The sequence below is a fragment of the Pelorhabdus sp. sgz311001 genome (genome assembly GCF_055901755.1).
On record NZ_JBVXUT010000001.1, the window covers coordinates 743,146 to 973,831 of the forward strand.

Sequence of the window (230,686 nt, forward strand, 5' to 3'; positions counted from 1 at the left end):
TTATTGGCGGAGGTACGCCTACGATACTTCCGGCAGATCAACTACTGGCAATTTGTTACGCTATTGCTGAATCTTTTTCTCTCAGTGAAGGCTATGAGTGGACCTGTGAAGCGAATCCTGGAACCACCAAGGATTCGCTTCTTGTCGCGCTTAAGGACGCCGGTCTGAATCGTATTAGCTTTGGCGTGCAATCTTTTTCCGATCCACTGCTTAGGACGATTGGACGGATTCATTCTGCCCAAGATGCGACCTCTTCAGTAATAGCCGCGGCTAAGGCTGGCTTTACCAACTTAAGTATTGATTTGATGACTGGGTTACCTGGCCAGAAGCTGATCGATTTACAAACCACTTTAGCCAAAGCAGTACAATTACCCTTATCGCATATTTCGCTTTATAGTTTGAAAATAGAGGAGGGAACGGTCTTCGACTGTTGGCAAGAGCAGGGGAGGCTTGCCTTGCCTGACGAAGCGGAAGAGGCAAAGTTTGACGCTTTTGCGCCTGCTTTTTTAGCTGAGAAGGGTTTTTCCCGCTATGAAATTTCAAATTATGCGAAACCTAGTCATGCTTGCCGTCATAATTTAAAGTATTGGCACTACGAGCCTTACTTAGGACTTGGGGCGGCAGCGGCTTCCTTTTTCCCAGGGAAACGTTGGTCGAATGAAACCGATCCGAAGCGTTATATTGCCGCTATAGCTAAAGGAGAATCGGTTATTGCCTATGAGGAGACGCTTGACGAAGCGACAGCGAAAGCGGAGTTTGCTTTTTTAGCGTTGCGCACAATGCGAGGGTTAGATATAAACGAGTATGAAGCGATTTTTCATACTTCCTTTTTTGCAGATTATGGCAAGGTTTTGGAAACTTTGGCAAACCAAGGACTTCTTAACCATAGGCAAACTAGAATCTTTTTAACCGACCAAGGAAAATTATTAGGCAATGTAGTTTTTTGCGCTTTTTTACCTTGAAATTTTCTACTACGTTCTTGACAGACTAGAAAATGAGTGGTATTTTTTTATTAGATATTAGCACTCTATCAGGAAGAGTGCTAACAAGGGAGGCGGAGATCTTGTTAGATGATAGGAAACGTCGGATTTTACAAGCCATCATTGACGATTATGTCTCTACCGCCGAACCAATTGGCTCAAGAACTATTGCCCGCAAATATGACTTGGGGGTAAGTCCGGCAACGATCCGTAATGAAATGGCCGACTTAGAGCTCTTAGGTTTTTTAGAACAGCCGCACACATCGGCAGGACGGATTCCTTCAGCCAAGGGATATCGTTTTTATGTAGACTGTTTACTTGCGCCGCATAGTATTTCCGAGCGAGATCTGCATTTGATCAAACAGTGGTATGAAGCCAAAGTCAGGCGAATTGACGAATTGTTTCAAGAGACAGCTAAGCTGCTTTCGAAAGTCACCAACAATGTTTCGTTGGTGATGGCGCCGCAGAGTGCTCCGGCAAAATTCAAATATTTGCAGTTTCTGCCGCTTGATGAACAGCGCGTTATTGCTGTTGTCGTAACTGATAAAGGAATTGTTGAAAATAAAATTATTGATATTCCGGAAGGAACGACACAGGACGATTTGCAGCAAATTGCCCAGCAAGTAAATAATCGCTTGACTGGATTAGGATTTACAGAAATTGGCGGCGACACAGTACAGGATATTAAGCAAGACTTGATTCTTGATTCTGATGTGGTTGAGTATGCTTTTACTGCGATTACACAGGCTTTAACCCAAGATAAAGGGGAAAAAGTTTTTTTAGGTGGAACGACCCATCTACTGAATCAACCTGAGTTTCGTGATGTGGACAAAATAAAAAAGATTTTAACCATGTTGGAAGAAAAAAGGCTACTTTACGATATTTTGCACATGCAAAATCAAGATGGTGTTGTTGTAACCATCGGTCAGGAAAACAAGTATAGCGGCATACAGGACTGCAGCGTGGTACAGGCTACTTATCGAATTGATGGTCAAGTTGTTGGTTCTGTAGCGATTTTAGGCCCAACGCGTATGGAATATGGGAAAACCATGGCTATACTAGAGTTTATGCATACTCATTTAGGTGAGCTTATCAAAAAATATCGAATTGGTTGATAAACACGGAAATCCTGTTTCTTGAGTTTTTCTAAAGAAACATTCCGTATCTATAGATAAGAAAGAGAATAGCAATGAGGTGACTGTATGGCTGATAATGAAAAACCGTTTCCGGCACAAGATCCAGAAAGCTCTCAAGACGAAGCCGTGAAAACAGCAGAGGGAACACAAGACAATGAAGTTAGCGAAGGCGTACAAGGGGAGCTTTCAGTAGACCAACTTGCTGCCGCTTTGCAAGCAAAGGATAGCGCTTTGGAAGAAGCTGTCCGCAAGTATCAACGTTTGCAAGCAGATTTTGAAAATTTTCGTCGTCGGACCACCAAGGAAAAAGAAGAGTTGTCTACTTTAGTTGCAGAAGGAATTATTACAGAGCTTTTGCCTGTGGTAGATAACTTTGAACGAGCCTTGGCTTCTGATGGCAGTAAAGATGCGGAAGCGTTTCATTCTGGCGTAGAAATGATTTTCCGTCAGATGACTGGCGCTTTTGAAAAACTCGGTCTCTCGGCTATTGCCGCGATGGATCAGATGTTTGATCCGAATGAACATCAGGCCGTTATGCGTGTGGAAGATGCTGAAAAAGAAGATGGCACGATTGTACAAGAACTACAAAAAGGCTATCGCTTGAAAAATCGCGTGATTCGGCCGAGCATGGTGAAAGTTGTCAATAACGGTTGATTTCATAATGGTTAAGTTGTGAGTTATTTAAGGAGGATGAATAAATTATGGCAAAAGTAATTGGTATAGACCTTGGTACGACAAACTCAGTTGTAGCAGTCATGGAAGGCGGCGAACCTGTCGTTATTGCAAATACAGAAGGCAGTCGCTTAACTCCTTCGGTTGTAGGCTTTTCTAAAACGGGTGAAAGATTAGTTGGACAGCTCGCAAAACGCCAGGCTGTTTCTAACTCTGATAGAACGATTAGCTCCATTAAACGTCATATGGGTACGAATCACAAAGTAAATATTGACGATAAAGGCTATTCGCCACAAGAAATTTCGGCAATGATTTTGCAAAAACTGAAGCAAGATGCAGAAGCCTATCTTGGTGAAACTGTTACGCAAGCCGTTATTACAGTTCCGGCTTACTTTACAGATGCGCAGCGTCAAGCTACAAAAGACGCTGGAACCATTGCTGGGTTAGAAGTTCTTCGTATTATTAATGAACCGACGGCAGCAGCCCTTGCTTATGGTATGGATAAAGGTAATGATCATACAGTACTTGTTTATGACCTTGGCGGCGGTACTTTTGACGTATCCATCTTGGAATTAGGCGATGGCGTCTTTGAAGTAAAAGCAACAAGCGGTAATAACCGTCTTGGCGGCGATGATTTTGATATGCGGGTAAAACAATGGCTGATTGAAGAGTTCAAAAAAGAACAAGGCATTGATTTGGCCAATGATAAAATGGCTTCGCAGCGTTTGTTGGAAGCTGCGGAAAAAGCGAAAATTGAGCTTTCCGGTGTACTTTCCACCAATATTAATCTTCCCTTTATTACAGCCGACCAATCCGGTCCGAAACATATGGATCTTAACTTGACCCGCGCTAAATTCGAAGAATTAACGGCTGACTTGGTAGAATCCACTATGGGGCCAACTCGTCAAGCTTTGTCTGACGCTGGTCTTTCCCCGAAAGATATTGATAAAGTTATTTTGGTAGGCGGGTCTTCTCGTATTCCTGCTGTACAAGAAGCTTTGAAGAAATTTATTGGCAAAGATCTGCATCGCGGCGTAAATCCTGACGAATGCGTAGCAGTTGGTGCTGCGATTCAGGCTGGTGTTCTTGTCGGTGAGGTAAAAGACGTATTACTGCTTGATGTAACGCCATTGTCTCTGGGCATTGAAACACTGGGCGGCGTTTTCACGAAAATTATTGATAGAAATACGACAATTCCTACGTCGAAAAGCCAAGTATTCTCCACGGCAGCTGATAATCAACCTTCCGTTGACATTCATGTGCTTCAAGGCGAACGTGAAATGGCTGCAGCGAATAAAACGTTGGGACGTTTTGAATTGTCCGGTATTCCGGCAGCACCGCGTGGAGTACCTAAAATTGAAGTTTCTTTCGACATTGATGCCAATGGTATCGTAAATGTTTCCGCCAAAGATCTTGGTACAGGCAAAGAACAAAAAATTACGATTACTTCTTCTGGTGGTATCAGTCAAGATGAAATCGAACGTATGGTTAAAGAAGCGGAAGCTCATGCAGCTGAAGATAAAGCCCGCAAAGATGAAGTCGAAGTAAGAAATTCTGCTGATTCTTTGATTTATCAAGCAGAAAAGACGATTAAAGAAGCTGGCGATAAAGCCGATAAAGCGCTTGTTGAAAAAATCGAAGCAGCAGCGAATACCTTAAAGGAAACGCTAAAAGGTAATGATTTGGAAAAAATCAAGGCTGATACGGAAGAATTAACGAAGCCGCTTTATGAATTAGCACAAGCTATGTATGCGCAAAATGAAGGTCAGCCGCAAGGCGGTGCTTCAGCTGGCGCAGCAAAAGATGAATCTATTGTGGACGCTGAGGTTGTTGACGAAAAAAAGAATGACAAAGCATAGGATGGTGCAAGGTGAGCAAACGAGATTATTATGAAGTCTTGGGTGTGTCCCGGTCAGCATCTGACGATGAACTAAAGAAGGCCTATCGCAAGTTGGCCCGAAAATATCATCCTGATGTCAACAAGGACAATGCGAAAGAGGCAGAAGAAAAATTTAAAGAAGTTGCGGAAGCCTATGAAGTTTTGTCTAATTCCGAAAAAAAGGCGCAGTATGACCAATTTGGTCATGCTGCCTTTGACGGAAGTCAAGGTGGAGGCTTTGGCGGTTTTGGCGGCCAAGGCGGCTTCGGCGGTCAAGGCGGGTTTGGCGATATTTTCGATATGTTTTTTGGCGGTCAAGGTTTTGGCGGCCGTGCTAATGGTCCGGAAAAAGGTTCAGATCTTCGCTTTGATATGGAGATTGCTTTTGACCAAGCAGCTTTTGGCGTGGAACGAGAAGTAGAGATTCCGCGGATGGATACCTGTCCAGAATGTCATGGCACAGGCGCTGCCGCTGGGACTCATCCTGAAACTTGTCCTGACTGTAAAGGGGCGGGCCAAGTTCAATTTACACAAAATACACCCTTTGGCCGAATGGTCAATGTGAAACCTTGTGACCGTTGTCGTGGCGAAGGCAAAATTGTCAAGACACCGTGTAAAGAATGCCGTGGTCAAGGCAAGATCAAGGTGAAACGGAAAATAAAAATTAAGATTCCTGCTGGGGTTGATACTGGTTCACGGTTGCGTGTGGCTCATGAAGGCGAACCGGGACTTCGTGGCGGTCCGCAGGGCGATTTATATGTGTATATTTTCGTGAAACCGCATAAACTATTTGTGCGCGAAGGAAACGACATTATTTGTGAAGTTCCCATTAGCTTTGTTCAGGCAATTTTAGGTGACGAAGTAGAAGTACCAACTTTGGAAGGAAAAGTGAAATTCCGTGTCGAAGAAGGAACGCAGTCTGGAACTGTTTTCCGCTTACGAAATAAAGGAATTCCTCATATCCGCGGTAATATGCGCGGTGATCAGCTAGTAAAAGTAAAAGTTGTGACTCCGAAAAACTTGTCTGAGAAACAGCGTGAACTTTTAAAAGAATTTGCCCGAATTAGCGGAGAAGATATTAACCCGGAACAAAAAGGGTTCTTTAAGAAAATGAAGGATGCCTTTGGGGTGTCTTAATTCCATAAGAAGGGGCGAGTGCAGATGAAGTGGGCTGAAATTAGTATTCAAACCTCCCATGAGGCCACCGAAGCGGTGGCCAATATTTTTCATGATTTGGGAGCCAGCGGTGTCGTTATTGAAGATCCAGAGCTTATTAACACCTATCGTTTATCAGGAGCGTGGGATTATTGCGATATTCCTGAAGAAACTGATACGGAAGTTGTTGTTGTAAAAGCCTACTTACCTGTTGACGAAGCCCTTGATGACAAGCTTCGTTCATTTGAGGGACAAGTAAACGGTCTTTGCTGTCATAATATTGATGCCGGCAAAGGCGAAATTAGTTGTCGCGAAATACAGGAAGAAGATTGGGCTTCTTGTTGGAAGGAATTTTTCCATCCGGTCAAGGTTGGCGAAAGAATTGTGATTAAGCCGACATGGGAAGAGTATGAGGCTGGTGTGGATGATCTTATTATTGAATTAGATCCCGGTATGGCTTTTGGTACAGGGACTCACCATACAACAGCTATGTGTATTCGTCACTTAGAAGAGTTAGTTAAGCCTGACATGCAGATTTTTGATGTTGGTACAGGATCTGGTATTTTATCAATTGCCAGTGCCAAATTAGGCGCTGCCGCTATTAAGGCGGTCGATTTAGACAGCGTCGCTGTTCGCGTAGCCAAGGAAAATGTGGCTCTCAATCAAGTCGCTGAAACAGTCACAGTCAGTCAGGGCGATCTGCTCACAGGCGTAACTGGTAAAGCTGATCTTATTATTGCCAATATTATTGCCGATATTATTATTAAAGTGATTCCCGATGTGAAAGAACGCCTGAAACCAGACGGTTTTTTTGTTAGCAGTGGTATTATTACAGAACGCCTTAGCGATGTGACAGCTGTGCTTTTAGAGCAAGGGTTTGTTGTTGACAAGGTTAGTGAAGAAGGCGGCTGGGTTGCTATTGTAGCTCATTTGGAGCGATAAGTTATGCGGCAGTTTTTTATTACGCAAATTGAACCTTTCATGTTTATCGAAGGCTCTGAAGCGAAACATATGACGCGAGTTCTTCGACTCAAAGTCGGCGATGAAGTGGAAGTTGTGGATCAAGCGGGACAAGCGGCGGTGGGACGTATTGCGGCAATTGAGGGCGAGAAAGTTTCTATCGAATTTGCTGCTTGGCTTGATCATAGCAGTGAACCGCCCATTCAAGTTATACTTGCACAGGCTTTAACGAAAAATGATAAGTTTGACTACATTGTGCAAAAAGCGGTAGAACTCGGCGTACATCAGATTATTCCATGGGTAGCAGATCACTCTGTTGTTCGTTATGATAGTAAAAAGCAGGAACAGAAAAAAGACCGATGGCAAAAAATTGCCGCTGAAGCAGCAAAACAATGTCGGCGGACTGTTGTTCCCACCGTTACTTCGGTTAAGACCTTAGCCGAAGTTTTTCGCCTTGCAGCGCCGGAGAGTCTTCGGTTGTTTTGCTATGAAAATGAAAAAAATCTCGGGATAAAAGATGTGCTGCAGCAAAGTCAGGCGAAAGAATTTTTGCTTTTGATTGGACCAGAAGGCGGCTTTAGCGCTTCTGAAGCGGAACTGATTCAGGGAAGCGGCGCTACAGCCATTACGCTTGGTCCGCGAATTTTACGGACGGAAACAGCAGCAACAACCGCTTTAGCTGTGGTTATCTATGAATGTGGTGATTTGGGGGGACCTTTGTGCCAAAAGTAGCTTTTATTACTTTAGGTTGTAAAGTTAACCAATTTGAAACCGAGACGTTGGAAGGGCTTTTTTTGGCTAAAGGCTACGAGATTGTTGCCTTTGAAGAAAAAGCCGATGTTTATGTCATCAATACTTGCTCGGTCACTCATTTGGGAGAAAAAAAATCGCGTCAGTATATCAGACGAGCCAATCGATTGAATCCTGAAGCTGTAGTAGCCGTAACTGGCTGTTATGCCCAGGTTGCTGCTGATCAAGTTGCAGCAATTGATGGGGTTGATGTTATTATTGGAACGCAAAATAGGCAGGGAATTGTAGAACTTGTAGAAACGGCATCAAAGCATGAAGCGAAGCTGAATGTTGTTACTAACATTATGGATGCCGATGCCTTTGAGGAAATTCCCTTGTTTTCCATGCCAGGTCGAACGCGGGCTTTTCTCAAGATTCAAGAAGGGTGCACTAATTTTTGCACTTATTGTATCATTCCCTATGCCAGAGGGCCGTTGCGTTCTCGGCCGCTGTCAGGCATTTTAAGTGAAGTTGAAAAATTGACAAGTGCGGGATTTCAGGAAATTGTCCTAACAGGTATTCATTTAGGCGCCTATGGCCGTGATTTGGCGGAACCAGTAACCTTGACTGATGTCATGAAGGCAATCACTGAGTTGCCTGATGTGGTGCGTCTGCGGTTGAGTTCCTTGGAATCCATCGAAGTATCGCCAGAGATGGTTGAACTGCTTAAAGCCAATAACAAGCTTTGCCGTCACCTTCATTTACCACTCCAGTCAGGCAGCAATACGATCTTAAAGGCGATGAATCGCCACTATACAACAAGTGAATATAGCGAGCTAATTGGGAGAATCCTAACAGAAATTCCTGATTTAGCCTTATCGACTGATTTAATTGTGGGCTTCCCCGGCGAAACGGACCAACTTTTTGCCGAAACAGTCAGTTTTGTGGAAAAAATGCCTTTTTCTAAAATGCATATCTTCCCTTACTCGAAACGCATTGGTACACCGGCGGCTGATTTTGCCGGACAAATTCCGGAAGAGATCAAAAAAGAACGGGTTCATGTCATTCAACAAATTGCTGAGAAAAAAGCGGCAATCTATGCGAAGCAATTTGTTGGTCAAACAGTCAATGTACTCTTTGAAACATGGCAAGACGGCGTTCTCGAAGGTCATACCGAGTATTATTTAAAGGTGTATATGCCGAGCGACAAAGATTTGACAGGTACGATTCAAGCGGTCACCGCAACAGAGCTTTGGCGTGATGGATTATTGGGATCTCAGGATTTTTAATTTATTACAGTTCTTTGCAGGAGTTTTGAATTTAACAACGAACTCTTTATAAGATAAAGTCATGTAAAATCCTTGGTTTGACAGAAAGGAGGTGTATCTGGCATATGCAGCAAGATTGTGTGTTCTGCAAAATTGTAAATAAGGAAATTCCGGCGACGATTCTTTACGAAGATGACATGGTTGTGGCTTTTCCTGATATCAATCCGGGCGCACCTGTTCATATTCTTTTAATTCCGAAGAAGCATATTGCTAACCTCCTGGAAGCGACGGAAGAGGATCAGGAAATTTTAAAGCATCTGATGGCCACCGTTCCCCTTATTGCAAAACAGGCGGGATTGGATGAAGATGGCTTTCGTACAGTAATTAATACGAAAGATAATGGCGGCCAGACAGTTCATCACTTGCATCTGCATATTCTCGGCGGGCGGTTTATGAACTGGCCTCCAGGTTAAGATTGACAGTTGACAGAAGCCTATTGTATAATAATTAGGTGTATGTGAATGCACTTCCCGTAGGCTTGCGTGGAGGGAGGGAGATCAGATGGCAGAAATTAAGGTTGGTAAAAACGAAACACTTGAAAGCGCACTCCGCAGATTTAAGCGTTCCTGTCAAAAAGCCGGTGTTCTTTCTGAAGTTAGAAAACGTGAACATTACGAAAAACCTAGCGTAAAACGGAAGAAAAAGTCCGAAGCAGCTCGTAAACGTAAATTCAACTAGTGTTTTCTGTTCGGAGGTATTGATACATGTCTCTTAAAGAGAAATTGACAACGGACATGAAAGAGGCAATGAAAGCCAAAGAATCAGGGAAGCTTGCTCTTTCTGTGATTCGTATGGTACGCGCTAATATCAAATACGCAGAGATTGAACGTAAAACGGAGCTTGATGATCAGGGTGTATTAGAAGTCCTGGCCAAAGAAGTGAAAATGCGCCGAGATTCTATGGAGGAGTTTGCCAAAGGCAACCGCCCTGACTTAGTAGAAAATCTCGAACGCGAAATTGAAGTATTAATGCAGTATCTGCCCAAGCAGTTGGCCGAAGACGAAGTTCGTCAGCTGGTTAAAGACGCAATTGCCCAATCTGGCGCTGTAACAGTAAAGGATATGGGAAAAGTCATGGCTGTTTTAATGCCTTCTGTAAAAGGCAAAGCTGATGGCAAACTTGTGAATACGCTTGTGCGCGAAATGCTTCAATCATAAATACAATCCGGTGCTAATATGGCACCGGATTTATTTCTAGTAGAGACCCTCTTGTATTTTCTTTTGCCAAAGACAATATAAGAGGGTCTCTACTAACAATAAGGATTCGCTGAGAGGAGATGAGACTATGTTTTTTGCGAGAAAAGCTTGGTATCGCAGCTTCTTTACAGTTTTTGTTATTTTTGGTGCCGTGGGAACAAAATGCCTCGCCGCTTCAACTGGTACCGATATGTTATTATCGCCTTGGGAGCAAGCGGCAGGTTTATTAGAAATTCCTTTGATTAAGGGTTTTTTAGTTACTCTGATTTTTACGGCGTTACTGACGGAGATTAAAACGGTAGGTAGTGGTGTTGGAATTTTGACTGCCTTAATCGCAGCTAGCTTACTTTTGGGCGGGCAATGGCTATTGCGTGGCGGCTGGATGCCGGCGCTGCTTTCCTTTAGCGGTATTTTTCTGTTAGTCGCTGAACTTTTTTTTCCTGGTACAGCCATTTTTGCACTCAGTGGTCTCGTCTTTCTGTTAGGGGGACTTTTTTTAGCCTTAGGCGGAGATGGGCCAGCACTGCAATTTTTGGCTGCGAGTCTAATTGCGTCTGTAGTGATTTTTTCGCTGATGGCTCGCTTCTTACCGCAAAGCGCTCTTGTGGCACGTTTTATCCTAAAGGATCGCGAAGCACGGGAGAAGGGGTTTCACAGTGTTGACGATCATGCTGTGCTAGTTGGTCTGGAAGGCGTTGCCGTAACAACGTTGCGTCCAGCGGGAACGGCGCTGATTGCTGGCAAAAAAATTGATGTTGTAACAGAAGGCGATTATATTGCCTCTGGCGAAAAAATTGTGGTATTAGCTGTCTCAGGGCGGCGAGTTATTGTAAGAACGTTACGTATCGACCATTAAGTTTCTATAAGGAGGGGTTTTATAATGACAGCTTTAATTTTCCCACTGTTTATTTTGTTTGTTGTTTTTTTAGCGGTTATGCTGTTTTTACACTTTGTTCCGCTAGGTCTTTGGATTTCGGCGATGGCGGCTGCTGTTGACGTAGGAATTTTTACGCTGATTGGCATGCGGTTACGCCGTGTTCCACCTGCGGCGATTGTAATGCCGTTGATTAAGGCGAATAAAGCGGGGATTGATGTAAATGCCAATCAGCTAGAGGCTCATTACTTAGCAGGCGGCAATGTAGATCGGGTAATTGATGCTTTAATCGCGGCCCATCGTGCCGATATTCCGCTGCCTTTTGCTAGATCGGCTGCCATTGACTTAGCTGGTCGCGATGTATTGGAAGCTGTGCAGATGAGTGTAAATCCCAAAGTGATTGAAACTCCTGTCGTATCTGCTGTGGCGAAAAATGGGATTGAGCTTAAGGTAAAGGCTCGAGTGACAGTGCGTGCCAATATTGATAGACTTGTTGGCGGCGCGGGGGAACAGACGATTATTGCTCGCGTGGGCGAGGGCATTGTTACAACCGTGGGATCTTCTATTGATCATAAAGATGTATTAGAAAATCCGGATCATATTTCCCGTACGGTTCTATCAAAAGGCCTTGATGCCGGTACGGCCTTTGAAATTTTATCGATTGATATTGCTGATGTTGATGTAGGTAGGAATATTGGCGCTGAACTTTTAACAGATCAAGCGGAAGCGGAAAAACGGATTGCTCAGGCCAAAGCGGAAGAACGGCGCGCTATGGCTGTTGCGAAAGAGCAGGAAATGCGCGCTTATACGCAGGAAATGCAGGCAAAAGTTGTCGAAGCTCAGGCCGAAGTCCCTCACGCGATGGCTGCTGCCTTGCAGGAAGGTCGTCTTGGCGTGATGGATTACTATAATTTGAATAACGTTGTGGCTGATACGCAGATGCGAGAAAGTGTGGCTAAAAGCGGCGCACCTAAGCTGGATGATAAAAAGTAGGTGATAGGATATGGATTTTATTGGCGTATTACTATTGCTGGCTCTTTTGTATGGCTTACCAGAAATTCTTCGTAAAAAACGTAAAAAAAGCTATGAATATCCTTCTGTCCCAGAATCGCAATCGCCGCCGGTCCCAGACCAGATAATGATGCAAGGGAGTAACGATAAAAAAGATGTTCTCCTTTCGGAAAAAAAGCCGCAAAGTCTTGATGGGAAAGAAAGTGGCTTTTCGTCGTTTTCGTCGCAAACAACGGCTGAGCCCTCTGTTGCAGCGATCGCATCTTCGTCAGAAGGTTCGTCTATCACGTCAGAACAGCTCCGCGCCGCGATTGTGTGGTCGGAGATTCTCGGCAAGCCTAAGCAAATTCGTCCCTATGGGCAAAAAAACTTTCGCTGATTTTATACTAGCGAGTTGATAGAAAGCTTTAGCAAAAAGAATAAGGCTGACTGCTCAGCGTTTCTCAGTTAGAGACACGGCTATTTTGGGTATCAGCCTTATTTTTTTTTGACATTTGTGCAAAATAATATTGGTGAAGCTTTAAGACGGACTGCGAGGGGAGCGATAGCCATGTATCAGGGACGGCTTACTTTTGCGAAGGGAACTTATGTGGAATTTGTTGTAGCGCCGCATCAGATGGTTGATTTTGGCGATATTCTTGTTGTGGAAGGTGAGCAAAAAGACCGGTTTTATATTCGCGTCTATGATTTTAAAGTGAAATCGCGCTGGTCGGGCCTAAATGGTGTGAATTATCTCATGAGTAAATTAGATGAAAGTGGTCAAGTTGTAAATCAAGATGAGCTTGATTTTTATTTAGGCGGCAATCATACTGTCAAACTGGCGATGGCAGAACAGCTTTGCTATGCTGATCCTGCTAGGCAGCTTTATAATCCTAAGACATGCCCTGATTTTTTTGCCGAAGTTCGTTCTTTGGGGGAAGAAGATAAAGAATTACTGGCGGAAATAGGCGGTGATTTAGAAATTGGTTATCTAAAAGGCGGTCGCGGTATCAGTCCCTTTCCCGTAGGAATTTGTGGCAGCAAGTCCATTCCGGAACATATGGGGATTTTTGGGACAACTGGTTCAGGGAAAAGCAATCTGGTAAAAGTATTGGCAAGTTCGATTTTGGCGTCGCAGCAGTATGGCATGCTTATTTTTGATGTTCATAATGAGTATTATCAGGCTTTGTCCAAGCATTCTCAGATTACTGACCGGTTAGTTGTGTACAGTTTAAAGCCCCAAGACTCATTTTGTCAGCCCCTTCAGGTGGCTATGGAGGAATGGGAACCCCTTGATCTGGCGCTTTGCGCTACTTTTACTGAGGTACAGCTTGATGCTCTTTATAAGATTGCTTCTCTCTGGCCTAGAGAATGGATGTCTTACCTGTTAAAATACGAGGCAGAAGATTTAATTAGTGAATTAAAAACAGAAACAGGCCAAAAATTTCAACTTAGGACTATTAGCAAGATCAAAAGCATCTGCTGGAATTTACAGCAGGAACTGCAATTAACGCAAGAGCCAGTAGGTACACTTGCCCAGATGATTCAGGAAGTAGGAAATGGTAAGGTGGTATTAGTAGAAATGAAACATAATTCCCCGTTAGGAGAGATTGCTTTATCCACCTTAATTACGAAAAAATTGCTTAACTATTATGCTGCCCATAGCGACGATGAAAGAATGGGTCTGACCCCAGCCTTGCTGGTGCTGGAAGAGGCTCATCGTTTTTTAGGCAGGAAGGAAGTCGGCTCCCAGCATATTTTTCGGCGGCTCGTCAGTGAAGCTCGTAAATTTCGTCTCGGACTCTGCGTAGTTGACCAGCAGCCGCGACTCTTGGCGGATCAGGTGCTTTCTCAGTTAAATACGCTATTTATTTTAGCGCTTTCCTCGCGCGCTGATCGTCAAAAACTAGAAACCATGTGCCGCAAAGATATTTTGCAGCAACGCAATGAAATTAAAAACTTAGAGTGTGGCGAAGTAATTTTAGCCACAAATTATATGCGCTTTGCGGCGCCTGTTAAAGTTCATAACTTTGAACGGTAACTGAAAAAATAGAACAAATCTATAAGTCCATGTCTGAACGCTCCGCTTGCTACATACACATAAAGTAAGGGGGCGGAGACTCTATGGCAAGGCGTAAGCACAATCGTATCGAATCAATAGCGGAGCTGTTTGAAATTCCTGATGATTTGATTTTTGATCTGCCTCGCATGACCCTGTTGGGAAATAAACAGTTGCTAATTGAGAATCATAAAGGTATTATTGAGTATACGACGCAAATTGTCCGCATTAGGCTCAAGCAGGGAGTTGTAATTGTAGTAGGAAGCAATTTATCGTTAGGAAGCCTCCAGGTAGAACAAATTCTAGTCGAAGGACTGATTCAGTCGCTTCGCTATGATTTATAGGAGGCGAGCTTGTGTTGTTTATGCGGTTTAATCATTATTTCAAAGGGTTTGTTTATATAAAAGTTACCGGTAAAAGACCGGAGAAACTCATCAATCTTTGTCTTGATCAAGGGTTCGAGCTATGGTCAGCTACCAAGCGATTTGATGGCGTTTATGTTTATATAAGCCTCCAGGATTTTTTTGCTATCAGACCGTTAGTTAAGCGAAGTGAGACGAGAATTTCTGTGGTTGCTTATCAGGGATTTCCCTTTTTCTTCAAAAAAGTTAAGCGCCGAAAGATGTTTGTTTTGGGACTGTTCCTGTTCTGTGCTTTGCTTCAATATGCATCAAATTTTATATTCTTTGTCCATATTACTGGCTGTGAACAAGTTCCAGCTGCCGTAGTAAGGCAGGCCTTGGCGGAAGGCGGTATTGTTCCTGGGGCCAAAAAAGATGAAGTGAATAAAAAGCAGGCTGAGACAGCTTTGCTTTTGGCAGTTCCGGAATTAGCCTGGGCTTCTATTCAGTTTATGGGAACGAGGGCTGTCGTAGAGGTTGCCGAGAAGAATATGCCGCAAGAGGAAAGCCGCGAGCCTGCCGATTATGTGGCTCAAAAAGACGGTGTAATTTGCGAATGGATTGTTTTAAACGGACAAGGCCAAAAGAAACAGGGCGATACTGTACGGGCGGGAGATGTTTTAATCAAAGGTCTACTGTCAGGCAAGGCGGTACGGGCAACTGGTATTGTAAAAGCCAAGATACACTATGAAGCAACCGGTGAAGAGTCGCTTTCGACTACTTGGCTAGAGCGAACTGGACAGCAGCGAGATTCTTATAAGATTTTTTGGGGGGGGCGGGAAGTGACGATAAAATCAGCGCCGAATCCGCCCTTTATGAGCTTTGAACGCGAGGTTTTTTGCAAAAAAGTTCTCCTTTGGAGGAATCCCGATTTACCTGTCGAATTTACCAGGGAAGACTTTTATGAAACTGTGCCGGTTTATCAAGAAAAAACGCACGAAGAAGCGACGGACAGTGCTGTACGGCATGCTTTGGCAGTTTTGTCCGAACAAATTCCTGAGACGGCTCAAATTATCGCAAAAAATACGGAACTTGTTGCAACCGACGATCCCAATAGGGTGAAAGTAAAAGTTTTAGTGGAAACAATTGAAGAGATCGGTGAAAACAGAACCAGCTTACAGGGGGGCTAACTATTTGCCGCAGGCCAATCAAATGGAAAAACGATTAGACTTTACAGATCATCAAGAAGCTGTAATGGTTTTAGGTAGAAATGATGAAAATATCCGACTAATTCAGGAAAATTTTTCCTGCCAAGTAACGGCACGGGGAGATCAGCTTGTAATTAGCGGTGACGATATACTGGTAGAACAAGTTTATCATTTGCTGTCAGAATTGATCTTTTTATATCGCAGTAAAAACTTTATTACAATTCATGATGTGAAATATAGTATAAAAATGGTTCAGGAAAATGGCGCCCACAAACTGCATCGACTGTATGCTGATTCAGTGCTGACGACGGCAAGAGGCCGCATGATTAAGCCGAAAACCTGGGGCCAGCTTATTTACTTGGAAGCCATTCGACGTCACGATATTACGCTGGGAATTGGTCCAGCTGGCACCGGGAAAACTTATTTGGCTGTTGCTATGGCTGTAGAAGCATTAAAAAATAGAAAAGTGGAAAGAATTATCTTAACGCGACCTGCTGTGGAAGCTGGTGAGAAGCTAGGATTTTTACCTGGCGATCTGCAAGAAAAGGTGGATCCTTATTTGCGGCCCCTTTACGATGCACTTTATGATATTATCGGCAGTGAGACCTTTGCTAAATATATGTCTAAGGGGATTATTGAAGTAGCGCCGCTGGCTTATATGCGCGGACGGACACTTGACGATTCTTTCGTTATCTTAGATGAGGCTCAGAATACAACGGCGCCTCAAATGAAAATGTTTCTTACTCGTTTAGGCTTTGGCTCTAAAATGGTTATTACTGGCGATTTAACACAAATTGATTTGCCGCCAGGGCAAATTTCTGGTTTGGCTCAGGCCAAGCGGATTCTGGCTCAGGTTGATGGAATTGCCATTTCTCTGTTTGAAGAAGCCGATGTAGTGCGCCATGAAGTCGTATCACGGATTATTCGCGCCTATGAACACTTTGACAAAGAGAAGAAAATGGAAAAATTGGAGTGAATAAAATGGGGTCTGCCAGTAGACGGTTGCGCGCTATGTTTACGCAACCAGGCAGTGTATATGCAAAACCGGTCATTCGCCGGATTGTCTTGTCTTTAGCTTTTTTTACTTTGTTTATTGTCGTGCTGGCTACGGATTTTTTAGGTGATAGAGTTTCGTTTGAAACTGGACAAATTAGTGATCGTGATATTTTAGCGCCACGAACTGTTTCCTATATTAATACCGATAAAACGAAAAAACTGGAAAGTGAAGTACTTGCCGGAATTGTTAACGTGTATGATCTAGATATGGCCATAGTCAATAAAGCCGGGGAAAATCTTACGGCTTTATTTCGTACTGCCCATACGGTTAAAGAAGATATGCAGCTTTCCGAGCAAGAGAAAATTGCCAAAGTCAAAGGGGCTTTGCCCCTGCTGTCGGCTACGGCGTCTACTCTGTTAGTGACGCTCGATGAGGCGGCGTTGGAACGCGACCAAGATAGAACTCTGACTTTGCTAAATAAGTATTTACAGCGGGGAATTCGTGATGATGAGCTAGATCTGGCTAAAAAGCAGATTGCTTTGGAAGCGAACGAATTACCGCTGCCGCTTGCGGAAAAACAACTAATAACCGCTTTAGCGCCACTGTTTTTACAGACTAATTTTATTTTGAACAGTAAAGAAACCGAAAAACGCAAACAAGGCGTTTTAGCTGGGATAGAGCCTGTCCGTGAAACAATCAAAAAAGGGCAAGTACTTGTCCGTCGCGGCGATGTAGTTACAGCAGAGCAAATTCATGCGCTGGAGGAACTGGGGCTTTCTCGCGGGCAGACGAATGAACTTCGTGTGTTAGGGCTTACCTTTTTTGTCTTGATTATTATGGCCTTGACCACGCTTTCTCTCCGGACAAGTGCGCCTTCTGTTTATGAAAATGACTTATCAATGGTGCTTGTAGGCCTTGTTATGTTGATTACCATGATTCTTGGGAAAATGGCTCACTATTATTCTGATTTTGCCGCACCCATGACGGTCGGCGCCTTGCTTGCAACGATTTTGATCAATCGCCGCATTGGTCTTGCCGTAACTTTTGCTTTAACGATTTTTTTTGGCGTCATTGTCGACCATGATCTTCGTGCCGTATTGACCTGTCTTATGGGGAGTATCACTGGTGTTTACTGTATTTCCACAGTGACGACAGGCTACAGTTTGGCAAAAAGCGGCTTTTGGATTTCTATTGTCCAGTTTCTTGTTATTGCCACAACAGGTCTAATTGATCAAATTAGTGGTGCCGAACTTGTTACGCAGTGTTTACTAGGTATTTTTAGTGGTGTTACGGCTACGATTATCACGACTGGAATTTTACCTTACTTAGAAAATGTGTTTCATATTACCACGTCAGTGAAACTCATGGATCTAGCCAGACCCAATCATCCGCTCTTGCAGCAGCTTTTGTTAGAGGCGCCAGGAACCTATCATCATAGTGTACTTATTGGCAATATGGTAGAGACAGCAGCGGCTCAAATTGGTGCAGATCCAGTACTCGCCCGGGTAGGCGCTTATTATCATGATATAGGCAAAATCAAGCGTCCTTGTTTTTTTGTGGAAAATCAGGCGTCAGGAGAGAATCCTCATGATAAAATTGCGCCGTCGCTGAGTACGCTGATTATAACGTCTCATATTAAAGATGGTCGTGATTTGTGCCGTGAGCACAATATTCCCGGCATCGTCTCTGATATTGTGCAGCAACATCATGGCACGACGCTAGTATCTTATTTTTATCAACGAGCGACGGAAAATGATCATAGTGAATGTATTATTGAATCGGATTTCCGCTATGAAGGACCTTGTCCGCAAAGTAAAGAAGCCGCGCTTGTCATGTTGGCCGACGGTTGTGAAGCTGCAGTACGGTCTATTGCGAAACCGAATATTAACCGTATTGAAGCAACTGTGCGCAAAATTATTAAACAGCGTCTCCATGAAGGGCAGCTTGATGAATGTAATCTAACGTTGCGCGATTTAAATACGATCGGTGATATTTTTATTAGGGTACTTTCCAGCATGTTCCATACACGAATTGAATATCCCGATGAGAAAGATTTAGAAAGGAGAAAATTAAAAAATGGAAATCAACATAAACTCCTTACAGACCGAAGTGACTGTATCGGACGCGATGGCGGCGACAGTCAAGAAAGTTTTAAGCAAAGCAGCTGAATTGTACAACTTAGCGCCGACGGCGGAAGTCAGCTTATCTTTTTGCGATGATGTCCATATTCATAAAATGAATTTAGAATTTCGCGGCATTGACAGGCCAACAGATGTTTTATCTTTTGCGCTTAGCGAAGGCGAGGAGCCGGAAATACTTGATGGTCCAGCAGAAGATTTGCTTGGTGATATTATTATTTCTGTTGATACTCTCGCCAGGCAAGCCGAAGAGTATGGTCATAGTTTGGAGCGAGAACTTGCTTATTTGACGGTTCACGGTTTACTTCATTTATTAGGCTATGATCATTTAACCGACAGTGATAAAGCAGAAATGCGCCAAGAAGAAGAGGCTATTTTGGGCGCTTTAGGAATTGAGCGTTTATGAAGGATAGTCTAGTTTGTTCGATTACGCCAGAAGAAATACGCTTACTTGTAGCTGCGGCGACACGGGCCATGGCGAAAGCCTATGTACCTTACTCGCATTTTCCCGTAGGCGCTGCTTTACTAACCGACGATGGAACGATTTATGAAGGTTGTAATATTGAAAATGCTTCTTATTCGTTAACAATCTGCGCCGAAAGAACTGCTATTTTTACGGCCTTAGCAAAAGGTGAAAGAAAATTTAAAGCTTTGGCTGTTGCTGCAAAAACTTCGAATCCTGTAGCGCCTTGCGGCGCTTGCCGACAAGTGATAGCTGAGTTTCACATTCCCGCCATAATTATGGCAAATCAAACGGGAGAATATAAAGTTATGTCATTAGAAGAGATATTGCCCTATTCTTTTTCTTCTGAGGACTTGACGTATTTTGGGGAGGACAACAACGATTGAGTAATACAAAGAAAGATATTTTTCGTTCCGGTTTTGTCGCTGTAATTGGACGGCCTAACGCTGGTAAATCCACGCTGGTTAATAGTCTTATTGGCCAGAAGATCGCTATTATGAGTGATAAACCACAGACAACGCGCAATAAAATTATGTGCGTACTAACGCAAGACGATGCACAAATGCTGTTTGTGGATACGCCTGGCATTCATAAACCGAAGCATAAGCTAGGACAATATATGGTGGAGGCAGCCGAGCAGACGCTGCGCGAAGTGGACGCCATTTTATTTGTAACAGACGCCAGTGAAAAATTTGGACCTGGGGAAGAATATATTATTGAGCGTTTGAAAGAAGTAAAGACGCCGGTTTTTCTTGTTGTTAATAAAATAGATCTTGTTGAGAAACCGAAACTTTTACCGATCATCAAAAACTATCAAAGTCGCTATGATTTTAAAGCCGTTGTGCCTATTTCGGCGTTGGAAAAAGTAAATCTTGATGTGCTTCTTACTGAAATTAAAAATCTCCTGCCGGAAGGGCCTAAGTATTTTCCTGAAGATATGATAACAGACCAGCCAGAGCGGCTTGTCATTGCTGAACTCATTCGGGAAAAAGCGCTTCAGCTTACAAGAGAAGAAGTGCCGCATGCCATTGCTGTGGATATTGAAGAAATTGCACCGCGTCCTGGCGATAAATTGTATGTTCGTGCTGTTATCTATGTGGAAAGAGAATCACAAAAGGGAATTTTGATTGGCAGCGGCGGTACTTTAATGAAGAAAATCGGTCAGCAGGCCCGTGTCGATGTAGAAAATTTATTGGGAAATCCCTGTTATCTTGATTTATGGGTGAAAGTGAAAAAGGATTGGCGCAATCGTGATTCGATTTTAAAATCTCTGGGGTATGAATAATCATACCCTTTTTTTCCTTTTTTATTGTAAAGCCGCCCCTGTTTATTGACCAGAGGCAGTCAAAATGCTATCATTTGTTAAGAGGGGTGAATCATGAAGTGGGTTTCTAAGTATTTTATGAATGGGTTAATCGTGATTTTTCCGATTGCCTTTACCGTATGGGTTGTCATGCAAATTTTCACATTTTCTGAGCAACTGTTAGGTCAGCATTTGCCAATTCATTTTCCTGGAGTTGGCCTTATGGCGGCCTTGTTGTTTATTATTTTGGTAGGATGGCTTTCTTCTTACTGGCTGATGAAATCACTTCTAGGCTTAGGAGAACGGTTTGTCAACTCCATACCTTTTGTGAAATTTATTTATAACATTGTTAAAAAATTGTCCACTGCTGTATTTAATTCCAGCCAATCTTTTAAACAGGCGGTGCTTGTGCCTTATCCGCATGCTGACTGCAGAGCTCTTGGCTTTATCGTATCAGATGTTTCTGAACCGCTTGCTGAACATTTGCCAGATGAACATGTTTGCGTATTTGTGCCAATGAGCCTTAATCTTACATCAGGCTTCAATATTATTGTGGCGAAAAAGGATATTATTCCTTTAGATGTAACGAATGAAAGCGCGCTAGAATATGTTCTTACGGCAGGCGCCATGATGCCTGAGCGGGTTGGAATGAAAAATTAGGGAGAGATGCTCTATCGATGCTGTAGATGTTCCTCTATATAGCTTCTTTAAACTTTTGATTGCTTTTGCTCTTGTATTGGTAAACGGCTTTTTTGTTACTGCTGAATTTGCTCTCGTGAAAATACGCAAAACTCGGCTCGAAGAATTGATTCACCAAGGCGATAAACGGGCTCCCTTAGCCATGAAGGTCGTTTCAGCTCTTGACAGTTATTTGGGAGCTACTCAGCTTGGCGTAACACTTGCTTCGCTGGGGCTTGGCTGGTTGGGAGAACCGGCTATTTCCAGCTTATTGCAACCTTTGTTTACGGCGTATTTACCGGGATCGCTTTGGCTGCAAAGTTCGATTAGCATAGCAGCCGGATTTACCATTATTACGTTTTTGCATATCGTGATTGGCGAACTTGTGCCGAAATCGATTGCCATACAGCATACCGAAAAAATGGTATTGTTTATTGTTTGGCCGCTCTATATTTTTCAAAAGGTTGGATCACCGATCATCGGCTTATTTAATCGAACGGCTCAGGCTATTTTAAATTTGATCGGCGTGCCACCTGCGACAGAAAGTAATATTGCTTTATCGGAAGAAGAACTCCGCTTGATTGTCAGCGCCAGTACGCGCGGTGGTGTTCTTGATAAGATGGAAAGCGAGCTTATTGATAATGTTTTTGATTTTGCCGATCGCTTAGCTAGAGAAGTTATGGTTCCTCGCCAAGATATGGTTTGCCTCTTTACAGATGATTCTTTTGAAGAAAATATGACGGTTGTTCGTGAGACAAGCCATACCCGTTATCCCTTATGTGTAGAAGACCGTGATCATGTAATTGGCATGGTTCATTTGCGTGATCTGATGGAACTTGATTTAGAACCTGACGAGGAAAAAGATTTAAAATCAATTATGCGGGAAATTCTTGTTGTACCAGAAGGCATGTCTGTGGCGGAACTACTACAGATTATGAAACGAAAACGGACTCACCTTGGGGTAGTAATTGACGAATACGGCGGTACGGCTGGTCTTGTTGCCTTGGAAGATGTTCTAGAAGAAATTGTCGGGAATATTCAAGACGAGCATGACGAAGAAGAAGGTATTGAAATTCAACGCTTGCCTGATGGCAGCTATGAATTTGATGGTAGGGTACTGCTCGAAGAAGTGGCAGAACTGCTGCATATTGATTTGGAAGAGCATGAAGAAGATACAATTGGCGGTTATATGTTTGGACTGTTAGGCCGTAAACCGGAAGTCGATGATACCATGCAACTAGGTCTTTATGAATTTGTGATTTTAGAGGTAAATGGTTTTCGTATCGTTCGCCTTAAGGCGACTCTTATACATAAGGCTGTTGAGATAGAGACAGAATAAACAATTAACAAAACGTTTATAAAAAGCAAATTAGGAGGAAACGCAATGATTTTGCTGATACTGCGATGACTCTTGTGCCCACAAAAGCGCTTGTGCTCCAGGCGAAAGACAGTGGTGACGCTGACAGACTTGTTACTTTCTTTACGGAAGATCAAGGTGTGATTCAGTTGTTTGCCAGGCATGTAAGACGGGCTCGTTCTCCTATGGCTGGAACTGTGCAGCCTTTTGCTTTTTTGGAAATTACTTATGATAATGGCAAGAGTCGGTCTTTGCGGCAATGTTCTTTACTAGAACCTTTTGCTCATATGCGCCAGGACCTTATGGCTATGGCTTATGGCGCTGTTGTAGCGGAAATTGTTGTTCAGTTTTGGCCGGAAGGTGAAGGGGAGCCTGATTTACTGTATCAGTTGCTGGCAATTTTTCGGCTGATGCAAGAGCGAAATCCGCGTCTCGTAAGTCTCGCTGCTGGCTGGCAGCTTTTGCAGCGAGCTGGTTTTGGACCAGAACTTTCCGAGTGTGTTCATTGTCATAATCGTGTGGAATTGCCTTGTCATTTTTCTTCGCAGTTAGGCGGTACTGTTTGCAAAGAGTGTGCTACAGGCGAGGCTTTTTTGCTCAGTGAGAAAGTCTATGAATTGCTCTTAACGTTGCTATCCCTTGATTTTGATAATCCCAGTCATTTTGTTATAATTGGCAGCGATTTAATGCAGCTTGAAAAGTTATTTCTTGATTATTTGACTTGTCATCTTGACAGGCCCTTGAAATCATTGAATTTTATTCACAGTATTGCCTAATCAGCAATGATCATATAAATAGGAGGGATTTAGCCATGGAAGAAAAAGTAACGCTTGAAAAAATTGATATGATTCGTTCTCGCACCAATGCTTCATTTAAAGAAGCAAAAGAAGCGCTGGAAAAACATGAAGGCAATGTAATTGAAGCGCTGATTGAACTAGAAGAAAAGAAACAAAATAGTAAATGGACTGACGAAATTTCTGTGAAATCCAGCGAAGTTGTTGATAAAGTGAAAGATTTGATTCGGGAAGGGAATGTAAATCGAATTCGCATTAAAAGTGAAGATAAGATTCTTGCCGAAATCCCTGTATCACTTGGCGCCATTGGCGCGGTATTAGCGCCGCAAATTGCTGCGCTTGGCGTACTGGCAGCTGTGTTTAAAAAATGCAGTATTGAAGTGGTTCGCAATGATGACATTGTTGATGTAGAACCAACGGAAGAAACAAAGGAACGCCAGGAAGAATAGTTTACGCTTGCTTTTTAAACGCAAATTGGGTAAACTAGGAGTAATCTAAATTAGTTAGCGATGAAGGAATAAAGTATTTTGCCAAAAAGTTAGCGAACTGGGTCAGGTGAAAGCCAGTAATGGCAAAAGAAAGGCGCTCCAGAGCGAAACAGCATTTTATGAAGGCGGGCCAATTTTTGGCCAAGCAGGGTGGAACCGCGGGATAACTTCCCGTCCCTGTAACAGTACTGTTACAGGGACGGGGAGTTTTTATTTTTAGGAGGGATATTGTGACTTTTCAAGACATGATTTTAACGTTACAAAACTATTGGGCCCAACAGGGTTGTATTATTCAACAGCCTTATGATGTGGAAAAAGGAGCGGGTACTATGAATCCTGCTACGTTTTTGCGCGCTTTAGGGCCAGAACCTTGGAATGTAGCTTATGTGGAACCATCGAGACGTCCGGCTGATGGCCGTTATGGTGACAACCCGAATCGGCTATTTCAGCATCATCAATATCAGGTAATTCGCAAACCGTCACCGCCAAATATTCAGGAACTCTATTTGGAAAGTTTGGCAAAACTCGGTATTCGCCACGAAGAGCATGATATTCGCTTTGTGGAAGATAACTGGGAATCCCCGACACTGGGAGCTTGGGGGCTTGGCTGGGAAGTTTGGCTTGATGGTATGGAAATTACTCAGTTTACGTATTTTCAACAGGTTGGCAGCATTGATGTGAAACCAGTTTCGGTAGAAATTACCTATGGGCTAGAACGGTTAGCTATGTACATTCAAGGCAAAGAAAATGTTTATGATTTAGAATGGGTTGATGGGATAACCTATGGCGATATTTTTCACCAAAATGAAGTGGAACAGTCAAAATATAATTTTGAAGTTTCCGATGCAGCCTTGCTCTTTACTTTGTTTGACCAATATGAAAAAGAGGCATTGCGTGTTATTGAGCAAGGTTTAGTATTGCCTGCCTATGATTATGTATTAAAATGCTCTCATGCTTTTAATCTTTTGGACGCTCGCGGCGCGATTAGTGTTAGTGAGAGAACGGCGTTTATCGGTCGCGTACGCAACATGGCCAGACAATGTGCGCAAGCTTATCTTGAATTGAGAGAACAGCTGGGATTCCCCCTGCTGAAAGGAGGACGGGCAAGTGAGTAAGGATTTATTGCTAGAGATTGGTACAGAAGAAATACCGGCCAAATTTATGCCGGCTGCACTGAAACAGTTGGGGAAATTGGCCGGAGAAAAATTTGCTGAACTTAGAATTGATTGTGGTAAGATAGAAACTTTTGGCACGCCCCGCCGCCTAACTTTGCTGATACATGCTGTCAGTGAAAAACAAGCTGATAAAAAAGCAGAAAATAAGGGACCTTCCGTTAAAATCGCCTTTGATGATCAGAATCAGCCTACGAAAGCAGCCCAAGGCTTTGCCAGAGGACAAAAAATTGATGTAAAAGACTTGGTTGTGAAAGACGGCTACGTTTATGCTAACGTTTTTGAAGCAGGTCAGGAAGTTGTCGGTCTTTTACCGGAAATTATGACGGATTTGATTCAGCACATGAACTTCCCGAAAAATATGCGCTGGGCTGATCTTGACATGCGCTTTGTACGACCAATTCGGTGGTTAGTTGCTCTATTTGGCAGCGAGATCATTCCTTTTTCCATTGCCCAAGTGACAAGTGGCCGTGTTACTACAGGTCATCGCTTTTTGGGCGAAAAAAATATTTCGCTGGCAAATGCCGACGAATATTTTGCGAAGCTCAGTGAGAATTATGTCATGGTCGATCCGGCAGCCAGGCGTGAACTGATTACTAAGCAGATTAAAGAATTGGCTGTGGCCCAAGGCGGTACAGCAGCCATTGACGAAGATTTACTAGAAGAAGTTGTTTTTTTAGTAGAATATCCTACGGCACTGTGCGGTCGCTTTGAAGATAAGTATCTGGCATTGCCGCCTGAAGCGCTTATAACGCCCATGCGCGAGCATCAGCGTTATTTCCCGGTGTTTTCGCCAGAAGGCAAGTTGCTGCCTGTCTTTATTACGGTTCGTAATGGCAATGCCGATCATATTGATACAGTATGTCGCGGCAATGAACGAGTACTGCGGGCTCGGCTAGCTGATGCGGAGTTTTTCTATGAAGAAGACAAGAAGATTCCTCTTGATGTAAGAGTGCAGAAATTAAAAACGATTGTTTATCAAGATGGTCTTGGTACGATGTATGATAAAACGCAGCGCATTAAGAAACTAGCAGCCTATGTGGGTGAAATCAGTATTGTGAAGGCCGATGCTGAAACTCTTAGCCGGGCTGGCGAATTATTAAAAGCCGACTTAGCTACAGGCATGGTTTGTGAGTTTACCGAACTACAAGGGACGATGGGCGAAGCTTATGCGCTCCTGCAAGGCGAAACTCCAGCTGTGGCAAAAGCTATTTTTGAACATTATTTGCCGCGTTTTGCCGGTGACTCTCTGCCGACTACTGCGGCGGGAAAATTGCTTAGTATTGCCGATAAATTAGATAATATTGTGGCTACTTTTAGCCGCGGTCTGATTCCTACAGGTTCCCAGGACCCTTATGCGCTTCGCCGTCAGGCTCTGGGAATTGTAAATATCCTTATTGATGGAAAAATTTCGCTGTCTTTATCGCAGTTAGTTCGTTTTACGGCTGACTTGTTAGGGTTAGAGGATGAAAAAATCGCTGCCTTAGAACAGGCCGTACTTGATTTCTTTAGTCTTCGCCTTAAAAATGTTCTACAAGAAAACGAAATTCGCTACGATCTGATTGATACAGTTTTATCGCTTGGCGTAGATAATTGCTATGATTTATGGTTAAAAGCCCAAGCGCTTCAGCAGCTAGTCCAGGCAGAAGAAGCGGTGCCCTTAATTCAGGCGATCGTGCGTGTCAATAATTTAGCGAAAAATGCGCAAAACGATGTTGTGACGAAAGAACTTTTGAGTGATCCGGCAGAAGCTGCTCTGTATAGCAGTCTTTGTGCCGTTAAGGCGGAAATGGCAGCAGCGGCATTTGATTATGCGGCAGCGCTACAAGCTTTGTATCAATTGAAAGCGCCGATCGACGCTTTCTTTGCGGCTGTTATGGTTATGGTTGATGACGAAGCTGTCCGTAATAATCGGTTAGCTTTGTTACGTCAGATTAGTCAACTCACACAGCCTTTTGGCGACTTTGCTAAAATTTTAGTTTGATTTTCTTTGCTAAATGAAAAAGTAATTAGTGTATACTATAAATCACCTCCGAACAACGGTTTTTGTTCGGAGGTGATTTTTTTTATAAAAATAGTGAAAAAGTCAGACCATAAAGCAGGAGATAGAGAATTTATATAGTATATACTATATAAGCTTATAAAGAATAATAGAGTATGCTATTTTATGGCGTATAAGGAGGATATTATGCAGGAAAAAAGTGAAAGTCTTATCTTATGGTTTGACGAAATTTGCAAGGAAGAAGTTGCTTTAGTGGGTGGTAAATCAGCATCACTAGGGGAACTTACATCAAAAACGAAAGTTCCCGTTCCGTTTGGCTTTGCAACAACGGCGTATGCTTATCGCTTATTTGTCAAAGAAAGTGGCGTAGGTGAGAAAATTGCTGATCTGATTGGTCAATTAGATGATGTCGAGGATAGCTATATGCTGCGCAAGGTAAGTGCAGCTATTCGTGAAGCAATTATGCAGGCGACGATGCCTGCTGCTATTGCTAAGGCAATTGAAACGGCTTATCAAACTTTGGCAAGCAAAGTAGGGCAAGAAAATCCTTTTGTGGCTGTTCGTTCTAGTGCAACGGCGGAAGATTTGCCTGATGCTAGTTTTGCCGGGCAGCAGGAAAGCTATTTGAATGTACAAGGCGTTTCCGATGTGGTAGCAAGAGTTAAAGAATGTTATTCATCAATGTTCACAGATCGAGCGGTTTATTATCGTGCCAAGAAAAAATTTGATCATCTTGATGTTGCTTTAAGCGCTGTAGTACAAATGATGGTTTTTTCCAAAGCTTCTGGCGTTATGTTTACTGTTGATGTGGCAACAGGTGATGATCAAAATATTCTTATTGAAGGTTCTTGGGGCCTTGGCGAATATATTGTGCAAGGAACCGTAACTCCCGATAGTTTTCTTGTTAAAAAATCAGATTTAACGATAGTAGACAAGCAAATTCACGATAAACCCATCATGCTAGTACGTAAGGCCGATGGTGGTTGTGAAGAGCAACAAGTACCGGCAGGACAGGCAAAGGCGGCAGTGTTGACTGATGAGCAGGTACGGGAGTTAGCGCAGCATGCTTTGGCAATTGAACAACATTATGGTTCCTATATGGATATTGAATGGGGCATTGACGAACGGGATGGGAAACTTTGGGTTTTGCAAGCGCGGCCTGAGACAGTATGGTCAAGAAGGAATAAAGAACGAGGAGGCAATATGATGCAGCAAGGAAAAGAGCAAGTTACAAATCGTCGTGTAGTAACGAAGGGGTTGCCAGCAAGTCCTGGACGGGTCAGCGGCAAAGCACATGTCATTCTAGATCCTAGTCTCATTGATCAGTTTAAAGAGGGGGAAATTTTAGTCACGGAAATGACGGCCCCTGACTGGGTTCCAGCCATGAAAAAAGCGAAAGCCATTGTCACTGATGCGGGCGGGATGACTTGCCATGCTTCCATTGTTAGTCGCGAGTTGGGTATCCCTTGTGTTGTTGGCAGCAAAAGCCGCGGTGTAGCAGGAACGACTGCTATTGAAGATGGCATGGAAATTACTGTTGATGCTACAAACGGCATTATTTATGAAGGTTGTATTGATGATCTTGTAAAACCAACTGTTACAGAAGTCGCGACAGCGGCACAAGAAACTTTCCCGGTAACAGGAACGAAAATTTATATGAATCTAGGCGATCCTGACTTAGCAGATCGTTATAGTTCGCTTCCTTGCGATGGAATCGGTCTAATGCGTGAGGAATTTATCTGGACAACGTCGATTCATGAACATCCGCTTTACTTAATTGAAACAGGACGGCCTGACCGAGTGATCGAAGCATTATCTGAGGGGATTCGTAAGGTTTGCCAAGCTTTGGCGCCACGGCCAGTTACACTACGTTTTAGCGATTTTAAATCAAGCGAATATCGTGATCTCAAGGGTGGCGATAAGTATGAACCTTATGAACCTAGCGCTTTATTAGGCTGGCGCGGCGCTTCCCGCTACTATGATCCTGTATACACGGAAGCGTTTAAGTTAGAGTTAAAAGCGGTTAAAAAAGTACGCGAAGAATTTGGTTTTAAAAATTTGAATGTAATGATTCCTTTCTGCCGAACTGTAGACGAAGCGGCTAAAGTTACGGAATTAATGGCCGCCGAAGGACTGAGACGAGGACCTGATTTTAAAGTATGGCTTATGGCTGAAATTCCAGCGAATATTATTTTAGCGGATCAATTTAACGCCTTTGTCGATGGTTATTCTATTGGATCGAATGATTTGACGATGCTGACTCTTGGTTGTGACCGCGACAATGAAACAGTATCGCATATTTTCAACGAACGTAATTTAGCAGTACGTCGGGCGATTCGTCATTTAATTGAAGTAGCTCATCGTGACGGAAAAACTGTATCGATTTGTGGGCAGGCGCCGAGTGTTTATCCGGACTTTGCCGAGTTTTTAGTGAAGAGCGGGATTGATTCCATGTCGGTAAACCCTGATGCCGTAAAATCAACGAGGAAACTCGTAGCACAAGTGGAACAGCGTCTTGTTCTCGATAAATTAACTGGTAGAGGAATTGCTGATAAAGAGGATTATACCTGGTAAAGGGCGAATTTCCTACTCAAAGGGAGTGATGGCTGCGCTTACCGCAAGACAAGAAAAAATTGTAGAAATTGTTCGCCAGGAAGGCCCAATTTCCGGCGGTGTTATTGCCGAAAAATTAAATGTAACAAGAGCTGCGCTGCGTTCTGACTTGGCCATCTTAGTCATGTCCGGGCTGATTGATGCTCGTCCTAAAGTCGGCTACTTCTATGTGGGAAATCATACGCTGCGTGTCATAGCAGAAGAACTGGATCGAATCGTAGTTGGCGATATTTTATCTGTTCCTGTTGTAGCGCCTGCGGACTGCAGTGCTTATGATGCTGTTGTGACTTTATTTTTAGAAGACGTAGGGACTTTGTATATTGTGGAAAAAGGCGGCATCTTATCAGGCGTTGTCTCCCGCAAGGACTTGCTCAAAGCCTCAATCGGCGCTGGCGATTTACAAAAGATGCCAGTGAAAATGCTGATGACGCCAGTTCATAAGCTCGTTGTCACAACGAAGGAAGAGTCTGTGCTTGTGGCGGCGAAGAAATTAATTGATCATGCAATTGACAGTCTGCCTGTTGTACAACAACTGATGCAAGATGGCAAAGCAGTTACGGAAATTGTCGGTCGACTTACCAAGACGAATGTGACTCGATTATTTGTTGAAATCGGGGAAGAAAAAAGGAGGTAATGAAAAATAGCCACTTTACCGGTTATTTATGCTTTATCTGATTCGATTGGCGAAACAGCGGAAATGGTTGCTCGTGCTACAGCCAGCCAGTTTGATTCAGGCCTATTTGATATTATTCGTGTTCCTTATATTAATTCGGAAGAACAAATTGCTGAAATTGTCAGGGAAGCGGCGCAGCGAGAGAACTGCATCATTTGCCATACTCTCGTATCCTCTCATTTGCGTGAAGCTCTTTTGGTGATTGCTGAACAGCACCATATTCGGACCGTTGATATTATGGGACCTATGATTACGACTGTTCAGGCAATGTCAGGTTTACAGCCAAAACTAAAACCAGGCTTGGTGCATAAACTGGATCAGGACTATTTTAAGCGGGTTGAAGCCGTCGAATTTGCTGTAAAATATGATGACGGCAAGAATGCTTGGGGATTATTGAAAGCTGATATGGTGATTATCGGTGTATCTCGTACTTCAAAAACACCGCTAAGCATGTATTTGGCTCATAAACGTCTCAAAGTAGCGAATGTACCGCTCGTGCCGGAAGTGCCGCCGCCGCCGGAATTGTTTCAAGTTTCGCCACATCGCATCGTCGGTCTGATTATTGATCCCTTTAAGCTGAATGAAATTCGTTCAGAACGTCTTAAAATTATGGGGCTTGCTTCTGATGCAAGTTATGCGAATTTAGAGCGCATCTCGGAAGAATTGGAATATGCGAAAGCAATTATGCGGAAGACCCGTTGTATTGTGATTGATGTTTCCAACCGGGCCATTGAAGAAACGGCGAATCGAATCTTGGAAATTGCTCAAAAAAATGAAATTATTTAAAGAAAATCCCTGTTTCTATTTAGAAACAGGGATTCTTTGACTTATTTATTACCCAGACAGGAACAATTCTCTTTGCTAGAGAATTGTATCTGTTACTACATTATATTTAACTGATTCATAAGTCTTTGTGTCTTTGTCTTTTTTGACTTCTACATGACCCGTGAATAGGGCTTCTTTAGTTTTCCAGTTAAAAGTTACTTGATCCGCTGTAATTGTTAAGTCTTTTCGCAAAAAAATAATATTTCCTGTAATATCTGCTTTACTTTGTGCTCCTGAAACAAAGACGCTGTCACCGCTGAATTTAATATCGCCGTCATTTACTGTAATGCCGCCAAGGCCAGTGACTTCTAAGGTTGCCATATTTACTCGGGCTGTCCCAGCTGTTATAATGCGTGAACCTGCTTCGATATATACATTCCCTTCCAGATTATAAAGACCTGTTGTTATGTCAAAATAGGTTTTATCAGCTGTGATCGTTGGTTTGGCTAGGGCTGTACTGGAAAGAATAAGTAGAGCTATTAGAATTAACATGAATTTTTTTATCATATAAGTCACCATCCTTACTGCTAGTATAGCAGAAATAGAAGGTGATTGTCATGTTTGCTAGTTTGGTAAAAATACCAAGTCTTTTAGTCGAAAAGATTAGCAGGGAAGGGTGAAAGTTATGAGTGTGAGAGAATATCTGGAAAAACTAGAATTAACGGTTCTTTCGGAACGAGCGGCAAAAAGCAGCCAGTCGCAAAAGGCGCGGCAAGAGGAGCCTTGTCCATTTCGCACCGCCTTCCAACGAGATCGTGATCGCGTGATTCATTCGAAATCGTTTCGGCGCTTAAAACATAAAACGCAAGTTTATATTTCGCCGGGCGATCATTATCGCATGCGCATGACTCATAGTTTGGAAGTGGCTCAAATTTCTCGCACTATTGCCCGTAGTCTTCGTTTAAATGAAGATTTAACGGAGGCGATTGCTTTAGGTCATGACGTAGGTCATACTCCGTTCGGCCATGCCGGTGAATTTGCGCTACGTGATTTTTCCGGCCATTTTAACCATAATGAGCAAAGTCTTAGAGTGGTACGATATTTAGAAAAAAATGGTCAAGGATTGAATCTTACTAAGGAAGTGGAAGATGGAATTTTGTGTCATACTGGTCCGCAGAAACCGAGTACCTTAGAGGGGTGTATTGTTCGAATCGGTGACCGTATTGCTTATTTATGCCATGATTTTGATGATGGAATTCGTGCTGGAATGTTAAAACCATCTGATTTACCACAACAAGTAGCCAGTTTATTTGGTCGCAATCCTTCGCAGATGATTACAGCTATGGTTTCTGATATTGTGGAAACGTCAAGCAAAGCTGATGAAATTACCATGTCGGCGGCTGTGCAAAAGGCCATGGATGAGTTTCGCGAATTTATGTTCGAAACACTTTATTTTTCTCCGGCGCTTCAACTAGAACGAGAGAAGGCGAAATTTATTATTTTAAGTCTCGTATCGCATTTTTTAAAAAATCCACACAAATTACCGGAAGATTTTTTAGCAAGAGAAGCGCAGTGGGGATTGAAAACGAGCGTAATCGACTATGTGGCTGGTCTGACAGACTTATATGCAATTCGACTATTTGAAGAGTTTTTTTTACCGAAAAAATCAGGGTACCAATAATGGTAGAAGATTTTGTCTGCTTTGAGCGAAGAAAAATTTTTTGTCAAGAGGAAAAAGAGGATTTATAAAACTTATATGGAATAGTAATATATCCATAAAAAAAGAGTCTAAAATCCTGCTTGACAGAAAGCAGGATTTTGACGTGAGTTGTAGAATATACTCAAAACTTAATAATGCCTTAAGGGCTACAAGGAAGAATCGCTTACACGATAGGGGATCTAAATGAAGAGTACAAATGATGATTTCGTCGATCGTCTGCGAAGCGAAAGTGATATAGTTAGCGTTATATCAGATTATGTGCCTTTAAAAAAGAAGGGAAAGAATTTTTGGGGATGTTGTCCCTTTCATCATGAAAAGACGCCATCTTTTTCGGTTACGCCTGATAAAGGTTTTTTTTACTGTTTTGGCTGTGGTGCTGGCGGCAATGTTTTTAACTTTCTCATGAAGATTGAAAACATTGATTTTTTTGATGCCGTTAAGCTGCTGGCGCAGAAGTTAAATATCCCTTTACCAGAACGAGAAAAAACCGATGCGGAACGAATGAGAGAAAAGCAAATTGCTCGCTTAGTTCAGGCAAATCAGTTGGCCGCTGATTTCTATCATTCTTGTTTGACGCGGACTAACTATGGTAAAGAGGCGCTTGATTATTTGATGGATCGTCAAATTACGCCTGAAATTATCGAGATTTTTCAATTGGGGTTTGCGCCGCCTTTCTGGAATAAATTGAGTCAGGCCTTGCTTGAGAGAAGTGTTTCGTTGGCAGTTTTGGAAGAAAGCGGATTGGCTGTTAAGAGGCAGTCGGGTGATGGCTTCTATGACCGTTTTCGTAGCCGCATTATTTTTCCTATTGTAAATTTACGAGGCCAGCCGATTGCATTTGGCGGACGCGTTCTTGACAACAGTCAACCTAAATATCTCAATTCACCAGAAACGCCAATTTACAATAAGCGACGAGAGTTGTTCGGTCTTGATAAAACCTACAAAGCGATTCGCGACCAAAAGAAAGTTGTTATTGTAGAAGGTTATTTTGATGCAGTGAGTCTGTATGGCGCTGGGATTACTTGTGTTGCAGCATCATTAGGAACAGCTTTTACGGCGGAACAGGCCAAAGTGTTGCTGAAATTTACTGATGAATTTTATTTTGCTTATGACAGTGATGCGGCTGGACAAAATGCTACGAGTCGAGCTATTATTACGGCTAGCGAGGCTGGGGCGAAAGTAAAAATTATTCAAATTCCCGATGGTAAGGATCCTGATGAATATGTGCGGCGTCATGGTGGACAAGCTTTTGCCGCACTTATGGATAAGGCGTTAACGGCTATTGCTTATGAGGTGGAAAGGGCGCTTGGCAGCATTGACCATTCTCACTTAGAGGGAAAAGCTGCTGTAATTTCACAGGTTGTTCCATTTTTGGCGCAAGCTCATAATGCCGTAGAGATAAATGCTCATATATCACGATTAGCTGCTGTTTTAACAATTGACGAAGGAACAATTCGGGAAGAGTTAAGAAAATATCCTTTACAAGCTAAAAAGGATAAAACTGTAAAAGGCGGATATACTAGTAATGTTCTTTCTCTTGCTGGCCCCAAAGTAGGGGCGGCAGAACAGGCAGAACGTCATCTAATGCATTTTTTGTTTCAAGATGCGTCGATATTACCTTATGTAGAATCAATGCTTGGGATAGGGCATTTTAGTAGTCCGGTTCGACAGGAAATTATGGCAGCGCTTAGTTCTGATTATAGTGCTACAGGTAAAATTGATCCTGAAGGGATATCTCTTCGCTTGAGTCAGGCAGCGGCAGCTGAATTATCAGGCATTATGCTGCTAGAGACTCCTTGTGAAGATAAGGTGCGCCTAGTAGACGACTATATTCGAGCCATAGAACTTGCTTTTTTGAAAAATCAATATGAAGAGCATCGGTTAAAAGCCGATGAATTAGAACGCATGGGGGATAGTCGCTTTTTGCAGGAATTAGCAGAGAGCCAGCGAATTAAACATGAAATTAATAAATTATACCAATGAGAATTTTAATAAGTATCAATCGGTCATGCTGACCGCCATCGGCCTGGGGAGGGGGGAATAAAATGACAGAGAAAAAGAATCAGACGACTGATCATGTTAATGAATTGCTGCACCGCGGTAAAAAACGCGGAGGTGTGCTAACATATGCAGAAATTATGGATACTTTTCAGAGCGATGACTTGACACCTGATGAGATTGATGATGTGTATGAAATGTTCACGACGAAAGGTATTGAAATTGTTGATGAAATCCCTGAGGCAGAAGGACCTGGCACAGCTGACATAGAAGAAGAACAGGCGGAAGAGATTGATATTGACCTGTCAATTCCTGAGGGAGTTACGATTGATGATCCTGTGCGCATGTATTTGAAGGAAATTGGGCGTGTGCCGCTGTTAACTGCCGATGAGGAAATCTTATTGGCAAAACGCATGGAAAAAGGTGATGAAGACGCCAAACGTCGTTTGGCTGAAGCGAATTTGCGCCTTGTTGTAAGTATTGCGAAACGCTATGTGGGTCGAGGAATGCTATTCCTTGATTTAATTCAAGAGGGAAACCTTGGCTTGATTAAAGCCGTGGAAAAGTTTGATTATAATAAAGGCTACAAGTTCTCTACCTATGCAACTTGGTGGATTCGTCAGGCCATTACGCGGGCCATTGCCGACCAAGCGCGGACGATTCGTATTCCAGTGCATATGGTTGAAACTATTAATAAATTAATTCGCGTATCGCGACAGCTTTTGCAAGAACTTGGCCGGGAACCAGCGCCAGAAGAAATTGCTAAAGAGATGGAAATTACAGTTGAGCGCGTACGGGAAATTATGAAAATTGCCCAAGAACCAGTTTCCTTAGAAACTCCGATTGGGGAAGAAGAAGATTCCCATCTTGGCGATTTTATTGAAGATCAAGAAGCGCCAGCGCCAGCTGAGGCCGCTTCATTCATGCTTTTAAAAGAACAGTTAGAAGAAGTTTTAGAAACTTTAACTGATCGTGAGAAAAAAGTACTGCGCCTTCGCTTTGGTCTTGATGATGGGCGTGCTAGAACACTGGAAGAAGTCGGTCAGCATTTTGGCGTTACAAGGGAGCGTATTCGTCAGATTGAAGCGAAAGCTCTAAGAAAATTGCGTCATCCTAGCCGTAGCAAGAAATTAAAGGATTTTCTGGAATAATTATCATCTTTTCTATGAAGTTTCTTGACATAATAACTTATTTTGTATTATAATATATCCCGTTGGTGACTATTCCTTGATAGCTCAGTTGGTAGAGCAATCGGCTGTTAACCGATCGGTCGTAGGTTCGAGTCCTACTCAAGGAGCCAAATGATAACAAAACAGGCTTTCTTCGGAAAACCTGTTTTCATATCTTGGGCCTATAGCTCAGCGGTAGAGCAGCCGGCTCATAACCGGCTGGTCCCTGGTTCGATACCAGGTGGGCCCACCAGTTGAAATAATGCGGGATTCTTGCAAAGCAAGAATTCCGTTTTTCTTTGTAAAGGGGAGAAAATGATGAAATTGAATGAAAGACTGCGTCAAATAGCCGCTTTCGTTCCCCAAGGTGCTAGAATCGCTGATATTGGCACAGATCATGCTTATTTGCCCGTGTTTCTTGTGCAGCAGAACGTGGTTTCTTGGGCCATTGCTGGTGATGTTCATGAAGGGCCCTATAAAGCTGCTTCGCTTACTGTTCGTCAAGCGGGGCTGTCTGATAAAATTTCTGTACGTTTAGGCGATGGCCTAACTGTAATTGGTGAAGATGAGATCGATGCAGTAGTGATTGCCGGTATGGGCGGGCAGACAATGATTGAAATTCTCCAAAAAGGTGAACTCTGGATAAACCGTCTTACGACGCTTGTGCTACAGCCGATGGGAGCTGCGGGCGCATTGCGTTTATGGCTGGTAAAGCACGGTTGGAAGCTAATCGATGAGGCGCTTGTAATAGATGATGACCGTCTTTACGAAGTGATTTGTGCTAAGCGCTCAATTTCCGGGCAGGGGACTTTGTCGGTAGAGACAGAAATTACGGAAGCTGAGAAAATTCTGTATGAAGTTGGTCCAATTCTGCTAAGAAAGCAAGATCCCTTGCTGTCTCAGCATATTGGTCAAAAAATAAATGATACAAAGCGGATCTTAACGCAACTGAATAATGCCGGTATTGGGGCGCAGGAAAAGACGATTGTCTTAAAAAGACAGCTACAACAATTAAAGGAGCTTTTGCCATGACAGTAACCTGTGCAAGTGTAATGCAGGCTATGGAGAATTGGGCGCCTGCTTATCTAGCGGAAGAATGGGATAAGATTGGCTTGTTTGTAGGAGCAAAAGAACAGCCTGTGAATAAAATCATGACAACTCTTGATGTGACGCTGGCTGTCGCCCAGGAAGCGGCAGAGTGGGGGGCTGATCTGATTGTTTCGCATCATCCTTTCTTATTTAAGCCTTTGAGCAAAATTGATACAAACAGTGAACAAGGGAAAATTGTGAAGCTGTTGTTAACGCATGATATTGCTGTTTTTTCTGCTCATACTAATCTGGATTGTGCTCGTGGCGGCGTAAATGATGTGTTAGCGCAACAATTAGGTTTGCGCAATATACGACCTTTTATTAGTGGTTATGAGCAACCTTTCATAAAATTAGTCACTTATGTGCCGCAAGAGGCTTTTGGAGCTGTTTGGCAAGCCGTGACTTCTGCCGGAGCTGGCCATATTGGGCAATATAGTCATTGTACCTTTGCTGTAGAAGGAACTGGCTCTTTTTTGCCGCAAGCAGGGACTAGTCCTTATTTAGGAAAAGTTGGCAGCGTTGAAAAAGTGTCAGAGTTACGCCTTGAAACTATTTTGCCAGCGGCTAAAAAACAGCTGGTTTTAGAAGCTTTACTTTCGGCTCATCCTTATGAAGAAGTAGCCTATGATTTGTACTCATTGGAAAATAAGGAGAAGTTTCCTGGCTTAGGTCGACTCGGGACTTGTTCTAGTCAATCGATAGCTGATTTTGCTGCTTTGGTTAAAACAAAACTTGGCTTATCATCCATTCAGGTTATTGAGGGAGATGAAGGCTTAGTGGAGACAGTCGCTGTTGTCGGTGGCAGTGGTGCGGAATTTTTCCGACAAGCAAAAGCTTTGGGGGCGCAAGTTTTGGTAACCGGTGATGTAAAGTACCATGATGCTGTCGATGCGAAAGCCTTAGGAATTACGCTGATTGATGCAGGTCATTATGGAACAGAGGCTCCTGTTGTGCCAGTTATCGCGGAATATTTACAGAGTTGCTTTTCCAAAATTATTGTAACTACAGCTTCTTGTCAGAAATCTCCTTTCTCAGTTTATTGACAGAATCACTTTAATCTACTATAATTAAAAAGCTGTTTATGAGTATGAAAGATGATCGCGAGTACTTTGTATTCGAGGAAAGTCCGAGCTCCGTAGGGCAGGGTGCTGGATAACGTCCAGCGAGGGTGACCTTAGGGAAAGTGCCATAGAAAAGAAAACCGCCGATTTTTCGGTAAGGATGGAACGGTGCGGTAAGAGCGCACCAGCAACCAGGTGACTGGTTGGCTTGGTAAACCCCACTTGGAGCAAGACCGAATAGGGAAGGGATGAAGTTGCCCGCAGAACCTTCCGGGTTGTGTCGCTAGAGCTTCTAGGCAACTAGAAGCGTAGATAGATGATCATCACCGCTACGGCGGAACAAAACTCGGCTTATTGATTACTCGTAACTAAAAAACCGCTGTCAAGCGGTTTTTGTTTTTATCTTTATTGATAATTACTTTTTGTTGACAAGATTAATAAATTTTTCTACAATAAATATAATAAGAGTAAAGAAAATTTATTTTTCTTTATAAACAGGTTAGAGGAGGCAAGAACAATGGCTGTTATTGCAATTGAAAATATAGCTGATTTTGATCAACTGATTGAGGCAGGTAAACCTGTATTGATTGATTTTTGGGCGCCTTGGTGCGGTCCCTGTAAAATGGTTGCTCCTGAAGTGGAAAAAGTTGCGGAAGCTTATCAGGAAAAAGTGCAAGTGGCAAAAGTCAATGTAGATGCCGTAGCTGGCTTGGCTGGTAAGTATAAAGTTATGGGTATTCCTACTTTACTTATTTTTAAGGACGGACAGGAAGTCAATCGCCTTGTTGGATTTCGACCTGCTGCTGAAATAACTAAGGCGCTTGAAGGAATAGTTTAAGAGGATTCCACTTTATAGTGAGATACTATTTTGAGCTTCTTCGTGTGTCGATTATTGTTGATTTTAGGCAGGAGAATTCTTGAGAAAAACGAATCTAAAAGTCAGAGTTCTTTATGGAACTCTGACTTTTTTAGTATACAAACCTTATTGCCAGAGGAGGCTTTATTTTGAAAAATATTGCAGTACTGACAGGCGGCGGTGACTGTCCCGGTTTAAACGCAGTGATCAGAGCTGTGTACAAGAGCGCTCGTACGCAGGGGCTTGTCGTTTATGGTGCGAGAAATGGTTTTAAAGGTTTAGTAGAAAATGATCTTCATTTGCTTACATCAGAGCTTGTTTCCGGGATATTACCGCGCGGCGGTACAATTTTGGGGACGACAAATCGCGATAATCCTTTTCACTATCAATGCCAAGAAAATGGTAAAGTGGTATTTAAAGATATGTCACAGCAAGCAATTAATAACTTACGACAGCGGGACATTGCAGCACTCATTGTTATTGGCGGCGATGGTACTCTTAAAATTGCTTATGATCTGGCGGAACTAGGCTTTCCTGTAGTTGGTGTGCCGAAAACCATTGATAATGATTTGCCGCAAACAGAAAGGACTTTTGGGTTTGATACGGCCGTAAGTATTGCAACTGAGGCGTTAGATCGTCTTCATACAACAGCCGAATCGCATCATCGTGTCATGACGCTGGAAGTGATGGGCCGTTATGCTGGTTGGATTGCCTTACATAGTGGTATTGCTGGTGGATCTGACTGTATTTTGATTCCGGAAATTCCCTTCGAGTGGGAAGCGATTGTGGAAAAAATTGAACGACGGCGGCAGAATGGAAAGCTGTTTAGCATTATTGTGGCAGCGGAAGGCGCACGGCCCGTCAATGGTGAAATGTCTGTGGCGAAAATCATTGAAAATAGCCCGGAAAAAATACGATTAGGCGGAATTGGTGATAAAATTACGAATGAGCTAGAAAAGCGCCTTGAAGTAGAATGTCGTTCTACTGTTCTGGGCCACTTGCAACGGGGGGGCAGTCCGACTGCATTTGATCGAATTTTGGCAACTCGCTATGGCGAAGCCGCTGTTCGAGCGATTAAAAATGGAACGTTTAAAACGATGGTTGCCTTGCAAGACAATCGAATTGTTTTAGTGGACTTAGCTAAGGTCGTCGGTCAGCCGCACCTTGTTTCGGTAGATCATGAACTGATACAAACTGGGCGGGAACTGGGCATAGCTTTTGGCGATTTCTTATAAAGTGATCGGTTATATTCCCTGGATTTATCGGCTTATTTGTATTTCTGATATAACTTGTAACTAAATAATAAGGCTGCTACAGCGAGGGAATAGAGGGTAAACCAGCCAGAAAACAGGAAAAGGATGAGTGCAAACAAAGTACTGATCCAGGCGAGTCCCTTGGCGGCTTTTCCCGAAAGAATGTGGGTTGCAGCGCTCATTGCAAGAAAGTAGACAGCAAGGAAGTTAGCAGAAGGGATATTGATCAGCGGATAGAGATTCCATGATAGGCTATAACTTAATAGCAATATGAACAAATAGAGCGGAACGAAGGCTAACAAAGCTCTATGGGGTGTTTGGTAGCGAGAATGAAGTTGAGAAAAACAGGCGGGAAAAGCGCCATTTCTAGATTGGGCGTAAACAAGGCGGGAGAAGCCGGCAATAAAGGTGTGTAAAGGACAGTAGCAGGCAATAAAACCAAGTAGAGCAACAAGAATTTTGGCGTGGTCTCCCCAACGATAGGCGGTTAAAGTGATCATAGCAGTGAGCGGCGACTCTGATTGATATACATTGGTTCCTACTGTCACAAAAGCTACAGCAAGATAGATGAAATTGATAACAATTACCGAGATGAGTAGACTTAGCGGGAGATCCTTGTGAGGATTTTTAAATTCTTCGGCAAGATTTCCAATCATTTCCCAACCCATAAAAGCGAAAAAAATAAATGACATAGCTCCGCCGACAGGCAGCCAGCCGTAGGGGAGAAAGGGAGTAAAGGCAGTCACTGTAAGGGCGGGAAGGGCTGAAATAATGGCAATAGTGAGAATCAACAGAATGGATAAGACAACGCCGATCTGTGTTTTGCCTGATAGTTCGATACCACGATAATTGAGTGCAATGGCTGTGAGAATCAAGCAAGCTGCAGCAATATGGATATTTCCTTGCGTCCAATTAAATACGCTACCAAGGTAGTTGGCGCCGATGAGGGCGATAACCGGCATGCCAAAAGGCATGGCTGTTAGCATAAGCAGGCTGGTGAGCTGTCCGGCTAAGCTACCATACGCTGTATGTACATAAGTAGCGAGACCGCCGGAATCGGGAAACTTTGATGATATCATGCCAATTACGGCAATCATGGGCAAGGAAAGCAATCCGGTAAAGAGCCAGCTAAGCAGAGAAGCTGGCCCTGCTAGGGATGCTGTAATTGCAGGTAATACCAAAATTCCAGCACCGAGGACTGCGCCGATTGTCATGGCAGAGCCTTGCAACCAAGTGATGCTTTTTTTTAAGGAAATATCTTCGTTCATCAACGATAACCACCTTAGTGAAATTCGATTGCGCAAAAGTTGCTTATAGCGTATCATAATATTTGTATTTTGATAAGTCGATTGTTTTGATTAAAATGATCGATTTTTTCGATTGGTGTGATAGCATGATTAAGAATTTAGAAATTTTTATCGTCGTGGCTAAAAATCTGAACTTCGGTGAGGCAGCTAGACAGCTCAATTACTCGCAATCGACTGTTTCGGAACAAATTAAGAATCTCGAAACGTATTTGGGTGTAAAAGTATTTGAACGCATTGGCCGAAAAGTGTTTTTGACGGAGCAAGGAAAACAGCTACTTCCTCATGCGGAACGTATGGTTCGCGATGCCAAAAATCTTAAGCTTTTATTTCAAAGTGAGTCTAAAGTGGGGGGGACTCTTGTAATTGGTGCGGCTGAAACTCTTTGTACCTATTGGCTTCCTCCACTGCTAAAGGAATATCAAAAGCTTTATCCTGAAGTGCAGATTCACATTCGAACTGGGGTTTGTACAGAGTTTCCACAATGGCTGCAAAAAAATATAATAGATGTTGCTTTTAGTCTTTATGAAGAATATAAAGAGCCGCAGTTGCGTGAATTTACTTTGTTTAGTGGTGATACGATCTTATTTGCAGCGCCTGACCATTTTTTGGCGAAGTGCTCTAAATTGACGATTCAAGATTTATCAGGGGAAACGCTGTTAATGCCTGAAGGGAGCTCTGGTTATCCTACAGATTTGAAACTTTTACTTAGTAAAAATCAGGTTTCCGTAAATTGGTTAGAATTTAGTAGCTTGGAAACGATCAAGCAATGTGTTAGAAACGGTCTTGGCATAGCCTTATTGCCGGAATTGGCCCTAAAAGCAGAGTTAGAGCGCAGCGAGTTAGTAAAGCTGCCTTGGCAATCAGGAATTGTTGTAAAATCTCAGATGGTTTTTCATCGGGATAAATGGTTTTCAGCGCCGCTTGCAGCGCTAGAAAAATTAGTACATTCCCAATTAACATAGTTTAAAAGATTTCTGTTAACAAATTAAAAATTTCACATAACAGGAATTCTTAATAGTGCAAGAGAATGTAAAATATTAGAATGGAAAACTGTGGGTTTTATACTAAAAGAATCGGAAAAGGTAAAAACAGCGCGTATCTAGAGTATTCAAAAAGAAAAGAGGTGAAAAAACTGCTGCTTTCGCGAAACTTGTCTTTGTTTCGAGGCTTTTTGAAATAGATTCAGTGAGTGGCAGATTTTTATGTGTGCTGCACGAATTCATCAGGAACTATGCTATGCTTTCTGCTATTCTAAATCACAATGTAGTCGCTGTTGCCAAGAATGTCCTAAAGATGCAATCCGCGCCGATTTTTCTGTTGTTGAAGCCCTTTGCGATGATTGCGGTCTTTGCAGTGCTGTTTGTCCAGCTGACGCTATTTCCCTAAAGGATATTTCGAATGAGACTTGGAGTGCATTATTTAACAGTGATTGCGCTGTAGTCACTTGTCAAAGGCAGGATAGCATAAGCCCATTCGCTTGCTTGGGATTTCTTGATTTTCGTTTGCTTACGGCCAGTATATTGAAATACGGTGCGACTATCGTTGTTCATACCCAAAAATGTTTAGAATGTCGTCTAGCGATCGCGCCTTTTTTAGAAGAACAGTTAAGAACTAGTTTTTCGCTGTTGCCGCAGGAACAGAAAAAAAACTTGATTTGGGGCGCCAAAGCAGCGTCTTATCTTCCTAAGCAAAAGATGGTTTCTCGACGGACTTTTTTTAAAGATCTTTGCGGTTCTTTCGTTAAGACGACGAGTCTATTGTTACAAGATGTCGGGCCTTCAGAACCCATTCGGCGTAAAGAACGACTCCGTGATGTTAATAGTCAATTGGAGTTTCAACCTACTGTTTTTTCCATGCTGAAAATTGATCAGACTTGCACAGGTTGTGGATTGTGTGTAAAACTTTGTCCGGAAAAAGCATTGAAAATTCTGGACTTTGGCCAAGCTATTGAAATTTTAGAAGAGACAAGAAAATGCTCGAAATGCAATCTTTGCATTGATAGCTGTCCTGTACAAGCCTTGGCTTATGATCAGGCGACTACAGAAGAAGTTTCCTTGGCTCGCATTGAACTGCCTCGCTGTGAACAATGCGGCAGTGTATATCAGCCTGTTTCGACAGAATCGGTTTGTTTGGAATGCCGATTTCAACAAAAAAATAATAGTAACTAAGAAATAGAAACAGGATTGATTCATTAAAAGTCGAATTGTTACCTTATAAGGAAGGTATGAAATTGATTTTGTAAGAAGTTGGGGGGAACCATATTTGATTATTTCCTGGAATACAACACAGGCCTGTAATATTCATTGTTCGCATTGTTATCGCGATGCCGGGACGCGATCTGCCGATGAACTGACAACAGAGGAAGGAAAAAAACTGTTATCAGAAATGGCAAAGGCAGGTTTTAAAATTGTTATTTTAAGTGGTGGCGAACCGTTGATGCGTTCCGATATTTATGAATTGATTGCTCACGCCCGCACAGTCGGGTTGAGGCCTGTTCTCGGCACAAATGGTATTTTGATCACGCCAGACGTAGCAAGTAAATTAAAAGAAGCGGGACTGGCTGTAGCCGGTATCAGCCTCGACAGTTGCGATCCTAACAAGCATAATCATTTTCGTCAAGCAGAGCAAGCTTGGCAGAAAAGTGTTGCTGGCATGGAAGCCTGCCGTGAGGCAGGCCTTAAATTTCAGATTCATACGACGGCTATGAGCTGGAATGAGCCTGAAATTACCGATATTACTGATTTTGCTGTAAAGATAGGCGCTATTGCCCATCATATTTTTTTCCTTGTCCCTACAGGACGAGGCAAAGACATTGAAGCCACTACATTAAAAACAGAACAGTATGAAGCCCTTTTGGGCAGAATTCTTGATAAACAGGGCCAAGTTCCCATTGAATTAAAGCCTACATGTGCGCCTCAATTTATGCGTATTGCCAAAGAAAAAGGGATTGCAATGCGCTACTCGCGAGGCTGCTTAGCTGGCACTGGTTACTGCGTCATTATTCCTAACGGCAATGTGCAGCCTTGTCCTTACTTACCTATTGCTGTGGGCAATGTAAAGGAGAAGGCCTTTGATCAGATCTGGCAGGAAAGCGCTTTGTTTGAAGAACTACGCCATGAGCCATTAAAAGGCGGCTGTGGCGCTTGTGGTTATGATAAAATTTGCGGCGGTTGCCGGGCTCGCGCTTATTATTATTCCGACGGCGATTATCTTGCTGAGGAACCATGGTGTCACTGTGGACGGTAAAAAATGATTGCTATTTTGTCGAATTAAGCAGGGATTGGTCAAATTTTAAAGAATAACCATATTAGACATTATTTTCAGATTTTACAGCTTTCCTGAGTATGGATATCCAGACTCTTAAATGCAAATGGGAGGGAAAATGATGGAAAACAAAGGAACCTTATGGGATTTGTTTCAAAAACGTAATGTAAGTCGTAGAAATTTTCTTAAATCCTGTGTCGCTCTCACTGGCTTAATGGGCCTTGGTCCTACGATGATTCCCAAGGTGGTAGAGGCAGCAGAAAACAAGACGCTGCCTGTTGTAATTTGGCTGCACGGCCATGAATGCACCGGTTGTGATGAATCATTTATTCGTTCGACAACGCCGATGGCTTCCGATGTAATTTTAAATATGATTTCCTTGGAATATATGGATGTGCTTGCGGCAGCGGCCGGTGAACCGCTGGAGCATCATTTGGAAGAAGTCATGAAAACCTATGCCGGTAAGTATATTCTAGCAATTGAAGGAGCCGTTCCACTTGATAATGACGGCATTTCCTGTATGGTAGGCGGCAAGCCTTTTGTCAATAATGTAAAAGAAGTAGCGAAAAACGCAGCAGCCGTCATTCTTTACGGAACTTGTGCTGCTTATGGCGGCGTACAGGCGGCGAAGCCAAATCCAACCCACTCGGTCGGTGCTGGTGAAGTGATTAGCGGTAAGCCGATTATTCGTGTGCCCGGCTGTCCGCCGATCCCAGAAGTTATGACAGGTACGATTATGCATTATGCTCTCTTTGGAGCGCTACCACCTGTAGATAATGACGGTAAACCAAAACAATTTTATGGAAACCGTATTCACGATACGTGCTATCGTCGTCCTTTCTTTGATTCAGGTATGTATGTAGAGCAGTTTGATGATGCTGGCAGCAAGGCCGGTTGGTGTTTGTATAAGGTAGGCTGTCGTGGTCCTGTCACTTATAATTCCTGCGGCAATATGCGTTGGTGGAACGGGATTTCCTATCCAATTGAGTCGGGAGCTCCCTGTGTGGGCTGTTCCAATAAAAACTTTTGGGATGCCGATCCATTTTATGCGAGACTGCCTGGAATTCCCGGCGTGAATTCTGTTGCTAATGCTGATAAAGTTGGTATGGCGGCAGCGGCTTTAACAGCAGGTGCTGTAGCTGTGCATGGTATTGCTTCTGTTGTACAGCAAAAAGCAGGGAAAAATCAGGATGAGGAACACAAATAAGAAAGGCTGGTGCTGATATATGCAGCGTATTGTAGTTGATCCGATGAATCGCATTGAAGGTCATTTACGCGTCGAAGTAAAGGTTGACGAAGCGACAGGCAAGGTGGAAGATGCTTTATCGAGCGGCACAGCTTGGCGTGGAATTGAAGTTGTAGTAAAAGATCGCGATCCGCGAGATATCTGGGTTTTTGTTCAACGTATTTGTGGTGTCTGTACGACTTGCCATGCTTTAGCATCACTACGTGCTGTGGAAGATGCTTTAGGAATTGCTATTCCGAAAAACGCCAACTATATCCGTAATATTATGGCAAACAGTCAGGGCGTCCATGATCACGTAGTTCATTTCTATCATCTTCATGCGCTTGATTGGGTAAGTCCTGTAGAAGCTTTGAAAGCTGATCCTGTAAAAACAGCAGCATTGCAAAATACAGTTCTTGACACATACAGTCTGAAAATGCAGGCTCCCATCGAACTAGATACTGACGCCTATCCGAAAGAATTTCCTAAGGCGACAAGCGCTTATTTTAAAGCTGTTCAAGATAAAGTAAAGAAAATTGTTGAAAGCGGTCAGCTTGGAATTTTTGCCGGTCAGTACTGGGATCATCCGGACTATGCGCTTTTACCGCCAGAAGTTCATTTAATGGCTGTTTCGCATTATTTGAACATGCTTGACAGGCAGCGTGATGTTGTAACGTCTCATGTTGTATTTGGCGGAAAGAATCCTCATCCGCACTATATTGTCGGCGGTATGCCTTGCTCAATTTCCATGAATGATATGAATGCGCCGATTAATGCCGAGCGGTTGGCTATTGTCGATGCATCTTTAAATCTTACCATTAATATGATGAACAGTTTCTATGTGCCTGATGTGCTGGCAATTGGTCATCTTTATGTACAAAAAGGTATGGTTGATGGCGGCGGACTAGCAAAAGAACGTGTTCTTGGCTACGGCGATTACCCCGAAGACAGCTATACTGGTATTTCTAATGGCGATTTCCATAAAAATCTCTTACTGCGTTCGAATGGTGTCGTAGAAAACTTTGCCGCTGGCGCTTTAGCAGCGAAAGTAACCATTTTAGAGGGTAAGGATTTTGCCGATCCAGCGATTCTCAATGAAGGCGTTGATCATTCCTGGTATTCCTATCCGCAAGGCGGCGATCTGCATCCTTGGGAAGGCGTTACCAAACCTTCCTTTACCGGCCCGAAAGAAGGTACGAAAACTGCCTGGAAATATCTTGATGAAAACGGAAAATACTCTTGGTTGAAAACGCCGAAATGGCAGGGGAAAGTCTGTGAAGTAGGTCCTTTGGCTCGTTACATTATTGTATATACGAAGGTAAAACAAGGCTTAATCCAGCCAACCTGGGTGGAAAAAATGATCGTCGATCAGATCGACGGTGTGTCAAAATTGTTAAACCTTCCACCGGAAAAATGGCTCTTATCCACAGTGGGGCGTACGGCAGCTCGGGCCTTAGAAGCTCAAGTACAAGCTTATTTAGCAAAATACTACTTGGAAAAACTCGTAAAAAGCATTCGTTCCGGTGATACGAATGTGGCAAATACGGCAAAATGGGATCCGGCTTCCTGGCCGAAAGAAGCTAAGGGTGTCGGCATACATGAAGCGCCGCGCGGTTCTTTAGGGCACTGGATTGTAATTAAAGATGGAAAATCAGCGAATTATCAATGTATTGTTCCATCGACGTGGAATGCTTGTCCGCGTGATCCGAATGGTGCTCACGGTGCTTATGAAAGCGCCATGATTGATACTAAGGTTAAAGTACCAGTAAAACCGCTGGAAATTCTTAAAACAATTCATTCCTTCGATCCTTGTCTGGCTTGTGCAACTCATGTATATAATGCGGCAGGCGAACCGATTGCTGTTGTAAGTACAGACGCTAACATCAAATAAGAAGGGAGGGAGTGCCGTGGAAGAACGCGGAAGAAAACCTTATTATTTATTTAGTCCTTGGCTAAGAATTTTTCACTGGACCATGGTTTGTTGTATGCCTGTTTTATTTTTAACTGGCTTGTATATTGGAAATCCTTTCTTTATTACTAGCCAAGGATTTGAACCGACTTTTGTTGTTGGACGATTTATGTCGATGGAAACGATTCGGTTTGTCCACTTTGCTGCAGCTTATATTTTATTAGCTGCCTTGATTCTACGGATTTACGGCTTTATTATCAATCGCGGGGATCGGCTTTTGCCGCGGTTTTGGACGAGGGCTTACTGGGAAGGTTTCTTCGATACGTTGCAACATTATTTGTTTTTACGGCGTCGCCATAAACCTTATCTGCGGAATGCTCTGGCAAGAGCCAGCTATTTAGGAGTCTACTGTCTATTGCTTGGTGAGCTTATTACAGGCTTTACCATGTACGCCATGATTCGTCCTAATAGTATGGCAGCTGTGGTCTTGGCTCCTTTAATTAGTCTGGTGAGCAATGAGTACTGGCTCCATATTATTCATCATGTAATAGCCTGGTGCTTTATTCTCTTTGCTATTGTTCATGTTTACATGGCAGCAAGAGCTGATCTTGTAGAAAATGAAGGTGAGATTTCCAGCATGTTTACAGGCTATAAATATTTGAGTCATACACCAATGGATGCAGGAGAAGTGACAGATGAAAAAGACGATCATTCTGGGAATCGGCAACATACTGCTTAGTGATGAAGGCTTTGGCGTTAAAGCTGTAACTGCATTAGACGAGAAATACAAGCTTTCGGAAGGGGCGGAATTTCTCGATGGCGGCACGCTTGGAATGGATTTGATTCCTTATTTGTCAGAGGCGCAGCGTTTAGTGATTTTAGATTGTATCCAAGGCGGCGGCGAGCCAGGGGATGTCTATGATTTTCGCGGTGAAGCAGTTAACTTATACTTTCAAAATGCTGTTTCTCTCCACGATATCGGTATTCAGCAGGTGCTTGCTATCTTGCAGGTACTGGAAACGCCCTTGGAAGAAGTGGTTGTTCTTGGCGTTCAGCCCCTGAGTCTTGATGTGGGAATGGAACTGACAGATCCAGTGAGCGTTCAGTTGGAGCCTATCTGTAAAAAAACGCTGCAACTGCTAGCTGAGTGGCAGTTGGAGGTGACGATGCGATGAGCTTAGAGCATCAGAATCCTTTAGTTGTTGCTGTTCTTAAAGAAATTGAGGAAAATTTAAAATTGTTTCTTACTGAGCAAAAGGAACACACAATTTTTATCAATAAATTACCGCTTGCCTTGCCGGATCGAGAAGCAATTCGCGACTTTCTAGGCGTTGGTTCACTAACGATTGAGTTGAGTGATTCAGATGAGCCGGCAAAATGGGTGGAAAGCGCTGTAAGCGGTATTTGGTTCGGTGTGTTTTACAGTGCCTCGCAGGAACCAATTTTAGAAACTATTGAAATTTGTTCTTTTCCAAAAGTTGCGGCAGCGCAAACAGCGGATGTCGAGTTTGGCTTGGCACAATTCAGTCGAAAACTGCAAGAAAAAGAGGCGCTTTAATGGAAATCTCAGTGAGTGATGAAGCGGTGGAGTGGATTCTTGCTAAAGGCGGTAAAGCTCATTTGACAGCTGGGCCGGAAGTTTCTATGTGCTGTGGTACTGTGCAGCTTGAGCCTGAAGCTTTTATCGGAGAACCGAAGAACCTGACTCAGTTTACTGAGCGTGAAATCGGTGGTATTGTTTTATATGTACCCCAGGCGTTTATATCGCCGTATCCGTTAGAAATTGCAATTAGCCGTTTTTTCGGACGGATTAAACTTGTCGTTAAAGGCTGGAAAATGCTTTAAAAGCAACCGGGTAACCCCCGGTTGTTTTTTTATGAAAGTTTGTTCTAGCGCACATACTAAGAAAAAGTCAGATGAGTAGAGCAGGAATGGTACCAAATTGTGTCGAAAAGAGCCAAGATAGATAAAGAAAGGATGATGGAGTTTGCTTCGGGGAATTCGCGGCGCCATTACGGTGGAGAAAAACGAGCAACAAGCAGTAAATGAAGCTGTTGCGGAACTGCTTAGGGCTTTAACAGAGGAAAATCAACTTGATGTAGAAGAAATAGGAGCTGCTATCTTTAGTTCGACTCCAGATTTAACTTGTGCTTTCCCAGCAGCGGGTGCGCGGTTATATGGCTGGGATAATGTTCCCTTATTTGGTACTGTAGAAATTGAGCACCCACAAGCGCCGATTCTTTGTATTCGGTTGCTGCTACTTTATAATACAGAATTGCCGCAAAAAGCCATGCGGCATGTTTATTTGCGGCAGGCAGCACGGCTTCGTCCCGATATTGCCCAGCAAAATGAATAGTGCACGGCATTCGCTAATTTTCTCGTATGCGGCGTATGCCGTATTTTATTTAGTTTTGGAGGGTTTTACATTATGTTAGTATCCGTTGTTGTCCCGGTCTTTAACGAACAGGACAATCTTGCCGTATTTTATTCAGAAGTCGTCAAATATCTCGAACCTTTAGAGTATGATTTTGAAGTTGTTTTTATCGATGATGGCTCTAGTGATGCCACTCCGTTAATTTTGCATCGTATGGCGCAAGAAGATCAAAGGGTCAGAGCGTTTATTCTTGCCAGAAATTTTGGCCATCAAATTGCCTTAAGTTGCGGCCTTGATCATGCGAATGGCGATGTCGTAATTACAATGGACGGCGATATGCAGCATCCGCCGGAAATGTTGCCAGCCCTATTGAAACACTGGGAAGCAGGCTATGAGGTTGTTCAGACGATTCGTGTTCATACGGAAGGCGTTTCTTTTTTGAAAAACCTTACGTCAAGTCTTTTTTATAAGCTGATCAATGCGATGTCAAATATTCACATTTATGAAGGCGGTTCTGATTTTAGACTACTTGATAAAAAAGTCGTGCAGAGCTTCCGATTATTTAAAGAACGAGCGCGTTTTATCCGCGGCATGATCAGTGATATTGGTTATAAACAAATTCAAATCGAATTTGTAGCGCCCAAACGCTTTGCTGGTGTATCTAAGTTTTCAGTAAAGAAAATGCTGCGTTTTGCCCTTGATGGCATTACGGCTTATTCTAAAATGCCACTGCGGTTTGCTTTTTATCTGGGATTGTTATTCGGTATAGGAACAATGATTCTTACAGGACATGTCTTATATATTAAATTTTTTACGGAAGAAGCTGTTCCTGGTTGGGCTACTACGGCTGTTAGTATTCTTCTTTTAGGTGGCTTTCAATTAGTTGGAATTGGAATTATTGGTGAATATGTTGGTCGTATTTTTGAAGAGGTTAAACAGCGACCGCTTTACTGGGTTCGGGCCGAATTAGGAGAAAAGACAGTAGTGGAACAGAACAATGTAAAAAATAGGATAAACTAATCGGCGCCTAAAAGACAGAAACTGTATTTTGAGGGCAGGACTTTGGTCTTTTTTGTCGTATATATATTATTGAGTGTAGTAAGCCGAATCCAACTCAGGTACGGGGAAACCGTTTATTGGGGTGAAGCTCATGAAAATGAGCCGGGTCTATTCTTCTTCCCGAACCCGTCAGCTAACCTCGGAGGCTAGTAGAGGAAAGGAGTTAGTCTGTGAAAAAGTTTTTCAGAACCACATTGTTTGTTTGCTTTTTTGTTAGTTTTGTTTCACTCGGTTTTGCATCAGGTGCGTTTGAGGAAGGAGATCAAGGTCCAGATGTGGCCGCTCTTCAAAGTCAACTTGGTGCCCTTGGTTACAATGCTGGTCCTGCCGATGGAAGTTTTGGTTCCCTGACTGCCAGTGCAGTTAAAGCTTTTCAGCGTGATCGCGGCCTTGAAGCCGACGGCGTTGTAGGCTATGCGACTTACCGTGCGTTAATGGGACGAGACATACCGGTTAGCCGTGATTCTTCTAATGTATCTGCGGCTAGAAGAATCATGCAGACAGCCTTAGGGTTAAGAGGTGTTCCTTATTCGTTTGGTGGAACAACTCCGGATGCTTTTGACTGCTCTGGTTTTACCCGTTATGTGTTTAGTGCCTATGGCGTTTATCTGCCTAGAGCGGCTGATGAGCAGTTTAATGTAGGAAGAGGTGTTTCTTACAGTAGACTTCAGCCAGGTGATTTAGTCTTTTTCTCCACCTATGCCGAAGGCGCATCTCATGTAGGAATTTATTTGGGTGGCGGTCAGTTCGTTAGTGCTACTTCCAGTCGCGGCGTAGCCGTTGATTCTTTGGAAAGCAGTTATTGGGGCCCCCGTTACATTGGAGCCAGACGAGTATTGTAGTCAAATGGGAAGGCGTCATCGCCTTCCCGATTTTATTTGCTTTTTTTCGGAAATGCTACTAGAATAGTATTGGCTATGGTAGCATTCTTTTGTTGTTATTTGGAGGACATTCATGGTTAATTTGTATTGGTCTAAATTTATCAGGCCTTATTTTTCTTCAGTATTTTTATCAGTGTTATGCTTTATTTTATCAAGTGCGGCTTCTTTGGCGGCACCTATTGTCATTAAAATTTTAATAGATGGTGCTTTATCGCAAAATGATTTGTCCTTTTTGTATATTATTACAGGATCGATTGTCGCGCTCTATTTTGTCCGTGGCGTCTTTTTCTATTTTTATAATTATATTATGGCAAAAGCAGCTAACAAAATGATTGCACGCATGCGTCAAGATATGTTTGCTACTTTACAGAGTCATGATTATGCTTATTTTCTTAGTAAACCCAGCGGTGAAATTATGTCACTGTTCACAAATGACCTGTTGTTGATTCAGCAAGCTGTTACTTTAGGAATTCCTGATATTGTGGTCGAATCAATTAATGTGATTGCGATTATGATGATTATGATCTACTTCGACTGGCAGTTGGCACTCGTGACTTTTGCTACACTTCCTTTTATTATTGTAGCAATTAGTTTTTTTAATCGTAAAATAGCTAGACTAGGCTCGCTTGTGGAACATACTCTGGCTAAGATGACTAGCATTGTACAACAGTCGCTGCTATCCGTCATGGTTGTACAAAGCTATGTTCGAGAAGAGTACGAATATAAGAAATTTAGTGAGCAAATTCAAGAAGCGGCCGAAAATCTGTTAAAGGTGCAGCGGATGAATGCCATTTTTATTCCTCTTGTAGAGTTTTTAGCAGCTATTGGCTTAACCATTATTATTTGGTATGGTGGTCGCGAAGTCATTCAAGGCGAATTGTCTATCGGCGGTATGTTCGCTTTTCTTGTTTATATTATCAACGTTCCAACTCCTGTACGAAAGATCAGTGAAGCAATCAGCAAAATGAAACTGGGCATGGTTGCTTGGCAACGTATAGAAGAATTACGCGATGAAAAAGAGCCTCTGCCAGAAGGGACGCTTGTACTTTCGCATGTCCAGGGGAAAGTACGATTTGAAAATGTATCATTTCGGTATCAACCAGATAATGAGATTTTAAAACAAATTGAGTTAGAAGCACGTCCTGGTGAAGTGATTGCTGTAGTAGGACCAAGTGGCGCTGGTAAATCTTCTTTTGCTAACTTATTATTGCGTTTTTACGATCCTACATTCGGTAATATTTATCTTGATGATGTAAATATCAAGGAGCTTACCATTCAATCTTTGCGCAGCCATATTGGCTTTATTCAGCAAGATCCCTTGCTTTTTAATGCCACGATTTATGATAATATTCGTTATGGTCGTCCGACTGCGACGTATGAGCAAATTATTGCAGCTGCTAAACTCGCTGACGCGCATGAATTTATTATGGAACTTCCGCTTGGTTATGATAGCAGAGTAGGTGAACTTGGCGGCAATTTATCAGGCGGTCAGAGACAGAGAATTGCCATTGCTAGGGCGATTGTGATGGACCCTAAGATTTTATTGCTTGATGAACCGACAGCGGCGCTTGATGCGCAGGCGGAAAAGCAAGTTATGGCAGCCGTAAGAAAAGTAAGCGGTGGACGGACAACTTTTATTATTACTCATCGGTTGACGACATTAGCTGCCACAGATCGAATTATTTATTTAAGTCAAGGTCGAGTTGTTGAAACGGGAACGCATGAGGAATTGACAGAGCTTGGCGGTTTATATGCTAAAGCTTTGCATTTAGGGGAAATTCAAGTATAATAATGGTGATGAAAATTCCCTTTCGAATCTAAATAAGAACTTTCTTGTTTATATGAAAGAGGCGCGTAAAATGAAAAAGGTAATCTGTCTCATTATAGTCAGTAGCTTGATTTTTTTATTGAGCGGCTGTGCTGTAACCGGAAATTCTTTTGGTGACAAACGAATTAAGGTTGTTGCATCCGTTTATCCTGTGTATGAATTTGCTCAAGCGATTGGCGGCGACAAAATTAATCTTTCGCTTCTGGCGCCACCCGGTGCAGAACCGCATGATTGGGAGCCATCAGCCAAAGATCTTGTTAAAATTCGTGAAGCAGGTCTCTTTTTATACCAGGGGAACGGTTTTGAGCCTTGGGTTGATAAGATGTTGACACAAAATAAGACGACTTCTTCCGTTGCCGTAAGCCATGATATCGAAACTTTGTCAGGAATTGGCGAAGATGATGAAGAAGATCTTGATGCAGCAGGAAAACCTGTTCTTACAATAGATCCTCATATCTGGCTAGACCCAGTGCTTGCTGTGCAGGAAGCGAATAATATTTGTGAAGCTTTAGTATCGGTCGATCCGGCCAATGAAGCAATCTACCGTAAGAACTTAGAATCACTTACCTTGAAATTGACGGCACTTGATCAAGAATATGCGCAAGCTGTACAAAAGTTTGAGCGGAAGGATTTTGTTACAACCCATGCTGCTTTCGGCTATTTGGCAAAACGTTATGGATTGCACCAAGTACCGCTTATGGGTCTTGCGCCTGACGCGGAGCCTACACCGGAAAAATTGGCTCAAGTTTCAAAGTTTTGCCGTGAGCATAAAGTGAAAGCTGTTTTTTTTGAAACGCTTGTTTCGCCTAAATTAGCCAATATGTTAGGTAAAGAAACTGGTGCTGCGGTTCTTGTTTTAAATCCTATCGAAGGTCTTACTGATAAAGAAACAAAGGCGGGAAATAACTATTTTTCTGTAATGCAGGAGAATTTAAAAAATCTCAAAGCAGCCTTGCAATGAACAGCACTTGTCTTTTAAGATAGAGGAGTCTAGATTATGTGTGAAATCAAATTAGAAAAGGTGAGTTTTACTTATCAGGCCGAAAAGGTTCTTGAAGATGTAACTCTTACGATTTCATCAGGAGAATTTGTCGTGATGGTGGGGCCGAATGGTGGCGGAAAAAGCACTTTAATAAAATTGCTTGCTGGTCTGTTGACGCCCACACAAGGAACCATTTTGATTAATGGAAAACCCATTCGTGAAGCTCATAAACAAAAACTTATTGGTTATGTACCTCAGAACTATCGGCGTAACACTGCTGATTTTCCGGCTACAGTAGCAGAAGTAGTCGCCCTAGGGCTTTTGTCTGGCCCACTAGGCAGTAAGATACCAGATGCTGAAAAACGGCATATTGTGCTTCATACGCTAGACCTTGTTGGTCTGGCCGCTTTGGCAAATTGTCGGATTGGAGACTTAAGCGGTGGGCAGCAGCAAAGAGTTATGGTGGCTAGAGCATTAACAGGCAACCCTTCATTGCTATTTCTTGATGAACCGACTAGTGGTGTTGATATTCAGGCAAGTGAAGCGATTCATAACCTATTGAGAGAATTAAACGAAAGACTGAATATGACGGTAGTTCTTGTTTCCCATGATATTGAACAAGCTACAGCCTATGCAACCCATGTAGCATGTATTAACAAGAATTTATGTTTTTATGGTGAAAGAGAGTTATTTCGAACGAGTCATTTAACGAAAAATCATTTATGGTATTATTCCACATAAGAGAAGGAAGGAATTCGCGGTGGATTTCTTGCAATATGATTTTATGCAGCGGGCCTTTATCGCTGGAATTGTTACAGCGATCATCTGTCCGCTTATTGGTATTTTTGTCGTTGTGCGCCGTCAATCTTTGATTGGCGATGGCTTGGGACATATTGCCTTTGCCGGTGTAACTGGCGGTTATTTGCTAGGTCTTTATCCTCCTATAGCTGCAGCCTGTTTGACAGTTTTGGGCGCTGTTAGTATTGAATGGATGCGTCAAAGACAAAAAGAATATAGCGATATGGTTCTGGCGCTCTTTTTTTATGCGGGAATTGCTTGTGCTATTATTTTTAGCAGCATGACAAAAATGCCTAGTATCGGTCTGTTAAATTTTTTGTTTGGCAGTATTATTACTGTAACAGAGAAAGAGATCATGCTGATTGGGGGCGGGGCTCTATTCGTTTCACTTACAGCTTATCTGTTATTTGACAGACTTATGTTAATGGCTCTTGATGAAGAGGTTGCTCGTATTTCTGGCATTCCGATTGTTGCCATTAATCTTATCTTTGCTGTAATTACAGCTCTTGTTGTGGTCGTAGGTATGACGGTTGCTGGTATTTTGCTTGTTAGCGCTTTGATGATTGTGCCTGTTGCGACAGCTCACTTGTTGCAGAAAGGCTTTCGTAAAACTTTAGTTTACGCCATTTTATACTCTGTTTTAGCAGTGCTTATCGGTCTTACTGCGTCATATCATCTTGATATTGCTCCAGGTGGTACGATCGTAATCAGCGCTATTTTGGAATATATTGTGACTTATTTATTTTCTGTTCTTGCGCTAAAAAGACAATAAGTTTTGCTCTCTTTTCTTGTGATAGAAACACTTTGCTGTCGCATAAATATGATACAAAGTAATAGCGAGAAAGGGGCGGCAAGGCGATGGAAAAATTTAGCCAGTTTTGTTGTGTCAATGATCTGGAAAAAAAAGCGTGTACATATTTATGGAACATAGAAAGAACGCAGGACTTGGTCCTGCGTTCTTTAGTCTGTTTATGTATCGGTTCCGATCGTTATACTGGCGATGCATTAGGTCCCTTAGTGGGAACCTTCCTCCAAGAGAACTCTTGTTATCCCATTTATGGTTCCTTAGATCAACCGGTTCACGGTGGTAATTTGGCAAGCGTTGTGGAAGAAATTCATAAAAGGTATAATAATCCTTTTATTCTTGCCGTTGACGCTTGCCTGGGGAAACATAGTGAAATAGGTAAGATCGAGATTTGGTCAGGAAGCATTACGGCAGGATTAGCCGTAGGGAATCAATTGCCGCCAACTGGTGAGATTTCATTGGTGGGAATTGTAAATGCTGCCAGTGAAAGCAGCCATCTTGTTTTGCAAAGCACTTCTTTAGCGTTAGTGATGAAGCAGGCAAAAAAAATTGCTGCTATTATTCGGCTATTCCAAGATCAGTTAGTAGCAAAACAATTTTTAGTTTAGAATTTTTATTCTGGGAATAAACTATCCCAGTTTAAATAAAGAATCATTAATGCAATTGCAAAGAGAATACCTAAATCACCAATGAATTTTTCCATGTTATACACCTCAGTCAAATTATAAGAAAAAGTGTTTGGAAAAACAAGACCTTTTTCTAACAGGACAGACACAAAGCTTCTTGCTTCGCCATAAAATAAACAGATAAATAACGGCGGGGGGCGAGGCTGTCATGTGGGGGCTTACTATATTAGCGGCAGCATTTATTCAGGGAATTACTTTTTTGATTTCTTATGTAAGTCATAATACTTTTCCCATGCCTCTAAGTGAAAAGGAAGAAGAGGCCTATTTACTTCGTTTGAAGCAAGGCGATGAGCAGGCTAGAAATACTCTAATCGAACGTAATTTGCGTCTTGTCGCGCACATTGTCAAAAAGTTTGATAATACCGGCGAAGATATGGATGATCTCATTTCGATCGGCGCCATTGGGCTGATTAAGGCAATCAATACGTTTGATCCGTCCAAAAAGATTCGTCTAGCTACTTATGCGGCGCGGTGTATTGAAAATGCTATACTCACATAATGGCTAAAAGCGAGCTGAATAATACCAAGCAGGTTTATTTTCATGAAAAATGGCTATCAATTCTTAATTAACGAAGAAAAATAAGTAAGTGAAACAGTCTAACGATTGTTTCACTTACTTATTTTTAAAGCACTTTGGATGCTGATAAATAATTGCATCTTTTGTTCTTTGGGACAAGATAGTTTAGTTATGTACTTTACAATTGCTTCAGCATGAATGACTGCAACTTTTTTTTGCAAGTCGCGTAATCCCTCCAGGCTAGTAGGAGGGTGAACGATTATCTTCAAGTTCACTTCCTCCTTTCGGTGGTTGATACAGCTTATGCGGTGGATGTTTGTCTTTATTCTCCTAGAGGCTATGATATTCGCGATTTGGACAGTAAATAGTACCAATTGCCTAATTGACAAATTTCTATTAATTGAATATCATATATTATGTATTGAAAATCACTATTTATCGAATAAAAATACATAGTTGCTTTTTTGAGGAGGATGAAAATGAAATTTACGGGGATTGGTTTGCTTGCTATATGTATGGGGGTAATGGTTTTGATGACTAGCGCGGGGGAGGCGGCTACTATTAATGGTGTTAAGCTGCCTAATAGTGTAAATAGTCAAAAGATAAACCAAGAGAAAACTGCCCAGGAGTGGTTTAATCAAGGTCTTGATTATCATAAGCGTTATCTTTATGATAGAGCGATTCAAGCCTATACTAAAGCGCTGGAACTAGATGGTCAAATTGCCGATGTTTATTATAATCGAGGTCATGCTTATGCCGAAACGCGTAAATATGATGCTGCATTAGCTGACTTTAACAAGGCGATTGACTTAGCGCCGCAAGATGTTGAAGCTTATTATAACCGAGGCGTTGTTTATGATGCTAAAGAACTTTATGATCAGGCATTGGCTGATTACAATAAGGCTATTGAATTCGATCCGAAATTCTCTGATGCTTATTATAATAAAGCAATTGCCTTGGAAAATTTGGGCCGCAGCGAGGAAGCAAAAGCCGCCTACGAGGGTTTTATTCAATATGCGCCTGCAAACGACCCAGATCTGCTGTTTGCGAAAGAACGGCTGCAAATTTTAAGCCAGAACTAAATGGAATCATACAAAAATGTTTCATGATATAAGGGGGATTTTATGTTAGCTGCTATTATTGAAGTTGTTGCTGGAGTTAGTGCGGTTATTGGCTCGATTTACTTATTAATGTTTATGGTAAGTATGATCATATCGTCCATGCAGCCAAAATGGAAGCGCTATATGGGGAGAGCTTTATTTTTCTATGGCATTGTCGCTTTGATTACCGCATTGGCGATAGCGTTTCAGATCCCTGTGTAATTTTGATTGGCGAAAACTCAACTTGATAATAGGATGATTTGACAGGCCTTTGCTAATTGGATAGTATGTAGTAGGAAAAGATGGTTTGTATCTTTTTTAGATAACTTTAGCAGGGGATTATAATATGAATGACAAATCAAAAGATCGGCGTTATCGGCGTACGCAAAGGCTCCTTGAAAAAGCGCTGCTTGAATTGCTGAAAGTGAAAAGTATCTACGATATTTCCATACCGGAACTTGCGGAGGCTGCCGATATTAGCCGGGCAACTTTTTATCTGCACTATAAGACGCCTTATGAATTATTAGTTCAACTAGAAAAAAAGTTGCTAGATAACATCATTCTAGAGTATAAGAATCACGATATTTTAGATCAATATGATTTTTTGCTATCGCTTTACGAGTTCTTAGCTGATAATAGTGAGTTACTCACAATTTTAATGAATCCCAATACGGGTAGTAGTTTTTGGGAGCGGATTAGTGGGGCCGTTAAAGAGGAATACGGGCTTTTATGGGCACAGCAGCTAGAGTATTTGACAGAGCAGGAGCGCCATTATTGCGGCGCTTTTATAATCGACGGGTATATTTCTGTTTTAAAAACTTGGCTGCGCGGCGGTATGAAGGAAACTCCGGCACAAATGGTGGAATTATCTCGCCGATTTCAATATAGGATCATTCCACCGGAATAAATAATGCAATCATGTATAGAGAATAGATAATTTAGCACCATTGGAGGAAAAATGTTAAATAAAAAAATATTGATTATATTTGCCATTATCGGCTTATTAATTTCTGCCGGTTGTGGCACATCAGTCAAAAGTGATTTAGACGAATACTTAAAATTTCAACAGGGTATGAGTGTTGAAGTAGCGCCAATGATGGCTGATTTCAACAGTAAAGTCAACCAAATCATGTCCAATCGTCTAGTGATTGACAATAAAGAAGAAAAAGTCAAGACACTAAACGATATTGTGCAAAAATTCACGGTATTAGCAGAAAAACAAAAAGCTTATAAACCAAAAACTAAGGAAGTGCAAGAGGTTCATAATAAGGCCATAAAGCAAGTGGATATGACTTTGGAAGAATTGAATAAAATTATGCAGGCTGTGCAATCAGATACGTTCGATCAGACAACCATTAATGATATCAATAAAAAACGACAAGAATTGCAACAAGTTGCCAAAGAATATAAAGAGGATATAAAAAACCTGCAAGAGAAAAATAAATAAAATACAAATGTTTAGAGCAAAAGAATATGTTTTTATAGCTACGATATGCTCTAAAAGTGACAGCTATGTTTTTTACCGAGAATGATTTCAATTTGATTGTTAAGAAGTAAGTATTGTAAAAAGCGACATCTAAAACTCAGATGTCGCTTTTTTACAATACTCAAAATGGAAAAAAAGCTAAAATATTGATAGGAGTACCAAAACCTTTTGACGTATCCTATCGTTTGCTTTTGCTAGCAAGGGGAATTTGGTAAGACGGCAGAATAAAATATATAACAAACTTGTGAGGGAGAAGCGACAAGAAGTGATTAGCTTACAATGCAAAAAAATTACTTGGCTGATAGCTAGGGTGTTGCTGGCTATGTTTTGCTTTCTGCCTTTAACACAAGCGGCACCGGAAATAAACACTCCTTCGATGGGAAAAATGATCTTATCTTTTCACGGTTACAAAATCACAGCGTACGATGTAAATGTGAAAGTACATGAAAATAATGCTTTAGACGTTACTGAACGGATTACGGCTCAGTTTGATGAGCCAAAGCACGGCATTTACAGGACTATTCCGCTTACTCATAAAATGCAGCGGCTTATACAACAAGAAAATATAACATATGTTCAAAAAAATAAGATAAGCAATATTTCCGTAACTGATGGTAGTACTGGTCAAGAGATTCCTGTCGATAAGGAAACAAAATCAGGTTTGGTGCTTAAAATCGGTGAGACCGGTAAGACCATCATAGGAGATAAAACCTATGTTATTCAGTATCGCTATGAGTTTGGTGATGATGGGACCAAAGCGTTTGATGAACTATATTATCATTTAATCGGCGATCAATGGGATACCCAGATCGGCAATATTACTTTTACCATTGAAATGCCTAAGGCTTTCGATCCTAACGCAATCCGGTTTATGCTAGGCAGTGCCGAAGCGGGTATACTGGTACCTTTTGAGGTAAAAGGAAATACCATTACAGGTAGAGTGGAAGATGTACTGGGCAATGGACGAGGGCTGACGGTCAGGATAGATTTGCCCGAGGGATATTTTAATAGTGTGGAAGCAAAAGGGGAATGGATTTGGCTGGGAGTTCCGGCGGGGCTGACAATATGCTGCCTGCTTTTATATTTCTTGTTCGGACGCAACCCGAAACTGCAGACAAATGCTAACTACGTTGCTGGGCTAACGTTAAATCCGGCTGAGGTTGGCTATCTTCTAGGTGGTGAGTCTAAGAATAAAGGCAGGATGGCACTTATTATCCACTGGGCTAATCAAGGCTATCTCGCATTGGAAGCTGACACGCAGGATAGTCTTAGAATGATCAAGATCAAAGATGCCGATGATCAACTGAAATCCTATGAACAAATCATGTTTAATGCTTTGTTTGCAAACGGGAACAGCGTTACTCCGAATGCGGTAAAAGACCAGTTTATCGGTGTGATGAATAAGGTGGCCAGTGGTGTTGAAGATTTTTTTGATGATCCTTCTAGGGAAATTTATACGACGGTAAGTGCTAAGTCACGAATAGTTTGTTACTTGTCTGTGATTGTATGTTTGGCATTGTTTTCTGTGAGAATGGTTAATGATTTTTACTCATTGACCGATTATTTTCTGATTCCTGTTGTGATGCTTGCTTTTTCTCTTCTCATTTTTCCTTTTGTAATCGGTATTGATTATTTTATCCGCAAAAACGGCATAGGTTCGCCAAGAGGGATAATCGCCAATAGTATTTGTTTTTTATTGGCGCTAGGTTTGTTGTTAGGGCTAGCTCAGTTCGCTGATACACTTGATAGCGTAACTTATGTTGTTATTTTAGCGATAGGAGTATGCGGTTTTGCCGCGGCATTTACCAGGCAGCGCACTTCGGCAGGAAATCGGCTGCTAGGACAGGTTATTGCTTTAAAGCGGCAGATAGAAATGATGGCCCAAGAAAAGGGGAATGAATCTAGCCGATTTTATCCTTTACTGCCCTACGCGTTCGCTTTTGGTTTGGAGAAAAAATGGGCTCACGCTTTTGAAAATTTGGAATTTGAACCTCCTCAATGGTTTCGTGGCCGATTGATCAATCTATTTTCCACTTTGTATTTTACAAATTTGGTGAGTGAGAACATGAACACGTTTGAAAGTAGCATGACTTATTACGATTCTTCCAGCGGCGACGGTGGCGGAGGCGGCAGCTGGTAACAGGGAGGGTGAAGGTATGAAGATCACAATGCATGATGCCCATAAAGGGCTAGTTAAAGCAGCCAGAAAAGCTTTTATCGGTTGCTCTTGTCATCGGTGCAAAGTTCGTTTTATGCACAATATATTGGCGCATATTTTTGGAAAAGTAAAAAATCATTTGACGAAAAGCTTAAGCAAATATGGCTATAACCTATCCCCTGAAAAGCCTTTGGTTGAATGATTTGTAAAGGTAAGCCGCTAATCTTAATTTTGAGATTAGCGGCTTATCTTTGTTTTTTTCGCATCAAGGCCGCTATGTTCTAATAAATAACAATATAGAACATAAAGGGCTGGTGCAATATGGTGAAGCAAATCAACGAAAATACAGCGCAGATTGCCATTTATTCCCGTAAATCTAAATTCACAGGTAAGGGCGAAAGTATAGAAAATCAAATCGAGCTTTGCAAACAGTATATCCGAGCCCATTACCCTAACTGCGCGGCCGAAAGTATCTTGATATATGAAGATGAAGGTTTTTCGGGAGGCAATACGGAGCGTCCTGAATTTAAGAGGATGATGGCTGAGGCAAGAGCGAAGAAGTTTTCAGCGATTGTCTGCTATCGACTTGACCGCATAAGCCGTAATATCGGTGACTTCGCTAAGCTGATTGAGGAATTGGACGGCTTGAATGTTTCCTTTATTTCTATTAAGGAGCAATTTGATACTTCCTCACCCATGGGCAGAGCCATGATGTATATTTCTTCTGTTTTTTCCCAGCTAGAGCGCGAAACGATAGCCGAGCGCATCCGTGATAACATGCACGAGTTATCCAAAACTGGTCGCTGGCTTGGCGGCACATCCCCTACAGGGTATGTTTCTGAACAAGTGGAGAAGATAACAATAGATGGTAAAACAAAAAAAGCCTGTAAGTTAACCCTGATTCCTGAAGAAGCAGAAATTATTAAAGAGATTTACAAAGTGTTTTTGGAAACAAATTCATTGACGAAAACAGAAACTTACTTTATTCAAAACGGCTATAAAACGAAAAATAACAAACTTTTTACCCGTTTTGCTCTCCGCAATATTCTCACCAATCCTGTATATATGATTGCTGACGAGGAGGCTTATCATTATTTAATTGAAAACGAGGTGGATTTGTTTGCCGAAAAAGAAGGTTTTGATAGAAAACATGGCATTATGGCTTATAATCGTACCATTCAGAAATCAGGTAAGGCTAATCAAACACGCCCAATGAACGAATGGATTGTGGCGGTGGGGAAGCATACCGGTCTGATTAAAGGTGCGGAATGGATTCAGGTACAGGAATATTTAGAACAGAATCGGTCTAAGTCTTTTCGTAAACCGAGAAGCAATGTTGCACTTCTTTCCGGTCTTTTATTTTGTACTTGTGGGGACTATATGCGTCCTAAATTGAGTAAACGGAAGGATGCGCAGGGCGAATTTATTTACTCTTATCTTTGTGCTATGAAAGAAAAAAGCCGTTCTCATGTCTGCCAGATGAAGAACGCCAATGGAAATATGCTTGATCGAGTTGTGTGTGAAGAAATAAAACGACTTGGTGCAGATAGTTCAGAATTTATCCGTCAGCTTGAACTTGCTAAAAAACAATTGGAAGGGAGTCGCGCGGAATATGACGATAATTTAGATCGTCTGCGCGTTGTACTTGCGGACAATGAAAAAGAGATTGCTGCGCTAGTATCGTCACTTTCTAAAGCAGCGGGTACACCAGCCGAAGGATATATTATGAAACAAATTGATGAGCTACACAACAAGGGTGAGGTGATGAAAAGCCGCATTGCTGAAATGGAGAGTCTCACAGCCAATCATGCTCTTTCTAATATTGAGTTTGATCTTATCCGTCAGATGCTAGGAACTTTCAAGGATACGATGGACGATATGAGCGTTGAACAAAAACGCGCCGCCCTACGCACCTTTGTGAAAAAGGTGGTTTGGGACGGCGAGAATGTTCATGTCTATTTATTTGGTTCTGATGAGAATACTTTGGAGCCGCTAGATGAGAATAGCAAATGAAATTCTAATGCATTTGCGTAGTACAAAACGGACTCGCTCGGAAGTCAGTCTCTATGATCCGATCGGAATTGATCGCGAAGGCAATGAAATTACTTTGATTGATGTGCTGGGAACTTCTTCTGATGTTGTAGCTGATGCTGTGGAAACGCGCTGTGAACAGGAACGTTTAGGTAAGGAAATTTCCCGTCTCAGCGGCAGGGAAAAATGGGTGCTGGAAATGCGCTTTGGTGTTCCCGGCGGGGCTAAGAAAACGCAACGAGATATTGCAAAAATTCTAGGGATTTCTCGCAGCTATGTGTCAAGAATTGAAAAGAAAGCCATTGAAGCGATCCGCAGTCAACTGAAAGAATGAAATAATTTATAAATGGTTTTCTTTTAAGATTTTTTCGATTGCCAATATAGCTTCATTTAGAGAATGAGAATTGTCAATACGATAGTCGCAGTACTTTTCATATAAGTGTTTGCGTTGTTCGTATAAAGTATAAATATGTTTTGGATCTTTTGCTAGAAGTGGCCGACGGCCCATTTCGGCTGAAGCTAAGATCATTTCAAGCGGGCGGTCAATATAAAAAATAATACCTGCTTTTTGTAAAAGAATCATATTTTCTTGTTTCGTTACAACGCCGCCGCCAGTGGCAATAATCTGTAGATCTTGCCGGCAAAGCGATGAGATCGCCTGGCTTTCAATTTGACGGAAGACCGCTTCTCCTGCTTGAAAGATCTCTGGAATGGTTCTTTTTTCTCTTTGTTCGATATAATGATCTGTATCCCAAAAAACTTTATTCAGCTTTTCTGCCAAGGTGCAGCCGAGAGCTGTTTTACCTGAACCAGGCATACCAATAAGGATGATGTTCTTTTTTTGATTATTCATAGTTTCACCACGCTGTTGTTTTTATTGCTATCATAGTTGTGGTTATTATAGAAAAAGGACTAGGTACTGTCAAGAGAAAAAACTTATTTGTGATTCAATGCTTGCAAAGCTTTACTGTAAAATTATTGCGGTTAAGCAGGAATCAAGGCGGGTAAAATAGTATCTAACTGTTTAGAAAATCTAGTTTGTAACGTTGTTTTTTCAAACTGAATTTTTTGTAAGGAGATAAAATATGCTACGTTTTTTATGTCCGGCTATAGCGACTTATCGCTGTTTAGATATTGAAGCTGACTATTTTACAAAGCATGAGTTGAAAGGTTTGATTCTTGATGTTGATAATACCTTGGTTCCTTGGGGAGAGAAAGAGGTTTCTGCTGCCTATAAACAGTGGCTACAACAGTTGCAACAGTCAGGAATCAAGATTTGTCTTTTATCTAATAACCGCAATTTCCGTGTAGAAATGATTGCTGCAACTGAGGGGATCTTATTTGTTTCTAAGGCTTTAAAACCTTCTTTAAGGGGGTTTAAGGCTGCCCTGGCATTACTTAAGTTGTTGCCACGGGAAACGGCAGTTATGGGGGATCAGCTTTACACCGATATTTTAGGTGGAAATTTAAGCGGTTGTCATACCATTTGGGTAAAGCCGCTTTCGAATCGCGAATTTTTGGGAACAAAAATTACACGCTTTTTAGAAAAAATTACGGTGGCATGGCTTCGCCACAAAAATATGCTGCATTGAGCAAGAAAAGTTATAGAGCGTAAATTGGGAGTGGAAATGATGAAAATTGCTATGATTCAAATGAATATAGAAAGCGGCGCCATTGAACATAATCGGCAACATGGGCTGCAATTAACGGAAAAAGCGGCGGCAGCGGGTGCTGAAGTAATTGTTTTGCCAGAATTGTGGACAAGCGGTTATTCGTTGCGTCAGGTAGAAAGTTTTGCTGAGAAAGAGGATGGGCCGACTTTGCGGGGGTTAAAGCGTATTGCGCAACAATATAATATAACGATAGTCGGTGGGTCAATTGCCTATCGGCGCGATGGCGCGGTATATAACCACATCCCTGTTTTTAATGGTAAAGGGGCTTTGACTGACTATCAAAAAGTACATCTATTTTCTTTGTTTAAGGAAAGCCGTTTTTTTCAAAGTGGTGATAAACTTTGCCTGTTTTCCATTGGAGACTGGAAAGTCGGTGTGGCTATTTGTTATGATTTGCGCTTTCCCGAAATGTTTCGCACCTTGAAATTGAAGGGAGCTTCGGTTATTTTTGTTCCTGCGGAATGGCCTTCTATACGAGGTGCTAATTGGCAGGTTTTGGCGCAGGCGCGGGCCGTAGAAAATCAACTTTTTATTTGTGCTGTGAATTGTGTAGGTCAGCATAAAGGACAACCCTTTTATGGTCATTCGCTGCTTGTCGGACCTGACGGAACTATTTTAGCGGAAGGCGATGATACAGAGCAGATTCTCTATGGTGAAGTTGATCAGACCGCGATTTTGCAGGCTGAAGCAAGTATGACTGTTTTGCAAGATCGGCGCCCTGAGTTATATGAGGGGGTGGAAAAACGATGAGAATATTAGGAACCACACAAAAAGTCGGCTTGATTGGTTGGCCTGTAGGCCATTCGTATTCGCCACTGATTCATAATGCGGCTTTTGAATTTTGTGGACTCGATTATGTCTATGTGCCGTTACCTGTGCAGCCGGGCAATCTTTCTGAAGCTGTTGCTGGTCTAAAGTCGCTGGGGTTTGTTGGTGCGAATGTAACTGTTCCCCATAAAGTAGAAATTATGGCTTATCTCGATGAAATTGATGAACAGGCAAAGCAGATTGGCGCAGTTAATACAATCGTAGTAAAAGAAGGAGTACTCACAGGCTATAATACAGACGCTCCGGGCTTTTTAGCTGCTTTAAAAGGAAAAGGATGTTCTCTAGCTGGGAAAAATGCACTGTTGTTAGGGGCCGGCGGAGCAGCTCGAGCTGTAGCTGCCGCCTTAGCCCCAGAAGTGGCATGTTTAACAATTGCTGCACGACGGCGTGCGCAGGCTGATGAATTAGCCAATCTTTTTTTGAACAGATCTGTAAATACGGTGACTTGGCCTAGTAACGAATGGGAACAGAGTCTAAGTAAAGCTGACCTAATTATCCATTCTACGCCAATGGGGATGTCGCCGCAGGTTGAGGCAGAGCCTGTTTTTGCTTGGAATCGATGCAAAACCGACACTTTTTTCTGCGATTTGATTTATAATCCTTTAGAAACTTTGTTTTTGCAAAAAGCACGTGGACAGGGTTATCCTGTTTTAGGCGGTTTAGCCATGTTGGTAGAACAGGCTGCGTTGGCCTTTGAAATTTGGACAGGACAAGAAGCGCCGCGGTCAAAAATGATGGACGTTGCGGCCCAGGCAGTCAAAGCTTCATTATAAATTTGTCACTATTTTTTGAAAACAGCAGGGATTTGCCGAAGAAACGCGAAGGCTTCTAAAGAGTCGTAATTAAAGCGTCTGTTCATAGCAATTTACCAAGTAGTTTCACTTCAACTGTGCTTTGCCGGAGGAGGTGAAAGAATGGTTAAACAGCGGCAGAGATTAGGCGAATTACTGATTGCAGCAAGATTCATTACAGTAGATAATCTGGAAGACGCATTAATCAAGCAACAGAGCACGGGAGAAAAATTAGGGCAAATTCTAGTGAAAGAAGGGTTTTTAACAGAGGAACAGCTTATGCCGATTTTAGCGAAGCAGTTATCTGTTCCGTATATTCCTTTAGCGCAGCGAGATCTTGATGCAGCTATCGTCAGATTCATTCCTTGGTCTTTAGTTCAGCGTTATAAAATTTTAGCGGTTGCTAAAACGGGGAATCGATTAACGGTTGTTATGACTGATCCAAGTAATCTTTTAGCATTAGAAGATGTGCATCTTGCTACCGGTTTTGAGATAAGTCCGGCTATTGCCAGTGAAAAAGAAATATTGCAGGCGATTCATCAGGTTTTTGGCGTAAAAGATCTGGTGAATCAGGCAGTAAAAGATCTTAAGGCGGAAGAGGCGCAACCTATACCGAAGGTGCAAGCTGCTAGCGATGCGCCGATAGTTGCGATTGTGGCTTCTCTGTTAAAACAGGCTGTTCGGGAAGAAGCAAGCGATATTCATATTGAAACTCTCGCTGACAAGGTCAGAGTAAGGTATCGCATTGATGGGATTTTGAAAGAAGTACTGTCATTTCCTTTAAGCATGCAAGCACCGTTAATAGCGAGATTGAAAATTATGAGTAATATGGATATTGCCGAGAAACGTCGCCCGCAAGATGGTAGAATCCAAATGAACGAGGCCGGACGATCGATTGATTTACGGCTTGCTACTTTGCCGACGATTAAAGGTGAGAAGATCGTAATTCGTATTTTGGATCAAGCGGCAGTTCCGTTGACTTTAGAGAAACTTGGGTTATCACAACAAAACTTACAAAAATATGAACGACTGTATCGTCAGTCCCATGGGTTACTTTTAATGACTGGCCCGACAGGAAGTGGAAAAACCACGACCCTCTATGCGACCTTGCAAATTCTCAATCAGCCAGAAGAAAATCTTGTTACAATTGAAAATCCCGTGGAATATCATTTGCCGGGAGTGAATCAGGTTCAAGTAAATGAGAAAGTCGGGATTACTTTTGCTACCGGGCTTAGAGCTATTTTACGGCAGGATCCTAATATTATTATGGTCGGCGAAATTCGTGATAAGGAGACAGCCAACATTGCAGTAAGAGCTGCTCTTACGGGACATCTCGTATTTAGTACACTTCATGCCAGCAGCGCTGTCGGGGCCGTTACACGATTGCTTGATATGGGGATTGACCCCTTTTTAGTGACAGCTTCGCTAATTGGTATTGTTGCACAGCGTTTAGTGCGCCGATTGTGTCCTGTCTGTAAGGAACCTTTTTCTTTATTACCACATTCACCGGAAGTGGAATTTTTAAAAAATTTGGGAGAGGTAGACAGAAACTTTTTTAAGAGTCGGGGCTGTCCGCACTGCGGTCACAGTAGCTATCGAGGACGACTGGCAATTCAAGAAATCCTGCCTTTTTCCCGCACCATCAGAGAGGCTATCAGCCGCGGCGTTTCGGTTGATGAATTGTCTGAAATTGCGGGGCAAGAAGGATTTATTTCTATAAAAAAAGATGGAGTTTGTAAGGCAAAGCAAGGAATCACTACGATAGCTGAGGTTATGCGGGCGGTTCGGAGCGAACTTTGAGTAAATGATTTGGCTAGAAAAAAATTGATATTGCTAAAGCTATTTTTGCATTGCCTATGATGGGGAAGAAGGCTTCACAAAATGGCACAAACTTTTATTTATAAAGGCCGTAATTGGCAGGGAAAAGTGGTGTCGGGAAGAGTTGTAGCAGAAAGTCGGGAAGCCGCTGCAAAGTTTGTTCGTCAGCAAGGGTATTTTGTGACTACACTTCGTCGGAGCAAATCGCGTATTCTTTTGTGTTTGCAACGCCAATCGGTAAGTCGTAAAGAACTTGCTTTTTTCTGTCGGCAATTTTTTACGATGTTAGAAGCTGGGGTATCGCTTTTAGCCGCTCTTCAGATTTTGTGGGAGCAGGGCGTCAGTGAAAAATTCACCGAAGTGTTGGAAGTTATTTATAAAGAGGTGCAGGAGGGGCAACCCTTATGGCAGGCTTTTGAGCGACAGACTGGTGTTTTTCCCCGTTCTTTTGTTGCCACAATTAAAGCGGGTGAGCTAGGTGGTATTTTGGAGAGTGTCCTTTGTAGTTTGGCGCAGCAGCTAGAAAAAGAATGTGAATTGCAAGAGACGCTACAAGGAGCATTCCTGTACCCGTTAATCGTTTTAGCTATGACCGGTTTATCGGTTAGTTTTATTTTAGTTGTTGTTATGCCAAATTTTGTTGCTGTTTTTTCGGATATGCATGTGGCTTTACCGCTTTTAACAAGAGTTTTACTCGCTTTTTCTGCTTTTTTACGAGAGTGGGGATTGGAGACCGTGGCAGTGACTGGGGGAAGCGGAATGATTGCCTACTGTTTTTTTAGAAACAGCAGTCCCAATTTCATTTTATATCAAATAGCAGTCAAAATGCCTTTTGTTCGTTCCCTATGGCGCAAAGCTGCTATTGCCCAGTCTACTCGTCTGTTGGCAACCTTACTTGCTAGTGGTATTTCACTAATGGATGCACTCATTTTGGTTGAAGATAGTACGAATCATCCGGAAATCCGTTTATTGTTGCAAAAGGCTAAGCAGCAGGTAAAAGCAGGCGGATCTTTAACCGATTTATTACGTCGGCAGGTCTTCTTCTCGCCGCTTTTGATCCAGTTTGTAACAATTGGTGAAGAAACAGGGGAACTCGATGCGATGCTGCTCAAAATTGCACAAATATGCGAAGGAGAAGTGACCGTTACAGTTCGTAAGTTTTCTGTTTTATTAGAGCCATGTTTAATTATTGTTGTTGGCCTTATTGTCGCTTTGTTTGCTCTAGCAATTATGATACCACTTTTTGATGTGATTTCTGGTATGAATCAACTATAATGAGTCGCATTCTCTATAGGCATCTTCTTCTTTTGTATTTTCGGCGAAAGCGGTGTTTTACAATGAGACGAGGCTTTACCTTAGTGGAAATGCTTGTTGTTCTCTTTTTGCTTTCTTTAATTTCTCTGTTGGCTGTGCCGCGCTGGGTGAATTTGTCTGATTTGACTTTGTCTTTTGCGATGGACCAACTGGTAGCTGATTTGTACCTTACGCGCGAGTTGTCTTTTTGTCATGGAACTGCTTATTTATCTTATGCAAATGGACCTAATGGAGCATATTACTATATCTCTGATCAGGGAAAGATTGTGAAACGAGCTCAGTTAGCGAAAGAGCTATATTTTCCGGCAGACGGAAATTTGATTTTCTGGGGGGCTGGTTTTCCAGTTACCGGTTATAGCATTGATCTTGCAGCAAAAGGAGCGAAGTATCGTGGTGTCATTGTCATTGCTTTATCGACAGGGCGAATTCGCAGCAATCTTTCTTACTAAAAATAAAAAAAGTGATACAAGTAGTGGCGGTTTTTTCTTATTAGATATTTTAGTGGCTAGCGCCATTATTCTTTTTCTTGCTGCGACTCTTGGTGCAGCCTTGCAAATGATGGTTTTGGCAAGTCGCAGTTCTAAAGATGCTTTCATGGCGGCGCAGTTGTGTCAGGAAAAACTAGCCCAGTTGCAGGCTGTCGGTACGGCTTCTGTTTTAGATGGCAGTCAGGAAGAACTTTTATGTAATCAGGTCAGGTTTAGACGGGAAGTTTATATTAAACCACATCCTCGCTATCAAGAGCTTGCAGTGGTGACTGTATATGTTCATTGGCAAGAAGGCAGAAACGAGGAACAGGTGTATTATTGCACTTATGTACCAAGTCAAAAAGTTATGGCGATACAATGAAAATAAAAAAGGTAACAAAGGTTTTTAATGTAAAAGGGTTTACGCTTGTGGAATTGACTTTATATCTTGCGCTGTTGCCAGTTCTTCTTAGTATCGGGCTTCCTTTTATGCAAATCGCTATTAAAGAACATCAAATGATTCACTCGAATATATATCTTACGGAGCAGTCCAGAATGGCGGTCGAGATGCTAAGACAAGATTTGTTGACTGCTGATGCTGATTCGGTTCATTTTGGCGGCGATGATCTTTATTTTACCGCCCAAGGCAAAAATATTACTTACGTACAAAGCTCACAGCAGGGCTTTTATCGCGATTTAAATGATGGGGCGGGAGCGCAGCCAATTCTTTCTTCACATCATATTTCCCTAAAAAAAATTTTTTGTTTCTATCCTGAACAAACACATCAACTTATTAACTTGAATTTGGAGTTTTATGATGAGCAAACAGGACAGTCTGTTACAGCTAAAACCGCGGTATATCTTTGGAATTCTGGGGGGCAGGGGGTATTGCGGTGAAGGTTTTTTGGCGAGAGGAAGGTTATGCGACTATCTTTACAATTGCATTGGCTCTCTTTCTGGGAGTATTCATTGCAGCTATGGCTAAAGAAGTTCAAATTGTTCTGGCTACAGACGATGTGGCGCGACGAGCCCAACAGGCTGAATATGCCGCTCAGGCAGGATTTTATGCGGCTTTTGCCGAAGTTTCGACGCAGCCGAATACTTTTCGCCAGAGCTGGGTTGAATCTTTAAATGAATCTTCCATGGGCGAGGCCTTTGTTACGATTGAAAAAGAAGACAAAACATATTACATTCATTCTATCGGCTCGTTTAGAGGAGCAAACAAAGCTTTGCAGGCAACCTTGCAATTTGACACGAAGGGTGTTTTGCTTATGCATATCGAGCATGATTTGCATAAAGACAGAACGTAGATCTCAGACAAAATAACGAGCGAGAAAGGGCGGATACCATGATATTGAAAAATTATATGGAAGATCTTGTATGGCAGAAGCTTACGGCGATTTTGTCAGAAAGGCCTCATATTTGCTCCTGTGAACGATGTCGTCATGACATGGCGGCTATCGCGTTAAACCTATTGCCTTCAAAATATATTGTTAAACCTTTGGGTGAAACCTATACAAGGACCCATCTGCTTGAAACACAATTTAATGCGGATATTGTTACAGCCATCAGTCGGGCGGTTACTATTGTAAAAAATAATCCCAACCACTCGGATGATGAGAAAAAAGTATAAATTTGTTTTTACTAAAAAGCAGATGGCATTCTATTAGACAGAATGTTATAGGTTATTTTCAGCAACGGTTTACAAGCCTAATTGGTCTGGATATCGGTACGTCTTCCCTTAAAATTGTTCAACTTGATAAGCTATCTAAAAAAAATGAGCTTACTCATTTTGCAATCTTTCCAACCGGAAGTGGTTGTTTAAGTCAGTCCCCGTTGGCCAATATGGTTCAATTGACAACTGCACTACAACAAGGCTTGGCGATCAGTTGCGCAACGGCCCAAAATGTTGTTTTAGCGTTAAGCGACCACTATGTTTTTTCGCGGGAGATTGTTTTACCTGTTATGACATCTGATGAATTGGCGGAAGCGATTCATTGGACTCTTGATGAATATGTGCCTTATGAACCGGGAAGCTTTTATTATGATTTTGCCATTATGGATTCTAATGTAAAAACAGATCGTATGCGGATTTTTTTAGTCGCTGTGTTGCGGTCTCTATTAGATCCGCTGTTAGCAATTTTAGAAAACTTACACTTGCAGGTTTTGGCAGTGGAAACGGAATCACTGGCCTTATTGCGGACAGTCTCTGAAGAAAAGGACTTGCTGTTTCTTGACATTGGTGCTAAGGAAACGCAGCTTACGTTTATTCAAAATGAAACCCCTGTATTCACAAAAAGTATTTCCCTTGGCGGTGATCAATTGATCGAGTTTCTGGCGGCTTCAATTGGCTGTTCTATGCAAGAAGCGCAGAGTTTTAAAGAATGCCAGGAGCCGTTACTTTTTGCGGGTATAACGGATAATGCGGCAAGAAAATGGACGACAGAGCTTTTGCGGCAGGTTCGCGAAGCGATCAATTACTATACGAGGCAGTATGCTGAAGCTGCGTTTCAGCAACTTATATTGACAGGACGAGGCGCTTGCTGGAGCGGTTTAAGAGAAGCTTTTGCGTTAGAAATAGACATTCCTGTCTTTTATCATGATCCATTAGCTAACATTGCAGTAGCGCCTTGCCTCGATCAGGAATTTTTAGCGAAAGAATCCCCTGCTCTAGGCGCTGCGCTAGGCCTTGCTATGCGAGGCGAAATGTAATGATACATATTAATTTGTTGCCAAAAGACAAAAGAATCTCAAAACTTAGTTTCAAGAAATTTTACTGTTTTTTTATGGGACTATTTGGGGGACTTTTTTTCTTTACTTATATTTTTCAGGCGATTTTTTTATATCAATTGAAATCAGAAGTGCGAACGCTGCAATCTAAGCTCTCTATATATCAGCCTATGAAAGTGCAAATGGAAGCGGCGAGGCAGAGCGAAGCATCTCTAGCTGAAAAAACAACCACTATTGAGACGATACAGCAGGGCGCAGTTGTTTGGACGCCTATTTTTATCAATTTAGCGATTTTGGCAGCACCGCAGTTATGGTTTACCGATCTTGAAGTGGAAAAAAGCTATATTAGAGTAAAGGGGAAAGCACTAGATTATTCTTTTGTAACTGCTTTCATGGATCAGTGTGGCCAATCAGAATCATTTGCAGATCCTTTGCTAATTCATGCTGGGCGTGATGAAAAAGAACCTGTAACAAAATTTGAGATTGTGTTAAAATTGAAAGGGCTATAGTATGTTACATGTGAATTTGACGAAGAAAAAGTCCTTCTCACAAAAACAACTGCTTTTTATTGGCGTGGGGTTTTTCACTGTTTTATCGTGCGCAGTTTTAAAGTTCTTTTTGCTACCACAGTATCGCGAGATCATAGCGTGGCAAACTACCAAAGTTCAGGTCTTGCAGGAGTTAGATAAAGTTCAGCTTTTCTGTGAATTACATCCGCAGGGAGATGTATATTTAGCTGAACTGGATCAAAAACTCATCGATGCCGATCAAAAGATTCCGGTAGACGCATCTTTAGCAGAGTTTGTTAAAACTTTAGCGGGACTTGCTTGGCAGCAAGGGCTTACCTTAGAGAAGGTAATGCCGGAAAAATCCTTTCAACGACAAGGATTTTGTGAAATGCCTTTGGAAATTTCATTGCGAGGGTCCTTTTTTTCTATTCTTAGATTTTTACAACAATGTGAGAGTCTTCCTCGTTTAATGACAATCCATAAAGTTGTTTTTGCGTCAAAAGGATTGCAAGTAAGCTGTAGCTTAGCAATTTCTATTTATGCTTATTCTCTGCCTGCGGAATTTTTGCAAGAAAAGGTTGGAGCAAAAAGCTCTGATAGTCTAGCAGAACGGGTGAGTTCCTTTAAGCAATAGGATCTAGAAAATTTATACTTTAGTAGATGAGGTGTACTATGTTACGATTTCTTACAGCAGGCGAATCCCATGGACCTTGCCTTACTGTGATTATGGAGGGCTTGCCTGCAGGTCTTAAGCTATCTTCAGAAAAAATTAATGAGCAGCTAGCGCGGCGTCAACAAGGCTATGGGCGCGGCGGACGCATGAAAATTGAGACAGATAAGGTTACTATTTTATCAGGACTTCGTTTTGGCGAAACATTAGGCAGCCCTCTTACCTTACAAATTCTTAATCGAGATTGGCAAAATTGGCAGGGGAAAATGGCACCGGAAGGGTTGCCACAAGGTGAAAAAGTCTTAGAACCACGTCCAGGTCATGCTGATCTTACTGGTTTGTTAAAGTACGACCGGAGTGATGTAAGAGATATTTTAGAGCGGGCGAGCGCTAGAGAAACGGCAGCAAGGGTGGCGGCAGGCGCTGTAGCTCGCGCTTTATTAGAAGAACTTGGTATACAGATCTATTCTCATGTCATTAATATTGGCGGTGTCAAACTGGAAAAGGCTGTTACAATCGCGGAACTACAGGAACGGAACTCCGAAGTAGGCTGTGTAGATCCTATTGTTAGTGAGAAAATGAAAGCATGTATTGATGCGGCGAAAACAGCTGGTGATAGCCTTGGCGGTGTTTTTGAAGTTCTTTTGTTGAATGCACCGCCGGGACTTGGCAGCTATGTTCAATATGATCGTAAGTTAGACGCAAAGTTTGCTGCTGCCTTTGTTTCCATTCAAGCGATTAAAGGCGTAGAGTTTGGCGCCGGATTTGGTTGTGCCGATCTTCCAGGAAGCTTAATTCACGATGAGATTACTTATAGCCAAAACGGCATTCATCGTCTTACAAATCATGCCGGCGGTATCGAAGGCGGTATGACGAATGGGGAACCGATTTCGATTCGTGCAGTTATGAAACCAATTCCTACCTTAATGAAACCTTTACAGACCTTTGATCTTGCTACAGGGGAAGCTATTGCAGCAAGTACTGAACGTAGTGATGTGTGCGCTGTACCCGCGGCAGCTGTAGTTGGTGAAGCAGCGGCAAGCCTTGTTTTGGCAGAAGCCATTTTGGATAAATTTAGCAGTGATTGTATGGCTGATTTACAGAATAGTCTTGCCGCATATCGCCAAAGAATAGATTTTAAACCTTTTAGCAATCAGAATAAATAGAAACAGGCGGTGGAGCTATGACAATCATTCCGATTGAGTTGGGGGAAAAAAGTTATCAGATTGAAATGGTTGCCGACTCCTGGCAGGACCTTGCGGACTGGCTTACATCACAATCTTTTTCGCAGCAGGGGCTGATTGTTTCCGATAGTAATGTAGGTCCCTTATATGGAAAGACGGTACAGATGCTGTTAGAACAGGCTGGGATTTGCGCTGATATTTATTGTTTTCCGGCTGGCGAAGCAGCAAAAAATCTGCAAGAAGCAAATGCTATCTTTACAAAAGCGATTCAAGAAAAATTGGATCGTCACTCGTTGCTCGTAGCGCTCGGCGGCGGAGTTGTCGGTGATATGGCGGGCTTCGTTGCTGCTACTTATTTACGGGGCATTCCTTTTATTCAAATTCCGACATCCCTTTTGGCTCAGGTTGATTCGAGTGTTGGCGGTAAAGTGGCAGTAGATCATCCCTTAGGAAAAAATTTAATAGGCGCTTTTTATCAGCCGCGGCGTGTACATATCAATCTTGCTGTTTTAAAAACGCTGGAGCCACGGCAGTTTTATGCAGGTATGGCCGAAGTGATTAAGTACGGCCTATTAGCAGATTCAACCCTATTTCAGTATTTGGAAGACCATGCTGATGCATTGTTAGCACTAGAACCAGAGGCAGTCGGATATGTAATTCAGCGGTGCTGCGAAATGAAAGCTGAGTTTGTTTGCGCTGATGAAACAGAACAGGGCGTTCGCATGGCTTTGAATTTGGGTCATACAATGGGTCATGGGATTGAAGCGGCCAGTTCTTTTTCCTATCTTCATGGCGAGGCTGTTGCTGTGGGATTATTGGGGACGTTGTATCTTAGTGAACTTACTACCGGCTTAAGCTCTACTATCGCTGTACGCCTTAAGCGACTTTTACAGCGCTATCATCTGCCTACTGCGGCACCGGGTTTTCAAGAGGATGACATTTTATCTTATATGAGTCGAGATAAGAAAAATTTAAATCAACAGACTCGCTGGATCTTGTTAGAGGATCTCGGTAAGTGGAAAATTAGCAGTGATGTAGAAGACTCGGATGTGCTTGCTGTTCTAACACGCTTAGTGGCAGTAGAAGCTTAATAAAAATGATTATAGTAGGAAAGAGAGCCTGAATTTTTAGGTTCTCTTTTTTTCGCTAATCCTGTAACCATGAAGTAAACATAATAATAGGGCTGGAATATGATAGAGTAGTACCTGGGCGGCAGGTCGTTATAAATAAGGCGGTGGTTGAATTGGCATTGCAACCGGAACAGCAGCTTACACAAATGCTTCAACTGCAGCAACTTTACGTGAATAAAATTAGCAAAATGATTATGGAAGTCTGGTTTCCTCTATTCTTAACTGAGAATAAGACTTTTTTAGGTTTTTGGCAGGCATTTATAGTATTTATGCAATTTCAGGCGGGCAGTGAAGGGTACAGTCGAGCGATTTTTATTTTTCCCGAGCCACATTCTTCGGGACTCGAAACGCTTCTCGATACTTTTGTCGTAACCGGCGCTGAATATTTGGAACTTGCTATTGCTTATTTGGAAGAAGCACAGGCTCTTCCTTCTGCTTGGAATAAAGAATTGTCGGGGATTCATCAGTTCTTGCTTCTCATTGAGGAAATGGAACTAAATATTATTGCCTTGCTTGAAATTTTGTTAGCGCAGAAAAAACAAGGGGAACTTTTACAATAGCTGTAAGCAGGAAGTTTGCTTCTTTGGGTGAATATGTAGAAAAGAGATTTGTAGGCCGAAGCCTATTTACTATACAAAACTGATGATTCCAGAAGGAAGACACAGCTTTTGACTAAGGAAATTAGGTGATACAAGATGGACAATTTAGAGGAAAAAGTGCAGAAATTGCAGACAGTGCTGCGGTCTTATGATAAAGCGGTCATTGCTTTTTCCGGCGGCGTCGACAGTACTTTCCTCGCTGCTGCTGCTAAATCTGTAATGACAGATCTTTTGCTCGTTACAGCCAGATCAGAAAGTTTAACGCAAAAAGAACAAGAAGATTGTAGGGCCATCGCTGCGACGCTAGAGGTGCCGCAGCTTTTTTTAGAAGCTGGTGAATTTGATGATCCCGATTTTGTAAATAATACAGCGGAACGCTGCTATTTTTGTAAGAAAAATCGATTTTCCGCGTTAGCTACTTGGGCAAAAGAACGCGGCTACGCGTATATTTTGGATGGAACGAATGTAGATGATCAGGGCGATTATCGTCCTGGTCTAAAAGCGTTAGCGGAGATTCCTATGGTAAAAAGTCCTCTGCTAGAAGCTGGTTTTCATAAAGCGGAAATTCGTCAGCTTTCGAAAGCTTGGCGACTGCCCACTTGGAATAAGCCCAGTGCTGCCTGCTTAGTATCTCGCTTAATTTATGGCTTGCCTATTACTAGGCAACGGTTAAAACAGGTAGAAGAGGCGGAAATTCTGCTTGCTTCGGTGGTTAAAGGGCAGTTTCGCGTACGCCATCATGGGAACTTAGCCCGCATTGAAGTCGAACCTGACCAAATTGCCGCGATTATGGTGGGGGAAGAACGGGAAAAACTCGTGAGCGCCTTTAAAGCAATTGGTTTTACTTACGTAACAATTGATCTCGGGGGCTACCGCACGGGAAGTATGAATGAGATGCTGGAGTTGAAGGATCATGTGGAGTGAAAAAACTAGAGGGATTTTAGAACAGGTTCAGCGTGGTGAAGTTTCTCTTGATGAGGCGCTTGCGAAGCTATCTCCTTATGAAGAGTTGGGATTTGCCAAAATTGATCACCAACGCTCAGCGCGCCAAGGCTTTCCTGAAGTTGTTTATTCGGAAGGAAAGACAGTGGATCAGGTGGTTCAGATTGTTACTTCGCTCGCAGCGCATCATAGCAGTATCTTAGCTACAAGGGCTAGTCAGGATATGTATGAAGCTGTAAAGGACGTCGTGCCTGATGCGGTGTATTATGAATTGCCGCGGCTGATCGTGGTGGAGAAAAATCCGTTGCCTAAAGATGAAGATCGCTTTATTCTAGTGCTTACGGCAGGGACAAGTGATCTGCCGGTAGCAGAAGAAGCGGCGATTACGGCAGAAGTCATGGGCAATCGTGTGAAGCGGATTTACGATGTAGGCGTAGCGGGAATCCATCGGCTGTTAAGTCAACGGGAATCGATTGAAGCAGCAAATGTCATTATTGTCGCGGCGGGCATGGAAGGTGCGTTGGCCAGTGTTGTGGGCGGGCTTGCTGCTAAACCGGTTATTGCTGTTCCGACAAGTGTCGGTTATGGGGCTAACTTTGGCGGCTTAGCGGCTCTCTTGGGGATGCTTAATAGCTGTGCTGCCGGCGTAGCTGTCGTAAATATTGACAATGGCTTTGGCGCTGGTCGTCTGGCTAGTATAATAAATCATATGAGGTGACAGAATGAAGGCAATTTATTTAGACTGTTTTTCAGGAATCAGCGGAAATATGCTGCTTGGCGCGTTATTGGAGGTTGGCCTGCCTGAGGCCAAACTGCGGGAAGCTTTACAATCTTTGCCACTGGATCACTATGAAATAAAGGTATCTAAGGTCAATAAATTAGGTATTGCCGCAACTTATGTTGATGTCGTCACCGGGGAAGGGCACCATCATCGCCATTTGCCTGATATTTATAAGATCATTGATCAGTCTGCGTTAAATGACCAGGTTAAAGTAAAAAGTAAAGCAGTTTTTACTTTGCTTGGTGAAGCGGAGGCTAAAGTTCATGGTACGACAATTGATCATGTGCATTTTCATGAAGTCGGTGCAGTCGATTCGATTGTAGATATTGTGGGCATTGTTTTTGCTCTTGATTATTTAGGGATTGAAGTTGTTTATGCTTCTAAAGTTCATGTGGGTAGCGGTCTGGTTCGTTGCAGTCATGGTTTTATGCCTGTACCAGCGCCTGCTACAGCAGAACTGCTCAAGGCGATACCGACGTACAGTGGCCAGGTGGAAAAGGAATTGGCAACTCCCACGGGAGCGGCGATTCTTGCTGCTTATGGAAAGGCCTTTGGTGATAAGCCAATTGCTTTTGCGACAAAAACGATTGGCTATGGCGCTGGCAGTCATGAGCTTTCCATTCCTAATGTGCTTCGTTTATATTTAGGAGACGTACAGGAAGCAGAGCAGGAGCTATGGGTTTTAGAAGCCAATATAGATGATTCCACGCCACAAGTGCTTGCTTATACTATTGAAAAGCTGTTGGCACTTGGCGCCTGTGATGCATGGATTACGCCGATTGTTATGAAAAAAGGCCGGTCAGCGTCGATGTTGAGCGTATTGGCCGAGGCAGGACTTAAAGACACTTTGTGCCGCACGATATTTGATGAAACATCTACGATTGGTATGCGTTTTTATCCTGTAAACCGGGCAATTGCTGAGCGGAATCTCGTTACAGCTAAGTTGCCTGACGGCGATATTGCCGTAAAAATCAGTACATATGAAGGAAAAGTAATTCAAATTATGCCTGAATATGATGATTGTGTTGATTTAGCTAAGAAAACAGGACAAACGCTTAAGTCCGTGCAGGAAGCGGCGAAACAAGCAGTTTTACAGAAATCGTAACCGGATAGTCTCTAAGGGTTGTCTGTCGCGGTTCCGTGGCGGATAACCCTTTTTGAATGATAAACAAAGGAGGTCCTGTAGTGGCTCCCAAGAAAATTTATGCAGTTCGCGTTGGCAAGGTTCCTGGTTTATATTTGAGCTGGGATGAGTGCAAAGCTCAAACTCACGGCTATCCTAATGCACAATTTAAAGCGTTTCTTACTGAAAGTGAAGCGCAAGCCTACCTGGAAGGCGGGCATAAAAGTCTAGCTAGTTCCAATACAGAAGAGTATCATATCTATGTTGATGGTAGTTTTAATCAGAAACAAAACAAATATAGCTGGGCTTTTGTAGTTATGAAACAAGAGGAAGTTTTGTTTCAAGATAGCGGCGTCGGTGAAAATGAAGAGGCGGCTCTTATGCGCAATGTGGCAGGCGAACTTGCGGCGGCCATGCGCGCGATTCAGTGGGCTGAAAAAGAAGATAGCAAGCCGATTCGGCTTCATCATGACTATATGGGAATTGGCGCTTGGGCGACAGGCGCTTGGAAGGCCAATAATAAATTTACTCAGGCTTATAAAAATTTTACGGCAAATAAACTTGACTGGATCTTTTTTGAAAAGGTAAAAGGCCATAGTGGGGTTTTAGGCAATGAACTGGCTGATCAACTCGCTGGCCAAGCTCTGGGCAAAGAATAGGAAAGTGATGGTTTGGTGAAAGAAAAATTATGGACTTTACCGTACATCGGAATGAGTGCGAGCAGTTTTTTTCAATATATGATTCACTATACGCTGCTGGCTGCATTGCCTGTGTTTGCGATTCAGGAGTTGCAGCAAAGCGATCATGAAGCAGGATTAACTTTAACTTTTTTTCAGATTGGCGCAGTTCTCTTCCGCCCTTTTGCCGGACGCTGGATTGATGAGTGGAGTAAACGTAAAGTTGTTTTTGTTACTTTAGCTCTATCATGCCTTGTCTGTTTTTTATATGGTTTTGCCCAAGGCGCTTTCTTTTTGTTTTTACTTCGGTTTATCCATGGAGCGGCATTTTCGACAGGGACCACAGCGACGGCGACTATGGCAGCGCTTTTTTCACCTTTATCGCGGAAAGGCGAGGGGATCGGTTATTTTTCAGTTTTTACCAGTCTCGCTATGGTTGTTGGCCCTTTTGTGGGCTTAGCTGTGATTCACTCCTATTCGTTTACAATACTTTTTAGTGTTTGCTTTATACTAAGCCTCTGCGCTTTTGTCGGCGGTAACGGCGTTTCCTTTAACACAATGAATTTACAAAGGGCAGTTACGTCAAGACGGAATTTTAACTGGCGAAATTTTGTTGAGCCTAAGGCTTTACCTGTAGCGTTAACGGGCGTGTTATTGGCTTTTGTGTACAGCAGTTTACTAACCTTTTTACCGTTGTATGCCCGTAGCCTCGGGATGTTGGAAGCGGCAAGCTATTTTTTTGCAGTTTACGCCGCAGTGATCGTAATCTCGCGCCCGTTCATTGGCAAAGCCTTTGATCGTTTTGGCGCAAAATTTATTGTCTATGGTGCGGTAGTGGTGTATTGTAGCGGATTTTTACTGCTAGGCTTTTCGAACAATCTTCTGCAGTTTTTACTATCAGGCGCCGTAATTGGCTTGGGTTTCGGCGGTCTGAATCCGACCTTTCAAACTTTGGCAATTTTAGCAGCGCCGCCCGAACGCAGCGGGCTTGCTACGGCAACGTATTTTTTATCATTAGATGTTGGCGTTGGCTTAGGATCTTTTTTGCTTGGTATTATTGTCAGCTATAGTAATTACCACATATTATATCTGTTCTGTGCTGGCTGTGTAGTTTTGCTAGGATTTTTGTATTACTTTTGTTGCGAGCGAAACAAGGCTGTAAAGTCTGAAAGTAGATTTTGCGAAAACTCATAAACACGTATTATTTTAGTAGCTGCTTTTTCTTGTAAGAAGCAGTTTTTTTATTGAGGAAATTTCTTTTTTTACTTTAGTAAAGTCAAGAGGAAAAATTCTCTTGTTGTAGAACTTAAAAGAGGTTATTGCAGTAATATTCGCATTATAATTAGACAGCAGAGAAAGAAAGGGAATTCGGCGTGAAAAACAAAAGGGTCTTGTATGTAATTGCTGTGTTTACTGTTTTCATTCTAGCTTTTATTGGATTTCGCATTTATAGTAATATGCAAACAGCGAAGGAAAAAGCGGCTGCTATGGCCAAAGGTCGTGTTGCAACGGTCGAGGTTATGGCTGTATCGCGACGCAATATTACCCCAATGCTTTCCTTTACAGCTTCACTTGAACCGATTTGGTATTCTGATATTAGCCCTAAAGTGGACGGGCGTATCTTAAATCTCTATACAGATGAAGGGAAAGCAGTAGCGGCTGGCCAAGTTGTCGCCTCACTAGAAAATAATGAATATGCAGCGCAAGTATCCCAAGCGCAGGGCAGTGTTTATGCGGTAAGAGCCGATCTTTCCCAAGCCAGAGCGGATTTAGCCAGAGCCCAAACGCTTGTAGCTCAGGGCGCTGTATCACAGCAGCAATATGAATCAGCTGCCGCAAAAGTAGCCAACCTGGAAGGTCAGGTCAATGCCAATCAGGGAAATCTCGCGTATTTAGAAGCGCGACTGACGAATGCTGACGTCGTTACCCCTCATAGCGGTATTGTTATAAAGCGTTATCTGCAGGCCGGTGATTATGCGAAAGCGGGCACCGCTGTTTTTAATGTAGCTGATACGACAAAAATGCTGGCGAAGGCAATTGTCGGTGAAGGGCAGGTGACGCAGGTGAAAATGGGCGATACGGCCCAAGTTGTAATTTCTTCATTGTCAGATCAGCCCTTTATAGGTACAATTACGAAAATTTCTCCTTCTGCTGCTGTTCCTGCCAGAACGTTTACGGTAGAAGTGACGCTTGATAATAGCCAAGGGACGATGCTTTCCGGTTTGACCGCAAAGGTCATGGCCGCTGGCAGAGAACGACCCAATGCCCTCGTCGTCCCAGAGTCTGCTCTGGTACTATTTGAAGATCAGCGGACTGTTTTTGTTGTAGATGGTGATCGAGTTGTGCAAAGAAAATTAAAACTTGGCTATGTCGGTGATGGCTGGGCTGAAGTACTGTCTGGCTTAAATGATAGCGATGTGATCGTTGTAGCCGGGCAAAATACGATTCGCGACGGATCGAGCGTAAAAGTGAGCGCCACCCGGGAGGCCGGTCAGCTATGAATTTTTTAAAGGTGTTTATTAAGCGGCCTGTTTTTACGACGATGCTAGTGTTTGTGCTTGTCGTTTTCGGCCTTTCGGCGATTCCCCGCCTTGGCATTGACTTAATGCCTGATGTAGATTTTCCCCTTGTTTCAGTCATGGTAACTTGGACGGGTGCTTCACCGGAGGAAATGGAAAGTCTTGTGGCCAAGCCCATCGAAGATGCGGCAAGCTCTGTAGCTGGCATTAAAACAATTACGACTTTGACTAGACCAGGAATTGCGCAAGTAACAATTGAGTTCGTGTTAGGAACAGACCCTAGGATGGCGGCGGCTGATGTGCGGGAAAAAGTCGGAGGAATTCGCAAAAAGCTGCCTGATCAGATCGATGAACCGGTTACGCAGCGTTATGATATTACAGCATCGCCGGTAGTTTACTATAGTCTTTCTTCTGACAAGCGCCCGCGCGGTGAAATTCGTAAAATGGCTACGGATGTTGTGAAAGAACGGTTGCAACAGCTTGATGGCGTTGGCGATGTAGCTATTTTGGGCGGCAGCGATCGGGAAATCCAGGTTCAAGTTGACCCTAGGCGGCTTGATGCTTATAATATGACACTAGATCAGGTTATTAGTGCTGTAAATAGCGCCAATGCGAATACGCCAGGCGGTTATGTAAAAGAGCAAGGCTATGAAATGGTTGTTAGAACGTTAGGCCAGTATCGAACTGTAGAAGAAGTCGGTTCGATTGCTGTAGCTACTGTCAATAATCAAGTCGTGTTGCTGCGCGATGTGGCTAATGTAGCTGACTCCTATGCCGAAGAAAGAACTTACGCGGAAACCGGCGGTGTTCCTTCTGTTGTCGTATCAGTACAGAAACAGTCCGGCACAAATACTGTTGCCGTTTCTGATGCCGTAAAAGCAGAAATGAAGCGAATCGAAGGCGAGCTGCCTAGTGACGTAAAGGTTACGATTGTTCGCGATGGTTCTTTGTATATTAAAAGTAATGTAGAAGATGTGGCCAATTCACTTATTTTAGGTGGTTTCCTTGCTGTTGTTATTGTGTTTTTGTTTTTACGCGACGGCAGAGCGACCCTCATTGGAGCTTTGGCGATTCCGACGTCAGTCATTGCTACTTTTTCGCTGATGAAGGCCGGCGGCTTTACTTTAAATAATATGTCGCTTATGGGACTTAGTCTTGCTGTAGGTATTTTAATTGATGATGCAATTGTTGTAGTAGAAAATATTCACCGTCATATAGAGGCCGGCGCATCGCCAGCAGAAGGGGCCTTTTCGGGGACCGCTGAGATATCGCTCGCTGTTTTGGCTACGACACTGTCGATTTTGGCTGTGTTTGTGCCGGTTGGATCTATGGGAGAAGTTATCGGCATGTTCTTTCGCCAGTTTGGTTTGACTGTGGCCTTTGCTGTCGCTTTTTCCTTGTTTGTGGCTTTCACGATGACGCCGATGCTTTCAGCCCGCTGGCTAAAAGGCAAAGAGGAGCTAGCGGCTAAGAACCAAATGAAAGCTAAAAGCTTTTTGGGACGGCTAGTCGATACTGTTCTTGATAAATGGGAGCAGGGCTTTGAAACAGTGCGCGATACTTATCGTGAATTTTTGCGTGGCGCCTTAAAGCGTCCTGGTCTGATTGTAGCAATAGCGGTTGCTTCGTTATTGGTAAACTTTCTCTTTGTCCCATTGCTGGGCTTTGAATTTCAGCCGACCTATGATTCGGGCGAATTTAATATTTATTTGACAGCGCCATCAGGCACGTCTATCGAAAAAATGCGGCAGCTTGCTCAACCGATTGAACAAACGGTTCTAGATCTACCGGAAACACGTGCTGCTTTTATGAATATCGGTTATGCGCAAAATCCGGTAAATAAGGCGATGATTGGTGTAAAATTAGTGGATGGCAGTGATCGCAAGCGGACGATGATGGAAATCATGGATATGTTGCGAATGAAATTTCGCAATTACACAGGTATGAAAATTGCTGTAATTCCTATGTCAACAACAGGCGGGCGCGGTGATAAGCGGCCAGTCCAAGTGGGCATTCAAGGCGATGATATGCATGTTTTATTACAGCTTTCCAATGAATTGGCCGAACGGCTTCGTCATGTGGAAGGAGCCTCTGATGTTGATACGTCGGCAAGTGATTTTGAACCGGAAGTACAAGTCGTTTTAGACCGAGCGAAAGCGGGCCAAGCTGGTGTCAGCGCTGATACGGTTGGCTATGTTGTCCAAACCGCCTTTGCTGGTAATACGACGGCCAATCGTTACCGCGTAGGTGATAAGGATTACGATATTCGAGTTCGCTTGCAAGATAAACTGCGGCTTCGTCCTGAAGATGTAGCCAATGTGCGGGTAACTAGTAAATCTGGGAATCAAGTCCGGATTGGCGATATTGCCAAGGTGAATTTTACATCGGGCCCCGTAGAAATTGATCGCGAAGATAGGCAGCGAGAAATTATTGTCTATGCCAATAATGTCGGTGTATCAGCTGGCGATATTATTAATGCTACGAAAAATGAATTGAGTCAAATGAACTTTCCCTTTGGGTATCATTATAAATTTGTTGGTGACACGCGGACGATGAATGATTCCTTTAATGAAATTGGCCGAGCCCTTATTATTGCCGTTGTTTTGATTTATATGGTGTTAGCTGCTGAGTTTGAGAGCTTTATTCATCCTCTTACTATTATGTTATCGTTACCTTTTTCGATGATTGGCGCCATTTTAGGTCTATTAGTGACAGCTAAAACTATTAACATTATGAGTCTTATTGGGATTATTATGCTCATGGGACTTGTAGCGAAGAATGCAATTCTGTTAGTAGACTATACAAATACACTCAGGGAAAAAGAGAAGCTTTCACGTGAAGAAGCACTCTTAGAGGCGGGAACTGTTCGTCTTAGACCGATTCTTATGACGACAGCTGCTATGATTTTAGGCATGTTGCCTGTCGCTTTCGGACTGGGCGCCGGAGCGGAGCTTCGTTCTTCCATGGGGGTCGTAGTTGTTGGCGGATTAATTACTTCGACGATTTTAACTTTAATCGTAGTGCCGCAGATGTATATTTTTATGGATAATTTGCAGATGTACTGGAACAATCGCAAAAAGTCTGCAGGCAATATAACTAAAACTTTATGAGACTGGCAAGCTGTCACCATGATCTGCGTGGTGGCAGCTTTCATAATTTTATTTCTAAAACGGTGCAGGAAGTTATTCTTTTCGTGTGCAATATATAATAACAAAGTTTTCTTTTGATGGTTAAATAATTTCTGTTTTGATGGTTAAATAATTTCCGGAAAAGGGTGTTTCCTGATGAGACAGACCAAAAATGTAAGATTAGCCATCGATGATGTACAAGCCGGAATGAAATTGGGACAAGTTGTAGTCGAACGAGACTCGCAGATTGCCTTGATGGAAGGCATGCTGTTAACAGATAGTCTGATTGCCCGATTAAAAAGTCGTGGTATCACGCATTTAGTCATTGAAAAAAGTATTCAAGACAATGAAATTACTCGTGCGAATCGTTTGTTTCATAAAGCGTATGATGAGTTGATCCCTGTTGTAAAACAGGCTTTTGTGGGACTACGGTCTTGCCAAGAGCTTTCATTACCTCGCATACAAGATTTTGCGCAAACGACGATAGCTACTATGGTGAATTCCGTTGGTGTTATGAACCATTTACTGATGGTACGTCGTCAGGACGATTATACCTTTCACCACTCCTTAAATGTTTCCGTTATTTGCGGTGTTTTGGGACGGTGGCTTGGTTATGAAGGCAGAGAATTGGATCAGTTGATTTTAGCCGGATTGCTCCATGATGTAGGTAAATCGCAGATTCCTCTGGCTGTGTTGAATAAACCGGAGCGGTTGCTTGACGAAGAAATGGCTGTCATGAAAATGCATACTCTCTATGGCTATGACTTGCTAAAAAACGTACCGGGAATTTCTAAGCAGGTATTAGCTGGCGTTGTGCAGCACCATGAACGGCTTGATGGAACTGGCTATCCTTTTGGTCTCGCGGCGGAAAAGATTGAGCCCTTTGGCAGAATTATTGCGGTAGCTGACATTTATGATGCGTTAACAAGTGATCGAGTTTATCATAAAAAGACCACACCCTTTGCCGTAGTGGAACTTCTAATTGAAGAGATGTTTGGTGCGCTTGATCCGACAGTTTGTACGGTTTTTTTAAATAATGTACGCGATTATTTTTTGGGGAATCGGGTACTCTTGAATACAGGTGAACAGGCGGAAGTCGTTTATCTAGGACAGTTTCTTGGCTCTCGGCCAATCGTAAAAACCGAAGATGGGGATTTTGTTGATTTAGAACGGCGTAAGGAAGTGACTATTGTAAAACTTGTTAGGGCTTAATTTCAGGAGGTTGCGCTATGGCAGGAACGAAAAGGCTCACTATTGATAAAGTTGAACCAGGGATGAGATTAGCTGATGTAGTATTGAATGAAATGGGCAAGGTATTGTTGGAAAAAGGAACTGTTCTTACAGAAGCCTTACTGCAGAGGATGCAGGAGTGGAATGTTATGAGTGTTGTAGTTGCAGAGGCAGAAACAGCACCTACCGTTTCTACCCAGGCGGATCCTGTTGCAACGGAATGGCAAAATAGTATGCAGACGCCTAAGGAATTTTCCGATCCTTACCATGATACAGTAGAAAGAGTCCGTGTCATTTTTCAGCAACTGCGCCAGAAGGAACCGCTTCCTTTACAGGAAATTTTTTCTTTGGTCAAAGGGCCAATTTCTTATATGATAAATGCTGTTGGTGTTATTAATCATTTGCAGCAAGAACATCATCTCTCAGATTATACTTATCATCATTCGGTGAATGTGGCTATTATTACGGGGTTATTAGGGAAATGGTTAGAACTTTCGAAAACAGAGTTATTCGATCTAATTGTATCTGGTTTGCTTCATGATGTGGGGAAAAGCCAGATTCCGTCAGAGATTCTTGATAAACCAAGTCAGCTTACTCCAGAAGAAATGGCTCTTGTGCAACAGCATGCTTATTTCGGTTATCAGATTGTAAGACAAGAAAAAGCCTTGTCAGCTAATGCTGTTTGTGGTATATTACAGCATCATGAACGAATGGATGGTAGCGGCTATCCGCTTCATGCGAAGAAGGATGCGATACATCTTTTTGGACGTATTGTAGCAATTGCTGATATTTATGATGCTATGACCTCGAATCGTTCTTATCGGGAAAAAGTAGCGCCTTTTACTGTGATTGAGGCCCTTATTAATGATATGTATCAGAAGTTAGATGTGGAAATTTGTACGGTCTTTCTAAATAATGTACGCGATTGCTTTTTAGGTAACATTGTGGTGTTAAACAATGGCCAGCAAGCCGAGGTTATTTATTTAGGTCAGTTTATGGCAGCCCGACCTGTTGTCCGTACTGATAAGGGCGAGTTTATTGATCTGGAAAGACGTAAAGATTTGAGTATTGTTAAATTAATGCATAAATAGGGAGTGTAAAGATTGAAAGCAGTTGTCTTATTATCAGGCGGCCTTGATTCTACTGTCTGCATGTCAGTAGCTGCCGCTGCTGGTTATGAAATATATCCGCTTAGTTTTCGTTATGGTCAAAGACATAGCAGAGAGCTAGATTGTGCGCAGCAAGTCAGTGCGTTTTATCAAGTAAAAAAACATCTTATTGTTGATACGAATATGCAAGATATTGGTGGCAGTGCTTTGACAGATCCGTCAATTGCTGTACCGAAGGGTGATGTAACGAGAGACGATATTCCGGTCACGTATGTTCCGGCCCGTAATCTTATTTTTTTGAGCTATGCTGTCGGTTATGCCGAAGTTTTGGACGCCGAAGCTGTCTATATTGGCGTCAATGCCATGGATTATTCCGGTTATCCTGATTGTCGGCCCGAGTTTATTGCTAAATTTCAAGAGTTGGCTAACTTTGCTACCAAGGCGACAACCACAGGGAAAAAGATCCAAGTGCTTACGCCGTTGCAGTTTCTAAGCAAAAAAGAAATTGTAGTATTAGGAACAAAAAATAAGGCCCCACTTGCCTTGACTACAAGCTGTTATAATGGTGAAGCAGAAGCTTGTGGGGAATGTGATAGCTGTCTCTTACGGTTAAAAGGTTTTGCCGAAGCCGGGATGAATGATCCGATACCTTATAAAAAGAGGGGTGCCCATTTTTGAAAGATGTACAAAATCTGACAGATACAAGAGGAATTGCAATTCAGCGCGTCGGCGTGAGTTCGGTTCATCTGCCGTTTTTAATTCAGGCCAAAGATGGTTCATTTCAAAGTGTTCTGGCGCAAATTACTCTTACCGTAAGTTTGCCAGAGCAGTTTAAGGGGACTCATATGAGTCGCTTTATTGAAATTTTAAGCGAATGGAGTCAAAAGCCCATCTCCAAGCGTGAAATGAATGATATCTTATTGGATACTTTGGAAAAATTGCAAGCCAAAAGTGCGGAACTTTTAATCCGATTCAAATATTTCGTAAAAAAGAAGGCGCCGGTAAGCGCTCTTGAAAGTTTGCTTGATTATGACTGCACTTTTTGTGGACGACTTGAACATGGCCAAGAGATGGCTTTTACCATGGAGCTTTCTGTTCCGTTTACCTCCTTATGTCCTTGTAGCAAGGAGATTTCTCGCTATGGCGCTCATAATCAACGCGGACTGATGCAAGTAAAGATTCGTCAACGGCAGGGATATTTTACGTGGATCGAAGACTTGGCTGCTTTGATGGAAGCGCAGGGGAGCAGTCAAGTTTATCCTCTCTTAAAGCGGGAAGATGAAAAGTTTGTCACGGAAAAGGCCTACGAAAATCCAAAGTTTGTTGAGGATGTTTTGCGTGACTTAGTTCTTGCACTACGCACGCTGCCAGAAATCGAATGGTTTGAAGTAGAGTGCGAAAACTATGAGTCAATTCATAATCATAGCGCCTATGCCGCACATGTTGAGGAAGTAACACAAATAGAGGTGGAAAAAGAGGGAGAGCATTAAGCTCTCTTTCCTTATGTAGTCATAGGCTATAAAAAATTGCCAAGCGGCTACTGACATGATAACATAGATACATGATAAAGTTGGAGCGTATAATAACCATGAGAAAAGAGCAAAAACGGCTGATTGTCAATGCCGATGATTTTGGTTTGCATCCCCTTGTCAATGCAGGGATTGTAGAGGGCCACAAAGCGGGTTGTATTACGAGTACTTCCTTGATGCCGGGCGGCGCGGCTTTTACAGAAGCCGTCGCTTTGGCCAAAGAAATTCCTGATTTAGGAATCGGTATTCATTTAACTCTTGTTGGTGGTGAAAAGCCACTGTGTCAGCCTGAAGAAATTCCTTCATTAGTAGCCGAAAACAATTGTTTTGCAGCAGATTATGGTTCTTTTTTACAGAAATATTTCACTGGTAAAATACGACGCAAAGAAATTGAAATAGAATTACGAGCGCAGGTAGAAAAAGCAATGGCCTCCGGACTATCTATTACTCATATTGATAGTCATCAACATATGCATGTTGTGCCTGGTATTGTTGACATTGTGATTCGTTTAGCGCAAGAATATGAAATTAAGGCAGTGAGAATTCCGTCAGAATCGTATTTCTTTTTTGGTAAATATCCTTGTTCTTTAGGGCGTTTTTTAGGTCGCGGTGCCTTATCACTGCTAGCAAAGCAGTCTCGTTATGCCTATGCAAAAGCGGGTCTTAGTCAACCTGATCATTTTTTTGGCATGCTGGCCGGTGGCAGTTTGTTGCCAGAATATTTTTTGGAAATTTTGAAATCCTTGCCGGAAGGAACTTCAGAAATTATGATTCATCCCGGCAAAGAGAATCAGAAGTTAAGTAACAACTATCCTTGGCGTTACCATTGGCAGGATGAATTGGCTGCGGTGTTGCAGGAAGAGAATCGCCTTCTTTTGGCTAAAAATAATATTGAATTGATTTCGTTTAAGGAGTTGTTGTATGAATAAGTTGTACCAACGGCTTATTTTATTGATTTTACTTGTTGCCGGCATATCGGGAACCGTCATTTATTTTACTGTTGATATTCACACTTTAAAGCATTTTGACGTATTTAAGCCTTGGACAATTCTACTTGTCTTATTTGTCTGGTCAGTGGGGATGTTTTTTGATGGTACGAGGCTTATGCATCTTGTGCGCATTTCCGGCGAATCTATTTCACTGATACAGGCGGTTCAGGTGATTTTCAGCAATTACTTTTTAGCGCTACTCACACCAGGCGCTGCTGGGGGCGCTTTTGCTCAAGTGATGTTTTTGCGTAAAGCGGGAGTGCCGATTGGCAAAGCGACGGTTTTAGTGATTGTCCGAACCTTACTGTCGATTTTTTTTATGCTTGTTTGTATGCCCTTTATTTTTTTAATTGAAAGCGATAAATTACCTTGGTTATCACCAAATTTACTGTTGGGGATTTCTATTGGGTTATTACTTTGTATGGGTCTTGGTATTTGGTTGATTCGAACTAACCTGTTGGTTTACCTAATGAGCCCATTGTTTAAGAATGCGCGCCACCATCTTCGCCGTAATGCCTTTAATTTATATAAAGATGTGCGAGGCGGTGTTTTGTTGTTGGCAGCGGCACCGTTGTCCATGATTCGAGTTTTTGTAGAATCCGCCTTTAGCCTGTTAGCTCTTTATAGTATGGTGCCTGCCTTGTTTTGGGGAATGGGAATTTCTGTCGACCTCGTTCATGTATTAGGAAAAATGATTTTTTTAAATCTTTTATTATATTTTGCGCCTACACCAGGCGGCTCTGGCATTGCGGAAGGAACGTTTGTGTTGCTTTTTGCCAGTGATTTGCCTGCCGGAACTGTGGGCATACTTGCTGTTGTATGGCGGATTTTTTCAGAATATCTGCCGTTTTCGATTGGTATGTATTTTACCATCCGCGTGTTTGGTCAGAACTTTTTAACACGCGAAATCAAATAAAAGTTCAGAGATTCGAATAAAGGAAGGGGTTCGATTTATGAAAGTCTTAGTTACAGGTGGGGCCGGATTTATAGGCTCGCATCTTTCGCGAAAACTGCTTGCTGCTGGTCATACTGTAGTAATTTATGATAATTTAAGTACGGGACGAAAGGAACATGTGCCAGCAAAAGTGAAGCTTGTTGTCGGCGATATTCGTCACGAAATGATGTCTACGGTGTTGGCAACGGAAAAATTTGATGCAGTAGTTCATTTAGCAGCGCAGACAGGCGTGCCGGCATCGATTGAATCGCCTTTATTTGATGCCGATGTAAATATTCAAGGATCTGTTCGTTTGCTAGAAGCTTGTCGTACTTATGGCGTAAAGCGCGTCGTGTTTGCCTCGACTGCTGCTGTCTACGGTGATGTGGCGGAGGTACCAGTGAAAGAAGTTGCGCCGACAGTTCCGACTTCTTTTTATGGACTGAGTAAATTAACGATTGAAAAATATTTAGCGTTGTATCAGGCGCAGTTCGGCCTTTCTTATGTGGTGCTGCGTTTTGCTAATGTGTATGGCGAACGCCAGGGCGATGGCGGTGAAGGCGGTGTTGTCAGTATTTTTTCGCGTAAGTGCTTCCAAGATGAACCTGTTACGATTTTTGGCACTGGAGAACAAACGCGCGATTTTGTTTATGCCGGTGATGTGGCTGAAGCAATTTTGCTTGCTTTGCAGACTGATAAAGACAATCAGGTTTATAATGTGAGCACAAAAACCGAAATAACAGTCAATGAGCTGCTACATTGTATTGAGACTGTTAGTGCTAAAAAAATGAGTACCACTTATGAACCACCGCGTGAAGGCGATATCTTTCGTTCCTTTCTAGAAAATCAAGCGATCACAAGTAATTTAGGCTGGAAAGCGAAAACAACTTTACCGGAAGGATTAGCTAAGACGTATAAATTCCTGTGTGGGAAAGGAAGCTAACAAGAAATGAAATTTAACCGAATTACGCCTGCCTTATGGTTTATTATTGCGATTAGTTTGTTTACTGCGTTCTTTCAGTTAGGTCAACTGCCGCTGCTAGATCCCGATGAGCCTGTTTACGGTGAAACGCCGCGGGAAATGTTGCTATTTAATGATTGGCTATCACCTAGGATTTACGGCGATTTTTGGTATGATAAACCGCCGCTGTTCTATTGGCTGGTAGCTTTTAGCTTCAAATTGTTCGGAATCAATGAATTCGCTGCGCGTTTTCCGTCGGCTCTGTTAGCTGTTGCAACAGTGATTTTGATCTATCAGGCAGGCAGGAAGCTATTTGATGAACGAACTGGTTTATTGAGCGCGTTAGTGTTGACGACAATGGTTGAATTTTTTTACTTATCAAAAGCGGCTGTAACTGATATGACGCTATTGTTTTGTCTTACGGCGTCATTGTTAGGCTTTTTGCTGAAACGCTACTGGCTGCTTTATCTTTTTGCCGGCCTAGCTACTTTGGCGAAAGGTCCGATTGGTCTTGTCTTTCCCGGAACGATAATCTTTCTTTATTTATTAGCCGGACGGCGCTGGGCTATTTTAAAACAAATGCAAATTCTACGGGGCTGTTTAATCTATTTGCTTGTTGCGGCGCCGTGGTATGGGTTCATGGCTTATACGCATGGGTCTCCGTTCATTGATACTTTTTTTGGATATCATAATGTGACGCGCTTTACGTCGCCAGAACATCCTGAGGGAGTGCTTTGGTATTATTATATTCCCGTTATGCTGATCGGTTTTTTACCTTGGACGGCAGTGCTTGTTCAGGCTGTGAAAAACTCTTTGACAAGTTATGGGCAAACCTTTAGTTATTTACAGTTCTTAAATATTTGGGGCTTTTTCATTCTTATCTTTTTTTCCATATCTCAGACAAAACTTGTTTCCTATATTCTTCCCATGTATCCACCGCTTGCGTTAGTGATCGGTTGGTATCTAAATCGGCTTTATGAGCGGCGGCAGAAGCTATCTTTTATTAGTTGGCCTATCGTAGCAACTGTATTGCTGGGACTTCTTGGTGTTGGTTTGGTTTTTGCAATGCAAAGACAAAATGAACTGCAGACTGGGACAATCGTCAGCATCGTGTTATTTGTTTTCGCTGTAGGCGGATTGTGGGCAGCTTACCTGAAACGTAGTGTGTTAATGATGATTTTTAGTCAGGCTATTCCCTTTGCATTATTTAGCGCGGTTCTTGTTGTCTTTTTAGTTGGACCAGTTGCTAGTAGTTTAAGTATGAAATCGGCGGCAGAAAATTTTAAAAATATCTACGATGGGCAGGCGCCTATCTATGTAGCTAAATTTTTACGTCCAGGTTTTGCCTATTATACTCATTTATACGGACAGGAACTAGATGATAAACGGAAGTCGGTCAGTAGTACGGTAATTGACGAAGCTGTTCGAGGAACTTATTTTGTAGTTCGCTATCAAGACTATACTGTCTTAAACGAGAAGACAAAACAGAGTTTGCAGCTGTTGTGGCAAGAACAAGATAAAATGATTTTGATTAAACAATAGTAGGAGAGATGCCTTTTGCGGGCCCGTTATATGAGTTACAGCCTATTTTTTCTTGCTTTTTTCTTTTATCTTGCATTCAATCAAATTATACCAGTTACAGATCCTGTCGAGTCCAATTATGCGCTTACCGCCAAAGAAATGGTTTTATCAGGAAACTGGCTATCGCCGCAAATTTACGGTCAATTTTGGTATGATAAGCCTATTTTGATTTATTGGCTCATTGCCGGTTCTTTTTCTTTATTTGGTATCAACGATTTTGCGGCGAGACTGCCTGCCGCATTATTTGGTGCTGCTAGTGTAGTTCTTTTATTTCGATTTATCACTCTGCTTTACGGTAGCACAAGACAAGCTCTCTGGGGTAGTCTTGTGTTGGCTACTTCGTTGGAATTTTGGATGATTAGTAAATTGATTTTGACTGATGGGGTCATGTTTTTCTTTACGAGCCTCTCATTAGGCTGGCTCTATCTGGCATTTCAGGGCCGAGGACGCAGTTGTTACGTATTGGCTTATGGTGCAGCTGCCTTTGCAGTTTTGACAAAGGGCCCTGTGGGCATTGTTTTGCCTGGCTTGATTGCTCTTTTATTTATAGCTTTGTTGCGAAATATCAATTATTTTAAAAAACTATATTTATTACAAGGTTTTTGTCTAATGGCACTGATAGCTGGTCCGTGGTATTACGCGATGTATACAGTGCACGGTCCGGAATTTGTTGATACCTTTTTAGGGCTTCATAATTATATGCGCGCTACTGTTTCTGAACATCCCAAGGATAATGTTTTTTATTACTATCTAATTCTAGTACCGCTGAGTCTTCTGCCTTGGAGTGGTTTGTTATTTCCTGCTTTATGGCGAGCAATAAAGCAAGCTGGAGAACGGGAAGTGTTTTTGCTTGTATGGTTTTTTGGTTTTATTGTTTTTTACTCATTTATGGCTACAAAGTATCTCACTTACGTATTTCCGGCAATTTTTCCAGCGGCTGTGCTTATTTCAGTTTATCTGGAAAAACTCTATACAGCGTCAGTGGCAGCAGCAAATTGGTTGTGGCTAAGCGGGCCAGCTTGTTTCATGCTAGCTATTTTTGGTGCGAGCGCCTATTTTATTCCGATTGCTCTTCATAAAATCGTAACAGCAACCGCTTGTACACTAATGGTACTGATTCTTGTCTTTATGCAGCTGCAAAAAAAACAGACTATGCTCATTGGCGCAGTCTGTCTTACAACGATTGTTTCCATATTATTTCTTATTCCGAATAATTTAATTCCTCTAGCAAATCATCGCTCCGCCAAAAGCATTGTTTCCGATCTTCCTGGTGATGCTACTGGGGCAATTTATGGTGAGTATCAAACCTCAGCAGTATATTATGGTAATGTTCTTTTACCACGACTTATCTTAAAAGAGGAACCTGTTAATGGTAAAAATGTTTGGGCTGGAAAGTATACGATGCCGACGGAAATGCTGCAAACCTTTTTACAGCGTTCTGAAGAAAAGGGTAAGTATATTCTTATGAAAGAAAAAGAAGAAGCCGGGTTTACCTCTTTACCAGAGGCGACCGACTTCCAAAAAATACAAAAACATGATGGAAACATTCTTTTTTACCGGCAATAATGGAAAGTGTTCTTGTTAGGAACTTGCATCATTTTTAGTTACCATTTTTTCCGTCATCCAACGGAAGAAGACAGCTCCGCAGCGGTCACAACAAAACTGATTCCAGCCTTGCTGCATTTTATTGCCGACAAGATGAGCATTGCCGCCGCATTCATGTCTTACCGCATTATACATAATAATCACTCCTTGTCGTAATTTGCGGAACCAATTAAGTTGAAAGGCAAGGATTGTTTTCTCTTTCCCTTTACTGAGGTAAGGCTGATTCTTCTGCCAACATATGAGGCGGGCTGGGATAGAAGAATTGGCAATTTTCTGGTTTGAATTTTACTTTTACTAATTCTTGCTGCAATTCATCAGCAAGAGCAGCTTCAAATTCTACTAAATGTTCATCTGTTACTAAAGCGTCTTCCACTAAGACGACGATAGAGGATTTTACTTCCGGCGCATTTTCCGGAATTTCATTGCGGTCAAGTGGAATCGTTGGAATTAGACGAAGAGCGGCCAAATATTCACCTTCCGGCGTAGTAACTTGGGCGCGGTACGTGTTAAACCAGAGAGTTTTTGCTAGACGGACTTTTAAAGGATTTTCAGGAGAATACACAGCATCAAACGACCTTTCTCTTTATAAAATAAGCAAATATCTATTCATTCTATATTATACCATGAAAAACAAGAAAAAAATGAAATTTTATGATAATAAGGGAATTTTAGTGCTTTTGTCATACTTTAAAAACTGAATATTCTTTTTACACGTTTTAAAGCAGGAATTTTGCTAAAATAATGGAATATACAAAATATAAATTGATAATCAAGGGAATAGGTGCTTTTGCTTAATTGGGAAGACCGGTGAAAAGCCGGCGCGGTCCCGCCACTGTAATGGTGAGCGCTCTTATCAATGCCACTGGAGAAATTCGGGAAGGCTAAGTAGCGCGATGAGCCAGAGTCAGGAGACCTGCCTGTTCTGACACACGCCGTTATGACCTACGAGAGATGGGGAGGTGGGTAATTGCGAACAGCTCTGTCTCTTTTACCCCCCTTTGCCAAAATCAAAGGGGGGATTTCCTTTTGTTAGCAAGTCAAAAAATGAAAGAAGGGTATACGACAGGTTCTTGCGCTGCTGCTGCGACGAAGGCTGCAGTTTTAGCCGCAAGGAATCAATTTGTTACTAAAGTAGAGGTTTTATCACCGCAGAAATATCCAATTACTGTACCGATTGCTAAAGCTGAGAAGCTAGAGAACGGTGGCAGGGCTTATGTAATCAAAGATGGTGGCGATGATCCTGATATTACTCACGGAACGGAAATTGAAGTCACGGTAGAACTCACTAACCAGCCAGGCATTATGATACGAGCTGGTAAGGGAGTTGGCACTGTTACTAAACCGGGCTTGTCTGTGTCAGTAGGGGAACCTGCCGTGAACCCAGGTCCGCGCAAAATGATTGAGTTAGTTCTATCGGAGCTTCTGCCGCCTCAAACAGGTGCTATTGTCACCATTTCAGTTCCACAAGGTGAAGTTCTTGCAAAAAAAACGTTAAATCCTATGCTGGGCATTGAAGGTGGCATTTCGATAATTGGTACAAGCGGCATTGTAAAGCCGATGAGTGAAGAAGCCTTTAAAAATTCCTTGACGCCTCAGATTAGTGTTGTAAAAGCTTTGGGACATGAAGCTGTTGTGTTTGTTCCTGGTCGAATTGGCCAGGATGCAGCAGTAGAAAAATTGCATATTCCCCTTGAATTCATTGTTCAAACAAGCAACTTTATTGGACATATGCTGGAAAATGCGGCGCAAAATGGTCTTAAAGAAGTACTGTTAGTAGGACATTTAGGCAAATTAGCTAAAGTTGCTGCTGGCATTTTTCATACACATAACCGGATGGCCGATGGACGGCTGGAAACGATTGCCGCTTATTCCGCTGCATTAGGTGCGCCACAAGCGGCTGTTACCGAAATTTTAGATTGTACAACGGCAGAAGCAGCGATGACGGTTTTAGAAAATTATCAATTAGAAAAGGTCTATGAAGTCATTGCTGCAAGAGCGAGTTTGCGGGCAGAGCGGTATGTCTTTAATGAACTAAAAGTAGGAACTGTTCTTATTACTTTAAAAGGTGAATTTTTAGCAGCAGATGCTGGTGCGAAATGTATCGGGGGAAAAATGGGATGGATCATAAAATAGTTATAGTTGGGATCGGGCCAGGCTCACCTGATTATATATTGCCAATTGCCCAAAAAAAGATAAAAGCTGCAAAAATATTAGCAGGAAGCCGTCGGGCCCTTGCTGCACTTAGTGAACCAGGGCAAATCACTTTACCGATTGATAAAGAAATTCCTGCATTGATGACTTTAATTGAACAATATTTACAACAAGATGATGTTGTTATTTTAGTGTCGGGAGATCCCGGCTGTTATAGTCTTTTGCCTGCAGTACAACGGTTTTTGCCTCAGGCGAAGCTAGAAGTGATCCCAGGTATTAGTTCTTTTCAAATGGCTTTTTCTCGTATCGCTTCGGTATGGCAGGATGCAACGCTAGTGAGCTTGCATGGGCGAGAAGCGAAACGTGATGTTTTTATGTTTAATCAATGCAAGAAAATCGCTTTTTTAACAGACCCAGTTCATTGTCCCAGTTGGATTGCCGCAGAACTTATTGCTGGAGGCTGGCCGTTGGAAGCAAAAGTCTATTTGTGTGAAGCTCTTTCTTATCAAGAAGAGAAAATAGTAAGTTCCACTTTACAAGAAGTTGTAAAAGTAGCTGGATTTTCTCATTCCGTAATGGTGGTGACAGGATGATACATTCCCCAGGAATTTCTGATGGTGAATTTATACGAGGCAATATTCCAATGACTAAAGCGGAAGTGCGAGCTCTCGTGCTGTGTAAGGCAAAAATTGCTACAGACGCTATGGTGATCGATATTGGTGCTGGAACCGGGTCATTAAGCGTTGAAGCAGCACTTATGGCGCCGCAAGGTCATGTTTATGCGATAGAGCGAGAGCCCGAAGGTATAGCGCTGATTGAAGCCAACAGTAAAAAATTTAAAGTGGAAAATTTGACGGCAATTTGCGGTGCAGCGCCAAAGGCGCTCGATAATTTGCCGCAAGCCGATACGATTCTTATCGGTGGGAGTGGCGGCAGTTTACCGGCGATCCTAGAAAATTGTGACTTATTATTGAAAGAAACGGGACGGCTTGTTCTTACAGCAATTACGCTGGAAACCGTCACCAATGCTCTTTCCTTGTTATCACAAAGAAATTATGAAGCGGAATGTTTTCAAATGCAGGTAAATCGGCTGAAAAAAGTGGGTTCTTACCATATGTTTGATGCCCTCAATCCAATTTTTGTGCTTACTTGCTGGAAAAAATTGAAAGGTGGCGTCAAATGTTAGGTTCATTTTATGGTATCGGTGTGGGACCTGGTCCCGCCGATTTACTAACAGTCAGAGCGGTTGAATTAATAAAACAAGTTGATGTTGTTTGTGTGCCTGCTTCTGGCGGCACAATCAATGCGGCGCTGACGATTGCTAAAAACTATATTGCAGGCAAAACTGTGGCAGAAATTTCTTTGCCGATGACGCGTGATCCTGAGGTGCTAGAGACTCATTGGCAACAAGGCGCACAACAAATTTGTGCTTTGTTGCGTCAAGGCAAAGATGTAGCCTTTATTACCATTGGGGATGCCATGTTGTTTAGCACTTATACCTATTTGATGAAGAAGATTATGGAATTGGAGCCAACTGTTACGATTGAAAGCGTTCCTGGGATTACTTCATTTGCCGCTAGCGCTGCTCATGTGAATATTCCTTTAGCTGAGAGCAATGAAAGGCTTCTGATTATTCCAGCGCTCGATGATCCGACAGAATTAGAAAATATTTTTCAATTAGCGTCCAATGTAGTTCTAATGAAAGTGGCTGGCCGCTATGATGCGATTGTTGCCATGCTTGATAAATTGAATTTGCTTGATAAAGCAGTATATATTAGCAAACTTGGTTATCCAGAGCAGCTTGTCACACGAGATTTGCAGTCTTTAGTAGGTAAAAAAATTGATTATCTTTCACTCATACTTGTGAAACAGGGAGGATTATAAGTGTTAGTATATATTGTTGGAGCTGGCCCGGGAGATCCGGAGCTTATTACTGTAAAGGGACAAAAACTGTTAAGCCAGGCCGATGTTGTAATTTACGCCGGTTCGCTTGTCAATCCGGCATTGCTGAATATGACTAAAAAGGAAGCTGAAATTTATAATAGTGCTACAATGACACTTGACGAAGTGATTGCTGTGATGGAAGCGGCCGTGGCGCAAGAGAAAATGGTTGTACGCCTGCACACTGGCGATCCAGCTATTTATGGCGCGATACAAGAACAAATGGATCGTCTGAAAGAGAAAAATATTGAATTTTCCGTAATTCCTGGTGTAAGCTCTTTCTTAGCTACTGCGGCTGCTTTGCGACAAGAGTATACTCTGCCGAATGTGTCGCAAACTGTTATTATTACGCGTTTAGAAGGCAGAACTCCAGTACCGCCCAAAGAAAAGCTTGCTTTACTAGCTTCCCATGAAGCAACAATGTGTATCTTTCTTAGTGTTCACATGCTGGACCATGTAGCGCAAGAGCTTATCGATGGCGGTTATGATGCCAAAACGCCGGTAGCAATTGTGCAAAAAGCCTCTTGGCCGGAACAAAAAATTATCCGTGGGACGCTTACAACTATTGCCGAAATTGCGGCTAAAGAAAAAATTGATCGAACAGCGATGATTGTTGTGGGAAAAGTACTTAACAGTGACTATGATTTGTCTTGTCTCTATTCGCCTAACTTTGCTCATATGTACAGGGATAGCCGATGAGACTGGCAATTATTGCAGTTACCAGCAAGGGGGCGAACCTTGCTGATCAGTTAGCGCAGTCGCTTAAACTGGATGTCACTGTTTATGCAAAACAAGGGAGAACAACGAATCGCTTACACCATACATATGAAAAAGTCAGTACAGTTATCGATGAAATCTTTGCTGTTTACGATGGGCTCATTTTCATTATGGCTACAGGTATAGTAGTAAGGGTAATTGCGCCTCACATTACCGATAAGCGGTTTGACCCCGCTGTGGTAGTGCTTGATGATATGGGAAAACACGCCATTAGTTTACTCAGCGGTCATTTAGGCGGGGCCAATGAACTTACGCTAACAGTGGCTAAAGCGATTGATGCCGTTCCTGTTATTACGACCGCATCAGATACAGCGCAAAAAGTAGCAGCTGATACTTTGGCTGTCAAACTGAATTTGGCCATAGAGCCTTTTGATCAATTAAAAGTTTTGAATGCATCCATTGTGAATGAAGACCGTGTGTTATTTTGTTTAGATGGGCAATTGCCAGAGGCGGCTACGTATCATCGTCTTGCTGAAGAAATGGGCGTAAATCTTGAAACGATGGATCGTCTTGGCGATACCGATAGTTACGACAGTGCTGTAGTGATTACTGATAAAGATCTGTATATGACAAAGCCTCATGTATATCTCAGACCGGCAACTCTTTTTGTCGGAATCGGCTGTCGTCGCGGGACGTCAAGCGCTATGATTTACGAAGCGCTGACCCAATCTTGTAAAAAGATTGGCCGCAGTATGAAAAGTATTGCTGCTTTGGCTACCGTTGATATCAAAAAGGATGAAATCGGCCTCTTATCAGCCTCGCAGCAACTAGCTTTGCCAGTGAAATACTATAATAGTAAAACATTGCAGGCTTGTGTCAATCAATATAAGTTAACAGAATCAGATTTTGTAAAAGAACAAATAGGAGTGGGAAATGTATGCGAAGCAGCAGCAATACTTGGGGGGAAGAGTCACAAGCTACTCTTACCCAAAACAAAATATCAGAAGGTCACGATTGCTATCAGCGAGGTAAACTCTTTGTTGTCGGAATAGGACCAGGAAGTTTGCTTGATTTAACGCCACGGGCGAAAGAAGCGATTGTCGAAGCCGATGTGGTTGTAGGATATGATACGTATCTTAAACTCATTGCCAAATTAATTACCGAGAAGGAAACTTTCGGCACGGGAATGATGCAGGAAGTAGATCGTTGCCAGGCCGCAGTTGATCGAGCTGCAGCTGGGAAAAAAATAGCCGTCGTATCAAGTGGCGACTCTGGAATTTATGGAATGGCAGGCTTAGTTTTAGAGCTAGCGATGAAAGTGCCTGAGCCTTATCGTCCCGAAGTAGAAATTATTGCTGGGATTAGCGCTGTATCAGCTTCTGCTGCGATTCTCGGTGCGCCGCTCATGCATGATTTTGCCGTGATCAGTCTAAGCGATTTATTGACGCCTTGGCCGCTCATTATGAAGCGGGCGGAGATGGCTGCTGAAGGTGATTTTGTAATTGCCCTTTATAATCCGCGCAGCAAAAAACGGGTAAAACAAATTGAAACAGTTAGAGAAATCCTCTTAAAGCATCGGAAAAAAGAGACGCCTGTTGGTATTGTTCGTCAAGCTGGACGCAGTGAACAGCAGATGACCATCTCTGACTTAGAACATTTTACGCAAGAAGAGATTGATATGTTTTCTCTTGTCATTATTGGCAATAGTCAAACTTATGTGGAAGCAGGCCGCATGATTACGCCTCGTGGTTATCAGCTGTGATTTTAGTTTTAGCTGGCACGCAGGATGGGCGTGAAATTGCTGCGAAGCTTGCGTTGCAGCAAAAAGAAGAAATCCTTGTATCTACTGTGAGCGAATACGGTGGTCAACTGGCAGCTTGCGAGCATTTAAAAGTGCTTGTCGGTAAGCTTGATAAGACTGCCATGAAGGATGTTATTCTTGAACAGCATATTTCCTTGCTTATTGACGCGACTCATCCTTATGCCATAAAAGCGAGCGAAACAGCTCGTGAAGTTTGCCGTGAAACGGGAATTCCTTATTGTCGCTATGAACGTCCTGCTGTTGCTTTACCGGATTATGGCAAGCTAGTTGAAGTCGCTTCAGCAGATGAAGCGGCTAAAGTAGCGGCTAAATTAGGACAGGTTATTTTTTTAACAACAGGAAGCCGGACGCTTGGCACTTTTGCTAAAGAACCGCTACTAAAAGAGAAGCGTCTTATTGCTCGCGTGTTACCTGATCCGGAAGTGTTAACTGAGTGTTTTGAACTTGGCTTTACGCCGCAGAATATTATTGCTATGCAAGGACCTTTTAGTCAAAAACTTAATCAAGCTATGTTTGCTGAATGTGGCGCCGAGGTTGTTGTGATGAAAAATAGCGGTACAATAGGCGGTAGTGATACGAAACTATTAGCAGCCATGGAGTTATCGCTTTTTCTTGTTGTAATTACGCGGCCGCCATTGCTATCGACCGATTATCCGCTTTTTTCCAAGCAGGAAGAAGTGATTATGTGGGCGGCAGACAAAAATGTTGCAATGGACAGAAGATGTTGAGGAGGATTCCTTATGGAATTTATTAAACAACCCCAGGAAATTGAGCAAAAAAGTATGAGAATCATTGCTCCTTATTTGAAGGACTTTAACTTAAACGAACAAGAGATTAAAATTTATTCACGCATGATCCATGCTTCAGGCGATCCCGATTATGCGAATCATGTAGCGCTTCATCCTGAGGCGATTGCCGCCGGGATTAAAGCGCTGAAAAACGGTTCTGATATTTTTTGTGATGTCGAAATGGTCCGCACAGGGATCAATAAGCGTAAACTAGGAGAATTAGGCGGGCAAGTTCACTGCCTGATTGCTGATGAGCAGGTTGCTCATCAAGCGAAAGATCAACAGATCACTCGTTCTATGGCGGCGATGCGATCTTTTGGGCAAAGAATGAATGGCGCTGTTGTAGCCATAGGCAATGCACCAACGGCTTTGTTTGAAGTCATTCGCTTAATGAAGGAAGAATCGCTAAGACCAGCTCTGATTATTGGCGTTCCTGTTGGCTTTGTTGGAGCAGCCGAATCGAAAGAGCTTCTTGCTGAAATTTCACCGGTTCCATTTTTAACGGTGAAAGGTTGCAAAGGCGGTAGCCCGATTGCGGCTTCAGCTGTTAATGCCCTTTTATATATGCTGTAAAAACCTTCTTTCACTATAGTGATCACAAAGGAGGATGGCTATGACTACTTACTCTATACCGCGACTTGTTATTGCGGGAACACAAAGCGGTGTTGGCAAGACCACCATTGTAACTGGCTTATTGGCAGCCTTTCGCCAAATGGGTCTCAAAGTGCAGTCTTATAAAGTAGGTCCTGACTATATTGATCCAGGCTATCATCAGCTTGCCAGCGGTAGACCAGCTCATAATCTTGATACTTGGCTTGTGCCGCCTGAAGCAATTGCGCCTATTTTTTTAGAAACAGCGGTAGATTGTGATTTAGCAATTATTGAAGGGGTTATGGGGCTTTACGATGGCGGGAAAAATGGCATCAGTAGTACTGCCGAAATTGCGAAATTGCTGCATGCTCCGGTAATACTAGTCGTTGATGGAAAATCCATGGGAGAGAGTGCGGCTGCGCTCGTGCTTGGGTTCCAGCGTTACGATAGTGACACGCAGATTGCTGGCGTCATTGCCAATCGCCTAGGCTCTGATTCTCATACCGAAATTATTACAAAAGCATTAGAAAATATTGGCGTGGCTTTATTTGGCGCCATTCGGCGTGATCAAACGATGGCTACGCCAGAACGGCATTTAGGCCTTACGCCTGTAGAAGAAACTGATAGCGAGCGGATCGTAGCACAGATTGCGGCGGCAATTGCTAAACAAGTTAAACTTCAGGAGATTCTTGAAGTAGCAAACTCGGCTCTGCCATTAATGTATGAAGAAAAGAAGCCGCAAAAATCGGCGTCTAAAGTGCGCATCGGTGTGGCGAAAGACAAAGCATTTTCTTTTTACTATCCGGCAAGTTTAAAAATGCTGGAACGCTTAGGGGCTGATCTTGTCTATTTTAGCCCCTTGCAGGATGCTAAGCTGCCTGAGGTAGACGGTTTATTGTTAGGCGGCGGTTTTCCTGAGATGTTTTTAGCTGAACTAGCTGCAAATCAAAGTCTTATCGCCGAATTACAAAGAGCTCATCAAGAAAAAATGCCGATTCTTGCCGAGTGTGGCGGGTTTATGTATTTAACCAAGAAAATCGTCAATTTTACTGGAGAAGAATTTCCTATGGCTGGTTTGATTCCCGCTACATCAATTATGGAAGGAAAGCTTCAGACTGTCGGTTATGTGGAAGCTACGGCACTCACTGATACGATTCTTGGGCCTAAAGGAAGTAAACTCCGCGGTCATGAATTTCACTTTTCCCGCTTTGAACCAGAAGATTCAGCGGTGTCCGCCTGGGCTTTTACCTTAAAGAAAATGCGCACAGGCAAAGAATATCCCGGCGGTTTTGCCATAGACAATCTCTTAGGATCTTACCTCCATCTTCATTTTGCTGGATCGCAAGCAGCCGCCGAATCCTTTATTGCTAGTTGTCGCGCCTTTGCCGCAAAAAGGCAGAATCGAGGCAATGATGAATAAAATTATTTTGATTACTGGTGGAGCTCGCAGTGGTAAAAGTGAATTTGCCGAAGAACTTGCTCAAAAATTAGGGAGAGAAGAATCATTAGCCTATATTGCTACGGCGCAAATTTATGATGAAGAAATGCGGCAACGGGTTCTGATGCATCAAGCAAGACGCGATAAGCAATGGCAGACTTTTGAAGCGCCTTATCATGCCGCTGAAACGATTCGAGCGGCGGCAACGTCCAATGACGTAATTTTGTTTGATTGTCTTACCTTGTATTTGACGAACCTGCTGCTTGCGCCAGATCATCCGCAGGATGACGCCGCTCATCTAGATTTGATTCTTCAGGAAATCGATCAGCTATTAGTGGCGGCGCGAGGCTGCGGCAAAACTGTTTTATTTGTTACGAATGAAGTCGGAGCAGGGATTGTGCCAGAAAATGCTTTAGCTCGCAAATACCGCGATTGGGCAGGTTGGGTCAATCAAAAAGTAGCGAAGACGGCAGATGAAGTGTATTTTGTTGTCTGCGGACTTCCGGTAGAAATAAAAAGTTTGGCGAAATCGGTGTAAGCAAGGGGGAAAACAGGATGGCAAAGCCCATTATGCTACAAGGAACAAGCTCACATGTGGGAAAAAGTATCTTGACGACGGCTCTATGCCGTATTTTCTTGCAAGATGGCAAGAAAGTGGTGCCCTTTAAGGCACAAAATATGGCTCTAAATTCTTATGTAACAAAAACAGGCGACGAAATGGGACGGGCTCAAGTGGCTCAAGCCGAAGCCGCTGGTTTAGAGCCTGTTGTCGAGATGAATCCAGTATTGTTAAAACCTACGGGATCGGCCTGCTCGCAAGTTATTGTTATGGGAAAACCCGTTGGAACCATGTCGGCGGCCCAATATCATCAAGGATATAGCTTAAAAGCCTTAGCGGCGGTAGAAAAATGCCTGGAGAAGTTGAATCAGGACTATGAAGTCATCGTTATTGAAGGGGCTGGAAGCCCAGCTGAAGTGAACTTAAAGAAAAATGATATTGTGAATATGCGTATTGCTAAGCATTTGACAGCTCCGGTTCTTTTGATCGCCGATATTGACCGCGGCGGCGCATTAGCTTCGATTGTAGGTACGCTTGAATTGTTAGAAGCTGATGAACGGCAGCTAGTGAAAGGCTTGATTATTAATAAATTTCGCGGCGATATTAAACTTTTGCAGCCCGCTCTTGACTTTTTGGAGCAAAAAACAGGAAAACCTGTTTTAGGCGTTGTGCCGCATCTTGAGGATCTAGGAATTGATGATGAAGATTCGGTTAGTCTGGAAGATAAGCAGAGCGAGGTAACGAAAGAGTTAGATATTGCAGTGATGCAACTACCTAAGTTATCTAATTTTACGGATTTTGACGCTTTAGGAGCGGAGCCTGATACATCAGTTCGCTATGTTCGTCAAGGCGACACAATCGGCCAGCCTGATTTAATCATTTTGCCAGGCAGCAAAAACACGACAGAAGACCTGCTTTATTTAAAAGAACATGGCTACGAACAGGAAATTCAATCCCTTGTGGCGAAAAATATTCCTGTTATCGGTATTTGCGGCGGCTATCAGATGCTTGGCTGCAAGCTTTATGATCCCGATCATACCGAATCAAACCATGATGAGCTTTCTGGTCTTGGTTTGTTACCTATTTCTACTGTTTTTGCACCAACAAAAGTGACTCATCAAGTTACGGCGCGCAGCGCTGGACCGTTGCTCCTCGGTGTAGAAACCGAGGGAGAGGAACTTACTGGCTATGAAATTCATATGGGAAGAACAAATTTCTTGGAATCGGTTCAAACGGCTTTCCATCTAGAGTCACGTTCTGGCGAAGCGATTGCTATTGACGACGGTGTTGTGCGGCAGGACGGACTCGTCATGGGAACGTATTTGCATGGAATTTTTGATAATGATAAATTGCGTCGTAAAATTTTAAATGCACTGCGTTGTCGCAAAGGTCTTGCTCCGCTTGAAGTTACAGTGAATCGTCTAGCCCAAAAAGAGGCAGCTTATAATCGGTTGGCTGATACGGTACGCGACAGTCTGGATATGAAAAAACTTTATGCAATGATGGGGCTTGAAGAATGAGCCATACAGTATTAAATCAGTATAGCTGGTTTTTCCTGTTACCTCTTGGCGCTGTTTTATTTGATACGTTATTAGGAGATCCGCGCAGCCGGCTCCATCCAGTAGTGCTAATTGGCAATTTCATTGGATTATTAGAAAAAATATTGCGTCGTCCAAAGGCATCAGCCGGGGCGAAACGAGCAGCAGGCGCTGTTCTAGTCGGCTCAGTTCTCGCTGTGACTTATACGGTCGTTTTTTATGTTTGTTCTTTTTTAGCATTGCTGGAACCATGGGAGACCTTAGCTGGCGAAGCGATGCTTCTATCTTTTGCTATTAGTCCTCGTAGTCTGGCGGAAGCTGGTAATGGGATTAAAAATTTATTGTTGCAAAACAAATTAAAAGAGGCTAGAAAACAGGTTGGCTGGATTGTAGGCCGTGACACAGATCGGTTATCGACGCCGGAAGTAACGCGGGCTACGGTGGAAACCGTGGCAGAAAATATTGTAGATGGTATTATATCACCGCTTTTTTATGCAATAATTGGCGGCGTTCCTTTGGCATTTTTATATCGGGCGGTTAATACGCTTGACTCCATGGTGGGATATAAAAATGAAAAGTATCTTGATTTTGGCATGGTTGCTGCAAGGGTTGATGACATTTTTAACTTTTTTCCTGCTAGAATAACTGGACTTTTATTACTAGCTGCCGCTTTACTGACAGGTTTTGATAGTAAAGCGGGCTTAAAAATGTGGCTTCGCGATGCGCGCAAGCATCCTAGCCCTAACAGTGGGATTCCTGAATCTATTGTGTCGGGCGCCCTTCATGTTCGGCTTGGCGGAATTAATTATTATGGCGGGGTTGCGTCGCACCGGGCGTTTATGGGCGATGCAAAAGAAGTATTAGGACCAGGGCATATAGCTAAGACCATTCGACTTATGTATGTGGCAACTTTTCTGTTTGTACTTGGTTATGGACTTTTAGCTTGGCTTACTTTGTCTAGTAGCTTATCATTTTAGGGGGACTTCTATGGGCGCTTTTATTGCGGCACTACAATTTTTAACACGGATTCGGTTAAAGGAAGAAACACAATGGTCGGCTGAACGATTTGGTAAAAGTGTTGCTTTTTTTCCTGGTGTTGGTTTAGTGCTCGGCATGCATCTTTTGTTGATTCACTACATTCTAAGCGCTTTTCTTTCCATTCATCTGACGGCATTGCTATTGGTGATTGCTGGCTTTGTTCTGACCGGAGCGTTGCATTGTGATGGTCTTATGGATACGGCTGACGGGCTTTTATCAGGGCGGAGTCGGGAGCGAATGTTGGAAATTATGAAGGATAGTCGTGTCGGCGCTAGTGGTGTAACGGTATTTGTATTGCTCGTTCTTGCCAAGTGGGCTCTCATAGAAGAGATTTCTCCTGCATTTTTGCCTGCGGCGCTTATTACTATGCCGGTTATTTCCCGTGTGGCGTTATCCTTATCGGTTACTTTATACGGGTATGCCAGGCCGGAAGGAATCGGCAAACTTTTTGCGGAATATACAGGAAAACGTGAGGCTTTGCAAGCTTTTTGTTTAGGCGCTTTGATTCTAATTCCCTTAAGTGTACTGGAGTGGCGTGCCGCTTTAGCGGCGGGTATTAGCCTTGTTTTTTCTCATCTTTTTTGTCGTTACGTCGAAAAAAAACTTGGTGGTTTGACTGGCGATACATATGGCGCTGTTACTGAATTAACGGAACTTGTTGCCTTAACGGCTTTTTTATCATAGTGTGGGAGAGAAATGATGAATTTTACCGTAAAAAGTCCTGGTTCTTGTGGGGAACTTGTGCAAGGGGTTGTTGATGGACAACCTTTTTTAATTACTTGCCCGATTGATTTATATACAGCATTAACAGTTTCAGATAAAAGGGTTGTTTCAAGTACTTTGGCTGAAAAATCACAGCAGGCGCTTTCGGTTACCCTTGATTATTTAGAAACCGGTTTAAGTAAAGACGAGTTTGTAAGACAATTTTCTTTTTCCTATGAATCTGCTTTGCCTGTGGGCAAAGGGATGGCGTCCAGCAGCGCTGACTTAAGCGCTGTTTGTCAGGCTGTAGCCGTAGCGCAGGGGAGAGAGCTTACACCTGATGAGATTGCTGATATATGCTTGGCTATTGAGCCGACGGATGGTACTTTTTATTCAGGAATCATGTTATTTGATCATGTGCAGGGGAAAATTCGTCGCAATTTGGGGCACCCGCCTGATATGATAATAGCTATTTTAGATGTGGGTGGTCAAGTTGATACACTTTCTTTTCATCAGCGTACAGACCTTGTTGTACTGAATAAAAGTAAAGAAAAAGAAGTGCGCGAAGCTACGGAACTGGTTATAGCAGGATTACAGCGTGGTGATTTGTCCTTGATTGGTCAAGGAGCTACCTTAAGTGCTTTGGCCAATCAGGCCATTTTATATAAACCACCGTTGGAGTCCTTATTGCGTTTGAGCAGCCGTTATGGAGCATACGGTATTAATGCTGCTCATAGCGGAACGGTCTTAGGATTGATGTTTTCAGTCGGTCAAGATGATAAGGTTAAAGCTTGTCTTGAAGAGATTCAAGGGACTTGTCCTTTCGTGTCACATCTTAAGACGGTGCGGTTAATTGGCGGCGGTGTGCAGGTTATGCGGGAGGGATGCCTATGAAAAATGAACATGGTGGTAATATTTACGCCGAAAACCGTAAAAATATCGACATAAATCCGAGCGAGTGGCTTGATTATAGCGCGAATATTAATCCTTTGGGATTAGCTGATTCGGTGCGTAACGCTCTTTCCGGTGCAATCGATTCAGTACTCCACTATCCTGATACACAAGCCTATGATTTAAAGCAGGCGATCAGCGTTGCTTATGATATTCCGTTTCATCAAATTACGCCAGGTAATGGCGCAGTGGAACTTTTTTATCTTTTGTGCCATGTGTATCGACCTAAAAAGGTTTTAATTTTAGCTCCGACTTTTAGTGAATATGAACGTTCTGCTCGTGCGTCCGGGGCTGAAATTATTTATCATTATTTAGATCAATCTAATGAGTTTCAAGTTTCTTTTGAAGCATTAATAGAACAATTCATTAGCGAAAAGCCTGATCTTTTCTTTTTTTGCAATCCCAATAATCCCACAGGCCAGTTGGTAACTAGGCAGATGCTAAGACCGCTCATCGAGCAAGCCCAAAAGCAAAAGTGTCTCGTTGTTGTTGATGAGTCATTTCTTGATTTTATCAGCGATCCCGTTGTTTCTTGTAAGCCTTTTCTACAAGAATTTGAAAATCTCTTAATTAGTCACTCTCTCACAAAATTTTATGCGATTCCTGGATTGCGCCTTGGCTTTATGGCAGCTTCCGCTGCTCTTACGGCAAAGTTACATGCGGCGAAAGATCCTTGGAATGTCAATTCTTTAGCGCAGATTGCGGGAGTTGCTGCTTTATCAGACCATGTTTTTGGTGAAAAAAGCAGGAGCTATATAGACCAGGAGAAAGTCAGATTCTATCAAGGTCTGTGCCGAATAAATGGGCTTAAGCCCTTGCCCCCATCAGTGAACTACATTCTAGTCAATACGGAGGCAGCGCAGCTTACGGCATCGGTTATTGCACAGCGACTAAAAAAAGAAGGAATTTTAATACGTGATTGTAGTAATTATGAGGGCCTAAATGCTTATTATTTGCGCTTAGCCGTAAAGCTTACAAAGCAAAATGACCGTCTACTTTACTTTTTGGAAAAAGCCGTGAAGGGAGAACTGCATGACTAAAATTTTTTATGTTCGCCATGGGCAGACTGCTTGGAATTTAGCAATGCGCTATCAAGGACATACGGATATTCCGCTTGATGAAGTAGGGCTTCAGCAGGCGGAAGCGGTTGCTACCTTTTTAGAGAAGGAAAAGATTGATTGTATTTATGCTAGCGATTTAACGCGAGCCTTAGAGACAGGCCGGATGATTGGCAAGCGTCAGGGGCTAGAAGTCATTCCTGAACCGGATTTTCGTGAAATTCATTTTGGCGAATGGGAAGGTTTAAAATACGACCAGATCCAGGATAAATGGGCGACAACACTAGATCAACTTTATACACAGCCTGACGATATTCAAATTCCTGGCGGGGAATCTTTCCGCACAGTGCAGGAAAGGGCAATGCGTGCTGTTTCTCGAATTTTACAAAAGCATCAAAATCAGACGATTTTAATTGCTTCCCATGGCGGAACAATTCGGACGATACTTTGCGCTGCCTTACATATGCCATTAAATGATTTATGGTCAATTCGCCAGGACAATACGGCATTAAACGCTGTTGAATATTATGATTGTCGAACAATTGTAGCGTTAGTCAATAGTGTATTTCATTTAAAATGATTCGATTTGTGTGGTAAGAAAAGCAAAAATATTTTTGTTTTTCTTTTCTTTTTTGGGCCTTAGTCTGGCTTTTTCGTATTTTGAGAAAATAGCAGGAAAAAGGTATTCTTTTGTATAAATTAGTAAAGTAGCATTTGAATATTTTTAGGATTGATTTTGCCAGCGAGGATGTGACTTTGCATGCAGCTTAGTGAGGCGCCATTTTGGAATGGTATTCAAAATGGTTGTATTCTGCTGACGTTAACGGGAAAAATTATAGAGGTCAATCAGGCAGCTGAGCAGTTGTTACATCGCGATCGCGTAACCTTATTAGATAAATCTGTTATGACAGTCTTTTCAATGTCTGAAGCCAAATGGAATTTTCTTTGTAATAAGGCCAAAGCAAGACTGCCCTTGTCTTTTTATATGGAGCAATTGACAAATTGTTGTACTTTGCAAAAAGTTCAATCTAATTACTTGTTATCAATACAGCCGGAAACCAGAGTCGAAGAATCGCTTGTGGAAGTTTCGCGGTGGGAACTACAGCCTTTTTTAACAAAAAAAGTTCTAAGTGAAGGTGGATTGACGCCAGCCTTGGAATACTTGCAAAATTGGCTGGGCTGTACCTCCATTTTTTTATGCACTTTTTCCTTTCGTTCTTTAACTGTGCAAACAGGTACTTTTAAGATCGATGGAAAAGAAAAGGAACATGTTATTGCACCAAACGAAATTTTAGTAACGGCTTTGCAGGGGGCTGCTCCTTGTTTTTTTACAAGAAGAGACTTTAGCGAAGTAAGAACGACAGCTGAGTTGCTAGAATCTTATCATATTGATTCTTTATTTTTAGTTCCCTTTCAGAAAGCGGGGCTTGTTTGTGGCGCATTGATTTTTGCATCAAATCAGGCAGATTTTTTTAACACGGTGAAGAATCGACAGCGAGCTTTGCTCATAACGAAAACTTGGGGAAACGCTTTGTATGATAAACTATTTTTGCAGAAATCGTGTGAGAAGAAAGACTCTGGGACCGATCAAAGCGCGATTTGTATAGAAAAAAATAAAAGCGGCAAAATAGTTCTCCCTTTAAAACAGCAAAGAAAATTTGCCGAGAAAAGCTTTTATAAAGCATTTCATAATAATCCTTGTTTAATGATGCTTAGCGATGTGGCAGGACATATTTTGCTATTGAATCATAGTTTTTTACGAACTACTCGTTTTGAAAAACGCGATATAGTGGGCAGAAAGATTGGAGAAATTGGACTTTGCTCTGCCGAGTCATTAAGTCTTTTAAAGACGAGTTTAGTGGAAAAACATAGAATCAATCAACGGGAAATTAACTTTTTTACAAAGCAAGGCGAAGTGAGACAAGGTCTGCTTGAAGTGGACTTTGTTCGAGTAGATGGCAAAGAGATTCTCTTGATACAGATCGTTGATATTACTGAACAAAAACGAATGGAGCAAGAATTATGTCGCTTAGATAGTTTAAGCATTGTCGGACAAATGGCGGCAGGCATTAGTCATGAAGTGCGAAATCCGATGACAACCGTGAGAGGATTTTTGCAAATGCTGATGCGTAAGCCCGATTGTCAAAAATATAAAGGCTTTTACGAATTGATGATTTTAGAATTAGATCGAGCCAATTCGTTAATTAGTGAATTTTTAGTTGTTGCGCGAAATAAGCCAGTTGATATGGCTAAACAAGACTTAAATGACATTATTCGCGCTGTCGAGCCACTTATTTATGCGCAAGCCTTAAGTTTAGGAAAAGATCTACAAGTATTGCTTGGCGAGATACCACCGATTTATGTAAATGGCAAAGAAATACGTCAATTGTTACTCAATCTTGTTGGCAATGCGCTTGATGCTATGGATAAAGGTCAGACTGTAACGATAAAAACAACTATTTTTAACCAACGAGTTCAGCTCATTGTGGCCGATCAAGGGAAGGGAATTGATCAAAACCATTTGCATAAATTAGGTACCCCCTTTTTTACAACCAAAGAAAAAGGTACAGGACTTGGTTTGGCTGTCTGTTTTCAAATTATCGAACGTCATCGCGCCGTTGTATCAGTTGATACTTGTTCGAAGGGAACTGTATTTACCATTTCTTTTCCACTAGAGAAATCTTCGGGGATTGTGGCAAAATAAAATAAGCCTCAAATAATAAGAAAAGTGGTATAAATAGCAATTGAAAGCTAAATTTATACCACTTTTCTGTACTGTTATTCAATTGAAAAACTGTGGGCGCCTTACAAAGCTATTTGACGATTGCTCGTTAGTTTGTTTTTGCCATAGCGGCAGCTTCTTCTAACGCAGCTGCTAGCTGATCAGGGCAAGACGTTGTTTTGCTGCCACAGCGAATCCCTTTCAGTCGAGCAATGACTTCGTGGGCGGGAAGCCCTTCAACTAGTTTGGCAATTCCTTGTAAATTACCGTCGCAGCCGCCATGAAAGATAACATTTTTTATGCGATCATCTTGAACGTCAAACGTAATTTGTTTTGTACAAACACCTGTTGGTGAAAATGTGTTCATAGGAAAACCCCCTTGGTAACCATAAAATATTTTAACTTTAATTATATTCGAGATTTATATTACTTTTCCTTCTAACTGATAGAAATTATTTTATAGGAAAAAGTGTTTTATTGGCAGCAGGATAAATCGGGAAAAGTGCGAAATGAAATCTAATAAGAATTGATTTGTGCGGAGGGGTATTTGTGGCGTTTTTGGTAAGAGCGGTGCTATGCAGTATGATGATAATCGCCTATGCTTCGACAGCTTTTGCTTCTGGTTTGTATTTTATGCAAGGTGATAAAGGCGCGGAGATTTCGCTTTTGCAAACAAAGCTGAAAGAACGAGGGTATTATAGCGGGGCGATTGATGGTTTCTTTAGTTACAAATTTAAGTTGGCCGTCAAAGAGTTTCAACGCCGTCAACATTTACCAGATGATGGCATTGTTGATCAAGAGACATACCGAGAAATTACAGGGCGAGAACGAAATAGTCGCTCATTTTCCTATCAGACGAAGGGAATTGTGGAAACAGCACAGCGTTATATTGGTACTCCCTACGTGTTTGGCGGGACAAGCCCTAAAGGCTTTGATTGCTCGGGATTTACGCAATATGTCTTTAAACAGCAAGGACGACAATTGCCGCGAATGGCTGATCAGCAGTTTCTAGTAGGAAAAATGATTTCGCGAAACTCTTTGCAAAAAGGTGATCTTGTATTTTTTTCGACCTATGAAAAAGGGGCTTCCCATGAAGGAATTTATATGGGAGAAGGACGCTTTATTCATGCTTCGACTAGCAAAGGTGTTATGATTAGCCATCTTGATGAACCCTATTGGAAAACTCGTTATTTGGGAGCTAGGCGTGTTATATAGGTCTGTCGCATGAAAGAACGTCAGACCGTACATATTAATATACACGGTTTTATAATAAAAATTAAGCGATACACTCGAGGAGGATGTTATAATGGCAACAGTAATTCAGGGAACAATTGATAACTTTCAAAGTGAAGTTTTAGAAGAACAGAAACCTGTCGTAGTAGATTTTTGGGCGCCTTGGTGCGGCTATTGTTCGCGTCTATCTCCCGTACTTGATGATGTAGCGGTGGAAATGAGCCAGGAATGTAAAATAGTTAAGGTCAATGTTGACGAGCAGCGTGAATTAGCCGAACGGTATGCCGTAAAAAGTCTGCCAACGATGATCGTCTTTAAACAAGGCGATGCTGGTGAAAAAATTATGGGTTATATGCCAAAAGAAAATCTGATTGGAAAATTAAAACCCTTGCTGTAAGCAGTAGTAACGAAAAAAGAGTCTATGGCCGAAGTTATGGCTATAGACTCTTTTTTTCGGTATAGATAGAGCGGGCTGTGAATAAAAAGGTAAAAAAGACTTGTGACACTATCAGGAGGGTTTCTATGCAGAAGTGTCGTCGTATTTTGCTTGTTGGTCCGCCGAATGTAGGCAAAAGCTTGATCTTTTATCGTCTCACTGGCGCTTACGCTTTTGTATCCAATTATCCGGGAACAACTGTAGAAATTTCTCATGCATGGCTTTCTTTAGGCGACCAAATTTATGAGGTTATTGATACGCCAGGAATGTATTCTTTATATGCGCGCACTGAAGAAGAACGCGTCGCACGGGAAACTTTATTTTCTTTTGCTGATTCGCTGGTGATTCAAGTATTAGATGGAAAGAATCTTATTCGTATGCTACCACAGACCTATGAACTGATTGATGGCGGTTTTTCTGTTTTGCTTGTAATTAACATGATGGATGAAGCGAAAGCTCTAGGTATTTCTATAAATGTCGCAGCGCTCAGTCAACGGCTGAAAATTCCTGTGATTTCAGGGTCAGCCTTCCAGTCAAAAGACATGAAACCGCTAAAACAGGCTTTGCGTGCTTACAAAAAACAAGTTGTTGAGCCGGTTCCATTCTCACCTATATTGGAACAAGCCTTAGATCAAATCACCCAATGGTTGCCAGAAAATTTTTTGCCGGCGCGTCGTTTAATCGCCTATTTACTACTACAGCAGGATATAACTGCTTTGTATGTTTATAAAAGTCTGCCGAAGCGGCAAACCTTGTTGCAGGAAGTGCAGCGTACAAGAGAAGAACTTACGCATTCTTGCAACAAACCGCCTTCTGTTCTTTTTCTTAAAGAAAGAGGCGAGCAAGTGGCTGCTGTAACGAAAGACGCAATAACTTATGGAACAGGAGTTTTACGGCGAAGTCTTGCGCCCTTTTTAGCGAAAGTAACTCGCGAAGAAAAAACCGGACTTTTTTTGGCTTTTATCATACTTTTTGGCGGATTATATGAATTTGTTGGTCGCTTTGGCGCTGGGTGGTTTGTCGATACGTTAGATCGTTATTTTTTTCAAGACACGTTACTGCCTTACGCTATGATGCTTTTGACTGATTGGGGCGTAAATGGTTCCTTGCAAACCTTGCTAGTGGGCGATTTTGGTGTTTTGTCATTAGGTCTACGTTATGCCGTGGCGATTGTTTTGCCGATTATGGCTACTTTTTTTTTCTTTTTTGCTTTTTTAGAAGATACGGGATATTTATCGCGACTGGCTCTGCTAACAAATCGTTTTTTTTCTCTTGCCGGTCTGAATGGGCGTTTTGCAATTCCTTTTTTTGTGGGATTTGGCTGCGGGACTCTCGCCGTCTTATCAACTAGAATTCTTACAACGAAACGGGAACGTCGAATTGCCGCTTTTTTGCTTATGCTGGCGATTCCTTGTTCAGCCCAGCTGGGACTGATTATTGCTTTGCTTTCACTTCATAGAGAATTATTTTTGTACTGGTTTTTTTATATGATCATTCTGTTTGTTGGCATTGGGAGCTTGCTAAATCTGTGTCTTCCCGGCAGAAAAGTTCCCTTTTTGCTAGAATTAGCTCCCTTAAGGCTGCCTCACCTGAAAAATATTATATGTAAAACAAGCGAACGGATCAAAGGCTATTTTAGTGAAATGCTGCCGTTGTTTTTAGCGGTTAGTATCTTGCTAAGCCTGTTGGAACTTAGCGGTAAAATGTCAATACTTACAACGTCCATGGCTCCCATTGTTACTCTGTTGGGGTTGCCACCGCAAATGGGGCCGATTTTCTTGCTAGGCTTTATTCGCCGTGATTACGGTGCAGCTGGCATTTATGATTTATATGTAACAAACCATTTAAATGAAGTGCAGCTATTGACTGCTGCCGTAACTTTTACCGTTTTTTTGCCCTGCTTGGCGCAGTTTGCTCTTGCCATTCGTGAACAAGGCCTTGTTCTTTCGTGCAGTATGGCAGGTTTTATTTTTTTGATTGCGTTAGGGTCTGGTTTATTAGTGAAGCTGTTTTTCGCTTAGACTAAGGAGGGGGTTTGATGGTCAAATCTCTCTTGGAATGTAAGATAGGAGAGAAAATGAGGCTTTGTCGCATTGATGGTCCAGAGTCAGTATTTAGGGAGTTCTTTTTATTGGGTTTGCGGGAAGGCTCTTTGCTTGAGGTATTGCAGATAAAGCCCATGTTTGTTCTTAAAACTGCTTATACGGAAATTGCTGTGGAACAAAGATTAGCCGCTTTATTATGGGGAGAAGTTTGCCGCAAGAACTGATTTTTTTCCTGGAGTTTTTCTCTTTTTGGCGGTAAAATAAGAACATACTGGATTTCGTTTCTTAATTTTGGGGGCAAAAAACTTATGATCAATTCTGCAGTTCTTTCACTAGGAGCCATAGGGATTCAGCCATATGGTTCAGTTGTTGTACTGGCTATTATTGCGAGTGCTCTATTTGCTTTATGGCAAGGTAAACGACAAAAGTTGCCGCTAGGACCGATTGCGGAACTTTTAATTTTTTCGCTGCCTTGTGGTATTTTAGGCGGACGTGCCTATTATGTACTCATTAATTGGCCTTATTATTCGAATCACTTACAAGAAATTTTTTTGCTTAACCGTGGCGGTTTTGCCGCCCATGGCGCTTTACTGGCAGTTTTTTGCTTTGGTCTTATATATATAAGATCACAGAAACTCGCCTTTGGCCAATTCGCTGATTTTTTTGCTATGGTCATGGCTTTAGGTGAAGCGATTGGACAATGGGCTAATATCATGAACCAGGAGGCAATTGGTTATCCCACACAGCTCTCCTGGGGAATTTACGTCGACTACGCTATGCGTCCAGTTGGCTATGAGGCTTTTGATTTTTTTCATCCGATTTTTGCTTACCAATCGTTACTTTCATTCGCGCTGCTCTTAGTGCTCTTGCTTATCCAAATATTGGATAGACAACAAAAGCTATGGGGAACTGGGCGGCTCTTTTGTTTTTATCTGTTTAGTGAATCAGCTGGTCGATTTGTTATGGAAGGCATGCGGCTTGATAGTGAAGTACTTTATGGGTATAACATTGCACAAGTGGGCAGTGTGTGTTTTATGGTGCTTGCTCTTCTTCTTTTTACTGCTACATTCTTAAAAAGATCTAGCTTGGCTGCAAGGGTTGGTAAAAACGCTGGACAGAATACTACTAAGACAACGATAAAGGTGGAGTGAAGGTCTTGATGTCAAAACGGCGGATGACAATATTAGGCATGGTTTTTGTGTGTATGTTATTATTTATTGCAATGACCTTTAGTGGTACAAATGCTGTGGTAGCGCAGATACCAGAAGTAGAATCAGCAGCGGAAGTTCCTGTGCTAAACTATCATAAAGTGGATGACATGCCAATTGCTTTATCAGTGGCGCCACAGGACTTTGAGGAACAAATTGCCTATTTGGCGCAGCATGGTTTTCATTCCATTACTCCAAAGCAGCTTTATCGGGCTTTGAAAAAAGGCGAAGCTCTACCGGAAAATCCCGTTTTAATTACTTTTGATGATGGATATCTTGATAATTATGAAAATGCCTATCCGATACTAAAAAAATATGGTTTTACAGCCACTTTTTTTGTAATTACTGATTTTATTGGCAAGGATCCTCGCTTTATGAATTGGGATCAGATTCGGCAGATGCAGCAAGATGGTTTTATAATTGGTTCTCATACAGTGAATCATGTACCACTGACCGATTTGCCGCCAGAGGGGGTCATGGCTGAATTGACGCAGTCGCGTGATAAAATTTATGCCGAAACCGGCCAAATGCCTCGTTATTTGGCTTATCCGACTGGCGCCTACAATGATACGGTTCGCAAGCTTGTTCATCAAGCTGGATATAAAGGCGCTTTTACGGTAAGGTATGGTGAGGTCGATTGCGACAGTAATATTTGCTCTTTAGAGCGAATTCCAATTTTTCGTAGTCAACATACTTTCCGGTCTTTTTATATGCGAGTCAATGGCGCCCCTATTTTAAAACGATTAGGAATCATTCGAAACTAGGCCTTTTTTCCTGAATTGTGATTTTTGTAAAAACTTTCAAGGCGACTTGAAGGTTTTTTTTTATTTTGCACGAAATTACTTTATTGAAGTGGTTGAAAGTGGTTGAAAGTGGTTGATAAGAAATGAGTAATGGTGGCGAGTCGCTGTGTTTATGGGAGAATATAACCATACAATAGACGCTAAAGGCCGAATGATATTACCCGCAAAATTTCGTGAACCGCTGGGGCCTGTTTTCATTGCCACAAAAGGGTTAGAAAATTGCCTTTTTGTTTATACTCTAACTGAATGGGCTATATTAGAAGAAAAACTTCGTCAATTACCTCTTGCCAAACCAGAAGCACGAGCTTTTGTACGCTTTTTTTTCGCTGGCGCAGTCGAAGTAGAAGTAGATAAGCAGGGACGAATTTTGTTGCCGACGAATCTTAGAGAGTATGCCAAATTAGAGAAAAACACGGTTGTGATTGGAGTATCCAATCGAGTAGAAATTTGGGATAAGACAAGCTGGGATGAGTATAATGCTCTTACGGCCCCTACTGTAGCTCAAATTGCGGAACATTTGGCGGATCTTGGAATTTAACGGAGTGATAATGATGGAGTTTGAACATAAAAGCGTTTTGCTTGATGCGAGCGTTGATGGATTGATAACAAATCCCGCTGGAATTTATGTGGATTGTACTTTAGGCGGTGCCGGTCATGGGGCTGCCATTGTGGAAAAATTGCTGCCTGAAGGTTGTTACATTGGTTTTGATCAAGATCCTGCTGCCATTGCGGCAGGCAGGGAACGGTTAGCTAAAGCGAAATGCCGAATTGAACTCATTCATAGCAATTTTGAACATTTTAAGGATTGTCTTGATCGAGTCGGTATTGATAAAGTTGATGGCGTCTTATTCGACCTTGGTGTTTCTTCGCATCAGCTCGATACGGCTGAGCGAGGCTTTTCTTATATGCAGGATGCGCCGCTGGATATGCGCATGGACCCGAATAATCCCTTTTCCGCCTATGATGTAGTAAATCGCTACAGTGAAGCGGAACTTACCCGCATTATCTTCGAATATGGCGAGGAGCGCTGGGGAAAACGGATTGTGCAGTTTATTTTAGCAGAAAGAGCCCTTGCTCCGATTGAAACAACGGGACAACTTGTAACAGTTATAAAAAAAGCCATTCCCGCTGGAGCTAGACAAGATGGACCTCATCCAGCTAAACGTACTTTCCAGGCGATACGAATTGAGGTAAATCGGGAACTGGTGATTTTAAAAAATACTTTTCTGGCGGCAATTGATCGGTTAAAGCAAGGTGGTCGGCTTTGCGTTATTACGTTTCATTCGCTGGAAGATCGCATTACGAAACAGGTATTGCAAGAACAGGCGAAAGGCTGTATTTGTCCGCCGAAATTTCCTGTTTGTGTTTGCGGCCATCGGCCTAACGTGAAAATTCTCGGGAAACCGCGTGTACCTTCCTCTCAGGAGCTGGAAGAAAATCCCCGGTCACGCAGCGCGAAATTGCGCATTGCTGAGAAGATTGGTTAAAAACAGTTCTATTTTATAAGGGGGAACAGTATGATGTTAGTGAGCAAAAAGCAAGAGTGGGAACATCACGAGCAACATTTGACAACAGAGCAGAACAATAAGCTTCCCAAGCCTCAGCTTGATGCGCCGCTACGCAAGAGATGTCTGGGGATCGTATTTCTCCTAATTTTTATGGCTGTGGCTATCACGATTCAGAGTGAATGGATAGTTCGCAGCGGCTATGATCTTGTCGAAATGAAGAAACAAGTCGTTCGTTTAGAAAAAGAAAATGAAGAAATGCATCTGGCAATTGCTAAATTACGGGCGCCTAGTCGCATTGAACGGATTGCTACAAGCCAGCTTGGTCTGGTTCAACCAGCTTCTGTTTATTATGCCGCCGCTGGCGCTGCTACTACAACAGAAACGGGGAAAGAAAAAACAGATCATTCCTTACTAGGTTTTGTAAAGGCAGAGATCGCCCAGAACACTACTCGACGGTAGCCAATTGAACAGCACGGAGGGATCAGTCTGTGGCAGCAGCTTCCCATGGCATGATTCGTCGGCGGGTTATTATTCTCTTCTTATTGGTTACCTTTCTCTTGACAGGCCTTTGTTTAAGGCTTGGCTATCTGCAACTATTTCGCAGCAGTTGGCTTAGCGAAAATGCTACGGATCAAAGAATCCGCAACATCCCCGTGGAAGCCAAACGGGGTCTTATTTTTGACCGAAAAGGCAGAGAACTTGCCGTAAGTAAAAGCATTGAATCTGTTTATGCAATTCCGGCCGAAATTAAAGATGTGCAAGATACAGCAGCCAAATTGGCTGCTATTTTGAATTTACAGGCTGATGACTTGTCTCGAAATTTAGCCAAACGACAGGCTTTTGTTTGGGTTAAGCGAAAAGTAGAACCAGCTTTAGCCAGGAAAATTCAAGAATCTGCCTTAGTTGGCGTCGGAATTACGCAAGAGGGGCAGCGTTACTATCCGAATGATGAAATCGCTGCTCACGTTTTGGGATTTACTGGAATTGATAGCCAAGGGCTTGATGGTGTGGAAATGACCTTTGACAGCGAACTAAAAGGAACGCCTGGTCGTATTTTGGTAGAATATGATGCCAGAGGACGGGAAATTCCTTATGCGAATCATCGTTTTATTCCGCCAGAGCCAGGCAATAATATTTATCTAACAATTGATCTTGTTGTGCAAAAAATTGTTGAACGGGAACTTGATCAAATTATGACGGATACGCAGGCCGCTGCGGCTACTGTTGTAGCGCTAGAACCAGCGACAGGCAAAGTATTGGCCATGGCAAACCGTCCGACCTATAATCCTAACCATTTTGGCGACTACGCTCCCAAGTTTTGGCGTAATTTAGCATTATCTAATGCCTATGAACCAGGCTCTACTTTTAAAATTGTAACAGCTGCAGCGGCCTTAAACGAAAAGGTTGTCACTTTACAAGACCGCTTTTACGACCCTGGCGCGATTGATGTGCAGGGGCGACAGATCCATTGTTGGAAAGAGGGCGGCCATGGCAGCGAATCTTTCGCGGAAGTAGTGCAAAATTCTTGTAATGTGGGCTTTGTCAATGTAGGCCTTCGCCTGGGACGCGATTCTTTCTATCAATACCTAGAGAAAAGTGGCTTTGGTCATTTAACCGAAATTGCGTTGCCGGGGGAAGCCAAAGGAATTGTGATTGATAAAAAAGACGTAAAACCCATTAACATTGCTACATTAGCGATGGGGCAGAGTATTGCTGTAACCCCCTTGCAGCTCGCGAGCGCTGTTGGCGCCATCGTAAATGACGGCAATCGTCTACGACCGCAAATTGTTGAAAAAGTTGTTTCGAAAGATGGGCGATTAGTCAGAGAAATTCAGCCGGAATCTTTAGGTCAAGTGATTAATTTTGAAACAAGTGCAGAAGTTAGAGGAGTTCTGGAAAAAGTTGTTGAATTGGGTACAGGTAGAAATGCTTTTCTTGCCGGATATTCTGTCGGTGGTAAAACAGGAACAGCCCAAAAGGTAGGAGCAGGAGGCTATATGGCTGGAAAGTATGTTGCTTCATTTATTGGCTTCGCTCCTGTTCAAAAGCCTCAAATTGTTTTGCTTATTTTAATTGATGAGCCCATGGGACTTTATTACGGCGGGCAAATTGCTGCACCTGCTTTTGCGGCAATGATGAAAGATATACTGCCTTATTTACAAATTCCTAAAATACCTGACAAACAATGAGTAAAAATATGGAAAACAGGATAGAGTAAGAAAAGTGAATCTTAGTAGCGGATTTACATTAAGGGAGGCCCTTTGTATGGCAAAAACATTACAAGAACTTTTACAACATATTTCCGGGACGGTTGTTCAGGGAGAAACAGATCTTATCATTCAATCACTAGCCTATGATTCGCGAAAAGTAACGCCAGGCTGTTTGTTTATTTGTCTCAAGGGAGCTCATGTCAATGGTCATGACTTTATTGCGAAAGCCAAAGAGGCTGGCGCTGTTGCGGTCCTGGTGGAAGAAGACGTAGCAGTTCCTCAGGAGCTTACAGTTATTAAGACGGCCAGCACGCGTGAAGCGATGCAAACGGCAGCGCCTTATTTTTACGATTACCCTGCTCGCAAAGTGCGCATGATTGGCGTAACGGGGACGAATGGGAAAACAACAACAACCTACTTAATCAGGCAGATTTTACTAGAGGCTGGCTATCAGGTTGGCGTGATTGGAACTATCCAAACTTTAATTGGCGAAAAGGCGCTACCCGTAAAAAACACAACGCCTGATGTAATCGACTTACAACAGCTGCTTTGTGAAATGGTCGAAGCTTCGATGGATTATGTCGTGATGGAAGTTTCTTCCCATGCTTTGGCTATGCAGCGAGTAGCTGGTTGCGAGTTTGACGGCGCTATTTTTACGAATTTGACACAAGATCATCTTGACTATCATAAAACCTTAGAAAATTACCGTGAAGCGAAAGCTCTTTTATTTAAGGGACTTGGCGAAAATGCGACGAAAGATAATAAATGGGCTGTGATTAATGGCGACGATGAAGCTGGCGCAGCCATGCTGGCAAAAGTAAAAAACAGCAAGGTTTTTACCTATTCAGCGCAGGGCAAAGGAAACTTGCAAGCTGTTGATATCGCTGTGAAAGCGCGGCAAATGCAATTTAGCGCCAAAGGCGACTTTGGTTCTATTGCGCTGCGTCTGCGGATTACGGGCCTTTTCAATGTTTACAATACGTTAGCAGCCATTGGCGCGGGTCTTGGCGAGAATGTTAAACCGGCAGTCATTCAAAGCGCCCTAGAAAAATTCACAACGGTTCCTGGTCGGTTTGAGCTTGTTGATGCCGGACAGAATTTTTCGGTGATCGTCGATTATGCTCACACGCCAGACGGTCTGGAGAATATTCTAAAGACAGCACAACAAATTTCTGAAGGACGCATTATTACGGTTTTTGGCTGCGGCGGCGATCGTGACCGCACCAAACGGCCGATTATGGGACGATTGGCGACAGAGTATTCTGATGTGGTAATTGCCACTTCCGACAATCCTCGTAGTGAAGATCCTTTGGCGATACTACAAGAAATTGCTGTTGGCATTGAAGCTGTTTTAACGCCGGAGAAAGAGTACCATATGATTCCCGATCGACGGGAAGCCATTGGCGCCGCCTTGCGCTTGGCTTGTGAGCATGATATAGTCATGATTGCAGGTAAAGGCCACGAAACGTATCAGATTTTAAAAGACAAAACAATTGATTTTGACGATCGCCAAGTGGTGCGTGAAATTTTAAAGGAGTTGAACTAATTGGCTAATTTTACGCTAGAAGAGGTTTGCCGCGCTACAGGCGGCACAAAACTCGGTCAAGTAAATTTGACCGAGTTTACTGGCGTGTATACTGATAGCAGAAAAGTCGTTCCCGGCAGTCTGTTTGTCGCTCTAAAAGGGGAAAACTTTGACGGTCATGCGTTTATTGCTGATGTCATTGCCAAAGGAGCTGCAGCGGTGATTGTGGATCGGCCTGTAGCTAGTACGGTAACAACGATTTTATGCGCTAATACGCTTAAGGCACTGCAGGATCTAGCTGCTTTTCATCGGCGGCGCTTTGCTATTCCGGTTATTGCCATTACTGGCTCTAATGGCAAAACAACGACGAAAGATATGCTTGCGGCAATTTTAGCCGAAAAATGGAATGTTGTAAAAACGCCAGGAAATTATAACAATGAGATTGGTTTGCCACTGACGCTCTTAGCTTTGACGAGTGAAACGCAAGTGGCTGTAGTTGAAATGGGAATGCGCGGCCGGGGACAAATTGCTGAACTGGCGGCGATTGCAGCGCCAACTGCGGCTATTGTAACGACAGTCGGAGAAACCCATATTGAACTTTTAGGGTCTTTAGACAATATTGCGGCGGCAAAAGCGGAACTCGTCGAGGCAATTGCTGCCGATGGTTTTGTTGTATTAAATAACGATAACCCTTATGTTGCCGCAATGGACTCCGTTGCGAAAGCGCCTGTCGCAACGTTTGGTCTTGCTGAAACCGCGTCAGTTCGTGCCCAAAATGTGGTTATGTCTCGCGATAAAATCACCTTTGACTGTATGACTGCTGCTGAGACTTTTGCAGTTGTTGTACCAGCTTTGGGTGAGCATAATGTATTAAACGCTTTAGCAGCAATTACGGCAGCGCAAAAACTTGGTTTAACAAGTGATGCGATCATTCAGGGAATGCTGCATTTTTCACCAAGCGGTATGCGTCTTGCCATGGAAGCTGCTGGCCCTTATCAAGTGATTAATGATGCCTATAATGCGAGCCCTGCTTCGATGAAAAGCGCCTTAGAGACGCTGAAAACGATTCATTCTGGGCGTAGAGTCGCTGTTCTTGCTGATATGCTAGAGCTTGGCGAACAATCGGTGATGCTACATCGCCAGGTAGGGGCTGTAGCGGCTAAGACTGTTGATTTGCTTGTGACACTCGGTGCATTAGGTGCAGAAATTGCTAGTGGGGCAAAAGAAGCCGGTCTCACCGCTGTTTATACTTGCAAAGATCATGGCGAAGTGGTGGCTGTGTTACGATCTAAGCTTACGCCAGAAGACCTTATTTTAGTTAAGGGATCGCGTGGTATGAAAATGGAACAAATCATTGCATCATTGCGAGACACATCTTCTCAAAACTAAGCTGCTTTGATGTTATGGAGGGTCAATATTTATGGTAGAAACAGGTTATTCTATGTATGGATCAGGTATTATTGCCTTAGTGACAGCACTTGTATTAGGTCCCTTATTTTTACCCCTGCTGAGACGGTTGAAATTTGGACAAAGCATCAGAGAGGAAGGCCCCAAGAGCCATATGGCTAAAGCGGGTACGCCAACCATGGGCGGTATTATTATTCTTGTCGCACTGACTTTGCCGATGCTCATATTTTTTCCGACAGACAGCAAAGTATGGCTTGCCTTATTTTTGACGCTTGGTCATGGTCTATTAGGATTTTTAGATGATTTTATTAAAGTGGTTCTCAAACGCAATTTAGGTCTTAAAGCCAGACAAAAATTATTGGGTCAAATTATTATGGCTTTTGCCCTCTGCTATGTAGCTACGGCGTTTTTTGGTCGCGGCACCGATATTTGGATTCCTTTCTTAGGAACCGATCTCGACTTTGGACCGTTTTATTACGTACTTATTTTTTTAGTGCTGGTAGGAACGACCAATGCCGTAAATTTAACGGATGGGCTTGATGGGCTAGCTGCCGGAACGACAGTAATAGCAGCGGCTGCTTACGCTTTTATCTGCTATTATTTTTTCGAAATATCCCTGGCCGCGTTTGCTTTGGCCGTAGCTGGCGCTTGTCTCGGCTTTTTAAAGTATAATGCGCATCCGGCAAAAGTGTTTATGGGCGATACGGGGTCTCTGGCTTTAGGCGGAGCTTTGGCGGCTATGGCTGTCATGACAAAAACCGAGTTCTTGCTTGTTCTAGTGGGCGGTGTATACGTAATTGAAACACTTTCCGTGATGATTCAAGTCGCTTCTTTTAAAACTACGGGTCGTCGTGTGTTTAAGATGAGCCCGATTCACCATCATTTTGAGTTGTCTGGCTGGTCTGAGCAGAAAGTAGTAACCGTTTTTTGGACGGCAGGGCTTATTTTTAGTGTAATTGCCTTAACTATATTGCTTTTAAGTCAAGGAGGTAAATAACAATGGATTTTAAGGATAAGAAAGTAATTGTGCTCGGTTCAGGAATCAGTGGTATCTCTGTAGCGCAAGTTTTACATCATCAGGGCGCTCATGTAACCTTAAGCGATAGCAGCCCTTTGGAAAAATTAAAGAAAGATCCTACTTTTTTACAAGAGTTAGGCATCAAACTTGCCATTGGCAATCAAGAGGAAGCGCTGTTAGATGATGTAGACTTTGTCGTTATTTCACCAGGCGTATCTATCTATATTCCTTTTGTAGCGGCAGCACAAAAGCGGCAGATTCCTGTGTTAAGCGAAGTGGAAATTGCCTACCAGCTTTGTCCGGCGCCGATTCTGGCGATTACAGGTACGAATGGTAAAACAACGACAACGACTCTCATTGGCGAAATGCTAAAAAAACATAAGCAAGAAGTGGTTGTAGGGGGAAACATCGGTCAGGCCCTGTCGGCTGAAGTTGAAGGAATTAGTAAAGAAGGACTTGTTGTAGCTGAAATCTCAAGCTTTCAGATGGAAGGGGCTAAAGATTTTAAGCCCCATATAGCGGCCATTTTAAATGTTACGCCAGATCATATCGATCGTCATAAAACGATGGATAATTATATTGCCATGAAAGAAAAACTCTTTGCCAATCAAAGCGACAAAGATTTCTTGGTCTTAAATTATGATGATCCGATTGTGCGCAAGATGGCTGACAAAGCGAAAGGGCAAGTTTGCTTTTTTAGTCGCAAAGAAATTTTATCACAGGGAATTTATGTAAAAAATAATCAGATGCATATTTCCTGGCAGGGGCAAGAACTGCAGTTTTGCTCGCTGTCGGTCTTGAAAATTCCCGGCGCCCATAATGTAGAAAATGTTTTAGCTGCGGCTGCTGTTTCTTATTTGGCGGGTGTTTCGATTGGCGATATTGTGGATGTACTAGAAAGCTTCGAAGGGGTAGAGCATCGCATTGAGCCTGTAGTGACAATTCAAGGCGTTCCTTACTACAATGATTCGAAAGCAACAAATCCAGAATCGTCTATAAAAGCGCTAGAAGCTTTTGACGGCCATATTATTTTACTGGCAGGCGGTCGTGATAAAAATACAGATCTTACAGAATTTATGACCTTAATTAAAGAAAAGGTAGAGCATTTGATTCTGCTCGGAGAAGCCAAGGATCGCTTTAAAGCGGCTGCTGTGGCACAGGGTATTTCCTCCATTCATGAAGCTGGTTCTTTTGCAGAAGCTGTAGATTTAGCGCATAAAATTGCTCGTCCGCCGCATATTGTATTATTATCACCTGCCTGTGCTAGCTATGATATGTTTAAAAGCTATGAAGAAAGAGGCAGGGTCTTTAAGGAGCTTGTACGCTCCAAACAATAAGGAGGACGGTCTCTTTGGTCACTCGACACAAATCGCCTGACGGGATTTTGTTTTTTTCTGTTATCGCTTTACTCGCTATGGGAATTGTTATGGTTTATAGTTCTAGCGCCATTTCGGCCTATGCCAATTTTCATGACAGTTATTATTTCTTAAAGCGACAGATTATCTGGGCTTTTTTGGGACTTGTGACGCTTGGTTTTACCATGAACATAGAGTATCATAATTGGCGGAAATTAGCGGTGCCTTTGCTAGTTGCGACCATTTTGCTGCTGGTTTTGGTGCTTGTTCCTGGGTTGGGCCGCGTCGTCAATGGCGCACGACGCTGGCTTGGTTTTGGTTCTGTCTATCTACAACCTTCAGAAATAGCAAAACTCAGTATGGTTTTCTTTTGCGCTCATAGTTTAACAAAGGTGCAAGATAAAATAAGTAGTTTTCGCCACGGCCTTTTAGGGCAATTACTGATTTTACTGCTTGTTTTTGGGTTAATTCTAAAAGAACCGGATCTTGGCACAGCTCTTTCCATTGGCGGAACGGTTTTTATTCTACTGTTTGCCGCTGGGGCAAAGCTGTCCCATCTTGTTTCACTAGGAATTACTGGGGTAGCTGGAATTATTACAGCTATATTGCTTGAGCCTTATCGCTTAAAACGCCTTTTAGCTTTTAGCGATCCCTGGGCTGATCCATTAAATACGGGATATCATATTATTCAATCCTTGTATGCAATCGGTTCAGGCGGTTTATTTGGCGTAGGCCTTGGGCGCAGTCGGGAAAAATTTTTATATTTGCCTGAGCCTCATACTGACTTTATTTTTGCCATTTTAGGCGAAGAGTTGGGATTTATCGGTACGGTTACTGTACTCGTCTTGTTCTTTTTGTTTGCCTGGCGTGGCTTTCGTATTGCTATGGCCGCACCAGATTTGTATGGGAGTCTGCTTGCTGCCGGCCTTACGACGATGATTGTGTTACAGGCGCTAATGAATATGGCGGTTGTTACAGCATCCATGCCTGTCACTGGGATTCCACTTCCGTTTATTAGTTTTGGCGGGTCAGCGTTGATTTTCACGTTGGCTGGCGTTGGAGTTTTACTAAATATATCAAGATATGTCAGCTTGTGAGCTGGAGGTTATATTATGCGTATTATCTTATCAGGCGGTGGGACAGGCGGTCATATTTATCCGGCTGTTACGATTGCCAAAGCTCTTGAGGAACGGCTGGCAGAGCGCGGTGAGTCTTGCGAGATTTTATTTATCGGCACAAAACGAGGGTTAGAATCTAATATTATTCCTCTGGAGGGCTATGAACTTGCGACAATTGAAGTAGCAGGTTTTGAACGGCGGTTGTCGCTGCATAACCTGACGGTGGCTGCTAAAGCGATGTATAGTGTTGTGGCTGCTGCGAAGCTGATTCGTCGGTTTGGCGCCGATATGATTATCGGTACGGGCGGTTATGTTTGCGGACCGGTCTTGCTGGCTGGGGCGTTGCTCCAAAAGCCCACATTGATTCAGGAGCAAAATGTCGTCGGCGGTGTTACGAATAAGATTTTATCGCGATTTGTTGATCGCGTTGCTGTAGGTTATGAGGAAGCGGCGGCATCATTTAATCATTCTTCAAAGGTTTTTGTTACAGGAAATCCCATTCGTCCGAATGTCCTGACGGCTGACCGTGAGGCCGCTTATCGCTCTTTAGGCCTTGATCCACAGAAAAAAACGATTTTAGTTTCTGGCGGCAGTCGCGGCGCCCGTACGATTAATCTAGCTGTGATTGCGTTACATGAAGCGCTGCAGCACGATAAGGACAAGCAAATCTTGCACGTAACAGGTCAGAGCGAGTATAATAACATAGCTGGAATTTTAGCAGAAAAAGGCATAGGCACGGAAGAAACTGGAAATATTAAGGTCGTGCCCTATTTGCACAATATGCCGGAAGCTCTTGCCTGTGCTGATTTAGCGATTTTTCGTGCTGGCGCTATTGGTCTTGCAGAACTTACAGCGAAGGGAATTCCGGCTATTTTAGTTCCCTATCCTTATGCCGCTGAAAATCATCAAGAGTTTAACGCACGAATTTTAGAAAAACGTGGCGCTGCTGTGGTGATTCGCGATAAGGAGTTATCGGGAGAAAAACTGCTTAAGGCAGTAGACGCGTTGTTTGCTGAACCAAACAAACTTGCTCTGATGGCGCAAAAAAGCAAAGAGTTAGGACGGCCGCAGGCAGCCTATGTCATTGCCGATGAGGCTTTGCAGCTAACGGGTAGAGGGCGGAACGGCTCTAAGTAAAAGAGCATATTATAAGGTATCTGACAGCGCGTAGGAAAGGGGATAAAATTTTGCTCACATCGTTAAAGAAAATACACTTTGTAGGAATTGGCGGTTCGGGGATGAGCGCTATTGCTACAGTTTTGCTGCAGCTTGGCTATACGGTTTCCGGCTCTGATATAAGTCAATCGTCGACTACTGAAAAATTAGTTAAGCTAGGAGCTATTGTCCATACCGATCATAAAGAAGAACATGTTGCCTCGGTAGACGCGATTGTTGTATCTACAGCAATTGCACAAACAAACCCGGAAGTTGTGGCAGCTTCTGAACGGAAAATTCCGATTTTCCATCGTTCTGAAATTGTAGCATTTTTGATGAAATCTCGTTATGGGATTGCTGTTGCTGGCGCCCATGGCAAAACAACGACTACATCGATGATTGGCCTCATGGTTGAAAAAGCGGGCCTAGACCCCACTATTTTGATCGGCGGCGAGTTGGAATACATAGGCGGCAATGCCAAGCTGGGGCAGGGCGCTTCGTTAGTAGCTGAAGCGGATGAAAGCGATGGTTCTTTTTTGAAATTGTCCCCTAAAATTGCTGTAGTGACGAATATTGAAAATGACCATATGGATTATTACGGTACCATGGAGAATATCTTAGAAGCTTTCCGTCAATTCATGCTGCGTCTTCCGAAAGAAGAAGGCCTGGCAGTGTTATGTTTTGATAATGCTCATATTCGGGCGCTGGCAGCTGGAATTGAGCGTCCCATTATTAGCTATGGGATTGAACAGAAGGCCGATATGATGGCAAAAAATATTCGCACGCAAGGTGCGACAACTCATTATGATGTTTATGAACAAGAGGCTTATTTGGGAACCATTACTCTGAATGTACCAGGCCGTCATAATGTTTATAATTCGCTGGCAGCTGTTGCCGTAGGGCTGAAGCTAGGTCTTACTTTCGAGCAGATTGCTGCAGGACTTGCAGAATTTCGCGGTGCGAAACGGCGTTTTCAGACCAAAGCGAGAACTGGCGGGATTTGGATTGTCGATGACTATGCCCATCATCCGACGGAAATTACAACGACACTCTTAGCCGCGCGGCAAACAGAGCCTAAACGGCTTATTTGTGTGTTCCAGCCCCATCGCTATTCACGGACGCAGCTGTTGCAGGAGCAATTTGGCGCTGCATTTGGACCTGCCGACGTATTAATTTTAACGGATATATACGCTGCTGGCGAAGAACCAATTCCTGGTATAAGCGGCGAAACAATCAAAGCACAAGTGGAGCAACAGACGAATCGCTCTGTTGTCTATATTGCTGATTGGCAAAAAGTAGCTCGTTATTTAGCTGAGATTGTAGAGCCAGGCGATCTTGTCATGACTATGGGAGCAGGCAATATTTATAAAGCCGGTGAAGAACTTGTAGAAAAATTAGTTCCTTAAATACCGGTTAGATTTAAAAAAGGGTGGTTGTACTTTTTCCGGGAGGGGAGACGATGGAGAAATTTATCGTCACAGGAGAAGTACAATTAAGCGGCAGGATTGCTGTAAGCGGCGCTAAGAATGCAACATTGCCGATTATGGCAGCCGCTCTCTTGTGTGAAGGAAAATCCGTACTTTATCAGGTTCCTGATTTGCGTGATATTGCGATGATGCAAAAAATTATGGAACTACTTGGCGCTAAGATCGTTCGCGATGGCGACAAGATGCTCATTGACACCTATTCGGTCAGTAAAACGGAAATTCCAGAATTGCTCATGCGTGAGATGCGAGCGTCGGTCTTTTTGATGGGACCGCTCTTAGCACGGTTTCGCCGAGTTCGCTTGTCTTATCCAGGGGGCTGTGCCATTGGTCCGCGCCCAATCAATTTGCATTTAAAGGCGTTAGAGCATTTGGGCGCGCAGATTGAAGAATCCTGCGGGTTTATTGATGCGAAGGCCGACCAGCTTAAAGGCAATGAGATTACCTTTGACTTTCCCAGCGTAGGCGCTACCGAAAATGCCATGATGGCTGCTGTGTTGGCTAAAGGAACAACGATTTTGCATAATGCAGCGCGCGAGCCGGAAATTGTCGACCTAGAACGATTTTTAAATTCTATGGGCGCCAAGGTGAGTGGCGCTGGTACTGATAGCATTGTCATTGACGGTGTGACCAAGCTGCATGGGGCTGAGCATCGGATTATGCCTGATCGCATTGAAGCAGGCACGTTGCTGTTAGCGGGAGCCGTGACACAAGGCGATGTAGAAGTAACAAATATTCATCATTCCTATTTATTTTCTGTGATTGATAAACTGCGCGAACTAGGCGCTCGAATTTCCTATTATTCCGACTCGATTCGCTTACAGGCAGGAATGCTTAGCGGGATCGATGTGAAAACGCTGCCTTACCCTGGCTTTCCTACGGATTTACAGGCGCCGATGTTGTCGGTACTGACTGTGGCTAAAGGAACCAGCGTGGTTTCTGAAACAATTTTTGAAAATCGTTTTAAGCATGTCGACGAATTAATTCGTATGGGAGCCAAAATTCAAGTAGAAGGGCGGACCGCGATTATTCGCGGTGTTCCCTATTTGTGTGGCGCCAGTGTAGCAGCGCCAGATCTTAGAGCAGGCAGTGCTCTGGTGCTGGCAGCTCTTGCTGCTGTCGGAACGTCTGAGATTCACCAAGTGTATCATATTGATCGCGGGTATGAACGATTGGAAGAAAAGCTGCAGCAATTAGGTGCGGCTATTGTGCGTAAAGAGTCTGATTAAGCTGTTTCAGAAAAAGGAGAGGCAATCATGAAAACAAAAAAAATTGCAGTTGTTATGGGTGGACCATCAGCCGAAAGGGAAGTTTCTTTAAATACCGGCGGCGCTATTTTGTCAGCGCTGCAAGAAAAAGGGTATCAGGCTGTTGGCATTGATCTTGATCCAAAACAGATTATTCATCAGTTACAAGCGGAAAAAATCGACATTGTCTTTAATGCCATTCATGGCAAATTCGGCGAAGATGGCGCGTTGCAGGGTGCGCTTGATATGATTGGACTTCCTTATACAGGTTCTGGCGTTTTAGCGAGTGCTGTGGCTATGGATAAAAGTATATCAAAGCGCTTATTTGAAGCGGCAGGTTTGTCCATCGCGCCCTCGATGATTTATGATAAGACCGCGTCTTCGTTAGAAGCTATTTGCAGCGATATCAAGGCTCAATTTGCTTTTCCCCTTGTTGTAAAAGCAGCAGAGCAAGGTTCCAGTATTGGTGTATATATTTTACAGCAGGCCGATGAATTACCGAAAGCGGTGGAAGAAGCTTTTAGTTATTGTCGCCATATTGTCGTAGAAAAATTTATTGATGGCATGGAATTAACGGTTGGTGTTATCGGCAATACTACGGCTGAAGCTTTGCCAATTATCGAAATTGTGCCTCATTCAGGCTGCTATGATTATCATTCGAAATATACTAAAGGCGCTACGGAATATATCGTACCAGCCCGCATCGATGAGGCTACAACGAAAAAAGTTCAAAGACTGGCGGAACAAACCTTTTCGTTACTTGGCTGTCGTGGTGTAGCTCGCGTTGATTTCATGATGGATAAAGCGGGAAATCCTTATATTTTAGAAGTGAATACAATTCCTGGTATGACGTCAACAAGCTTAGTGCCTAAAGCGGCCGCTTCAGCGGGTTTATCCTTTGCCGATCTATGTGAGAAATTACTGTATATGGCGGTTGAATAAAAGAAACAGGGAAAGCGGCCCTTGTGGCTGCTTTTTTTATTTTATATTCTCAGCCTGCTGCGGTATAATACAAAAAGAAGCTAAGGCGAAAGGAGGGCGGCTTGGTGAGTAGTACATCAGAACGGCTCAAAGATGTAAGAGCAGCGCGGCGATCGATGGTGGTACGCCGGGTTATAGCAGTACTTATGCTCATTTTATTTTTAATCGCTGCTTATTTATTTGTGAATTCGGCTTATTTTATGATTGGCGAAGTCAAGGTAACAGGTAATAAATATATGACAAGTGATGAAATCTTATCCGTTGCGGGAATTCCGGAAAAATCAAATATTTTTCGCCTAAACGTAGCCAATGTACAGGATCGGCTCACGAAAGACTTGCGCATTGCTTCTGTTAATATTAGCCGCAGCTTTCCCTCGACGCTAGTATTAGAGGTAGCAGAACGTCAGCCTTATGCTTATATAGCGACAAATTATGGTTTTGTGGAAGTGGACAAAGAGGGAATGGTACTAGCCGCTTCTCGGACGCTAAAAAACATGAATGTACCCATCATTACCGGGATTAAACTAGGAAATCTCTATGTAGGTGATCAAATACAAAGTGAACCTGTGAAACAATCCCTTGAATTTCTTAGTGCGTTATCAGATCAAAGTCTTAATTTATTGTCAGAAGTGAACATTAGTGATCCGCAGCAGCTTCAAGCGCTTACGATTCATTCGGTGCAAGTTCGGATTGGGCAACCAGAACGGCTTAGTGAAAAAGCCCAATTTGCGAATCAAATCTTGAGTGAAATTGGCGATAAGACAGGGCTTGCTGAATTTATTGATTTACGGTATGCTACTCCATATATTAAATTTATTCAAAGCCCAGGAAAGTGAGAGGAGAGGACTAGTTTGACAGCCTTAAGGCAGGGACAGGTAGCCATTGCACTTGTTTGTGTTGTGCTTGGTATTATGCTTGCCGTACAATTTCGTACAACGCAGGATATCCGTTCATCAATTCCATTTCAGCGGATTGAAGATCTATCACAACGACTGAACCAAACAGAAAAAGAGCGCGACTCTCTGTTAAAGCAAGTTCAAGAAATGCGGCAAGCCAGCGGGAATGAGACCGCAGCAAAAGAAAGTCAAAATATTCGTATGGGAGCAGGCGTAGTGGCGCTAGAGGGTCCTGGTATTATTGTTTCTATTGATGATAGTAAACGCCCTACAAAACCTGGTGAAAATCCTAACCTTTATTTAATTCATGATGAAGATATTTTAAAGGTGATTAATGAACTAAGAGCTGCTGGCGCTGAAGCGATTTCCATTAATGAACAACGAATTATTGCTACATCGGAAATTCGTTGCGCCGGTCCGACCTTATCAGTTAACAACACGCGCTATTCACCGCCTTATGAAATTCGAGCCATCGGTGACGGAGCGACTATGGAAAATTCGCTAAAAATGCGTGGTGGTGTTGTTGAGACGCTTCAATTTTGGGGTATTCAGGTAACGATGAAAAGGCAAGAGCAAATTTCGATTCCTGCCTATAAAGGCCCCTTCCGCTTTGACTATGCAAAGCCAAAGGAGGATAGCCCATCATGATGCTACCGATTGGCGGTCTTATTTTAGGCATTATCTTAGGAAGCTTAATTCCCTTTAGTTTACCAGCAGAGTATGCTAAATTCATGTCTGTGGCGTTATTGGCTTCCCTTGACAGTGTTTTTGGCGGTTTGCGTTCTGCTTTAGAAGAAAAATTTGATAATACGGTTTTCATTACCGGGTTTTTTACCAATGCGTTGCTTGCTGCCGGTTTAGTATTTATTGGTGAGCGATTAGGCATTGATTTGTATTATGTTGCTTCGTTAGCTTTTGGTTTACGAGTTTTTCAGAACTTAGCAATTATTCGACGGTATTTCTTAAAGAAATAAGAACAAAATAGCAATAGAAAAAAGGAGATAGGCTTTTGCCTATTTCTCCCTTTTCTATGCGCTAAAAGTAGTAAGACTTTTGTCTCAATTTTATTCCGTTTCATAAGCAGGTGTTGTTTCGGAACTAATTTCACAAGGCGCCTCTGGCGTACTTTCTGCTAACACCTGTTTGGCAAAATCACTAAATTCGTCATTATTTCCTAAATTTTTACCATTCCAAAAGGGATATAAGGGATGTTTGAAGTCTTTCATGCGCCATTTCACCTCCTGTTTTTTCGTTATTATTGTTTCCTGTCGGAGGCAGAACATGTCATGAAAATATTCGCTTTTTTCTCGCTAAAAAAAGGGAAAACGCCTCTTATGTTGAAACATTAAGGAATGAAACATAATCAAGTTCGCAGTGAGGGACACAGGCATTATGAGGCAAGTATTAGCAATTGATATTGGAACAAGTCAGGCAAAGGTATTAGCAGGAAAGGCCGTTGACGGCAAAGTGGAGATTTTGGCCAGTGCCGTAGCGCCGATGCAAGGTTACTATAAGGGTAAATTTGAGCAGATTCCCGCAGTGGTTGCTGCAGTACGCCAAGCTGTGGAATGTGTCACTACAGCCGTAGCTGGGCCGTTTGAATGTACCTATGTAGGAATTGGTGCGGCTATTTTACAATCAGACAATTTGGAGGGATCTGTGGCGCCGATGCAGCCGCAGAATGTATCAGAATCCGATGTGGAACGAGCCTGCCGAGCGTCCGTAGCCGCTTTATCATCGGAACAAGCTGTTTTGCATATTATTCCTGTTGAATATAGTCTTGATAAGCAGGTTTACAAGGATTTTCCGCAAGGGAAGGCTTGTCATTCGCTGCGTGTAAAAACTCATGTAATTTCCATGCCCAAAGCGTTAAAAAGTCAGCTAAATGCCGAGCTTGCACGGCAGTCGATTCCGGTAAGCGGCTTTGTAGCAAATTCTTATGCAGCTCTTTTGGGCTTAAAAGAAGAAATCAAGCAACAGGAAGCTTTAATTTTTGATTTAGGGGCTGGTACGGCCGATGTAAGCCTGTTACGGCAAGGGCAGCTTGTGTTATCAACGTCTTTGCCCTATGGTGGCGACTATATTACCAGCGATTTATCACAAGCTTTTTCAGTAACTTTAGAGCAGGCAGAAGGAATAAAAAAATATTATGCGAAATTAGATAAAGGGTTATATCGTCAGAATATTATGTTGGATTGCGATGACTCTATGGGGCTGAAGGAAAAAATCGCTTATGATTTTTTGCATGATATTATCGAAAGCCGCACGGAAGAGCTAGTGTATCTGATGAGAGAAGACATAAAAAACTATCTACCACAGGAAGCCGACGTATGGGCGAAGGCTGCTGTGTATATGACAGGGGGATGTGCGCAGTTATCCAGTTTTATTGAGCAGATCGAAAAACAGTTTACCTTAAAACCAGAGGTGATTATAGCTCATAGGATGCCGCAAGAATATCAAGCTCTGACAAGTAGTGCAGTCTATGGTGTGCTCTGCTATGCAGCCGATAATTTGTCACCAGAGTATAAGGTACCGTCTACTTGGCAGTTTGTCGTAAATAAAGTGAAAAATATGTTTGGTTCATGACCATGCAAGGATATAAGGAGGAACATCATCCATGCTTGAATTCGATATGGATTTAGATCAGTTTGCCAAGATTAAGGTTATTGGAGTTGGCGGCGGTGGCAGTAATGCCGTGAACCGCATGATTACCGCCGGACTTAAAGGTGTGGAATTTTTAGCAGTAAATACAGATGCACAGGCGCTTTTATTGTCGCAGGCTCAAAATCGGATTCAAATCGGTGAAAAATTGACTAAAGGTCTTGGCGCTGGAGCAAATCCCGATGTCGGTGAGCAGGCGGCTCAGGAAAGTCGTGAAGAAATCATTAAAGCTTTGCGCGGAGCTGATATGGTGTTTGTTACCGCAGGTATGGGCGGCGGAACGGGAACTGGTGCTGCGCCTGTAGTTGCTGAGTGTGCGAAAGAAGTCGGAGCTTTGACGGTGGGAGTCGTGACAAAACCCTTTTCCTTTGAAGGGCGCCGTCGTCAAAATCAGGCCGAGCGCGGTACTGCTAAGTTGAAAGAAAAAGTGGATACACTCATTACCATTCCTAACAATCGTCTTATGCAAGTTGCTGACAAACGCACGTCCATTATGGATGCCTTCCGTATGGCCGATGATGTACTTCGGCAAGGTGTACAAGGCATATCTGATTTGATTGCCGTACCTGGTCTAATCAATCTTGATTTTGCCGATGTAAAAACGATTATGCTGGAAACCGGTTCTGCTCTGATGGGCATTGGGGTTGGCAAAGGCGATGATCGGGCGTCTGTAGCTGCCGAAGCTGCGATACGCAGCCCTTTACTGGAAACTTCCATTGAAGGCGCCAAAGGCGTGTTGTTAAATATTACTGGTGGTTCCAGCTTAGGTTTATTTGAAGTGAATGAAGCGGCAGAAATCATTCAAAATGCTGCCGATCCAGAAGCGAATATTATTTTCGGTGCGGTTATTGATGAATCTTTAGAAGAAGAACTACGCGTCACAGTTATTGCTACAGGATTTGATAAACCGCTCGCAAAACCAGCACCAACGCCTAAAGCAGGTGAAGCTCCTGTTTTAGAATTTAAAGGGCGCGACTTAGAAATTCCTACATTTATGCGCCGCTAATAAAAACAACATAAGTACATAAAAACCAGTCAAGAGTCATTTCTTGGCTGGTTTTTTCATGTTTTGACGGTTTCCTTAGCCTTTCGAATTACAAAATTTTAACAATTCCTTTGTTATAATAGGCATAGCTTCCGGAGCGAAACCATATCATCTATGAGGCAGTCTTATGATTATTTATTTTGATGAACTGCTTTTATTAAATTTTGTCTTAAACAGCTTGATTTTATTTTTTACAGCGTGGGTTTCTGGCGCGCCTTTTTTACCTGTGAGAGCCTTTGGAGCCGCTTTACTGGGCTCTGTTTATTCACTAGGTGAAGTCTTGCCCCAGCTTGCTTTGCTATATGAGCCGTTAAGCAAGCTAGTCCTTTCGTTTTTGTTAGTCCATATTGCCTTTGTCTGTCAAACTTGGCGGCAAATGACGCGGATGCTTCTCATTTTTTGGTGTACTTCTTTTGTCTTTGGCGGCGCCATTTTGGGTTGGCACTTTTTTTGGCAATCCGCGTTTTCCTGGACCGAGGCGCAACCCTTCGAGTTTACTCTTTCACAAATTATTGGAGGAGGTGTAATTGGCGGAAGTTGCATTTTAATTTGGTCAAAAGGTTTTTTACAGCAATTTCGCCATGAAAAACTCTACTTTCCTGTTACGATTTGTTATGAAGAAAACAGTATTGTACTGAAAGGCTACCTAGATACAGGGAATGCCCTGTATACGCTAGCCGATCATCGTCCGGTGTTAATTGTAGAGAGCGGCGCATTACGGGAGTTTTTACCAGCTTCGCTGCTTGATGGGTTGCGTAAAAGGCCGGAAGAAATTTTTAGCGATATATCACAGCAAAATATGGCGATCGCTAATCGTTTAGAACTTGTTTATTGTCAGGGAATTGTCAAAACGGAGATGCTGATGGGGTTTCGTCCTGATAAGATTATGATTCAGCAGAGTTCCTATCAAGTGGTTCTTGCCCTCGTTCCCGGCCCTTTGGCTCCTGACGGTTCTTATCAATTGTTGCTTCACCCTGCCGTAATGGCAGAGTTGTAATGAAGAAGGAGGCGGGCCTATGTTTACAAAGTGGCCAATGATGAAATTTTACGTAAAAGTAAAAATAACGGCGATTCTTCTTTCCCTAGGTGCTAAAAGAACCAATTCACTATACTATGTAGGCAGTACCGAAGTGCTGCCACCGCCGCTATCGAATGCGGAAGAGATGTTTTTAATGGCTAAATTGCAAAAAGGGGACGGGGCTGTTAAAAGTGTGTTTATTGAACATAATCTACGGCTTGTAGTCTATATCGCCAGAAAGTTTGAAAATACGGGCGTGGGAATTGAAGATTTAGTGAGCATTGGTACCATCGGTTTAATTAAGGCAGTAAATACCTTTGACCCGATTAAACGGATTAAGCTCGCAACCTACGCTTCGCGTTGCATAGAAAACGAAATTTTAATGTATTTACGGCGGAATTCGAAGATTCGCTCTGAAGTGTCCTTTGATGAGCCCTTAAATATTGACTGGGATGGCAATGAGTTATTGCTTTCCGATGTATTAGGAACAGATAATGAGATCATTTATAAATCCGTTGAAGAAGAAGTCGATAAAACCCTGTTATACACAGCGATGAATCGGCTTACTGGGCGCGAGCGGAAAATCATGGAGCTTCGATTTGGTTTATTAAATGACGGCAAAGAAAAAACTCAGAAGGAAGTAGCCGATCTTCTGGGAATATCACAATCTTATATTTCTCGCTTGGAGAAACGGATTATTCAAAAAATGAAAAAGCACATGAAACAATTAGAGTAGGGGGGACCGTCATGGCTAGTGTGTTTTTAAACCCCGGGCATGCGCCAGCAGGCGATCCCGATCCCGGCGTGGTAAATGAGAGGTTCAACCTGCGGGAATGTGATATTGCTTTAACAGTAGCTAAGCAGACAGCCGCTTATTTAGAAGCCGTAGGCTATGCGACAAGGGTTTTTCAGCATGAATCAGGGGATACAATCGTCAAAGAAGCCAATGCTGGTGACTATGATGTGTTTGTAGCCATTCATTGTAATAGCTCTGAGGATAATTCAAGCTGCGGCACAGAATCGTGGTATTATCAGGGATCGACGGCAGGGGCGCAACTAGCGATGCGCAGCCAGAGTCAAATCGTCAATTCTCTGCCAGTGGCTGATCGGGGCATTAAAACCATTTCTGGTGACAATGATCGCTCGGTGTTAGCTTATACAACAATGCCTGCCTGTCTGATTGAACTGGCTTTTTTGTCTCATGAGGCGGATGCCAAACTGCTTGCTGCTAGCGACGGTCAGGATCAGTTTTCTCGGGCGATTGCCAGAGCGATTAGCGATTACTTTGTATTTTCAAAAAAGTGAGTGTAGATTTAAAATTTAAACAATAACCATTATCATTTACAAATCAATAGACGAGGACTATAATAACCTCACAAGGTATTTTTGTTGGGAAAGAAGGGAATTATATGAACCATACATATTGTGAAAATGGCTACTGTGAGGTTATAGAGAAAGATCATGCTTCAAACAATAGAGTCTCTTTGCAAGATAAACTTCTGTTTGTTGGTGTAACAGCTCTGTTATTTGCGATCACTGGCGTTGTTATATTCTATGGCGCAGCTCAGGGCGTTTATGTTGATTTAACTTCCCTCAGCTAATTGATAGGTCTTGAATCTGTTTAGCATTGTATTCAAAAAGTCATTTCTGGCCGACGTATAAGCGACTAGAAATGACTTTTTGCTATTTTAGCGAGAGTTTTATGTCCACTGTGGATGTAAGGCTCTCTTTTTTTGTATAAAAACACGGCAGTTCGTTCATACTGATAAGAGTAAACATATTGAATAAATGGGAAAAAAAGGTGGTGGTAAGCTTGATTAATAAAGTGGAAATTTGCGGTGTGAATACAGCGAAGCTCCCGGTGATTTCAGCAAGTAAAATGCGAAATATGTTTGAACGCCTCCAATCCGGTGAGCTTCCTTTGCGAGAAGAATTGATCCATGGCAATTTACGGCTGGTCTTGAGTGTGATTCAGCGTTTTAATAATCGCGGTGAATATGTCGACGATTTATTTCAAGTTGGCTGTATCGGCTTGATTAAAGCAATTGATAATTTTGATCTTAGTCAAAATGTAAAGTTTTCGACTTATGCAGTTCCGATGATCATTGGTGAAATTCGCCGCTATTTGCGCGATAATAATCCAATTCGAGTTAGTCGCTCTATGCGTGATGTTGCGTACAAGGCATTGCAAGTAAGAGACTCGCTTGTGGCCAAGTTTGCCAGAGAACCGTCCATTCATGAAATTGCGGCAGAGTTACAGGTGCCTCGCGAAGAAATTATCTTTGCTCTTGATGCGATTCAAGAGCCCATTTCTCTGTTTGAACCGATTTATCATGACGGCGGCGATCCGATTTATGTTATGGACCAAATTAGTGATGACAAGCATATTGATATGAGTTGGCTAGAAAGTGTGGCGATCAAAGAAGCGTTGCGAAAATTAAATGATCGGGAAAAACACATACTGACTTTGCGTTTTTTTGAAGGGAAAACCCAAATGGAGGTCGCTGATGAAATCGGTATTTCACAGGCGCAAGTATCGCGTCTGGAAAAAGCAGCGTTAACTCATATGCGTAAGCATGTTTAAAGCGGAAAAAGGGAGAGAGAAAATTTGCTAAAACGATTGTTATTAGGCTGTCTGATACTCTTTATTCTTGGCGGCTGGCTCTTTTTTTTACAAGCTCAGTCCAAGGAACCAACAGCATCCGTCTTTGCTGATAAAGTGGTTCGCCTGCATATTTTGGCCAATAGTGATTCACAGGAAGATCAGGCGATTAAATATAAGGTGCGTAATGCCGTGGTAACTTACTTAACGGAAAAGTTAGCGACAGCTGTAACCAAGGCCGACGCTGAACGGATTATAGCCCAAAATGAGCCGGAGATACTAGCTGTAGCCAATCAGGTTTTGCAAGAGGAGTCGGTGGATTATAGCGCTTCCTTGCAGCAAGGCAACTTTGCCTTTCCGGCCCGTACTTATGGCACACTGCTGTTTCCGGCAGGCGATTATGATGCTGTGCGAATTTTACTAGGCAGCGGCCAAGGTCAAAACTGGTGGTGTGTACTTTTCCCGCCGCTCTGTTTAATTGATGGCTTAGCAACGCCATCGACGTCGCAGGCTCCAGAAGTTTCGACGCAGCAACCAGGCCAGGAGCAACCAGTCATTTACTTTAAAAGCCGCTTTGCTGAGCTATTGACAGGCCATTAACAGGTCGTTAAATTAGCTCGTTGTTTACAAAATTAAATTTTTGTCACGTTCCTATCTTGTCCTTCATATACTGTAGTGAAAAGTGAAGTGGAGGGGGAAATCGTGATCAAGAGTTCGGATCTAAAAGTAAAAGACGTTATTAATATATCGGATGGCAGACGGCTAGGGACAATCAGCGATATTGAAATTGATGTGGATAAGGGGGAATTAACGGCCCTCATCGTACCTGGCGCTGGCGGTCTCTTTGGTATATTCAGCCGTGGCGATGATATGGTGATTCCTTGGCATAAGATCCATAAAATTGGCCTTGATGTAATTCTAGTAGAAATGACAGCTGGTTCTGATTATAAGAAATTGAATAGCAATGAAAAACTCTAACCAGATAGTAACGGTTAGAGTTTTTTTATATAAATAAGTACATATGTTCGATTTGAGGCAGGGGATTCCTTTATAAAATAGAAATAAATGAATGGAGATACATTTCAAGGAGGTTTTTTTGTGAGTAGTAGAATTGCTAAAACACCGGAAACACCATATTATGCAGTAATTTTCACCTCTCTTATGGGTGATCAAGATTTAGATTCATATAATCGGATCGGTGATGAATTAATCAAGGCAGTAGAACGGCAGCCAGGATTTCTTGGAATTGAAAGTGCAAGAGATGCCAGTGGTGTTGGTATTACTGTCTCTTATTGGGATTCACTAGAAGCTATTGAACAGTGGAAAAATGATCAGAAGCATTTAGTAGCGCAAAAAAAGGGGAATGAAGTGTGGTATAAAAATTTTGCTACAAGAATTTGCAAGATAGAGAGAAATGGGCTATTTAAATAAAGAAATTATTTTAAGATGAGGTGAATTTTATGAAACCAGCTCTTTTGGTCGTGGACGTCCAAAACCAATTCTTTGAAATTAGTCCAGAAACTACAGCTTCATTAAACAAGGCCGTTCACTTTATTAATGAAGCCCTTGTGTTTTTTAGAGAAAAGAAACTGCCAGTTATTGTTATACAGCATATTGATGAAGCAAACGGCTTAGTTCCTGGTACACCGGGCTTTGAACTACCAGAATCGCTCAATATTTTGCCGACTGATCAGCGTATTCATAAAACCTATGGTAATGCTTTTAATAAAACTGAATTAGAAAAAGTACTTCATGAGCTAAACGTTGATACCGTTATCATTAGTGGGTTTTGTGCCGAATATTGCATCTTGTCTACGTATCGTGGTGCCTTGGACAGAGATTTTACACCCGCTCTATTGAGCTGGACTCTTGCTAGTGTAAATACGGCAAATATTCCTTTTATCGAAAGTATTAACGATACAATTTCGCTAAAGCTTTTAAAAAAAGCATTAGAGTAGAGCAGAGCGGGATTGTTTAGTAGCTTTTTATCAAATCAAGCAGTTGGTGTAGTCCGCAAAAATTTATGCTATAGACATAGAAATATAGCTCGCATTTTATAGCTCATCCTAAGGAATAGGGCCAGCTGTTAGAATGTGAGTTTTTTACTTTGTAGATATTTGGGAGGTATTTGTTTGGAAAATGTAAGTAATGCATTTGAATGCTTTTTAAAAGAAGCTTCAAAACAATCTAAAGCATGGTTAGAACCTGTTCATTAACTCGATCAGACCAGTAGCCTTGATTCCAAAACAGAAGAGATTGCTTATTTTAGCAGCGGTTGGACTATTAATCAGGCTCCTGTTTCATGTAAAACATGCGAAAGAGCTAGGTGCTACCAGAGATGAAATAAAGAGTGCAGTTTTATTAATCCCTCCCAGCCAGTAGGCAATAAGGCGATTGCCGCGTTGCCGGTAGCGCTAGAAGCCTACGATGAGTGAAATACATATAGTTTGTTTTAAAAATAATTTGTTATGGATCTGATAGAGGGTGGTTATTTTCTTTAGAAATGGATTTTTATGAACTTTTATAGTGGCTTCAATTTATTATGCCTTTTGGGGGACTTATAAATTAGCTAAAATGAAAAAATATACCCGAGATTTTCTCTAAAACTAAGGATTTCATTGCTAATGAAAATAAATATAGGGAATATGACATAAAAGTTGAACACTATATTGTTAGCACTGGATTAATTGAAATTATAAAGGGATCTGTAGTAATGCAAAATGTTGATGGAGTATGGGGATGTCAATTTATCGAAGATGTTAAGCAAACAGACTTAATAGAAAGTAAAAGTTCCGAACTAGTAAATAAAGAAATATCTCAAATTGGGTATGCAATTGATAATACATCAAAAACCAGAGCTTTATTTGAAATCAATAAAGGTTCTAATATCCATGAAGAAATTGACGTTAACTCTCAAATGCCGGAAGAAGACAGGAGAATTCCTTTTCAAAATATGATTTATATTGCTGATGGACCAAGTGATATTCCTGCATTTTCAGTAGTAAAGCGACATGGGGGGAGCACTTTTGCTATTTATCCTCACGGAGATGAAGGCGCGTTTAGACAAGTTAATGAGCTGATAAGGCAAGAGCGAATTGATATGTATGCAGAGGCTGATTATTCTGAAGGAACAACCACTTATATGTGGATAACAAATAGAATAAAGGAAATAGCTGAAAACATTTACAGACAAAACCATGATTTAATGAGCAAACATCTTTCTCCATTGCCAAAGCATCTAGTCTAATAAGCAATGTAAGGATTCGTTATTTATACGATGTTGTTCAATAAATAAAAGAATATAGTTTATACTTGCTGAATATTCTTAATTCTTAATCGGATAGAAGTTTTATCAAAAATATTTTTATGCTACATTGAGGTTTTTACTGCCGCTATGGCTCAAAATATGGGGATTACAGAGATAATCATCGCTTTTGTAATTATAACTATATGCTGGACAATGCTGATTGTGGGATATTTGATGATTGCATTTACTTCCTGTAAACAGGGACTACATGATAAGATATTTAATACTTTAGTAATTAAGATCCATTTGTTTTTGGATTGTTCACTTTATCATATTATTTTCAAATTAGAAGGCAGGTAGAATTATGGTACTTTACACTATTGGGTCAGGGAAAAAATCTGCTTGTGATTTTTTCACGTTGTTACAAAAGAATGGAGTAAGACGAATAATAGATATTCGTCTCAAAAATACCTCGCAGCTCGCTGGATACACGAAGAAAGCAGATTTGGAGTATTTTCTCAAAGTCATTGCTAACATAGACTATATTCATATACCAGAGCTTTCTCCCACAGAAAATCTTATAGATGATTATAAGGCGAAGAAAATAAGCCGGATAGAGTTTGAAAAGGGATATATTACTACTATTAATGCTCGTGAAATTCAATTGAGTCCTGAACTTTTTGACGGTGACTGCTTATTGTCTAGTGATCCTTCGGTTGATCAGTGTCATCGGCGATTACTCGCGGATTATTTGGTGGCGAAAATTGATGGGCTAGAATTAATCCATCTCTAGAATCTTTTAGTAGCTCTAGTTGATTATAATTACCATAAGAATGGATACTAGGCAAAATATTGCCTAGTATCCATTTTTACATAGCACAACGTGATATTTACTAGAAGAATAAATGGTTGCATATAAATTCAGTTGCACCGTTCAAGAATTTTAGAATCAAGATTAGGAAATGGAAAAAGATCCTTTGAGAGACATAAGAAATGTAGTTCACCAACAGAGACTTATAAGTACTCCTATATGATTCACTAGCATCTGTTGAACTTTGATGCTACCAAATGAGATTATCAAAAAAGATTCAAAAGATTGATAGCTATAATAAAAAACTGACGGGAGATAATCCTAGAAGAAGTTTGGTCAGCAAATACTGGATATAGTAGGAGGATAATAAAATGATTAATATGATAAGTCAAGGAAAGAGATTTGCTACAATATTATTTATTCTCGGAGTGATTAGTGCATTCGGCTTTAATCCTAGCACAACTTATGCTGCAAAAGCTGCTAATGAAATTGGTATTGTGGATTATCAACTTTTATTATCGCAGGTTCCGGCAACTGCAACAGCACAGAAAACTTTAGATGATGCAGTTGCACAGGCAAAAAGTGATTTTGATACACAAAGTGCTAATATGAATGATCAAGATAAGCAAGCGCTTTATCAAAAAACGCAGCAAGATCTTGACCAAAAAAAGCAAGAACTTATGGGACCTATTAGTGACAAAATTGCGACCGCAATTAAAGCGGTGGCTGATGCTAAGGGGATAAAAGCGGTCTTGACTAAAGATAATATTGTTTATGGCGGCTTAGATATAACTAATGATGTAGTAAAAATCATTACTGGGAAATAAGTAAACCGTATAAATTAGTGAAAACGAGACTAGTAATAAAGGTACTGCTATTGAGTCGCAATATATTAAGTTTCATAATCAAAAAGAATCATATTTGTTAGTAATAGTGAGCATTAGATTTAGATTTAACAGTCAATATTTGTACGGATAAGCCGTCTTTGATCGTAAGAAAAATAACCTCATCCAATAATGGACGGGGTTATTTTTCTTACGGAATCGAAAGTTTGATTGACGGCAGTTTGACTTGAGCGGTAAGAAGAATTTCAAGAGCGTTACGGCAGGTACGTTACTTACGATATTAGATAAAATTATGGTTACTATGGCAAATATTCCTTTGTTGCCAATTACAAATTGACCCATTCCGTTATTTCGTTCCAAGATTTACGCAGGCGAGAATAGGGATTTTCGTTAGGATAGCCAATAGAGACTGCTGCAACAAGTTCATCAGAACGATTTAGCCATGTACATATTTCATTTTGAGAGTAGAATATGTCACAAATCCAAAGACTACCGAGACCACGATTTTGTGCGGATAGAATCATGGTTTGAATGGCTGCCCCGATTGACTGTGTATCCGTCAATAATCTAAAATGGTTGTAATCTTTCTCCACATTAGAAAAAGGATTAAATACTAAAATTAGCAATGGTGCTTGCTTAATTGCATTTATTGTTGATTCACAACTTCCAATATCTAAATTTTGTTGTTTGCGTAAAGTTATGACTTGCGTCATGATTTCTACTAGTTTATTTTTCCCTTCATCTTGTAGGACAACAAATCTCCAAGGCTGGCGATTTTTTCCTGACGGGGCCTTTATCGTTAACTCTAGTATTTCTTCTATTATTTTCTGTGGTATGACTTTGTTTTGAAACTTTCGAATGCTTCTTCTTTGCGTAATTACTTCTTGTGTGTCCATTATTTTCCTCCTAAGGCTTTATTGTTAGGGTTTCCTTCTTCTTTAAGCATAAAGAATTGTTGCTCTGGTATAGTAACTATCTCTGGAGTCTGTTTTGGAAGGTACAGATTTTTTCGTGCTTTTTCCATTCATGCTTCAGGGGACTGGCTCCTTAAAAAGAAAACGGCATCTGCCGTTAATCTTCAATTTCAATATTTTTATTAAGAATAACTGCTTGCGCGGCAATAGCATCAGTACCATTTTACGGCACTACCACAACACAATCAACCCGATTAGCGATGTAATGATTGTAATGGGGAGTCCTACTTTAAGATAGTCCCAAAAGCTAATGTGGATGTTTTGGCGTTTGGCGATTTCCACGACAATCAAGTTAGCAATTGAGCCAGTGATTGTTAAGTTACCGGCGAATGTGGAAAATATGGCGAGCATCTTCCACCATAACACTGTATTGTCAGGCGGTAAGAAGAATTTTAAGAGCAGTACAGCAGGTACGTTACTTACGATATTCGATAAAATGATCGTGATTATGGCAAATATCCCTTTGTTGCCAAAGTCAATAAAGCTTGTGGTAGACTCAACTAATACGGTCATTAAGCCGCTGTGTTCCAGAGCGCCGACCATAACGAATAAGCCAGAGAAGATGACTAGCAAGTTAAAGTCAATGCTAGCATAAATTTTATTAGGATTTACGCGACGCGTCATCAGCAGCAAAGCCGCTCCTAGACTTGAAGTGACCGCTAAATCTTTTCCGGCAATATAACCGATTAAGACAAGGGCTAGCACGATCAAACTTTTTATGATGAGATATTTATGATAGTATTCTTGACTGTCATTTTTCGTTTCGAGTTTTCCTTGAAGCTGTTGCCGAAAGGAATAGGCGATGATGAAATAACTTACGAATAAACCGACCAAGGCGATCGGAAAGGCTGTAAGAAAGTAAGACATAAAGCTGATTCCCGATAAGCTGGAAATGAGGATATTTTGCGGGTTTCCTAAGAAGGTTGCCGCACTGCCGATATTAGAGGCTATGGCCAGACCCAGAAGTTGCGGCAAGGGATTGCAATCTGTTTTTTGACAGATCATGAGCACGATCGGGGTAAATAGCAGGCAAATAATATCATTAATACAAAGCGCTGATAATATGCCGTTGATAAAGATGATGGCAAAAAGCAGTTGTTTTTTTGTTGTAACATTTTTTAAAACATAATTGCCGATGAGTTCGAAAAATCCGGCTACTTTCAGATTCGCTAAAACGATCATCATAAAAAATAAAATGACGATGGTTCTAAAATCAATGGATTGGATTGCTTGTTCAAAGGTGAGGGCGCCAAAGTCTACCATGAGAGCTGCCGCGATTAAGGCTGCTCCGGCGCGGTCTACCCGGAAAATAGGGCTTCGACCTAAAGAGAAAATGACGAGTACAAATATCGTTAATAGTCCTGCTTGCCACATAGTAAGTAAGTTCCTTTATCCTTTTTTATTGAATAGCTGCTACAGTCTGATTTAAGTTTTGCCCCGAACAGCTAAAAACACGACAGTGTTTTGTCGTGTTTTATTATGTCTATTCTACTTTTTTTATTTGCGATAATCAATCAAAAATAATCTAAGTGCAGGCTTTCAGCGGGAACTTTCGGTTACTTATCTTGACGGGCCTTGAAAACTTTTCTGGCAACGCCGACGGCATTGAGGACCCGTGGAAAGCCCGTATAGGGGATGCATTGCATAAAGATTTCGATGATTTTATTAGGGGCAATTCCCACATTGAGCGCACCGTTGATATGAACCTCTAACTGCGGTTCGCAGCCGCCTTGCGTTAACAAGCTAGCTAAGGTAATCATTTCACGCTCTTGTAAATTCAGTTCAGTGCGACAATAAATATCACCAAAAGCAAACTCAACGATATATTTACCCAGATCCGGCGCGATATCCTGCAGCGCCTGGATGACGGTTTCACCAGCCGTACCATCTACTTCTGCTAATTTTTTCAGACCTTGTTCCATTCGATTCAGTTCCATTGTTCTAACCTCCTATATTTGGTATACTTGGATTGTAAGTGTTAAAGTAGACTTGAAGTCAAGAGGTTTTTTTATGAATTATTCCATTGGACAATTTTCCAAGTTAACTCAGCTTAGCGCGCCGACGCTTCGCTATTATGAACAGGAACAATTAATTGTTGTGAATCGCGACGCCTTGGGACGGCGTTACTATACGGCGGCAGATGTAGAGTGGATTTTATTTATCAAAAAGTTAAAAGATACAGGCATGCCGATCAAATCAATTCGCGAATATGCGATCTTGCGCTATCAAGGTGATGCCACGATAGCCCGCCGCTTAGAAATTCTGGAAAAACATAAGCTTGCGGTTATGCAGGAAAAAGCAAAATGGGATGAAAACTTACAAAATTTAGAGGGTAAAATTGCTATATATCAAAGTAAATTGAACGCCAAAAAGCGCTAAAGAATCCCATCAAGGATTTTATAGGAAACGCTAAGAAAAACTTTAATCGAATTGTGACGGTTAAAGTTTTTTGTGTTTTTTTATTTTTATAGCAGGAAAAGTACTATATATGCCGTATAAAAATAAAAGAATATACCAGATCTAGTATGTTGATGAAAAGAACGGAGAATTTTAGTTGTCCTTTACGGCTTTTTGTCATAAAATAAGGGGTGGAAAAAATGAAGTGTCCTTACTGCGGCTATGATGAGAGCAGAGTCATTGATTCCCGTTCGGCTGATGAAGGCAGTACGATTCGCCGACGAAGGGAATGTCTAGAGTGTGCGAAGCGTTTTACAACCTATGAAATGATCGAAAAATTGCCGCTTGTCGTCATTAAGAAGAATGGGCGGCGTGAATTATTTGACCGAACGAAACTGTTAAATGGTGTAATTCGTTCTTGTGAAAAACGATCTGTCTCTGTGGATGTAATGGAGAATTTAGTAGACCAAGTTGAAAAAGAAATTCGTAATACGATTGAACGAGAAGTCAGAACAGAACTCATTGGCGAACTAGTGATGCGTCATCTGAAAGAGATTGACCAAGTTGCTTATGTTCGCTTTGCTTCTGTCTATAGACAGTTTGCCGATATTGAGAACTTTATGCAGGAACTGCAGGTTTTGATGAAAAACCAGAAGCAGCAAAGCGAGGAAAAATAGAGCTTATTTCGCTTATCAGGCTAGGAGAGGATTACATGTCATTAAAAGTAAGAAAGCGGGACGGTCGGGAAGTCCCTTTTGATGAGACTAAAATTACGGAAGCTGTCTTTAAGGCTGCCCAAGCTGTTGGCGGCGCCAATCGTCAATTGGCTGTAGAAATCACCTTAGAAGTTATGCGGTACATGGAGAAAAACTCGGTTGAAGATGCTTTTTCGGTGGAAGAAATTCAAGATGCCGTAGAAAAGATTCTTATCGAAAAAGGCCATGCTAAAACAGCCAAAGCATATATTCTATATCGAGCCAGACGAAATCGGATTCGTGAAGGTAAATCGGATCTTATGGATGCGGTCGCGGAAATTCTGGTAGAGACAAGTCGGGAAAATGCTAATGTATCCAATTCGCCGTCCGCGAAAATGCTGCAAATCGCCAGTGCCGCGAGTAAGGCTTATTATTTAAATCGACTGATTCCGGAAAATATGGCGACAGCTCACTTGCGCGGGGATATTCATATTCATGATCTTGATTTCTATGGAAAAACGCTCACTTGTGTCCATATTCCTTTGGGACGGTTGCTAAGAGAAGGCTTTAATAATGGTCACGGCTATATTCGACCGCCAAAGCGGCCTAGTTCGGCCACAGCTTTAGCTGCGATTATTTTGCAGAGTTCGCAAAATGACATGCACGGCGGACAAAGTTTTGCTTTTTTTGATCGCGATATGGCGCCCTATATGGAAAACGCTTCTGATACGGAAGTCTATCAAGCGATGGAAGCTTTGATTTATAATTTGAACAGTATGCATTCTCGCGCCGGAGCGCAAGTTCCCTTTTCGAGTTTGAATTTAGGTCTTGATACTTCGCCTGGCGGGCGTGCTGTGATTCGAAATATTTTGCTGGCCTATGAAAAAGGGCTAGGTCATGGCGAAAACCCGATTTTCCCTAATATTATTTTCCGTGTTAAGGCGGGTGTGAATTTCAGCCCTGGTGATCCGAACTATGATCTCTTTAAGCTGGCAATTCGTGTAGCGGCGCAACGACTCAATCCTACTTTCAGCTTTATGGATTCTTCCTTTAACTCCGAGTATGGCGATCAAGTGGGCTACATGGGCTGTCGGACTCGAGTAATGGCAAATCGCCGCGGTCCAGAAGTTACAGATGGACGAGGAAATCTAAGTTTTACCACGATGAATTTGCCGCGGCTTGCCATTAAAGCCAAAGGCGATGTAATGAAGTTTTACCAAAGCTTGTCATCGCTGATGGATTTAGTAGCGGAACAGCTTTATCACCGTTATCTCGTGCAGGCGGCGCTACGTGTGAAAGATATGCCCTTTTTAATGGGACAAGCTTTATACCTTGATTCGGAGAATTTAAAACCGCAGGATCGCATTGAGCCAGCCATTCGACACGGTTCTTTATCGATTGGGTTTATTGGGTTGGCTGAAACTTTAACGGCTCTTACTGGCAAGCATCACGGCGAAAGTGAGGAAAGTCAGGTTCTTGGTGAAGAGATTGTCGCCTTTATGCGTGATAAAGCTGATAAGTTTGCTGAGCAGTATGATTTGAACTATAGTCTGTTGGCAACACCGGCAGAAGGTCTGTCAGGACGTTTTGTCCGGATGGATCACAAAGAATTTGGCGTCATTCCTGGGGTAACCGATCAAGAATATTACACAAATTCGTTCCATGTGCCCGTTCATTATGAAATCAGCGCCTTTGAAAAGATTCGGAAAGAAGGCATTTATCACAAATATTGTAATGCCGGTCATATTAGTTATGTAGAATTTACGTCGCCGCCAGTGAATAATCTAGGGGCGATTGAAGAAGTAATCCGTCATATGGCGCGCTGCGATTTTGGCTATGCCGGAATTAATTTTCCTGTCGATTTTTGCGAAGGCTGCGGTTATCTTGGCGTGATTGAAAGTGACGCTTGTCCTTCCTGCGGGATTTCGACTGTTCATCAGATTCGGCGCAGTGAAGTATGAAAGGAGAGTTAGGTAAAATGATTCGCTTTGCCGATATTATTGGAGAGTCTGTTGTCGATGGTTTAGGTATTCGCGTAGTCGCTTTTTTACAAGGGTGTCCTCGGCACTGTTTTGGCTGTCATAATGAAGCGTTGCTTTCACCGGAAGGCGGCAAGAATATGACAGAAGAGGCGCTGGCTGAACTTATTTTGGCAAAATTGTCGCCGATTCATCGGGGCATCACCTTTAGCGGCGGCGATCCTTTATGGCAGGCTGATGCTCTCGAAAAAGTGATTTCTCTTGTGAAAGCGAAAAAGCCCAATATCGATATTTGGCTCTATACGGGCTATGTTTATGAAGAAGTAGCGGAGCTTCCGCTGATGAAGCAGATTGATGTACTCATTGACGGTCCTTTTGAAATGGCGCAAAAAAGTCTGTTGCTACCCTTTCGCGGTTCGGCCAATCAACGTGTCATTGATATGAGACAAACGCGAGTCCATGGCAGTGTCGTTGAGTTTCGTTTTGACGAGCAGGCTGCTGTCTAACAGGGAAAATCTGGTGAAGGAAGTGGATGGTTATGGCGAAAATTGCTGCAAAAGCAAAACGGCTGCGTATGTACATTGGTGAATCCGATCGGCATCAGCGGACAGCCTTATTTGATGCTATCGTCAAAAAAGCCAAAGAGCTTGATTTGGCAGGCGCCTCTGTTTTTCGCGGAATTGAAGGGTTTGGCGCCAATAGCCGAATTCATAAAGCGACAATTGTCGATCTATCTACCGATTTACCTGTGTTAGTGGAGATCATTGATAGCGAAGAATATATCGCGAAACTCTTGCCTTTTCTTGACGAAGTCATGGATGAAGCGAAAGGCATGATTACAATCGATGATGTAGATATTATAAAATATGGTCCGAAACCGCCGCGCTAAGGATCTTGGCTGAAGAAGGGGATGGGCATGGAAAAACTTTTGCTTGTTTTTGTTGGCGGTGGAATCGGTGCTTGCTCGCGGTATCTTTTGTCACAGTTTGCTGCGGGGAAATGGGGCGTTTCGTTTCCTTATGGTACGCTACTGGCAAATGTAATCGGCTGTTTTATTATTGGTTCCTTTATGGCGGCTGCTACGGAACGATATATTGTAAACCCGCAGTGGCGTTTGCTCGTTGTAGTGGGTTTTGTTGGCGGTCTTACAACCTTCTCATCTTTTAGCTATGAAAGCTTTAAGTTGTTGCAGGAAAGTGGTTTGAATCAGGCAATGGTTAATATTTTACTGAATATGCTGGTAGGCTTTTTCGCTACGTGGCTCGGCATGTTATGGATTCGTTTCTTATAAGGCTTAGCGGGAGTTTACTTTCAAGGGAGAACAGGCCGGAATTTAATTTCTGGCCTGTTTTCTTTGTTTATAAGATGTCTTAGGCGCTGTTTCGCCTGTGAAATTTTTCGTCTTGTCAGTGAAAAAAGTACTGAGAGCAGGAATATGATAGGAGAAGCAGAAGATAATAGAGTAGTTAGCTTTTTTTTGCTTTCTATGGAAAAGCAGCTCTAAGGTAGCTTAGTTGTTTAGCTATAGAACTGGATTGGGGAGACAAAACGATGTCTTGGAATTTAAAAGAAAAATTATATCAACGCTATCATGAGGAGGAGCAGCCGAAACTTTCTAAAGCGGGCTGCCGTTTGGAAGTTGCTCTGGCCTTTCCCAATACATATCATGTAGCTATGTCAAATCTGGGTTTTCAGATTATGTATCGTGAAATAAATAGCCGCAAGGAAGTTCGGTGTGATCGGTTTTTTTGGCCTGATCGACAAGATTTGGCGGAATATGAACGAACCAATACGCCGCTGCTCAGTCTGGAGCGGCAACTTGTTTTATCGCATTATCAGTTGGTAGGCTTTGCTGTTTCTTTTGAGATGGATTACTTGCAGCTATTAGGCATGCTAACGATGGGAAGAGTGCCGCTATGGTCGAAAGACCGGAGCGAACAAGATCCGATTGTTGTGGTAGGCGGGCCTTGTGCTACCTTTAACCCGGAACCTTTGGCAGAGTTCGTCGATGTGTTTGTCATCGGGGAAGGCGAAGAAGTGATTCATGAGCTGTTAGATGCCTATGAATCTGGCCGGGATCGCGGCATCGATCGAGCCACGCTGCTTTTAGAATTAGCACAGATTCCTGGCTTGTATGTACCGAGATTTTACGAACCGACTTATCAGGAAAGCGGCGAGCTGCAAGGGTATGAAGTGAAAGCTCAGGTACCGTCGGTGATTACTAGAAGATGGGTAAAGCAGCTTGGCAGCCGCTTGGCCGAAACGGAGCTTGTGACGAAAGATACGGAATTTAAAGATATGTATCTAGTGGAAGTTGCGCGAGGTTGCGGTCGTCACTGTCGCTTTTGTATGGCTGGCTATTGTTTTCGTCGGCCGCGGGTACAGGCCTTGCCCCAGCTTAAAGAGGCTGTGGACAGGGCAGCTGTGTATCGCCAAAAGGTGGGGCTTGTCGGTGCTGCGATTTCCGATTATCCCGAAATTGATGAACTTTGTGAGTATATTTTAAGTAAGGGCATGACCTTATCAGTTGCTTCCTTGCGGGCTGATACAATAACGCCTACGCTAGCGGCGGCACTAGCGAAAAGTGGTCAAAGAACGATTACTTTGGCGCCGGAAGCTGGTAGTGAACGGCTGCGGCGAGTGATTAATAAAGGAATTAGCAATGAGCATTTGCAACGAGCCATAGATTTAGCGGCGGATGTTAAGATTCCTCACGTCCGGTTTTATATTATGATCGGGCTTCCCTTTGAAACGAAAGAAGATATTGATGCGATTATTACTTTAGCAAAAAATACGATGCAAGACCTGATTTTAGGCGGTGGTCGCCGCAAGCTGACGTTAAGTATCAATCCTTTTGTGCCGAAACCGTTCACGCCATTTCAGTGGCTGCCTATGGCACCAATGAAAGTAGTAGAAAATCGGCTGAAACGGATTCAAAAAGAGCTAAAGTCGGATAAAAATATTGAAGTACTGATTGAATCGCCGAAGGAAGCCTATGTACAAGGCATTTTGGCTAGAGGCGATAGAAGGTTGGCGCCGCTCTTAGCAGAGTGTGCTGCCGCCAAAAGTTTTAAAGCATTTCGCAAGCAACTTTCTTGTTACGGTCTTTCTGAAGAATTTTATTTATACCGCCAGCGGCAGTGGGAAGAAGTTCTTCCTTGGGACTTTCTTGATATGGGCCTTCGCCCCGAATATCTTAGGGAAGAGTTTGAGAAAGCGTGCCGAGAAGAAAGTACGGCTCCCTGCCGGGAGAATTGTCTTCGCTGCGGTGTTTGTAGGGAGGGTTAGGTTATGGAACAGTTTCAACTACGGCAAGTACAGGGTCTTAAGATAGGAACTTTTTCTCATTTTGAAAAGTACAGTATTCGTCACGGCTTTTCTACGCGCCTTGGCGGTACGAGCGATAAGCCTTACCGGGCTTTGAATTTAGGACTTCATACAGGCGATCAAAAGCAATCGGTTGTTGCCAATCGGCGGCGATTTTTTCAAGCGATCGGGTTACCGATGAAACGAGCCGTTACAGCTCAGCAGGTTCATGGGGCGCAAATTGCTATCGTTACGGACCAAGAGGCCGGTATGGGCATGGAAGTGTATGATGAGGCCTTGGCAAAAACGGATGCCTTGATTACCAATGTTTCAAATCTGCCATTGTTCTTATGCTATGCTGACTGTGTGCCTGTCTTAATTGCCGATCCGAAAGAAAAGGTAGTAGCGGTCGTGCATGCTGGTTGGAAAGGCACAGTTGCGAAAATTGCCCAAAAGACTGTTGAAACTATGAGTGAGTCCTTTGGGTCTAAGCCGGAGAATTGTCTCGTAGGCATTGCTCCCTCGATTGGGTCTTGTTGCTATGAAGTAGATGATACAGTTTTTTTTGAATTGCAACGGGCTTTTTCCTGGTGGGGCAGGGTGATTCAACCCCATGGGAAAAAGTGGTTTCTTGATTTATGGCAAGCCAATGTGCAGCAACTCGTTGATGCCGGTGTTCCCAAAGAACAAATCGTCGTAAGCGGTCAATGTACTTCTTGTCATCAAGATCTCTTTTATTCTCATCGGGCGGAACACGGCCAAACGGGACGCATGGGCGCAGTAATTGCTTTACCATAAAGACATGGTGCAAAAGTCCCGTTGCTAGAATATACAGCTATGCGTATAATTATGTTAAGCTAGTAAAATTAGTAAATCAGTAAATTTTTATAAAAGTTTTATAATTTTCAAACAGGAAAAATTTGATTACCAGCGAATAAAACCTACAAGGACGGAGGGGTTGTTTTGTCAATCGCTGAAAACTATGCCGTTGTTGTGCAAAACATCCAGTCGGCTCGGGAAAAAAGGGCAGCGCAAACAGGCATGGATCAGCCTGTTCAGTTGATTGCCGTAACGAAAAATCATACGATTGCAGAAATGGAAGAAGCCTATGAACTAGGCATGAAAGTGGTCGGCGAGAATCGCGTGCAGGAAGCTCTGGCAAAATTTGATCATTTTCAAGATCGTTTAGAGTATCATCTGCTAGGACATTTGCAAACCAATAAAGTGAAACAAGCTGTATCGTTTTTTCACTTAATTCATTCGGTTGATAGTCTACGACTCTTACAGCAGATTGATCGTCATGCTGCCGCTGTCGGCAAAGTACAAGCCGTATTATTAGAGGTAAATGTGGGAGAAGAAGCAACAAAATTTGGCTTAGGCTTTGACGAGGTAATTCCGTTTCTGGCAGAAGCAGGTCAGTTTTCTCATGTGTCGATTGAAGGCTTGATGACAGTAGCGCCGCATTTTGACGATCCTGAAGCAACAAGACCGATCTTTCGTAAACTATATCAACTATTTACTGCAATAAAAGATAAATCTTATGAAAACTGTAATATGAAGTGGCTGTCAATGGGGATGACGAATGATTATCCGATTGCTATTGAAGAAGGCGCCAATATGGTTCGTGTAGGTACGGCGATTTTTGGCGAACGCAATTATGCTGTTGAGTTAACAAGGAGGTAAAAGGAATGAAAATTATGGAAAAGGTCTGGGGCGGCCTTGGATTATTTGAACAAGAGGAAGAAGAAGATCGCGTAAAGGTGGAAGAAATCGAACCGAGAAGCAAGAAAAATTCTGCTGCAGCGAATAATCTCGTCAATTTGCCAACGGCGCAAAAGCAAATGAAAGTGATGGTCATCGAGCCTGTTTCTTTCGATGATGCGCAACAAGTTGCCGATTATCTGAAGGCTCGTAAGCCTGTTGTTGTGAATTTTGAGCATTGCGATGGCGATTTATCAAAACGAATGATTGACTTTGTCAGCGGAACGACCTATGCTTTAAGTGGCAGTATTCAAAAAGTGGGCAATCATATTTTCTTATGTGCACCGAATAATGTGGATGTGTCCTTTGCTTCGCGTGATGAAGGTGAAAAAGGAATCTTGCCCTGGTTGAAATAATTTTACCTGCTAGTATGTTACCTGGTTTTAGGAGGATATCATGTTAACTCAGACAAAATTCGGCTTCTTCGGCGGCGGTGCCATGGCAGAAGCTTTGATTACTGGGATTATTAAGAATGGTCTTGTACCTAGCGAACAAGTTTGTGTATCGGATATTAATGAGCAGCGACTTCATGATCTGGAAAAACGCTTTCAAGTGTTGACTACAACTGACAGTAAGAAACTTGTGGCTGAAGCAGATATGCTTTTTTTAACGGTAAAACCACAAGTGATTGAATCGGTTTTTCCAGTCATTAAAGCAATGGTTCGTCCTAAGACGGTCATTGTTTCCATTGTAGCAGGTCTGACGCTTAGCCGGATTGAAACGGTTTTACCGGAAAATCCGGTTATTCGTGTTATGCCCAATACGCCGATGGCTGTGGGCGAAGGCATGGCGGCTGTTGCGGCAGGCAAGAAAGCAACAGCGGAACAAATGGAAGCCGTGTTAGCTATTTTCCGTTCGGCTGGTAAGGCTATTGAAATTGAAGAAAAATTGCTTGATGCTGTGACCGGCTTATCAGGTAGCGGACCGGCTTATGGTTTTGTTATGATTGATGCTTTAGCCGATGCGGGTGTGAAAGTAGGGTTGCCAAGAGCTATGGCGATTACTTTGGCTGCACAGACTTTGCTTGGCGCTGCAAAAATGGTACTTGATACGGGACTTCATCCAGCGCAACTTCGAGATATGGTTACATCTCCTGGCGGTACGGCCATTACGGGCGTACAAACCTTGGAGCGCTATAGCATTCGTGCTGCTTTAATTGATGCTGTAGTTGCGGCAACAAAACAGTCCAAAGATTTGGGGAAAAAGCATGAGTGATCGGGAAAAACTATTGCGCTATTACCGTGCTGACGGTGATGGTGATATAGCGGCTAAGCTGATTGATTTGGCGGAAGCGGTGGCAAAGAATGGCAAGGTCAAGGTGTCGGACTTTCTTGACCCTCATGCAATGATGATTGCCGAGACGGTATCGGCCCACTATCCGGCTGTACGGCTGGAATGTTTTGGCGGCTATGATGGTGCGGAACGCGTAAAAGCTGCTTTCATTCAAACTGATTTTCGCGGCAAACCTGTTTACCAAATTGCTGCACTTAAGGTAAAATGGGATAAACGCTTTGACAGATTGACGCATCGCGATGTACTAGGCGCTGTTCTGGGCTGTGGGATTGAGCGAGAAATGACTGGCGATATTGTGCTGATGAACGAAGGAGCCTTTGTCCTTGTTCACCAGTCTTTAGTGCCTTTTTTACTTTCCAATCTTACTTCCGTTGGACCAGTCACAGTAGAAATCGAAGAGGCTGATTTAGCTCTAATTCCACCAAAAGAAGAGAAGATTAAAGAGATTCGCACAACTGCCGCATCGCTTCGACTTGATGTGATTGCAGCAGCTGGTTTTGGGACAAGCCGCACGAAAATGTCTGATGATATTGCGGCTGATAAAATTAAACTCAATTGGCAGCCTGTACGAAAATCGGATCAGGCTGTAAAAGCAGGCGATGTGATTTCCATGCGTGGTCGTGGTCGGCTCGAAGTGGCCGAAGTATTAGGTACAACCAAAAAAGGACGGCTCAGTATTTTGTTGCGCCGTTATTTATAAGCTTGTTGTAAAAGACGGGGGAATGGCGATGTTAACACCGTTAGATATTCAAAACAAAGAATTTAAACGCAGTTTTCGCGGCTATAATGAAGATGAAATTGACGGATTTCTTGATCTTGTCATCAAAGATTATGAACATTTATACCGGGAAAATGTAGAACTGAAAGATACGATTGAACGCCTGAATGGCAAATTGGAAAATTATCAGCAAATGGAAAATACCCTTCATAATACCCTGGTTATTGCACAAGAAACCGCCGAAGAAGTCAAGCTGAATGCGAAGAAGCAGTCAGAACTTTTAATGCGGGAAGCGGAAATTAAGGGTCAGCAGCTTGTGGATGAAGCTACGGCAAAAGTACGTCGTTTGTCTGGCGAATATGAAGAAATACATAAGCAAATGCAAATTTATCGTTCGCGCATGAAAACGATGTTGCAGGCGCAGCTTGATATGATTATCCAGGAAGAAGCAGAAGAAGAAGCTTGATTTGACGGTTGCCCGCAAATTGAGTATAATTTAGCTATATTCGTAGATAAAGCGATGAACGGGACAGTATTCTGTTATGATTCTGACAGCGAGCCAGGAATAGTGAAAGCCTGGCAGAGTTCGTACAGTAAGAAGATCACCCGGAAGCTGTAAGGCTGAATCACAAGTAAGTCTTACCGTATGACGAGCGTTATTTCGTTTTTTAAAGTGACGTAACTGTCATTAGGGTGGTACCACGGGAAAAGCTCTCGTCCCTTAGGGATGAAGGCTTTTTTTATTTTCCGGTATTCCCTAGAAACGGTGTTAATTTTTTGGAGGTGTCGGTATGTCAGAAGTTGATTACAGTAAAACTTTGAATTTGCCGGAAACAGAGTTTCCAATGCGAGGTAATTTACCGCAACGTGAACCAGAGATGCTGGCTTGGTGGACGGAAAAAAATATTTATGCAGAAAAACAAAAACGGTCCAAAGGACGTAAAAAGTTTGTTCTCCACGACGGTCCGCCTTATGCCAATGGCAATATTCATCTTGGTACATCCTTAAATAAAATTTTAAAAGACATTATTATTAAGTATAAAAGCCATTGCGGTTTTGATGCACCCTATGTTCCTGGCTGGGATACTCATGGCCTGCCGATTGAACATGCTGCCATTAAGATCTTAGGTTTAAACCGCCATGAACTAGATCCTTTGGCTCTTAGAAAAGAATGTAAAAACTATGCCTTAAAATGTCTCGACATGCAGCGCGAAGATTTTAAACGTCTTGGCGTTATGGGCGACTGGGAAAATCCTTATGTGACGCTTAGACCTTACTTTGAAGCCAAACAGATTCAGGTTTTTGGCGAAATGGCTAAGAAAGGCTATATTTATAAAGGCCTGAAGTCAGTATATTGGTGCACATCTTGCGAAACGGCTTTGGCTGAGGCGGAAATCGAATATGCCGAAAAGAAATCACATTCGATTTTTGTAAAATTCCCGCTTGTTGATGACAAAAATACATTGCCTGCAGGCGTTGATCCGAAGCAAGCATTTGCTGTGATCTGGACGACAACTCCTTGGACCATGCCGGCCAATGTGGCCATTTCGGTGAATCCGGAATTTGAATATTCCTGGGTTAAATTTGATCAGGAAGTCTATTTGTTAGCAACCGAATTGATCGAATCTGTTGTAACAGCGAATCATTTAGGGGAATATACGATTCTTGGATCGTTAAAAGGTTCTGAACTGGAAGGCGCTCTATTCCATCATCCCTTCATGGATCGTCAATCACCAATCCTGCTTGGCGAACATGTTACGCTGGAAGCGGGTACTGGCTGCGTTCATACGGCTCCCGGCCATGGCCAGGAAGACTTTGAAATTGGCATGAAGTATAAATTGCCGATTATTTGCCCCGTAGATCATCAAGGCAAGATGACGGCTGAAGCTGGCAAATTTGCTGGCCTTCATGTCGATGATGCCAATGTGCCTGTAATCAAGGAACTGGCTGCTACAGGGATGCTGCTTGGTAAGAGTTCCCTCCGCCACCAGTATGCCCATTGCTGGCGTTGCAAGAGTCCTGTTATTTTTCGGGCTACAGAACAGTGGTTTGCTTCGGTTGATGGTTTCAGAAAGGAAGCGCTGCAAGCCATCGAAGATGTTCAGTGGATTCCTGCTTGGGGCGAAGACCGGATTCACAATATGGTTGTGGATCGTCATGATTGGTGCATTTCTCGTCAGAGAGTTTGGGGCGTGCCAATTCCGATTTTCTATTGCAACGATTGCGGCGAGCATATTATTAATGATGAAACGATTCAAGCGGTATCTGATTTGTTTGGTCGGGAAGGTTCTGACGCTTGGTGGGCAAAAACCGCTGAAGAAATTCTGCCAGAAGGTTTCTCCTGCCCGCATTGTGGTAAAAAAGGTTTCCGGAAGGAAACAGACATTATGGACGTTTGGTTTGACAGCGGCTCCAGCCATGCTGCCGTCCTAACGCAGCGTGAAGAACTAAAATGGCCGGCTGATCTTTATTTAGAAGGCAGTGACCAGCATCGCGGCTGGTTCCAGTCCTCACTATTGACTTCGGTAGCGACTAAGGGCAGAGCTCCTTATGATGCTGTTTTGACACATGGCTTTGTTGTTGACGGCGAAGGCCGTAAAATGTCCAAATCCATTGGGAATGTTATTTTCCCACCGGAAGTCATTAAAAAATATGGCGCCGATATTTTACGGTTGTGGGTAGCCTCAGCCGATTACAAAGCGGATATTCGTATTTCCAATGATATTCTAAAGCAAATGTCTGAAGTCTATCGTAAAATCCGCAATACTTTCCGCTATATTTTAGGAAACTTAGCAGATTTTGATCCGGCTCTGCATAAAGTAGAGTATAAAGATCTTTTGGAAATCGACCGTTGGGCCTTGCTGCGCTTAGAACAAGTACGCTCTAAAGTAACTGAGGCCTATGAAGAATATGAGTTCCATACTTTATATCATACGGTTCATAATTTTTGCACCGTTGATTTAAGTTCTATTTATCTTGATATTTTGAAAGACCGCCTCTATGCGGAAGGGAAAACTTCCGTACAACGTCGGGCAGCTCAGACGGCTATGTATGAAATTATGGTCAGCCTGTTAACGATGCTGGCGCCTGTTCTTAGCTTTACGGCCGAAGAAGTATGGCGTTATGTACCGAAAACAGGAGATATGCCAGAAAGTATTCAAATGACTACCTGGCCTACAGCAAAACCTGAGTATATTGATAATGCCTTGGCTGAAAAGTGGGATGCGATCTTAGCATTGCGCAGTGAAATCACGAAAGGCCTAGAAGCAGCCCGTCGTGCCAAAACGATTGGCCATTCTCTCGATGCAGCTATTACGATTTATGCAAAAGGGGATGCCTATAAAGTACTTGAAAGCTGTGGCGCTGATTTAGCGGGAATTTTAATTGTATCTAAAGTTTCCGTAGAAGAAGGCGATACAACCGATGAAGCAGCTTTTGTATCAGCAGAAGCAGATTTGAAAATGGTCGTAGCGGCAGCAACTGGTGAAAAATGCGAACGCTGCTGGATCTATAGTGATTCCGTCGGAGAAAGCGCAGATCATCCTACGCTTTGCAGTCGTTGCGCTTCTGTTGTAAAGTAATTGCAAAAATCTTACCTGCTCTTTAAGACTGAAAAACCGGAAACTTCTTTCCGGTTTTTTTCTTTCCGAAAGGTTATACTATTCTGGGAGGAAAGTCGATGAAAGACTCGGGTGAACAATTTAATCCGCTGAGCCCTGAAGCAAGAAGTCGTTTGCTTGAGGCGCAACTAGAGCGACTTCTACGGCATTTGGAAAGTATGCGCGTCGCTCAGTATATGGAAATGCTGGAAAAGCCATCAAAGTTGATTTTAACGAATTTTATTGCTGGCATTGCCCGTGGCTTAGGGATTGCTTTAGGCGCTACCTTGGTATTTGCGCTTATGCTTGATTTATTACGGCGGCTTATTTTATTAAATATTCCCGGTATTGGTACCTTTATTGCCGAGATTATCCGGATTGTTGAATCTCACAGCAGCAAGTTTTAAGCCGATTATTGTTAGCAGGGAGTGAATGGGATGAGTCGGCCAGTTTGGACTGGATATGGCGTAAAAGCGGGACTGCTCATCTGCTGCGTTTGTATCTATTTTTTTATTCCTGCCGTAAATGAGTTTGTGCATAATAGCTTTGCCGTTATGAAAGAACACAACTTAGAAGCGTTGCGTCACTTTATTCTTAGCTATGGGATTTGGGCGCCCCTTACAGCGGTCACTGTTGTGATATTACAATCACTCGTGCCCTTTATGCCTGGGATGATTCTTACGATTGCCAATGCCTGGCTTTTTGGCTGGTTTATGGGTGCCTGCTATTCTTGGATTGGCGCTTTTTTGGGCGCTGCTCTTGATTTCTTTCTGGCTCGTTGGTATGGACGCCCCTTTGTCGAGAGCTTTGTGGCTGCTTCGCAGTTGGAATTACTCAATCGGTTTTGCCGTCGCTATGGTCTAGGTGCGATTTTTTTTGCGCGGATGATGCCGCTGGTTCCCTATAAAGTAGTTAGTTACGGCGCTGGCGTCACGCAGCTTACCTCAAGAGAATATCTGTGGGCAACGGCGCTGGGGCAAACACCACCGTTATTGCTCTACTCTTACTTAGGCCAGAATATTACGCGTAGCTTTCGCTTGACGCTGCTGATCACATCGTTCTTTGTCGTTCTGCTGGCAGTCTTATATTATTACCGCAAAGAAATTGAGCGATATTTCTTTCAGAAATATGACTAAATATACAGATTTGATAGAATCGTAGAACTTTTTTAGAATACGTGAAAAAGATGGGGAAATTGTAATTTTTATCACATGCATAGACAAACTATATGATATAATGAATGTAGTTATGTTAGGGAGGTGAATCGTATGTATGTAATTAACAGCGATTGTATCAAATGCGGCGCTTGTGCATCTGTTTGCCCAGTAGGCGCTATTACGGAAGGCGACACGCAATATGTAATTGGCAGTGACTGTGTAGACTGTGGTACTTGTGCAGCTACCTGCCCGGTGGGAGCTATCAGCGCCGGCGAATAATCCAGTTTGTTGGACTGGCTTATAAGTACGGAACCTAAAGAAGCATGGCGAAAGCTGTGCTTCTTTCCGTTAGATCGCCCAATTTTTCAAGAAAGAACAGGAGAATCCATGTGAATGCTTGGTGTGTTGTTGCAACGGTCATTATATTAGATCAGTTGTCAAAATATTATATCAGTCATACGTTTCAGCCTGATATGTCGATTCCCATTATCCGTAACGTCTTTCATTTAACCTATGTTCTCAATCCCGGCGCCGCCTTTGGGATTCTTGTGAATCAGCAGTGGCTATTTATTACGATTGCGCTGATTATTTTTGGCGCCATTTTGTATTTTTATCGCAAAATTCCGCCGACATACCGTCTGTTTCGCTTCGGAATCAGCTTAATGGCAGGCGGCGCTTGTGGTAATGTGATTGATCGCATCTATTTTGGCTATGTCATTGATTTTTTTGACTTTCGCATTTGGCCGGTATTTAATGTGGCCGATATTGCCATTGTCTGCGGCGTAGGTTTTATGATTTATACAATTTTATTTACTGAAAAAAAGGATGAAATGCTATGAATCTCGAACATGAAAAGCAGTACGACGAATGTGCAGCAGCTGATAGTTTATGTTTTGCGGCAGGGGATCAGGGAAAACGAATCGATATGGTTTTAACGGAACAGTATCCTGAACTGACACGTACTTATATTCAGAAATTAATCGGCTGTGGTAATCTTATGATTAATGGGAAAGTCACAAAAGCCAATTATAAACTACGTGAAGGAGATAAAGGTACGTTTTTGATTCCGCCGCCGGAAGAACTCAATGTAGTTGCTGAGAATCTACCGCTTCATATTCTTTATGAAGATGAGTCGATGATCGTAATTAATAAGGCGCGCGGCATGGTGGTGCATCCGGCGCCAGGAAATTACAATGGTACGCTTGTCAATGCGCTGCTATATCATTGCGATAGTCTTTCTGGCATTAACGGGGTCATTCGTCCTGGCATCGTCCATCGCCTTGACAAAGATACGTCAGGTGTAATGGTCGTAGCTAAAACTGATCAGGCCCATTTATCGCTGTCACAGCAAATTCAGGAGAAAAGCGCGACGCGAGAGTATCGTGCTTTAGTCCATGGGATTATTGGGGAAGAGCAAGGAAGAATTGAAGCGCCAATTGGACGTCATCCGATTGACCGAAAAAAGATGGCCGTAACGCCGCAAAATTCGAAAGCAGCTACGACACTGTTTACTGTTACGGAGCGTTTCAAGGAACATTCTTTCGTGCTTTGTAAGCTCCTTACGGGGCGAACGCATCAAATTCGCGTCCATATGGCGTATATTGGTCACCCCTTAGTAGCTGATCCTCTCTATGGACCAACAGGTAAAAAAAATTATGATCGCCTGATTTCCGGCCAAGCCCTTCACTCCGAACGGCTCAGTCTGAAACACCCTGTTACGGGGGAACTTATGGAGTTTATAGCGCCTATGCCAGACGACATGGAGCAGCTACTAGACTATTTTCGTTGTAGAATGATTCGATAAAGAAAGAGGTGGCTTTCTTGGACTTACTAGAAAAAACAGTATTAATGGATGGCGAAGCTATTGGTCGAGCAATTCGCCGCATTGCTCATGAGATCATTGAGAAGAATAAAGGTGTGCAGGACGTAGTGCTTGCTGGAATTCGGACGCGCGGCGTACCTTTGGCGGAACGCTTAGCAGCGGAAATTGAAAAAATTGAAAAAGTGAAAGTGCCTGTAGGATTGCTTGACATTACTTTATATCGTGATGATTTGTCTACGTTAGCCTATCAGCCGATTGTTCATGGTACAGAGTTTCCTGTTGATATTCATGGAAAAAGATTGATTTTAGTAGATGATGTACTCTTTACTGGCCGTACTGCCAGAGCAGCGCTTGATGCAGTCATTGATTTTGGCAGACCCAAAGTGATTCAGCTTGCGGTACTGGTGGATCGTGGTCATCGGGAGTTGCCAATTCGCGCTGATTTTGTTGGTAAGAATGTGCCTACGTCGAGCCGTGAAGTGGTCAATGTTCAGCTCAGTCAGACTGACGGCAATGATCAAGTTGTGATTAAAGAGATTGTTGACGAAGAGAAAGAATAAAACAATAGCAAGTAAAAAAAGGCTGCGTGCCAACAGTTGTTCAAATTTTTGAACAGGATTGGCTGCAGCCTTTTATTTTTGTTTTAATAGCTCTGTTGCAACTTCGCGGGCAGGAGTTACATAAACAGTCGTTTGCTTTTCATAAATGACGAAACCTGGCTTGGCGCCAGATGGTTTTTTTACGTAGCGCCGTTTGGTATAGTCGACAGGAACTTTGTCAGATTCTTTTCCTTTACTGAAGTAAGCAGCGAGGGAGGCAGCCAGTTCAATCGTCTTTGGCGCTGGTGCTGCCGCTTGCAAAATTACATGAGATCCCGGCATATCTTTGGCATGGAACCAAAGGTCTTCATTTTTGGCTGTTTTAAAAGTAACAATATCATTTTGCTTATTGTTTTTGCCGATGAGAATGTGATCCCCTGATGGTGTGATATAAAGGAGTGGTTTCGTTGGCGGCAGGGCTTGACGTCGCCCACTTGCTTTTACATAACCGGCGGCAACCAGTTCTTGGCGAATTTCTTCAATGTCATTGTTGCGATGCACTTGCTGCAGGGCAACATGAATCGTTTCCAGATAGGCTGCTTCAGCTTGGCAGTTTTCTAATTGTTCTACAAGGAGTATCTGAGCGCGCTTTTGTTTATGATAAGCCGTGTAGTAGGCCTGTGCGTTATCAATAGGACTACGGTCAGGCGCTAGGGGGATTGTAAGGGAAGCTTGGTTTTCATCGTAGAAATTTGGCAGCGTCACTTCGTGGCTGTGCGGCGGAATTTCTGTTAGAAAGGCCATTAAAATGTCGCCTTTTTGTTTTAGTAAGTCGGCTTGTTGGGAAGTGGCAATTTCTTCAGCTAGTTTCTCTTTTTTACGCTGGCTTTTTTGGAGTTCTGAAGTGACTTGTTTGAAGAGAAGATCTCGTTCTGGTATCAAGCGAACTGGCTTTACTTTCGAAAGATAGCGCAGCGCTTCGCTGAAGCTAGAGAAGGTAAATCTCTGTTCGTTCGGAGTCTGTTTAGCTGGCGGCAGGGCTGTAATTGTTAAAAGGCGATTGTTTTCATCGAGACACAAGGTTGGCGCGAACTGACCTTGACGAAACAGCTCCAGATGTTCGCCGACGATGTCTTGTAAAGTGCGCAAATCTTTTTCATCTAGCTCGTTTACGAGAATTTTCGGCGGCAGGCCTGTTTGCCACAACCACTCTTTTGCTGTTTGCGGCCCAACGCCTAAAGCGAGCTGAATCAGAGCTTTTTCGGCGCTTATCTCGCCAAGATTGCGATAGTTTTGCCAAAAGTTTTCCCAAGAATCCGTATAAAGATTAAACTTATTTTGACCTGGCGGCGCCAGATAGGCTTGTCCCGGCAGGATTTGACGGACTCTGCTTAGGGCTGGACCAATTCGTTTTAAAGCGTCAACAATGACGCCGTCTTGGACGAATATGATATTACTATGTTTACCCATCATTTCAAAAATAAGTTGTTTCGTTATGATCCGGCCCTGCGCCCCGATAGTGTCAACATCCATGATAATGATACGGTCAAGCTCCTGTTGGCGGACAAGGCCAATTCGACCATCTTCAAAATGTTTGCGCAGCAACATGCAAAAACTGGGCGGTTGCAGCGGACTTTCTTGATTTTCATCAGTTAAATAGGCGCCGATTTGCTCAGGATTCGCTGAAAGAACTAACTTATTCGTTTTCGTATGACTGCGTAAGGTAAAAACAAGCGTATATTTATCATATTGGACGATTTTATCGATACGGCTGCCCGTAATATTTTGACTCAGTTCGGCTGCTAGAGCCGCTAAATTCCATCCATCTAAACTCACTGTCTTGCCTCCTTTTAGTTCTATCATAGTATAGCATTAAGGTTTTCCAGCGGTCAAACAACGCGCCTGTTCTATTTACTTCATACTTTGAATAGCATGGTAAAAAAGGCCGTGGGGTGAAACTGGTGTGAATAGAGATTGGCATTTATATCAAGCAGATGAAGTGATTGCTCACTGGCGAAGCGATCCCAGTGAGGGACTTGATTCCAAAGAAGTCGCTAGAAGACAAGAAGAATATGGTCTGAATGAGATGCGGCCGCGTCGGCGTAAATCGCGTAAACAGATCTTTTTCGGGCAGTTTCAGGATTTTATGGTGCTTATTTTATTGGGCGCCGCATTACTTTCGTCTTTTCTCGGCGAATATATTGATGCAGGGACCATCATGCTGATCGTGTTACTCAATGCGGTGCTTGGTTTTGTGCAGGAGTATCGAGCAGAAGCATCGCTGGAAGCATTGCGTAAGCTAGCCGTGCCGCAAGCAACGGTTTTGCGAAATGGCATGGTGCAGCAAGTTCCGGCACGCTTTCTTGTCCCTGGTGATATTCTAGTGCTCGAAACAGGTCAGCGAGTTGCAGCTGACGCCAGGCTCATCAAATCCCACTTTCTCGAGGTGGAAGAAGCCGCTTTGACTGGGGAATCTCTGCCAACAAGAAAAAATGCCACCTTTTTAACTCCTTCTAACAGTGCTCTAGGAGATCGCTCTAATATGATTTTTAGCGGAACGACTGTTCGAAGGGGCCGCGGCAAAGCCATTGTTTGCGCCACAGGCATGAGAACAGAAGTTGGACAAATTGCCGATCTGTTAAATGAAATTGAACCGGAAAAAACACCCTTGGCCAAGCGGCTGGAGCATTTGGGAAGACGACTTGTCTGGGCTTGTCTCGGGATTTGTTTTGTCGTAGTGGTGACAGGCGTTTGGCGAGGCGAGCCATTATTACTTATGTGCTTAGCGGGAATTAGTCTGGCTGTTGCGGCTATACCGGAAGGCTTGCCAGCGATTGTGACAGTTGCACTGGCGCTAGGGGTACAACGAATGATTCGCCGCAATGCGATTGTGCGCAAATTAGCGGCTGTAGAGACGTTAGGCTGCGTTACCGTCATTTGTTCCGATAAGACAGGCACTTTAACGCAAAATGTGATGACAGTGCAAAAAATTTTTACGGAAGAAGGGGAAATCTCGGTTACGGGACAAGGCTATGATATACGCGGCGAATTTCAGACTGGCGGTGAGAATATAGCGCCGCAGAAAAACGCGGGGCTGCGGCTCTGTCTAGAAATTGGCGTTTTGTGTAATAATAGTGAAGTTGTACATCATAAAGTAACAATTCACGGTTTATGGCGCAAAGAACCGAAAGATTTTCAGGTGGAAGGCGATCCAACGGAGGGCGCTCTTGTTGCGGTTGGCGCGAAAGCAGGAATTTGGCGTAGTGACTTAGAAAAAAAAGCAGAACGAGTCAGTGAAATTCCTTTTGAACCGCAGCGGCGGCGTATGTCGGTGCTATATAAACAAACCGGAAAAAAAGAGCAGTTTCTTTATGTTAAGGGGGCGCCTGATACGGTCATCCCCTTATGTGACCGCTTTTATCAGAATGGGCGCGAATGCCTGCTTACACCGGCAGAGAGATCCCGCATTGAGGTGCAATATGAAGCCATGACGAATCAGGCGCTTCGCGTGCTAGCTTTAGCGTATCGGTTGGTTTCGGCTGATGTATGCGCCGAAAACGTCGATGAAGCCTTGGAACAAGAGCTTGTTTTTGTTGGGCTTGTTGGTATGATCGATCCACCGCGCGAATCCGTAAAGGAGTCACTAAACTTATGTCAGCAGGCGGGAATCCGCACTGTTATGATTACGGGAGATCACCCCAATACGGCTGTAGCGATTGCTCGGGAGCTCGCTTTGTTGAAAAAAGACCATGGTACGGTTATTACTGGTACGGAGCTAGATCGACTCAGCGACAAGGAATTGGCGCATCGCGTCAATGATGTGGTTGTTTTCGCCCGTGTTTCGCCAGGACATAAGCTGCGAATTGTGCGGGCTTTAAAATCGCGGGGGCACATTGTAGCCATGACTGGCGATGGAGTAAATGATGCGCCAGCCATTAAAGAAGCTGATATTGGCATTTCTATGGGGATCTCAGGCAGCGATGTGGCGAAAGAAGCAGCAGCTATGATTTTAACGGATGATCACTTTTCGACGATCGTAGCCGCTGTGGCCGAGGGAAGGGGTATTTATGATAATATCCGCAAGTTTATCCGTTATTTACTTGCCTGTAACACTGGAGAAGTATTGACTATGTTTCTTGCCGCTTGCCTAGCTTTACCGCTACCGCTTCTGCCTGTACAGATTCTATGGGTCAATTTGGTCACTGACGGTCTGCCTGCGTTAGCTCTTGGTGTCGATAGGAAAGATCCGGCCATTATGCTAAGGCCGCCGCGATTTCCGCGAGAAAGCTTGTTTTCTCGTGGCTTAAGCCGTAAAATTATAGCAAGAGGTTTGCAAATTGGCTGTAGTACCATTGCCGTTTTCTTTTTCACCTATACAGTGCAGAACGACTTGGCTTTAGCTAGAACGATGGCGCTTACTACACTGGTATTTTGCCAGTTGTTTCATGTATTTGACTGCAGATCTGAGTTTTTTAGCATTTTGGACATCGGATTTTTTAGCAATTGGCAACTGCTGTTGGCTGTGACTGGATCGGTTTCGATGCATCTTGCAGTTCTCTATCTTCCTGTTTTAAGCAGTTTGTTTTCGCTGGTGCCGCTTCACTTAGGCGATTGGGCTGTGATTCTATGCTTATCGGGATGGACGCTCTTTGTGAGCCTGATTAGACGGCTGTGGCGACCGAAAAGAGCCATTCCTTCAGCGGCGCAACGAGTCTGATAGAATTGATTTTGGCTATATTGCAGCAATTAAGGAGGTTTTTTCATGAATTTTACAAAAGTACACGGTCAGGGAAATGATTTTGTAATTATTGACGGAACAAAAGAAGCTGTTACAGACTATTCGCAAGCAGCGATTGAAATTTGCGATCGCCACTATGGGATTGGCGCTGATGGGTTTGTTATTATTTTGCCATCAGAAACCGAAGATTTCCGCATGCGAATTTTTAACTCTGATGGCAGCGAAGCGGAAATGTGCGGCAATGTGACGCGTTGTGTTGCCCGTTATGTCTATGAATATGGTCTCACAACGAAAACGAAAATTACGTTGGAAACCTTAGCTGGCGTGATTCGTCCCGAACTGATTATGAAAGATGGCAAGATTGAGACGGTTTGTGTTGATATGGGTGAACCCCGTCTGTTAAGAAAAGAAATTCCTATGACCGGCGATGGCGATAGTCAAGCTGTAAATATAGCAATTGTCGCTGATGGAAAAGAGTATTTGGCAACATGCGTGTCTATGGGAAATCCTCATTGTGTAATTTTTGTTGACGATATGGCTACCGTTGATTTGACTAAAGTCGGACCAGTCATCGAAACGCATCCTTATTTTCCCCGCAAGACCAATGTAGAATTTGTGGAAGTTCTAGGTCCCAAGGAAATGCGTATGCGTGTTTGGGAAAGAGGTGCTGGCATTACGCTCGCCTGTGGCACGGGAACAAGCGCTACTTTAGTTGCAGCTGTTTTGACCGGAAGGACGCAGCGAGAAGCTCTTGTTCATTTAGACGGCGGTGACTTAACTGTGGAATGGCGCGCCGATAACCATATTTATATGTCTGGTCCGGCTGTTGAGGTTTACTCTGGTGTGTATCATCGAAAAGTATAAAAGAAGTTTCATTGATGAAATAATATGAAAAAAGAGGGAAAAGTCAGAGAAATGGTGTAATAGAATAAGTAAAGTCTGTGTGTGGGAGAGTGAACCTATGAACAAGTATGCGAAAGCACTCGGTGCTCTATTAGGTTTGATTTTCTGGTGCTCGAATGTCTTTGCGGCCGCCTCTGCTAATGATAGCGGCGCAGCACAGACTTATGCCATTAAGGGCGTCCATTTAAGTGATGATGATTTCATGGCGCCTTGGCGCTCTTATGAAGAAAAGACGCAAAAACTAAACGACAGCGTGGATCAGGCTTATTGCTATACGCCCTTTCTCGTAGTAGCAATTGATGCTAGAAATAAACTGGCTGATCATTTGCCTGTCTATGTGCCAGAGGGAGAAAAGCTTTGGCAGGACTATGCCGGGTTTTTAACCTTTGCTGTTCAGTTGTACCAAACCGATTCGACCTTACCACAAGGCGTTGCTGTGTGGCTGGAACAAGATCAGAAGATTTTTTCTCCTGTTCAGTCCAATTTGCCCAGTGAGCTTAAAGTGGTTGCGCCAAGTTCTGCTCCCGTAGCGGGAGCGCCGAAACCGCGCCAGCTTTATTTGTTTGCAGCTTACTACTATTTCCCTGATGAGGGGATTTCTCATGATCGCCCTGTAATTTTATGCGTGGCGAATAAAGAGAAGAAATACCGTTTTTTCTTTGATATGAAAAAAATTCGTTAGAGAAAGCGAGGGGGAGATTTCCCCCTTTTTTCTTAGAAAAAAGGAAATCCACGAAAAAGCTCGAAATAGATTGATAATCAAAGCATGAATTCGTTTTTTTTGCTTACAATACTCCATGGTAAGGGATGGTGCAGATTAGTGCTTAAAAGTATGACAGGGTTTGGTCGGGGCGAATTTCTTGATGAAAGCCACCGACTTAGTATAGAAATTAAAGCAGTGAATCATCGATATAATGAAATTGTAGTTCGCATGCCGAAAAATTTAGCTTCACTGGAAGATAAGATACGCCGCAAGATTGCCGCAAGCCTTGCCAGAGGTCGGATTGACGTTTTTATTACAGTAGAAGAATATGGCGAAGCAAAGCGCAGTGTAAGGGTTGACAAAGAGCTGGCAATCGCTTACCATAAGGCGATAAGCGATTTGGCGACACTACTTAATATGACAGCAAGTGAATCAGTCAGTCAAATTTCCCGCTATCCTGACGTGCTGAAGGTAGAAGAAGTACGTGAGGATGTTTCTGTGCTTTGGCCAAAAATTGCCGCTGCCGCTGATGCGGCCATTCAGAACCTTATGAGTATGCGGACTGCTGAAGGCGATAATATTGAGGCTGATTTTATCAGACGGATTGCCGACATGAAGGAAATTTTGGCGAAGATTGAAGTGCGGGCGCCGCAGGTTGTCAGTGATTATCGGCAAAAAATTTCGGAACGGATGAATGAGTTTTTACAGCCTGTGGCGGTGCAAATTGATGAAGGTCGGCTGTTGCAAGAAGTTGCTTTATTTGCTGACCGTATTTCAATCACCGAGGAAATTGTCCGTTTAAAAAGTCATTTTGATCAGTTTATGACCATTTTAAATAGTGGCGAGGCTGTAGGTCGAAAGCTTGATTTTTTAGTGCAGGAATTTAATCGCGAAACAAATACGATTGCTTCTAAAGCCAATGATTATCAGATTGCTACACTCGTTGTGGAAATGAAAAGTGAGATTGAGAAGATCAGAGAGCAAATCCAAAACATAGAGTAGTAATATAGATGGTTTTGCAAGAATTTTGCAGGAGGAATCAGAATATGGAAATCAAATTAATTAATATTGGTTTTGGTAATATTGTATCAGCTAACCGGATTATTTCCATCGTGAGTCCTGAATCGGCGCCGATTAAACGCATTATTCAAGAAGCGCGTGACCGTGGTATGCTGATTGATGCGACTTATGGACGGCGAACTCGTGCTGTGATTATTGTTGATAGCGATCATGTGATCCTTTCAGCAGTTCAGCCAGAAACTGTCGCGCATCGGTTGTCAAGCAAAGATAGTGCTGAAGATGTACAGGAATAAGGGGGATATACAGGTATGACGCGGCGTCAGGGAGCGCTACTTGTTCTTTCCGGCCCCTCTGGAGCCGGCAAGGGAACAATTTGTAAAGAGTTACTTCGAAAAGCTTCAGCTACACTTCACTACTCTGTATCGGTTACTACAAGACCGATGCGGGTTGGGGAGGAAAATGGAGTCAATTATTGGTTTGTTTCGCAGGAAGAGTTTTTGACGATGCGTGAGCAACAAAACTTGTTGGAATGGGCGGAAGTTTATGGTAATTATTACGGAACGCCGCGACAATTTGTTGAAGAAAAACTACAGGCTGGCCAAGATGTCATCTTAGAGATTGATATTCAAGGCGCAATGAAAGTCAAAGAATCTTTTCCGCAAGGCGTTTTCATTTACATATTGCCGCCGTCGCTTACGGAATTAGAACACCGTATTGTTGGGCGGGGAACTGATAGTGAAGCGGTTATTGAGCGGCGTATGAAATGCGTCAAAGAAGAACTTACCTTTGCCCATGAATATGATTATGTCATTGTCAATGATGTAGTGGCGAAGGCGGTAAGTCAGGTTGAGGCTATTATGCAGGCGGAGCACTGTCGCATTATTCGTAATGAGGCGTTACTTGAACATATTTGCCTGTTTGGCAGTATCGACGAAGATGAAGAATTACCAGGCTGATTTTAGGAAGGAGATTTTCAAACATGATATATCCATCGCTTGATTTACTCGTAAACAAGGTAGATAGTAAATACACTTTAGTCGTACTGGCGGCGAAACGGGCCAGACAGATTATGGATGGGGAACCAACCTTGATCGACTGTCGTTCCAATAAACCGGTAACAATGGCGCTCGAAGAAGTCGCTTTAGGTAAAGTTTCCTACGAGCGGACAAAGGCAGGTATTAAATAGTGTCAATTCAAGGCAAGAATATTGTGCTAGGCGTTACAGGCGGCATTGCTGTTTATAAAGCGGTTGATGTAGTAAGTAAATTAAAAAAAGCCGGTGCCAATGTTCATGTGATTATGACGGAATCGGCAGCGAAATTCGTCAGTGCGCTTACGTTTCAGGAAATGAGCGGCAACCCTGTTGTTGTCAGCATGTGGAGCGAAGCGAAGCATTGGAATGTCGAACACATTGCACTGGCGACGTTAGCCGATGCGTTTTTGATTGTTCCGGCTACCGCTAATATTTTGGGCAAGATTGCGAATGGGATTGCTGATGATATGCTGTCTACGACAGTGATGGCGACAAAAGCTCCCGTTATTGTTGCTCCGGCGATGAATACGAATATGTATTGCAATCCTGTTGTGCAAAAAAATATGGCCACTTTAAAAGAGCTTGGTTACCACTTTATTTCGCCAGGCAGCGGCCTATTGGCCTGTGGCACTGAAGGAGTGGGACGGTTAGCGGAACCTTTGGAAATTGTCGCTTTTGTACAAAACTTTTTTGCGCAAAAGAAGCCGCTTCTTGGTAAGACCATTTTAGTTACAGCAGCTGGCACGCGTGAAGCCATTGATCCTGTTCGCTATATTGGTAATCGATCTAGCGGGAAAATGGGCTATGCTATTGCGGCGCAAGCGGTAAAACAGGGAGCCAAAGTTATTTTAGTATCAGGTCCTTCCAGTTTGCCGCAACCTGATGGCGTTACTTTTTGTTCTGTTGAGAGCGCCAAAGAAATGCAGCAAGAAGTGCTAAAATATTTTACGACTTGCGATGTCGTCATTAAGGCAGCCGCTGTATCTGATTATCGTCCAGTAACGGTAGCTACTCATAAAATCAAGAAAAATGACGGGAATTTAATCATTGAATTAGAGCGCAATCCGGATATTTTACGCGAATTGGGTACTATAAAAGAAAAACAGATTCTCGTAGGCTTTGCGGCGGAAACGCAGAATGTAGAAGCTTATGCAGCGAAAAAACTAGTAGAGAAGAATCTTGATCTTATTGTAGCGAATGACGTATCACAGCCAGGCGCCGGATTTAATGTTGACACGAATATAGCCAAGCTTTTATTCCGTGATGGCGCCATAGTCGAATTACCGCAGATGACGAAAGAGGCTTTGGCTGATCAAATATTAGATCATGTTTTCACAATTCTGCAAAAAAGCTCTTGATTTTTTTGCCATTCTACTATACAATTGCTCTTGTGAAAATTTTATATTTTACTCATCAAGAGTTGGTGGAGGGACAGGCCCAATGATACCGCGGCAACCATTTAGTACAAGCTAAAACGGTGCCAATTCCGGCGAGAAATTCTTGCGAGATGGGAGAGCGAATGATTAAACTCCCATTTAGGGAGTTTTTCTTTTTTAAACAGCACAATAGAGGAGGGCTTTTTTTGAAAGAAAAACGTGTTTTATTTACATCAGAATCAGTTACAGAAGGACATCCTGATAAAATAGCTGATCAGATTTCTGACGGCATTTTAGATGCTATTTTAGAACAAGATCCTTTTGCTCGCGTTGCCTGTGAAACGCTGGTAACTACCGGTCAAGTCCATGTAGCCGGTGAAATTACGACGCAGTGCTATGCCGATATTCCTAAAGTTGTCCGCAACACCGTAAAAGAGATTGGTTATACTCGGGCAAAATTTGGTTTTGACGGTGATACTTGCGGCGTCCTTGTGTCGATCGACGAACAGTCGCCTGATATTGCTATGGGTGTTGATAAAGCGTTGGAAGCGAAACAGGGAGAAATGGATGAAATTGAAGCAATTGGCGCTGGCGACCAAGGCATGATGTTTGGTTATGCTACGAATGAAACCGATGATTATATGCCTTTGCCAATTTCCTTAGCGCACAAATTATCACGTCATTTATCGGAAGTTCGTAAAAATGGAACACTGCCTTACTTGCGTCCTGATGGAAAAACACAAGTTACGGTAGAATATGTAAATGGCAAGCCTGTACGCATTGATACGATTGTCATTTCAACCCAACATGGCCCGGAAGTGGAACTAAAAACAATTGAACAGGATTTAATCGCACATGTGATTAAACCAATCGTACCAACGGAACTGCTTGATGATAAAACTAAATATTATATTAATCCGACGGGCCGTTTTGTTATTGGCGGTCCACAGGGTGACGCTGGCTTAACAGGCCGTAAAATTATTGTTGATACTTATGGCGGCATGGCTCGTCATGGCGGCGGCGCTTTTTCCGGTAAGGATCCTACAAAAGTAGACCGCTCTGGCGCCTATGCAGCTCGTTATGTGGCAAAAAATATTGTTGCCGCCGGCCTTGCTGATAAATGCGAAATTCAGCTTGCTTATGCGATTGGCGTAGCTCGTCCTGTTTCAGTTATGGTAGAAACCTTTGAAACAGGCAAAGTGGATGACGCTGTTATCGCTGCTTTAGTACAGAAACATTTTGATTTGCGTCCTGCTGGCATCATAAAAATGCTGGATTTACGTCGTCCGATTTATAAACAGACGGCTGCTTATGGTCATTTTGGCCGTAACGATCTGAACCTTCCTTGGGAGAAAACAGACAAGGCTGCTATTTTACGCCAGGAAGCTGGTCTATAAAGCCATAATTTCATCATACTTGGCTATACTATAAAGGCTGCTTTATTTTATAGTCAGGAGATGATATTATGAAACGATTTTCCTCGTGCGCTAAGAACCGTCTTCATCGTTACGCACCACAGATGCCTTACTGTTATGAGGAAGATTGGTTTACCCAGGAAGATCCTCTCTCCTGCAATTTACCAAGCTGGTGGAATTGGGAGCAGGATTTTGCCGAGTTTGAGCGAATTGAATTTTAGAAATCGGATTTTATAAGGAGACTATTTCTTAGTCTCCTTACTTTTATGCGTGGTGGAAAATATGACCTATGCTCAGGTTGTTGTAAATATAACGGTAAGAAGGCTTGATCGTCCCTTTACTTATCTGGTTCCAGAAGGCTGGGAGGTAGCAAGGGGCTGTCGTGTTCTCGTTCCCTTTGGCCCTCGTATGGTAGAAGGCTTTGTAGTAGCTGTTCTATCAGCTAATGATTTGATAGCAGCAGCAGGCGAAGACCTTGACGAAGAGACGTTAAAACCCATTCGGGAAGTACTTGATGAAACACCGTGGTTTGATGAAAGTATGCTAGAAACAGCTCGGCAGCTTGCTGATTATTATTTATGTTCGCTCAGCGATACACTCAGACTATTCGTGCCAGGGAAAAATACGATAAAAACAAAGCGAGGCTATCAGGAAAACTTGGCGGATTTGCCAGAGTTAAAGCAGGTTTTGCAGGAGCTTTCTTTGACCCAAAGATCGCTTTATGAAGCAATATGTTCATCAAACTTAAAAACAGAAGCAGAACTCATGAAACTGCCGTTTTATTCGAAAAAAGATTTGCAGTTTCTCTTGCGTGCTAAAGTCATTACAACAAAAATTATTACAAGTCGGACGGCAAACGAAAAAACTGATAAGGTATTGGCAATTTGTGCTGCTTTGTCTGATCAAGGGAAGACTGTAAATTGGTCGCGTCGTCCTGCCCAGAAGAAGGTTATTGACTTTGTACAGCAGGGCTGTGTTATGTGGTCTGATTTGAAGAATCAGGGCGTTCAGTGGGACGCTGTCAAACGGTTGCAAGAAGAGGGCTGGATTACTTTCAAGGAAGTACGGACTTTTCGCCGTAGTTACGGTGAAACTGCCATTATGGGCACTCCGCCTGTTTATACGAAGGAACAACAGGACGCGCTTGCGAAAATAATTCCTTCGTTGGCCGTAAAAGTGCAGCAAACTTTTTTGCTTCATGGCGTAACCGGCAGTGGCAAAACAGAAGTTTATCTGGCGGCTGCAGCAGAAGCGCGGCGACTGGGACAGCAGGTTATTATGCTTGTGCCGGAAATCGCATTGACAGGGCAAATTGTCCGGCGTTTTAAGGAACGATTTGGCGAGGATGTCGTTGTCATTCATAGTAAACTCAGTTTTGGGGAACGCTTTGATTCTTTTTGTCAGATGAAGGAAAGAGAAGCGGGGATTGTCATCGGGGCTCGCTCTGCTTTATTTGTTCCAGCTCCGTCCCTTGGTCTGATCATGCTTGATGAAGAACATGAATTTACCTATAAGCAAGAGGAACTTCCTCGTTACCATGCGCGTACGGCGGCGATTATTCGGGCAAAAACTACTGGCGCTACCGTTCTTTTGGGCAGTGCTACGCCAGCTTTGGAAACATATTATGAAGTGCAAGAAGGACGCTATGAGCTGCTTTCTCTGGACTATCGTGTTGATAAGCAGCCAATGCCGCAGGTGGAACTTGTTGATTTGGCCCAAGAATTGAAATCAGGACGGCGAACCGTAATTTCTCCGCCGCTGGCTAATTTGCTTACCGAAACGATGCAGCGAGGCGAACAAGCAATTATTTTGATTAATCGACGTGGTTATTCAACCTTTATTCTTTGCCGCGAATGCGGTCATGTGATATCCTGTCCTCATTGCGCCATTGCTATGGTTTATCATTCAGTAGGGCAGGATCTTCGCTGTCATTATTGCCGTCAGACGGCGTCCGTTCCTGATATCTGCCCGGCCTGCGGCAGTCGTTATATTAAGTTTTTCGGCACAGGAACCCAAAAAGTAGAGGAAGAACTTCATAAATTGCTGCCAGATAAGACGGTAGTGAGAATGGATCAAGATACAACAAGCAAAAAATTTTCCCATGACCGGATTTTAAAGGAATTTCTGCAAGGAAAACAAGATATTTTGCTGGGTACTCAGATGGTGGCGAAAGGTCACGATATTCATAATGTAACGGCTGTTGGCGTGATTTCTGCTGATACGGCGCTCAATTTACCAGATTTTCGGGCGGCTGAGAGAACTTTTGCCCTGATTACTCAGGCTGCTGGCCGGGCTGGGCGCGGCGATAAACCAGGAACTGTCGTTGTACAGACTTATAATCCTGACCATTATGCGCTTCTTGCAGCAGCTGACCATAATTATCGGGCTTTTTATGATCAAGAAATTGAATTTCGTCGTCAGCTTTCTTATCCGCCCTTTTGTCAGATTATCAAAATCATTTGGCAAGGCAAGGCAGAAAGTCCTTTACGCTTGCAGGCGGAATCAGCTTGCCGCGTTTTACAAAATAGGTTAACTTCGCCCCAGACGGAGATCATTGGACCAGTAGCGGCAGCGATTGCTAAGATTCAAGATACGTATCGCTTGATTGGACTGATTAAAACAAGCGAACCTGATAAGGTTCGGGACGTCATTCGCGACGTAAAACTGTTAGAAGAGCGAAATGTGACTGTCGATGTAGATCCTCTTAGCTTGATGTATTAGATTTTTTACTTGTTATGTGCTAAAATTGTTTCAGGATTTTCATAAAAGGAGGAATCATTATGGCGATTCTTGATATAAAACGAGCTGGCGATAAAGTACTTAAGGAAATTGCGTTGCCAGTAGAGAAAATTGATAAAAAACTTAAGCAGCTTCTTGATAATATGGCTGATACTATGTATGCGGCTGATGGAGTAGGTTTAGCTGCACCACAAGTCGGCGTATCACTGCGTGTTGTGGTGATTGATGTAGGCGATGGGCTGATTGAACTGATTAATCCGGTTATTATTGCCAAAGAAGGCGAAGAGGTAGGTCCGGAAGGTTGTTTAAGTGTGCCCGGTGTTTGCGGCGAAGTGAAACGTTTTGCCTCTGTAACAGTAGAAGCGTTGAATCGGCAAGGAAAAAAGGTTCGATACCAGGGAACAGGACTTTTAAGCCGCGCTTTTCAGCATGAAATTGACCATTTAGATGGGATCTTATTTATTGACATTGCGGAAGCGATTATGACTAGTTCAAAGGATGATTCTAATGACAAATAAGCCATTGCGTGTAGTTTTTATGGGCACGCCTGACTTTGCTGTTCCCTCATTAAACGTGCTTATTGAAAATCCCTTGACTGAGGTTGTCGCCGTAGTAACCCAGCCTGATAGGCCGAAAGGCCGTGGGCGAAAGCTTATGTTTCCGCCCGTTAAGGAAGCGGCTGTAGCGGCAGGAATTACCGTGCTTCAACCTGAGTCGATTAAAACAGAAGAAATGTTTCACACCTTACAAGAGCTAGCGCCAGACCTGATGGTTGTAGTTGCTTTTGGCCAATTTTTACCTGAATCGCTCTTAAAACTGCCGCCTTGTGGTTGTGTGAATGTCCATGCTTCCTTATTACCAAAATACCGTGGCGCAGCACCGATTCACTGGGCGATTATGAATGGCGAGACCGTGACAGGTGTTACAACCATGTATATGGATAAAGGCATGGATACAGGTGATATGATTTTAAAAGCGGAAACAGCCATTCCTGCCGATATGACAACAGGGACGCTGCATGATGTGCTTATGCTGCAAGGCGCTAATCTGTTAAGTGAGACTGTTGCGTTAATTGCTGCTGGCAAAGCCCCGCGGGAAAAACAGAGTGCTGAAGAAGCTACTTATGCTGCTTTATTGAAACGTTCAACGGAACGAATTCAATGGAAAAGAACAGCCCAAGAAATTCATAATCAAGTAAGAGGCTTAAATCCCTGGCCAGGCGCTTTTGCGAAAACCGATTCGATGAATCTTAAGATCTGGCAAACTCGTGTTCTTGATGACGCGCAGACTGGTACGGCAGGGATGATTGTTGCTTGCACGGAAAAAGGCTTTGTCGTTCAGACTGGCAAGGGCCTTTTAGAAATCGTTGAAGTGCAGCCGGAAAGTAAACGGAAAATGACAGCCCAGGAGTGTCTATGTGGTTACTGCATTCATCCTGGGGATACGCTAAAGTAGGGGTGAGTTTATGCTGGAAGTAGTTAGCCGACCACAGAAACGATTGTTTTTGGCGTTGCTCTTAGTCAGCCTTATCATAGCAGCCTGCTCCATCTATGGAATTTGGAAAGTCAGTTTACCTGGATTGTCAGCTTTGAATGAGTTGCTTCCTTGGTTTATTGGCACGATCCTCGGTCTATTTGTATTGACTGTATTTGCTGGAGTCGGCGGAATTATTCTGGCGATTCTCGGATTTCCTACGCCCCGGTTTTTCCAAGGTGTTGCCTGGTCTGCTGTCCAACTACTTTTTCCTATTGCAATTGCTTTAGGTAAATTGTTTGATGTAGATAAAGAGCGGGTGGAACGATCTTTTATCGAGGTGAGTAATCATCTGATTCGTAAACGACAGGTTATTGTAAAACCAAACCGTTTCTTAATCCTTACGCCGCACTGCATTCAGCAGGAAGACTGCCCTTATAAGGTTACTAAGAATATCGAAAATTGCCGACGCTGCGGTCGCTGTCAGGTAGGGGAGCTTGCTGCTGTTGCTGAAAAGTACGAAGTCCATTTGGCCATTGTTACAGGCGGTACTTTAGCGCGGCGTGTAGTGAAAGCTTTAAAGCCGCAAGCGATTTTAGCAATTGCTTGCGAGCGGGACTTGACTACAGGAATTCAAGATGTATTTCCGTTACCCGTAGTAGGCCTCTTAAATGAGCGGCCCTGCGGTCCTTGTTGTAATACGCGCGTCGATATGGCGGCCGTAGAAAAGATTGTACGGCAATTTCTCGGAATGGAAGAAATAGAAGAAAAGGAAGAAAAACAGGCGGAGGAATGTAAATGAATGCCAGAGAAATGGCGTTGCAAGTCATTAATGAAATAATTGATAGTGGAGCCTACTCGAATATTGCCTTGGCAAAAAAATTGCATAAGAGTGTTGTGAGCGAACAGGATCGGCGCTTTATTACCGAACTTGTATATGGTACGGTTAAGACTCATAAGACACTTGATTATTTTTTGGCCAAGTTTATTACCCGTAAACTTTCTACTTTATCGCCTGTTATTTTAAATATTTTACGTCTTGGTTTATATCAGATTCTTTTTTTGACAAAGGTGCCGCCATCGGCTGCTTGCAATCAGTCGGTAGAACTGGCTAAAAAGTATGGTCATGCTGGCACTGTAAAATTTGTCAATGGCGTGCTGCGTAATATGATTAGGCAACAAGATAAACTGACCTATCCTGATCCTGCCCAAGAGCCAGATGCTTACTTGGCTTATTTTTATTTTCACCCGCTGTGGTTGGTACAGCATTGGCTGAAGCAGTATGGTTTTTCTGAGACGGAGGCTTTATGTGCGGCGAATAATGAAATTCCGCCTTTAACGCTGCGTACGAATACGTTAAAGATTACGCGGGAAGAGTTGCTTAAAAAGCTACGAGATCTTGGAGTTGTCTGTGAAGCTTTGACGAGTGTGCCCGAAGGAATTCTCGTTACAGAGCATGCATCGCTTGATCATTTACAGCCGCTGCAAGAAGGCTTTTGTCAAGTTCAAGATACAAGTTCTATGCTTGTCGCGCCGATTGTAGATCCGCAGCCCGGGGATTTTGTGATTGATGCTTGTAGCGCTCCTGGCGGCAAAAGCACTCATATGGCGGCATTAATGCAAAATAACGGCCGAATCCTTGCCGTAGATTTGCACGAACACAAACTACCTTTAATTGAGCAGAATGCCAAGCGGCTTGGCATCTCAATCATTGAGACTTTGGCTTATGACGCCACAAAATTATCGAAGTCTGGTTATGAGCTTGCTGATAGAGTACTGGTTGATGCGCCTTGCTCCGGTCTTGGCGTATTGCGCCGTAAAAGTGATTCTCGCTGGCGTAAAGATCCGAAGCTGTTACAAGAGTTGCCTAAATTGCAGCTGGAAATTCTACGAGAGGCGGCTCGCTGCGTAAAGCCGGGCGGTGTTCTTGTCTATAGTACTTGTACGATTGAAACGGCGGAAAATGAAGCGGTTATCGAGCGTTTTCTGCAGGAAGAATCTCACTTTGTGCTTGAACCGGCTGGTAAATATTTACCGCAGCCTACGGATGATAAGGTTATTCGCTTCTTTCCTCATCGCGACGGACAGGATGGTTTTTTTATCGCTCGCCTGCGGCGTAGTCACTAAAGGAGGATTGAACTTTGAAACAAAAATTATTTGGATTATCGATTCAAGCCATATCAGAAGCTGTTGGCGCTTATGGACTCAAGCCTTTTCGAGGCCGCCAAATTGCTAAAGCCATTTATCAACGTTTTGTTACGGATTTTTCGGAGATGACCGATCTCAGTAAAGAGGATCGGTCGTTGCTTTCCGAACATTTTTCAATTGAAGCGCCGCAATTAGAGCGGGAGATTGTTTCTAAAGATCAAAAAACCTGTAAAGTTTTGTTGCAGCTTATTGATGGCGCCTGCGTCGAAACCGTCTTAATGCGTCAGCCCTATGGCAATAGTTTGTGTATTTCCACTCAGGTGGGATGTGCTATGGGCTGTCTTTTTTGCGCTTCTACTTTGAAGGGGCTAGAGCGAGATCTTACGGTAGGCGAAATTATTGGGCAAATTTGGTTTATGCAGCGTTTATTAGCTAAAACAGAAGAAAAAGTAGATACTGTTGTTGTTATGGGCACAGGCGAGCCGTTGCAAAATTATGATTCGCTGTTGGCGGCAATTCGGCTTTGCCATGACAAAGATGTTTTTCATCTAGGCTATCGTCATTTTACTGTTTCGACTTCCGGCATTGTCCCGCGTATTTATGACTTGGCGCAGGAAGAGATTCCCCTTACTTTATCAATTTCGCTACACGCGCCAACGGATGAGGTAAGAAGTCACTTAATGCCAATTAATCGTAAATATCCGCTTGAGGAAGTACTTCAGGCTGGCGATGCTTATGCGAAAGCCACGGGACGACGTGTCACTTATGAATATATTTTAATTGCTGGCATCAATGATGGGGAAGAACAGGCTAGACTGTTAGCTAAACTTTTAACAGGCAAGTTAGCAAATGTCAATCTGATTCCCGTGAATCCAGTACCAGAGCGAGGGTTGCATCGACCGCCGCTTAAGATTATCGAACGATTTGCTAAAATTTTAGCGGATCGTCATATTACAGCAACAGTTCGTAAAGAAATGGGTGTTGATATTCAAGCAGCTTGTGGGCAGTTACGTCATCAAAAACTGATGGAACAAGAGACTTTGTGAGTTTTTTGACTCGCCTGATAAATTCGCATATAATGGGATTATCTGCTAGTTCATTTTGTCAATAGGAGTGTTTATTGTGAAATTTGTCCGGAATCTGGAAAGCTTTTTTGAAAAGTATATTGAAGGCTATTTCAACAGTAAATTTTCCAGTGAGCTTCAACCAGCGGAAATTGCCAAGAAGCTTGTACGGGAGATGGAAAATAAATGTTCTGTCGGCGTTTCTAAAACATATGCTCCCAACCATTACCAAGTTTTACTGCGTAAGACCGATTATGAAGCTTTGTTGCCTGTAGCTGGGGCTATTCAAGAAGAAATGACTCGGTTCTTATTAGAAGAAGCAGAAAAACGAGATTATACTGTACTGGCGACGCCAACTTTTGAATTTAGCGAGGGAACCAATTTAGGCAAAGGACAGTTTGCAGTGATTGGTGAATTTACGGAAGCGATTCCTTATGAGCGACCAGCTGCGCCGCCGAAAAAAACAGTACTTGACGCGGAAGAATTGGGGCAGACAAAAACATTTGGTAATTTTTCGCTCAAAGCGACAGAAACAGCTGTTTTACAGTCCAAAGCCCACCTGAAAATAGTGGAGGGACCCGATCGTGGTGCTGTGGCGTTACTTTCTTTGCAGCGGTTTCATTTAGGACGCCGCGAAAATAACGAGCTTTCTTTGTCCGATATGAATACATCGCGTCTTCACGCTTACATTCAATGGGAAGAAGAACAGTACGTACTTTATGATGCCAAGAGTTTAAATGGTACTTATGTGAATGGCCAAAAAATCAGCCGTAAAGTATTGAAGCACAACGATAAGATTCGAGTAGGACAGACTTTGCTTTTATATGAGGTGATCTAAGTGCCATCTTTTTCGCTGCCCCTTGTAAACAGCAGTCAGATCCTAAATGGGGTTGGTCTGGTACTGCAATATAGTTTACTTGGTTTTATTTATTATTTTATTTACCGCATGGTTCGCTTTGGATATGCTGATTTATCTAGATCGTCTGCCGCTGCAAAAGCAGAAGAAACCGTCGGTTTAGGCGGGGCTAGGCTGCGCGTTCTAGAAACAGGAGAAGAAAGTATACCAGAGTCAGACTATTTAATTGGTGATCAAATTTCGATTGGACGCAGTCTAAATCATACGATCGTGTTGACAAATGCTTTTGTTTCCTACGACCATGCTATTATCGAACGACGGAAAAATCATTATGTTTTATCTGATTTAAATAGTACTAACGGAACTTTCGTAAATGGCGATAAAATTCAGGGAGACTATCGACTGGAGCAAGGAGACGAAATTCGAATTGGAATCGTGACATTTCGCTTTGAGAGGTGATGGATGTGCTGGCTTTTGTCAAAACAGATATTGGATTAGTGCGTGAAGTGAATGAAGATCATTATGCTTTTGAGCCGCCAGAGCTTTTAGTTGTGGCCGATGGCATGGGAGGGCATGTGGCAGGCGAAATTGCGAGCCAGTTAGCAATTTCAACGATTGTTGAGTATTTACGGCAGCCTTTTGCCGCCAATAAAACGCAACAGGAGCTAGAGAAGGCTCTACATTTAGCCAATGAGAAAATTTATGAGCGTTCGCAACAAGGACGCCAGTATTTAGGCATGGGAACGACTGTGACTGCCTGTTATATTTTGGGACAAAAAATTTATTGGGCTCACGTCGGTGACAGCCGCATGTATCTTATGCAACAAGGGCTTTTACGGCAAGTGACTGAGGATCATTCGTTAGTTGGTGAATTATTGCGTCAGGGAAGTATTACGAAAGCGGAAGCTGATGTGCATCCGCAACGCAATATTTTAACACGCGCAGTAGGAACAAGCAGTAAAATTCTCGTAGATTCCGGCTGTGCTCAGTGGGAGCCATCGGACTATCTGTTGCTGTGTACAGATGGGCTGACCGGTCTTGTTTCGGAAACTGCGATTGCCCAAATGATTTCGACAGAATCGATTAGTCAAAATACGGTCGATTCTCTGGTACAAGCGGCGCTAACAGCCGGGGGCTATGACAATGTTACTGTAATTTTGGCGCAAAATGAGGGAGAATCTTAAATGGGACAGCTTCGATCCCGACAGGAAGCTTTATTGCTTGTTTGTGCATCACTCATTTTAATAAATGGTCTTTTGGTTGTTTGTCTAGCTCATAACACGATGGATGTAAAAGTGCTTTTACCGGCCGCTTTATTGATTATCGGCGCGTTTATTGTTCATTTTATTGTTCGTCGCTTAGCGCCTTTTGGCGATCCGTTCTTTTTTTCCGGAGCTTTTATGCTTGCAGCCCTTGGTCTAACTATGATTTACCGACTGAAGCCTCAGCTTTATTTTTCGCAGACCTTATGGGTAGGAATTGGCTTTTTCCTCTTTTTGCTTGGTTCGTGGTATTTTCGCCAGATTGAGAAATTAGCAAGTTATAAGTATATCTTTGGTATTTTGGGAATTGGGCTACTGTTAGCTGCCGTGATTTTCGGCGTAGAAATCGGCGGTCATAAAAGTTGGATTGTTTTAGGTCCCATTCGATTTCAACCGTCCGAATTCGCTAAAATCTTTGTCGTGCTTTTTTTAGCAGGTTATCTCAATGAGAATAGAGAATTGCTCCGTTTTGCTACAAGGCGGTATGGATTTTTTGAAATACCAGAGCCGCGTTTTTTGGCACCATTACTGCTTCTCTGGTTTTTAACAACGGTCATGTATATTTTTCAACGAGATCTTGGCTCCGCGCTGCTTTATTTTGGCACAGTTGTCATTATGGCTTATATGGGAAGCGGGAAGACGAGTTTTATATCTGTTGGCACCGTCTTGTTTTTACTAGGTTCTGTTGTAAGCTATAAATTTTATAGCCATGTACAAACACGGGTTGATATTTGGCTCGATCCTTGGCAAGATCCTTCCGGCGGGGCCTATCAAATTGTTCAGTCGCTCTTTGCTTTAGGTAGCGGTGGTCTCTTTGGCAGTGGCTTAACTTATGGATTTCCAGAGTTGATTCCGGAAGTGCATACTGATTTTATTTTTGCAGCGATTGGCGAAGAACTTGGGTTTGCTGGTGCTGGCGGTACGCTATTAATCTATTTGTTTCTTGTCTACCGAGCTTTTCGTACGGCTATTTATGCTAAGACGCCTTACCAAGCGCTGGTTGCTGGTGGACTTGCGACTGTTTTTGCTCTACAGGTATTTTTGATTGTCGGTGGTGTTATCAAATTCTTCCCACTTACGGGGATTCCTTTGCCTTGGATCAGTTATGGCGGCAGCTCCCTTGTGGCAAATTTCATTATGCTTTCCATGCTTTTTGCCATTTCAGGAAGAAGGTCAAACCATGGATAATATACTCATAGGATCAATTCGTAAAGCAGCCTACTTTTTACTAGGTCTTCTTTTGCTGCTGTTGTTTTACTTAACGTATATTCAATTTTATGAGAGTTCTTTTTTATCATCGCATCCGTTAAATCGCCGTAGTGCTTTGCTTTTAAAGCAAGTGGAGCGAGGCGACATTTTAGATCGCAATGGTAAAATTCTTGCTCAAAGCCGTAAGGAAAAGGCTGGCTTTGTCCGCGAATATCCGCAAGGTTCGCTCTTTGCTCAGGTGATCGGTTATTCTGATGAAAAATTGGGTAAAACAGGCATAGAAAGTACTGCCAATGGCGAACTCTCGGGCATGAGCGATCCTTGGCGTCGCTTAGGCGCCATTAGTCATGTTTTTTTCCCGCATCAAGGGCACTCGGTTATTTTAAATCTCGATGCCGATTTGCAGCAGGTTGCTTATCAGGCGCTAGGAAATCGTAAAGGCGCTGTTGTAGCTATTTCTCCCAAGACCGGCCAGCTACTCGCTTTAGTGAGCAAGCCGTCGTTTAACCCGAATCGGATTGCGGAAGAATGGCAGAGTATATCAACAGATAAAAATGCGCCACTTTTAAATCGAGCCCTGCAGGGGCTTTATCCGCCAGGATCGACCATGAAAACTTTGACAGCCGAGGCTGCATTTTATGAAAAACTGGCAAATCCGCAAAAAATATATCGATCCGATGGGTTTTTAAAAATACCGCCTGATTATGTGTTGCATGAAATTCAAGACAAAGCCTATGGTGATCTCACCGTCAACCAGGCTTTTGCCGTATCTTCCAATGTCGTTTTTGGTAAGTTGACTTTAGAACTTGGTCGCAGCCGATTAAGTAAAGCCTATGAACGATTTGGCTTTGATAAGGCTCTTGATGAATCTTTAGAAGGAGAAAAGCCTCGTTTGCCGAATTTTAAAGATCTTGGCGATGGTGATTTGGCGCAGACGGGAATCGGTCAAGGTAGCTTGGTGGCATCGCCTTTGCGTATGGCTATGCTGGCAGCGGCGCTAGCCAATAATGGACAGATGATGGAACCTTATTTAATTCAAAAAGTTGTGGATTATGATGGTCGCATCTTGCGGCAGAATTCGCCGAAAACATGGCTTACGGCTACAACCCCGGAAGTGGCTGCTTTCATGAAACAGATGATGATTTATGAAGTAGAAAAAGGTACGGGCCGCGGCGCTGCATTAGGCGGCGTGACGGTTGCTGGTAAAACAGGAACAGCGGAAAATCCCCATGGTGATGATCATGCTTGGTTTATTGGTTTTGCTCCGGCGGAAAATCCCGTTATCGCTGTAGCAGTGATTATAGAGAATGGTGGCGGCGGTGGTGCTGTAGCGGCCCCTGTTGCTCGTAGAGTATTTGAAACGGCACTACATTAAGGAGGTGAATGGTTTTGCTTATCAATCGAACACTTGATAATCGTTATACAGTGCTCGAACTCGTCGGCGGTGGCGGTATGGCGGAAGTGTACCGTGCTCATGATGAATTACTGGATCGCTATGTGGCAGTCAAGGTATTGCGTTCTCAATTTACATCCAATGAAGAATTTGTGCGGCGTTTTCGCCGGGAAGCGCAGGCGGCGGCAAAATTATCTCATCCTAACATTGTAAATGTTTATGATGTCGGACGAGATGACGATATTTATTATATTGTAATGGAATTTATTTCTGGCGAAACCTTAAAAGAAAAGATTGATCGCGAGGGCATTTTACCTGTGGAGACAGCCGTAAGAATTGCTGATGAAATTGCCCAAGCGCTTGAAAATGCCCATCAAAACCATTTAGTCCACTGTGATATTAAACCTCATAATATTATGGTTACCAGTTCTGGGCGGATTAAGGTTACAGACTTTGGGATTGCCAGAGCTGTCACTTCAGCAACGATGGTTCATACAGGTACAATTATTGGTTCTGTTCATTATTTTTCGCCCGAACAAGCCAAAGGCGCGCCAGTGAGTGCTCAATCGGATATTTATTCGTTAGGTGTAGTTTTGTATGAAATGCTTACAGGCAAAGTTCCCTTTAACGGTGACTCACCAATTGGAATTGCCATACAGCATATTCAAGAAAGGCTAGTTCCGCCGAGCGAAATCAATCCCGATGTTCCGCCGCTTGTAGAAGCGATTGTCATGAAAGCGATGGCAAAATTGCCTGCTGACCGTTTTGCTACAAGCAGTGAAATGATTAATGACTTAAGGCTTTCACAAGGTTATATGCGTGAAGACAGCACAAGGCTTCTGTCGCGTGAAGAGTATCCGACGCAAATGATTTCAGGCATGTCTGAGGCATTAAAAGAAGCTGGTCATGAACCTACGCGTCTTGTGGCAAAAAACGGAGTACAGCCGAAGCCTTATAATAAAAAATTAATTTTAGCTTTTATCGTCTTTTTTATTCTTTGTTTTGCTGGCGGAGCATTTCTCGCTTTCGGTAAATTTTGGAGCGGAGCAGAAGTCACTGTACCTGATGTAACAGGCAAACAGGTTGAACAAGCGAAAAGCATACTGACAAGCCGGAATCTTCGCGTGTCAGTATCCGAAGTGTTTAATGACAAAGTTCCGATGGGGCAGGTCATTTCACAGTCGCCGGAAGCTGGAAGTGTTGTAAAGGAACAAAGAACGATTAATTTGATTGTCAGTCGTGGTGGGGAAATTGCTACAGTTCCTGATTTACGCGGCTTAAATCGTAAAGATGCGGAAGCCGCGCTCAGAAATGCCGGTCTTAAAGTCGGACGGGTTGATGAGCAGAGTTCTTCCGAGGTGCCGGCTGATGCAGTTATCAGTCAGAATCCGCGACCACCGGCACAAGTCGCTAAGGGAACAGCAGTGGATCTTGTAGTCAATAAAAGTGCTGTCAAAAAAGTGACATTGCCTGATTTTAAGGGCGCTCTGCTTTCCACTGTGACAGCGCAGCTGGAAAATCTTAAATTAAAGGCTGGCTCAGTGACTGAGACGGTCAGTGATAAATATCCTGCTGGTACGATTTTGGAACAGAGACCTGCCGCAGGTGCTGAAATTGCGGAAGGAACTGCCGTTGATTTTACTGTTGCGAAAGGCGGCGGAGGCGGTGGGGTAAAACACGGAAGTCTGTCGGTGACTGTGCCGGAAGGGCCAGCACGCCAGACGGTTCAAATTGTTGTTACCGATAGCAATGGACGGCGCGTTGTCTATGAAAATGTTCATAAACCAGGCGATAAGATTGAAAAGCAGTTAGAAGGAACCGGAACAGTTCGGGTTCAGCTTTATATTAATGGTAGCTTGTCACAGGAACAAAATTTATAAGGAGAGATGCTGGTGCTCAGAAGATATCTATGGTAATGACAGGTGTTGTTGTAAAGGCTTATGGCGACTATTACAGTGTCCAGACAAATCAAAAGGTAATTTTATGTACAGTGAAGGGACGAATGAAACAAGAACGGTTTACCTTAGTTGTCGGCGATCAAGTAGATTATAAGGTAACAGGGGAAGGCAAGGGAATCATCGAGAAAATTCATCCCCGCACTTCGCTATTAAAGCGTCCGCTTGTTGCTAATATCAGTCAAGTTGTCGTAACCTTTGCCTGTTGTAATCCTGACTATTCCCTTGATTTGATTGATCGTTTCTTAGTTCTTGTGGAATCGAGTGCACTGCAGCCTATTCTTTGCTTTAATAAAGTGGATCTAGCTGACCGCGATGAGATGGAAGCCGTAGCAGAAATTTATCGCCGTATCGGTTATAAAGTGTTTTTTACCGATGCAAAATCCGAAGCAGGAATTAGCGAATTACGTGCTTTGCTTGATGGTGAAATCACTGTCTTTTCAGGACCAAGCGGTGCCGGAAAGTCTACGTTGCTTAATGCCATTGAATCAGGCTTACTGCTTAAAACGGGGCAGGTAAGTGATAAAATTGGTCGGGGACGCCATACAACGCGTCACGCAGAACTGCTTCCGTTGAAGTCAGGCGGCTTTGTTGTTGATACACCAGGATTTTCCTTTACGGAAATCACTTTGCCGGAGGATACTGTGAAAACCTGCTTTCCCGAGTTTTATGAGTTACCACAAGCATGTAAATTTAGTTCCTGTCTTCATGATAAAGAGCCGCAGTGTCAAGTGAAGGAAGCTGTGGCTCAAGGCAGAATTTCGTCGAGCCGCTATGAAAACTATGTGACAATTCTGCATGAAGCGCAGGCTAATAAGAAGGGATATGGAAAATGAGTACAATAAAAGTAGCTCCTTCAATTTTATCGGCAGATTTTTCTCAGCTTGGCGCTGAAGTAGCGAAGCTGGAGGAAGTGGGAGCCGACTATATTCACATTGATGTTATGGATGGTCATTTTGTTCCGAATTTGACCTTTGGGGCGCCTGTTGTGGCTGCTATTCGTTCTTTTACTAAGCTGCCTTTTGATGTGCATTTGATGGTAGAAAAGCCTGAGGAATATGTAATTCCTTTTGCGAAAGCTGGCGCCGATATTCTAACAGTTCATGCCGAAGCGACAGTGCATCTTCATAAGCTCTTACAGGAAATCCATAAAGAAAATATGAAAACAGGTGTTTCGCTGAACCCGGCAACGCCGCTTTCCCTGATTGAAGAGGTTTTGCCAGATATTGATATGGTATTATTAATGAGTGTAAATCCTGGTTTTGGCGGTCAGGCCTTTATTCCAGCAGTAACCGATAAGATTGCACGTTTGCGCCGCATGATTGAAGAGCGGGATCTCAAAACGGAAATTGAAGTCGATGGTGGCATCAGCCCTGCTAATGCCAATATTGTTACTGCAGCAGGCGCTACGGTTTTAGTCGCTGGATCAGCTGTTTTTTCCGCGAAAGATCAAGCAGCAGTGATTCGCGCTTTAAAAGGCTGCTAAATTTCTTAACGGTGATATGTTCCTGTTTACTATTTATAAAATGAAAAACGCTTAAATCCCTTGGAATGTAAAGGATTTAAGCGTTTTTGTTTTTGAGTTTATCTTGATACTATTATAAATTAAACACGCAATATTTTGAAAGGTTTGACATATATTGTGATAAATGGTATACTAATTATGAAATGTAAAATGATGTATAATGAAAATTGCATAGTTTGGGATAGGTGCCCGCAAGGGCTTAATAGGGAAGTCCGGTGAAGTACCGGCGCGGTCCCGCCACTGTAATAGGGAGTGAGTCCAAAAAATACCACTGAGGCAAACGTCTTGGGAAGGTTTGGATAAACTATGATCTAGAGCCAGGAGAACTGCCTATCTGTCAGTCACCGTTTTTTTACCCACGAGCGATGGGGAGGGGATTAAATGAGAATAATTTATCTTGTGATGCCAAACCTCCCTGTTTTATGCAGGGAGGTTTTTTAGTATTTCCGAGCAGGGTTTAATTAAATATGTCAAAGTAGGTGCCCGCAAGGGCTTAATAGGGAAGTCCGGTGAAGTACCGGCGCGGTCCCGCCACTGTAATAGGGAGTGAGTCCAAAAAAATACCACTGAGACAAACGTCTTGGGAAGGTTTGGATAAACTATGATCTAGAGCCAGGAGAACTGCCTATTTTATAATCACCGCTATACCTGCGAGCGACGGGGAGGGGATTTGGATAATTGACAGATGCTTTTTAGCAAACATTTTAATTATTTTTCAAATCTCTTGACTTTACGTCAGGAGATTTTTTTGTGTGTTTTACCAAATGTACAGTCTCTTGTGTAAATTATGAAAATATTATGGAGGTATCGTGACCATTTTTGCTGCAGCAATGAGTAGTGATAATAAAAAATTTCTCAGCTTGGCTGTTCCATTGATTATTTCTTCCATTTCAACACCACTCCTTGGCGTAGTCGATACGGCTGTCATGGGGCGATTCCCTCAGGCGGCTTATATTGGCGGCGTAGCAATTGCTACTTTGATTTTCAATACTATGTATTGGCGCTTGGTTTTCTTAGGATTAGTACTTCTGGGTTTAGTGCGCAGGCTAGTGGGACAGGAGATAAAAAGACTATTACCTCTGCGCTGTTGCGGCCTATGGCGATTGCTTTTATTTTGGGCGTACTGCTTGTAGTCTTGCAGTATCCAATCAAAATTGCCGCTTTTATGCTAGTGACACCGAGTGATGCTGTCAGGACATTAGCAGAAACCTATTATGATATTCGAATTTGGGGAGCGCCTTTTGTATTGACTGGCTATGTAATAAATGGCTGGCTAGCAGGCATGTCTAAAGTCAAACTGTCCCTGTGTTTACAGATCTTCATGAACATCTTGAATATTTTACTGGTATTACTGTTTGTTCGGATAGGGGGCATGGCTGCCGATGGTGTGGCAACAGCAACCCTCATTTCGGAAATAGCGGCTACGGTCCTAGGGCTTGTTTTGATTTACCATATCAAAGAAGTGTCAATTACCGGGATTTCCTTGGCGATATTATGTAATATAGCGGCGTTCACCGCCATGATGAAGGTCAATAGGGATTTATTTATACGAACAGTATGCCTCTTGTCAGTATATAATCTGATGGCTATATACGGCATGCGATATGGGGAGGTTGTACTAGCGGCTAATGCTGTATTGATGCAAATTCATTTTGTTATGGCCAATTTGCTCGGCGGGATCGGCAATACCGCTACAATATTAGTGGGGAAAGCCATAGGAGGAAAAGATGGTAAGTTGTACAAAAGTACAGTCCAATTAACTGCATTTTGGGGCTGGGTTACAGCATTTCTTTTGTTTGGCGGGGTTTGTTTATTTAAAAACGCGGTGATTGGACTTTTTACTAATCTTAGTGAAGTGAAGCAACTAGCTGACATGTATATATATTGGGTCGGTCTATTTCCTTTGAGCGCTGTTTGGGGGCTGCAGCTTTATGGCATTTTTGCAGGCGCAACATTGTCGACTCCTATCAGGAATTCTATGCTCTATTCGCTATTGGGCTGTCTCATTGTTTTTTTATTAGGAGAACCATTATTAGGAAACCATGGCATATGGTTGGCCTTTACGGTATTCAGCCTGGGAAGATCGATATTTCTTTGGATCTATTTACCAGGGCTTAACAAAAAAGTTGCAGTCATTGCAGAAAAATAAAAAGAAGCGTTGATAAAAAGAAGCGTTGTTCCCAAATAACAATATAGCTAAAACAAAGGAGCGGGTGTCTTGACTAAAAAACAATTTATGCAGCGTTTGCTGCAAATGGGCATTACCCTTATTGGCGTAAGCTTTCTGACATTTTGCCTAATGTATCTTTCACCAGGGGATCCAGTAGCTATGCTGCTAGAGGTAGGAGATACCATTGTGTCGGAAGAAACAATTGCGGAGACAAGGGCTCAGTTAGGTCTCTATCAACCATTTCATGTTCAGTATTTTCGTTGGGTTACTGGTGTCTTACAAGGCGATATGGGCATGTCCTATTCGGCAAAAATGCCTGTAGCTGAGCGGCTCTGGCAATGTTTGCCTGGTACATTGGCGCTAGCAGGTTCAGCTCTTGTTATGATGCTACTTATTTCAGTGCCTTGCGGTATTCTTTCCGCTGTATATAGAAATCGCGCCGTAGATTATTTGATTCGCGGTTTTTCTTTTGTGGGCGTGTCCATGCCGAGTTTTTGGGTAGGACTTATTTTATTGTATATTTTTGGCCTGAAACTACGGCTGTTTCCTATTGCTGGCGGTGTAGTGTCTTTGGACCGAATCGTATTGCCCGCGTTTACCCTAGCGATTGCCATGTCCGCAAAATATACGCGGCAGGTGCGGACTGCCGTACTAGAGGAACTAGGGCAAGATTATATCATTGGTGCAAAGACTAGAGGACTTCCTCTGAAAAAAATTATTTGGCGGCATGTGCTGCCGAATGCCTGCTTACCGCTCATTACTTTGCTGGGGCTATCTATTGGGTGGCTTCTGGGCGGAGTGGCTGTAATTGAGATGGTTTTTTCCTGGCCGGGACTTGGTAAGATGGCTGTGCATGCTATTGAGATGCGTGATTATCCTCTGGTACAGGGGTTTGTGCTTTGGATCGCCGTGTTATATACAGCAATGAATTTATTAGTGGATATTTCTTATACTTTGCTTGATCCACGGCTGAAGAAAGGCGGGAACTAAGTGTCACTTAGAGAAAAAGACAAATTTTTGTTTGGATTGTATTCGTTTTTAGTACTGTTAATTGCTGCTATTGCCATTTTTGCGCCATGGCTAGCGCCATATGACCCCTATGAGGCGACAATGCGGCATTCGCTGTTGGCACCATCGGCTGAACATGTACTTGGAACAGATAAACTGGGTCGTGACTGCTTGACCCGAATCCTCTATGGAGCGCGGACGTCTCTGCTCATGACTTTATCCCTAGTTGTTCTTATTTCAGGGGTAGGAACGTTTATTGGCATTCTTTCCGGCTATTTAGGCGGTAAAGTGGATATGGCGCTCATGCGTCTAGTTGATATGATGTTAGCCTTTCCGGGAATCGTGCTGGCGATTGCTATTGCCGGTATGCTGGGCGGAAATATACTAAATACCATTTTAGCCCTAGCAGTGGTTAGCTGGACTAAATATGCTCGATTGGGACGCAGTCTTACCTTGAAATTGCGTGAGCGTGATTTTATTTATGCAGCAGTAACGAATGGCACAAAGCCGCTGCAAATTTTGCGGCATCATATTTTGCCGAATGCTTTACCGACCATTGTGGTAACAGCGGCGATGGATATTGGCACGATGATCATGGAACTTGCTGGGCTATCTTTTTTAGGGTTCGGCGCTCAGGCGCCTACTCCGGAATGGGGTTTGATGCTCAATGAAGGGAGACAGCATATCCAAACTGCCCCTTGGCTTATGCTTTATCCAGGGATCGCTATCTTGATGGTTGTAGCAATATTTAACTTGTGGGGTGATAGCCTACGAGACATTATGGATCCACAGAAAGCAAATTGAGGAAATGAGAGAGGGAGAATTCTGTGAAAAAATGGACTAAATTCATCTGTGTAACTTTATTGTTTTGCCTGGCCGTAAGTGTTATGGCAGGATGCGGGAGCAGCAAGTCGGAAGTTGATCAGAAAACGCTGAAGTTTGGGGTAACAAATTTTGCCGACTCTCTGGAGCCAACAGAAAATTATTTTGGTTGGGTTGTCATGCGGTATGGCATGGGAGAAAGTCTTGTAAAGTTTGACGAAAAAATGAAAGTAACGCCTTGGTTGGCCGAAAGCTGGCAAATCAGCAGTGATCATATGACCTGGACCTTTAAAATTAGAGATGGCGTAAAATTTTCAAATGGCAAACCGCTAGATGCGGCTGCCGTCAAGGCTTCGCTAGAAAGGGCCTTTGCCAAAAATAAACGGGCAGTAACCTTTTTTAAATATACAGAAATGTTGGCTGATGGGCAACAGCTCACGATCCGTACAGAGAAGCCGGAACCAAATCTGCCGGGCTTTTTAGCTGATCCTCTATTTTTGATTGTCGATGTATCGGCCGAGGCGCAGCGAAATTTTGCGAAAGAAGGCCCTATTTGCACAGGTCCGTATATGTGCCAATCCTTTGTCAAAGACAAAGCAGTTATGGTGAAAAATCCCTACTACTGGGATGGAGAAGTACCTTATGAAACCGTTGAAATTCCTTCGATTGATGATCCTAATACCCGCGCAATGGCCTTGCAATCAGGCGAAATAGATCTAGCGGTTAATATTGCGGCAGGCGACATTGGTCTATTTAACGATAGTACAAAGTATCACATTGATAGAATTTCTTCGCTTCGCACAGTGCTCGCCCGTATTAATCAAAAGGGTGTGTTGGGCGATCCCAAGGTACGCGCCGCCTTTATTAGCGCTTGCGACCGTAAAGCCTATAACGAAGTAATTCTGAAGGGAACTTTTATTGAAGGCAAAGCGCCTGTACCTCCCTCCATGGATTATGGTTTTGACCAGCTTACTGATCCGAACAGTTACAATATGGAACGGGCTAAACAACTTCTAGCAGAAGCCGGTTGGAAGGACCTAGATGGAGATGGTATCCTTGAAAAAGACGGTAAAAAATTGACTGTAGATTTTGTGGTATACAACAGCCGGGCGGAATTACCGATTTATGCTGAAGCAGTGCAATCGGATGCGAAAAAGGTCGGTTTTGATGTAAAAATAAAAACAGTAGATTATAATTTGGTTGACAAGATGGGGATTAATGGAGAATATGACCTTTTGATTTCTAATATTACTACGGCAAATACTGGTGATCCTGAGATCTTTTTAAACTGGTATTGGCGCACCAATAAACAAGGCGATAATCCTCAGAACGGTTCTGGTTACAGCAATCCAGTTCTCGATAGCAAATTTGCCGAGCTGTCGACGGAATTCGATCTTCAAAAGCGCCGCCAGCTCATTATTGATATACAGCAAATTATTATGAATGATGGAGCCGCCTTATTTTTAGGGTACCCAGAAACCAACATCATTGGTAAGGCAGCTCTGGCTGGGGTCAAAATGTATCCTTCTGATTATTATTGGCTGACAAATCAGATTCGACCTGTAAAAAAATAAAGCACTTAGAGGAGAATGGAGATGTTGTTAGAGGTGCAGAGACTTTTTGTCTCTTATGCAGATCAGGACATTGTTCAAGATGTTAGTTTATCCCTTGCAGAAGGAAATGTTCTAGCAATTGTGGGGGAAAGCGGTAGCGGCAAAACAACGATTATCCGCGCTATTCTTGGCTGCCTGCCCCATGAAGGTCGTGTCCGCGCAGGAACGATTTTGTTTGAAGGTAAGAATGTATTAAAAAATGCTGATCAAGACTGGCGCCAACTTTGCGGAACCAAGATCGCAATGGTTTTTCAAGACAGCGGCAGCATGCTAAATCCAATTCAACGAATCGGCAAGCAGTTTGTCGAGTATATCTGTGAGCATTCGTCTATTAAAAAACTAGAGGCCGCTAAGGCGGCGGAAGAAATGCTTAGAAAAATGCAACTGCCGAATCCGGAAAATATTATGAAAAGTTATCCTTTTGAACTGAGTGGCGGTATGCGCCAGCGTGTCGGCGTGGCGATGGCTATGTTTTTTAAGCCGCGGCTGCTGCTGGCAGATGAACCGACATCGGCTTTGGATGTTACGACACAGGCGCAAGTAGTAAAAGAAATGCTAGAAATTTGTCACAAGGATAAAACGGCTATTATTCTTGTGACACATAATATTGGTGTGGCCGCTTATATGTCAGATAGTTTGCTGGTAATGCGCGAGGGGAAAATAGTGGAGTCTGGCAGGACAGCTGATATTATTGCTCAGCCTCAAACGGAGTATGTGCGAGAACTGCTTGAGGCTGTACCACAAGTCGGAGGGAAAAGATATGTCAGCTGAAAAAGCAGCAATTCTAGAGATTGATCATGTCATAAAGCGTTTTCCCGTAGCTGACGGACGGATGTTGACAGCTTGCAATGATGTATCATTATCTCTCTATCAAGGAGAAACACTAGGAATTGTTGGCGAAAGTGGCTGCGGTAAAAGCACGCTTGTAAAGCTGATTATGCAGCTCTATGAGGCGAGTAGCGGGGCTATTTACTATCGGGGTAAAGATCTTACGCAGCTTAAAGGCGAAGCGAGGCGACAAAATCGGAAACATATACAGATGGTATTTCAAGACCCATCTCAGGCCTTTAACCCCAAGATGAAAATAAAGGATATCCTTTGTGAACCATTGCGAAATTTTAATCTGTTAAAGAGCCGGGAAGCACCAATACAAGTTGCCAAGCTTTTGCAGCTTGTTGAATTGCCAGAGGCTTTTGCGAATCGTTATCCTAGCAACATGAGCGGCGGACAACGTCAGCGTATCGGAATTGCCCGTGCGCTGGCTTTGTCGCCAGAGATTCTTGTCTGCGATGAGGCGACTAGCGCTCTTGATGTATCTGTTCAAAAAAAAATCGTGGAACTTTTAGTAAGAATACAACAGGAAAAACATTTATCCATGATTTTTATCTGTCATGATTTAGCATTGGTTGCTCAGATTAGTCATCGCATCGCCGTCATGTATCTTGGTAATATTGTCGAAATACTCTCTGGCAGTGATTTGCAAACTGCTAGGCATCCTTATACTAAGGCACTCTTACAAGCTGTTTTTCCAGTAGCACAAAAAGGAAATTCAGAGGTTCGTCTGTTAGAAGGGGAAATACCAAGTCCGCTCGCCTTGCCGCCAGGGTGTCCGTTTCAAAATAGATGTCCTGAAACCAGAGAAATTTGCAAACAGGAAAAACCTAAATTACAAGCGATTTCAGCGGAACATCGTGTTGCTTGCCACTTAGTGAGTCGCGCTTTAAAAGGTTGCTAAAATTTCTTAAAAGTGATACACTAACAGAGAAGTTGAAAATTACATAATATAGTAAAGATAGCCTTTGGGGCCAGGTGAGAAAGCGTGCTTTCAATTCCTGACCGGCGGTTAAAGCCCGCGAGCCGTTATGGTTGATTCGGTGTAATTCCGAAGCCGACAGTACAGTCTGGATGAGAAAAGGCTGAGTAGATTTGTTTGTGTTGCACAAGCTATTTTCAGGCCCCTTTGTATATTTTTTTCTACAAGTGGCTGAAGATAGCTTGTTTTTGTTTTTCTACCTCGCCCTGACTGAAAGGCAAGATTGCAGGTGAAACAGAATGATCATAACTAAAGAAGAACGACAGTATCATGAAAAGTTCATGCAAATGGCAATTGCTGAGGCAAAGCAAGCTTTAGGCTGTACCACGCCAAATCCTCTTGTTGGCGCCGTGATTGTAAAGGATGATAAGGTGATTGGCAAAGGCTATCATCATATGGCAGGAACGCCCCATGCGGAGATTCATGCGCTACAAGAGGCGGGGGAAGCGGCAAACGGCGCTACTATTTATGTAACTCTGGAGCCCTGCTGCCATCACGGTAGGACAGGTCCTTGTACTGAGGCGATTATAGCGGCAGGTATTCGCCGCGTCGTTGTGGCAATCACTGATCCCAACCCGCTTGTAGCCGGCCATGGCATCGATAGATTGCGTCAAGCTGGTATAGAAGTCTTAGAAGGAATCTGTTGTTTAGATGCCGTAAAAGTGAATGAAGCGTTTGTGAAATGGGTTTCAACTAAGATGCCTTTTGTCTTATTAAAGACAGCCATGACGCTTGATGGTAAAATTGCTACAGCGACAGGACAGTCCCAATGGATTACTGGCCCTGCCGCCAGACAAACCGTTCATCGTCTGAGAAATCAGTATGATGGGATTCTTGTCGGAATTGGTACGGTGCTTGCCGATGATCCGCTTTTAACAACGCGGCTGCCTGAGGGCCCAGGTTGTAATCCAACGCGGATTATTCTTGATAGTAAGGCTCGTACACCGCTTGATGCCAAAGTCGTTACAAATAAAGAAGCGCGAACTATTATTGCTGTAACAAAGTCTGCGTCAATGGATAAGGTAAAGGCCCTAGAAGCTGCCGGTGTAACGGTTTGGACAATTAGTGAAGGGCCAAGCGGCTTGAATCTTAGAGAACTCTTTAGCCGTTTAGCCAGTTATCCTGTAACAAGTATTCTTGTAGAAGGCGGCGCTGCTGTCAACGCTTCTGTGCTAGCAGAAAATCTAGCTGATAAGGTGGCTTGGTTTGTGGCGCCAAAGATCCTTGGCGGCAAGACGGCGCCATCGCCGATTGGTGGCAGTGGCGTGGCAAGTCTTTCGCAGGCTTATGAACTAGAGGATCTTGCCATAGAGCAGCTAGAGGAGGATATTCTCATTAGCGCTTATCTCAAATCACGGGAGGGACGCGATGTTTACCGGACTTGTGGAAGAATTGGGTAGAGTGAAACAGATTGAAAAGACGGCAAAATCAGTTCGCCTGACAATTGCCGCTAAAAAAGTCCTTACTGATGTAAAGTTAGGTGACAGTATTGCCGTGAACGGCGCCTGCCTTACAGTTGTTGATTTTAGCACCAGCCAGTTTACGGCGGATGTCATGCCGGAAACTGTGAAACAGACAGGTCTTAGAGATCTTGCGATTGGCGCTGCTGTAAATCTGGAACGGACGCTTCGCGTTGGTGATCGCTTGGGCGGTCATATTGTGAGTGGTCATATTGATGGAATCGGCACAATCCAGAATGTAAAAAAAGATGATATTGCCGTTGTTGTTACAATTACTGCGGCGGCAGAGGTCATGAGATATATTGTAAAAAAGGGCTCTATTGCCATTGACGGAGTCAGTCTAACTGTTGTTGATTGTGATGCGCATTCGTTTAGTGTATCACTCATTCCTCATACTTATGAAGTGACAGCTTTAGCTACCAAGAAAATTGGTAGTACTGTTAATTTGGAAACTGATATTTTGGGACGCTATGTGGAAAAGTTATTACAGAGTGACACTACTGAAGCAGTAGCTGAGCCAAGTCGCATATCCACTGCTTTATTAGGTAAATATGGGTTTCTAGCATAAAAATTTTAAAGAAAGTATTCTTGTTATAAGATGGAGGGATAGTATGTTTAACACAATTGAAGAGGCCATTGAGGATATTAAACAAGGAAAAATGATTGTTGTTGTTGATGATGAAGACCGTGAAAATGAAGGCGATTTATTAATGGCTGCCGAAAAGGTAACGCCAGAAGCTGTCAATTTTATGGCTACTCATGCTCGTGGCCTAATCTGCATGCCTGTTGACGGTGCACGGCTTGATGAACTCGAAATTCATCCTATGGTGGAAAACAACACTGACAACCATGAAACAGCATTTACTGTATCCGTTGATGCGGTAACGACAACAACTGGGATTTCTGCTTTTGAACGAGCAGAGACCATCCGTTGCATTTTAGACAGTAAATGCAAACCAACGGATTTAAGACGTCCTGGCCATATTTTTCCGTTGCGCAGTCGCGAAGGCGGTGTTTTGCGTCGGGCGGGGCATACCGAAGCAGCAGTTGATTTGGCGAAGTTCGCCGGTCTTTATCCTGCTGGCGTGATTTGCGAAATCATGAATGAAGATGGGTCTATGGCGCGCATTGATTCTCTGCAAAAGTTTGTAAAGCAGCATAATTTAAAACTGATTACTGTTGCCGATTTGATTCGCTACCGGAAACGTCATGAAAAGCTGATTACGAAGGCAGCTGATGCAACGATGCCGACGAAATATGGTCAATTCCGGGTTGTTGCCTACGAGAGCGCACTTGATAAACAGTGCCATATTGCCTTAGTTAAAGGCGATGTTTCTGGCAAAGAAAATGTTCTTGTTCGTGTTCACTCTGAATGCCTTACAGGCGATGTGTTGGGATCTTTGCGCTGCGATTGCGGCGATCAGTTGGCCGCATCTTTAAAGCGAATTGAAGCAGAGGGCGAAGGCGTACTGCTCTATATGCGTCAAGAAGGCCGCGGCATTGGTCTCGCTAATAAAATTCGCGCCTATGCTCTGCAAGATAAAGGCAGTGATACGGTAGAAGCCAATGAACTCTTAGGCTTTCCGCCGGACTTGCGTGAATACGGTATTGGCGCTCAAATTCTAGCCGATCTAGGCTTAACAAGTATTCGTTTGTTAACGAATAATCCGAGAAAACGTGCTGGTCTGGAAGGCTACGGTCTGAAAATTACCGAGCGGGTTCCCATGGAAATTCGTGCTAATAAATTCAACAACCGTTATTTATCAGTGAAAAAAGCAAAGTTAGGACATTTATTGAAACAGTATGAGGAGGCAAAATAAGATGTCAACAATTTATGAAGGAAATTTGATTGCGAAAGATCTTCGTGTTGCTATTGTGGTAGCTCGTTTTAATGAATTTATTACAAGTAAACTTTTGTCTGGAGCGAAGGATGCCTTATTGCGTCACGAAGCACAGGAAGATAATATTGATACTGTTTGGGTTCCCGGCGCTTTTGAAATTCCTTTAGCGGCGCAAAAACTGGCGAAAAGTCAAAAATATGATGCTGTAATCTGCTTGGGAGCAGTAATTCGTGGCAGCACTTCTCACTATGACTATGTTTGCTCTGAAGTATCCAAAGGAGTAGCTCATGTGGGACTGGAAACAGGCGTACCGACTATTTTTGGTGTACTTACAACAGAAAATATCGAACAAGCGATTGAGCGAGCTGGCACAAAAGGCGGCAATAAAGGATTTGATGCCGCTATGTCCGCTATTGAAATGGCAAATCTATTAAGAAATATTGGATAAAGATTACTTGTTTTACAATTATTTCCTGGGAAATGAGTGTTTGTTTTGAAAATAGCAATTGTAAGTGATACTCATGGATGTGCTGCTACTTGGCAGCACATCTATGAAACCTATATGAGTGACGTCGACTCTATTATTCATGCTGGTGATATTTTATATCATGGACCACGTAATGAAATTCCGGCAGAATATAATCCTAAAAGTTTGATCGACATGCTGAATCAGCTGCCGCAGCCCTTCTTTTCCGTACAGGGAAACTGTGACAGTGAAGTCGATGGAATGGTTTTACAGTGGCCGATTCATCCTTCCTTTATGTACTTGCAGTTAGGTCGATATAAGATCGTAGTGCAGCACGGCCATACTTTAACAGATGATCAGAAGGTGAAATTAGCGCAGCGCTATCGGGCTAATTTATTTATTAGCGGTCATACTCATCTGCCTGTGCTTGCATCTCATGAAGGTGTGACTTTACTGAATCCCGGTTCGCCAGCTATGCCTAAAACAGCTGCTAAACGGGGTTCTTTTGCCTTACTTTTTGATCAAAAGATTCAGATTGTCGCCGTTGATAACGGGGAAGTGCTTATGGAGGAAAACTATGGATCATTTAATTAAAGCAACGGCAGGCGATGGCTTGCGTATCCACGCCGCTGTTACCACCGAGCTGACAGAAGAAGCTCGACTTCGCCACAATTGTTCGCCTGTGGCCACAGCGGCGCTTGGTAGAACGATGACGGCAGCTTTGCTGTTTGCAGCTAACTTAAAAACAGAAGAAACGGTTACCCTAAGAGTAGCCGGTGATGGACCTTTAGGGGAGATCATTGTAGATGCTAAGGGCGGTTTAGTTCGTGGCAAGGTGAAAAATCCAACAATAGATCTTCCGTTAAATGCAGCAGGAAAACTTGATGTCGGTGCCGCTGTAGGCCGAGGATCACTCTATGTGACGCGTTATACGAATATGAAGCAGTCGTTTACGGGCAGTTCGGCTTTGGTTTCTGGGGAGATTGCTGAAGATGTTACGGAATATCTCTACACATCAGAGCAAACGCCTTCTAGCGTAGGCCTCGGTGTGCTAGTAGAACAGGATCGGACTGTACGGGCGGCAGGCGGCTTTATTTTGCAAGCCTTACCGGATGCTTCCGATGCTGATCTTGATATTGTAGAAGCTAACCTCAAGGCGTTACCGTCGGTATCGTCGCTTGTTGCTGAGGGGCAAGATGCGAAAACTATGATTGAAGCTCTTTGCAAGGGACTTCCAATCCGTTATTTAGAGGAACAGGAACTTGCTTTTCGTTGTACTTGTTCCAAAGAACGAGTGGAAACTGCTTTAATCAGTTTAGGAAGCGAAGAATTGTCTCGCTTGATAGCCGAAGATGGCAAAGCAGAGCTTGTTTGTCATTTTTGCGGCAATAAATATCAGTTTAATCAAACTGATTTGAACGAACTTTTGCAAAAAGTAAAAGAAGAATAAAAAAAATCCTCCGCAATAAGCGGAGGATTTTTTTATAAAACATAAAAATTAGATTGCTCTTTGAATTTTGCCGGAACGGAGACAGCGAGTGCAAGTGTTAACTCGTTTAATTTCGCCATTTACAACTGCTTTAACACGCTGAATGTTCGGTTTCCAAGTGCGTTTGGTTTTCAAGTGGGAATGGCTGACGTTAAAGCCGCTGCGCTCACCTTTGCCGCAGATTTCACATAAGTTTGCCATTTATTCCACCTCCTTTTAAGAAGGACAAAATATCCCTTTACTAAACATTAGTATTTTAGCACAGATCACTAAGAGAATGCAAGTCTTTAGCAGGATTTTTTCCTTATGGTCAGAATTTTATTATATAATAGAAAAAAAGGGGTGAATATAATGATCACAACAGATACCTTGATTATTGATATTCTCCGCAAATATCCAAAATCTCAACTGGTTCTCAAACAGCATGGCATGAATTGCGCCTCCTGTTTAGGGGCTGACTCTGAGAATATCCAGAGCGGCGCAAAAAATCATGCCGTAAACATTGATGAATTGTTAGCAGAATTGAATCGTTTGACGGCAAGACAGAAAGGTGATTAGTGTGCTCGAGTGGAGCAGTTCGATCCAATATATTAAAGGCGTTGGTCCGGCGAAAGCAGCGCAGCTTGGAAAACTAGGGATCTTTACAATTGGTCAATTGTTGGAATATTTTCCGGTTCGGTATGAAGATAGAAGTCAGTTAAAGCAAATTAGCGAGCTATCGCCGGGAAACGTAGAGGCGTTTCGAGGAAAGGTCCTGACTGTAACGGAACGCAAAGTTCGGCGGGGCCTTTCTCTTTTATCGGTTGTCGTTGTTGATTCAACGGGTTCAGTTGAACTTGTTTGGTTTAATCAACCTTTTCTAAAAAAACGCTTTACTGTAGATGCCCTCGTAAGTGTTTATGGTAAAATTGAACGTCATTATACACTGAAGGTTACGAATCCGGAAACTGAAATAATCAGTGAGACTGATCTATTTCATGGCCGGATTCTTCCTGTTTACCGTCTTGGTGAACATATTCCCCAAACTCTAATACGATCTTTAATAGAAAAATTCTTATTGACGGAATTTTATATTCCAGAAGTCTTGCCGGAAAGAGTTCTTCGTTTGCAAGGACTTATGGGACGCAAAGAAGCTTTTCATACGATTCACTATCCTGCATCGCAAGAGAAACTTCAAGCGGCGATCGATAGACTAAAGTTCGAAGAACTTTTTTTATTACAGTGTGGTCTGCTGCTACTAAAGGCGCAAAATCAAAAACCTTTTTCCGGCATTAAGCATGGCCGGGATGAAGAATTAAGTACTAAGGCCATCGCATTGTTGCCTTTTACACTCACTAAGGATCAGCAAAAAGCCCTCAAAGATATTAAGACCGATATGGAGGACACGCAGCCCATGCAACGGCTATTGCAGGGCGATGTAGGATCAGGGAAAACCGTAGTTGCTGCTTTAGCGCTTGTGAAGACGGTAGAAAATGGCTTTCAAGGAGCTATGATGGCGCCTACGGAGATTTTAGCGGATCAGCATTATCATACCTTGGCAAAGCTGTTAGCACCCCTGAAAATTAAAGTGGGGTTACTCACAGGCAGTAAGACGAAAAAGCAAAAAGAAGAAGTTGGCCGTTTATTACAAGCGGGTCTTCTTGATATTATTGTGGGAACTCATGCCTTGATTCAAGATACCGTACATTTTCGACAATTAGGTCTTGTTGTTACTGATGAACAGCACCGCTTCGGCGTGGCGCAACGAGCAAAGCTTCAGGCCAAAGGAGCCGAGCCTGATGTGCTTGTTATGACAGCAACGCCGATACCGCGAACGATGGCCCTGACGATTTATGGCGATCTTGATGTATCACTGATTCAAGAGTTGCCGCCTGGTCGTAAACCGATTCGTACTTTTTTACGCGGCGAAGAAAAAAGTGAGGCAATTTATCAATTTGTCGCCAAGGAAATCGCGAAAGGTCGTCAGGCTTATGTGGTTTGTCCGCTAGTCGAAGAGTCCGAAAAAATTGATACTCAGGCAGCAGTGCAACGCTATGAAGAACTTTCTACAGGATTATTTCAGGGGATTTCTTGCGGTCTGATTCATGGTAAGATGAAAGCAAGCGAAAAAGAAGCCGTTATGGCTGCTTTTTATAAAAATGACATCTCTTTGTTAGTCGCTACGACGGTCATTGAAGTAGGCGTAAATGTGCCAAATGCAACAATTATGGTAGTGGAAGGAGCCGAACGCTTTGGTTTGTCTCAGCTTCATCAATTGCGAGGACGGATTGGCCGCGGCGAACATGCCTCGTATTGCATTTTGATTTCTAAAGTAAAACAAGGTGACACGCAGGAACGTCTTCAGGTTATGACAGAATCAAATGACGGCTTTGTCATTGCTGAGCAGGATCTTTTGCTGCGCGGCCCTGGGCAATTTTTTGGTACGAGACAGCATGGACTACCCGATCTTAAAATTGCTAATATTGTTACTGATGTGGCCATTTTATTAAAAGCTCGGACGGCGGCACAAGAAGCTGTATTGGAAGAGGATTATAGGAATTTACTTTCGACCATTTTACCGAATCGTTTTGGTGATCGCTTTTCCCTTATTTTACATAGTTAAAAAAAAAAAGCGGCGGCTGACGCCGCCTATATGGGAGAGGAGAAAATTTACAATAGTAGTTATGCCTTAAAGACAGTCTAATTATACATAAACGAGAAAAAAATTATTATTATTTTTAGGGAGGGGTTTTATAATGAGCAAAAGCAGTGACAAGGTAACTTTTTTACATCATACGAAAGGCTATAATTGTGCGCAGTCCATGTTGGCAGTCTATGGTCCGCGACTCGGTCTTCCAGAAGAAATTGCTCTTAAAGTTGCGTCAGCCTTCGGCGGCGGTATTGCCAGAAGCGGTCAAACCTGCGGGCTCGTAACAGGAGCTTTAATGGCCATTGGCATGACTTGTGATCCAGCCGATCCTAGCAGTAAAAATGAAGTGTGTGATTTAGCTAAGCCATTTTTAGAAGCCTTTAAGGCAGCCAATGGTTCACTCTTATGTCAAGATTTACTTGGTGAATCGATGGCAGACCCTGCAGGACTCGCAAAGCTGCAAGCGAATAATACAACATCAATTCGTTGTCCGCAGCTAGAGAAGAGTGCTGGCGCTATTTTTGAAAGACTTTATGGCGATCGCTTATTGCCGGAAGAAGAATAACAGGAGACTAGGAATCATTTTTAATTTGATGATTTTTTAGTGGCTGAGCCTGTTTAACTGAGATTTTTTGAAGCGTAATTGTTGATATTTCTTACTAATAAGGGCTGGGTTACTGACAAATAACACGCCACTGAGTACGAGAATGAGGCCAATAAAGGAATAGAATGAGAGGGCTTCCCCTAAGATATAGTAGCCTACGAACTGAGCAATAACGGGTGAAACATAGGTCCAGGTAGAGGGAAGCAGCATACCAGCGCGACCTACTAGCCAATAGTAAGCGCCATGTCCGCCTAAAGAACCCAAGAAGATGAGATAGAGCAAAGCGATCATTAAGAGATCAGTCGATTCTGAGATAGAAAAACTTTCAGTGCCAAGAGACAGCAACATTAGCAGAGTTCCCCCAATAACCATTTGCCAGCCGTTAAGGGTAAAGGGACTGATGTTTGCTGCTAGGAGTTTTTGCGCTGTCATCGTGCCAAAAACGTTACCTACTTCAGCAAGCAAAATGACGATAACGGCTAAGAAGGCATAAGGCGTTGCCTCTAGCATCAGTGCCGGAAGTAGAGCAATTGATACGCCGAGAAAAGAAATCAGTAAGCCGCTACCACGAATCAACGAGTATTCTTTTACTCCTTGAAACCATTCGACAAGACCAATCATAAGCGGCGTTGTCGCAGCAAGGAGAGCAGCTAGGCTAGAAGAAATATATTGTTCCCCCCAATAAAGACAGCCGAACATCAGTGCTGTCATAAACAAGCCAACTATAAAAATAGATTTGTAATGGCCTTTTGGTAGGGTAATTGACCTACCGCAAAGTTTAACTGCGAGTAGGACGATGAGTCCTGCTGTAAAAAAACGGGCTCCGGCAAAGAGAAATGGGGGAGCTCCGACATTCACGCCAACTTTAATGGCTAAAAAAGTAGTGCCAAAAATTAAACACATGGCGCTATAAACGATATACATAAAAATCCCTCTTTTCTGTTCTATAACATTGCTGTATTATGAATCTATAAAACCATCATTTACCTATAACAGTCAAATGATGGCTATAACAGTTGGAGGGATTATGAACATATTCATTCAACGGGACAGCAATGAGTCGATTCGACAACAAGTTTATTTAGAACTGGCGCAAAGAATTCGTTCTGGTCTGTTAGAGCCTGGCATCCGACTTCCCTCTGTGCGGGAGTTGGCAAGAGATTTAAAAATAAGCTTAGTGACAGCCCATGAAGTTTATAAAATGCTTCAAGATAAAGGGCTTGTGAAAACCTTACCTGGTAAGGGAACGTTTGTTGTTCTTCTGACAAATAAAGAGCAATCCGAAGGAGCATCTTTACAAGATCCGTATAGTTGGCAGCTTTCTGTGCCAGATTATTTGCCGCGGGCTAGCTTTTGGAGTCAAAGTGCAGTAAGATTGCCAAAAGAAATTCTTGATTTAGCCGATGCCTGCGTCCATTATTCGCTACTTCCCTTAACTTTTATTCAGGAATCGATCCGGGAAACTTTGCGAGGATCACCGGAATCGTTAGGACGCTATGCTGATTTTAAGGGAGATCAGGAGTTTCTGAATGCGTTAACAGAGTACCTCAAAAAGTTGGCTATTGATCTTGAGCCGCATCAGCTTCTTATAACAAATGGAACGCAGCAGGGAATTAATTTATTTGCTCAAACATTTTTAGGACCGAATGATACGATTGCGGTAGAGGCGCCTTGTTTTTCTGGAGCGATTGACGCTTTTCGTCTGGCTCATGTGCGGTTGCAGCCTATTCCCTTAGATCAGGAAGGACTGCGTGTTGATATTTTGGAAGATTTGGCGGCCTATAGCCGTTTGAAAGCCGTCTATGTAGTGCCTACGGGTCAGAATCCTACGGGCGCCATTATGAGTCGATCACGTCGCGAAGATCTTCTGGTTTTCGCACGCAAGCATAATGTACTAATTTTAGAAGATGAACCCCATCGTGAACTCGAAATTCCTCAAATTCAGCGGGATTGTTTGCCACCTCCCTTAAAAATGCTCGATCATGATGGTCGTGTTGTTTATTTAAAAGGTTTTAGTAAATTTCTGTTTCCCGGCATGCGGCTTGGTTTACTCGCCGCTGATGGTAGTATTTATAATCGCTTGCTTGCTGCGAAGTCGATTGCTGATCTCGGTTCGCCCTTATGGCTGCAAAAATCGCTAACGCCGCTGTTTCGAAACCCCAAGCTATTTCAAGCAATTGAGGGAATCAGTTGCCGATTAACAGCTAGGCGACGCAAGGTTTTTGCAACTCTTAGGAAACTGTTGCATCCTGATATTCTTTTGCCAAAGCAATCGTCAGGTCTTTTTATCTGGCTGACCCTGCCGCGGGGGATGCAATCAGACACACTCATTCCCGAGGCGCATCGACGCGGTATTCATTTCTTGCCAGGTTCCATTTTTTATGCAGGTGAACCAGAGATTAATCATTTGCGCATTTGCTGGACCAATCTTTCTGATGAAGATTTACCGCGGGCGCTTACGATTCTTTGTGAATTATTAAATGATGCGGTAAAAACGTTTAGATGTTAGCGTAGTAGGGTATACAAAAAGAGAAGCATCCTTTGGGGGTGCTTCTCTTTTTGTACCTATATGTAGTTTTATTTTAACAAAGTTTGTAGAAACAACAACTCTTCCATGTCATTTAAATATTGGTAGAGCATGCCGCGATGCTCAAATTCATCTCGATCTCTAGGAAGTTCCATCGTGGTGAAACTCTGACGAAAGCGATTAAAGTCATCGAGCCGCAAGACGGCAATATCCTTATGATGAAAATCTTTGGCGATTTTTATCGTGTAATCAGCAACTAAAAGCGTTTGGGGATACGGTGTCAGGAGTCTATCAAAATATTTTTGCATGTTTTTTAAATGATGCAATTGCTGTAAACGAATATCCATGTATTGCGTGTAGTCGCTGCTGTTTGTATAAAAACTGTTATTATAGTTTTTTAATGCCAGTTCGCGGCCTTGTTTTAGTTTCGTTTCTAACGCTGTAAACAAGGCTTCTCCTTTTAGAGAATCAGGTTGATTTTTTAAGGTTTCCGCCATATGACGGAGAATGTCCTGAATCATTCCTTCGATAGCTACTTGCTCTTTTTTTATTTTATGCTCAAAATTTGGCATATATAAATTAAGTAGCATAGCCGTAAGCACACCGATACCCATCAGTGACATTTGATTGATTAATAGTGGTAGAGAGATATTTTCTTCAATCAATAGATGGGTAATCAAAACGGAACTGACAACAATGCCGTCTTGTACTTTACATTGTACTGTCAAAGGAATGAAAATTAGTAAAAAGAAAGCAAAGCTAAAAGGGGTGTAGCCGCATAACTGGAAGATAACTATGGAAAGACATAAGGCCAATAGGAATGAGCCAATCATTTTAGCAGCAAACCGTACAGATTGTTTGCGGGTTCCCTGAATACAGAGAATCGTAATAATTCCGGCCGTTGTAGCAAATTTAAGATCAAAATGAATCGCAAGATACATAGCGATTCCTGTGCCTATCACTGTTTTAAGAGTTCTATAACCAATAAAATTCATAAATAACCTCCGATATAACTTGTTCCAATTCTATCCTATCATAGAACGAAAGTCCTGGGAAATAGGCCTTTTAGTTTGTTTATTCATTATGTCGGGTCAGTATAAATTGAATTGTCATTTCAATTGGTGATGCAGGTGTAATTTTTTCCCAGGGAGTAGGAGTTACCATATGGGCTGTTTGGTCAGAGGCTGTATCTGTAATATAGGCTTCATCAAAACGATAAATTTTTTGTTCAAGGTCGGCAGTAACATGCGCTTTAACAGTTTGTTGCTGCGTTTTTCTATCAACTAAAAGCCAAAAATTTAGAATGTTTTTATTGATTGTAATACGATTCATATCCACATGATAAGAAACATTGTTTTGCGTTGTAACATATTGCCAGGTTGGTTCCGCTGCATAAGCAACCTGGCAGATAATCATCGCGAATAGCAAAATCGCTAAAAAACGTTTCATAATTGAGCCTCCTAACGTTTCATAATTTAGTAGCTATATCCATTGACTTCGTCAGCAAAGGGATAATTTCCTATAAAAGAAATTTTTTCATGTGAGAAGTAATTGAAAAAGGCTTTTCTGGAAAAGAATCGAAAGAAAAAGAAAGTGTAATGTATTAGCCCCTACAGGAGGAATGAGCATGGTTGCAGAGACCTTATTGCACAGTAAGTACTATTTATATATGACAAGTTTTTTTGCAGGAATGTCTGTTATGGCAGTAGAACTTGGCGCGAGCAGGCTATTAGCGCCATATTTTAGCTCTTCTCAGATTGTATGGACCATTATTATTGGAACAATCATGATCGCTATGGCACTGGGAAATGTCTGGGGTGGGAGAAGTGCTGACAAAAATCCTAATCCCGATATTTTATATAAACGAATTATTATAGCCGCTTTATGGATTGCGGCAATACCAGTGTTGGGTAAGTATATTATTTTAGCTGTATCTGCTGTGCTTGTTTTAACAATTGATACTGATTTTTTAGTTTTTGCAGCTTTTTCCGCTTGCATGATTCTCTTTGTATTTCCTCTCTTTTTGCTCGGTACGGTAACGCCTTCGCTCGTAAAGTACACGGTTGATAGTTTGGACAACAGCGGTCAAACTGTGGGAAAGCTTGTAGCAGTTAATACGATTGGCAGTATTATTGGTACGTTTGTACCGACGTTTATTACGATTCCCGCCGTGGGAACATCAATGACCTTTTTATTGTTTTCTGGTATTCTTCTTGGAATTGGTTTGATTTATTTTATTTATAAACGGACAAAGCCGAAAACATGTATAGCAAGTATTTTATTATTTTTGTTTTGCAGTATAGTTGGATCATCCGATCATTTAGCCTTTTGGGAAAAGAATCTCTTATATGAAGGGGAATCACTTTATAATTATTTACAGGTAAAAGAAACGCCTGATAGCATTATTCTTTCTACCAATGTATTGTTTGGCGTTCAATCAATTATGAAAAAAGACGATAGCCTCACCAAAATGTATTATGATTATGCTCTGGCGGCTCCCGTTATGACTGGTACTGCAACAAAAGAGCCAATGAAAATTTTAGTGATTGGTATGGGAACCGGGACTTATGCAAAAGCGTGCCATAAATATTTTACCAATGCTAAAATCGAAGGTGTGGAAATCGATCAGAAAATAACTGACTTGGCTAGTCAGTATTTTCAGCTTCCATCAGCAGCTAAGGTGACGACCTACGATGGTCGCGCCTATTTGAATGCCACTAATGAACAGTATGATGTTATTATGATCGATGCTTATAGGGATATAACGATTCCCTTTCAAATGTCATCTGTAGAGTTTTTTACTATGGTTAAGAATCATTTAACAACAGATGGTGTTATGGTTGTAAATATGAATATGCATCAAGAAAAGGTAGGGAGTTTAAATCAATACTTAGCGGATACCATTGCCAGCGTATTTGATGTAGTTTATACAATTGATGTGGATGAATCAACGAATCGAGAACTTTTTGCAACGCAAAACAAGAATGCAGTGAAACGGTTTGAACAAAATACAGCCCAATTAGGCAATAATGATTTAAAAAAACTCATGCAGAATATGCAAAAAAAATTAAAACCTTATCATAAAAGTACTTATCTTTTAACAGATGATAACGCGCCTGTAGAGGTTTTAGGAATGCAGATTATTGATGGACTTATTCAAGAGGAAGTACGTTACTATAAAAGCATTTTTAAAGAACGCGGCTTCAAAGAATTCTTGCAATACATTCTCTTTTAATGCTGTAAATTTCATGATTTTTTCATAGCTTCTTCATAAAACTCACTAAACAAAGCTTACTGCAATAAAAAAACACGACAAATTCATGTCGTGTTTTTTGTGTATCACTTTAGACTATTCTAGTTCAGGGCATGAGCTACAGCCGATACAGGCAGTTGCATCCATTGCATAAACATCATCGCAGCGTGAAACACAACAGCTGGTGGAATCAAGCGACTCGCTTTTTTTCAATTTACTTTCGTCCGAAATTTTTAGATCTTGCTCAGTCTGAGATGCAGTCATTATAAAGCCTCCCCTTCGAAATAAAAAAATAAATAATATCTGTTAATAATTAACTTATTATAATAATTGTAATTTGTCAAGTTGACAGCGCTGACTAGAAAGAAGGGGCACAAAAAAGAATAATCGACAAATGACTTAGTTTTTGTTATTATTAAAACCATGAGTTTTAACAGGTTTTTGCGATTGACATAAATATAGCAGCGTTAGACAGGAGTTTTGAGGCATGGAATTTACAACGCCCTACTATTTAATTGATGAGACGAAATTACTACGTAATTTAAAAATTATTGCTAAAGTACATGAGTTATCAGGTGCAAAATCTGTGTTAGCATTAAAATGTTTTTCTACGTGGTCAGTTTTTCCGCTCATGCAACAATATATGGCTGGTACAACATCTAGTTCTTTATTTGAAGCTAAGCTTGGTAAAGAAAAATTTGGCAAAGAGACCCATGCATACTGTGTGGGGTATACTAAAGAAGATGTTCAGGCAGTAGTGAAATTTGCTGATAAAATCATATTTAATTCGCTATCGCAGTTAGAACGTTATTATGACGTGGCGAAAAACATTAAAATTGGCTTGCGCGTAAATCCAGGAATAAGCTACTCGCATTTTGATCTAGCTGACCCAGCGCGGCAGTATTCTCGTCTTGGCGTAGCCCAGAAAGACGATATTGCACGGCATATTGAAAAACTGAGCGGTTTAATGTTTCATTATAACTGCGAAAATGATGATTTTGCCGCATTTTCGCAGCAACTTGATCGCTTAGGCGAAGAATATGGCGATTTATTAATCAAGCTTGATTGGATTAGTCTTGGCGGCGGACTTTATTTCACAAAAGAAGGCTATCCGATTGAAGCTTTCAGTGAAAAATTAGCTGCTTTTGCTAAAAAGTATGATTTGCAAATTTACCTAGAACCAGGCGAAAGCGCTATTACTGGTTGTACCGAACTTGTTACGCAGGTCGTTGATATTGTTCATAATGAAAAAAGCATTGCTATTGTCGATGCTTCCGTAGAACCTCATATGCTCGATCTGCTGATTTATCGCCTTGATGCTAAAATAGAAAATCAAAAAGCCGGTAAACATGAGTATATGGTGGCAGGGCGCTCCTGCCTTGCTGGCGATGTATTTGGCACGTTTTTATTTGATGACAAGTTGTCTGTTGGCAGTGAAGTTCGCTTCGCTGATGCCGCTGGCTACACGATGGTTAAGAAAAATTGGTTTAATGGACTGAATATGCCATCAATTGTAGTTCGGCGCTTAGACGGAAAAACAGAACTTGTCCGTCAATTTACCTATAGTGATTTCCTAAATAATTTATCATAAAAAACTTTTTTAGAAGTAAAGGGAGGCCAAAAATGAGAAAAAATGTTTTAATTGTAGGTGCTGGTGGCGTGGCGCATGTAGTTGCTCATAAATGCGCGATGAACAATGATGTGTTAGGGGATATCTGTATCGCTTCACGTACCCAGCAAAAATGCGAGGCAATCATTGAAAGCGTGTTGCGCAAAAATCACTTGAAGGATAGGTCGAAAAAGCTGTACTCACGCACAGTGAATGCTTTAGATATCCCGGAAATGATTCAGTTGATTCAAGATACCCAGTCAGAAATTGTCATTAATGTTGGACAATCTTACATTAATATGGCGGTTTTAGAGGCCTGCATCGAGACAGGCGCTGTTTATATGGATACAGCAATTCATGAAGAGCCTGATAAGGTCTGCGAAAATCCGCCCTGGTATGGAAATTACGAATGGAAACGGAAAGATCGCTGTAAAGAAAAAGGCATTACTGCTATTTTAGGCGTTGGCTTTGATCCTGGCGTTGTGAATGCATGGTGTGCTTTAGCTCAAAAAGAGTATTTTGATACCATTGATACGATCGATATTCTTGATGTAAATGCAGGCAGCCATGGCAAGTACTTCGCTACTAATTTTGATCCAGAGATCAATTTCAGAGAGTTTAAGAAAGTCTGGACATGGATCGATCGCAAATGGGTGCAGCAGAAGGTACATTCTATCCGTGTTGACTATGATTTTCCTGTTGTAGGAAGTCAGCCGGTATATTTAACAGGTCATGATGAACTTCATTCTCTGTCTAAGAATATAGATGCCAACTCGATTCGTTTCTGGATGGGCTTTGGCGATCATTACTTAAATGTTTTTTCCGTTTTAACCAATATTGGTCTGACTTCGGAAAAACCAATAAAAATTGCTGAAGGTGTGGAAGTGGCGCCGCTCAAAGTGTTGAAAGCTCTACTACCTGATCCTTCTTCACTAGCGCCTGGTTACACTGGCAAGACTTGTATTGGTAATTATATTTGCGGTACGAAGAATCAAGAAGAACGGCAAATTTTCATTTATAATACGTGTGACCACAAGGAATGCTATAATGAAGTGGAAGCGCAGGCAATCAGTTATACGGCCGGAGTTCCGCCTGTTGCTGCTGCTTTATTAGTTGCTAGCGGCGAGTGGGATGTAAAAACCATGGTTAACGTGGAAGAACTAAATCCGACTCCCTTTATCGAACTTTTAAATCAAATGGGGCTACCTACAGAAGTAGTGGAAGCACCAAATTCATTTGATGTACCTGTGATTGAAAATCTAGATAATCTATAAAATCTTATAAAAAAACCTTTTGCGCTTGTATTTGGCAAAAGGTTTTTTTCTTATGTAGCAGGAAAAGTCCTGTGAAAAGCTAATTTATACAGTAAGTAAAAATCATTCTCAAAGAGGAGGAGTTTGGATGTGTAAAACTTGTGGCTGTGCCGCTGATACCAATATAGAACAGACGAATTTATCGTTAAAAGGGCTGAATCTGATTAATGCTTTGCCTGTTAAAAAAAGCTTGTTGGGACTTCCCGGTGTGTATCATGTTCATGTCCATGCTTTTAGTGGCAAGGCAGTTGTAGATTATAACCCAGCGAAGACGCCACTTACTGATATTGTTGGGCTTCTGACTGATAGAGGTCTTGAAGTCAGCTATTAAATCAATCTTTTTGTAAAAACAATGCACGCGCTAGGCGTTTGCTGCTGTAAACAACACATAAGAGACCAATAAGCAGCCAATAGCCTACGAAACCGAACAGAGTCCCCAGAAAGAAATTTTTTTTCTTGTGTAGAGAAGCTAGAGAAGTTCTCGTCTCTTTCTGGAGGAATAGTTTATGGCGCAGATAGTAAGTAAAGGAAAGATAGCCAAGGCAGGTGCCGACAATTTCGACGCGAACCTGATGGGCGAGTAGCGACTGCGCCAAAGCGTGAGTCATAAAACCATCTTCTTTCTTGGTATTTAAACCTCTGCTTGTTATTATGCCCAGTTTTACTGGTTTAGTCAATCAAATAGAGTCAGTTTTAATTCAAACAAAGGAATGGTTCCAAGAAAGCAGTTACGAGAACATCCTATCTGGGTGTTCTTTATTTATGTAAAAGGGAGAGATTATCATGAAAAAAGTCCTAACAATTGCTGGTTCGGATTCCAGCGGTGGCGCAGGGATTCAAGCTGATTTGAAAGCTTTTTCGGCGCAAGGCGTATTTGGCATGAGTGTTATTACCGCTGTTACAGCACAAAATACTCAAGGCGTTTTTGCCGTTCAAGATATTGATGAAGCGATTATTGCCAAGCAAATAGAAGCAATTTTTACTGATATTTCAGTAGACGCCGTAAAGATTGGGATGGTTTCTCGTACAGAGACGATAAAAACGATTGTTCAAGGTCTGATTGCTTATGAGGCCAAAGAAATTGTCGTTGATCCTGTAATGATTTCAAAAAGCGGCTATCATCTGTTGCAGCCAGAAGCGGCTCATACGCTGATTACGGAGTTGCTGCCCTTGGCTACGATTGTTACGCCAAACATTCCCGAGGCAGAAGAAATTACTGGCCTAACGATTCACACAGTAGCAGACATGAAAGAGGCGGCTGTAGCCATTCATAAACTAGGACCGCGTTATGTCTTGTTAAAAGGCGGCCATTTAGAAACAGCAGCAACAGATATTTTATTTGATGGCGAAGCCTTTACTCATTTTGATGCGCCGCGTATTCCTACAAAGAATACTCATGGTACAGGTTGTACCTTATCGTCAGCACTAGCGGCTAATTTAGCAAAGGGACTATCAGCAAAAGAAGCAGTAGCCGTAAGTAAGGCCTATATTCAAACCGCCATCGAACATTCTTTCGCCATTGGAAAGGGCGTTGGACCAGTTCACCATTTTTATGATTTATACAAAAGTGCAGGTTTGCTAAAATGAATCTTAAGAATGAATGTAACCTGACTTTTTCTCACTTTCTATTTCTTTGGTTTGGGGCTGCTGTATCCATTGCGGAAATTTTGACAGGCGGATTATTAGCTCCCCTTGGTTTTCAGGATGGGCTTATTGCCATTTTGCTCGGACATTTCATTGGAACTATCATTTTAGTGTTAGGCGGCTTTATCGGTTCTGAGGCAAGAATTCCCGCTAGTGTATCAATACGTATTTCTTTTGGCGTATATGGATCTTATCTATTTTCTGTTTTAAATATTTTACAACTCGTTGGTTGGACTGCTGTCATGATCCTGACGGCGGCACGATCAGTCAATGAAATTACAAAAGCACTTTGGAATTATGACAATTTTTCTATATGGGGAATAGGTATTGGCGCTCTTGTTTTTCTCTGGATTTTACTAGGCCGCGAGGGCGGGCTAAAACGGCTTAATATGGTTGCTGTATTTTGTTTGTTTATCATGACTCTTGTATTAAGTAAAGTAGTCTTTCATGATGGCGCCGTTTATTCTCTGCCAGCAAGCGGAACGATGAGCTTCGGTGAAGCCCTTGAGTTAAGCGTCATTATGCCGCTGTCTTGGCTGCCGCTTATTGCAGATTATACGCGGTTTGCCAAAAGTAACGGAGCTGCTGTTTGGGGAAGCGGGCTTGGCTATTTTTTTGGTAGCTCCTGGATGTATATCATTGGTCTTGGCGCTGCTCTTGTTGCCGCAAATCCAGAGCCTTCCGCGATGCTATTAGCAGCTAATCTGGGGCTTGCCGCATTAGGAATTGTTGTGTTAGCAACGGTCACGACGACCTTTCTTGATGCTTATTCCGCTGGCGTCAGTTTTTCCAATATTGTCGGCGCTTTGGGGGAAAAGCCGATTGCCCTTATTATGACAATCATCGGGACTGTTTTAGCTCTCCTTGTTGATATGGAACAGTATGAAAATTTCTTATTAGCCATTGGTTCTGTCTTTGCACCGTTTTTTGCTATTTTGCTTACGGAATATTTCTGGTTGCAGCATCGCAGAGTGCACGATCACTTGCTGATTAATTGGCGAGCTCTATGTATTTGGGCAATTGGCGTTGGTTTATATTATCAATTAATTGAAATGCAGCTTGTAGTCGGTGCTACAATTCCTGTTATTATTTTTATAGCCCTTTTCTACCGTTTATTTGCTAAAAAACGTGAATTTTTATATTAATTATATGCTGATTTTAGGCGAAATAGAATTATACTAAAGAAAACATGAGAGAGCTGGTGAGAATATGATCAAAGCAGCAGATGCTTTACAAAAATTACTCGATGGAAATAATAGGTTTTGCCAAGGTGACGCACAACGGGCGCATCTTGATGGAAAGCGGCGTTCAGAACTTCTAACAGGCCAAAATCCTTTTGCGGTTATTGTCTGCTGTTCTGATTCGAGAGTTCCGCCTGAACTAATTTTTGATCAGGGGCTCGGCGACCTTTTCGTTGTCCGCAATGCCGGACAAATTGTGGATGCTGCTGCTTTGGGGAGCATTGAGTATGCTGTTGCCAAGCTAGGTGTACCCTTAATTTTTGTTCTCGGTCATGGTGATTGTGGTGCTGTGAAAGCAGCTGTTGCTGGTGCCAAGTTTCCGGGACATTTAAATTCTGTGATTGCCGAAATTGAGCCTGCTGTCGTACAAGCTAGAGCAGAACAAGGTGATCTTACTGACAATGCCATTGGTAAGAATGTTGATTTAATTATCGAAAAAATTTCTCATTCTGAACCAATTTTAAAAGAAGCAATTGCGGAAGGAAAGGCACGAATTACTGGCGGTGTCTACCATTTAGCAAGTGGTCAGGTGGAATTGCGTCCTTAAATACCAAAATTAATGCAGTAAGATAAGGTGGATGTACTATGAATATTGCGTTTTTCTTGATTCCGAAAGAAGAAGTTGTTTATTTGCCGATCACAAGCACGATGCGGCAAGCTTTGGAAAAAATGGAATATCATCGTTATACAGCAGTACCGGTTATCGATGAGAATGGAAAATACGCGGGGACCGTCACAGAAGGTGATTTACTTTGGAAACTGAAAAACACGCCTGAACTGACTTTTTTAAACACCCATAAAGTGATGCTCAAAGATATTGCTTGGCGGATGACGAATACGCCGGTTAAGGTGAGCGCCGAAATAGAAAGTCTGCTTTCCTTAGCAATTGATCAAAATTTTATCCCTGTTGTTGATGACAGTGACATTTTTATTGGTATTATTCGCCGCCGCGAGATTATTGAATATTACGCTAAAAAGTCGCAAGAATGGGAGTAGAAAAAATTTTATGAGGCAGGGGATGCGTCTGTTTAAAATCGTCACCGGACTGTTCCTTGGTCTTACTGTGCCAGGAGGCTATCTTTATTATCAGTATGTCACTTTTCCAGTTGCCCAAGACACTGCCTTGGTGCAAGAAAATAAAATACAGGAACACCAAACGCCTGATACACAAAATTTTGGTAGAAATAGTGAAATAGCAACAGATGAAGGCCAGACCATGCCGAATCTTTCTAATTCGGCATGGCAGCTCAGCGATGATAATAGCAAAGCAACACTATATATTGATCGCAATACGGTAAACAAAGCGAATTTTTCAGACAAAGCGATTTTAAAAATTCATGTAAAGTATGATTACAAGTATGAAGATATGATTTTTGGCTCAGAATTAGTGTGCACGATCTTTGAGGTTTGGCTCCAGCCTGATTCGCATACCTTTCGTATTGTAAAAAGAGAGAATTTTAATAAGTTAGGGCAACGATTGGCGATTCGCCGCTATAGCCCAAAAGGCGAATGGAAGAGCTATTATGATGATGAAATATGGCAGACTACACTAGAAAAGGCAGCAGATATGTACAAGTGAGAACGATGAAATAATTAGTGACAGGAAAGGATCGATTCTTTTTGATTAGCTATCAAAAAATCCTGCAGCTCCGTTCTTTGCAGAAAGCGAAGCTTGTAGCAGGCGAAGCGGGGCTGAATAAGCTAGTACGCTGGGTCCACTTTATTGATCTTCCTGACGTACTGCCCTGGGTTCAGGGCGGCGAACTTTTAATTATTACTGGAATTGGTTTACAAGGTGATAAAGATCGTTTGCAGGATTTAATTCATGGTATTATTCAAAAAAATCTTGCTGGTCTTATTGTCAATGTCGGTCCTTATATTGAAGCAGTTCCCAAAGATATTTTAGTGATTGCTGATGAAGCCGGGTTTCCTATTTTTGAACTTCCTTGGGAGGTTAGACTTGTAGAAGTTACGCAAGAGATTTGCAGTTTGATTGTTACGAAACATGTGGCCGAACGATCTGTCAGTGATTTTTTAGAACAGCTTCTGTTAAAACCGATTGAACAAGTACAAGAGCTATTTGAGCGATCATCGGCGCTTCACTACGATCTGACGGTGCCGCAACAAGTTGGTGTGATTAGTCTGCAGGGCCTTGCTGAGACTTCTTTCCTGCAGACTGAAGCAGCAGAACAGTCTCGAGTTATCCTAAAAATGCAAATAGAACAGACTGCGAGAAGCGTTTTAACGCGACAAAATCGTACGGCTTTATCAATGACCTGGCTTGATACGATTGTTTTACTTTTGCCTGCTGTAAAAGTAGGATCTTTCCATAAGACCAATGAAGCCTTGTTGTCTGAGATTGCTGCAGAATTAAGGATAGCATTTCCCCAAGTGAAAATTGCTGCTGGCCTAGGCAAATCTGCCGATAGCCTAATCGAAATTCGTCGCAGTTATCACGAGGCCTCTAAAGCCTTATTATTTGGCGAATATAGCGCTTCTTCAGAATCAGTATATCTTTATGAACAATTGGGCATTTTTAAGCTGTTACTGGATTTGCCACAGGAAACGCTGTATAACTATTATAAAGAAGTGATGGAGCCCTTACTTGCCTATGATCGGAAATATAAAAGTGACTTGGTGACAAGTTTATATGTTTTTTTTGAGGAAAATGGCAATGCTGTGCAGACTGCAAAACGTCTCTTTGTTCATCGCAATACACTAGACTATCGTTTGAAGAAAATTGAAGATGTGACAGGCCGCAATTTAGCGAATCCTTATGAGCGTCTTACCTTACAAGTCGGAGCGTTGATTCATCGGCAGCTTTTTGGAGCAGAGTCTTCTTAACCTCCAACAACATATCGTATATATTCACAAAACAAAACCAATCTATTTGTGAGTATTGCACATGGCGCTGGCGTTCACTCTTTGTTACAATAAGTTCATACTTCTAGAAAGTCACACAATCATATAAGCAGACAAAGCGATGAAGCTAAAATTATATCTAAAGAAGATATGATTTTAGCTTTTTTTTCGCTTTGTGAGGAGGAGTTCTTATGAGTCAAATGAACAGCCAGACAGAAACATTACTGCAGCGTAAACAACAGGCTGTCGCCAGAGGCATTGCCAACTCAACGAATATTTTTGTAAAAAAGGCAAAAGGTGCTGTTATTACTGATGTAGAGGGTCGAGAGTATCTTGATTTTTATGCTGGCGTAGGCGTTCTCAATGCAGGGCACTGTCCGCCACCTGTCGTAAAGGCTGTGCAAGATCAAGCAGAAAACTTGCTCCATTCTTTTTTTGCTATTGCCATGTATGAGCCTTATATCACCTTAGCCGAAAAAATGAATGAATTAATGCCAGGGCGAGAACCAAAGAAAACGATGTTTGCGAATAGCGGCGCTGAAGCGGTAGAAAATGCCGTGAAAATTGCTCGTCATGCAACAAAGCGAAAAGGAATTATTGCTTTTGAGGCTGCTTTTCACGGGCGAACTTACATGACAATGGGATTAACCAGTAAAGTAAAACCTTATAAGTATAACTTTGGACCGTTTCCTTCGGAAATTTATAAAGTCCCTTCTGCTTACTGCTATCGCTGTCATTATCAAAGTTCTTATCCCGGTTGCGGAATGCATTGTCTAGAGAATTTCGACCGCTTCTTTGCTGCAGAAATCGATGCGGAGCATATTGCAGCAATGATTATTGAGCCGATTCAGGGCGAAGGCGGTTTTATTATACCACCGCCGGAATTTTTACCAGGGCTTAAAACAATTTGTGAAAAACACGGTATTTTATTTATTGCTGATGAAGTTCAGACTGGTTTTGCTCGCTCCGGTAAAATGTTTGCCATTGAGCATTGGGGTGTCGAACCTGATCTCATGACAACAGCGAAATCGATTGCTGCTGGCGTTCCCTTAAGTGCGGTAACTGGTAAAGCAACAGTGATGGACGCGCCTGATGGCGGCAATATTGGCGGAACTTATGGCGGAAATCCCTTAGCATGCGCTGCAGGAATTGAAACAATTAAGTATATTGAAACAGAAAAGCTCTGCGAAAAAGCAATACAAATCGGCCAAAAGACAATGGACCGTTTAAAGATACTGCAGGAAAGCTGTTCAGCTATCGGCGATGTGCGCGGAGTTGGTTCAATGATTGGCATCGAACTTGTTAAAGACAAGGTAACGAAAGAACCAGATAAAGATTTGACAGGAAAAATCATTAAGGCTTGTTTAGAAGATGGTGTAATTCTAATTGGCGCTGGAATTTTCAGCAATGTAATCCGACTCCTAATTCCGCTAGTTATTACCGATGAAGAACTTGATCGCGGTTTAGCTGTCTTAGAAAAAAATATTTTACGTTTTGCCAGTAAATAGCTAGTTTAAAACAGGAAAAAGGATGTTCTTACTCACTGAAGTAAACGCCTTACCTGTCTTATAAAAATAAAAGAATAAAACGAGAAAAGCGAAGACGCTGCTAAAAGAAAGTAAACTCTTTCTTTCCAGCGTCTTTATTTTCACTATTAAGAGGAGGCGAGTTTATGTTGAAAAAGATGATCGGAGTTGCACTGTTAGGTGCGTCTTTGCTCGTGTCAGGCTGTAGCGGCGGGTTAGGAAATTCCAATGAAATCAAAATTGGTGGCAATCTTGAAATGACAGGAAATACGGCAAGTTGGGGCGAGTCCATGGCCAAAGGGATTAAACTGGCTTTTAAAGAGGCTAATGAATCAGGTGGCGTACTTGGTAAAAAATTTAATTTTGTCATTGCTGATAATCGCTCCGAGCCGTCAGAGTCCGCTAATGCCGTGACCAAATTGATTACCCAAGATAAGGTGGCGTTAATCCTAGGAGCTGGCGGCAGTACGAATACCATTGCTGGCGCACAGATTGCTGCGGATAACAAGATCCCATTTATTACACCCTTTGCAACAAATCCGAAGGTGACGGCAGATGGCGAAAAGGTGAATGAATACGCGTTTCGTGTTTGTTTTATCGATCCATTTCAAGGTACTGTTATGGCCGGATTTGCCGCCAAAGATCTTCATGCTAAAACAGCAGCAATCTATGTAGATAACAGTGCCGATTATTCCAAAGGTCTGGCTCAGTACTTTGAAGATAATTTTGTGAAAAGCGGCGGAAAAATAGTAGCGAAAGAAGCTTACTTGCAAAAAGATCAGGATTATAAAGCTATTTTAACAAAAATAAAAGCAACAAACCCTGATGTTCTATTTGTGCCAGGCTATTATGAAGATGTCGCTAAAATTGTAAAGCAGGCCCGTGAGATGGGTATCATGATCCCTATTATTGGCGGTGATGCTTGGGATTCACCGAAACTTGTAGAAATTGCTGGCGCGCAGGCTCTTAATAACACCTATTTCTCGAATCATTATGCGCCTGATAACAGCAATCCGCAGATTGATAAATTTGTCGAAGCTTTCAAGAAAGAGTATAACCAAGTTCCCGATGCACCGGCAGTTCTTGGCTATGATGCTGCTTGTATGGCTATAGCCGCTATCAAAAATGCCAATAGCGCTGATCCGGTCAAAATTAAAGATGCTCTGACGAAAATTAAAGATTTACAACTTGTAACTGGTTTGGTTACGCTTGATAAATACCACAATCCTGTAAAGAGTGCTGTCGTTATGGAAATGAAGGATGGCAAACAAGTTTATAAAACGACGATTAATCCATAAAAAGACAAGTAGCCGCGGCAGTAAAGTTTAGAGACTTTGTGCCGCGGCTGCCAATGTAGGAGAGGGACTAGTATGAATGATTTCTTTTTTCGATTTCCCACAACGGTTCTTTTTGGTGAAAACACAATAGGCCACATTGGAGCGGAATGTAAAAAACTCAAAGCATCAAAGGCTTTTCTTGTTACAGGTAAGACGGCAACTAAACAGTCGCCTTATTTGCCGATTATTTTGCATGCCTTACAAGAGGTTAGCATTGATGTTCAGATTTTTTCTGATGTGGAAGCAGACCCAAGTATTGAAACGGTAGATCAAGGTGTTTTAGCGGCAAAAGAATTTGGTGCTGATCTAATCATTGCTTTTGGCGGCGGCAGTCCTATGGATGCGGCTAAATCAATCTCGATGGTTTTGACAAATGGGGGATCTATCCGGGACTATATGAAGGGAAGTCGACAGGTAGAAAAAGCAGCATTGCCGCTGATCTGTATTCCTACTACGGCTGGGACAGGCAGCGAGGTAACGGCTGGAGCTGTGACGACAGATAAGGAAAAGCAAGAAAAAATTGGCGTGGCTCATCCATTTATGCTGCCGCACCTTGCTATTGTTGATCCGCGGCTACATGTGTCGATGCCCCAAAGTGTAACTGCGGCTACGGGCATTGATGCTTTAACTCATGCTATTGAAGCCTATATTGCTACAAAGGCGGAGCCGATTAGCGATGCTCTGGCGCTTCAGTCAATTAGAATGATTGGGCAGTGGCTTCGTGTAGCTTATGCCAACGGCGATCATTTAGAGGCGAGAAGTCAGATGGCGCTAGCGAGTTTGATGGCTGGAGCTGCTTTTACAAACGCCGGTCTTGGCGCTGTTCACGGCCTAGCCCATCCGCTAGGCGCGCAGTTTGGTATTGCCCATGGCATTGCCAATGGCATCATGCTTCCCTTTGTGATGGAGGAGTGCTTAATTGCCGATTATAGTAAGTTTATACAAATCGCGCTAGCTCTAGGTGAAAATATAGCTGGGCTGACTCAAAGAGACGCCGCCTATCAAGCCGTAGCAGCTATAGTAAAGTTAAAAGAAGATATTTCGATTCCTAAAGGGTTGGGAGAGATAGGGCTTGACGAATCTGTTGTTGAAAAAATTGTTCCTGATGCTTTGTCTTATCGTCTTCTACCCAATAGCCCGCGGCGACTCACGCAGAAAAATCTAGAACGAATTGTGCGCAAAGCCCTTCAATAGCAGGAAATCATC

General features: G+C 42.6%; 242 protein-coding genes, 2 tRNA genes, 1 other RNA gene, 1 pseudogene, 6 riboswitches and 1 other annotated feature (2 of these 253 running past the window's edge). Of the genes and pseudogenes, 228 read left to right on the forward strand and 18 right to left on the reverse strand.

All coding sequences use genetic code 11. From position 1 onward, the window contains the following. The 31 genes from hemW to AC0MXB_RS03985 form a co-directional block, all read left to right on the forward strand. Positions 1-962, forward strand: the 3' portion of a protein-coding gene (gene hemW, locus AC0MXB_RS03835; protein ID WP_474038293.1) for a radical SAM family heme chaperone HemW. 184 nt of this gene lie to the left of the window's left edge; the window shows 962 of its 1,146 coding nt (coding positions 185-1,146); its start codon lies beyond the left edge, outside the window; its stop codon occupies positions 960-962. A gap of 101 nt (positions 963-1,063) precedes the next feature. After that, the gene (gene hrcA / locus AC0MXB_RS03840; protein WP_474038294.1) at positions 1,064-2,095 is read left to right on the forward strand and encodes a heat-inducible transcriptional repressor HrcA; all 1,032 of its coding nucleotides are present in this window, start codon (positions 1,064-1,066) and stop codon (positions 2,093-2,095) included. Between the two features lie 87 nt (positions 2,096-2,182). After that, positions 2,183-2,770 (forward strand): nucleotide exchange factor GrpE, encoded by a 588-nt coding sequence (grpE, locus tag AC0MXB_RS03845; RefSeq protein WP_474038295.1) that lies wholly within the window; start codon positions 2,183-2,185, stop codon positions 2,768-2,770. Positions 2,771-2,817: 47 nt separating this feature from the next. Next, complete coding sequence (dnaK, locus tag AC0MXB_RS03850) at positions 2,818-4,647, forward strand: molecular chaperone DnaK (RefSeq protein ID WP_474038296.1); 1,830 nt, start codon at positions 2,818-2,820, stop codon at positions 4,645-4,647. Between the two features lie 11 nt (positions 4,648-4,658). Beyond that, complete coding sequence (gene dnaJ / locus AC0MXB_RS03855) at positions 4,659-5,804, forward strand: molecular chaperone DnaJ (RefSeq protein WP_474038297.1); 1,146 nt, start codon at positions 4,659-4,661, stop codon at positions 5,802-5,804. A gap of 24 nt (positions 5,805-5,828) precedes the next feature. Continuing rightward, positions 5,829-6,764: a 50S ribosomal protein L11 methyltransferase gene (prmA, locus tag AC0MXB_RS03860; protein WP_474038298.1), complete on the forward strand. Its 936-nt coding sequence runs from the start codon at positions 5,829-5,831 to the stop codon at positions 6,762-6,764. 3 nt (positions 6,765-6,767) lie between these two features. Then, positions 6,768-7,514: a 16S rRNA (uracil(1498)-N(3))-methyltransferase gene (locus tag AC0MXB_RS03865; protein ID WP_474038299.1), complete on the forward strand. Its 747-nt coding sequence runs from the start codon at positions 6,768-6,770 to the stop codon at positions 7,512-7,514. Beyond that, on the forward strand, positions 7,502-8,800 hold the full coding sequence (gene mtaB, locus AC0MXB_RS03870; protein WP_474038300.1) for a tRNA (N(6)-L-threonylcarbamoyladenosine(37)-C(2))-methylthiotransferase MtaB: 1,299 nt from the start codon (positions 7,502-7,504) through the stop codon (positions 8,798-8,800). Before AC0MXB_RS03865 ends, mtaB begins: the two co-directional genes overlap by 13 nt. A 104-nt stretch (positions 8,801-8,904) precedes the next feature. Further along, positions 8,905-9,252, forward strand: a complete 348-nt coding sequence (locus tag AC0MXB_RS03875; protein ID WP_474038301.1) for a histidine triad nucleotide-binding protein — start codon at positions 8,905-8,907, stop codon at positions 9,250-9,252. 88 nt (positions 9,253-9,340) lie between these two features. Further along, positions 9,341-9,517, forward strand: coding sequence for a 30S ribosomal protein S21 (gene rpsU / locus AC0MXB_RS03880; RefSeq protein WP_215829829.1), 177 nt, complete (start codon positions 9,341-9,343; stop codon positions 9,515-9,517). Positions 9,518-9,543: 26 nt separating this feature from the next. Next, positions 9,544-9,996 (forward strand): GatB/YqeY domain-containing protein, encoded by a 453-nt coding sequence (locus tag AC0MXB_RS03885; protein WP_474038302.1) that lies wholly within the window; start codon positions 9,544-9,546, stop codon positions 9,994-9,996. 127 nt (positions 9,997-10,123) lie between these two features. Then, positions 10,124-10,891, forward strand: coding sequence for an NfeD family protein (locus tag AC0MXB_RS03890; RefSeq protein ID WP_474038303.1), 768 nt, complete (start codon positions 10,124-10,126; stop codon positions 10,889-10,891). A gap of 24 nt (positions 10,892-10,915) precedes the next feature. Beyond that, a complete protein-coding gene (floA, locus tag AC0MXB_RS03895) occupies positions 10,916-11,902 on the forward strand; it encodes a flotillin-like protein FloA (protein WP_474038304.1) in 987 nt (328 codons plus the stop codon). Between the two features lie 10 nt (positions 11,903-11,912). Next, positions 11,913-12,299 (forward strand): hypothetical protein, encoded by a 387-nt coding sequence (locus tag AC0MXB_RS03900; protein ID WP_474038305.1) that lies wholly within the window; start codon positions 11,913-11,915, stop codon positions 12,297-12,299. 171 nt (positions 12,300-12,470) lie between these two features. Next, positions 12,471-13,940 (forward strand): ATP-binding protein, encoded by a 1,470-nt coding sequence (locus tag AC0MXB_RS03905; protein WP_474038306.1) that lies wholly within the window; start codon positions 12,471-12,473, stop codon positions 13,938-13,940. Between the two features lie 83 nt (positions 13,941-14,023). Beyond that, entirely contained in the window at positions 14,024-14,302 is a 279-nt protein-coding gene (yqfC, locus tag AC0MXB_RS03910; RefSeq protein WP_474038307.1) for a sporulation protein YqfC, read from the forward strand. Positions 14,303-14,322: 20 nt separating this feature from the next. Then, complete coding sequence (yqfD, locus tag AC0MXB_RS03915) at positions 14,323-15,489, forward strand: sporulation protein YqfD (protein WP_474038731.1); 1,167 nt, start codon at positions 14,323-14,325, stop codon at positions 15,487-15,489. A 4-nt stretch (positions 15,490-15,493) separates the two neighbouring features. Continuing rightward, positions 15,494-16,483, forward strand: a complete 990-nt coding sequence (locus tag AC0MXB_RS03920) for a PhoH family protein (protein ID WP_474038308.1) — start codon at positions 15,494-15,496, stop codon at positions 16,481-16,483. Positions 16,484-16,488: 5 nt separating this feature from the next. Continuing rightward, a complete protein-coding gene (locus AC0MXB_RS03925) occupies positions 16,489-18,672 on the forward strand; it encodes an HD family phosphohydrolase (RefSeq protein ID WP_474038309.1) in 2,184 nt (727 codons plus the stop codon). Beyond that, positions 18,581-19,048, forward strand: a complete 468-nt coding sequence (gene ybeY, locus AC0MXB_RS03930; RefSeq protein WP_474038310.1) for an rRNA maturation RNase YbeY — start codon at positions 18,581-18,583, stop codon at positions 19,046-19,048. The genes AC0MXB_RS03925 and ybeY overlap by 92 nt, the downstream gene beginning before the upstream one ends. Further along, a complete protein-coding gene (locus tag AC0MXB_RS03935) occupies positions 19,045-19,491 on the forward strand; it encodes a cytidine deaminase (RefSeq protein WP_474038311.1) in 447 nt (148 codons plus the stop codon). Before ybeY ends, AC0MXB_RS03935 begins: the two co-directional genes overlap by 4 nt. Further along, positions 19,488-20,390 (forward strand): GTPase Era, encoded by a 903-nt coding sequence (gene era / locus AC0MXB_RS03940; protein ID WP_474038312.1) that lies wholly within the window; start codon positions 19,488-19,490, stop codon positions 20,388-20,390. The genes AC0MXB_RS03935 and era overlap by 4 nt, the downstream gene beginning before the upstream one ends. 93 nt (positions 20,391-20,483) lie before the next feature. Then, positions 20,484-21,068: a DUF502 domain-containing protein gene (locus AC0MXB_RS03945; protein WP_474038313.1), complete on the forward strand. Its 585-nt coding sequence runs from the start codon at positions 20,484-20,486 to the stop codon at positions 21,066-21,068. Between the two features lie 55 nt (positions 21,069-21,123). Further along, positions 21,124-22,425, forward strand: a complete 1,302-nt coding sequence (locus tag AC0MXB_RS03950; protein WP_474038314.1) for a hemolysin family protein — start codon at positions 21,124-21,126, stop codon at positions 22,423-22,425. 74 nt (positions 22,426-22,499) lie between these two features. Next, entirely contained in the window at positions 22,500-23,219 is a 720-nt protein-coding gene (gene recO, locus AC0MXB_RS03955) for a DNA repair protein RecO (RefSeq protein WP_474038315.1), read from the forward strand. Between the two features lie 35 nt (positions 23,220-23,254). Next, positions 23,255-23,686 carry a DUF4342 domain-containing protein gene (locus tag AC0MXB_RS03960; protein ID WP_474038316.1) on the forward strand — a complete coding sequence of 144 codons (432 nt, stop codon included), beginning with the start codon at positions 23,255-23,257 and terminating at the stop codon, positions 23,684-23,686. 269 nt (positions 23,687-23,955) lie between these two features. Further along, entirely contained in the window at positions 23,956-24,840 is an 885-nt protein-coding gene (glyQ, locus tag AC0MXB_RS03965; RefSeq protein WP_474038317.1) for a glycine--tRNA ligase subunit alpha, read from the forward strand. After that, positions 24,833-26,881, forward strand: coding sequence for a glycine--tRNA ligase subunit beta (gene glyS / locus AC0MXB_RS03970; RefSeq protein ID WP_474038318.1), 2,049 nt, complete (start codon positions 24,833-24,835; stop codon positions 26,879-26,881). Before glyQ ends, glyS begins: the two co-directional genes overlap by 8 nt. A gap of 204 nt (positions 26,882-27,085) precedes the next feature. Further along, positions 27,086-29,473 (forward strand): phosphoenolpyruvate synthase, encoded by a 2,388-nt coding sequence (ppsA, locus tag AC0MXB_RS03975; RefSeq protein ID WP_474038319.1) that lies wholly within the window; start codon positions 27,086-27,088, stop codon positions 29,471-29,473. 28 nt (positions 29,474-29,501) lie between these two features. Beyond that, a complete protein-coding gene (locus AC0MXB_RS03980; protein ID WP_474038320.1) occupies positions 29,502-30,146 on the forward strand; it encodes a helix-turn-helix transcriptional regulator in 645 nt (214 codons plus the stop codon). Positions 30,147-30,152: 6 nt separating this feature from the next. Further along, positions 30,153-30,971, forward strand: coding sequence for a pyruvate, water dikinase regulatory protein (locus AC0MXB_RS03985; protein WP_474038732.1), 819 nt, complete (start codon positions 30,153-30,155; stop codon positions 30,969-30,971). Positions 30,972-31,046: 75 nt separating this feature from the next. Here the strand turns inward: AC0MXB_RS03985 and AC0MXB_RS03990 are convergent, their stop codons facing one another. After that, on the reverse strand, positions 31,047-31,517 hold the full coding sequence (locus AC0MXB_RS03990) for an LptA/OstA family protein (RefSeq protein WP_474038321.1): 471 nt from the start codon (positions 31,515-31,517) through the stop codon (positions 31,047-31,049). 118 nt (positions 31,518-31,635) lie between these two features. Between AC0MXB_RS03990 and AC0MXB_RS03995 the strand changes: the two genes are divergently transcribed. From AC0MXB_RS03995 to AC0MXB_RS04040, 10 genes are all read left to right on the forward strand, one after another. After that, entirely contained in the window at positions 31,636-32,631 is a 996-nt protein-coding gene (locus AC0MXB_RS03995; RefSeq protein ID WP_474038322.1) for a deoxyguanosinetriphosphate triphosphohydrolase, read from the forward strand. A gap of 222 nt (positions 32,632-32,853) precedes the next feature. Further along, complete coding sequence (gene dnaG, locus AC0MXB_RS04000) at positions 32,854-34,653, forward strand: DNA primase (protein ID WP_474038323.1); 1,800 nt, start codon at positions 32,854-32,856, stop codon at positions 34,651-34,653. Between the two features lie 62 nt (positions 34,654-34,715). Further along, the gene (rpoD, locus tag AC0MXB_RS04005; protein WP_474038324.1) at positions 34,716-35,819 is read left to right on the forward strand and encodes an RNA polymerase sigma factor RpoD; all 1,104 of its coding nucleotides are present in this window, start codon (positions 34,716-34,718) and stop codon (positions 35,817-35,819) included. 73 nt (positions 35,820-35,892) lie between these two features. After that, a tRNA-Asn gene (locus tag AC0MXB_RS04010) sits at positions 35,893-35,968 on the forward strand. A gap of 47 nt (positions 35,969-36,015) precedes the next feature. Continuing rightward, positions 36,016-36,090 (forward strand) — tRNA-Ile (locus AC0MXB_RS04015). Positions 36,091-36,152: 62 nt separating this feature from the next. Next, complete coding sequence (locus tag AC0MXB_RS04020; RefSeq protein WP_474038325.1) at positions 36,153-36,869, forward strand: tRNA (adenine(22)-N(1))-methyltransferase; 717 nt, start codon at positions 36,153-36,155, stop codon at positions 36,867-36,869. Further along, positions 36,866-37,969, forward strand: coding sequence for a Nif3-like dinuclear metal center hexameric protein (locus tag AC0MXB_RS04025; RefSeq protein WP_474038326.1), 1,104 nt, complete (start codon positions 36,866-36,868; stop codon positions 37,967-37,969). Before AC0MXB_RS04020 ends, AC0MXB_RS04025 begins: the two co-directional genes overlap by 4 nt. 39 nt (positions 37,970-38,008) lie before the next feature. Then, positions 38,009-38,356: RNase P RNA component class A (rnpB, locus tag AC0MXB_RS04030), an RNA gene on the forward strand. Between the two features lie 148 nt (positions 38,357-38,504). Further along, positions 38,505-38,825 (forward strand): thioredoxin, encoded by a 321-nt coding sequence (trxA, locus tag AC0MXB_RS04035; protein WP_474038327.1) that lies wholly within the window; start codon positions 38,505-38,507, stop codon positions 38,823-38,825. A 167-nt stretch (positions 38,826-38,992) separates the two neighbouring features. After that, positions 38,993-40,078, forward strand: a complete 1,086-nt coding sequence (locus tag AC0MXB_RS04040; RefSeq protein WP_474038328.1) for a 6-phosphofructokinase — start codon at positions 38,993-38,995, stop codon at positions 40,076-40,078. A gap of 32 nt (positions 40,079-40,110) precedes the next feature. On the opposite strand, the gene AC0MXB_RS04045 is transcribed toward AC0MXB_RS04040, so the two are convergent. Further along, complete coding sequence (locus tag AC0MXB_RS04045; protein WP_474038329.1) at positions 40,111-41,364, reverse strand: APC family permease; 1,254 nt, start codon at positions 41,362-41,364, stop codon at positions 40,111-40,113. Positions 41,365-41,489: 125 nt separating this feature from the next. On the opposite strand from AC0MXB_RS04045, the gene AC0MXB_RS04050 reads away from it, so the two are divergent. The 18 genes from AC0MXB_RS04050 (at position 41,490) to AC0MXB_RS04135 (ending at position 57,713) form a co-directional block, all read left to right on the forward strand. Further along, entirely contained in the window at positions 41,490-42,365 is an 876-nt protein-coding gene (locus AC0MXB_RS04050; protein WP_474038330.1) for a LysR family transcriptional regulator, read from the forward strand. A 240-nt stretch (positions 42,366-42,605) separates the two neighbouring features. After that, positions 42,606-43,571 carry a 4Fe-4S binding protein gene (locus AC0MXB_RS04055; protein WP_474038331.1) on the forward strand — a complete coding sequence of 322 codons (966 nt, stop codon included), beginning with the start codon at positions 42,606-42,608 and terminating at the stop codon, positions 43,569-43,571. Between the two features lie 94 nt (positions 43,572-43,665). Further along, the gene (gene nirJ2, locus AC0MXB_RS04060) at positions 43,666-44,649 is read left to right on the forward strand and encodes a putative heme d1 biosynthesis radical SAM protein NirJ2 (RefSeq protein WP_474038332.1); all 984 of its coding nucleotides are present in this window, start codon (positions 43,666-43,668) and stop codon (positions 44,647-44,649) included. Between the two features lie 139 nt (positions 44,650-44,788). Further along, on the forward strand, positions 44,789-45,874 hold the full coding sequence (locus AC0MXB_RS04065; protein WP_474038733.1) for a hydrogenase small subunit: 1,086 nt from the start codon (positions 44,789-44,791) through the stop codon (positions 45,872-45,874). 19 nt (positions 45,875-45,893) lie between these two features. Next, positions 45,894-47,783, forward strand: a complete 1,890-nt coding sequence (locus AC0MXB_RS04070; protein WP_474038333.1) for a nickel-dependent hydrogenase large subunit — start codon at positions 45,894-45,896, stop codon at positions 47,781-47,783. Between the two features lie 16 nt (positions 47,784-47,799). Next, positions 47,800-48,540: a Ni/Fe-hydrogenase, b-type cytochrome subunit gene (gene cybH / locus AC0MXB_RS04075; RefSeq protein WP_474038334.1), complete on the forward strand. Its 741-nt coding sequence runs from the start codon at positions 47,800-47,802 to the stop codon at positions 48,538-48,540. Then, the gene (locus tag AC0MXB_RS04080; RefSeq protein ID WP_474038335.1) at positions 48,497-48,976 is read left to right on the forward strand and encodes a HyaD/HybD family hydrogenase maturation endopeptidase; all 480 of its coding nucleotides are present in this window, start codon (positions 48,497-48,499) and stop codon (positions 48,974-48,976) included. The genes cybH and AC0MXB_RS04080 overlap by 44 nt, the downstream gene beginning before the upstream one ends. Continuing rightward, positions 48,973-49,359, forward strand: a complete 387-nt coding sequence (locus AC0MXB_RS04085) for a hydrogenase expression/formation C-terminal domain-containing protein (RefSeq protein WP_474038336.1) — start codon at positions 48,973-48,975, stop codon at positions 49,357-49,359. The genes AC0MXB_RS04080 and AC0MXB_RS04085 overlap by 4 nt, the downstream gene beginning before the upstream one ends. After that, positions 49,359-49,646, forward strand: a complete 288-nt coding sequence (locus AC0MXB_RS04090) for a CC/Se motif family (seleno)protein (protein WP_474038337.1) — start codon at positions 49,359-49,361, stop codon at positions 49,644-49,646. The genes AC0MXB_RS04085 and AC0MXB_RS04090 overlap by 1 nt, the downstream gene beginning before the upstream one ends. 142 nt (positions 49,647-49,788) lie before the next feature. After that, positions 49,789-50,157, forward strand: coding sequence for a chorismate mutase (gene aroH, locus AC0MXB_RS04095; RefSeq protein WP_474038338.1), 369 nt, complete (start codon positions 49,789-49,791; stop codon positions 50,155-50,157). A 69-nt stretch (positions 50,158-50,226) separates the two neighbouring features. Further along, positions 50,227-51,195, forward strand: coding sequence for a glycosyltransferase family 2 protein (locus AC0MXB_RS04100; RefSeq protein ID WP_474038734.1), 969 nt, complete (start codon positions 50,227-50,229; stop codon positions 51,193-51,195). 71 nt (positions 51,196-51,266) lie between these two features. Further along, positions 51,267-51,396: riboswitch (cyclic di-AMP (ydaO/yuaA leader) on the forward strand. Positions 51,397-51,404: 8 nt separating this feature from the next. Beyond that, positions 51,405-52,076: a C40 family peptidase gene (locus AC0MXB_RS04105; RefSeq protein ID WP_474038339.1), complete on the forward strand. Its 672-nt coding sequence runs from the start codon at positions 51,405-51,407 to the stop codon at positions 52,074-52,076. 112 nt (positions 52,077-52,188) lie between these two features. Further along, positions 52,189-53,904 (forward strand): ABC transporter ATP-binding protein, encoded by a 1,716-nt coding sequence (locus AC0MXB_RS04110; RefSeq protein ID WP_474038340.1) that lies wholly within the window; start codon positions 52,189-52,191, stop codon positions 53,902-53,904. 70 nt (positions 53,905-53,974) lie between these two features. Next, positions 53,975-54,904: a metal ABC transporter solute-binding protein, Zn/Mn family gene (locus AC0MXB_RS04115; protein ID WP_474038341.1), complete on the forward strand. Its 930-nt coding sequence runs from the start codon at positions 53,975-53,977 to the stop codon at positions 54,902-54,904. Between the two features lie 36 nt (positions 54,905-54,940). Next, positions 54,941-55,666, forward strand: a complete 726-nt coding sequence (locus AC0MXB_RS04120) for a metal ABC transporter ATP-binding protein (protein WP_474038342.1) — start codon at positions 54,941-54,943, stop codon at positions 55,664-55,666. A gap of 19 nt (positions 55,667-55,685) precedes the next feature. Then, entirely contained in the window at positions 55,686-56,495 is an 810-nt protein-coding gene (locus AC0MXB_RS04125) for a metal ABC transporter permease (RefSeq protein WP_474038343.1), read from the forward strand. An 86-nt stretch (positions 56,496-56,581) separates the two neighbouring features. Further along, a complete protein-coding gene (gene yyaC, locus AC0MXB_RS04130) occupies positions 56,582-57,136 on the forward strand; it encodes a spore protease YyaC (RefSeq protein WP_474038344.1) in 555 nt (184 codons plus the stop codon). A 226-nt stretch (positions 57,137-57,362) separates the two neighbouring features. Then, positions 57,363-57,713 (forward strand): sigma-70 family RNA polymerase sigma factor, encoded by a 351-nt coding sequence (locus AC0MXB_RS04135; RefSeq protein WP_474038345.1) that lies wholly within the window; start codon positions 57,363-57,365, stop codon positions 57,711-57,713. A 110-nt stretch (positions 57,714-57,823) separates the two neighbouring features. Here the strand turns inward: AC0MXB_RS04135 and AC0MXB_RS04140 are convergent, their stop codons facing one another. Then, entirely contained in the window at positions 57,824-58,000 is a 177-nt protein-coding gene (locus AC0MXB_RS04140) for a hypothetical protein (protein ID WP_474038346.1), read from the reverse strand. A 210-nt stretch (positions 58,001-58,210) separates the two neighbouring features. On the opposite strand from AC0MXB_RS04140, the gene AC0MXB_RS04145 reads away from it, so the two are divergent. The 8 genes and pseudogenes from AC0MXB_RS04145 (at position 58,211) to AC0MXB_RS04180 (ending at position 64,840) form a co-directional block, all read left to right on the forward strand. Beyond that, complete coding sequence (locus AC0MXB_RS04145; protein ID WP_474038347.1) at positions 58,211-58,813, forward strand: tetratricopeptide repeat protein; 603 nt, start codon at positions 58,211-58,213, stop codon at positions 58,811-58,813. 42 nt (positions 58,814-58,855) lie between these two features. Then, entirely contained in the window at positions 58,856-59,053 is a 198-nt protein-coding gene (locus AC0MXB_RS04150; RefSeq protein WP_474038348.1) for a hypothetical protein, read from the forward strand. A 124-nt stretch (positions 59,054-59,177) separates the two neighbouring features. Beyond that, positions 59,178-59,738, forward strand: coding sequence for a TetR/AcrR family transcriptional regulator (locus AC0MXB_RS04155; RefSeq protein WP_474038349.1), 561 nt, complete (start codon positions 59,178-59,180; stop codon positions 59,736-59,738). 51 nt (positions 59,739-59,789) lie between these two features. Then, entirely contained in the window at positions 59,790-60,278 is a 489-nt protein-coding gene (locus AC0MXB_RS04160; RefSeq protein WP_474038350.1) for a hypothetical protein, read from the forward strand. A 304-nt stretch (positions 60,279-60,582) separates the two neighbouring features. Continuing rightward, entirely contained in the window at positions 60,583-62,457 is a 1,875-nt protein-coding gene (locus tag AC0MXB_RS04165) for a DUF2207 domain-containing protein (protein ID WP_474038351.1), read from the forward strand. A gap of 31 nt (positions 62,458-62,488) precedes the next feature. After that, a pseudogene (locus AC0MXB_RS04170) lies at positions 62,489-62,643 on the forward strand (transposase); the annotation flags it as partial. A gap of 153 nt (positions 62,644-62,796) precedes the next feature. Beyond that, entirely contained in the window at positions 62,797-64,488 is a 1,692-nt protein-coding gene (locus AC0MXB_RS04175) for a recombinase family protein (protein WP_474038352.1), read from the forward strand. After that, the gene (locus AC0MXB_RS04180; protein ID WP_474038353.1) at positions 64,472-64,840 is read left to right on the forward strand and encodes a sigma-70 family RNA polymerase sigma factor; all 369 of its coding nucleotides are present in this window, start codon (positions 64,472-64,474) and stop codon (positions 64,838-64,840) included. Before AC0MXB_RS04175 ends, AC0MXB_RS04180 begins: the two co-directional genes overlap by 17 nt. Before the next feature lie 6 nt (positions 64,841-64,846). On the opposite strand, the gene AC0MXB_RS04185 is transcribed toward AC0MXB_RS04180, so the two are convergent. Beyond that, positions 64,847-65,359, reverse strand: a complete 513-nt coding sequence (locus tag AC0MXB_RS04185; RefSeq protein ID WP_474038354.1) for a shikimate kinase — start codon at positions 65,357-65,359, stop codon at positions 64,847-64,849. Positions 65,360-65,591: 232 nt separating this feature from the next. Here AC0MXB_RS04185 and AC0MXB_RS04190 point away from each other — a divergent pair, with 232 nt between their 5' ends. The 32 genes from AC0MXB_RS04190 (at position 65,592) to AC0MXB_RS04345 (ending at position 97,288) form a co-directional block, all read left to right on the forward strand. After that, on the forward strand, positions 65,592-66,098 hold the full coding sequence (locus AC0MXB_RS04190) for a YqeG family HAD IIIA-type phosphatase (RefSeq protein ID WP_474038355.1): 507 nt from the start codon (positions 65,592-65,594) through the stop codon (positions 66,096-66,098). Positions 66,099-66,134: 36 nt separating this feature from the next. Continuing rightward, positions 66,135-66,929, forward strand: a complete 795-nt coding sequence (locus tag AC0MXB_RS04195; protein ID WP_474038356.1) for a carbon-nitrogen family hydrolase — start codon at positions 66,135-66,137, stop codon at positions 66,927-66,929. Next, positions 66,926-67,780 carry a shikimate dehydrogenase gene (gene aroE / locus AC0MXB_RS04200; protein WP_474038357.1) on the forward strand — a complete coding sequence of 285 codons (855 nt, stop codon included), beginning with the start codon at positions 66,926-66,928 and terminating at the stop codon, positions 67,778-67,780. The genes AC0MXB_RS04195 and aroE overlap by 4 nt, the downstream gene beginning before the upstream one ends. 141 nt (positions 67,781-67,921) lie before the next feature. Beyond that, complete coding sequence (locus AC0MXB_RS04205; protein WP_474038358.1) at positions 67,922-69,598, forward strand: GspE/PulE family protein; 1,677 nt, start codon at positions 67,922-67,924, stop codon at positions 69,596-69,598. Between the two features lie 81 nt (positions 69,599-69,679). After that, the gene (locus tag AC0MXB_RS04210) at positions 69,680-70,891 is read left to right on the forward strand and encodes a type II secretion system F family protein (RefSeq protein WP_474038359.1); all 1,212 of its coding nucleotides are present in this window, start codon (positions 69,680-69,682) and stop codon (positions 70,889-70,891) included. Positions 70,892-70,953: 62 nt separating this feature from the next. Continuing rightward, the gene (locus AC0MXB_RS04215; protein ID WP_474038360.1) at positions 70,954-71,379 is read left to right on the forward strand and encodes a prepilin-type N-terminal cleavage/methylation domain-containing protein; all 426 of its coding nucleotides are present in this window, start codon (positions 70,954-70,956) and stop codon (positions 71,377-71,379) included. Then, positions 71,321-71,779 (forward strand): type II secretion system protein, encoded by a 459-nt coding sequence (locus tag AC0MXB_RS04220; RefSeq protein ID WP_474038361.1) that lies wholly within the window; start codon positions 71,321-71,323, stop codon positions 71,777-71,779. The genes AC0MXB_RS04215 and AC0MXB_RS04220 overlap by 59 nt, the downstream gene beginning before the upstream one ends. Next, a complete protein-coding gene (locus AC0MXB_RS04225) occupies positions 71,776-72,294 on the forward strand; it encodes a hypothetical protein (protein ID WP_474038362.1) in 519 nt (172 codons plus the stop codon). Before AC0MXB_RS04220 ends, AC0MXB_RS04225 begins: the two co-directional genes overlap by 4 nt. Beyond that, a complete protein-coding gene (locus AC0MXB_RS04230) occupies positions 72,291-72,707 on the forward strand; it encodes a hypothetical protein (RefSeq protein ID WP_474038363.1) in 417 nt (138 codons plus the stop codon). Before AC0MXB_RS04225 ends, AC0MXB_RS04230 begins: the two co-directional genes overlap by 4 nt. Positions 72,708-72,745: 38 nt before the next feature. Next, positions 72,746-73,030: a late competence development ComFB family protein gene (locus tag AC0MXB_RS04235; protein ID WP_474038364.1), complete on the forward strand. Its 285-nt coding sequence runs from the start codon at positions 72,746-72,748 to the stop codon at positions 73,028-73,030. A 2-nt stretch (positions 73,031-73,032) separates the two neighbouring features. Then, positions 73,033-74,109, forward strand: a complete 1,077-nt coding sequence (gene pilM / locus AC0MXB_RS04240) for a type IV pilus assembly protein PilM (RefSeq protein ID WP_474038365.1) — start codon at positions 73,033-73,035, stop codon at positions 74,107-74,109. Beyond that, positions 74,109-74,636, forward strand: a complete 528-nt coding sequence (locus AC0MXB_RS04245) for a PilN domain-containing protein (RefSeq protein WP_474038366.1) — start codon at positions 74,109-74,111, stop codon at positions 74,634-74,636. The genes pilM and AC0MXB_RS04245 overlap by 1 nt, the downstream gene beginning before the upstream one ends. Position 74,637: 1 nt before the next feature. After that, the gene (locus tag AC0MXB_RS04250) at positions 74,638-75,270 is read left to right on the forward strand and encodes a type IV pilus inner membrane component PilO (RefSeq protein WP_474038367.1); all 633 of its coding nucleotides are present in this window, start codon (positions 74,638-74,640) and stop codon (positions 75,268-75,270) included. Positions 75,271-75,308: 38 nt separating this feature from the next. Next, complete coding sequence (aroC, locus tag AC0MXB_RS04255; RefSeq protein WP_474038368.1) at positions 75,309-76,472, forward strand: chorismate synthase; 1,164 nt, start codon at positions 75,309-75,311, stop codon at positions 76,470-76,472. Between the two features lie 17 nt (positions 76,473-76,489). Beyond that, positions 76,490-77,581 (forward strand): 3-dehydroquinate synthase, encoded by a 1,092-nt coding sequence (aroB, locus tag AC0MXB_RS04260; RefSeq protein WP_474038369.1) that lies wholly within the window; start codon positions 76,490-76,492, stop codon positions 77,579-77,581. Between the two features lie 152 nt (positions 77,582-77,733). Beyond that, positions 77,734-78,180, forward strand: coding sequence for a hypothetical protein (locus AC0MXB_RS04265; RefSeq protein WP_474038370.1), 447 nt, complete (start codon positions 77,734-77,736; stop codon positions 78,178-78,180). Positions 78,181-78,315: 135 nt separating this feature from the next. Continuing rightward, a complete protein-coding gene (gene larE / locus AC0MXB_RS04270) occupies positions 78,316-79,143 on the forward strand; it encodes an ATP-dependent sacrificial sulfur transferase LarE (protein WP_474038371.1) in 828 nt (275 codons plus the stop codon). Then, on the forward strand, positions 79,133-79,879 hold the full coding sequence (gene larB / locus AC0MXB_RS04275; RefSeq protein ID WP_474038372.1) for a nickel pincer cofactor biosynthesis protein LarB: 747 nt from the start codon (positions 79,133-79,135) through the stop codon (positions 79,877-79,879). Before larE ends, larB begins: the two co-directional genes overlap by 11 nt. A gap of 4 nt (positions 79,880-79,883) precedes the next feature. Further along, complete coding sequence (gene larC, locus AC0MXB_RS04280; RefSeq protein ID WP_474038373.1) at positions 79,884-81,047, forward strand: nickel pincer cofactor biosynthesis protein LarC; 1,164 nt, start codon at positions 79,884-79,886, stop codon at positions 81,045-81,047. Positions 81,048-81,127: 80 nt separating this feature from the next. Beyond that, positions 81,128-81,724 carry a ribonuclease H1 domain-containing protein gene (locus AC0MXB_RS04285; protein ID WP_474038374.1) on the forward strand — a complete coding sequence of 199 codons (597 nt, stop codon included), beginning with the start codon at positions 81,128-81,130 and terminating at the stop codon, positions 81,722-81,724. A 15-nt stretch (positions 81,725-81,739) separates the two neighbouring features. Further along, on the forward strand, positions 81,740-82,936 hold the full coding sequence (locus AC0MXB_RS04290) for an MFS transporter (protein WP_474038375.1): 1,197 nt from the start codon (positions 81,740-81,742) through the stop codon (positions 82,934-82,936). 179 nt (positions 82,937-83,115) lie between these two features. Then, entirely contained in the window at positions 83,116-84,243 is a 1,128-nt protein-coding gene (locus AC0MXB_RS04295; protein WP_474038376.1) for an efflux RND transporter periplasmic adaptor subunit, read from the forward strand. After that, positions 84,240-87,371, forward strand: a complete 3,132-nt coding sequence (locus tag AC0MXB_RS04300) for an efflux RND transporter permease subunit (protein WP_474038377.1) — start codon at positions 84,240-84,242, stop codon at positions 87,369-87,371. Before AC0MXB_RS04295 ends, AC0MXB_RS04300 begins: the two co-directional genes overlap by 4 nt. A gap of 174 nt (positions 87,372-87,545) precedes the next feature. Next, positions 87,546-88,601 (forward strand): HD-GYP domain-containing protein, encoded by a 1,056-nt coding sequence (locus AC0MXB_RS04305; RefSeq protein ID WP_474038378.1) that lies wholly within the window; start codon positions 87,546-87,548, stop codon positions 88,599-88,601. Positions 88,602-88,618: 17 nt separating this feature from the next. Beyond that, the gene (locus AC0MXB_RS04310; RefSeq protein ID WP_474038379.1) at positions 88,619-89,710 is read left to right on the forward strand and encodes an HD-GYP domain-containing protein; all 1,092 of its coding nucleotides are present in this window, start codon (positions 88,619-88,621) and stop codon (positions 89,708-89,710) included. 12 nt (positions 89,711-89,722) lie between these two features. Further along, a complete protein-coding gene (queC, locus tag AC0MXB_RS04315; protein WP_474038380.1) occupies positions 89,723-90,406 on the forward strand; it encodes a 7-cyano-7-deazaguanine synthase QueC in 684 nt (227 codons plus the stop codon). Further along, a complete protein-coding gene (gene folE2 / locus AC0MXB_RS04320; RefSeq protein ID WP_474038381.1) occupies positions 90,403-91,218 on the forward strand; it encodes a GTP cyclohydrolase FolE2 in 816 nt (271 codons plus the stop codon). Before queC ends, folE2 begins: the two co-directional genes overlap by 4 nt. A gap of 98 nt (positions 91,219-91,316) precedes the next feature. Next, on the forward strand, positions 91,317-92,186 hold the full coding sequence (locus AC0MXB_RS04325) for a ChbG/HpnK family deacetylase (RefSeq protein WP_474038382.1): 870 nt from the start codon (positions 91,317-91,319) through the stop codon (positions 92,184-92,186). Next, the gene (locus AC0MXB_RS04330; protein ID WP_474038383.1) at positions 92,179-93,162 is read left to right on the forward strand and encodes a lysylphosphatidylglycerol synthase transmembrane domain-containing protein; all 984 of its coding nucleotides are present in this window, start codon (positions 92,179-92,181) and stop codon (positions 93,160-93,162) included. The genes AC0MXB_RS04325 and AC0MXB_RS04330 overlap by 8 nt, the downstream gene beginning before the upstream one ends. Before the next feature lie 37 nt (positions 93,163-93,199). After that, positions 93,200-94,123, forward strand: a complete 924-nt coding sequence (locus AC0MXB_RS04335; RefSeq protein ID WP_474038384.1) for an NAD-dependent epimerase/dehydratase family protein — start codon at positions 93,200-93,202, stop codon at positions 94,121-94,123. A gap of 6 nt (positions 94,124-94,129) precedes the next feature. Then, a complete protein-coding gene (locus AC0MXB_RS04340) occupies positions 94,130-95,683 on the forward strand; it encodes an ArnT family glycosyltransferase (protein WP_474038385.1) in 1,554 nt (517 codons plus the stop codon). 15 nt (positions 95,684-95,698) lie between these two features. Further along, a complete protein-coding gene (locus AC0MXB_RS04345) occupies positions 95,699-97,288 on the forward strand; it encodes an ArnT family glycosyltransferase (RefSeq protein ID WP_474038386.1) in 1,590 nt (529 codons plus the stop codon). Positions 97,289-97,303: 15 nt separating this feature from the next. Here AC0MXB_RS04345 and AC0MXB_RS04350 read toward each other — a convergent pair whose 3' ends face one another. Both AC0MXB_RS04350 and AC0MXB_RS04355 read right to left on the reverse strand, forming a co-directional pair. Continuing rightward, positions 97,304-97,462: a hypothetical protein gene (locus AC0MXB_RS04350; protein ID WP_474038387.1), complete on the reverse strand. Its 159-nt coding sequence runs from the start codon at positions 97,460-97,462 to the stop codon at positions 97,304-97,306. A gap of 70 nt (positions 97,463-97,532) precedes the next feature. Beyond that, on the reverse strand, positions 97,533-97,889 hold the full coding sequence (locus tag AC0MXB_RS04355) for a hypothetical protein (protein WP_474038388.1): 357 nt from the start codon (positions 97,887-97,889) through the stop codon (positions 97,533-97,535). A gap of 200 nt (positions 97,890-98,089) precedes the next feature. Beyond that, a riboswitch (cobalamin riboswitch) is annotated at positions 98,090-98,262 on the forward strand. A gap of 109 nt (positions 98,263-98,371) precedes the next feature. On the opposite strand from AC0MXB_RS04355, the gene cbiD reads away from it, so the two are divergent. The 18 genes from cbiD (at position 98,372) to AC0MXB_RS04445 (ending at position 115,325) form a co-directional block, all read left to right on the forward strand. After that, positions 98,372-99,460, forward strand: coding sequence for a cobalt-precorrin-5B (C(1))-methyltransferase CbiD (gene cbiD / locus AC0MXB_RS04360; RefSeq protein ID WP_474038735.1), 1,089 nt, complete (start codon positions 98,372-98,374; stop codon positions 99,458-99,460). Then, a complete protein-coding gene (gene cbiE, locus AC0MXB_RS04365) occupies positions 99,445-100,071 on the forward strand; it encodes a precorrin-6y C5,15-methyltransferase (decarboxylating) subunit CbiE (protein ID WP_474038389.1) in 627 nt (208 codons plus the stop codon). The genes cbiD and cbiE overlap by 16 nt, the downstream gene beginning before the upstream one ends. Further along, positions 100,068-100,664 (forward strand): precorrin-6Y C5,15-methyltransferase (decarboxylating) subunit CbiT, encoded by a 597-nt coding sequence (cbiT, locus tag AC0MXB_RS04370; protein WP_474038390.1) that lies wholly within the window; start codon positions 100,068-100,070, stop codon positions 100,662-100,664. The genes cbiE and cbiT overlap by 4 nt, the downstream gene beginning before the upstream one ends. Continuing rightward, entirely contained in the window at positions 100,658-101,362 is a 705-nt protein-coding gene (gene cobI, locus AC0MXB_RS04375) for a precorrin-2 C(20)-methyltransferase (RefSeq protein WP_474038391.1), read from the forward strand. The genes cbiT and cobI overlap by 7 nt, the downstream gene beginning before the upstream one ends. After that, positions 101,363-102,118, forward strand: a complete 756-nt coding sequence (gene cobM, locus AC0MXB_RS04380; protein ID WP_474038392.1) for a precorrin-4 C(11)-methyltransferase — start codon at positions 101,363-101,365, stop codon at positions 102,116-102,118. After that, a complete protein-coding gene (locus tag AC0MXB_RS04385; RefSeq protein WP_474038393.1) occupies positions 102,115-103,188 on the forward strand; it encodes a cobalt-precorrin 5A hydrolase in 1,074 nt (357 codons plus the stop codon). Before cobM ends, AC0MXB_RS04385 begins: the two co-directional genes overlap by 4 nt. Before the next feature lie 11 nt (positions 103,189-103,199). Next, positions 103,200-103,898 carry a precorrin-3B C(17)-methyltransferase gene (cobJ, locus tag AC0MXB_RS04390; RefSeq protein ID WP_474038394.1) on the forward strand — a complete coding sequence of 233 codons (699 nt, stop codon included), beginning with the start codon at positions 103,200-103,202 and terminating at the stop codon, positions 103,896-103,898. Then, positions 103,895-104,686 carry a precorrin-6A reductase gene (cobK, locus tag AC0MXB_RS04395; protein WP_474038395.1) on the forward strand — a complete coding sequence of 264 codons (792 nt, stop codon included), beginning with the start codon at positions 103,895-103,897 and terminating at the stop codon, positions 104,684-104,686. The genes cobJ and cobK overlap by 4 nt, the downstream gene beginning before the upstream one ends. A 12-nt stretch (positions 104,687-104,698) precedes the next feature. Further along, positions 104,699-105,319: a precorrin-8X methylmutase gene (locus AC0MXB_RS04400; RefSeq protein ID WP_474038396.1), complete on the forward strand. Its 621-nt coding sequence runs from the start codon at positions 104,699-104,701 to the stop codon at positions 105,317-105,319. Positions 105,320-105,359: 40 nt separating this feature from the next. Further along, positions 105,360-106,757 (forward strand): cobyrinate a,c-diamide synthase, encoded by a 1,398-nt coding sequence (locus AC0MXB_RS04405; RefSeq protein ID WP_474038397.1) that lies wholly within the window; start codon positions 105,360-105,362, stop codon positions 106,755-106,757. Next, entirely contained in the window at positions 106,750-107,313 is a 564-nt protein-coding gene (gene cobU / locus AC0MXB_RS04410) for a bifunctional adenosylcobinamide kinase/adenosylcobinamide-phosphate guanylyltransferase (protein ID WP_474038736.1), read from the forward strand. Before AC0MXB_RS04405 ends, cobU begins: the two co-directional genes overlap by 8 nt. Positions 107,314-107,330: 17 nt before the next feature. Continuing rightward, positions 107,331-108,854, forward strand: a complete 1,524-nt coding sequence (locus tag AC0MXB_RS04415; RefSeq protein WP_474038398.1) for a cobyric acid synthase — start codon at positions 107,331-107,333, stop codon at positions 108,852-108,854. Further along, positions 108,851-109,849 (forward strand): adenosylcobinamide-phosphate synthase CbiB, encoded by a 999-nt coding sequence (gene cbiB / locus AC0MXB_RS04420; protein ID WP_474038399.1) that lies wholly within the window; start codon positions 108,851-108,853, stop codon positions 109,847-109,849. The genes AC0MXB_RS04415 and cbiB overlap by 4 nt, the downstream gene beginning before the upstream one ends. A 10-nt stretch (positions 109,850-109,859) precedes the next feature. Further along, positions 109,860-110,594, forward strand: a complete 735-nt coding sequence (gene cobS / locus AC0MXB_RS04425; RefSeq protein WP_474038400.1) for an adenosylcobinamide-GDP ribazoletransferase — start codon at positions 109,860-109,862, stop codon at positions 110,592-110,594. 12 nt (positions 110,595-110,606) lie between these two features. Next, complete coding sequence (locus tag AC0MXB_RS04430; protein ID WP_474038401.1) at positions 110,607-111,506, forward strand: GHMP family kinase ATP-binding protein; 900 nt, start codon at positions 110,607-110,609, stop codon at positions 111,504-111,506. Beyond that, positions 111,503-112,603, forward strand: coding sequence for a threonine-phosphate decarboxylase CobD (gene cobD, locus AC0MXB_RS04435; protein WP_474038402.1), 1,101 nt, complete (start codon positions 111,503-111,505; stop codon positions 112,601-112,603). Before AC0MXB_RS04430 ends, cobD begins: the two co-directional genes overlap by 4 nt. Then, entirely contained in the window at positions 112,596-113,201 is a 606-nt protein-coding gene (gene cobC, locus AC0MXB_RS04440) for an alpha-ribazole phosphatase (RefSeq protein WP_474038403.1), read from the forward strand. Before cobD ends, cobC begins: the two co-directional genes overlap by 8 nt. A gap of 180 nt (positions 113,202-113,381) precedes the next feature. Beyond that, entirely contained in the window at positions 113,382-115,325 is a 1,944-nt protein-coding gene (locus AC0MXB_RS04445) for an ATP-binding protein (protein WP_474038404.1), read from the forward strand. 127 nt (positions 115,326-115,452) lie between these two features. On the opposite strand, the gene AC0MXB_RS04450 is transcribed toward AC0MXB_RS04445, so the two are convergent. Beyond that, complete coding sequence (locus AC0MXB_RS04450) at positions 115,453-115,710, reverse strand: TIGR03905 family TSCPD domain-containing protein (protein ID WP_474038405.1); 258 nt, start codon at positions 115,708-115,710, stop codon at positions 115,453-115,455. A 182-nt stretch (positions 115,711-115,892) separates the two neighbouring features. Between AC0MXB_RS04450 and AC0MXB_RS04455 the strand changes: the two genes are divergently transcribed. From AC0MXB_RS04455 to AC0MXB_RS04560, 22 genes are all read left to right on the forward strand, one after another. Further along, a complete protein-coding gene (locus tag AC0MXB_RS04455; RefSeq protein ID WP_474038406.1) occupies positions 115,893-116,558 on the forward strand; it encodes a C40 family peptidase in 666 nt (221 codons plus the stop codon). Between the two features lie 91 nt (positions 116,559-116,649). Then, on the forward strand, positions 116,650-116,973 hold the full coding sequence (gene trxA, locus AC0MXB_RS04460; protein WP_474038407.1) for a thioredoxin: 324 nt from the start codon (positions 116,650-116,652) through the stop codon (positions 116,971-116,973). A gap of 125 nt (positions 116,974-117,098) precedes the next feature. Further along, the gene (gene feoB, locus AC0MXB_RS04465; protein WP_474038408.1) at positions 117,099-119,033 is read left to right on the forward strand and encodes a ferrous iron transport protein B; all 1,935 of its coding nucleotides are present in this window, start codon (positions 117,099-117,101) and stop codon (positions 119,031-119,033) included. Positions 119,034-119,050: 17 nt separating this feature from the next. Next, positions 119,051-119,281: a FeoA domain-containing protein gene (locus tag AC0MXB_RS04470; protein ID WP_474038409.1), complete on the forward strand. Its 231-nt coding sequence runs from the start codon at positions 119,051-119,053 to the stop codon at positions 119,279-119,281. Positions 119,282-119,365: 84 nt separating this feature from the next. Beyond that, on the forward strand, positions 119,366-120,208 hold the full coding sequence (gene lgt, locus AC0MXB_RS04475; protein WP_474038410.1) for a prolipoprotein diacylglyceryl transferase: 843 nt from the start codon (positions 119,366-119,368) through the stop codon (positions 120,206-120,208). A gap of 8 nt (positions 120,209-120,216) precedes the next feature. Continuing rightward, positions 120,217-121,029: a polysaccharide deacetylase family protein gene (locus AC0MXB_RS04480; protein WP_474038737.1), complete on the forward strand. Its 813-nt coding sequence runs from the start codon at positions 120,217-120,219 to the stop codon at positions 121,027-121,029. Between the two features lie 145 nt (positions 121,030-121,174). After that, a complete protein-coding gene (mraZ, locus tag AC0MXB_RS04485; protein WP_474038411.1) occupies positions 121,175-121,606 on the forward strand; it encodes a division/cell wall cluster transcriptional repressor MraZ in 432 nt (143 codons plus the stop codon). Positions 121,607-121,619: 13 nt separating this feature from the next. Continuing rightward, complete coding sequence (rsmH, locus tag AC0MXB_RS04490) at positions 121,620-122,555, forward strand: 16S rRNA (cytosine(1402)-N(4))-methyltransferase RsmH (RefSeq protein WP_474038738.1); 936 nt, start codon at positions 121,620-121,622, stop codon at positions 122,553-122,555. 30 nt (positions 122,556-122,585) lie between these two features. Next, a complete protein-coding gene (locus AC0MXB_RS04495) occupies positions 122,586-123,035 on the forward strand; it encodes a septum formation initiator family protein (RefSeq protein ID WP_474038412.1) in 450 nt (149 codons plus the stop codon). A gap of 29 nt (positions 123,036-123,064) precedes the next feature. Further along, positions 123,065-124,765: a peptidoglycan D,D-transpeptidase FtsI family protein gene (locus AC0MXB_RS04500; protein ID WP_474038413.1), complete on the forward strand. Its 1,701-nt coding sequence runs from the start codon at positions 123,065-123,067 to the stop codon at positions 124,763-124,765. Between the two features lie 76 nt (positions 124,766-124,841). Further along, on the forward strand, positions 124,842-126,332 hold the full coding sequence (locus tag AC0MXB_RS04505; protein ID WP_474038414.1) for a UDP-N-acetylmuramoyl-L-alanyl-D-glutamate--2,6-diaminopimelate ligase: 1,491 nt from the start codon (positions 124,842-124,844) through the stop codon (positions 126,330-126,332). After that, positions 126,333-127,700 carry a UDP-N-acetylmuramoyl-tripeptide--D-alanyl-D-alanine ligase gene (locus tag AC0MXB_RS04510; RefSeq protein WP_474038415.1) on the forward strand — a complete coding sequence of 456 codons (1,368 nt, stop codon included), beginning with the start codon at positions 126,333-126,335 and terminating at the stop codon, positions 127,698-127,700. Between the two features lie 31 nt (positions 127,701-127,731). Beyond that, positions 127,732-128,715 carry a phospho-N-acetylmuramoyl-pentapeptide-transferase gene (gene mraY / locus AC0MXB_RS04515; protein WP_474038416.1) on the forward strand — a complete coding sequence of 328 codons (984 nt, stop codon included), beginning with the start codon at positions 127,732-127,734 and terminating at the stop codon, positions 128,713-128,715. Positions 128,716-128,717: 2 nt separating this feature from the next. Then, positions 128,718-130,073: a UDP-N-acetylmuramoyl-L-alanine--D-glutamate ligase gene (gene murD, locus AC0MXB_RS04520; RefSeq protein WP_474038417.1), complete on the forward strand. Its 1,356-nt coding sequence runs from the start codon at positions 128,718-128,720 to the stop codon at positions 130,071-130,073. Between the two features lie 14 nt (positions 130,074-130,087). Next, the gene (gene spoVE / locus AC0MXB_RS04525) at positions 130,088-131,188 is read left to right on the forward strand and encodes a stage V sporulation protein E (RefSeq protein ID WP_474038418.1); all 1,101 of its coding nucleotides are present in this window, start codon (positions 130,088-130,090) and stop codon (positions 131,186-131,188) included. A 15-nt stretch (positions 131,189-131,203) separates the two neighbouring features. Continuing rightward, the gene (gene murG, locus AC0MXB_RS04530) at positions 131,204-132,346 is read left to right on the forward strand and encodes an undecaprenyldiphospho-muramoylpentapeptide beta-N-acetylglucosaminyltransferase (protein ID WP_474038419.1); all 1,143 of its coding nucleotides are present in this window, start codon (positions 131,204-131,206) and stop codon (positions 132,344-132,346) included. 50 nt (positions 132,347-132,396) lie between these two features. Continuing rightward, positions 132,397-133,770: a UDP-N-acetylmuramate--L-alanine ligase gene (gene murC / locus AC0MXB_RS04535; RefSeq protein WP_474038420.1), complete on the forward strand. Its 1,374-nt coding sequence runs from the start codon at positions 132,397-132,399 to the stop codon at positions 133,768-133,770. A 53-nt stretch (positions 133,771-133,823) separates the two neighbouring features. Continuing rightward, on the forward strand, positions 133,824-135,077 hold the full coding sequence (gene murA, locus AC0MXB_RS04540) for a UDP-N-acetylglucosamine 1-carboxyvinyltransferase (protein ID WP_474038421.1): 1,254 nt from the start codon (positions 133,824-133,826) through the stop codon (positions 135,075-135,077). 27 nt (positions 135,078-135,104) lie between these two features. Continuing rightward, positions 135,105-136,037 (forward strand): D-alanine--D-alanine ligase family protein, encoded by a 933-nt coding sequence (locus tag AC0MXB_RS04545; protein ID WP_474038422.1) that lies wholly within the window; start codon positions 135,105-135,107, stop codon positions 136,035-136,037. 104 nt (positions 136,038-136,141) lie between these two features. Then, complete coding sequence (locus AC0MXB_RS04550; RefSeq protein ID WP_474038423.1) at positions 136,142-136,912, forward strand: cell division protein FtsQ/DivIB; 771 nt, start codon at positions 136,142-136,144, stop codon at positions 136,910-136,912. Positions 136,913-136,927: 15 nt separating this feature from the next. Beyond that, on the forward strand, positions 136,928-137,620 hold the full coding sequence (locus AC0MXB_RS04555; RefSeq protein WP_474038424.1) for a DUF881 domain-containing protein: 693 nt from the start codon (positions 136,928-136,930) through the stop codon (positions 137,618-137,620). Further along, entirely contained in the window at positions 137,617-137,946 is a 330-nt protein-coding gene (locus AC0MXB_RS04560) for a small basic family protein (protein ID WP_474038425.1), read from the forward strand. Before AC0MXB_RS04555 ends, AC0MXB_RS04560 begins: the two co-directional genes overlap by 4 nt. Positions 137,947-138,036: 90 nt before the next feature. On the opposite strand, the gene AC0MXB_RS04565 is transcribed toward AC0MXB_RS04560, so the two are convergent. Further along, on the reverse strand, positions 138,037-138,198 hold the full coding sequence (locus AC0MXB_RS04565) for a hypothetical protein (RefSeq protein WP_474038426.1): 162 nt from the start codon (positions 138,196-138,198) through the stop codon (positions 138,037-138,039). 166 nt (positions 138,199-138,364) lie between these two features. Between AC0MXB_RS04565 and AC0MXB_RS04570 the strand changes: the two genes are divergently transcribed. The 14 genes from AC0MXB_RS04570 to AC0MXB_RS04635 all read left to right on the forward strand — a co-directional run bounded on the left by AC0MXB_RS04570 (position 138,365) and on the right by AC0MXB_RS04635 (position 149,183). Next, positions 138,365-139,558, forward strand: a complete 1,194-nt coding sequence (locus tag AC0MXB_RS04570; protein WP_474038427.1) for a cell division FtsA domain-containing protein — start codon at positions 138,365-138,367, stop codon at positions 139,556-139,558. 31 nt (positions 139,559-139,589) lie between these two features. After that, a complete protein-coding gene (gene ftsZ / locus AC0MXB_RS04575; RefSeq protein WP_474038428.1) occupies positions 139,590-140,639 on the forward strand; it encodes a cell division protein FtsZ in 1,050 nt (349 codons plus the stop codon). 166 nt (positions 140,640-140,805) lie between these two features. After that, positions 140,806-141,675 (forward strand): sigma-E processing peptidase SpoIIGA, encoded by an 870-nt coding sequence (locus tag AC0MXB_RS04580; protein ID WP_474038429.1) that lies wholly within the window; start codon positions 140,806-140,808, stop codon positions 141,673-141,675. Between the two features lie 19 nt (positions 141,676-141,694). Beyond that, entirely contained in the window at positions 141,695-142,432 is a 738-nt protein-coding gene (sigE, locus tag AC0MXB_RS04585; RefSeq protein ID WP_474038430.1) for an RNA polymerase sporulation sigma factor SigE, read from the forward strand. 11 nt (positions 142,433-142,443) lie between these two features. Beyond that, on the forward strand, positions 142,444-143,001 hold the full coding sequence (locus tag AC0MXB_RS04590) for an N-acetylmuramoyl-L-alanine amidase family protein (protein WP_474038431.1): 558 nt from the start codon (positions 142,444-142,446) through the stop codon (positions 142,999-143,001). A 104-nt stretch (positions 143,002-143,105) separates the two neighbouring features. After that, on the forward strand, positions 143,106-143,297 hold the full coding sequence (locus AC0MXB_RS04595) for a hypothetical protein (protein ID WP_474038432.1): 192 nt from the start codon (positions 143,106-143,108) through the stop codon (positions 143,295-143,297). Positions 143,298-143,500: 203 nt separating this feature from the next. Continuing rightward, positions 143,501-144,280 (forward strand): RNA polymerase sporulation sigma factor SigG, encoded by a 780-nt coding sequence (gene sigG / locus AC0MXB_RS04600; protein WP_474038739.1) that lies wholly within the window; start codon positions 143,501-143,503, stop codon positions 144,278-144,280. Between the two features lie 24 nt (positions 144,281-144,304). Continuing rightward, entirely contained in the window at positions 144,305-144,898 is a 594-nt protein-coding gene (gene spoIIR, locus AC0MXB_RS04605) for a stage II sporulation protein R (protein ID WP_474038433.1), read from the forward strand. A gap of 102 nt (positions 144,899-145,000) precedes the next feature. Next, positions 145,001-145,276 carry a YlmC/YmxH family sporulation protein gene (locus AC0MXB_RS04610; RefSeq protein ID WP_474038434.1) on the forward strand — a complete coding sequence of 92 codons (276 nt, stop codon included), beginning with the start codon at positions 145,001-145,003 and terminating at the stop codon, positions 145,274-145,276. A gap of 120 nt (positions 145,277-145,396) precedes the next feature. After that, positions 145,397-145,729: an antibiotic biosynthesis monooxygenase family protein gene (locus tag AC0MXB_RS04615; RefSeq protein ID WP_474038435.1), complete on the forward strand. Its 333-nt coding sequence runs from the start codon at positions 145,397-145,399 to the stop codon at positions 145,727-145,729. Positions 145,730-145,758: 29 nt separating this feature from the next. Next, complete coding sequence (locus AC0MXB_RS04620; RefSeq protein ID WP_474038436.1) at positions 145,759-146,256, forward strand: cysteine hydrolase family protein; 498 nt, start codon at positions 145,759-145,761, stop codon at positions 146,254-146,256. Positions 146,257-147,011: 755 nt separating this feature from the next. Next, positions 147,012-147,545 carry a hypothetical protein gene (locus tag AC0MXB_RS04625; RefSeq protein WP_474038437.1) on the forward strand — a complete coding sequence of 178 codons (534 nt, stop codon included), beginning with the start codon at positions 147,012-147,014 and terminating at the stop codon, positions 147,543-147,545. A gap of 364 nt (positions 147,546-147,909) precedes the next feature. Beyond that, a complete protein-coding gene (locus tag AC0MXB_RS04630; RefSeq protein WP_474038438.1) occupies positions 147,910-148,338 on the forward strand; it encodes a DUF488 domain-containing protein in 429 nt (142 codons plus the stop codon). A 389-nt stretch (positions 148,339-148,727) separates the two neighbouring features. After that, a complete protein-coding gene (locus tag AC0MXB_RS04635) occupies positions 148,728-149,183 on the forward strand; it encodes an OmpH/Skp family outer membrane protein (protein ID WP_474038439.1) in 456 nt (151 codons plus the stop codon). Positions 149,184-149,527: 344 nt separating this feature from the next. On the opposite strand, the gene AC0MXB_RS04640 is transcribed toward AC0MXB_RS04635, so the two are convergent. The 3 genes from AC0MXB_RS04640 to AC0MXB_RS04650 form a co-directional block, all read right to left on the reverse strand. Next, positions 149,528-150,097 carry a nitroreductase family protein gene (locus tag AC0MXB_RS04640; protein WP_474038440.1) on the reverse strand — a complete coding sequence of 190 codons (570 nt, stop codon included), beginning with the start codon at positions 150,095-150,097 and terminating at the stop codon, positions 149,528-149,530. Between the two features lie 249 nt (positions 150,098-150,346). Beyond that, positions 150,347-151,549, reverse strand: a complete 1,203-nt coding sequence (locus AC0MXB_RS04645) for an ArsB/NhaD family transporter (RefSeq protein ID WP_474038441.1) — start codon at positions 151,547-151,549, stop codon at positions 150,347-150,349. A gap of 182 nt (positions 151,550-151,731) precedes the next feature. Continuing rightward, positions 151,732-152,112, reverse strand: coding sequence for a carboxymuconolactone decarboxylase family protein (locus AC0MXB_RS04650; RefSeq protein ID WP_474038442.1), 381 nt, complete (start codon positions 152,110-152,112; stop codon positions 151,732-151,734). A gap of 73 nt (positions 152,113-152,185) precedes the next feature. Here AC0MXB_RS04650 and AC0MXB_RS04655 point away from each other — a divergent pair, with 73 nt between their 5' ends. From AC0MXB_RS04655 to pyrR, 20 genes are all read left to right on the forward strand, one after another. Next, positions 152,186-152,554 (forward strand): MerR family transcriptional regulator, encoded by a 369-nt coding sequence (locus tag AC0MXB_RS04655; protein ID WP_474038443.1) that lies wholly within the window; start codon positions 152,186-152,188, stop codon positions 152,552-152,554. 218 nt (positions 152,555-152,772) lie between these two features. Continuing rightward, entirely contained in the window at positions 152,773-153,249 is a 477-nt protein-coding gene (gene nrdR, locus AC0MXB_RS04660) for a transcriptional regulator NrdR (protein WP_474038444.1), read from the forward strand. A gap of 35 nt (positions 153,250-153,284) precedes the next feature. Then, positions 153,285-155,228 carry an anaerobic ribonucleoside-triphosphate reductase gene (gene nrdD / locus AC0MXB_RS04665; protein WP_474038445.1) on the forward strand — a complete coding sequence of 648 codons (1,944 nt, stop codon included), beginning with the start codon at positions 153,285-153,287 and terminating at the stop codon, positions 155,226-155,228. Beyond that, a complete protein-coding gene (gene nrdG, locus AC0MXB_RS04670; protein ID WP_474038446.1) occupies positions 155,225-155,752 on the forward strand; it encodes an anaerobic ribonucleoside-triphosphate reductase activating protein in 528 nt (175 codons plus the stop codon). The genes nrdD and nrdG overlap by 4 nt, the downstream gene beginning before the upstream one ends. Before the next feature lie 32 nt (positions 155,753-155,784). Then, positions 155,785-156,135 carry a DUF190 domain-containing protein gene (locus tag AC0MXB_RS04675; protein ID WP_474038447.1) on the forward strand — a complete coding sequence of 117 codons (351 nt, stop codon included), beginning with the start codon at positions 155,785-155,787 and terminating at the stop codon, positions 156,133-156,135. Between the two features lie 27 nt (positions 156,136-156,162). Continuing rightward, the gene (crcB, locus tag AC0MXB_RS04680; RefSeq protein WP_474038448.1) at positions 156,163-156,537 is read left to right on the forward strand and encodes a fluoride efflux transporter CrcB; all 375 of its coding nucleotides are present in this window, start codon (positions 156,163-156,165) and stop codon (positions 156,535-156,537) included. A 260-nt stretch (positions 156,538-156,797) separates the two neighbouring features. Further along, positions 156,798-158,534, forward strand: a complete 1,737-nt coding sequence (locus AC0MXB_RS04685) for a TIGR03960 family B12-binding radical SAM protein (RefSeq protein ID WP_474038449.1) — start codon at positions 156,798-156,800, stop codon at positions 158,532-158,534. A 3-nt stretch (positions 158,535-158,537) separates the two neighbouring features. Continuing rightward, a complete protein-coding gene (pgeF, locus tag AC0MXB_RS04690; protein ID WP_474038450.1) occupies positions 158,538-159,350 on the forward strand; it encodes a peptidoglycan editing factor PgeF in 813 nt (270 codons plus the stop codon). Positions 159,351-159,515: 165 nt separating this feature from the next. Then, positions 159,516-160,235 carry a YggS family pyridoxal phosphate-dependent enzyme gene (locus tag AC0MXB_RS04695; RefSeq protein ID WP_474038451.1) on the forward strand — a complete coding sequence of 240 codons (720 nt, stop codon included), beginning with the start codon at positions 159,516-159,518 and terminating at the stop codon, positions 160,233-160,235. 5 nt (positions 160,236-160,240) lie between these two features. Beyond that, on the forward strand, positions 160,241-160,669 hold the full coding sequence (locus AC0MXB_RS04700; protein ID WP_474038452.1) for a cell division protein SepF: 429 nt from the start codon (positions 160,241-160,243) through the stop codon (positions 160,667-160,669). A 40-nt stretch (positions 160,670-160,709) separates the two neighbouring features. Next, the gene (gene proC / locus AC0MXB_RS04705) at positions 160,710-161,528 is read left to right on the forward strand and encodes a pyrroline-5-carboxylate reductase (protein ID WP_474038453.1); all 819 of its coding nucleotides are present in this window, start codon (positions 160,710-160,712) and stop codon (positions 161,526-161,528) included. Further along, positions 161,521-162,306 carry a YlmH family RNA-binding protein gene (locus AC0MXB_RS04710; protein WP_474038454.1) on the forward strand — a complete coding sequence of 262 codons (786 nt, stop codon included), beginning with the start codon at positions 161,521-161,523 and terminating at the stop codon, positions 162,304-162,306. The genes proC and AC0MXB_RS04710 overlap by 8 nt, the downstream gene beginning before the upstream one ends. 28 nt (positions 162,307-162,334) lie before the next feature. Further along, positions 162,335-162,790, forward strand: coding sequence for a DivIVA domain-containing protein (locus AC0MXB_RS04715; RefSeq protein WP_474038455.1), 456 nt, complete (start codon positions 162,335-162,337; stop codon positions 162,788-162,790). A 45-nt stretch (positions 162,791-162,835) separates the two neighbouring features. After that, positions 162,836-163,049: a binding site (T-box leader), on the forward strand. Between the two features lie 66 nt (positions 163,050-163,115). Further along, complete coding sequence (gene ileS / locus AC0MXB_RS04720) at positions 163,116-165,905, forward strand: isoleucine--tRNA ligase (protein WP_474038456.1); 2,790 nt, start codon at positions 163,116-163,118, stop codon at positions 165,903-165,905. Between the two features lie 98 nt (positions 165,906-166,003). Further along, positions 166,004-166,330 (forward strand): DUF5665 domain-containing protein, encoded by a 327-nt coding sequence (locus tag AC0MXB_RS04725; RefSeq protein ID WP_474038457.1) that lies wholly within the window; start codon positions 166,004-166,006, stop codon positions 166,328-166,330. Between the two features lie 30 nt (positions 166,331-166,360). Then, complete coding sequence (locus tag AC0MXB_RS04730) at positions 166,361-167,059, forward strand: TVP38/TMEM64 family protein (protein WP_474038458.1); 699 nt, start codon at positions 166,361-166,363, stop codon at positions 167,057-167,059. Between the two features lie 132 nt (positions 167,060-167,191). Next, positions 167,192-167,359 carry a DUF362 domain-containing protein gene (locus AC0MXB_RS04735; RefSeq protein ID WP_474038459.1) on the forward strand — a complete coding sequence of 56 codons (168 nt, stop codon included), beginning with the start codon at positions 167,192-167,194 and terminating at the stop codon, positions 167,357-167,359. A 110-nt stretch (positions 167,360-167,469) separates the two neighbouring features. Next, positions 167,470-167,919 carry a signal peptidase II gene (gene lspA / locus AC0MXB_RS04740; protein WP_474038460.1) on the forward strand — a complete coding sequence of 150 codons (450 nt, stop codon included), beginning with the start codon at positions 167,470-167,472 and terminating at the stop codon, positions 167,917-167,919. After that, positions 167,916-168,884: an RluA family pseudouridine synthase gene (locus AC0MXB_RS04745; protein WP_474038461.1), complete on the forward strand. Its 969-nt coding sequence runs from the start codon at positions 167,916-167,918 to the stop codon at positions 168,882-168,884. Before lspA ends, AC0MXB_RS04745 begins: the two co-directional genes overlap by 4 nt. 17 nt (positions 168,885-168,901) lie before the next feature. Continuing rightward, positions 168,902-169,462, forward strand: coding sequence for a bifunctional pyr operon transcriptional regulator/uracil phosphoribosyltransferase PyrR (pyrR, locus tag AC0MXB_RS04750; RefSeq protein ID WP_474038462.1), 561 nt, complete (start codon positions 168,902-168,904; stop codon positions 169,460-169,462). Between the two features lie 72 nt (positions 169,463-169,534). Here pyrR and AC0MXB_RS04755 read toward each other — a convergent pair whose 3' ends face one another. Then, positions 169,535-171,277, reverse strand: a complete 1,743-nt coding sequence (locus AC0MXB_RS04755; protein WP_474038463.1) for an Rqc2 family fibronectin-binding protein — start codon at positions 171,275-171,277, stop codon at positions 169,535-169,537. Positions 171,278-171,404: 127 nt separating this feature from the next. Here AC0MXB_RS04755 and AC0MXB_RS04760 point away from each other — a divergent pair, with 127 nt between their 5' ends. The 37 genes from AC0MXB_RS04760 to hslO all read left to right on the forward strand — a co-directional run bounded on the left by AC0MXB_RS04760 (position 171,405) and on the right by hslO (position 208,896). Beyond that, positions 171,405-174,158: a cation-translocating P-type ATPase gene (locus AC0MXB_RS04760; protein ID WP_474038464.1), complete on the forward strand. Its 2,754-nt coding sequence runs from the start codon at positions 171,405-171,407 to the stop codon at positions 174,156-174,158. Positions 174,159-174,203: 45 nt separating this feature from the next. Then, positions 174,204-175,043 carry a diaminopimelate epimerase gene (gene dapF / locus AC0MXB_RS04765; RefSeq protein WP_474038465.1) on the forward strand — a complete coding sequence of 280 codons (840 nt, stop codon included), beginning with the start codon at positions 174,204-174,206 and terminating at the stop codon, positions 175,041-175,043. Between the two features lie 97 nt (positions 175,044-175,140). Continuing rightward, the gene (locus AC0MXB_RS04770) at positions 175,141-175,764 is read left to right on the forward strand and encodes a hypothetical protein (protein ID WP_474038466.1); all 624 of its coding nucleotides are present in this window, start codon (positions 175,141-175,143) and stop codon (positions 175,762-175,764) included. Between the two features lie 138 nt (positions 175,765-175,902). Continuing rightward, complete coding sequence (locus AC0MXB_RS04775; RefSeq protein ID WP_474038467.1) at positions 175,903-176,787, forward strand: YicC/YloC family endoribonuclease; 885 nt, start codon at positions 175,903-175,905, stop codon at positions 176,785-176,787. A gap of 44 nt (positions 176,788-176,831) precedes the next feature. Beyond that, entirely contained in the window at positions 176,832-177,098 is a 267-nt protein-coding gene (gene remA / locus AC0MXB_RS04780; RefSeq protein WP_474038468.1) for an extracellular matrix/biofilm regulator RemA, read from the forward strand. Between the two features lie 15 nt (positions 177,099-177,113). Then, positions 177,114-177,761 (forward strand): guanylate kinase, encoded by a 648-nt coding sequence (gene gmk, locus AC0MXB_RS04785; protein WP_474038469.1) that lies wholly within the window; start codon positions 177,114-177,116, stop codon positions 177,759-177,761. A gap of 23 nt (positions 177,762-177,784) precedes the next feature. Then, positions 177,785-177,991: a DNA-directed RNA polymerase subunit omega gene (gene rpoZ, locus AC0MXB_RS04790; RefSeq protein ID WP_474038470.1), complete on the forward strand. Its 207-nt coding sequence runs from the start codon at positions 177,785-177,787 to the stop codon at positions 177,989-177,991. After that, positions 177,988-179,196 carry a bifunctional phosphopantothenoylcysteine decarboxylase/phosphopantothenate--cysteine ligase CoaBC gene (coaBC, locus tag AC0MXB_RS04795; RefSeq protein ID WP_474038740.1) on the forward strand — a complete coding sequence of 403 codons (1,209 nt, stop codon included), beginning with the start codon at positions 177,988-177,990 and terminating at the stop codon, positions 179,194-179,196. The genes rpoZ and coaBC overlap by 4 nt, the downstream gene beginning before the upstream one ends. Positions 179,197-179,245: 49 nt before the next feature. Continuing rightward, a riboswitch (SAM riboswitch) is annotated at positions 179,246-179,352 on the forward strand. A 68-nt stretch (positions 179,353-179,420) separates the two neighbouring features. Next, positions 179,421-180,611: a methionine adenosyltransferase gene (gene metK / locus AC0MXB_RS04800; protein ID WP_474038471.1), complete on the forward strand. Its 1,191-nt coding sequence runs from the start codon at positions 179,421-179,423 to the stop codon at positions 180,609-180,611. A gap of 68 nt (positions 180,612-180,679) precedes the next feature. Continuing rightward, positions 180,680-180,850, forward strand: coding sequence for a hypothetical protein (locus tag AC0MXB_RS04805; protein ID WP_474038472.1), 171 nt, complete (start codon positions 180,680-180,682; stop codon positions 180,848-180,850). 61 nt (positions 180,851-180,911) lie between these two features. Continuing rightward, positions 180,912-183,350: a primosomal protein N' gene (gene priA / locus AC0MXB_RS04810; RefSeq protein ID WP_474038473.1), complete on the forward strand. Its 2,439-nt coding sequence runs from the start codon at positions 180,912-180,914 to the stop codon at positions 183,348-183,350. A 59-nt stretch (positions 183,351-183,409) separates the two neighbouring features. Beyond that, positions 183,410-183,886: a peptide deformylase gene (def, locus tag AC0MXB_RS04815; RefSeq protein WP_474038474.1), complete on the forward strand. Its 477-nt coding sequence runs from the start codon at positions 183,410-183,412 to the stop codon at positions 183,884-183,886. Then, positions 183,876-184,823 carry a methionyl-tRNA formyltransferase gene (gene fmt, locus AC0MXB_RS04820; protein WP_474038475.1) on the forward strand — a complete coding sequence of 316 codons (948 nt, stop codon included), beginning with the start codon at positions 183,876-183,878 and terminating at the stop codon, positions 184,821-184,823. The genes def and fmt overlap by 11 nt, the downstream gene beginning before the upstream one ends. Positions 184,824-184,833: 10 nt before the next feature. Further along, positions 184,834-185,643, forward strand: a complete 810-nt coding sequence (locus tag AC0MXB_RS04825) for a DUF116 domain-containing protein (protein ID WP_474038476.1) — start codon at positions 184,834-184,836, stop codon at positions 185,641-185,643. Continuing rightward, entirely contained in the window at positions 185,640-186,968 is a 1,329-nt protein-coding gene (gene rsmB / locus AC0MXB_RS04830) for a 16S rRNA (cytosine(967)-C(5))-methyltransferase RsmB (RefSeq protein ID WP_474038477.1), read from the forward strand. Before AC0MXB_RS04825 ends, rsmB begins: the two co-directional genes overlap by 4 nt. A 14-nt stretch (positions 186,969-186,982) precedes the next feature. Continuing rightward, positions 186,983-188,035 carry a dual-specificity RNA methyltransferase RlmN gene (gene rlmN, locus AC0MXB_RS04835; RefSeq protein WP_474038478.1) on the forward strand — a complete coding sequence of 351 codons (1,053 nt, stop codon included), beginning with the start codon at positions 186,983-186,985 and terminating at the stop codon, positions 188,033-188,035. 76 nt (positions 188,036-188,111) lie between these two features. Further along, complete coding sequence (locus AC0MXB_RS04840; protein WP_474038479.1) at positions 188,112-188,891, forward strand: FhaA domain-containing protein; 780 nt, start codon at positions 188,112-188,114, stop codon at positions 188,889-188,891. Continuing rightward, complete coding sequence (locus tag AC0MXB_RS04845) at positions 188,892-189,368, forward strand: FHA domain-containing protein (protein ID WP_474038480.1); 477 nt, start codon at positions 188,892-188,894, stop codon at positions 189,366-189,368. 5 nt (positions 189,369-189,373) lie between these two features. Next, positions 189,374-190,093, forward strand: a complete 720-nt coding sequence (locus AC0MXB_RS04850) for a Stp1/IreP family PP2C-type Ser/Thr phosphatase (protein ID WP_474038481.1) — start codon at positions 189,374-189,376, stop codon at positions 190,091-190,093. Beyond that, positions 190,094-191,359, forward strand: a complete 1,266-nt coding sequence (locus AC0MXB_RS04855) for an FtsW/RodA/SpoVE family cell cycle protein (protein WP_474038482.1) — start codon at positions 190,094-190,096, stop codon at positions 191,357-191,359. It abuts the gene before it with no gap. Next, entirely contained in the window at positions 191,352-192,755 is a 1,404-nt protein-coding gene (locus AC0MXB_RS04860) for a peptidoglycan D,D-transpeptidase FtsI family protein (RefSeq protein WP_474038483.1), read from the forward strand. The genes AC0MXB_RS04855 and AC0MXB_RS04860 overlap by 8 nt, the downstream gene beginning before the upstream one ends. A gap of 14 nt (positions 192,756-192,769) precedes the next feature. After that, positions 192,770-194,653 carry a Stk1 family PASTA domain-containing Ser/Thr kinase gene (pknB, locus tag AC0MXB_RS04865; RefSeq protein ID WP_474038484.1) on the forward strand — a complete coding sequence of 628 codons (1,884 nt, stop codon included), beginning with the start codon at positions 192,770-192,772 and terminating at the stop codon, positions 194,651-194,653. 29 nt (positions 194,654-194,682) lie between these two features. Then, positions 194,683-195,564: a ribosome small subunit-dependent GTPase A gene (gene rsgA / locus AC0MXB_RS04870; RefSeq protein ID WP_474038485.1), complete on the forward strand. Its 882-nt coding sequence runs from the start codon at positions 194,683-194,685 to the stop codon at positions 195,562-195,564. After that, positions 195,561-196,214: a ribulose-phosphate 3-epimerase gene (gene rpe / locus AC0MXB_RS04875; RefSeq protein ID WP_474038486.1), complete on the forward strand. Its 654-nt coding sequence runs from the start codon at positions 195,561-195,563 to the stop codon at positions 196,212-196,214. Before rsgA ends, rpe begins: the two co-directional genes overlap by 4 nt. Positions 196,215-196,419: 205 nt before the next feature. After that, a riboswitch (cobalamin riboswitch) is annotated at positions 196,420-196,601 on the forward strand. 112 nt (positions 196,602-196,713) lie between these two features. Then, positions 196,714-196,896: riboswitch (cobalamin riboswitch) on the forward strand. Positions 196,897-197,062: 166 nt separating this feature from the next. Continuing rightward, a complete protein-coding gene (locus tag AC0MXB_RS04880; protein WP_474038756.1) occupies positions 197,063-197,386 on the forward strand; it encodes a hypothetical protein in 324 nt (107 codons plus the stop codon). Beyond that, on the forward strand, positions 197,272-198,402 hold the full coding sequence (locus AC0MXB_RS04885) for an MATE family efflux transporter (RefSeq protein ID WP_474038741.1): 1,131 nt from the start codon (positions 197,272-197,274) through the stop codon (positions 198,400-198,402). The genes AC0MXB_RS04880 and AC0MXB_RS04885 overlap by 115 nt, the downstream gene beginning before the upstream one ends. Before the next feature lie 87 nt (positions 198,403-198,489). After that, a complete protein-coding gene (gene nikB, locus AC0MXB_RS04890; protein ID WP_474038742.1) occupies positions 198,490-199,413 on the forward strand; it encodes a nickel ABC transporter permease in 924 nt (307 codons plus the stop codon). After that, on the forward strand, positions 199,414-200,235 hold the full coding sequence (nikC, locus tag AC0MXB_RS04895; protein ID WP_474038487.1) for a nickel transporter permease: 822 nt from the start codon (positions 199,414-199,416) through the stop codon (positions 200,233-200,235). It begins immediately after the preceding gene. Positions 200,236-200,318: 83 nt separating this feature from the next. Further along, positions 200,319-201,827, forward strand: a complete 1,509-nt coding sequence (locus AC0MXB_RS04900) for an ABC transporter substrate-binding protein (protein ID WP_474038743.1) — start codon at positions 200,319-200,321, stop codon at positions 201,825-201,827. Between the two features lie 21 nt (positions 201,828-201,848). Then, a complete protein-coding gene (locus AC0MXB_RS04905) occupies positions 201,849-202,637 on the forward strand; it encodes an ABC transporter ATP-binding protein (protein ID WP_474038488.1) in 789 nt (262 codons plus the stop codon). Further along, positions 202,627-203,601 carry an ABC transporter ATP-binding protein gene (locus AC0MXB_RS04910; RefSeq protein ID WP_474038489.1) on the forward strand — a complete coding sequence of 325 codons (975 nt, stop codon included), beginning with the start codon at positions 202,627-202,629 and terminating at the stop codon, positions 203,599-203,601. Before AC0MXB_RS04905 ends, AC0MXB_RS04910 begins: the two co-directional genes overlap by 11 nt. A gap of 56 nt (positions 203,602-203,657) precedes the next feature. Further along, positions 203,658-203,787: riboswitch (FMN riboswitch) on the forward strand. 131 nt (positions 203,788-203,918) lie between these two features. Further along, positions 203,919-205,079, forward strand: a complete 1,161-nt coding sequence (gene ribD, locus AC0MXB_RS04915) for a bifunctional diaminohydroxyphosphoribosylaminopyrimidine deaminase/5-amino-6-(5-phosphoribosylamino)uracil reductase RibD (RefSeq protein WP_474038490.1) — start codon at positions 203,919-203,921, stop codon at positions 205,077-205,079. Beyond that, positions 205,048-205,707 (forward strand): riboflavin synthase, encoded by a 660-nt coding sequence (locus AC0MXB_RS04920; RefSeq protein ID WP_474038491.1) that lies wholly within the window; start codon positions 205,048-205,050, stop codon positions 205,705-205,707. The genes ribD and AC0MXB_RS04920 overlap by 32 nt, the downstream gene beginning before the upstream one ends. Positions 205,708-205,750: 43 nt before the next feature. Next, a complete protein-coding gene (locus AC0MXB_RS04925) occupies positions 205,751-206,959 on the forward strand; it encodes a bifunctional 3,4-dihydroxy-2-butanone-4-phosphate synthase/GTP cyclohydrolase II (RefSeq protein WP_474038492.1) in 1,209 nt (402 codons plus the stop codon). Position 206,960: 1 nt separating this feature from the next. Continuing rightward, positions 206,961-207,428: a 6,7-dimethyl-8-ribityllumazine synthase gene (gene ribH / locus AC0MXB_RS04930; RefSeq protein WP_474038493.1), complete on the forward strand. Its 468-nt coding sequence runs from the start codon at positions 206,961-206,963 to the stop codon at positions 207,426-207,428. A gap of 45 nt (positions 207,429-207,473) precedes the next feature. Then, the gene (gene yfcE, locus AC0MXB_RS04935; RefSeq protein WP_474038494.1) at positions 207,474-208,040 is read left to right on the forward strand and encodes a phosphodiesterase; all 567 of its coding nucleotides are present in this window, start codon (positions 207,474-207,476) and stop codon (positions 208,038-208,040) included. Beyond that, entirely contained in the window at positions 208,024-208,896 is an 873-nt protein-coding gene (hslO, locus tag AC0MXB_RS04940) for an Hsp33 family molecular chaperone HslO (RefSeq protein ID WP_474038495.1), read from the forward strand. Before yfcE ends, hslO begins: the two co-directional genes overlap by 17 nt. Positions 208,897-208,944: 48 nt before the next feature. On the opposite strand, the gene rpmB is transcribed toward hslO, so the two are convergent. After that, on the reverse strand, positions 208,945-209,136 hold the full coding sequence (gene rpmB / locus AC0MXB_RS04945; protein WP_474038496.1) for a 50S ribosomal protein L28: 192 nt from the start codon (positions 209,134-209,136) through the stop codon (positions 208,945-208,947). Between the two features lie 150 nt (positions 209,137-209,286). On the opposite strand from rpmB, the gene AC0MXB_RS04950 reads away from it, so the two are divergent. The 3 genes from AC0MXB_RS04950 to AC0MXB_RS04960 all read left to right on the forward strand — a co-directional run bounded on the left by AC0MXB_RS04950 (position 209,287) and on the right by AC0MXB_RS04960 (position 212,129). Continuing rightward, positions 209,287-209,493 carry a DUF1858 domain-containing protein gene (locus AC0MXB_RS04950; protein WP_474038497.1) on the forward strand — a complete coding sequence of 69 codons (207 nt, stop codon included), beginning with the start codon at positions 209,287-209,289 and terminating at the stop codon, positions 209,491-209,493. Next, positions 209,486-211,537 (forward strand): ATP-dependent DNA helicase RecG, encoded by a 2,052-nt coding sequence (gene recG / locus AC0MXB_RS04955; protein WP_474038498.1) that lies wholly within the window; start codon positions 209,486-209,488, stop codon positions 211,535-211,537. Before AC0MXB_RS04950 ends, recG begins: the two co-directional genes overlap by 8 nt. Before the next feature lie 133 nt (positions 211,538-211,670). Next, a complete protein-coding gene (locus tag AC0MXB_RS04960; RefSeq protein ID WP_474038499.1) occupies positions 211,671-212,129 on the forward strand; it encodes a C-GCAxxG-C-C family protein in 459 nt (152 codons plus the stop codon). Between the two features lie 36 nt (positions 212,130-212,165). Here the strand turns inward: AC0MXB_RS04960 and AC0MXB_RS04965 are convergent, their stop codons facing one another. Further along, positions 212,166-213,092, reverse strand: coding sequence for a DMT family transporter (locus tag AC0MXB_RS04965; protein WP_474038500.1), 927 nt, complete (start codon positions 213,090-213,092; stop codon positions 212,166-212,168). 103 nt (positions 213,093-213,195) lie between these two features. Between AC0MXB_RS04965 and AC0MXB_RS04970 the strand changes: the two genes are divergently transcribed. Next, positions 213,196-214,677: an aminotransferase-like domain-containing protein gene (locus tag AC0MXB_RS04970; RefSeq protein WP_474038501.1), complete on the forward strand. Its 1,482-nt coding sequence runs from the start codon at positions 213,196-213,198 to the stop codon at positions 214,675-214,677. Positions 214,678-214,745: 68 nt separating this feature from the next. Here AC0MXB_RS04970 and AC0MXB_RS04975 read toward each other — a convergent pair whose 3' ends face one another. Together AC0MXB_RS04975 and AC0MXB_RS04980 are read right to left on the reverse strand one after the other, a co-directional pair. Next, positions 214,746-215,690, reverse strand: coding sequence for an aromatic acid exporter family protein (locus tag AC0MXB_RS04975; RefSeq protein WP_474038502.1), 945 nt, complete (start codon positions 215,688-215,690; stop codon positions 214,746-214,748). A 79-nt stretch (positions 215,691-215,769) separates the two neighbouring features. After that, positions 215,770-216,144, reverse strand: coding sequence for a hypothetical protein (locus AC0MXB_RS04980; RefSeq protein ID WP_474038503.1), 375 nt, complete (start codon positions 216,142-216,144; stop codon positions 215,770-215,772). A gap of 178 nt (positions 216,145-216,322) precedes the next feature. Here AC0MXB_RS04980 and AC0MXB_RS04985 point away from each other — a divergent pair, with 178 nt between their 5' ends. Then, positions 216,323-217,930, forward strand: a complete 1,608-nt coding sequence (locus tag AC0MXB_RS04985; RefSeq protein ID WP_474038504.1) for a spermidine synthase — start codon at positions 216,323-216,325, stop codon at positions 217,928-217,930. Positions 217,931-218,044: 114 nt separating this feature from the next. Here AC0MXB_RS04985 and AC0MXB_RS04990 read toward each other — a convergent pair whose 3' ends face one another. Further along, positions 218,045-218,212, reverse strand: a complete 168-nt coding sequence (locus tag AC0MXB_RS04990; protein ID WP_474038505.1) for a hypothetical protein — start codon at positions 218,210-218,212, stop codon at positions 218,045-218,047. A 223-nt stretch (positions 218,213-218,435) separates the two neighbouring features. On the opposite strand from AC0MXB_RS04990, the gene nspC reads away from it, so the two are divergent. The 3 genes from nspC (at position 218,436) to AC0MXB_RS05005 (ending at position 221,201) form a co-directional block, all read left to right on the forward strand. After that, positions 218,436-219,539 carry a carboxynorspermidine decarboxylase gene (gene nspC / locus AC0MXB_RS04995; protein ID WP_474038506.1) on the forward strand — a complete coding sequence of 368 codons (1,104 nt, stop codon included), beginning with the start codon at positions 218,436-218,438 and terminating at the stop codon, positions 219,537-219,539. A 32-nt stretch (positions 219,540-219,571) separates the two neighbouring features. Further along, complete coding sequence (locus AC0MXB_RS05000) at positions 219,572-220,831, forward strand: saccharopine dehydrogenase family protein (RefSeq protein ID WP_474038507.1); 1,260 nt, start codon at positions 219,572-219,574, stop codon at positions 220,829-220,831. Positions 220,832-220,958: 127 nt separating this feature from the next. After that, positions 220,959-221,201, forward strand: a complete 243-nt coding sequence (locus AC0MXB_RS05005; RefSeq protein WP_474038508.1) for a heavy-metal-associated domain-containing protein — start codon at positions 220,959-220,961, stop codon at positions 221,199-221,201. 1 nt (position 221,202) lies between these two features. On the opposite strand, the gene AC0MXB_RS05010 is transcribed toward AC0MXB_RS05005, so the two are convergent. After that, positions 221,203-221,478: a hypothetical protein gene (locus tag AC0MXB_RS05010; protein WP_474038509.1), complete on the reverse strand. Its 276-nt coding sequence runs from the start codon at positions 221,476-221,478 to the stop codon at positions 221,203-221,205. Positions 221,479-221,653: 175 nt separating this feature from the next. On the opposite strand from AC0MXB_RS05010, the gene thiD reads away from it, so the two are divergent. From thiD to AC0MXB_RS05060, 10 genes are all read left to right on the forward strand, one after another. Further along, the gene (gene thiD, locus AC0MXB_RS05015; protein WP_474038510.1) at positions 221,654-222,457 is read left to right on the forward strand and encodes a bifunctional hydroxymethylpyrimidine kinase/phosphomethylpyrimidine kinase; all 804 of its coding nucleotides are present in this window, start codon (positions 221,654-221,656) and stop codon (positions 222,455-222,457) included. Continuing rightward, complete coding sequence (cytX, locus tag AC0MXB_RS05020; RefSeq protein ID WP_474038511.1) at positions 222,454-223,659, forward strand: putative hydroxymethylpyrimidine transporter CytX; 1,206 nt, start codon at positions 222,454-222,456, stop codon at positions 223,657-223,659. The genes thiD and cytX overlap by 4 nt, the downstream gene beginning before the upstream one ends. A 64-nt stretch (positions 223,660-223,723) precedes the next feature. Further along, positions 223,724-224,302 carry a carbonic anhydrase gene (locus AC0MXB_RS05025; protein WP_474038512.1) on the forward strand — a complete coding sequence of 193 codons (579 nt, stop codon included), beginning with the start codon at positions 223,724-223,726 and terminating at the stop codon, positions 224,300-224,302. A 38-nt stretch (positions 224,303-224,340) separates the two neighbouring features. Continuing rightward, a complete protein-coding gene (locus AC0MXB_RS05030) occupies positions 224,341-224,751 on the forward strand; it encodes a CBS domain-containing protein (protein ID WP_474038513.1) in 411 nt (136 codons plus the stop codon). A 22-nt stretch (positions 224,752-224,773) separates the two neighbouring features. Then, positions 224,774-225,334, forward strand: coding sequence for a hypothetical protein (locus AC0MXB_RS05035; protein ID WP_474038514.1), 561 nt, complete (start codon positions 224,774-224,776; stop codon positions 225,332-225,334). Between the two features lie 41 nt (positions 225,335-225,375). Then, positions 225,376-226,599: a PucR family transcriptional regulator gene (locus AC0MXB_RS05040; protein WP_474038515.1), complete on the forward strand. Its 1,224-nt coding sequence runs from the start codon at positions 225,376-225,378 to the stop codon at positions 226,597-226,599. Positions 226,600-226,808: 209 nt separating this feature from the next. Beyond that, positions 226,809-228,125: a 4-aminobutyrate--2-oxoglutarate transaminase gene (gene gabT, locus AC0MXB_RS05045; RefSeq protein WP_474038516.1), complete on the forward strand. Its 1,317-nt coding sequence runs from the start codon at positions 226,809-226,811 to the stop codon at positions 228,123-228,125. A gap of 164 nt (positions 228,126-228,289) precedes the next feature. Further along, entirely contained in the window at positions 228,290-229,441 is a 1,152-nt protein-coding gene (locus AC0MXB_RS05050; protein ID WP_474038517.1) for an ABC transporter substrate-binding protein, read from the forward strand. A gap of 72 nt (positions 229,442-229,513) precedes the next feature. Continuing rightward, the gene (locus tag AC0MXB_RS05055; protein WP_474038518.1) at positions 229,514-230,674 is read left to right on the forward strand and encodes an iron-containing alcohol dehydrogenase; all 1,161 of its coding nucleotides are present in this window, start codon (positions 229,514-229,516) and stop codon (positions 230,672-230,674) included. After that, positions 230,671-230,686, forward strand: the start of a protein-coding gene (locus tag AC0MXB_RS05060; protein WP_474038744.1) for a 2-hydroxymuconate tautomerase. Its footprint extends 233 nt past the window's final position; only the first 16 of its 249 coding nucleotides appear in the window; its start codon is at positions 230,671-230,673; its stop codon lies off the right edge, out of view. The genes AC0MXB_RS05055 and AC0MXB_RS05060 overlap by 4 nt, the downstream gene beginning before the upstream one ends.

Coding starts and splice junctions, on each gene's coding strand:
- AC0MXB_RS04645 (WP_474038441.1), bottom strand. CDS start 151,549: ATGTGGCAAGCAGGACTATTAACGATATTTGTACTCGTCATTTTCTCT.
- AC0MXB_RS04145 (WP_474038347.1), top strand. CDS start 58,211: ATGAAATTTACGGGGATTGGTTTGCTTGCTATATGTATGGGGGTAATG.
- grpE (WP_474038295.1), top strand. CDS start 2,183: ATGGCTGATAATGAAAAACCGTTTCCGGCACAAGATCCAGAAAGCTCT.
- AC0MXB_RS04730 (WP_474038458.1), top strand. CDS start 166,361: ATGAGTCGGCCAGTTTGGACTGGATATGGCGTAAAAGCGGGACTGCTC.
- cobS (WP_474038400.1), top strand. CDS start 109,860: ATGGGCGCTTTTATTGCGGCACTACAATTTTTAACACGGATTCGGTTA.
- nikB (WP_474038742.1), top strand. CDS start 198,490: ATGCAGCGTTTGCTGCAAATGGGCATTACCCTTATTGGCGTAAGCTTT.
- AC0MXB_RS04160 (WP_474038350.1), top strand. CDS start 59,790: ATGTTAAATAAAAAAATATTGATTATATTTGCCATTATCGGCTTATTA.
- rpsU (WP_215829829.1), top strand. CDS start 9,341: ATGGCAGAAATTAAGGTTGGTAAAAACGAAACACTTGAAAGCGCACTC.
- AC0MXB_RS03900 (WP_474038305.1), top strand. CDS start 11,913: ATGGATTTTATTGGCGTATTACTATTGCTGGCTCTTTTGTATGGCTTA.
- cobD (WP_474038402.1), top strand. CDS start 111,503: ATGAAAAATGAACATGGTGGTAATATTTACGCCGAAAACCGTAAAAAT.
- AC0MXB_RS03925 (WP_474038309.1), top strand. CDS start 16,489: ATGGGGTCTGCCAGTAGACGGTTGCGCGCTATGTTTACGCAACCAGGC.
- AC0MXB_RS04910 (WP_474038489.1), top strand. CDS start 202,627: ATGTCAGCTGAAAAAGCAGCAATTCTAGAGATTGATCATGTCATAAAG.
- nrdD (WP_474038445.1), top strand. CDS start 153,285: ATGTCATTAAAAGTAAGAAAGCGGGACGGTCGGGAAGTCCCTTTTGAT.
- AC0MXB_RS05050 (WP_474038517.1), top strand. CDS start 228,290: ATGTTGAAAAAGATGATCGGAGTTGCACTGTTAGGTGCGTCTTTGCTC.
- rpoD (WP_474038324.1), top strand. CDS start 34,716: ATGACAGAGAAAAAGAATCAGACGACTGATCATGTTAATGAATTGCTG.
- gabT (WP_474038516.1), top strand. CDS start 226,809: ATGAGTCAAATGAACAGCCAGACAGAAACATTACTGCAGCGTAAACAA.
- AC0MXB_RS04175 (WP_474038352.1), top strand. CDS start 62,797: ATGGTGAAGCAAATCAACGAAAATACAGCGCAGATTGCCATTTATTCC.
- ileS (WP_474038456.1), top strand. CDS start 163,116: ATGTCAGAAGTTGATTACAGTAAAACTTTGAATTTGCCGGAAACAGAG.
- AC0MXB_RS04050 (WP_474038330.1), top strand. CDS start 41,490: ATGATTAAGAATTTAGAAATTTTTATCGTCGTGGCTAAAAATCTGAAC.
- yqfD (WP_474038731.1), top strand. CDS start 14,323: ATGCGGTTTAATCATTATTTCAAAGGGTTTGTTTATATAAAAGTTACC.
- AC0MXB_RS04620 (WP_474038436.1), top strand. CDS start 145,759: ATGAAACCAGCTCTTTTGGTCGTGGACGTCCAAAACCAATTCTTTGAA.
- thiD (WP_474038510.1), top strand. CDS start 221,654: ATGAAAAAAGTCCTAACAATTGCTGGTTCGGATTCCAGCGGTGGCGCA.
- AC0MXB_RS04335 (WP_474038384.1), top strand. CDS start 93,200: ATGAAAGTCTTAGTTACAGGTGGGGCCGGATTTATAGGCTCGCATCTT.
- AC0MXB_RS04020 (WP_474038325.1), top strand. CDS start 36,153: ATGATGAAATTGAATGAAAGACTGCGTCAAATAGCCGCTTTCGTTCCC.
- AC0MXB_RS03995 (WP_474038322.1), top strand. CDS start 31,636: ATGAGTGTGAGAGAATATCTGGAAAAACTAGAATTAACGGTTCTTTCG.
- AC0MXB_RS04920 (WP_474038491.1), top strand. CDS start 205,048: ATGTTTACCGGACTTGTGGAAGAATTGGGTAGAGTGAAACAGATTGAA.
- AC0MXB_RS04150 (WP_474038348.1), top strand. CDS start 58,856: ATGTTAGCTGCTATTATTGAAGTTGTTGCTGGAGTTAGTGCGGTTATT.
- gmk (WP_474038469.1), top strand. CDS start 177,114: ATGACGCGGCGTCAGGGAGCGCTACTTGTTCTTTCCGGCCCCTCTGGA.
- sigE (WP_474038430.1), top strand. CDS start 141,695: ATGTTTACAAAGTGGCCAATGATGAAATTTTACGTAAAAGTAAAAATA.
- AC0MXB_RS04960 (WP_474038499.1), top strand. CDS start 211,671: ATGAGCAAAAGCAGTGACAAGGTAACTTTTTTACATCATACGAAAGGC.
- AC0MXB_RS04055 (WP_474038331.1), top strand. CDS start 42,606: ATGTGTGCTGCACGAATTCATCAGGAACTATGCTATGCTTTCTGCTAT.
- hslO (WP_474038495.1), top strand. CDS start 208,024: ATGGATCATTTAATTAAAGCAACGGCAGGCGATGGCTTGCGTATCCAC.
- AC0MXB_RS05010 (WP_474038509.1), bottom strand. CDS start 221,478: ATGACTCACGCTTTGGCGCAGTCGCTACTCGCCCATCAGGTTCGCGTC.
- lgt (WP_474038410.1), top strand. CDS start 119,366: ATGATCAATTCTGCAGTTCTTTCACTAGGAGCCATAGGGATTCAGCCA.
- AC0MXB_RS04325 (WP_474038382.1), top strand. CDS start 91,317: ATGAGAAAAGAGCAAAAACGGCTGATTGTCAATGCCGATGATTTTGGT.
- AC0MXB_RS04505 (WP_474038414.1), top strand. CDS start 124,842: ATGGCAAAAACATTACAAGAACTTTTACAACATATTTCCGGGACGGTT.
- larC (WP_474038373.1), top strand. CDS start 79,884: ATGAAGGCAATTTATTTAGACTGTTTTTCAGGAATCAGCGGAAATATG.
- AC0MXB_RS04205 (WP_474038358.1), top strand. CDS start 67,922: ATGGTTAAACAGCGGCAGAGATTAGGCGAATTACTGATTGCAGCAAGA.
- rsmH (WP_474038738.1), top strand. CDS start 121,620: ATGGAGTTTGAACATAAAAGCGTTTTGCTTGATGCGAGCGTTGATGGA.
- AC0MXB_RS05005 (WP_474038508.1), top strand. CDS start 220,959: ATGTGTAAAACTTGTGGCTGTGCCGCTGATACCAATATAGAACAGACG.
- AC0MXB_RS04070 (WP_474038333.1), top strand. CDS start 45,894: ATGCAGCGTATTGTAGTTGATCCGATGAATCGCATTGAAGGTCATTTA.
- AC0MXB_RS04560 (WP_474038425.1), top strand. CDS start 137,617: ATGATGCTACCGATTGGCGGTCTTATTTTAGGCATTATCTTAGGAAGC.
- AC0MXB_RS04495 (WP_474038412.1), top strand. CDS start 122,586: ATGATGTTAGTGAGCAAAAAGCAAGAGTGGGAACATCACGAGCAACAT.
- aroC (WP_474038368.1), top strand. CDS start 75,309: ATGTTACGATTTCTTACAGCAGGCGAATCCCATGGACCTTGCCTTACT.
- mraY (WP_474038416.1), top strand. CDS start 127,732: ATGGTAGAAACAGGTTATTCTATGTATGGATCAGGTATTATTGCCTTA.
- AC0MXB_RS03980 (WP_474038320.1), top strand. CDS start 29,502: ATGGCTGCGCTTACCGCAAGACAAGAAAAAATTGTAGAAATTGTTCGC.
- murA (WP_474038421.1), top strand. CDS start 133,824: ATGGAGAAATTTATCGTCACAGGAGAAGTACAATTAAGCGGCAGGATT.
- AC0MXB_RS03935 (WP_474038311.1), top strand. CDS start 19,045: ATGAAGGATAGTCTAGTTTGTTCGATTACGCCAGAAGAAATACGCTTA.
- AC0MXB_RS04805 (WP_474038472.1), top strand. CDS start 180,680: ATGAAACGATTTTCCTCGTGCGCTAAGAACCGTCTTCATCGTTACGCA.
- aroB (WP_474038369.1), top strand. CDS start 76,490: ATGACAATCATTCCGATTGAGTTGGGGGAAAAAAGTTATCAGATTGAA.
- AC0MXB_RS03885 (WP_474038302.1), top strand. CDS start 9,544: ATGTCTCTTAAAGAGAAATTGACAACGGACATGAAAGAGGCAATGAAA.
- AC0MXB_RS05025 (WP_474038512.1), top strand. CDS start 223,724: ATGATCAAAGCAGCAGATGCTTTACAAAAATTACTCGATGGAAATAAT.
- cbiT (WP_474038390.1), top strand. CDS start 100,068: ATGATACATTCCCCAGGAATTTCTGATGGTGAATTTATACGAGGCAAT.
- AC0MXB_RS04400 (WP_474038396.1), top strand. CDS start 104,699: ATGGAATTTATTAAACAACCCCAGGAAATTGAGCAAAAAAGTATGAGA.
- AC0MXB_RS04080 (WP_474038335.1), top strand. CDS start 48,497: ATGAAAAAGACGATCATTCTGGGAATCGGCAACATACTGCTTAGTGAT.
- AC0MXB_RS04025 (WP_474038326.1), top strand. CDS start 36,866: ATGACAGTAACCTGTGCAAGTGTAATGCAGGCTATGGAGAATTGGGCG.
- larE (WP_474038371.1), top strand. CDS start 78,316: ATGGACAATTTAGAGGAAAAAGTGCAGAAATTGCAGACAGTGCTGCGG.
- murD (WP_474038417.1), top strand. CDS start 128,718: ATGGATTTTAAGGATAAGAAAGTAATTGTGCTCGGTTCAGGAATCAGT.
- AC0MXB_RS03875 (WP_474038301.1), top strand. CDS start 8,905: ATGCAGCAAGATTGTGTGTTCTGCAAAATTGTAAATAAGGAAATTCCG.
- ribH (WP_474038493.1), top strand. CDS start 206,961: ATGTCAACAATTTATGAAGGAAATTTGATTGCGAAAGATCTTCGTGTT.
- AC0MXB_RS03905 (WP_474038306.1), top strand. CDS start 12,471: ATGTATCAGGGACGGCTTACTTTTGCGAAGGGAACTTATGTGGAATTT.
- priA (WP_474038473.1), top strand. CDS start 180,912: ATGACCTATGCTCAGGTTGTTGTAAATATAACGGTAAGAAGGCTTGAT.
- dnaG (WP_474038323.1), top strand. CDS start 32,854: ATGAAGAGTACAAATGATGATTTCGTCGATCGTCTGCGAAGCGAAAGT.
- cbiE (WP_474038389.1), top strand. CDS start 99,445: ATGGATCATAAAATAGTTATAGTTGGGATCGGGCCAGGCTCACCTGAT.
- yyaC (WP_474038344.1), top strand. CDS start 56,582: ATGGAAAAATTTAGCCAGTTTTGTTGTGTCAATGATCTGGAAAAAAAA.
- AC0MXB_RS04980 (WP_474038503.1), bottom strand. CDS start 216,144: ATGAAACGTTTTTTAGCGATTTTGCTATTCGCGATGATTATCTGCCAG.
- dnaK (WP_474038296.1), top strand. CDS start 2,818: ATGGCAAAAGTAATTGGTATAGACCTTGGTACGACAAACTCAGTTGTA.
- AC0MXB_RS04045 (WP_474038329.1), bottom strand. CDS start 41,364: ATGAACGAAGATATTTCCTTAAAAAAAAGCATCACTTGGTTGCAAGGC.
- nrdG (WP_474038446.1), top strand. CDS start 155,225: ATGAAAGGAGAGTTAGGTAAAATGATTCGCTTTGCCGATATTATTGGA.
- AC0MXB_RS04580 (WP_474038429.1), top strand. CDS start 140,806: ATGATTATTTATTTTGATGAACTGCTTTTATTAAATTTTGTCTTAAAC.
- rpe (WP_474038486.1), top strand. CDS start 195,561: ATGAGTACAATAAAAGTAGCTCCTTCAATTTTATCGGCAGATTTTTCT.
- AC0MXB_RS04990 (WP_474038505.1), bottom strand. CDS start 218,212: ATGACTGCATCTCAGACTGAGCAAGATCTAAAAATTTCGGACGAAAGT.
- AC0MXB_RS04340 (WP_474038385.1), top strand. CDS start 94,130: ATGAAATTTAACCGAATTACGCCTGCCTTATGGTTTATTATTGCGATT.
- AC0MXB_RS04770 (WP_474038466.1), top strand. CDS start 175,141: ATGAACAAGTATGCGAAAGCACTCGGTGCTCTATTAGGTTTGATTTTC.
- AC0MXB_RS05030 (WP_474038513.1), top strand. CDS start 224,341: ATGAATATTGCGTTTTTCTTGATTCCGAAAGAAGAAGTTGTTTATTTG.
- cbiD (WP_474038735.1), top strand. CDS start 98,372: ATGAAAGAAGGGTATACGACAGGTTCTTGCGCTGCTGCTGCGACGAAG.
- AC0MXB_RS04900 (WP_474038743.1), top strand. CDS start 200,319: ATGGCAGGATGCGGGAGCAGCAAGTCGGAAGTTGATCAGAAAACGCTG.
- cytX (WP_474038511.1), top strand. CDS start 222,454: ATGAATCTTAAGAATGAATGTAACCTGACTTTTTCTCACTTTCTATTT.
- AC0MXB_RS04155 (WP_474038349.1), top strand. CDS start 59,178: ATGAATGACAAATCAAAAGATCGGCGTTATCGGCGTACGCAAAGGCTC.
- AC0MXB_RS04115 (WP_474038341.1), top strand. CDS start 53,975: ATGAAAAAGGTAATCTGTCTCATTATAGTCAGTAGCTTGATTTTTTTA.
- larB (WP_474038372.1), top strand. CDS start 79,133: ATGTGGAGTGAAAAAACTAGAGGGATTTTAGAACAGGTTCAGCGTGGT.
- cobI (WP_474038391.1), top strand. CDS start 100,658: ATGTTAGGTTCATTTTATGGTATCGGTGTGGGACCTGGTCCCGCCGAT.
- ftsZ (WP_474038428.1), top strand. CDS start 139,590: ATGCTTGAATTCGATATGGATTTAGATCAGTTTGCCAAGATTAAGGTT.
- AC0MXB_RS04925 (WP_474038492.1), top strand. CDS start 205,751: ATGTTTAACACAATTGAAGAGGCCATTGAGGATATTAAACAAGGAAAA.
- AC0MXB_RS04635 (WP_474038439.1), top strand. CDS start 148,728: ATGATTAATATGATAAGTCAAGGAAAGAGATTTGCTACAATATTATTT.
- AC0MXB_RS04565 (WP_474038426.1), bottom strand. CDS start 138,198: ATGAAAGACTTCAAACATCCCTTATATCCCTTTTGGAATGGTAAAAAT.
- nrdR (WP_474038444.1), top strand. CDS start 152,773: ATGAAGTGTCCTTACTGCGGCTATGATGAGAGCAGAGTCATTGATTCC.
- cobC (WP_474038403.1), top strand. CDS start 112,596: ATGACTAAAATTTTTTATGTTCGCCATGGGCAGACTGCTTGGAATTTA.
- remA (WP_474038468.1), top strand. CDS start 176,832: ATGGAAATCAAATTAATTAATATTGGTTTTGGTAATATTGTATCAGCT.
- rsmB (WP_474038477.1), top strand. CDS start 185,640: ATGAATGCCAGAGAAATGGCGTTGCAAGTCATTAATGAAATAATTGAT.
- AC0MXB_RS04090 (WP_474038337.1), top strand. CDS start 49,359: ATGGAAATCTCAGTGAGTGATGAAGCGGTGGAGTGGATTCTTGCTAAA.
- AC0MXB_RS04110 (WP_474038340.1), top strand. CDS start 52,189: ATGGTTAATTTGTATTGGTCTAAATTTATCAGGCCTTATTTTTCTTCA.
- cbiB (WP_474038399.1), top strand. CDS start 108,851: ATGAGCCATACAGTATTAAATCAGTATAGCTGGTTTTTCCTGTTACCT.
- AC0MXB_RS04385 (WP_474038393.1), top strand. CDS start 102,115: ATGAGACTGGCAATTATTGCAGTTACCAGCAAGGGGGCGAACCTTGCT.
- rpmB (WP_474038496.1), bottom strand. CDS start 209,136: ATGGCAAACTTATGTGAAATCTGCGGCAAAGGTGAGCGCAGCGGCTTT.
- AC0MXB_RS04860 (WP_474038483.1), top strand. CDS start 191,352: ATGGATAATATACTCATAGGATCAATTCGTAAAGCAGCCTACTTTTTA.
- AC0MXB_RS04310 (WP_474038379.1), top strand. CDS start 88,619: ATGGCAGGAACGAAAAGGCTCACTATTGATAAAGTTGAACCAGGGATG.
- AC0MXB_RS04210 (WP_474038359.1), top strand. CDS start 69,680: ATGGCACAAACTTTTATTTATAAAGGCCGTAATTGGCAGGGAAAAGTG.
- AC0MXB_RS04985 (WP_474038504.1), top strand. CDS start 216,323: ATGGTTGCAGAGACCTTATTGCACAGTAAGTACTATTTATATATGACA.
- AC0MXB_RS04595 (WP_474038432.1), top strand. CDS start 143,106: ATGAACCATACATATTGTGAAAATGGCTACTGTGAGGTTATAGAGAAA.
- AC0MXB_RS04825 (WP_474038476.1), top strand. CDS start 184,834: ATGCTGGAAGTAGTTAGCCGACCACAGAAACGATTGTTTTTGGCGTTG.
- yqfC (WP_474038307.1), top strand. CDS start 14,024: ATGGCAAGGCGTAAGCACAATCGTATCGAATCAATAGCGGAGCTGTTT.
- crcB (WP_474038448.1), top strand. CDS start 156,163: ATGGAAAAACTTTTGCTTGTTTTTGTTGGCGGTGGAATCGGTGCTTGC.
- aroE (WP_474038357.1), top strand. CDS start 66,926: ATGAGAATATTAGGAACCACACAAAAAGTCGGCTTGATTGGTTGGCCT.
- AC0MXB_RS04185 (WP_474038354.1), bottom strand. CDS start 65,359: ATGAATAATCAAAAAAAGAACATCATCCTTATTGGTATGCCTGGTTCA.
- AC0MXB_RS04450 (WP_474038405.1), bottom strand. CDS start 115,710: ATGAACACATTTTCACCAACAGGTGTTTGTACAAAACAAATTACGTTT.
- trxA (WP_474038327.1), top strand. CDS start 38,505: ATGGCTGTTATTGCAATTGAAAATATAGCTGATTTTGATCAACTGATT.
- AC0MXB_RS04700 (WP_474038452.1), top strand. CDS start 160,241: ATGAAAATTATGGAAAAGGTCTGGGGCGGCCTTGGATTATTTGAACAA.
- feoB (WP_474038408.1), top strand. CDS start 117,099: ATGCAGAAGTGTCGTCGTATTTTGCTTGTTGGTCCGCCGAATGTAGGC.
- AC0MXB_RS03865 (WP_474038299.1), top strand. CDS start 6,768: ATGCGGCAGTTTTTTATTACGCAAATTGAACCTTTCATGTTTATCGAA.
- AC0MXB_RS04710 (WP_474038454.1), top strand. CDS start 161,521: ATGAGTGATCGGGAAAAACTATTGCGCTATTACCGTGCTGACGGTGAT.
- floA (WP_474038304.1), top strand. CDS start 10,916: ATGACAGCTTTAATTTTCCCACTGTTTATTTTGTTTGTTGTTTTTTTA.
- AC0MXB_RS04415 (WP_474038398.1), top strand. CDS start 107,331: ATGGCAAAGCCCATTATGCTACAAGGAACAAGCTCACATGTGGGAAAA.
- AC0MXB_RS03960 (WP_474038316.1), top strand. CDS start 23,255: ATGGAAGAAAAAGTAACGCTTGAAAAAATTGATATGATTCGTTCTCGC.
- ppsA (WP_474038319.1), top strand. CDS start 27,086: ATGCAGGAAAAAAGTGAAAGTCTTATCTTATGGTTTGACGAAATTTGC.
- AC0MXB_RS04950 (WP_474038497.1), top strand. CDS start 209,287: ATGATCACAACAGATACCTTGATTATTGATATTCTCCGCAAATATCCA.
- AC0MXB_RS04685 (WP_474038449.1), top strand. CDS start 156,798: ATGTCTTGGAATTTAAAAGAAAAATTATATCAACGCTATCATGAGGAG.
- pgeF (WP_474038450.1), top strand. CDS start 158,538: ATGGAACAGTTTCAACTACGGCAAGTACAGGGTCTTAAGATAGGAACT.
- trxA (WP_474038407.1), top strand. CDS start 116,650: ATGGCAACAGTAATTCAGGGAACAATTGATAACTTTCAAAGTGAAGTT.
- AC0MXB_RS04120 (WP_474038342.1), top strand. CDS start 54,941: ATGTGTGAAATCAAATTAGAAAAGGTGAGTTTTACTTATCAGGCCGAA.
- AC0MXB_RS04195 (WP_474038356.1), top strand. CDS start 66,135: ATGATGAAAATTGCTATGATTCAAATGAATATAGAAAGCGGCGCCATT.
- AC0MXB_RS04975 (WP_474038502.1), bottom strand. CDS start 215,690: ATGAATTTTATTGGTTATAGAACTCTTAAAACAGTGATAGGCACAGGA.
- AC0MXB_RS04330 (WP_474038383.1), top strand. CDS start 92,179: ATGAATAAGTTGTACCAACGGCTTATTTTATTGATTTTACTTGTTGCC.
- ybeY (WP_474038310.1), top strand. CDS start 18,581: ATGGAAATCAACATAAACTCCTTACAGACCGAAGTGACTGTATCGGAC.
- AC0MXB_RS04855 (WP_474038482.1), top strand. CDS start 190,094: ATGGGACAGCTTCGATCCCGACAGGAAGCTTTATTGCTTGTTTGTGCA.
- AC0MXB_RS04655 (WP_474038443.1), top strand. CDS start 152,186: ATGAATTATTCCATTGGACAATTTTCCAAGTTAACTCAGCTTAGCGCG.
- AC0MXB_RS04570 (WP_474038427.1), top strand. CDS start 138,365: ATGAGGCAAGTATTAGCAATTGATATTGGAACAAGTCAGGCAAAGGTA.
- AC0MXB_RS04725 (WP_474038457.1), top strand. CDS start 166,004: ATGAAAGACTCGGGTGAACAATTTAATCCGCTGAGCCCTGAAGCAAGA.
- AC0MXB_RS03990 (WP_474038321.1), bottom strand. CDS start 31,517: ATGATAAAAAAATTCATGTTAATTCTAATAGCTCTACTTATTCTTTCC.
- AC0MXB_RS04405 (WP_474038397.1), top strand. CDS start 105,360: ATGACTACTTACTCTATACCGCGACTTGTTATTGCGGGAACACAAAGC.
- prmA (WP_474038298.1), top strand. CDS start 5,829: ATGAAGTGGGCTGAAATTAGTATTCAAACCTCCCATGAGGCCACCGAA.
- AC0MXB_RS04640 (WP_474038440.1), bottom strand. CDS start 150,097: ATGGACACACAAGAAGTAATTACGCAAAGAAGAAGCATTCGAAAGTTT.
- fmt (WP_474038475.1), top strand. CDS start 183,876: ATGACAAATAAGCCATTGCGTGTAGTTTTTATGGGCACGCCTGACTTT.
- AC0MXB_RS05035 (WP_474038514.1), top strand. CDS start 224,774: ATGCGTCTGTTTAAAATCGTCACCGGACTGTTCCTTGGTCTTACTGTG.
- AC0MXB_RS05000 (WP_474038507.1), top strand. CDS start 219,572: ATGAGAAAAAATGTTTTAATTGTAGGTGCTGGTGGCGTGGCGCATGTA.
- cobU (WP_474038736.1), top strand. CDS start 106,750: ATGAATAAAATTATTTTGATTACTGGTGGAGCTCGCAGTGGTAAAAGT.
- AC0MXB_RS04545 (WP_474038422.1), top strand. CDS start 135,105: ATGAAAACAAAAAAAATTGCAGTTGTTATGGGTGGACCATCAGCCGAA.
- murG (WP_474038419.1), top strand. CDS start 131,204: ATGCGTATTATCTTATCAGGCGGTGGGACAGGCGGTCATATTTATCCG.
- AC0MXB_RS04630 (WP_474038438.1), top strand. CDS start 147,910: ATGGTACTTTACACTATTGGGTCAGGGAAAAAATCTGCTTGTGATTTT.
- AC0MXB_RS04625 (WP_474038437.1), top strand. CDS start 147,012: ATGCAAAATGTTGATGGAGTATGGGGATGTCAATTTATCGAAGATGTT.
- AC0MXB_RS04135 (WP_474038345.1), top strand. CDS start 57,363: ATGTGGGGGCTTACTATATTAGCGGCAGCATTTATTCAGGGAATTACT.
- AC0MXB_RS04300 (WP_474038377.1), top strand. CDS start 84,240: ATGAATTTTTTAAAGGTGTTTATTAAGCGGCCTGTTTTTACGACGATG.
- AC0MXB_RS04445 (WP_474038404.1), top strand. CDS start 113,382: ATGCAGCTTAGTGAGGCGCCATTTTGGAATGGTATTCAAAATGGTTGT.
- AC0MXB_RS04735 (WP_474038459.1), top strand. CDS start 167,192: ATGTATGTAATTAACAGCGATTGTATCAAATGCGGCGCTTGTGCATCT.
- def (WP_474038474.1), top strand. CDS start 183,410: ATGGCGATTCTTGATATAAAACGAGCTGGCGATAAAGTACTTAAGGAA.
- rpoZ (WP_474038470.1), top strand. CDS start 177,785: ATGATATATCCATCGCTTGATTTACTCGTAAACAAGGTAGATAGTAAA.
- AC0MXB_RS04085 (WP_474038336.1), top strand. CDS start 48,973: ATGAGCTTAGAGCATCAGAATCCTTTAGTTGTTGCTGTTCTTAAAGAA.
- AC0MXB_RS04250 (WP_474038367.1), top strand. CDS start 74,638: ATGTTACATGTGAATTTGACGAAGAAAAAGTCCTTCTCACAAAAACAA.
- nspC (WP_474038506.1), top strand. CDS start 218,436: ATGGAATTTACAACGCCCTACTATTTAATTGATGAGACGAAATTACTA.
- AC0MXB_RS04590 (WP_474038431.1), top strand. CDS start 142,444: ATGGCTAGTGTGTTTTTAAACCCCGGGCATGCGCCAGCAGGCGATCCC.
- AC0MXB_RS04650 (WP_474038442.1), bottom strand. CDS start 152,112: ATGGAACTGAATCGAATGGAACAAGGTCTGAAAAAATTAGCAGAAGTA.
- rsgA (WP_474038485.1), top strand. CDS start 194,683: ATGGTAATGACAGGTGTTGTTGTAAAGGCTTATGGCGACTATTACAGT.
- AC0MXB_RS04305 (WP_474038378.1), top strand. CDS start 87,546: ATGAGACAGACCAAAAATGTAAGATTAGCCATCGATGATGTACAAGCC.
- AC0MXB_RS04235 (WP_474038364.1), top strand. CDS start 72,746: ATGATATTGAAAAATTATATGGAAGATCTTGTATGGCAGAAGCTTACG.
- proC (WP_474038453.1), top strand. CDS start 160,710: ATGTTAACTCAGACAAAATTCGGCTTCTTCGGCGGCGGTGCCATGGCA.
- AC0MXB_RS03890 (WP_474038303.1), top strand. CDS start 10,124: ATGTTTTTTGCGAGAAAAGCTTGGTATCGCAGCTTCTTTACAGTTTTT.
- AC0MXB_RS04430 (WP_474038401.1), top strand. CDS start 110,607: ATGATGAATTTTACCGTAAAAAGTCCTGGTTCTTGTGGGGAACTTGTG.
- ribD (WP_474038490.1), top strand. CDS start 203,919: ATGATCATAACTAAAGAAGAACGACAGTATCATGAAAAGTTCATGCAA.
- AC0MXB_RS04225 (WP_474038362.1), top strand. CDS start 71,776: ATGAAAATAAAAAAGGTAACAAAGGTTTTTAATGTAAAAGGGTTTACG.
- AC0MXB_RS04675 (WP_474038447.1), top strand. CDS start 155,785: ATGGCGAAAATTGCTGCAAAAGCAAAACGGCTGCGTATGTACATTGGT.
- AC0MXB_RS05055 (WP_474038518.1), top strand. CDS start 229,514: ATGAATGATTTCTTTTTTCGATTTCCCACAACGGTTCTTTTTGGTGAA.
- AC0MXB_RS04350 (WP_474038387.1), bottom strand. CDS start 97,462: ATGTATAATGCGGTAAGACATGAATGCGGCGGCAATGCTCATCTTGTC.
- AC0MXB_RS04715 (WP_474038455.1), top strand. CDS start 162,335: ATGTTAACACCGTTAGATATTCAAAACAAAGAATTTAAACGCAGTTTT.
- AC0MXB_RS04965 (WP_474038500.1), bottom strand. CDS start 213,092: ATGTATATCGTTTATAGCGCCATGTGTTTAATTTTTGGCACTACTTTT.
- AC0MXB_RS04190 (WP_474038355.1), top strand. CDS start 65,592: ATGCTACGTTTTTTATGTCCGGCTATAGCGACTTATCGCTGTTTAGAT.
- AC0MXB_RS03945 (WP_474038313.1), top strand. CDS start 20,484: ATGAAGTGGGTTTCTAAGTATTTTATGAATGGGTTAATCGTGATTTTT.
- AC0MXB_RS04470 (WP_474038409.1), top strand. CDS start 119,051: ATGGTCAAATCTCTCTTGGAATGTAAGATAGGAGAGAAAATGAGGCTT.
- AC0MXB_RS04245 (WP_474038366.1), top strand. CDS start 74,109: ATGATACATATTAATTTGTTGCCAAAAGACAAAAGAATCTCAAAACTT.
- AC0MXB_RS04180 (WP_474038353.1), top strand. CDS start 64,472: ATGAGAATAGCAAATGAAATTCTAATGCATTTGCGTAGTACAAAACGG.
- AC0MXB_RS04905 (WP_474038488.1), top strand. CDS start 201,849: ATGTTGTTAGAGGTGCAGAGACTTTTTGTCTCTTATGCAGATCAGGAC.
- AC0MXB_RS04215 (WP_474038360.1), top strand. CDS start 70,954: ATGAGACGAGGCTTTACCTTAGTGGAAATGCTTGTTGTTCTCTTTTTG.
- AC0MXB_RS04970 (WP_474038501.1), top strand. CDS start 213,196: ATGAACATATTCATTCAACGGGACAGCAATGAGTCGATTCGACAACAA.
- AC0MXB_RS04745 (WP_474038461.1), top strand. CDS start 167,916: ATGAATCTCGAACATGAAAAGCAGTACGACGAATGTGCAGCAGCTGAT.
- AC0MXB_RS04480 (WP_474038737.1), top strand. CDS start 120,217: ATGTCAAAACGGCGGATGACAATATTAGGCATGGTTTTTGTGTGTATG.
- dapF (WP_474038465.1), top strand. CDS start 174,204: ATGAATTTTACAAAAGTACACGGTCAGGGAAATGATTTTGTAATTATT.
- AC0MXB_RS04065 (WP_474038733.1), top strand. CDS start 44,789: ATGGAAAACAAAGGAACCTTATGGGATTTGTTTCAAAAACGTAATGTA.